Source organism: Streptomyces sp. NPDC091280 (genome assembly GCF_044768565.1).
In the GTDB taxonomy this organism is placed as follows: Bacteria; Actinomycetota; Actinomycetes; order Streptomycetales; family Streptomycetaceae; genus Streptomyces.
The window spans coordinates 156,527-381,864 of the sequence record NZ_JBIVUZ010000011.1 but is presented as its reverse complement, the minus strand read 5'-3'; the positions used below and the strand labels follow the sequence as shown (position 1 = coordinate 381,864).

Sequence of the window (225,338 nt, the reverse complement as noted above, 5' to 3'; positions counted from 1 at the left end):
AGGACGCCGAGTCGGGGCCGGGGCTGACGCGTTCGGCGCACGCGATCCGGCTCGCCTACCAGGAGGTCGGCCCCGGCGCCCTGTGGGTGATCGGCAACGCGCCCACCGCCCTGGAGGAGTTGCTGACGCTGGACGCCTCCCCCGCGCTCGTCGTCGGACTGCCCGTCGGCTTCGTCGGCGCCGTCGAGTCGAAGGCCGCGTTGCGCGCCAGCGGGCTGCCCGCCGTGAGCAACGTGTCCGAGAAGGGCGGCTCGGCGGTCGCCGCCGCCGCCCTCAACGCCCTGCTGTACCACCCCGTTTCAGATGTCGAGGAGAAATCGTGACCACCCCGCCCCCCGCCCTGCTCATCGCCGGACACGGCACCCGGGACGAGGCCGGAGCCGAGGCGTTCCGGTCGTTCGTACGGGAGTTGGGCCGCCGTCACCCCGAACTGCCCGTCGCGGGCGGGTTCATCGAGCTGTCGCCGCCGCCGCTGGGCGACGCGGTGACCGAACTGGTGGAGCGCGGGGTGCGCCGGTTCGCCGCCGTGCCGCTGATGCTGGTGTCCGCCGGGCACGCCAAGGGCGACATCCCGGCGGCGCTGGCCCGGGAGAAGGAGCGGCACGCGGGGATCTCCTACACCTACGGCCGTCCGCTGGGCCCGCATCCCTCGCTGCTGAAGGTGCTGGAGCGGCGGCTCGACGAGGCGCTCGGCGAGTCGGCGCGCACGCCGGAGGACCGGGCCGACGTGACCGTGCTGCTGGTCGGGCGCGGTTCGACGGACCCGGACGCCAACGCCGAGGTGCACAAGGCGGCGCGGCTGCTGTGGGAGGGGCGCGGGTACGCGGGGGTGGAACCGGCGTTCGTGTCGCTCGCGGCACCCGACGTGCCGAGCGGCCTGGACCGGTGTGTGAAGCTGGGCGCGCGGCGGATCGTGGTCCTGCCGTACTTCCTGTTCACCGGCATCCTGCCGGAGCGGGTCCGGCAGCAGACGGAGGGCTGGGCGGCGGCGCACCCCGGGACCGAGGTACGGTCGGCCGAAGTCATCGGTCCGGAGCCGGAGTTGCTCGACCTGGTGATGGAGCGGTACCGGGAGGCGGTCAAGGGTGATCTGCGGATGAACTGCGACTCGTGCGTGTACCGCATCGCGCTGCCCGGTTTCGAGGACAAGGTGGGGCAGCCGCAGCAGCCGCACTTCCACCCGGACGACGACGGCCACGACCACGACGGCCACCATCACGGGCATCACCATCACGGCGGGCACGCGCATGCACACTGACAGAGCCCACGACCTGCGCCACCACGGCGACGCCGAAGTCCGTGACGACGGCGCCCGGTTGACCGACCTCGCGGTGAACGTCCGCGCGGACACCCCGCCCGCCTGGCTGCGCGAGCGGATAGCCGGGTCGCTGGCCGCTCTCGCCGCCTACCCGGACGGGCGGGCGGCGCGGGCGGCGGTCGCGGCGCGGCACGGGCTGCCGGTGGACCACGTGCTGCTGACGGCGGGGGCCGCGGAGGCGTTCGTGCTGCTCGCGCGGGCACTGAAGGTCCGTCAGCCGGTGGTCGTGCACCCGCAGTTCACCGAGCCGGAGGCGGCGCTGCGGGACGCAGGGCACGCCGTGGAGCGGGTGCTGCTGCGGGCCGAGGACGGTTTCCGGCTGACCCCGCGGGCGGTGCCCGAGGACGCCGACCTGGTGGTGATCGGCAACCCCACCAACCCGACGTCGGTCCTGCACCCGGCCGCCGCCGTCGCCCGACTGGCGCGCCCCGGGCGGACGTTGGTGGTGGACGAGGCGTTCATGGACGCGGTGCCGGGCGAGCGCGAGGCCCTGGCCGGCCGGACCGACGTCCCCGGCCTGGTGGTGCTGCGCAGCCTCACGAAGACATGGGGTCTGGCGGGGCTGCGGATCGGCTACGTCCTCGCCGCCCCCGAGACGATCTCCGACCTCGAACGGGCCCAGCCCCTGTGGCCGGTGTCCACGCCCGCGCTCGCCGCGGCGGAGGCGTGCGTGGAGCCACCGGCCCTCGCGGAAGCGGCGCACGCGGCGCACCGCGTGGCCGCCGACCGCGCCCATCTCGTCGCCGGACTCGCCGAGTTCGCCCCCGACGGCCTCCAGGTCACGGAACCGGCCGAGGGCCCCTTCGTCCTGGTCCGCGTCCCCAACGCGCTTGCCGTACGGCGGCATCTGCGCGACCTGGGCTTCGCGGTCCGCCGCGGGGACACGTTCCCGGGCCTGGACGACCAGTGGCTGCGCCTGGCGGTACGCGACCGCCCCACCGTCAACCGTTTCCTTCAGGCACTGGACCAGGCGGTGACGCTGGCCGGGCGGTGACGCGGAGCGCCCCGGCCGACCAGGGGCGGGATCGCCGGGTCAGGTCCGGCGGCGGCGGGCGGTGAGCACCGCTCCCACGCCCAGCACCAGCAGCACCACCGCCCCGCCCGCGACATACGGCGTCATCGAGCCGCCGCCCGTCTCCGCCAGCCCCTCCCCCGCCGGCGCCCCCTGCGGCTGTACGTCGGGCGCCGGTGTCGAGGGCGTCGCGGCGGCGGTCTCCGGTGTCTCACACGTGGCTCGCGCCAGCGTCACCGTGCCCTCGACGTCCGCCACGTTCAGCTTCAACGGATTGACGGACACCTTGAGTTCGAGCGCGGTGGCGGCGGCCGTACGGGACGTGGTCGAGGTCTTGGACAGGTCCAGCCGCACCGATCCGACCCCCGGCACCTCGACCGCCGTGGGACCGCTGGCGGTCACCGTGACCCGCTTGCCGAGCACGGTCACCGCCCCCGGCAGATGCGACTCGGCGACCGGCGCCTTCCCCGCCGCGCAGGTCGCCCTGGAGGTGACCGCGTCGATCTCGACGAGCGAGAGCAAGGGCAACCCGGGGACGTGGAGCCGGACATGGGCGAGGTTCGTGTAGCCCTCGGCCTTCGTGGCGGACGCGGTCGCCCGCGCGGTGGCGACATCCGCGCTGAGCACACTGAACGGCTGCCCGCCGTTCACGCCGTCCAACCGGGCGCTGAGCGCGGTCTTCTCGGCGCTCCGCGGTGCCTGGACCTCGTTGAGGGAGACCGCGAGCGGGACGTCCACGGTCTTGTTGAGCAGGGACACGTCGAGCCCGGTGCGCAGGACGACGGCGCTCGCGCGCCCCTGGCCGGTGCTCGCGTGCGCGGACCCCGCGCCGGCCAGCGTCGCGGGACCGGCGGCGAGGACGGCGGCTGTGGCCACGGTGGCCCAACGGCGTGCGGGCATGCGGAAGTTGGTGCCGTTCAAGGTGTGGGACCCCCAGAAGAGACATGCTTGGGACCCGGTAAGAATTACCCACGAAGGGTGAACCGTCAGCGATCCCGGGTCACTTCACCCCATCGTGGGTTTTCCGTGAACGCATTCGAATCGTCCGGCGACTATTCGACCACCAGCCCGTTCAGCACCACTCGTCGTGGCGACGCCAGGACGCGAACGTCGGCGCGCGGGTCGGTCTCGTACACGACGAGGTCCGCCGGTGCGCCCTCCTCCAGGCCGGGGCGCCCGAGCCAGCGCCGCGCCCCCCACGCGGTCGCGGACAGCGCCTCTACGGCCGGGATGCCGGCGGTGACCAGTTCGGCGACCTCGGCGGCGACCAGGCCGTGCGCCAGGGACCCGCCCGCGTCCGTGCCGACGTACACCGGGACGCCCGCGTCGTAGGCGGCGCGGACCGTGTCGTAGCGGCGCTCGTGGAGCCGGAGCATGTGGGCGGACCAGGTCGGGTACTTGTCGGCGCCGCCCGCGGCGAGGTCGGGGAAGGTCGCGATGTTCACGAGGGTCGGGACGATGGCGACGCCCCGCGAGGCGAACAGCGGGATCAGGTCCTCGGTGAGGCCGGTCGCGTGCTCGACGCAGTCGATGCCCGCCTCGACCAGGTCGCGCAACGCGTCCTCGGCGAAGCAGTGCGCGGTGACGCGGGCGCCGAGCCGGTGCGCCTCGGCGATGGCCGCCTCGACCGCGTCCCGCGGCCAGCAGGCGGACAGGTCGCCGAGGTCGCGGTCGATCCAGTCGCCGACCAGCTTGACCCAGCCGTCTCCGCGCCGGGCCTCCCGGCCGACGTAGGCGACGAGTTCGTCGGGCTCGATCTCATGGGCGAAGTTGCGGATGTAGCGGCGGGTGCGGGCGATGTGCCGGCCGGCGCGGACGATCTTCGGGAGGTCGTCGCGGTCGTCGACCCAGCGGGTGTCGGACGGCGAACCGGCGTCGCGCAGCAGCAGGGTGCCGGCGTCGCGGTCGGTGCGCGCCTGTGTCTCGGCGGTGGCCGCGTCGACCGGTCCGTGGGGGCCGAGGCCCACATGGCAGTGGGCGTCGACGAGGCCGGGGAGGGTCCAGCCGTCGACGGTCCGGACGTCGGTGGCGGCGACGGGACGGTCGTAGGAGACGCGTCCGTCGATGACCCAGAGTTCGTCGCGGACGTCCTCGGGGCCCACCAGGACCCGGCCCGTCACATGCAGCACCGGTTGATCGCTCATGGGGCTCAGCCTAGGACGACGGGAAGTCCCTCATCGATACGGCTCAGCAGCCGGCCGCCGTGCACCCGCGGGGCGTCGAAGGAGCGCCAGTCTTCCTCGCCTTCGGCTCGGAGCACCTCGGGGACGAGGACCGAGGCCGGGTCGACGTCCTGGGCGAGGTCGAGGTAGGCGGGCGCGACGACCGCGCCGTGCAGTGTGCCGCCGACGAGGTCGGGGCTGAACTCGCCGGACAGGACGGTGACCGTGGTCCGCAGATCGCCGTGGATCATGACGAGTTTGTCGGTCATGCTGCCTATGAAGGCGTCCACGGTGACGCTGCCGAGCACCAGCAGCTTGGCGTCGCCCTCCAGGAAGACGTTCACCGCCCGCAGGTCGCCGAGGACGACCACCGCCGGGCAGCCGTCGTCCACGTTGACGATGCTGCCCTCCACGGTCAGGTCGCCGTCGACGACGAGACCGGCGCCGGCGCGTGCCGTCGACTCCAGGTCCAGGTCGAGATCGCCGTCGACCGTGAGCGGACCGGGGTGGACGTCGTAGGACTCCTCGTGGAGGTTCTCGTACGACGACTCGGGCAGCCCGCGCAGTTCGAACAGGGCGACGGTGTCCGCCCAACCCCGTTCCAGGTGCTCTGTGTTCATGGCCGAACCCTCGCACACGGCACTGACACCCGGGAACCGACGCCTACTCCGGGGGCTGCTCCGGGGTCGGCTCCGAGGCCCCCTCCTCCACCTGGGCCATCGCCGGGTCCAGGAGCCTGGACAGGAAGTGGCGGGTGCGTTCGTGGGCGGGGCGGCTGATCACCCGGTCCGGGGTGCCGTCCTCGACGATCACCCCGCCGTCCATGAACACGACCCGGTCGGCCACCTCCCGGGCGAAGGTCATCTCGTGGGTGACGACCATCATGGTCATGCCCTCGTCGGCGAGCATCCGCATGACGGCCAGGACGTCGCCCACCAGTTCCGGGTCGAGTGCCGAGGTCGGTTCGTCGAAGAGCATCACCTCGGGGTCCATCGCCAACGCCCGTGCGATGGCCACGCGTTGCTGCTGTCCGCCGGAGAGCGACGCGGGGTGGGCGGCGGCCTTCTCGGAGAGGCCCACGCGCCGCAGGTTCTCGGCGGCGACCTTCGCCGCCTCCGCCTTGTCACGGCGCAGGACCCGCCGTTGGGGCAGGGTGAGGTTCTCGGTGACGGACAGGTGCGGGAAGAGGTTGAACTGCTGGAAGACCATGCCGATACGGCGGCGCACGGCGTCGATGTCGACATCGGGGTCGGTGATCTCGGTGCCGCCGACGAACACCCGCCCCCGGGTGGGTACTTCGAGCAGGTTCACACAGCGCAGGAGCGTCGACTTGCCGGAGCCGGAGGGGCCGATGACGCACACCACCTCGCCCTGCGCGACCTCCAGGTCGATGCCGCGCAGCACCTGGTTGGCGCCGAACGACTTGTGCAGGCCGCTGACGCGGATCTCCGGCGCGGTGCCCGTCATCGGATCGCCTCCCCCGTCCGCGTCTCCATGCGGCGCACCACGAAGCTCAGCGGGATCGTGACGAGCAGGTAGCACAGGCCCGCCACCAGGATCGGCGTGGAGTTGGCCGTCGTGCTCGCCAGGTCCCGTCCGTATTTGGACAGTTCGCGCTCCTCCAGGGTGACGCCGAGGAAGAGGACCAGGGAGGAGTCCTTGAAGAGCAGGACGAGTTCGTTGGTGAGGGGCGGCAGGATGATCCGGAAGGCCTGCGGGACGACGATCGACACCATGGCCCGCGCCTGCGAGAAGCCGAGTGAACGGGCCGCCTCCAGCTGCCCCTTGGGCACCGCCTGGATGCCGGCGCGGATCGTCTCCGCCATGTACGCGGCCGACACCAGGCCGAGGGCGAGGGCGACCTTGCCGTACGTGCCGCCGACGATCTCCGTGCCGGGGAAGGCGAGGGGCACCGCGACCCCGACGAAGATGAAGATCAGCAGGGCGGGCAGACCGCGGAAGATCTCGATGTAGACACCGGCGAGCCAACGGTAGGGGCCCACGGACGACAGCCGCATCAGCGCGACGACCATGCCGAGCACGAGCCCGAAGACGAAGCCGGACAGGGTGTAGAGCACGGTGTTCTTCAACGCCAGGGTGATGACGTCGGGGAACATCTGCCGGGCGATGCTCCACTGCGCGAACTGGTTCTTCAGCCGGCCCCAGTCGGCGGTGACCGCGAAGGCGATCACCGCGCCGAGGAACACGACGTACTGAACTCCCCTGGACAGACTGCGTCGTTGACGACGCGTCAGGCCCTTAGCCCTGGTCCGCAGTCGCGGGTCGGTCATGAGGCCGAGGGCGAGGCGGCCGAGGGTGCGGCGGCCGACGGCGAGGCGGCCGAGGCGTCGTAGGGGCCGATCCACTTCTCGTACAGCTTCCGGTACGTGCCGTCCGCCTTCGCGTCCTTGATCGCCGTGTTGACGGCGGCGAGGAGTCTCGTGTTGCCCTTCTTGACCGTGAAGCCGTACTGCTCACCGGTGTTGAGGTTGTCGACGACCTTGAACGCGTCGGCGTTCGCCTTGGTCTTCAGCCAGCCCTGGACGACCGGGTAGTCGATGATGACGGCCTGGACCTGACCGGTGCGCAGGCCGTTGAGGACCGCGTCGGAGGACTCGAAGGAGACCGGGTCGAAGCCCTGCTTCTTGGCGTAGTCCTCGCCGGTGGTCTGCGCCTGCGCGCCGAGCTTCCCGCCCTTGGCCCTGACGTCGGCGAGGGAGGTGATCCCGCTCTTCCTGTCGACGAGGACGGCCTGGGTGGCGTCGAAGTAGGGGTCGGAGAAGTCGACGTTCTTCTTGCGCTCGGCGGTGATGGTCATGCCCGCGGCGGCCACGTCGCACTGGCCGGCGTTGAGGAAGGCGCCGGTCTTGAAGTTCTCGAACGGGGTGTCGAGGATCTGCTGCTTCACGCCGAGGTCCTTGGCGACCAGGTCGATGAGGGAGACGTCGAAGCCCTGCACCTTGCCGTCGATCTCGGACTGGAAGGGCGGGTAGGGCAGATGGGTGCAGGTGGTGAGCTGCCCGGCCTTGACGAGTTCGACGCCACCGGCGGCGGTCTTCGAACCGCTGCCGCCGCTGTCGCTCGACGTGCACCCGGCCAGGAGGACGAGGGCGGCCGTCACGGTCGTCGCGGCCGTCGCGGTGGTGGCGGCCAGGGTGCGGGCCCGGCGGCCGGGGAGCGTGTTCACGGGGGCCTCCTGTGACGGAACTGTGGCTTCCGATTATTCGGAGGAGCCGGGCGGGCCGCTCGCCGTGGGCCGCCGGCCACGGGGCCGTACGGGCTAAGAAGTCGCCGGTCAGAGGCGGCGCGGGGACGCCGGTTAGGCTCGGTGCCACCGATCCCCGGACCATCCGGGTCCCCGGCCCCCCGGACCACTCGGTCCCCGCGAGTGAAAGAGCACCGCCGTGACGCACCCCTTCCTCGACCTGCCCCCGCTGAGCGCAGCGCGCTTCGCCTCGATCGAGGACCGGGTGGCCCGGCTGCTCGGCACCGAGCAGGATGTCGTGATCATGCAGGGCGAGGCGCTGCTGCCGCTGGAGGGCGCGATCCGTTCGACGGCGGGTCCTGGCACGGTCGCGCTCAACGTGATCACCGGCCCCTACGGGCAGACCTTCGGGAACTGGCTGCGGGACTGCGGCGCCGAGGTGATCGACCTCGCGGTCCCGTTCCACACGGCGGTGACGGCCGAGCAGATCCGGGAGGCCTTCGCTGCACGCCCGGAGATCGACTTCGTGTCCCTGGTCCACGCGGAGGCGGCGACCGGCAACACCAACCCGGTCGCGGAGATCGGCGAGGTCGTGCGCGCGCACGGCGCCCTGTTCTACCTCGACGCGGTGGCCTCCATCGGCGCGGAGCCGGTGCTGCCGGACGCGTGGGGTGTCGACCTGTGCGTGATCGGGGCGCAGAAGGCGATGGGCGGCCCCGCGGGTGTCTCGGCGGTGTCGGTGAGCGCGCGGGCCTGGGCCCGCATGGCGTCCAACCCCGGGGCTCCGCGCCGCTCCTACCTCTCGTTGCTGGACTGGAAGGACCGCTGGACCGACGCGGGCCGCAAGGCGCTGCCGCACGCGCCGGCCCAGTTGGAGATGCTCGCGCTGGAGGCGTGCGTCGAGCGGATCGAGGCGGCGGGCCTGGACACGGTGATGCGCCGCCACGCGGCGGCGGCCACGGCGACCAGGGCGGGCGCGCTGGCCCTGGGCGGCGGCCTGGAGCCCTACGTCCACGACGCGACCGAGGCGGCCCCGGTCGCCACCACCCTCAGGACACCGCCGGGCGTCCTGGCGTCGGACCTGGTGACGAGCGCCCTGACCGCGACCCCCACACTCCCCCTGGCGGCCGGCAGCGGCCCCCTGGCCAAGGAGATGATCCGGGTCAACCACTACGGAACGGACGCGACACCGAACGCGGTACGCGACTCCCTGACAGCCCTGGGCACGGCCCTGTCCGAACAGGGCGTACGGGTGGACCTGGAGGGCGCTCGGGCCGCGGCGGACGGGGCGTGGCGCTAACCGGCCACGACCGGACGCGGCCACAGCAGGCCTGAGGCACCGCATGGCCGTAACTCGCGGCCGGACGGCGGCCGTTCCCTAGGCTGGCCGGATGACCGCGACTGCGACTCTTCCGGACGGCCGCCCGATCCCTCACATGACCGGCGCCGAGCGCCCCATGCTCGAAAGCTGGCTCGCCTTTCACCGCGCGACACTGGAGGCGAAGTGCGCCGGCCTGGACGACGCCCAGGTGCGGCGCGCGGCGGCCGGGCCCTCCTCGCTGACGTTACTGGGCCTGGTACAGCATCTCGCCGAGGTCGAACGGAACTGGTTCCAGCGGGTGTTCGGCCTCGACGTGCCGACCGTCCACGGCAGCGAGGACGGGTACGCCCTCGTTCCCGAGCGGGGGATGGAGGAGGCGCTAGCCGTGTGGCGCGGGGAGATCGCGGACGGGCAAGAGCACTGCGCGGGGCTGGCGTTGGACGATCTCGGGCGGATCCCGGACGGACCGATGGCCGGGACCGAGGTCAGTCTGCGGTGGGTGCTTATTCATATGGTCGAGGAGTACGCGCGGCACAACGGCCACGCCGATATCTTGCGGGAAAGCATCGACGGCGCGACCGGTGCCTAATTCCGATCCGGTCCGGTCCGATTTTGATTCCGGATGTAATTCCAGAATTCTTCTGCCCGGTTTCCGCGCACCTAAACGCAAATAATTCGCGCAGATCCGGTGTGGGTCATACGCTTGTGACCCGTTACACAGGCGGGTCGTTCTGACCCTTATGTGCGGGTCAAACCTGCACATAACCCACGCACTCGCCCGCGTGATAACACAGCTCAGCCGCAGACGTAACCCCATCCCACCATGCAATTTCGAATTTCCCTCGGTAAATTCAATTCGCATGACCGCCACCCAAGCAGACCTACAGATAGACCGCCCCACGGTGGCCGACGGTGCCGCGCTGTGGCGTATTGCCAAGGACTCGAACGCCCTCGACCTGAACTCGTCGTACAGCTATCTGCTGTGGTGCCGGGACTTCGCCGGTACCTCGGCGGTCGTGCGGGACGAGCGTGGGGAACCGGTCGGTTACGTCACCGGCTACATCCCGCCGGACCGCCCGGGCACCCTGCTCGTGTGGCAGGTCGCCGTCGACGCCGCGCAGCGTGGCCGCGGACTGGCCGCCCGACTGCTCGACGGGCTCACCGCGCGGGTCGCGGCCGACTACGGCCTGACCGCCGTCGAGACCACGATCACGCCCGGCAACACCGCCTCCGAGCGCCTCTTCACGTCGTACGCCGAACGCCACGGCGCCGTAGTCGAGCGCACGGTCCTGTTCGAGGCCGGTGACTTCCCGGACGGCCCGCACGACCCCGAAGTCCTGTACCAGATAGGTCCGTTGAGTCTCTGAGACCCCGGCCCGCGAGCACCCCCCACACCCCTTTGAGGAGCGATTGGCGTGACCATCACCCAGCCCGATCTCAGCGTCTTCGAGACCCTGGAGTCCGAGGTCCGCAGCTACTGCCGCGGCTGGCCCACCGTCTTCGACCGGGCCCGGGGCAGCCGGATGTACGACGAGGACGGCCACGCCTACCTCGACTTCTTCGCGGGCGCCGGATCGCTCAACTACGGGCACAACAACCCTGTCCTGAAACGGGCGTTGATCGACTACCTGGAGCGCGACGGCGTCACCCATGGCCTCGACATGTCGACCGGTGCCAAGCGCGCGTTCCTCCAGACCTTCCAGGACCTGGTGCTGCGCCCGCGCGATCTGCCGTACAAGGTGATGTTCCCGGGCCCGACGGGCACCAACGCCGTCGAGTCCGCGCTGAAGTTGGCGCGGAAGGTGAAGGGCCGCGAGTCGATCGTGTCGTTCACCAACGCCTTCCACGGGATGTCGCTGGGCTCGCTGGCCGTGACCGGCAACGCCTTCAAGCGGGCCGGTGCCGGTATCCCGCTGGTGCACGGCACGCCGATGCCGTTCGACAACTACTTCGACGGCAGGGTCCCCGACTTCCTGTGGTTCGAGCGGCTGCTTGAGGACCAGGGCTCCGGTCTCAACAAACCGGCGGCGGTCATCGTCGAGTCCGTGCAGGGCGAGGGCGGCATCAACGTCGCCCGGCCCGAATGGCTGCGCGCGCTGGCCGAGTTGTGCGAGCGCCAGGACATGCTGCTGATCCTCGACGACATCCAGATGGGCTGCGGACGCACCGGCGCGTTCTTCTCCTTCGAGGAGTCGGGGATCGTCCCGGACATCGTCACCGTGTCCAAGTCCATCAGCGGCTACGGCCTGCCGATGTCGCTGTGCCTGTTCAAGCCGGAGCTGGACATCTGGGAGCCGGGCGAGCACAACGGCACGTTCCGCGGCAACAACCCGGCGTTCGTCACCGCGACCGCCGCCCTGGAGACGTACTGGGCGGACGGCTCCGCGATGGAGAAGCAGACCCGCACCCGGGGTGAGCAGGTCGAGCAGGGGCTGATCTCCATCACCGAGGAGAATCTCGCCGACATCAAGGAGTACCGGGGCCGCGGACTGGTCTGGGGCGTCGAGTTCAAGGACCCCGAGCGGGCCGGCCGGATCTGCGCCCGCGCCTTCGAACTCGGCCTGCTGGTCGAGACGTCGGGCCCGCAGAGCGAGGTCGTCAAGCTGCTGCCCGCGCTGACCATCACCCCCGAGGAGCTGGACGAGGGCCTGAGCATCCTCGCCCGCGCCGTACGCGAGACCGTCTGACCCGGCACACCATCATCTGATACTGCGTCAAGGAGGCGTCACCACACCGTGATTGTCCGTTCGTTCAAGGAACTCGAAGGCACCGACCGGCACATCAGGTCCGCGTCCGGCACCTGGGAGAGCAAGCGCATCGTCCTCGCCAAGGAGCGGGTGGGCTTCTCGCTCCACGAGACCGTCCTCTACGCGGGGACCGAGACGTCGATGTGGTACGCGAACCACATCGAGGCCGTGGTGTGTGTCGAGGGCGAGGCCGAACTCACCGACCACGAGACCGGGCAGACGTACACGATCACGCCCGGGACCATGTACCTCCTCGACGGCCACGAGCGGCACACGATGCGCGTCAAGGAGGACTTCCGCTGCATCTGTGTCTTCAACCCGCCCGTCACCGGACGGGAGGACCACGACGAGAACGGCGTCTACCCGCTGCTGACCGAGCCCGAGGAGGTGTGACGACCATGACCGCCGTCACCGACCTGTACCCCAGTCGCGGCACCGCCGAGGTGTCCGTCCCGCGCAAGGACCCCGTCGTCTGGGGCTCCCCCGACACCCCGGGACCGATCCCGAAGGCCGACCTCCAGGCCTTCGAGCGCGACGGCTTCCTCTCCATGCGGGAACTCCTCCGGGACGACGAGGTCGAGGTCTACCGGCAGGAGTTGGAGCGACTGGTCGCGGACCCGGCGATCCGGGCCGACGAGCGGTCGATCGTCGAGCCGAAGTCGAAGGAGATCCGGTCCGTCTTCGAGGTGCACCGGATCAGCGAGGTGTTCGCCCGACTGGTGCGGGACGAGAGGGTCGTGGGACGGGCCCGGCAGATCCTCGGTTCGGACGTGTACGTCCACCAGTCCCGGATCAACGTGAAGCCGGGCTTCGGGGCGAGCGGCTTCTACTGGCACTCGGACTTCGAGACCTGGCACGCCGAGGACGGGCTGCCGAACATGCGGACCGTGTCCGTGTCGATCGCGCTCACCGAGAACCACGACACCAACGGCGGCCTCATGATCATGCCGGGCTCGCACCGCACGTTCCTCGGCTGCGCGGGCGCGACCCCCGAGGACAACTACCGCCAGTCGCTCCGGATGCAGGACGCGGGCACCCCGTCCGACGAGGCGCTGACCGGCATGGCCTGCGAGTACGGCATCAAGTTGTTCACGGGCCGGGCCGGTTCGGCGACCTGGTTCGACTGCAACTGCATGCACGGCTCCGGCGACAACATCACGCCGTTCCCGCGCAGCAACGTGTTCATCGTCTTCAACAGCGTGGAGAACGAGGCGGTCGAGCCGTTCGCGGCGCCGGTGCGGCGGCCGGAGTTCATCGGGGCGCGGGACTTCACTCCGGTGCGGTGAGCCGCGCGCCCGGTGGCCGTCCGTGCACCGGAGTCGGGCCGCGCTCCGGTGTCAGCCCGCCAGGACGTCGAGGAGCCGGTCGACGTCCTGCGGGGTGTTGTAGAGGTGGAAGGCGGCGCGCAGGTTCCCGGCGCGGTCGGAGACCTCGACCCCGGCCGCGCTCAACTCGCCCTGCCTGCGCCCCAGTCCGGGCACCGACACGATCGGGGAGCCCGGGGCCGCGACGGGTTCGTGGCCGAGGCTGGTGAGGCCCGCGCGGAAGCGGTCGGCGAGGTCCAGGTCGTGGGCCCGTACGGCGTCCACGCCCAGTTCCTCCAGCAGGGCGAGGGAGTGGCGGGCACCGGCGTAGGAGAAGAGGGCCGGGCTCTCGTCGAACCGGCGGGCGGAGTGGGCGAGTTCGGCGACCGGGCCGTAGCAGCTGTCCCAGGGCGCCTCGCCCGCGACCCAGCCGGCGAAGACCGGGGTGAGGCCGCCGAGATCCTGCGGGGTGACCAGGAAGGCGACCCCGCGCGGGCAGAACAGCCACTTGAAGCCCACGGCGGCGACATAGTCGTAGGCGTCCGCGTCGAGGTCGAACCAGCCGACGGCCTGCGAGGCGTCGACGTACATGCGTGCCCCGTGCGCCTGGGCCGCCGCCCTTGTGGCGGGCAGGTCGGCGATCCGGCCGTCCGCGGACTGGGCGGCGCTGACCGCGACGAGCGCGGTGCCGGGGCGCACGGACTCGGCGATCCGCTCCAGCGGGACGGCGCGCACCTTGAGGTCGGCGCGCATGTGGAAGGGGTTCACCACCGAGCTGAAGTCGCCCTCGGCGGTGAGGACTTCGGCCCCGGGCGGGAGCGCGGCGGCGATCAGTCCGCTGTAGACCGCGACCGAGGCCCCGGCCGCCACCCGGCCGACCGGTACCCGGGTGAGGCGGGCGAAGGCGGCGCGAGCGGCTTCGACGTCCTCGAACATGTCGGTCGGTGTGCCGATCGAGGCCGCCTCGACGGCGGTGTGCATGGCGGTGACGGTCCGCCTGGGCAGGAGGCCGGTGCTCGCCGTGTTGAGGTAGGTGTTCTTCGGGGCGAACTCTGCGCGGACGAGGCTCTCGAAGGTCTCCATGGCACCACTGTGCGGCGCCGTCCGGGCCTCGTCCATTGCGGATTTTTGCGTGCGTCCTCTAAGCGATGCTTATGCGTCCGCCCCGACCTGCGGCTTTCAGGACCGCGGGACCTCGCAGCCGTCCGGGCCGCAGGCCTCGGCGTCGCCGTTGTCGATGAGCTTGAGCGGTGCGTGCTCGCCCCATGCCTGGGTCAGGGCCTGGGTGAAGACCTCGGCGGGCTGGGCGCCGGACACGCCGTACTTGCGGTCGAGGACGAAGAACGGGACGCCGTTGGCGCCCAGTTCGGCGGCCTCGCGCTCGTCGGCGCGGACGTCGTCGGCGTAGGCGCTCGGGTCGGCCAGCACCTTGCGGGCGGCGTCCGCGTCGAGGCCGGCGCCCGCGGCCAGCTCGACGAGGCGCTCGTCGTCGCCGAAGACGGACCGCTCCTCGGCGAAGTTCGCCTTGTACAGGGCCTGGATCAGTTCGTCCTGGCGGCCCTGTTCCTTGGCGAAGTGGAGCAGGCGGTGCATGTCGAAGGTGTTGCCGTGGTCGCGGTCGCGGGTGCGGTAGTCGAGGCCTTCGGCGGCGGCCTGGGCGCCGAGGTTGTCCTCGCCGGCCTGTGCCTGCGCCTCGCTCATGCCGTACTTCTTGGTGAGCATCTTCAGCACGGGCTGGATGTCGCCCTTGGCGCGCCCGGGGTCGAGTTCGAAGGACCGGTGGACGACCTCGACGCCGTCGCGGTGCGGGAAGGCGTCGAGGGCCTTCTCGAAGCGGGCCTTTCCGACATAGCACCAGGGGCAGGCGATGTCCGACCAGATCTCGACGCGCATTCTTCGGCTCTTTCCAGGACGTGTGCGGTGGACGGAGACTCCCTCCGTTTCCCCCGTGAACGCCCCTCCGGCCCGCTTCATTCCCCGGCGAGGTCCAGCCGCATCCCCAGATGGTGACCGCCGTCGGCCGGGTCGGCGACCCAGCCCTGACGGACGTAGAAGGCCTGCGCGCGTTCGTTGTCGGCGTGCACGTCCAGTACGGCGGCCCTGCGGGCGTCGGCCCGCCAGCGCTCGACGCAGGCCGTGTGCAGGACCGTGCCGAGGCCGGAGCGCCAGCGGTCGGGGTCGACGTGGAACTGGAACAGCTTGACCGTGTCCGCGGGGCCGTCTTCCGGGGTGCGGGAGGAGGCCACGGCGACGAGCCGGCCCTCCTCGACCGCGCACAGCACAAGGCCGTCCGGGCGTTCGACGGAGGCCAGCCAGGCGGCGCCCCAGTCGAAGTCGGACGGCGGAAGCCCGTCGGGGTAGTAGGTGGACCGGGCGCGGAAGTGCAGGTCGGTGATGGTCTCGACGTCGGCGGGCCGGGCCGGGCGGATCATCGGGGTGTCGGTGGGGCGAGCGCTCGTCATGGGACCGAGGACGTGAGGTGCCCCGCTGCGGTTCCCGGACGGCGACCCGGGGCGGGGACGGCCGGACCGGTCGATGGCCGGAACCTATGGCCGGAACCTCCGGGCGCATGGCGTTGCGGCCACTACTCCACGGCGTCGCCCGCCCGCAGCATGGACGTATGACGTCCCCCGCCCCCTCGTCCGCCACTCGACTCACGCTCCGCGATGGCGGGTTGAAGAGCCCCTCCCCCGGGCTGGTCCTCGCCGCCGCCCTCCTCGGCTTCGCGCTCATCAGCCTCGACGCGTCCGTGGTGAACGTGGCGCTGCCGTCCGTCGAGGCCGCGTTCGGCGGCGGGATGGCGGGGCTCCAGTGGGTGGTCGACGCGTACACGCTGTCCTTCGCCGCGCTGATGCTGTCCACCGGAGCCTTCGCGGACCGGGCCGGGGCGAGCCGCGCGTACGCGATCGGCCTCGCGGTCTTCACCCTCGCCTCGGCCGCCTGCGGCCTGGCCCCGGACCTGCCCGCGCTGATCGCCGCGCGCGCGGCGCAGGGCGTGGCGGCGGCCGTCGTCCTGCCGGCCTCGCTGTCCCTGGTCCGACAGGCCTACCCCGAGCCGGCCGGACGGGCGCGGGCGGTGGCGACCTGGGCGGCCGGAGGCGCGGTGGCGGTCGCCCTGGGTCCGGTGGCGGGCGGCGCGCTGACCACGCTCTGGGACTGGCGGGGTGTGTTCTTCGTCAACCTGCCGCTGGGCGCGGCGGCGCTGTTGCTGCTGGTCCGCGCGCCGCGTTCGGAGCGCAGGCCCGCGCCGCTGGACGTCCCGGGCCAGCTGCTGGCGGTGCTCGCGCTGACGGGCGTGACCTTCGCGGTGATCGAGGGCGGGACGACCGGGGCGGTCGCGCTGCTCGTCGGGGTCCTCGCGGGCGCGCTCTTCGTCCGGGTCGAGCTGCGCCGGTCGCATCCGGTGGTGCCGTTCCGCCTGTTCCGCAGTCGTACGGTGTCCGTGGCGGTCGCGTCGGGTGCCGCGTGCAGCGTCGCCTTCTTCGGCCTGGTCTTCGTCTTCTCGCTCTTCTTCCAGCAGGTGCAGGGCCGTTCGGCGCTCTACGCCGGGCTGATGTTCCTGCCGATGACCGGTCTGATCGGGGTGGCGAACCTCGTGTCGGGGAAGCTGGCGGCCCGCCACGGTCCCCAACTCCCCATGCGGGCGGGCCAGTCGCTCGCCGCGGTGGGCGCGCTGCTGCTGCTCGGCGTCGACGAGGGCACGCCTCCGCTCCTGGTGGCCTGGCTGCTGGTCCCGATGGCCCTGGGCTGCGCGCTGACCGTCCCGCCGCTGACCATCGCGATGATGGACGCGGTTCCGGCCGAGCGGGCGGGGCTGGCCGCCGGGGTCCTCAACTCGGCGCGGCAGGTGGCCGGCGGGCTGGGGATCGCCGTGTTCGGGGCGCTGGTCTCCGACGGGTTCACGAGGGGACTGCGGGAGAGCCTCGCGATCAGCGCGGCCCTCTTCGCGGTGACGGCCTCGCTCAGCTTCCGTCTCTCAGGTCGTCCGGCCAACTCGCCCTGAACTCAAGGTGGTCGTAGGTCACGACACACCCTTCGCCCATCGGCGACTGCGTCATGAACCCGACCAGGGCGGCGTCCGTCTCCTTCTCGTCGCCGAGGGTGAAGAGCCGTACGAAGATCCACCGTTCGCCGTCGCGGGAGGCGTGGAAGGCGAAGGCACGGCCGGTGCGGCTCACCCGCAGCCACACCGAACTCCCCTCCACGGTGAAGGAGTTGGCGTCGTCGGAGTGCCCCCGCGTGACGACCGTGCAGACGGTGGGCACATCGGGCGAGTACTCCAGGCACAGCTTCGCCCAGGCCCGCTCCCCCACATGCGCGTAGAGCACCCCGGCGTCGAAGGACCCCGCGAAGCCCACGGTCACGCGCGCGACGAGCTGGAAGTCCCCGTGCGGCGCCCCGAGCAGCCGGGGCGCGTCGGAGGCGGGGTCCAGCCCCTCCCCGGTGGGCGGCACGAACCGGTCCTGCCGGGGCCCCGCCCATCCGGTGAGCACACCGTCCTCGTAGGACCAATGCCCGTCGGGACCATAACTGCGGAGGGGGAAGGGCAGTTCGGGGAGTTCCAAGTCCATCCGCCCACTATGTCAGGCCCCGGCGAACGTCACCGCTCCAGGTGCCCGTCGTAACGCCGGGGCAGCCCAAGGGGGTTGTCGTCCCTCAGCTCCGGCGGCAGCAAAGCCTCGGGGGTGTTCTGGTAGGCGACCGGCCGCAGCCAGCGCTCGATGGCCGTGCCGCCGACGGAGGTCGACGTGGAGGTGGTGGCCGGGTACGGCCCGCCGTGATGCTGCGCGGGTGCCACGGCGACCCCGGTGGGCCACGCGTTCACCAGCACCCGCCCGGCCAGCGGCGTGAGTTCGGCCAGGATCTCGGCCCCCCGGCCCTCGCCCGCCGCCTCCTCGGCCGACAGGTGGACCGTCGCCGTGAGGTTGCCCGGCAGCCGCGACAGCACGGCGTTCGCCTGCGCGTCGTCGTCGTAGCGGGCCACCACGGTGACCGGCCCGAAGCACTCTTCGAGCAGCAGGTCGTACGCCCCTTCGGCCGCGAGCCTGTCCGCCGGCACCGTCAGGAAGCCGGGGCTCACGGTGTGCTCGCTGCCCGCGCCGGGCGTCACCGGCGAGTCCACGTCGGGGAGTTGGGCCCGCTCGGAGACCCCCGCGAGGAAGTTGTCGCGCATCCGGTGGTCCAGCAGGACTCCGGAGTCCGTGTCGCTGACGGCGTCGGTGAGGGACTTGACCAGCCCGTCCCCGGCGGAGCCCGAGGGCACCAGGACGAGTCCCGGCTTCACACAGAACTGTCCGACGCCCAGGGTCATCGAGCCCGCGAGCCCGGTGCCGATCGCCTCGGCCCGCTCGGCCGCCGCCGCCTCGGTGATCACCACGGGGTTGAGGGAGCCCAGTTCGCCGTGGAAGGGGATCGGGACGGGCCGGGAGGCCGCCGCGTCGAAGAGGGCACGGCCGCCGCGTACCGAACCGGTGAAGCCGGCCGCCGCGACCAGCGGGTGCCGGACCAGTTCGACGCCCGCCTCGAAGCCGTGCACCAGGCCGAGGACGCCGTCCGGGACGCCCTGCTCGGCGGCGGCCCGGCGCAGCACCTTGGCGACCAGCTCGGACAGGCCGGGGTGGTCGGGGTGCGCCTTGACGACGACCGGGCAGCCGGCCGCGAGCGCGCTCGCGGTGTCGCCGCCGGGGACGGAGAAGGCGAAGGGGAAGTTGGAGGCGGAGTAGACGGCGACGACGCCCAGCGGCACCTTGTAGCGGCGCAGGTCCGGGATCGGCGGGGTGGCCGTGTCGTCGGGGTGGTTGATGACGACGTCGAGGAAGGCGCCCTCGTCGACGATGTCCGCGAAGGCGCGCAACTGGTAGCAGGTGCGGGCGAGTTCGCCGTTGAGCCGGACCGGGCCGAGCGCGGTCTCCGCGTCGGCGACCTCGACCAGCTGGTCCCGGGCCGCTTCGAGCTGGTCGGCGGCGCCGCGCAGGAAGGCCGCGCGGACCGTGCGGTCGGCGAGTGCGCCGCGGGCGGCGTGGGCCGCGCGGACGGCGGCGTCCACCTCCTGGGCTGTGGCCTCCACCGCAACCTGTTCCCGCTGCTTCCCGGTTCGGGGGTCGACACTCCAGACTGGTGCTGCTGCCACCGCGGGTCCCTCCACATGTAATGCCGCAGTTCTGGGTCATTCACCAGGCTCGTTCGATATGCTGAACGCTGTCTCTGATGATGAATATGCTCGTGGAGACGATAACTCAAGGTTCTCGTCGAACGAAGGGGTCAAGGGCGATGTCGGCAGGCGAGACAGGCGGCGGGGCACAGGTCAAGTCCGCGGTGCGGACGGTGGAGCTGCTCGAATACTTCGCGGGCCGGCCCGGTATGCACTCCCTCGCGGCGGTCCAGGAGGCCGTCGGTTATCCCAAGTCCAGCCTCTACATGCTGCTGCGCACGCTGGTGGAACTGGGCTGGGTGGAGACGGACGCCACGGGCACGCGGTACGGCATCGGCGTACGGGCGCTGCTGGTCGGCACCTCGTACATCGACGGCGACGAGGTGGTGGCGGCGGCCCGCCCCACCCTGGACCGGCTCTCGGACGACACCACCGAGACCATCCACCTCGCCCGCCTCGACGGCACGAACGTGGTCTATCTGGCCACCCGCCAGTCCCAGCACTATCTACGGCCCTTCACCCGGGTCGGCCGCCGCCTCCCGGCGCACTCGACCTCGCTGGGCAAGGCGCTGCTGAGCACCTACTCGGACGAGCAGGTCCGCAAGATGCTCCCGGAGACGCTGCCCGCGCTCACCGAGCACACGATCACCGACCGCGAGAAGCTCATCGAGGAGCTGCACCAGGTCCGCGAGCAGGGCTTCGCCGTGGACCGCGAGGAGAACACCCTCGGCCTGCGCTGCTTCGGCGTCGCGATCCCCTACCGCACCCCGGCCCGGGACGCGATCAGCTGCTCGGTGCCGGTGGCGCGGCTGACGCCCGCGCACGAGCAGATGGTGAAGGACGCCCTGTTCGACGCCCGTGACCGGCTGACGCTCGCCACCCGGAGGCTCTGACCCATGCAGGTCGCACTGCGCCCGGTCCACGACAGCGATCTGCCGGTCTTCTTCCGGCAGACGAACGATCCCGAGTCGCTGCGGATGGCCGCCTTCACGCCCGCGGCCCCGGCCGACCGGGACGCCTTCGACGCCCACTGGAAGCGCGTCCGCGCCTCGTCCGACGTGCTGCGCACGGTCCTGGTGGACGGTGACGTGGTGGGCAGCGCCGCCGTGTACGGCGAGGCGGGCGCGCGCGAGGTGACGTACTGGATCGACCGTGCCTACTGGGGCCAGGGCATCGCGACGGCCGCGCTGCGCGACCTGCTGGCCGAGGTGCCCGAACGGCCGCTGCACGCGCGCGTGGCGGCCGACAACGCGGGCTCCCGGCGCGTGCTGGAGAAGTGCGGCTTCCGTGTGACGGCGCACGCGCGGGGGTTCGCGAACGCGCGGGGCGCTCAGATCGACGAGCTGGTGCTGGCCCTGACTTGATGAGCACCGGATGAGAAAAGCGCCGTAAGGGGAACGATTCCCTCCCTCCCGGTCGTCTTCAGTGCGGGATGAACAAGACGATCAGGCGCACCTCCGTGTTCGTACTGCTCCTGGTGTTCGCTCTCCTGGTGAGGGCGACCTGGGTGCAGTTCTACGACGGCAAGGCGCTCGCGGACGACAAGGACAACCGGCGCAACGTGATCGCGACGTACGCGGACCCGCTCGGGAACATCATCGTGGCCGGGAACGCGATCACCGGCTCGACGCGGACCGGAGGCGACAGCGACCTCGCGTACAAGCGCACGTACACGGACGGCGAGCTCTACGCGGCGGTGACGGGCTACGCCTCGCAGAGTTACGCGCCGACGCAGTTGGAGGGGATCTACGCGAACCTCCTCGACGGCACGGACAGCGGCCTGAAGACGGTCATGGACACCATCACCGGCGAGCGGGCCGCCCCGGGGAACGTGGTCACGACGATCGACCCGGACGTGCAGAAGGCCGCGTACCGCGCGCTCGGCGACAAGAAGGGCGCGGCGGTCGCGATCGACCCGACGACCGGCAAGATCCTCGCCGTCGTCTCGACGCCGTCCTACGACCCCTCGTCGCTGACGGACGCGAACACCGCCGCCACCGCCTGGAAGAAGCTCAACGCGGACCCCGACAAGCCGCTGACCAACCGCGCGCTGCGCCAGCCGCTGCCGCCGGGCTCGACGTTCAAGCTGGTCGTGGCGGCAGCCGCCCTGGAGGACGGGCTGTACTCCTCGGTCGACGAGAAGACGACCAGCCCCTCGCCGTACACCCTGCCGGGCACGGTCACCCCGCTGCGGAACGAGAGTTCCTCCGCGCCCTGCACCAACGCCTCGATCCGGGTCGCGCTCCAGTACTCGTGCAACACCGTGTTCGCGAAGATGGCCGTCGACCTGGGGCAGGACAAGGTCAAGGCGATGGCCGAGAAGTTCGGCTTCAACGACGACAAGCTGGACGTCCCGGTGCGGGCCTACCCAAGCGTCTACCCGTCGGACATGAACAAGTCGTCCACGGCCCTGACCGGCATCGGCCAGTACGACGTGACCGCCACCCCGCTCCAGATGGCCATGGTGTCGGCCGCCATCGCCGACGACGGCAAGCTGGTCTCCCCGCACATGGTGTCGCAGACCACCGACAGCGGCGGCGACGTGGTCCACGACTACGACAGCGGTACGACGACGAAGCAGATCGTCAGCTCGCGCACCGCCCGGCAGCTCCAGTCGGCGATGGAGACGGTCATCACCGAGGGCACCGGCACGAACGCGCAGATCGCGGGCGTGACGGTCGGCGGCAAGACGGGCACGGCCCAGCACGGCGAGAACAACGACCAGTCCCCGTACGCCTGGTTCACGTCCTACGGCAAGTCCGACTCGACCGGCAAGGAGGTCGCGGTGGCGGTGGTGGTCGAGCAGTCGGACGCGGCGAGGTCCGAGATCAGCGGCAACGGCCTGGCGGCCCCGGTGGCCAAGGCGATGATGAAGGCGGCGCTGCTGTGACGCCTCGCGCTGCGCGACCGGCGGCGACGACTTGTCGTGGCCGGTCGCGCAGCGTGCGTCACTTCACGCCGAGGATCTGCTCGACGGGGTCGATGGCGAAGTACACGAAGAACAGCGCCGAGACACCCCACAGCAGCCAGTTGACCTCCTTCGCCTTGCCGAGCACCGCCTTGATCACGACGTAGGCGACGAACCCGGCGCCGATCCCGTCGGTGATCGAGTACGTGAACGGCATCACGGCGATGGTCAGGAACGCCGGGATCGCGATCTCGTACTTGTCCCAGTCGATGTGCTTGACGTGGGTCATCATCAGGAACCCGACCGCGATCAGCGCGGGCGCGGCGGCCTGCAAGGGGACGATCGTCAGCAGCGGGGTGAGGAACAGCGCGAGCCCGAACAGCCCACCGGTGATCAGGTTGGAGAACCCGGTGCGCGAGCCCTCACCGACACCCGAGGCGGACTCGATGTAGGCGGTGTTGGAGGACGCGGAACCGATGCCGCCGGCGACGGCGGCGGCACCGTCGATGAACAGGACACGGCCGATGTTCGGCACCTGCCCCTGCTCGTCCAGCAGACCGGCCTCCGCGCTGATGCCCACGATGGTGCCCATGGCGTCGAAGAAGTCCGACAGGATCAGCGTGAAGATCAGCAGGATCACGGTGATCGCGCTGGTCTCGCCGAAGGCCCCGAACAGGCTGAAGTGGCCGATGAGCCCGAAGTCGGGGGTGTCCACGATCTTGTCCGGCACCTTGGGGGTCATCAGACCCCAACTCTTGATGTCGGCGGCGGAGTTGATGATGATCGAGACCACGGTCATGGTGACGATGCTGATCAGGATCGCGCCCTTCACCTTGCGGGCGACCAGCGCGATGGTCAGCAGTACGCCGAGACAGAACACCAGGACGGGCCAGCCGGTGAGGTGACCGACGGCGCCGAGCTGCACGGGGACCGTGGTCTGTGCCACGTCCGGTATACGGCTGACGAAGCCGGCGTCGACGAAGCCGATGAACGCGATGAACAGACCGATGCCGACCCCGATGGCCTGCTTGAGCTGTTGCGGGATCGCGTTCATGATCGCCTCGCGCAGCCCGGTGAGGACCAGCACGCAGATCAGGACGCCCTCGATGACGACAAGCCCCATCGCGTCGGGCCAGCTCATCAGCGGCGCCAGCTGGAAGGCGACGACGGCGTTGAGGCCGAGGCCCGCGGCGATGGCGAGGGGCAGGTTGCCGCCGACGCCCATGATGACCGTCATCACACAGGCCACCAGGGCGGTGGCGGTGACCAGTTGGCCGGTGTCGAGCGAGTGCCCGAACTTGTCCTTGGCGCTGCCCAGGATGATCGGGTTCAGGACCAGGATGTAGGCCATCGTGAAGAACGTGGCGAAGCCGCCGCGGATCTCACGACCGAAGGTGGATCCCCGTTCGGAGATCTTGAAGAACCGGTCGACACCGTTCGCCGCCGGTGGTTCGGCACTTGGCCGGTCGGCCACCTTCTGTGACTCGGACATGCGGGTACTCCTCGTTGCCTCAGTGATCGGTGCGCGGATGCTGGCTGGATTGTTCCCGCGTTGAACCTGTTTCAGGTTTTCCCCGTGTTACGGAATCGGAGTCGGCACGCCGATCCACGGCCGACCGGCCGGACACCATTCGAAGGCCTGTACCAATCCGGCCGGTTGATCACTGCTACGCTTCCGGATCTCGCCAGGGTCACCCCGGAATGATCACGTGTCATCTACATGACACACACCACCGCGCAGCGAGGGAGAGGTCCGCCGTGGGCACAGTCGTCGACGACGCCGCCTCCGTGGAGTTCCACGCCTTCTTCGAACGCCACTACGCCGAACTGTCCCGTCTCGCCCACCTGTTGACGGGCGAGGCGGACGCCGCCGACGATCTCGCGGCCGACGCGCTGCTCGCGCTCTGGCACCGCTGGGACCGCGTGCGCGCCGCCGACCATCCCGCGGCCTACGCCCGTGGCGTCGTCGCCAACCTGGCCCGCACCCGGATCCGCAGCGCGGTGCGCGAGCGGCGGCGGGTCGCCCTGTTCTGGTCGCAGCGCGAGGAGAAGACCGAGAACCCGGACGTGGCCAGCGTGGTCGACGTCCAGGAGGCGCTGCGCAGACTGCCGTTCCGCAAGCGGGCCTGTGTGGTGCTGCGGCACGCGTTCGACCTGTCGGAGAAGGACACCGCGCTCGCCCTCGGTGTTTCCGTCGGTACGGTTAAGAGCCAGACGTCCAAGGGCATGGCCGAGTTGCAGCGTCTGCTCGGCCCGCAGAGCCCTCCGCTGCGGATGCACGCGGCGATCGGACGTGGCGGCGAGACCGGAGGGAGGACGCGATGAGGCACCAGGACGTCGACGACGTCGGGCTGGGCGCCCGGCTGCGCGAGGCGGCCGAGGGGCACGAACCCGACCGTTCGCGCATCCTGGCGCGGCTCGAACGCGGTATGGCCGCGCAGACGCGCCCCGACCACCGGGCCACCCGGCCGCCCGTGTTCGGCTGGGTGCGGGTGGTCGGCGCGACGGCGGCGGTGGCGAGCGTCCTCGCGATCGGCGGCTACGCGGTGGCGTCCGCGGTGAAGAGCGGCTCCACCGCCGAGCAGACGGTGTCCGTCTCACCGACCCCGGCCGCCACGCCGTCACCCGACGCGACGAGCCGCACGCCGACCGCACCGGCTGCCCCGAAGCCGAGTTCGGGCTCGGGCGGCACGCACAGCACGCCGAGAGCGACCGCCACTCCGACCACGTCCGCGAGCACGTCGTCCTCCGCGCCCCCGGTGCTCCCGGCCGCCTCCGGCACCCAGGACGGCCCGCTGTGGTCGGACGGCTCGATCGACCCGGGCAGCAACGACTTCTGGGCGCAGAGCGACGTCACCCTCAAGACGACCAAGCAACTCACCTCCCTCACCGTCCAGTTGAAGGTGAAGCAGACGGGCGGGGTCACCTCCTCGGGCGCTTGGCGCTCGCTGCCCGAGCAGGACTTCACGCAGACGGTGACGGAACAGGACGGCTTCCTCGTCTACACATGGGTGCTCAAGGAGGGCCGTACGGTCGCGGTCGGGGACTGGGTCTTCGCCGGACAGTACAACCATGACCGCGGCGGCCGGGACGCCAAGGACGACAGCTACTCGGCGGCGGGCACGGCGGCCGGCCGGCAGCTGTCCGTGAAGGGCGACTTCGCGGCACAGAAGTCGTAGGCACGACGGGTCCCACTACGGACACAACCCCGCGTTCGTTTTCAACGTCCTTTTCAGTACGTGCAGTTCGGACGCGCCGCAGCGCGACGTACTGCCTCGGCCTGCTGACCTGAGCCCCCCTCGGTCAGCAGAGGGACGCCCCCGCCGGTGACGACCGGCGGGGGCGTCGTCAGTCAACGGCCCTGAGGGCCGCGTCAGTCCATCGTCGCGCCGATCACCGTGGAGCCCGTGGTGAGGAACGTCGTGGACGGCAGGGCCCCGCCCGCCGCACGCGCCCCGTACGCCGTCGTCGCGTCCACCGACTTGAAGGACGGGGTGGCGACCCCGCTGTCCCAGTTGTTCGCCGCGGACACCGCCCTCGAACCCAGCTTGTCCGGGCCGCCCTTGTTGCCGACGGCCAGGTTGCGCGCGAGGCGGGACTTGCTGGTCTCGAAGAAGAAGCCCGCCGCGGTGTTCGCGTAGGCGGTGTTGCGGTTGAGGACGATCGCGCCGGTGTTGGAGTTCTCGGTGAAGCCGTTGAGGCTGTTGTCCCAGGCCGCGTTGTCGTTGACGACGTGGGCGACCGCCACTCCGCCGCCGCCGAGCTTGAAGCCGTTGCCGTTGCCCTCGAAGGCGGAGTCGTTCCAGCGGTTCCTGCCGTTGCCGAAGGCCCAGGAGTGTTCGATGGTCACCGGCGAGGAGAACTGCCACAGGTCGAGGCCGTCGTCGGAGTTGTTGTAGAGGCGGGCGCCGGTGACCTTGTTCCCGGTGCCGGAGCCGAACTTGATGGCGATGCCGTCGGCGTTCTGACCGTGTCCGGCGGCGTCGTAGTTGCCGTAACTGTCCAGGTTCTGCACGAGGTTGTCGGTCGTGCCGTCGCCGCGCAGGGTGAAGCCGGAGTCGCCGTTGTTCGCCGTCACCAGGTTCTTGAAGATGCCGCCGACCGACGACGTGGCCACGAAGCCCTGGGCCGGGGAGTTCTGGAAGGTGAGGTTCTGGACGGTCCAGTAGTCGCCGTAGACCCCGGCCAGCCACTGGCCCGCCGGCAGCTTGGAACCGTCGATCCTGACCTTCTCCGTGCCGTACGCCTCCAGCGTGATGCGGGCCGAACTCGTGCCGTTCGCCGTGGACTTGAGGGTGGCGGCCGGGGTGTAGGTGCCGGCGCGGACCTGGATGACGGTACCGGCGACGGCGTTCGCGACCGCCGACTCCAGCTGGGCGGTCGTGGAGACCGTGATCGTGGCCGAAGCGGCTTGCGCGCCGCCCCTGTTGAGGCCGAGGTAGACGCCGCCCGCCCCCGCGGCGACGGCCACCGCGGCGGCGATCGAGAGGGTGCGGGTCCTGCGGTGGCGTCCGGTGCTCGTACGCACGGCGGTGGTTCCTTTCCTGGATGACGAGGACGAAACGGGCCGGAGGGGCCGCCCCGGCCCGTTTCTGTGTCCTGGTCGCCGCCGTGGCCGGAAAGGGTTGCCACGGAACGGGAAAGACCTAGCTCACGAAGTACGTCGGGTTCGGGATCTTGTACGTCTTGTCGGCGTAGCCCCCGTCGAGGTCCGAGTACTGGTCGCCGAAGTTGGCGATGATGTCGTACCCGAGGGACTCGATGTGCTTCCTCGTGCCGGACTTGTACTGCACCGTGGTGCAGGTCCACGTACCCGCGGTCGCGCAACCGCTCAGGTACGACGGCGGGTTGTCGGCGTCCTTCAGGAACATGTGGTCGGCGTCGAGGTTGACGTCGGCGCCGACCTTCTTCAGGTTGTCGACCGCGTAGGCGCGCTGCGACTCCTTCAGACCCGAGTTGTAGAAGACCGTGACGCCCTTGGACGCGGCGTACTTGACCAGCTCGGGGGTGCCGAACACCTCCGGGCGGTTGGCCTGGGCGACGTACGCGGCCCAAGTGGCCGAGCTGTAGCCGTAGTTGTTCTTCTTCTCGTAGTCCAGGCTGAGCAGCAGCGTGTCGTCGATGTCGAAGACGACGGCCGGCTTGGCGCCCTTGTGGTGCTTGCGGGCCGCCTGGTCGATGTACTTCTTGGCGGACGCGTCGATGCGCGCCAGGTCCTTGGCGTAGGGGCTGGTCGCCGAGGCCTGGTAGACGCCGTTGCTGTCCAGCGTGGTGCCGTAGTAGGTGTCGATGTCCTTCGTCAACAGGCCGATGTTGTACGGCTCGTGGGTCGAGTTGGCCGTCGACTGACCGGCCGTGGCGACGCCCGTGCCGTAGAGGGCCGCGCCGGCCACGACACAGGCGGCGCCGACGGCGGCCGCTCTGAGGGACTTCCGCATGGAATCTCCGGATCTGGTTGTTCGGGTGATGCACCAGGTCAGAGACTGTCTACGCGCATCACACCGTGGAGGCGAGGGCCTTTATCCGATCGATACATAACCCACAGACCACGGAATTACCCCACCATGGGGCGCACTTGACCCTCCCTTGGGATGTCCCTGGCGGCATCGGACTTCCAGACGGCAGCAGTCCATCCGGGCAAGGCGCTCCGCGAGAGCCGGTTCGAGCAGGGCGTCGGCACCGGAAGCCCGCCCCCGGCGAACGGGCCCTGTCGCCGAGGGCGGGCCCACGCGCCGGGTCAGTTCATCGTCGCCCCGATCGTCGTGCTGCCCGTCGTCAGGAACGTCGTCGTCGGCAAAGTGCCGCTCGACGAACGGGCGTTGTACGTCGACGACGCGTCCGTGGAGATGAAGGACGGGGTGGCGACGCCGGAGTCCCAGTTGTTGTCGGCCGAGGTGACCGCGGAGCCCTTGCTGACCGAACCGCCGCCGTTGCCCACCGCGAGGTTCTTGCCCAGCTTGGCCGAGCTGGTGGCGAAGTAGTAGCCCCACTTGCCGTTGGCGTACGCGGTGGTGCGGTTGACGACGAGGGCCCCGGTGTTGGAGTTCTCGGTGAAGCCGTTGCCCGCGTTGCCCCAGGCCGCCGAGTTGTTGACGACGTGGGCGGGGGTGACGCCGTTGCCGCCCAGTTTGTAGCCGTTGCCGTTGCCCTCGAAGGCGGAGTCGCCCCAGCGGTTGACGCCGTTGCCGAAGGACCAGCTGTGCTCGATGGTGACCGTCGACGAGAAGGACCACAGGTCGATGCCGTCGTCCGAGTTGTTGTACAGGCGGGCGCCCGTGACGAGGTTGCCGGTTCCGGAGCCGAACTTGATGGCGACCCCGTCGGCGTTCTGGCCGTGCGTGGCGGCGTCGTAATTGCCGTACGAGTCGAGGTTCTTGACCGTGTTGCCGACGGTGCCGTCGCCGGTGAGCGTGAAGCCGGAGTCGCCGCCGTTGATGGTCTTGACGTTGTTCCAGTTGGTGCCGGTGCAGGACTGGCAGACGACCGCGCTGTCCGGGGAGTTCTGGAAGGTGATGTTGGAGACGTTCCAGTAGTCGGCGGTCAGCTTGAAGATCCAGGATCCCGACGGCAGCGACGAGCCGTCGATCTTCACCGTCTCCGAGCCGTACGCGGTGAGGGTGATCGGCGCGGAGGAGGTGCCGTTGGCCGTCGACTGAAGGGTGGCGGTCGGGTAGTAGGTGCCGCCCCGGACCTGGATGACGGTGCCGGCGGTGGCGTTCTTGATGGCGCTGGTCAGGTCGGTGGAGTTGCTGACCACCACGGTGGCCGCGTGCGCCGGGGAGGCGATCACGGCGAGTCCGAGCGAGGCCGTGGTCACGGCCAGCGCGGTGAAGGTGCTGATACGACGCATGACGTGCGGGTCCTTTCGTCGATCAGAGCGGGCGGACGGGTCGCCAGTCGCCGAGATAGGTCGCCGGGGTGTGCAACCGGGCTTCGGCGGGCGTGAGTTGGGGCCGGTTCTCCGGGACGGTGATCACGGAGCCCGGTCCCGTGTCGCGGTACTCGTAAAAGCGCATCGAATGCCAGGGGTAGGCGTCGCGCATGTTCGTGTAGGGCGCGACCGGGTCGATGCCGGGCCCGATCCGGGTGTCCCGCACGACGAGGGACGGCCACGCCGTCGTCTCGTACGACGGGACCCACGGCCGGGCCAGCTTGTACGCGGCGTCCTCGGCGCCGGAGGTGATCCGGGAGCGGACCGCGAGGATGCCGTGCGGGTTGGCGCGGGCGGTGGAGGGGGCGAAGACCATGCCCTTCGGTGTGAAGGCGACGTCCCGTCCGAGGGTGTGGAAGTGGCAGTCCGCGAAGACGGCGGTGGCCCGCCCGAAGACGAAGTCGACGTCCCCCTCGATGTAACAGCGGGAGAAGTACTGCCGGTCGAACACCTCCAGTGCGGTCGTGTCCACGAACAGCGTGTCCTGGTGGGCCAGCAGCCTGACGTGCTCGAACCGCGAGCGGTCACCGGTGACATACGCGGCCACCGCCTGTGTGCCCGTGATCTCCGGATGGTCGGCGCGCAGCCAGTCGTTGGCGAGGGTCAGGTCCCGTACGGTCAGCCCGGGCGCCGCCGAGCTGAAGGTCGCCGAGCCCGCGGTGCCGTACGTCCCCGAACCGTCGGGTTTCTGCGTCCCGTTGGCGTTGTCGTGGACGATGACGACGGCACGCGGGTCGCGGGTGGCGCCGCACAGGGTCAACTCCGCCGCCTCCGCGGGTACGTTGACGACTTCCCGGTACACGCCCGGGTGCACGACGATCGTCCAGCCGTCGCCGTCGACCGTGTCCACGGCCGCCTGCACGGAGTCGCCGGGCCGGACGTGCAGGACGCGTCGCCGGTCGAGGGCCTCGGCGGGTGCGACAGCGGCGGCCACCAGTCCCCCGGCGATCCCCGCGAGGAGTGTGCGTCTGCGCGGGGTCATCGCCGCCCCGGTTCCCAGTCGCCGAGATAGGCCTCTCGCGTCGCCGACTCGGCCTGCTCGGCGGTGAGTTGGGGCCGGTTCTCCGGCACGCCGACGACCGCGCCCGGTCCCGTGTTGCGGTACTCGGCGAACCGCTGGCTCTGCCAGGGATAGGCGTCGGACATGTTGGTGTACGGCGCCACCGCGTCGATCCCCGCACCGAGCAGCGTCTCCCGCACGGTGAGCATCGGACGGGCGGTGGGGTCCGAGCCGGGCACCCAGGGGCGGGCCAACTTGTAGTAGCCGTCCGGGGCTTGGCTGCTCACGCGGCTGTGTGTCACCAGGTAGCCGCGCGGGTTGGCGACCGCCGTGGAGGGCGCGAAGACGAAGCCGTACGGTGCCGTGGCCAGGTCGGCGCGGTTCAGGGTCCGGAAGTGGCAGTGGTCGTAGACGGCGGTCGCCCGCCCGAAGACGAAGTCGACGTCCCCCTCGATGTAGCAGCGCGTGTAGTACTGCCGGGCGAAGACACCGAGGGCCGACGAGTCGGCGTACAGGGTGTCCTGGTGGCCGAGGAAGTGGCAGTCGTGGAACGCCGACCGGTCGCCCTGCACCTTGATCGCGACCGCCTGTGTGCCGGTGATGCCGGGGTGGTCGGCGCGCAGCCAGTCGTTGGCGAAGGTGATCCGGCGGGCGGTGAAGCCGTCGGTGCGGATGAGGGTGGTGGCCGAGCCGGAGGTGCCGTAGGTGCCCGAACCGTCGGGTTTCGGGGTGCCGTTGGCGTTGTCGTAGACGATGACGACGGCACGCGGGTCCTCGGCGGCGCCGAGCCAGGTCATCTCGCCCGCCGCGGCGGAGAGTTGACCGGTCGCCGGGTCGGTGCGGCCGACGGTGACCGTCTCGCGGTAGACGCCGGGCGCGATGACCAGGGTGTACCCGGGACCGGTCGCGGCGGTGACGGCGGCTTGGACGGTCGTGAAGTCGCCCCGGCCGCACGGGTCGACGTACAGGGTGAGCGGGGTGAGGCGGGCGGCCGGTGAGCCGTGGCGGCCGAACGGGCGGGGCCGGGTGGCTGCGCGGGCCGGGGCGGGCGCGAGGCCGAGTACGGCCGCGGCGGCGCCCGCCGTGAGGAACCCCCTTCTGGACAGGGGGTGTCGGGGGTGCTCGTGCGAGGGCATGCGGGTGCTCCTTGTGACGAGGGGTCAGCGCAGGTGCCCCGCACCGGCGTTGTGGTCGACGATGCACGGCACGGCACTCACGGGGTCGATCCGGGTGCGCAGGGTGGGGGTCCAGCCCGCGCCGGACCGGAGGATCTCGCTCGGCACACCGGCGTTGTGGACGGCGATCAGGTCGGTGGGCTCGCCGTTGACGTAGTTGTCGTCGGCGGTCAGCGGCGCCTCGGACCACTTCTTGAGGATGGTCGCCTCGGAGACGCCGGCCGGGACCGTGAACGCGTTGTGTTCGGCGACGAGTTGGGACTCCAGGCCGATGCCGTAGCTGTAGCCGTAGCCGGGTTCGGCGACGAAGTGGTTGTTGTAGGAGTCGACCTGCCCGAACCGGACGCGGGGTGCGCGCTCGACCAGGTTGGAGAACAGGTTGTGGTGGAGGGTGACCTTCAGATGGCCCCGGTCGACGGCGGCCGTCGAAGCGCTGTCGCTGTTGCCGATGAGGATCGTCTTGTCGTGGTCGGCGAAGACGTTCCAGGAGGCGGTGACGTAGTCGGCGCCCTTGACGATGTCGAGTTCGCCGTCGTGCTGTTCGAAGATCCGCCCGTAGTAGGTGGGCAGCGAACTGTCCGGGTGGGCGCCGTCGGTGAACGTGTTGTGGTCCAGCCACACATGGGTGGAGCCGTAGACGACGGCGCTGTCGTACTCGGAGTTCCAGTTGCCGACGGCGGTGTCGGTCGGGTCCCACTGCGGGAAGCAGTCCAGCGGGCTCTCGAAGGCGAGGTTGCGGACGATGACGTTGTCGACGGCGGTGATCTGGAGGCTGGCGCCCTTGAATCCGGCGTTGCTGCCGATGCCGACGATGGTGGTGTTGGCGGGGACGGCCGCCTTGATGACCTTGTTCTGGTTGGCGGCGGAGACGCGGCGCAGGCCCTCGGGGCTGTCGGCGGGCTCGTTGTCGAGGTTCCGGTCGTAGCCCCAGACGGCGGGGTCGTAGGTGGCGAGGTACTGCGCGAAGTCGTAGCCGGGCGCGGCGAAGGAGTCGCAGCCCTCGGCGTTGGCGTCGATGGTCCCCTTGATTCTGATGATCTTCGGCGCGGTGCCGGCGGCGGCCAACGCGGCCTTGAAATCAGTCCAGTTGGAGACGGTGTAGACGTGGTCGGGGGTGGCGGCGGCACCGCCGCTGGTGCCGGTGCCGTAGGAGGCCCAGCCGTCGCCGGCGCCGAGGGTCTCGCGGGCGAGGTCGCGCGGGTGGGCCTGGGCGGTGGTGCCGGTGAGGGCGAGGGTCAGTGCCGTGCACCCCACCACCAGCACACTCATGACGCGTTCATGACACATTGATATACGCACGGTGCGGGTCTCCTTGCTCAGCGGAGGTCCGAGGCGTCCGTGGCCTCGGGCCAGGTGATCCAGGACGTGGGAATCTCCTCGCGCAGCCGGATCAGGTCGTGCGGCGCGAGCACCCGGGTACGGGCCGACTCCCTTGCCACGAGCCGCGCCACGGCGATGGCGCCGGGCGGATTGAAGTGCGTGTTGTCCTGCTCGGTGTCGGTCCAGTTGAAGTAGACCTTCGTCTCCTCGACGCCGAGCCGCTGCCACAGCGCCAGCGACAACGCCTCGATGTCGAGCAGCGCGACGTCTTCCTGCCGGGCGAGCGCGCGCATCGCCGCCGGGTAGTCCCCGTGTGTCGCGAGGGCGTTGCCGTCGGCGTCGAACCTGCGGCGCTCCACGGGGGTGGCGAGCACCGGCCGGGCACCGCGGCTGCGGGCGCCGTCGAGATAGCGCCGCAGACAGTCCTGGTACGTCGTCCAGGGCTCGGTGTAGCGGGTCGGATCGGCGGTCTTCTCGTCGTTGTGCGCGAACTGGACGAGAAGGAGGTCACCGGGCCGGATGACGGAGAGGATCGCCGCCAGCCGCCCTTCGTCGATGAAACTCTTCGAACTCCGGCCGTTCACGGCATGGTTGGCGACTTTCACGCCCTTCCGCAGAAAGAAGGGAAGCGCCATTCCCCATCCGGTCTCGGGCGCTTCGGGCACGTATTTCTGGGCGGCGGTGGAATCTCCGGCGATGAAGAGCGTGCGCTCTCGCCGACCGCCTCGCAGGGGGACGGCGGCGAGAGCGCCCAACGCGACCTGCCGCCGAGTAATTGACACGATTGGCCCACCTTCCGGTCGTTGTCCTTCGGGGAGGGCGCGGGGGGGCGCGCGACCGGCCCTCACCGGCCCGCGCTCCCCCGCCCACTCACCCGCTCACCCACCAGAACCACCTGATGTCAGTGGTTCTTCTTCCAGTCCGCCTGGGCCTTGTTCAGCTGGTCGGCCAGCGTGTCCAGGAACTCCTTCGCCGTCATCTTCCCGAGCAGCAGCTTCTGGAAGTTCGGCTCGTTGTCCGCCTTGGAGATCGTGTTCCAGTCCGGCAGGTAGTACGGCAGCTGCACGATCTTCGTGTCGGTGCCGTTGAGCGCCTGTGCCGCCAACCGGGTCGGCTCGGAGCTCTGGATCCAGGCCGCGTTCGCCGCGTCCGTGTTCGCCGGGACCTGCCCCGCCGACTCGTTGAACTTGGAGTTCTCCGCCGCCGACACCGCGAACTCGATGAACTTCCAGGCCGCTTCCTTGTTCTTGCTCGACTTGAACAGACTCAGCCCGTCGACGGGGTTGGAGATCTGCACACGCGTGCCGTCGTCGAGCGTGGGATTGGGAATGCCCTTGAACTTGTCCGCGCCCAGCGCCTTCAGATGGTCCTGATACGACCCGAGGTTGTGGCTGAGCATCCCGATCGTGCCGCTGTCCCACTGCGCGACCATCTTGGTGAAGTCGTTGTTGAGGTCGGCGGACGGTGTGTCCTTCTTGAACAGGCTCACGTATTTCGCCAACGCGGCCACGTTCTTGGGGTCGTTGACCGTCGTCGTGTCGCCGTTCCAGAACGAGGTGATCCCGGTCTGCCCGTACACCGCGTCGAGGGCCGGCGCGATCGACCCCTCACCGCCGCGAATGGTGAAGCCGAACCTGTTCTTCGCCTTGTCGGTGAGCTTGTCGGCGGCGGCGTAGAACTTCGCCCAGGTGGTGGGCGCGTCCAGACCGGCCGCCTTGAACAGGTCGGTGCGGTACCAGAGCGTGCCGTTGTTCGCGGAGGTCGGGATCTGGTACAGCGCGCCCCCGCCGCCGGCGGACTTGCTGACGTCGAGCAGGTTCTGGCTCAACTTGCCGTTCAGCGCACTGGACTTGAGCCGGCTGTCCAAGGGTTCCAGTGCCCCCTGCACGGCGACCTCGGCGAGCACCGCGGTGCCCACCCCGCCGACGTCGGGCAGCCCGCCGCCCTGGATCGCGGTGTCGTACTTGGACTGGGCGCTGGCCGCCGGTATCCCGACGTACTTGACCTTGATGTCGGGGTTCTTCTTCTCGAAGTCCGCGATGATCTGCTTCCAGATGTCGGTACGGACACCGCCGTTGTTGTCCCAGAAGGTGATCGTGCCCTTGCCGGAGCCCTCACCGCCCTTGTCCCCCGCGCCGCCGCTGCCGTCGTCGCCGCAGGCGGTGGCGGTCAGCGCGAGCACGGAGCCCAGGGCGACGGCCGTCGCGGCCCGCCGGGTTCTGCGGATGCTGGTCTTCATAGGTCGGCTCTCTTCTGGTGGGTCCAACGGGGTGATGAGGTCACCGGCAGTGACTGGCAAGCGCTTGCTACGGAGGTGCGTCATGGCGACTCCCAACAGGCGTACGGGCAGGGCGAGTTAGTGGAGAGAACTGATCCGGAACCGCGTGAACACCGCCGCGCCGGCATGTCCCGCGCCCACGGGTGCGAGCGCGAACAGCCCGAGCAGGGCACCGACCCAGCGCCAGGGGGTGGCGGCGAAGACCTGGCCGCTCGGCCGCGGCCCGTCCCCGACGTCGTGGAAGAAGCGGCAGCGCGCCCCGGCGCCGATCTCGATCCGCAGCCGGACCCGGTCCTCGGGTGCGGGGCAGGACTCCCCCGCGTCCCGTTCGCGCTCGACGGCGGGCTCGGCGAAGCGGTGCACGAACCGCGCCTGCCCGTCCGCGCCCCGCTGGAGCCCGATCCAGCTGTACGCGTCGCCGAGCACGGCCAGCCCCGCCCTCGCCCCCGGTTCCTGGCCGCGCAGCCGCAGGTCCACCTCGACGGCGACGGGCGTGCCGGGCAGGCGCTGGGTGAGGAGGTTCGGAAGCCTGCGCAGGTCGTGCGTGTCGGCCGTACGGGCGCAGGTCAGCCGCAGTCCGTCGCCGGAGTGGTGCGTGGCCCAGCCGTCCCGGGGATTGGCCGTCCACTGCCACTGGCGGCCGTACCGCCCGCCGGGGAAGTCGTCGTCGGTGGCGGGCGCGGCGGGCGGCTGCGGCGGCAGACCGGGTTTCGGGTGTACGGCGACGGGGGTGCCCGCGTCGCCGATGACCGGCCAGTCGTCGTCGCCCCAGCGCATCGGCTGGAGGTGGACGACCCGGCCGTAGGGGCCGCGCTGCTGGAAGTGCAGGAACCAGTCCTCGCCGGACGGGGTGTCCACCCACGCGCCCTGGTGGGGGCCGTTGACGTCGGTGGCCCCTTGTTCCAGGACGACCTTCTCCTCGTAGGGGCCGAAGAAGCCGCGGGAGCGGAACGCGCCCTGCCAGCCGGTCCCGACTCCCCCGGCGGGGGCGAGGATCCAGAACCAGCCGTCGCGCCGGTGGACCTTGGGGCCCTCCAGGGTGAACCAGCCGGGGAGGCGGTCCGCGTCCACGACGACCTTGCCGTCGTCGAGCAGGGTCGTGGCGTCGGGGTGCATACGGTGGCCGGTGAGGCGGTTCTTGACGCCCGCGCGGGACTTGGCCCAGGCGTGCACGAGGTAGGCCTCGCCGTCGTTCTCCTCGTCCCACAGGGGGCAGGGGTCGATCAGGCCCTTGCCCTCCTTGAGGAGGTGGGGGCGGGTCCAAGGTCCTCTGATCTCGGGGGCGTTGATCTGGAAGATGCCCTGGTCGGGGTCGCCCCAGAAGATCCAGAAGCGCTCGTCGTGGTACCTCAACGCGGGGGCCCAGACCCCGCAGTCGTGCCGTGGGGTCCCGAACACGCTTGCCGGTTCCAGGCGTTGGAGGGCGTGGCCGACCAGGGTCCAGTTCACCAGGTCGCGGGAGTGCAGCAGGGGCAGTCCGGGGACCCGGCCGAAGCTGGACGCGGTGAGGTAGAAGTCGTCGCCGACGCGGATGACGTCCGGGTCGGACCAGTCGGCGTTCAGGACGGGGTTGGTGTACGTCTCGGGGGTCACTGGCCGACCGCCTTCCGCACCAGTACCGCCGCCTCGGCCCGGTCCAGGGTGCCGTCCGCGACGACGGTGACGACGCGCCGCACGACCGTGTCGCCGGGCGGGACCGGCAGGCGTCGGTCCGCGGCCAACGAGGCGCCCACGCCCGGGTATTCGGCGGTGCGGACGAACCACGGGTCCTGGCGGGAGCGGTCGGTGGCGCCGGCCAGGACCAGGGTCCAGCCGGTGCCGGCGAGGGCGAGCCAGTCGGCGCGGGTGCCGTGCACGGCCCCTTCGCCCTCGCGGTCGGCGGTGAAGACACGCGGGGCCGCCGCCTCTTTGCGGGCCCGCCAGAAGAAGCCTCCGTACCCGGCTCCGGGGCGGCCGTTGGTGGCGGGGCTGCCGATCGAGAGGGGGCCGGACGTCACGTTCGTGAGCGAGAAGGTGAAGTCCAACGCCCAGGCGGTGTCGGTGAGTTCGGTGGCGGCGACGGTGCGGCGCTCGCGCAGCAGCACCGCGCCTAAGGCCACCCAGCGCAGTTCCTCGACGAAGCCGTCGGGGTCGCGCAGCTGGAAACCGGAGTGGCGCTGGGCGCCGTGGTTGTCCAGTTCCGTGGGCCCCTGGTCGCGGACGTAGGTGCGCCCGCCCCAGAAGTTGTGCCCCTCGACGTCGGGAACGGCGACACCGACGCCGAGGTGGTGGGTGTGGTCGGCGGGGCTCAGTTCGGTGACCGCCGTACCGGACAGGGTGGTCACCGGGTGCAGATACGGGCGCGGAGAGAGCCGGTCGGGCAGCTCGGGCCTGGTGACGTACCGGGCGACCGGGCGCCCCGCGACGCGGAGCACCGGCGTGTCCTGCTGGGTGTTCATCAAGGGCTCACCTCCTTCGGTGGGGCCCAGGGGGCGCCCAGCTCGGAGTAGAGGGCGAGGGTGTCGGCCGCCGTGGTGACCAGCGCGTCGATGCCGGGGACCACCCGGCGGTTCTCGGCGGGCAGCAAGTGCCATGCCTCGGCCGGGAGTTGTACCGGGTCGGGGGCCTGGCGGATCGCTTCGACGACCTTCATGAAGGCGCCCGTCGCGTCCGGTTCGACCAACAGCGCCTCGCCGTCGACGAGATGGGCGACCAGGTTCTCCAGCAGATCCGTGCTGCCGTACTCGAACTCCTCGGGGCCGTGGCCCGCGCGCTGGAGCAGGGCGCGGTCCTGCTTGTACCAGTAGGTGATCCGGCCCTCGCTGCCGTGCACCACCACATAGGGGTCGCCGGGGTGTTCGGCGCACAGGGTGACGGCGACGGTGACCGGGCGGCCCTGGACCGTGCCGACCCGGACGCAGGAGGTGTCGTCGGACTCGATGTCGTTGGCCCGGACGAGTTCGGTCTCGATGCGGGTGACGTCCTCGGCGCGGGTCGTGCCGTTGAGGGCGAGGGCGGTGGCGACGGCGTGCGCGAGGGGATTGGTGAGCGCGCCGTCGATCACGTCGACGCCGTTCAGGCGGCGCTTGCCCGCCCAGGGGGCGCGCCGGTAGTAGGCCTCGTCGCGGGCCCAGGCACCGGCTCCGCCGACTCCGGTCGGCGTGCCGATCGCGCCCTCGGCGATCAGTTTCCGGATCGCGGGCACGGCGTGCGAACCGAGCGACTGGAAGCCGATCTGGCAGACCACTCCGGCCGCGGCGATCCCGTCGGCCATCCGGCGGAACTCGGCGTACGAGGGCGCGGGCGGCTTCTCCAGCAGCAGGTGCACGCCCCGCTTCGCGGCGGCCAGGGCGAGGTCCGTGTGGGTCGGGATCGGGGTGCAGATCACCGCCGCGCGGGCGCCGGTCGAGTCGAGGAGTTCCCCGAAGTCCGGTGACTGGGCCGGGAGTTCACCGCCGAACTCCTCCTCGGTCAGCGGGGTCAGCTCACAGATGCCGACGAGGCGTACCAGGCCCTTGTCCTGGAGCCGGCGGATGTTCTCGACGTGCCAGCGGCCGTGGCCGCGGGCGCCGGCGAGGACGACGGTGACAGGTGCGGTGACGGGTGGGGTGACCCCCGCGGCGGCGGGCGCGGCGGCGGTCGTGGGGCCGGTGATGGGGCCGGTCTCGGATGTCATGGGATTCTCCCTGCGTCGACGATCTTCGCCAGCAGGGTAAGCGGTTGCCTCATCCCTTCACCGCCCCCGCGCTGAAGCCGGTGATCAGCCACTTCTGGATGAAGGCGAAGACGATCACCACGGGGACGGCGGCGACGATGCCGCCGGCGGCGAGCGCGCCGAGGTCGACGCTGTCCGCGCTCATCAGGGTGTTGAGGCCGACCGGGATGGTCTGCTTGCTCTGGTCCGAGAGGAACATCAGGGCGAAGAGGAAGTGGTTCCAGGCGTGCACGAAGGCGAAGGAGCCGACCGCGATCAGGCCGGGCCGCAGCAGCGGGAGGACGACGATCCGGAAGGCGGCGAGGCGGTTGCAGCCGTCCACCCAGGCCGCCTCCTCCAGCGACTGCGGGACGTTCCGGATGAAGCCGCTGATGAGGATCATCGAGAGCGGGAGCTGGAAGACGGTCTCCGCGATGATGACGCTGGCGAGCGAGTTGATCATCTGGAGCTTGGCGAAGATCTGGAACAGCGGCACCAACAGCAGGGCGCCCGGCACGAATTGGGAGCAGAGCAGGGCCAGCATGAAGGTGCGCTTGATCCTGAACTCGAAGCGGGCCAGCGCGTAGCCGCCGGCCAGGGCGACGACGGTGGTCAGGAGCAGGGTGGCGACGCCGACGTAGACGCTGTTCTGGAAGTAGACGCCGAAGCTGCGTTCGGTCCACACCTTCTGGAAGTGGTCGAGGGTCATCGGCCAGGGCACCAGGGAGGTCGAGCCGGCCGGGCGGAACGCGAAGAGCAGGATCCAGTAGAAGGGGATCAGGGTGAAGACGAGGTAGATGCCGAGGGGCACGTAGATCTGCCAGCGCGGGACCTCGTCCCAGGCGCGGCGGACCGTGCGCGGCTGTTGGGGTGCGGGGGCCTCCCGCTCGCGGGCCGGGGCGATCTCGGTGATCACTTGTCGCCGCCTCCGAACTTGCTCAGGCGCAGATAGACGATCGAGAAGAAGAGCAGGATCACGAACGCGACCGTGGTGAGGGCGGACGCGTAGCCGAAGTCGTGTGCTTCGACACTGGTGTTGGCGACGTAGAGCGGGAGAGTGGTCGTCTCGCCGGCCGGGCCGCCGCCGGTCAGGGTGTAGAGGAGGTCGACGTTGTTGAACTCCCAGACCGCGCGCAGCAGCGTGGACAGCACGATCGCGTCCTTGAGGTGCGGCAGGGTGATGTGCAGGAACTGCTTGAAGCGGCCGGCTCCGTCGACCTCGGCGGCCTCGTAGAGGTCCTTCGACACGGACTGGAGGTCGGCGAGGATGAGGATCGCGAAGAAGGGGACGCCCCGCCAGAGGTCCGCGACGACCGCCGCGGAGAAGACCGTTGAGGGGTCGGAGAGCCAGCTCGTGCCGTACTGGCCGATTCCCATGTCGGCGAGATAACGGGTCACGCCCGTCTGGGAGTTGTAGAGCAGCACCCAGATCGCGGAGGTCAGGACGCCCGACACGGCCCAGGGCGAGAACACCAGCGCTCGGCCGACGGACCGGCCCACGAAGGTCTGGTTGACGATGAGCGCGAGGGCCAGGCCGAAGAGGAGTTGGAGGCCCACCTCCACGACGACCCACTTGGCGCTGAAGGTTAGCGTGTCCCAGAACTGCGGGTCGCTGGTGAAGGCGTGGGTGAAGTTGTCGAGGCCCGCGAAGCCGTTGCGCCACGGTTTGGTGGGGTTGTAGTTCTGGAGGCTGTAGTAGAAGACGCTGATGACCGGGTAGGCGATGAAGCCCAGCATGAGCAGCCCGGCCGGGGCGATCAACAGGTACGGGAGCCTGCGCGGGGTCGCGGAGGCACGGCGCCGCCGGGGTGGCGCGGGCGGTTTCGCCACGGCTGCGGCTTGGGCCATGACTGTTCTCCGTTCGGTACAGGAAGCGCTTGCTCGACGGACATGGGGAGAGGCTCAACCGGCGTACGGGTCCGGCACCTTGCCCGGCCGGGCCAGGAACTCGAAGTCGCAGCCGGTGTCCGCCTGGGTGATCTGGTCGTTGTAGAGCGCGCCGTAGCCGCGCTCGTACCGTGCGGGCGGCGGGGTCCACTCCGCCCTGCGTCGCGCCAACTCCTCGTCGTCCACGTTGAGTTGGAGGGTGCGTGCCGCGACGTCCAGGGTGATGGTGTCGCCGGTGCGGACGAGGGCGAGTGGTCCGCCGATGTACGACTCGGGCGCGATGTGCAGCACGCACGCGCCGTAACTCGTGCCGCTCATCCGGGCGTCGGAGATCCGGACCATGTCCCGGACGCCCTGCTTGAGGAGGTGGCCGGGGATCGGGAGCATGCCGTACTCGGGCATGCCGGGTCCGCCCTTGGGGCCCGCGTTGCGCAGCACCAGCACGCTGTCGGCGGTGATGCCCAACCCCGGGTCGTCGATGGTGCGTTGCATGGTCCGGTAGTCGTCGAAGACGACCGCCGGGCCGGTGTGCTTGAGCAGGTGCGGTGCGGCGGCGATGTGCTTGATGACGGCGCCGTCCGGGCAGAGGTTGCCGCGCAGGACGGCGACTCCGCCCTCGCTCGCCACCGGGTTGTCGCGGGTGCGGATCACGTCGTCGTTGTGCACCAGCGCGCCGTCGAGCTGCTCGCGCAGGGTGTCGTGAGAGACGGTCGGACGGTCCAGGTGGAGCAGGTCCGTGATGCGGGAGAGGAATCCGGGCAGGCCGCCGGCGAAGTGGAAGTCCTCCATGAGGTACGTCCGTCCGCCGGGGCGTACGTTCGCCAGGACCGGGACCGTGCGGGCGATGCGGTCGAAGTCGTCGAGCGTGAGCCGCACGCCCGCGCGGCCGGCCATGGCGATGAGGTGGATCACGGCGTTGGTGGAGCCGCCGAGGCCGAGGACGGTGGTGACCGCGTCCTCGAAGGCTTCCTGGGTGAGGATCGACGAGAGAACACGCCCCTTGTGGACTTGTTCAACGATCCTCATGCCGGATTGCGCGGCCATCCGATCGTGCCCCGAGTCCACGGCCGGAATGCTCGACGCGCCCGGCACGGTCACGCCCAGCGCCTCGGCGGCGGCCGTCAGCGTGGACGCGGTCCCCATGGTCATGCAGTGCCCGGGCGAGCGCGCGAGCCCGCTCTCCAGTTCGGTCAGCTCGCAGTCGCCGATGAGGCCGGCGCGTCTGTCGTCCCAGTACTTCCACATGTCGGTGCCGGAGCCGAGGACCTCGCCCCGCCAGTGGCCGGGCAGCATCGGTCCGGCGGGGACGAAGACCGTGGGCAGGTCGACACTGGCCGCGCCCATGAGGAGGGCGGGCGTCGACTTGTCGCAGCCGCCCATCAGGACGGCACCGTCGACGGGATAGGACCGCAGCAGTTCCTCGGTCTCCATCGCGAGCATGTTGCGGTAGAGCATCGGGGTCGGCTTCTGGAAGGTCTCGCTGAGCGTCGAGACGGGGAACTCCAGCGGGAAGCCGCCCGCCTGCCACACGCCCCGCTTGACCGCCTGGGCGCGCTCACGGAGGTGCACATGACAGGGATTGATGTCCGACCAGGTGTTGAGGACCGCGATGACGGGCTTGCCGAGGTGTTCCTCGGGGAGGTAGCCGAGCTGGCGGGTGCGGGCCCGGTGGCTGAAGGAGCGCAGCCCGTCGGTGCCGTACCACTGGTGGCTTCTGAGCTCTTCCGGTGCCTTCATACGGACCATCCGGCGGCTATCGCGGCGACCTCGGCGCGCTCGCTCTCGGGCAGGGGCTTGCTGGGGGGCCGTACGTCACGGCGGCACAGGCCGAGGGACGCAAGCGCTTCCTTCACGATCGTGACATTGTCGGCGGAGCCGTTCGCCGCCCTCAGTTCCTCGAATCGGCGGATCTGTTCCCACACCTTCATCGCCCCGGGATAGTCGCCGGATCGAAGCGCTTCGATCATGTTCAGGGAGACGGACGGGGCCACGTTCACGAGCCCGGAGGTGAAGCCGGTGGCGCCCGCCGAGAAGTAGGAGGGCGCGTACGGCTCGGCCAGCCCGGCCACCCACACGAAGCGTTCGAGGCCCGCGTCCCGGGCGAAGGCGGCGAAGCGGGCCGCGTCCGGGACGGCGTACTTGACGCCGATGACGTTCGGGCAGTCGTCGGCGAGTTCGGCGAGGCGGGCGCCGAGGAGCTGGGCGTTGCGGATGTAGGGGACGACGCCCAGTTCGGGCACGGCCTCGGCGATGGCGCGGTGGTAGTCGACCCAGCCGCCCTGCGAGACGTAGGGGTGGACGGGCTGATGGACCATCACCAGCTGGGCGCCGCGCTCGCGGGCGTGCCGGGCGGAGGCGATGGCGGTGGGCACGTCGTGGCCGACGCCGACGAGGACGGCGGCGCGGCCGGCCGCCTCGTCGATGGTCAACTCAGTGACGAGCTGCCGCTCTTGGGGGGTCAGGGCGTAGAACTCGCCGGTGTTGCCGTTCGGTGTGAGGATGCCGATCCCGCCGTCGAGCAGGCGGCGCAGCAGGGTCCGGTGGGTGTCCTGGTCGACGGTGCCGTCCGCGGCGAACGGGGTCACCGGGATCGCCACCACGCCGGCCAGGGCGGCCCGTTGGGCCTCGAACGCCGCTGTCATGCCCGACCGTCCTCTCCGTGGGCAGCCGGCCCGGTGCCGGGGCCCTGCCCCGACTCGGCGTCGGGGAAGGCCCGTTGAACGAACGACGCGATGTGGGCGTGCAGCGCGGTGGCGGCGGCGTCCGCGTCGCCGTCGAGGGCGAGCCGCAGGATCTCGCGGTGTTCGCCGGCCTCCCGTTCCCAGGAGGGCGAGGCGGCCCAGGCGACGGCGGACACGAGGGCGGCCTGGTCGCGGACCTCGTCGAGCATCCGGCCGAGCAGCGGGTTGCCGCACGGCAGGTACAGGGCGCGATGGAACTCCCGGTTGGCGAGGGAGCGTTCGGCGGTGTCGGTGGCCTCGTCGGCGCGGGTCAGCGCCTCGCGGGCGGCGTCCAGGGAGGCGCCCAGCCGTACGGCCCGCCGCAGCGCCTCGGGTTCGAGGAGCAGCCGGACGTCGTACACCTCGCGCGCCATGTCCGCGTCCACCATGCGCACCGTGACGCCCTTGTACTGGCTCATCACGACGAGCCCGGTGCCGGCCAGGGTCTTGAGCGCCTCGCGCACCGGGGTCTTGGACACCCCGAACTGTGCGGCGAGTTCGGTCTCGACGAGTGGCTGACCGGGGGTCAACTGCCCGGTGAGGATGCGGTGTTTGATCGCGTCCAGCACGTACTGCGTGCGGGACGGGATCGGCGTGGGCACAGAGGTCATGCGCGCCTCTCGGATCTCATCGGATCTCACATATCGCGTCTCATATATGACGTACGAAGTACGACGCGTTGAAGGTAGGAGCGGCCCTGTGTTTCGTCAATGCTTCTGACAGAAGAACTAGAAAGCGCTTCACATGGCCGTGCTTCACATGGTCTTGGTGACGCCTTCGAGCGCGGCGGAGGTGCGGCCGGGGAAGATCGCGGCGGCGCGCTCCAGCGCCGCTTCCCTCGTCAGGGTGGGTCCCACATGGGTGATGAGGAGTTCGCGCGCGCCCTTGGCGCAGGCGCCGGCGTCCTCGGGCGTCAGATGGACCTGGCGTTCGCCTTCGCGATGCCGGTCGATGTCGGCCTCGCAGAGGAACACGTCGGCGCCGGCCGCGAGTTCGGCCAGCGCTTCGCAGGGCCCGCTGTCCCCCGAGTAGGCGAGGACGCTCCCCTGACACTCGGCACGCAGCCCGTAGGCCTCGGTGTCGTGGACGACGGCGCGCGCGGTGAGGCGGAGGTTCCAGTGCCTCACGGTGTGGCCGTCGTAGAGCGGGCGGAAGTCGAAGACGCCGTTCAGGAACCGTACGTCCGGCTGTCCGAAGAAGCCGGCGAGGCGGCGGGCGCAGTCCTGCGGGGCGTAGAGCGGGATCGGGGCGGCCGGGGTCATCCCGCCGAAGGCGAACGCGTAGGCCGCGGCGAGGAGATCGGCGCTGTGGTCGGCGTGCAGATGCGAGATCCAGATCGCGGTGAGCCGCGCGGGATCCGTGTGCCGCTGCAACTCCGCGAACGTTCCGGTGCCCGCGTCCACCCACACCTCGGCGCCGCCGCCGCGCAGCAGGTACCCGGAGCAGGGTCGGCCGGGGCGTGGATGCGGGGAGGCGGTGCCGAGGATGGTGAGACTGAGAGGCATGGTGGGGAAGAGTACGGTTCCGGGGCGCCCGGCACTCACATTTCAGGGCGTTCCGTGGCGCCGGGCCCCGGGATGCCCTAGGTCGTGTCCGCGAAGTCCCGTCGTCCGCCCGGAGGCAGGCGGGACTTCGCGGACACGGCCTACGGCTTCCACCCCGGGTCGCGTCCGCTGAGCCCCAGTGCCCGGTCCAGCAGTGGCGCGTCCTCCGGTACGGGCACCACCGGTCCGAAGATGCCGCCTCCGCGGCTCGGGTCCTGGGCGGCGGCGAGCAGGAAGTCGTACGACGCCTGGAGCGCGACCGGGTCGGGCTCGTAGGGCCGGCCGGTGGCCACCGCCAAGTCCCAGCCGTGGATGACGAGTTCGTCGACCGCGACGGCGGCGGCGACGGCTCCGGGGAGGTCGATGCCGCCCGCGCGGGTCATGCCGGTCCAGGCGGCCGGGTCGCGCCAGGCCTCGGCGAGCGCGTCGAGCACTCTGGGGAGGTCCTCGCGCCAGCCGGGGCCGGGGTCGGAGGCGGCGGAGTCGGGCGCGGTGTCCGTCATGACGCCCAGGTCCTTGTGTGCCGCGTCGCGGAAGGCCACGGACAGGCCGAGGAGATGTCCCAGCATGTTGCGTACGGCGGTGCCGGGGCACGGGGTCACGTCCGTGAGCTGCTCGTCGGTGACGCCCGCCACGAGCCGGGCGACGACACGGGTCTGCGGGCCGAGGTCGAAGATGCTGTCGGTCATGCGCTTCCCTTCCGGGGGTCGGTCCTCAGTCGGGGGGTAGACCGACGGCGGACCCGGAACTCATCGCGCTCCCCGCGCTCCCCGCGCGTTCTACGGCACCTGCCCGATGCCGAGCCCCCGGCCTTAGACCCACGATGACCAGGCATGACGAAGAACTGGACGGTGACCCGCATCCTGCGGGACCGTGACGCGGGGCTGTATTTCACGGGGCTGGTGGTGTCCGCCTTCGGCACGTCCGCGCTGGGGCTGGCGGCCGGTGTGTGGGTGAAGGACCTCAGCGGCTCGAACGGGCTGGCCGCGCTGTGCGGGTTCGTGATCTGGGCGCCGACCCTGTGCGGCCCGGCCCTCGGCACGATCGCCGACCGCGTCCGCTGCGGCCCCCTGCTGATCCGGACGAACCTCGCCCTCGCCGCCCTCCTCCTCACCCTGTTCGCCGTCGACTCCCGCACCGACCTGTGGCTCCTGTTCACGGTCCTGCTCGGCTACGGCACCCTCGTCGTCGTCCAGGACCCCGCCGAGTCGGCTCTTGTCGCCGCCGTGGTGGACCGGGATCTCCTCGGCGACTTCAACGGGCTGCGGATGACGGCGGTGGAGGGCATGAAACTGGTCGCGCCGCTCACCGGCGCGGGTCTGTACGCCGCGTTCGGCGGGCCCGCGGTGGCCGCTCTGGACGCGGCGACGTTCGTTCTGGCGGCGGCGCTGTGGCTGCTCCTGCGGGTGCGCGAGGAGCGACCGGGGCGTCCCGCCGGCGACTGGCGGACCCAGACCGCCGACGGCGTAAGGGAGTTGTGGGGGCATCCGCTGCTGCGCCCGCTGGTCCTGGCGGGCGGGACCATGATGTTCCTGGCCTCCCTGAGCAGTTCGACGAACTACGCGATCGTCGAGTCGCTGGGGCACGCCCCCGCCTGGACGGGCGTGCTGTACACGGCCCAGGGCGTCGGCTCGGTCGCGGTCGGGCTGGTCTCCGGGCCCGCGCTGCGACGGCTCGGCGAGCGCTGCTTCGGGGCGGCCGGGATCGCCGTGGCGGCGGTGGGGGTGGCGGCGCGGGCGCTGCCGTCCGACCCGGCGGTCCTGCTGGGCAACGCGGCGGTCGGCCTGGGACTCCCGTGCGTGCTGATCGCCGCGTTCACCGCCGTGCAGCGGGAGTTGCCGGGCCCGCTGCTGGGCCGGGCGACGGCCACCGCCAACACCCTCCTCTTCACCCCGAACGTGATCGGTCTGGCGGTGGGCGCGGCACTGGTCGAACTGGCGGACTTCCGGCTGCTGTTGGGGCTGACCGCCCTGGCGCTGTGCGCAACGGGCTTGTGTCTGGCGCTGTTCGGGCCGAAGGCGGTCGCGGATCAGAGCGCGGCCAGCGCCGACCGCACCTCCGCCAGGTCCCCGTCCGACGCCAACCCGGCGTGATACAGCCGCAGTTCGGTCGCACCGAGGCCGCGTGCCCGGACCGCGTCCGCCGCGAGTGCCCCGGGGCGTCCGCCCATCCCGGAGACGACGGCGAAGTTGGCGGCCAGCACGGCACCGTCCCGTCCCCGCTCGGCGAACGGGGTCAGCAGGCCCGCGCCGCCCGTGCAGGGGACGACCACACCGTCGGCCACCGAGAGGATGTGCCCGGGGTCCACGCCCGCGTTGGCGCCGCAGTGGTACGACTCCGGGTCCGCGTGCAGCAGGATCTGGAAGCCGTCCGGCGCGGCGGCCCGGACCGCGGCGACCGCCGTCTCCTGGAGGGTGCGGGCCCGCTCGTCGCGCCAGGCGCGCGTGGCCGTCGCGTTCGCCTCGCCGAGGAGTTTGCCGACCCCCGCCCAGCCGCCGTCGGAGGGCGCCCCCTGCCACACCGGTTCCAGCGCGGCACGTACCGTCGCCGCCAACTCCTGTGCGTCGAGGCCCTGTTCGCCGTAGCCCTGGCGGCAGGTCGGGCAGAAGCACAGGGACATCAGGTAGTGGCCCGCGTCCCCGAGGGGGATTCCGCCGGTCTTGTCGTGGGCGTTGAGATGGGAGAGGCCGTACCAGCCGAGGGACTCCAGTTCGGTGCCCTGCGCGCCGGGGCGTACGGCCGCTTCGGCGGCGAGGTCGACGAGGTACTCGCGGGTGGCCGGCTGGGCGACGCAGGGCGCCCAGGAGTAGCGGTCGCCGTAGGCGTTGACCACCGAGGTGTCCGGATGGTCGGCGCCGAGACGGGAGTTGTGGGCGAGGACGACCCAGGTGTGCACCTCAAGGCCCGCGTCCGCGAGGGTTGCGGCGGCCTCCCCGAAGGCGTCGCCCGGTGCCCAGTCGCCGGCCTCGTACGGCCTCAACTCCCGGCCCTGCCAACGGGAGTCCGGTGGATACAGGACGGCCGCGTGCTCGGCGGTGACGATCCGGTGGCGCGGGTGGCGGGGGGTCAACGCGCGGGTGGAGTGGTACGCGGAGGCGAGGGTGGCCTGCCGGACGCCGAGCGCGGCGATCCTGCGGCCCGCCTCGGGGTCGCCGTTGACGTCCCAGGGATAGACGAATGTCGACGCCTTCACGCGCCCTCCTCGATCAGCGACTTGGCCGCGGGCTCGGCCGACGAGTCGATCAACGTGTGGCCCCGCTCGACGAGTTGGGCCAGTTGTTTGACATGGTCCTCGGCCGGTTCGGTCAGCGGCGGGCGGACCTCGCCGACGTCCAGGCCCCGCATGCGGACCCCCGCCTTGACGAGCGAGACCGCGTAACCGCGTCCCTGGGCGCGCAGTTCGACGAACGGCCGGTAGAAGCCGTCCAGGAGGCGGTTCGCCGTGGTGTCGTCGCCGGTCGCGAGGGCCCGGTGGAAGGCGAGCGCGAGTTCGGGGACGAAGCAGAACACGGCGGACGAGTAGAGGGTGATGCCGATGCCCCGGTAGGCGAGCTGGGTCTGTTCGGCGGTGGGCAGTCCGTTGAAGTACAGGAAGTCGCCGGGGACTTCGGCGCGTACGGTGCTCACGATCCGCTGCATCAGGTCGAGGTCGCCGAGGCCGTCCTTGAAGCCGATGATGCCTTCGGTGCGGGCGAGTTCGACGACCGTGGCCGGGGTGAACACGGCGTTGTCGCGCTGGTAGACGATGACGGGCAGCGCGGTCGACGCGGCCACCTCCCGGTAGTGCCGCAGCAGCCCCTCCTGCCCGGCGACCACCAGGTAGGGCGGCATCGCGAGCAGCCCGTCCGCCCCGGCGGCCTCCGCGAGCCGTGCGTACCGTACGGCGAGCGCGGTGCCGTAGCCCGCGCCCGCGACGACCGGCACCCGGCCCCCGGCCGCCTCCACGGCCGCCCGCACGCACGCCTCGAACTCCTCGGGGAGCAGCGCGTGGAACTCCCCGGTGCCGCAGCACGCGAACACGGCGGCGGCGCCGGCCTCGACGCCCTGGCGGACATGCGCGCGGTACACGTCGAGATCGACGGCGCCGTCGGGGCCGTACGCGGTGACGGGGAAGAACAGCGGCCCGCTGGGGATACTGAGCCGGTCGGCGAGAGGGGCTGGCGTCACGGGCTCTCCCTTGAAACAGGCGCGTGCGTTCTTCTGATCAATGTCTACATTTCTGAACAGCTCCACCCTAAGGATCTGCCTCAGGGTGGGTCAAGCGGGCAAATGAGCAAGAAGGAAGCGGATTTCCCAGGTCCGCGCCACACTTGACGGGCATGGTGACCGATCCTTAGCGTGTCCATGCATGTGAATAAGATTCATGAATGAGGTCAGCCCTTCACCGCCGATCCCAAGGAGACCGAGGATGCCCGCCCCCCGCACCGCTCCCCGCACCGTTCTGCTCACCGGCGCCGCAGGCGGACTCGGCACCCTGATGCGGGACCTGCTCCCCTCCTACGGCTACGACCTGCGGCTGCTGGATCTGCGCCCGATCGAGGGCGAGCCGGACGCGATCACCGCCGACCTCTCCGACAGGGCGGCGCTCCGGGAGGCCGTGCGGGGCGTCGACGCGATCGTCCACCTCGCCGGGATCTCCCTGGAAGCCTCCTTCGACAAGATCCTCGCGTCGAACATCCAGGGCACGTACAACCTCTACGAGGCCGCCCGCGAGGAGGGCGTCGGCCGTGTCGTGTTCGCCTCCTCCAACCACGCGGTGGGCTACACCCCGAGGCCGCAGGGGGACGACCCGCTCATCCCGGTCGACACCCCGCACCGCCCCGACACCTTCTACGGCCTGTCCAAGTCCTTCGGCGAGGACCTCGCGCAGCTCTACTGGGACAAGCACGGCCTGGAGACCGTCTCCGTGCGCATCGGCTCCTGCTTCCCCGAGCCCAGCAGTGTGCGCATGCTGTCGATCTGGATGAGCCCCGCCGACGGCGCCCGCCTCTTCCACGCGGCCCTGACCGCCGAGGACGTACGGCACACCATCGTCTACGGCTCCTCCGCCAACACCCGCCTGTGGTGGGACCTGTCGACCGCGCGGGCCCTCGGCTACGAGCCGCGGGACGACTCCGAGCCGTACGCCGAGAAGCTGATCGCCGAGCAGGGCGAGCTGGTGCCGGGGGTCGAGGCGCACGCCTATCTCGGCGGCCAGTTCGTGACCGACCCGCCGATCTGGCCGTACTGACCGGAAAAGGGACTCCGGGGCGGCGGGCGGGCACCGAACGGGCCCGCCCGCCGCCGTGTTCGGGCACGGACTCCGCCCGGTCTCCCGCCCCGGCGCACTACGGCGCAGGTCCGCGACGGGCACCGCGCGCGGCAAACGGTCGCACCCGGGCAGCATCGGGCCTGCAACAGGCCTGGTCAGTGCCGCACACCCGCTGTAGAACTTCCCCCAAGGGTCCCACCGGGCCCGAACGGGCAGTACTCCGGGCGAGCGGGAGGGCGGTGTCGGCCATGGGGACGAGTTCGGCGGAGGAGCGTCAACGGGAGATCGTGCGCACCGCGCGCCGCACCGGCTCGGTCGACGTCACCGCGCTCGCCGCCGAGCTGGGCGTGGCCAAGGAGACCGTACGGCGGGATCTGCGCGCCCTGGAGGACCACGGGCTGGTGCGCAGGACCCATGGCGGCGCCTACCCCGTGGAGAGCGCCGGTTTCGAGACGACGCTCGCCTTCCGCGCCACCAGCCACGTACCCGAGAAGCGGCGGATCGCGCTCGCCGCGGCCGAGTTGCTCGGGGACGCCGAGACGGTCTTCGTCGACGAGGGCTACACGCCCCGGCTCATCGCCGAGGCGCTGCCCAGGGACCGGCCGCTGACCGTGGTCACCGCGTCCCTGCCGGTCGCGGGCGTGCTCGCCGAGTCCGAGCACACCTCGGTGCTGCTGCTCGGCGGCCGGGTCCGGCACGGCACCCTGGCGACCGTGGACCACTGGACGACGAAGATGCTCGCCGGCTTCGTCCTCGACCTCGCCTTCATCGGCGCCAACGGCGTCTCCCGCGAACACGGGCTGACCACGCCCGACCCCGCCGTGTGCGAGGTCAAGGCGCAGGCCGTCCGCGCCGCCCGGCGCACCGTGTTCGCGGGTGTGCACACCAAGTTCGGGGCGGTCAGCTTCTGCCGGTTCGCCGAGATCGGCGCCCTGGAGACGATCGTCACCAGCACCCTGCTCCCCTCGGCCGAGGCCCACCGCTACTCACTGCTGGGGCCACAGGTCATCCGCGTCTAGCGCACCGTTCGAGATTCCCCCTCACCCACCAGGGGTGTGCCGTTCCCGCGCGCACCCTTTTTCTCCCCATATGTGCAGGAGCGATCCATGCGAACCCAGAGCCGACGACGGCCGCCGCGAGCCACGCTCGCCCTGGCCGCCGTAGGGACGCTGCTCGCCCCGCTGCTCTCCGGCTGCTGGGTCGGAGCGGGCGGCGCCGGATCGGGCGGCGACTCGATCAACGTCCTGATGGTCAACAACCCCCAGATGGTCGAACTCCAGAAGCTGGCCCCGCACTTCACGAAGGAGACCGGCATCAAGGTCAACTTCACGGTGCTGCCCGAGAACGACGTCCGCGACAAGATCAGCCAGGACTTCGCCAACCAGGCCGGCCAGTACGACGTGGCGACCCTCTCCAACTACGAGATCCCGATCTACGCCCGCAACGGCTGGCTGCACGAGATGGACTCGTACGTCGCGAAGGACCCCGGCTACGACGAGCAGGACATCCTCAAGCCGATGCGGGAGTCCCTGACGGCGGACGACGGCAAGCTCTACGGGCAGCCGTTCTACGGCGAGTCGTCCTTCCTGATGTACCGCAAGGACGTGCTCGCCGCGAAGGGCCTCACCATGCCCGCGCACCCGACCTGGACCCAGGTGGCCGACATCGCCGCCAAGGTCGACGGGGCGCAGTCGGGCATGAAGGGCATCTGCCTGCGCGGACTGCCCGGCTGGGGCGAGCTGATGGCGCCTTTGACCACCGTCGTGAACACCTTCGGCGGCACCTGGTTCACCAAGGACTGGAAGGCACAGCTCGACTCCCCCGCCTTCGAGAAGGCGACGAAGTTCTATGTCGACCTGGTCCGCGCGCACGGCGAGTCCGGCGCGGCCCAGTCCGGCTTCGCCGAGTGCCTCAACAACATCACCCAGAGCAAGGTCGCCATGTGGTACGACGCCACCTCGGCGGCGGGATCGCTGGAGGCCAAGGGCTCCCCGGTGAGGGGCAAGATCGGCTACGTCCCCGCGCCGGTCGAGAAGACCGGCTCCTCCGGCTGGCTCTACACCTGGGCCTGGGGCATCCAGAAGGCGTCCCACAACTCCGACAAGGCCTGGCGGTTCGTGTCCTGGGCGTCCGGCAAGGAGTACGAGCGGCTGGTCGGCGAGACGGACGGCTGGGCCAACGTGCCGGCCGGGAAGCGCGCCTCGACGTACACGAACCCCGAGTACGTGAAGGAGGCCGCCGCCTTCCAGGAGCAGACGAAGGAGGCCATCGAGGGCGCCAGGCCCAACGATCCCGGGGTGCAGCCGCGCCCCGCGCCCGGCATCCAGTTCGTCGACATCCCCGAGTTCACCGACCTCGGCACGAAGGTCTCCCAGGAGATCAGTTCGGCCATCGCCGGGCGCCAGTCCACAGGCTCGGCCCTGAAGAAGTCCCAGAAACTCGCCGAGAAGATCTCCAAGGAGTACGAGGGACGATGACCGCCACGACCACGGCCCCGTTGGCCGCCACCGCGACCCGCACCGCGCGCCCGCCCTCGGACCGGCTGCGCGCCTGGGCCACCCGCGCCCCGCTGCTCCCCGCCCTGATCTTCATGATCGTCGTGACCCAACTCCCGTTCGTGGCCACGCTGGTGATCTCCTTCTTCGACTGGAACGCGCTCTACCCGAAGGCCCGCCACTTCACCGGCGTCGACAACTACCGGCAGGTCCTCAGCGACCCCGACCTGCGCCACTCGGTGTGGACGACCGTCCTGCTCACCGTCGCGGTGGTGCTGGCCAGCCTGGTCCTGGGCCTGCTGCTCGCCCTGCTCCTGGACCGCAGGTTCCGCGGCCGGGGCTTCGTCCGCACCCTGCTGATCGCGCCGTTCCTGGTGGTGCCGGTGGCTGCGGCCCTGCTCTGGAAGCATGTGCTCTACAACCCCGAATACGGGCTGCTCAACGGCCTGTTGCACTATGTGGGCGGCCCGCAGCCGGACTGGATCTCCAACACCCCGCTGCTCGCCGTCGAGGCCTCCCTGGTGTGGCAGTGGACGCCGTTCATGATGCTGATCCTGCTGGCCGGACTCCAGAGCCGCGACCACCAGCAGATCGAGGCCGCGAAGGTGGACGGCGCGAACGACTGGCAGATCTTCCGCCATCTGACGCTGCCGCACCTGCGCCGCTATCTCGAACTCGGCGCCCTGCTCGGCTCGATCTACATCGTGCAGAACTTCGACGCGGTCTTCACCATCACGTCCGGCGGGCTGGGCACCGCCAACCTGCCCTACACCGTCTATCAGAGCTTCTACCAGGCCCACGAGAACGGCCTCGCCTCGGCGGCCGGCGTCCTGGTCGTCATCGGCTCGATCGTCATCGCGACCTTCGCCCTGCGGGTCGTGTCGTCCCTGTTCCGTGAGGAGGCGTCCCGCGCATGAGCAGCATCGCCGTACGCGCGCGTGCCCGCCGCAAAGGCGCCGGACTCGGCCTGGTGGCCTGGGTGCTCGGCATCGTGTTCTTCCTGCCCATCGCCTGGATGGCGCTGACGTCCTTCCACTCGGAGAGCGACGCGGCGACCAACCCGCCGTCCTTCGGGGCCGCCCTCACCCTGGACGGCTACCGGGAGTTCTTCGGCACCGGCGGCGGCGCGAGCCCCTGGCCCGCACTGGTCAACTCCCTTGTCGCGTCCGTGACGTCGACGCTCTTCGTGCTGCTGCTGGCGTTCCCGGCGGCCTACGCGCTGTCGATCCGCCCGGTGAAGAAGTGGACGGACGTCCTGTTCTTCTTCCTGTCCACGAAGATGCTCCCGGTGGTCGCGGGCCTGCTGCCGATCTACCTGTTCGCGAAGAACGCCGGGATGCTGGACAACATCTGGCTCCTGGTCATCCTCTACACCTCGATGAACCTGCCGATCGCGGTGTGGATGATGCAGTCCTTCCTCGCCGAGGTCCCGGTCGCCGTCATCGAGGCGGCGCAGCTCGACGGCGCCCGGCTGCCGACCGTCCTCGCGCGCGTGGTGGCCCCGATCGCCCTCCCCGGTATCGCGGCGACGGCCCTGATCTGCTTCATCTTCAGCTGGAACGAGCTGCTGTTCGCCCGCGTGCTCACGGGTGTCGTCGCCGAGACCGCGCCCGTCTTCCTGACCGGCTTCATCACCAGCCAGGGCCTGTTCCTGGCCAAGGTGTGCGCCGCGTCGCTCGTCATCTCCCTGCCGGTGCTCGCCGCGGGGTTCGCCGCCCAGGACAAGCTGGTCCAGGGCCTCTCCCTGGGAGCCGTGAAATGAAGGCCGCCGTCATCGAGTCCGTGGGCCGCGCCGTCGTCACCGAGGTCCCCGACCCGACGCCGGGCCCCCGCGAGGTCGTCGTCGAGGTCGCCGCCTGCGGGCTGTGCGGCACCGATCTGCACATCCTCCAGGGCGAGTTCGCGCCCAAGCTGCCGATCGTGCCGGGCCACGAGTTCGCGGGCGAGATCGTCGCGGTCGGCACCCAGGTCACCGAGGTCGCGGTCGGCGACCAGGTGGCCGTGGACCCGTCGCTCTACTGCCACGAGTGCCGGCAGTGCCGCAACGGCCACAACAACCTCTGCGAACGCTGGGCCGCGATCGGCGTCACCACGGCGGGCGGCGCGGCCCAGTACGCACTCGCCCCGGTGGCGAACTGCGTCAGGCTGCCCGAGCACATCCGCACCCAGGACGCGGCCCTCGTCGAACCGCTGTCCTGCGCGGTGCGCGGCTACGACGTCCTCACGTCCCGCCTCGGCGCGCACGTCCTGATCTACGGCTCCGGGACCATGGGCCTGATGATGCTGGAGCTGGCCAAGCGCACCGGCGCGGCGAGCGTCGACATCGTGGACCTGAACCCGGCCCGCCTGGAGACCGCGCGCACGCTCGGGGTCTCCGGGTCGGCGGCGGACGCGGACGAGCTGGACCGGCCGCAGGGCTGGGACCTCGTCGTCGACGCGACCGGCAACGCGGCGGCGATCCAGGACGGCCTGGACCGGGTGGCGAAGGCGGGCACGTTCCTCCAGTTCGGGGTGGCCGACTACGCGACCCGGGTGTCGATCGACCCGTACCGCATCTACAACCAGGAGATCACCATCACCGGCTCCATGGCGGTGCTGCACAGCTTCGAACGGGCGGCGGAACTCTTCGCGAACGGCGTCCTCGACCCGGAGATCTTCATCAGCGACCGGCTGGAACTGGAGCGCTATCCGGAGGCGCTGGCCCAGTTCGCGGCGGGAGTGGGGCGGAAGATCGTGGTGATCCCGTAGGGAATCGGCGCAACGACGGGTTCGGGCCGGTACTTCCAAAGCTTGGCCAATTGGTGACTTGGTAAGGGAACGGCAAAATGGTCTCGGTCGTTCACGAGGCATGACAGCTATGACCCCAGGCTCGAACATCCCGCTTCCGGTCTCCCGGGTGACCGTGGATGTCGCCGCCCCCGTGCGGCTCGACGTGTCGAGCCTGCTGCTCACCGGCGACGGCAAGGTGCGCTCGGACGACGACTTCATCTTCTACAACCAGCCCAGCGGCCCGGGTGTGACGTACCGCTCCGGCGGCGGCGCGTCCCCGGACGCGATCGTCGTCGACACCGGCGCGGTGCCGCCCGGGATCGAGAAGATCGTCGTCACCGCGAGCCCCGACGCCGCGGGACAGACCTTCCAGGGCATCGAGCCGACGGCCACGATCCGCAGCGCGGACGACGGCTCGGTGCTCGCCACCTTCACGCCCCCGCAGCTCGGCGCGGAGACGGCGCTCGTGGTCGTGGAGATCTATCTCCGCAACGGCGCCTGGAAGGCCCGCGCGGTCGGCCAGGGCTACGCCAACGGCCTGGCGGGCATCGCCACGGACTTCGGCGTCTCGGTCGAGGAACCGGCCCCGGCCCCGGTGGCTCCGCCGGCGCCCGTGCCCCAGGCCCCGGTGGCGCCCCCGGTCCCGGCCGCTCCCCCGGCCCCGCCCGCCGCGCCGCCGCTCGGCGCCGGGAAGATCAACCTCGACAAGGGCCGCGTCAGCCTCCAGAAGAACCAGACGGTGTCCCTGGTCAAGGGCGGCCGGCCGCTCCTCTCCCAGGTCAAGATGGGCCTCGGCTGGGAGCCCGCGTACCGCGGCAAGGACATCGACCTGGACGCCTCGGTCATCGCCTACGGCCCGCAGCGCAACCACATCGACAGCTGCTACTTCGGCAAGCTGTCGATCCTGAACGGCGCGATCAAGCACTCCGGGGACAACCTCACGGGCGAGGGCGGCGGTGACGACGAGGTGATCGTGGTCGACCTCGGCCGCATCCCCCAGGAGGTCACCGGCCTGGTCTTCACGGTCAACTCGTTCTCCGGCCAGAAGTTCACCGAGGTCGCCAAGGCCTACTGCCGCCTCATCGACGCGGCGACCGGCGCGGAACTGGTCCGCTTCGACCTCACCAACGCCGAGGCCCAGACCGGCGTGATGATGGCCAAGCTGATCAAGCAGTTCTCCGGCGAGTGGGACATGACCGCGATGGGCGACTTCGTGAAGTCACGGACGGTCCGGGGGATGGTGAAGCCGGCGGCCCAGGCGTTGTAAGCACTCCTACGACCGCTGCGGGCGCCCCCGGCCGAGGGGCGCCCGGCGTTCACTCCCCCTCGGCGGGCCGCAGCCCGTCCGTCAGCAGGGACAGATAGCGGCGCAGGAACTTCCCCTGCCCGTCGGCCAGTTCGGAAGCCGTGGCCACCCCGTGGGCCAGCCGCAGGACCTCGATCGGCTCGACGTCCCGGCGCAGGGTCCCCTCCCGCTGTGCCGCCTCGACCAGTCGCCGCGCCGCGTCCTTCATGCGCGTGCCGCAGGCCGTGAGCGCGAGATTGCCGCCGTCCGTGACGGCCGAGCCCAACAGGGTCTTCATACCGCGCACCTGGATCGTGCCGACGCACACCTCGTACAGCCACTCGGCCAGCGCCTCGCCCGGCGGGAGTTCCTTCGCCAGTTCGTCGGCGCGGGTTCCCAGCGCCTCGATCCGGTCGACGTAGGCCGCCTCCAACAGCGCCTGACGGGTCGGGAAGTGCCGGTAGAGCGTGCCCGAGCCGACACCGGCGCGCTTGGCGATGTCGTCGAGCGAGGCGTTCTCCCCGTGTTCGGCGAACGCCTCGGCGGCCACCTTCAACAAGCGCTCATAGTTGCGCCGGGCGTCCGCGCGCATCGGCCTGACCTGCGCCATCCAGCTACTCCTTGCGAACCGGGGACTCTCTCCGTATCTTACCGAGCATTAAACGGAGACAGTCCCCGCTTATGGCTGTGGCCGTGACGGACAGTCCGCGCTGCCCGCACGTCGCTCGGCCGGGGACGCCAGACCGGGAGAACTCCATGTCCACCCCGTCCGCACCGTCCACCACCGCCGATCCTCTCCCCGCACCGCCCGGACCCGCCAGGCTCGGCACCGTCCTCATCGTCGTCGTGACCGCCTATCTGATGGTCGGCGTCGACTCCACCGTCGTCAACGTCGCGCTGCCGGACATCCAGCAGGACCTGGGCTTCAGCCCCACCGGGCTGTCCTGGGTGCTCAACGCCTACACCCTCGCCTTCGGCGGACTGCTCCTGCTGGGCGGGCGGGTCGGCGACATCGTCGGCCGCCGCCGGACCCTCACGATCGGTGTCCTGCTCTTCGCCTCGTCCTCGCTGCTCGGCGGACTCGCCACCGACAGCGCCTGGCTGCTCGCGGCCCGCGCGCTCCAGGGCCTGGGCGCCTCGCTCATCGCGCCCAACACCCTCGCCCTGATCACCACCAACTTCCCGGAGGGACCGCGCCGTCACCACGCGCTCGGCATCTACACCTCCATGGCCGGCATCGGCGCCTCGACAGGCGTGGTCGTCGGCGGCATGCTCACCTCCTGGGCGTCCTGGCGCTGGTCCCTGCTGATCAATGTGCCGATCGGCGCGGCCGTGGCCCTCGCCCTCCCCCGCTTCGTGGGCGAAACCCCGCGCCACGCGGGCCGGTTCGACGCGGCGGGCGCGCTCACCGGCACCGCCGGAATGACCTCGCTGGTGTACGCGTTCATCCGGGTCTCCTCGGACGGCTGGGGCGACCTCCAGGCACTGTGGGGCTTCAGCGTGGCGGCGGCCCTGCTGGCGGGCTTCACCCTGGTGGAGTCCCGCGCCGAACAGCCGATCATGCCGCTGCGGCTGTTCGCGAACCGCGACCGCGCGGGCGGCTACGCGGGCGTCCTGCTGCTGCCGGCGGGCATGTTCGGCGCGTTCTACTTCCTCACCCTGATCAGCCAACGGGTCCTGGACTACAGCCCGTTGCGCGCGGGCTTCGCCTTCCTGCCGATGACCCTCGTGATGTTCACGGTCGTGCGCTTCGTGCCGCGCCTGCTCGGCCGGCTCGGCGCGAAACCGCTCCTGCTCACCGGCATGGCCCTGCTCGTCGTAGCGGCGGGCTGGCTCTCCCGACTGCGCCCGGGCGACGACTACGTGACCGGTCTCCTCGGCCCCCTCGTCCTGATGGGCGCGGGCGTCGGCCTCAGCTTCATGCCGCTCAACGCGACGATCCTCGCGGGCGTCGAACCCCGCGAGGCGGGCGCCGCGTCCGGTCTCCTCCAGACCCTCCAGTGGCTCGGCGGCACCCTCGGACTCTCCGTCCTGGTCACCGTGTTCGGCACGGCGACCCGGCACGCGACCGGATCGCCGTCCGCCGTCCTCGTCCACGGCGCGGCCCGCGCCTTCGGCGTCGGCGCGCTGATCGCCCTGGCCGCGCTGCTGGTGTCGGCGTTCGTGATCACCGGCAGGCGGACCGAACGGACCGGGAAGGGCGAGGGGGCCGCCTAGAACAGCGCGCTGTACGCGTTCAGCGCGGGCTGTCCGCCGAGGTGGGCATAGAGCACGGTGGAGTCGGCGGCGATCTCGCCGCGCGCGACGAGGTCGATCATCCCGGCCATCGACTTGCCCTCGTAGACGGGGTCGGTGACCATCCCCTCGGTGCGGGCGGCGAGGCGCATCGCCTCCAGGGTGGTCTCGTCCGGGATGCCGTAGATACCCGCGTGGTAGCGGTCGTCCAGTTCGACGTCGTCGACGGTCAACTCCCGCTCGACTCCGATCAGTCGGCCGGTGTTGTGCGCGATGCGGGCCACCTGCTCGCGGGTCTCGGCGGGCTTGGCCGACGCGTCGACGCCGAGCACCCGGCGCGCCCGCCCGCCCGCCTCCTCCAGCGCCCGGAACCCGGCGACCATGCCCGCCTGGGTGGAACCGGTCACCGAGCACACCACCACGGTGTCGAAGAAGACGCCCAACTCCTGCTCCTGCTGGGCGACTTCGTGGGCCCAGTTGGCGAAACCGAGGCCACCGAGCGGGTGGTCGGAGGCGCCGGCCGGGATGGCGTACGGCTTGCCGCCGCTCTCCTCGACCTCGCGCAGCGCCTGCTCCCAGCTCTCCTTGAAGCCGATGCCGAACCCGGCCTTCACCAGCCGTACGTCCGCTCCGGCGAGCCGGCTGATCAGGATGTTGCCGACCTTGTCGTAGACGGAGTCGGGCCACTCCACCCAACTCTCCTGGATCAGCACGCACTTGAGCCCGGCACGGGCGGCACAGGCGGCGACCTGACGGGTGTGGTTGGACTGCACACCGCCGATCGACACAAGGGTGTCGCAGCCCTTCGCGAGGGCGTCCGCGACCAGGTACTCCAGCTTGCGGGTCTTGTTCCCGCCGTACGCCACACCGGAGTTGCAGTCCTCGCGCTTGGCCCACAGGGCGGCGCCGCCGAGGTGCGCGGTGAGCCGCTCCAGCGGGTGGACGGGCGAGGGGCCGAAGAGGAGGGGGTAACGGTCGTACGAGGAAAGGGACATGAGGGTTCTCCCGGGTCGCTGTTCGGTCGGGGCGCGGGTCGGTGGGGCGCGGGTCAGTCGGTGTCGGCGAGGCTTTCGAGACCCCGCCAGATCTCGGCCGTCACGCGGACCGCGTCGTCCACGTCACCGTCGGAACAGGCCTCGATGAGCCGCTCGTGCAGTCCTGCCGAACGGCAGTTGCCGCCCTCGCCGAAGCGCCGTCGCTCCAGGCGCCGGATGAGGGGGGTGTAGCGGGCGACGGTGGCCGCGGCGGCGCGGTTGCCGCTCACCCGGACCAGGACGTCGTGCAGTTCGTCGTCGGCGCGCAGGGCCGCGTCAACGTCCCCGGCGCGCACGGCGGCGGCGAACCGGTCGTTGGCCGCGCGCATCACGTCGACGTCCGCGCGCCGCAGGAGGGGTACGGCGATCCGCGTCACCAACTCGTGCAGGGCGCCGACGACGGCCGCCGCGTCCCGGACGTCGGCGGCCACGACCGGAGTCACCCGGGTGTAGCTCTGCGGCTTGCTCTCCAGGAGCCCGTCGTCCACGAGCCGCGAGAACGCCTCCCGCACCGGCGCCCGCGACAGCCCGAGCCGCTCGGCCAACTCGGCGTCCCGCACCACCGCGCCGGGTTCGATCTCCCCGGCGACGATGGCGTCACGGATCGCTTCGTAGGCACGGTCCCTGAGGAGGGTGCGGGGGACGGGGCGGAGGGCTTCCATGGCCGTAATGCTAGAACTGAAATGTTAGATGTCAATGGGAGGGAAGGAAGGTCCTTTTCCTCGATAGTGTGTCCGTCCAGCCAAAGGGGGGCGAATGAACCAGTGGGAACCGGCGCCGTTGGCCGATGTCGAGGGGATCGCCCTGGCGATCGTCGATCTTCTGGGCACCCTGTTCAACGACTATGGGCCGCAGCGCGAGGACGGACGGCGGGTCGACTTCGTGTTCGGCGCGAGCATGCTGCGGGCCGACACCGGCATCCCCGAGATCGGCGAGACCATCCGGGCGGCATATCTGTCCTTCGACGACCGGCCTCGCGCGCAGTGGCACGTGGAGGCGGACCTCGACGCGATCACCGCACTGGCCCGAACGCTGCTGGACTCACGGGAACGCCCCGATACCCAGATCGTCGGACCGGCCCTGCTGGAGGTTCTCGTCCGTGACGAGACGGGGCACACGGCCTTGCTCGCTCCACAGGGCACCGCCACCGTGCACGAGGTGCCCACGCCGAAGGGCACCTGCCGGGTCACCGTCGGTCCGCCCTCAGCCGCGCTGCTGCTGCGCCTTGGACTCCGCCGGACCGGCGTGGAGCGCCTCAAGGGGGTGTTCGACCGTGAGCGGACCTTGGCCCACCTTGTCGAGCAGGAGCGGCGCAAGAAGCTGGGCGAGGGCTCCGTCGCCCGGATATCGGCACGACGGCTGCTCACGGAGACGGCCGAGCCCCGCCTGCGCTCGATACGCCTCGACGGCCCACCCGGCCTCAGTCACGCCGAGCTGGAGCAGGTCGCGACGGCGTTCCGGGTCCGGCTGGCCTACGAGAGCGACATCGTGCTGGTGCCGGTGCTCGACGTAGACCGTCTCGACGGGTCGTCACAGCCTCGCCTGATCCGCCAAATCCCGCTGAGGGCGCAAGAGTTCGTAGAGGCGATCGGTCAGGGAACGGCCACTGGGCACACGGGCGACCGACTTCTGGTCACGCCGACCGTGCGGGCGGGGCAGGAGATCCGGGAGGAGTTGTCTCAGCGCTATCTCCGGGCCATGGCGGCGAGCGATCCCTTCGCCGCCTTCATGGGCTACTACCAAGTGCTGGAGTACAGCATGGAGGAGGAGTGGTTCCAGGCACTGCGCCGCCGGGTCGAATCCGTCGGCGGTGTGCTGGAACGGCCCGCGGACGGGATCCGCAAGGCGGCCAAGCTCGCGGCCGACGCCCTCGGCGAGCGTACCGAGGATCTCAGCTTCCGTGAGATCCGGGGCCTGACGGCGGTACTGGACCGGCATCTCGACATCCGCGCCCTCGCCGCCGACCTGGACCGGTACCTGTCGGGCGCGGCCGACCACTTCGCCACCTCCACGGTTCCCTTCGCCCGGGTGCCGCACCTGGACTTCGGGCGTGCCGGTGACGCGGCCGGGCGGGCAGTTCTGACAGAGCTCGCCGCGGAACGTATCTACCAAGTGCGGTGCGCGATCACGCACAGCAAGGAGTCCGGCGACAGCTACAGCCCCTACACCGACGAACTCGCCCTGGGACGCGAGGTGCCGCTCGTCAGGATCGCCGCGGAACATCTGCTGTTCCCACCCGACGAGCGGCTGTGAAGGGGCTGTTGCCGACCCGTCAGCGCTTCTGCCGCTTCCAAGGCCCCGTAATCGCCAGCATGATCCCCGGCGTCTGGATGTTCGCGTACAGGGTCTTGCCGTCGGGGGAGAAGGTCACGCCGGTGAACTCGCTGTATTCCGGCTTCTCTTCGGTGCCGATGTTGAGTTCGTTGCGGGCGATCGGGTACGTGCGTCCGCTGTCGGTCGCGCCGAACAGGTGCTGGATGCCCTCGCCGTCCTCGGCGATGACGAGGCCGCCGTAGGGGGAGACGGTGATGTTGTCGGGGCCGTCGAAGGCGCCGTCCACGGACGGGTCGGGGTTGACGCCGAGGAGGACCTTCAGGGTCAGGGTGCGGCGCTTGGGGTCGTAGAACCAGACGGCGCCGTCGTGCTGGACGGGGCTCTCCGTGCGGGCGAACGAGGAGACGATGTACGTGCCGCCGTCGCCCCACCACATGCCCTCCAGCTTGCGGGCGCGGGTGACCTCTCCGGTGGCGAACTGCTTGCGGACGGAGGTCGACTTGGCGTCGCGGTCGGGGACGGTCACCCAGTCGACTCCGTAGACCGTGCCGATCTTCGTGGCGCGGGAGAGGTCGTCGACGAACTTGCCGCCGGAGTCGAAGCACTTGAAGGCTTCGAGGACGCCCGCGGTGTCGGAGAGGGTGCGGAGCTTGCCGCGGCCGTGGTGGAAGTGCTCGGGCGGGGTCCAGCGGTAGAGGAGGCCGTTCGGGTTCGACGCGTCCTCGGTCAGGTAGAGGTGGCCGCGCTTGGGGTCGACCACGACCGCCTCGTGGGCGTAGCGGCCGAGTGCCTTGATGGGCTTGGGGTTCTTGTTGGCGCGGCGGTCGACCGGGTCGACCTCGAAGACGTAGCCGTGGTCCTTGGTGAAGCCGTTCGTGCCGGCCTTGTCCTCGGTCTCCTCGCAGGTCAGCCAGGTGTCCCAAGGGGTGTTGCCGCCCGCGCAGTTGGTGGCGGTGCCGGCGATGCCGACCCACTCGGCGACGTGGTCGCGGCGGACCTCGACGACCGTGCAGCCGCCGGCCGCGGCGGGGTCGTAGACGAGGCCCTCGGTGAGCGGGACGGGGTGGGGCCAGTTGGCGCGGGGGCCGGCCAGTTCGTGGTTGTTGACGAGGAGGGTGGCGCCGCGCGGGCCGTCGAAGGTGGAGGTGCCGTCGTGGTTGGAGGGGGTGAACTCGCCCGACTCCAGCTTGGTCTTGCCGCTGTAGGTGATGACGCGGTATTTGAAGCCGGCGGGCAGCGCGAGGAGGCCGTCGGGGTCGGCGATCAGCGGGCCGTAGCCGACGCCGGGGTGTCCGTGTCCGTGGCCGGCCGCCGACGCCTCGGCCGCGCTGTCGGTGTCGGTGGCGGCGAGGGCGTTGGGGGCGGTGGCCAGGGCGCCGACGCTGCCCGCCAGGGCGACCCCGGCACCGGTGATCGCGGATTTCGCGGCGAAGTCTCTGCGGGTGAGCGACATGGTGTGTCTCCTGTGACGGTGGGTGTGCCGTGGAGGGTGGCGGACCTCGGTCGGCGCCACGCTCCCGCCCATGCCTGAACAGGAGTTGAACGCCGGTCGACTTCGCCGGACCTTCTTCCATGAATCCGTATGGACACCACCATGAACCCATATCCGCTCACCCAAGGGAATCAAAAGTCCCCGGGTGCGCGCCGGGTCAACTCCCTTGCTGGGAGCGCGCCTTGAAGGCCGCCTTGCGGGCCTCCTTCGCGATCCGCTTGTCGGGGTGCAGGCGTCCCATCGCCTCCAGGACGTCCGCGGTCGCCGGGTGGTCCACCCGCCAGGCCGCCGCGAAGAAGCCGTTGTGCTGCTGGGCCAGGCCCTCGACCAGGGCCTGCAACTCCTCGGAGTTGCCCTCGGCGGCGAGTTGGGCGGCGACCGTGTCGACGGTCAGCCAGAAGACCAGGTCCTCGGAGGGCGCGGGCACGTCGCTCGCGCCGTGTTCGCTCAGCCAGACCCGGGCCAGGCCGCCGAGTTCGGGGTCGTCGAGCACCTCGCGCAGTGCGGGCTCGGCCTTCGGGCCGACGAGCGAGAGGGCCTGCTGGCAGAGCAGCCGGCGCAGCGGTGCGCCGGGGTCGACGCCGCGGGCCGCCGCCAGCAACTCCTGTGCGGCGGCGAGGGGTTCGCGGCCGGCCAGCCACTGTTCGGTCTCGGCCCTGGCGGCCTTCTGCGGGAAGGTCGACGTACCGTCGAGGAGCGCGTCCGCGCCCTTGTCGGCGAGGTCTCCGACGGCGGGTGCGACGAAGCCGGCCTCCTGGAGGCGGGCGCGCAGGCCGTAGAGGCCGAGCGGGGTGAGCCGCACCATGCCGTAGCGGGTGACGTCGGTCTCGTCGACGGAGGGCGGGGTGTCGTCGGACGTCTCGTCGAAGTCGGCCATCAGGGCCTCGTCCACGGGCTGGTACTCGACGATGCCGACCGGTTCGAGCAGCCGGAACTGGTCGTCGAGGCGCATCATCGCGTCGGAGACCTGCTCCAGGACGTCGTTGGTGGGCTCGCCCATGTCGCTCGGCACGATCATGGAGGCGGCCAGCGCGGGCAACGGGACGGGGCCGTCGCCGGGGCCCTCCTCGTTGACGGTGAGGAGGTAGAGGTTGCCGAGGACGCCGTCGAGGAACTCGGCCTCCGCCTCGGGGTCCCAGTCGAGTGACGAGAAATCGACCTCGCCGCCCTCGTCCACGGCGTCGACAAGACCGTCCAGATCGGGCACGCTCGCGTCCGCGAGGAGGGTGTCGAGGGCGCCGAGCCAGACCGCGAGGACGTCGTGCGGCGAGCCGGAGGTGAGCAGCGCCAGCTCCTCGCCGGCCGCGACGGTGCCCTCGTCCTCGTCGACGATCTCGACGAGCCCGGTGTCGACCGCGACCCGCCAGGCCTCGCTCGCGTCGGCCGCCGCGTCGTCACCGGTCAGCCCGAGGAGTTCGGCGGCGGCGGGCAGTTGCTCGTCGACGAGGCCGCCACCGGCGTCGATACGGGTGTCGGGGCCCGCCCAGCGGGCGAGCCGGGCCGCGCGGGCCAGCAGGGGTGTGGACAGCGCGGCACGCGCCAGCTCCGCTTCGGAGTGCAGCCGCACCGGCGGCAGGGGGGAGCTGTCTGACATCGGTGGGTTCTCCTAGGGCGCCTCGAAGGCCGTACGACGGCCGTACACGACACACGACTCAGCCGCTCAGCCTAGACGGATTTCGCCCCATGCCGCCCGGTTCATGTCCCGGCCACGAGGTGTACATGGCTGAAACCTTGACAACTGGGCGGCCCCGCAATGAGATTGACGCGCGTAGAAATGTCATGGACACCTGATCCCGGTATCTTCTACGCGCGTCGCTACCGCCCCACCGGTCGCGGCTCCCACCGCCGCCGCACAGCCCAGTCCACCCTCGTCCCGGCACTCATGCATGTCCCCGGAGGGATCCCGTTGCCGAGCAAGTCCTCCGCGCGCCTCGCCGCGCTCACCGTCGCCGCCGTCTGCTCCGTGGCGTCCACGATCGTTCTCACCTCGCCCGCGCACGCCGACGGCGTCCGCATCCACGACATCCAGGGCACGACCCGGGTGTCGCCGTACGCCGGCCAGAAGGTCGCGGACGTACCGGGCATCGTCACGGGCGTACGCACGTACGGCTCGTCCAAGGGTTTCTGGTTCCAGGACGCGACCCCGGACGACAACCCGGCCACCAGTGAAGGCGTGTTCGTCTTCACCAGCTCGACCCCGAAGGTCGCGGTCGGCGACTCGGTGACCGTCTCCGGCACGGTCTCCGAGTACGTCCCGGGCGGCGCCGCCACGGGCAACCAGTCGCTGACGGAGATCACCAAGCCGACGGTCACCGTCGTCTCCAGCGGCAACGCCGTACCGGCCCCGGTCGTGATCGACGCCAAGTCGGTGCCGAGCAGGTACACGCCGGCCGGCGACACCGCCGCGAGCAACTCGATCAACGCGCTGCCCTTGCAGCCGAAGAAGTACGCCCTGGACTACTACGAGTCCCTTGAGGGCATGAACGTCCAGGTCTCCGACGCGCGCGTGGTCACCGCGACCGACCCGTACTCGGAGCTGTGGGTCACGGTCAAGCCGCACGAGAACGCCACCCCGCGCGGCGGCACGCTCTACGGCTCCTACGACTCGCAGAACGGCGGACGCCTCCAGATCCAGTCCCTGGGCGCGACGGCGGACTTCCCGGTCGTCAACGTCGGCGACAAGTTGACGGGCACCACGGCCGGCCCGCTGGACTTCAACCAGTACGGCGGCTACACGCTCGTCGCGAACGAGATCGGCGCGGTCAAGAGCGGCGGCCTCAAGCGCGAGACGACGAAGAAGCAGTCGCGCAACCAGCTCGCGGTGGCGACGTACAACGTCGAGAACCTCGACCCCTCGGACGGCACCTTCGCCGCGCACGCCGCCGCGATCGTGAACAACCTCCAGTCCCCCGACATCGTGTCCCTGGAGGAGATCCAGGACAACAACGGCGCGACGGACGACGGCACGGTCGACGCGAGCGTCACGGTCGGCAAGCTGATCGACGCGATCGTCGCGGCGGGCGGCCCGAAGTACGACTGGCGCTCGATCAACCCGGTCAACGACCAGGACGGCGGCGAGCCCGGCGGCAACATCCGCCAGGTGTTCCTGTTCAACCCGGAGCGGGTCTCCTTCACCGACCGCGCGGGCGGCGACTCCACGACCGCCGTCGGTGTCACCAAGGTGCACGGCAAGGCCCAGCTCACCGTCTCCCCGGGCCGGATCGACCCCGCCAACGCGGCCTGGACCGCGAGCCGCAAGCCGCTCGCGGGCGAGTTCGTGTTCAAGGGGAAGACGGTCTTCGTGATCGCCAACCACCTGATCTCCAAGGGCGGCGACCAGCCGCTGACCGCGCAGTACCAGCCGGTCACCCGCAGCTCGGAGACCCAGCGGCACGCCCAGGCGACGGCGGTCAACGCCTTCGTCAACCAGATCCTCGCCGCGCAGAAGGACGCCGACGTCATCACGCTCGGCGACATGAACGACTTCGAGTTCTCCGACACCGCGAAGATCCTCGAAGGCAAGGGCGAGCTGTACTCGGCGATCAGGTCCCTGCCGAAGAACGAGCGTTACACGTACGACTACCAGGGCAACCAGCAGGTCCTGGACCAGATCCTGATCAGCCCGTCGATCCGCAAGGACTGCTTCGAGTACGACAGCGTCCACATCAACTCGGAGTTCAACGACCAGATCAGCGACCACGACCCGCAGGTGCTGCGCTTCCAGCCGTAGCCCCCGCGGGAACGGCCCACGGGGGTGGGTGGACGGGGTCTCGCCGACTCGCACCAGGTCAGGCGAAGACCCCGTCCAGCCAGTTCTGCCAGGCGAGTTCACTGGTCTTGGCGTCGGCGTCCGGGGCGAAGTCGTGGACGCTGACGCCGACCGGGGCACCCCAGTGGTTGCGCCCGAAGAAGCGGATCAGCGCGCTGTCGGTGCGCAGTCCGATGAAGTACGGGTCGCGGAAGTCCAGTACGGCGTCGAGGAGTTGACCCTCGGGACCGTGGGCCCGCACCCTCGCCCCCGCCTCGATGTCGTCCGCGAGACCGAGCGCCCGGCCGACAACTCCGAAGGCGTCGGCGGCGGTTGAGGCGTCCGGGCCGTTGAGCGTCGCGAACGCGACCGGCCGGCCCGCGAAGTGGGTGACGTACTCCCGCAGCGTGTGCAGGTAGAACGCGTTGTGCTTGCGCGCGCCGTCGTACTGGTTGTCCCAGTCGTCGGTGAAGATCCCGCTGTGCACGTACCGCACCCAGGCGCGCCGGCCGTCGTCGCGGGGCTCGATGGTCTCGTCGATCTGGTTGAGGCTCTGGGTCGGGAAACCGACGTCCTCGGTGAGCGCGGTGAGCCGGTGCGGCGGGTCGAAGTTGGTGAGCTTGGAGCCGAAGGGCCCGACCCGCTTCTCACCGTCGAACTCCATCGGCCACAGCCAGCCGCCCGTACCGGACGTGATGGCGTCCCACACCTGCTCCGGCGTGGCGTCGACCTCGAACTCGTAGACGATCTCGAATTCCTTGGACATGACTGACTCCTGACGTGCTACTGACTTACTACTGGATCTCTGGACTTCTGGACTTCTGGCCCTCCGGACCCCTGACCCTCTGGATCTACTGGCCCAGTTCTGGAATGGGCGGCTGCTTCACCGTGGGATGGACGGCGACGACGATCCGGTGGTCGCGGCCCTCCTCCGCCTCACCCGCGTCGTACTTGCGGATAAGGGCGCTCACCCCGGCGGTCAGTTCCTGGATGAACGCGGCCCGGTCGGCGGCGGAGGCGAAACGCACCTCGCCGTCCAGGGCGTAGGTCGCCAGCCGCCGGCGGGCCTTGGCCGCGCCGGTGATCAGCGAACCGACGTCCCGCACCAGCCGGGCGCCGAGCGCCAGCAGCCAGCGCGCGGAGAGCTGGTCGCGGAACCGGTCCGGGTCCGGCTGCACGGCGGCGAGCGCGAGCGGCGAGATGACGTACGACGCGGCGGTCGCGCGCATCAGCCGCTCGGTGACATTGCCCTTGCGCCGCTCCCCCGCCAGTTCGACCAGGCCGTGCCGCTCCAGCGCCTTGAGGTGGTAGTTCACCTTCTGCCGGGGCAGTCCGACCTTGCCCGCCAGCATGGCGGCGGACGCGGGTCCCGCCCCCAGCTCGGCGAGCAGCCGGGCCCTTATGGGGTCAAGCGAGACGGCTGCGGCCTCGGGGTCCTCGATCACGGTGACGTCCAGCATGCGCCCACCGTCTCACCGAAAACTTTTTTTGTCCAGGGGAGCGGGGTTGTCGGTGGGAGGGCGCCCGCTCGGGCCGATCAGTCGGGGACGAGGCCCAGAGCGTGGGTGTAGCGGCTGACCGTGGTGCTCTTCAGGCCGGGCCAGGTCTGGACGCGCTCCCACGACGCGGTGGCGGAGCCGATGCCGTCGCCCGGGGCGGCGAGCGCTTCGATGTGGGACTGGGCGCTCTCCCACTCGGCGTAGTTGAGGACGCGGGTGCCGTCGGTGGAGAGGTGGAAGTGGCCGGAGATGCCGCCGGGGTGCGGCGCGGGCTCGTGCGCCAGCGCCTCCAACACCGCGTCCACCCACTCCCGTTGGCGGTCGGGGTCGGCTCCCTCGAACTCGACGTCGACGAGCACGACGCACCCCGGGACGCGCCCGCCCCGGTCCGCCGGGCCGCCGGTGCCGCGGTAGTACCGGTATCGGCCGAGGCCGAGCCGCTCGATGCCCGGTACGGCGGTGTCGATCTCGTCGGCGCGCTCCTGGCGGCGGGTCCTGGCGAAGGCCTCGTAGGCCTGCTCGCTCGTCCACTGCGAGTAGTGCAGCAGGGTGGAGGTGTCGTGTCCGGCGTAGAGGTGATGGGCGAGGAGGTCGTCGGCGGGCCAGGGCCGACGCTCCCAGGCCGCGGCGACCGCCTCGACCGTCTGCCGCTGGCGCAACGGTGTGCCCACGCGCCAGGTGCTGAAGAAGGGGGCGGCGACGCGGGGGTCGGAGAGGTCGGGGTGCGAAGCGGTACGACGGGTCATGCGGGCCTCCGCTGATCGGTACGGGTGGGTACGCCGACCAGCCTTCAACCTCGACCGAGATTGAGGTCAAGGCCCGTTCTGCTGCTGCGCCGTACCCCCTTCCAACCGCGCCAGCCGACTCTGGAACCAGTCCAGCCGCGCCTGCAACAAGGCCGCCTCAGCGACGAGTTCGGGCACGCCGAGACCCTCGGGCGGTTCGGACGCGGTGGTCGTCGTCGCTCCGCCGCCGGCCGCCACCACCCGCAGTCCGTCCCCGGCCAGCCGGGCGAACGTGGCGAGCGAGACGGACGTACGACCACGCACGCACCCCGCGCACGCGGCGGCGAGGGCGCGCCAACCCGGCCTGCCCCAGCCCGCGTCGGCGAGCGCGACGGCTCGGGCGCCGCAGGCGCAGGGGCCGACGGTGGCGGTGCGGACGCGCTGGCGGCCGTAGCGGAAGCCGAGTTCGAAGCGGATGTAGGGGCCGAGGACGGTGATGTCGAGGAGGACCGCCTCGCGGTGCTCGGCGGTGCACAACAGGGCTTCCGCCGCCGTCCGTTCGTGCACACAGTGGAAACCGCAGTCGCAGCGGCGCGCGGGCGAACGGTGGCGGCGGCCGTAGACGCAGGACGCGTCGGCCACGACTCCGTACGGCAGCGCGCCACCCAGTGACACACCGGTGAACCCGGCCCGGGTGCCGTCCTGGGACAGCACCGGGTGGGCGATCTTGAATCCGGTCGGCGGCTCCGTGGGGTGTTCCTCGGGGAGCCGCAGTCTCATCGGGCGGCCGGGACCTCTTCGGGCGCCTTCTCCTCCGTGACCTCCGTGAACTCCGCGATGCTCGCGGGGAGTCCGAGTTCCTCGTGGCCCTCGTGGTGGATCTCCGGCCGCTCCTCGGCGACTCCGGTGGCCAGTGCCTTGCCGAGCTTCATGACGCCTCCCGTGACCAGGGGTGGACCGACTTCCCACGTCGGCGACCTTCCTGGCCATGGTGACCCATGAAGGGGCCAAATGGACATAGGGCCTTGTGGGGGGGCGGCGGGAGCGGCGGCAGCACTTCTTACCAATACTTACGAATATCTCGAAGAAGAATTAAGTGGAGCTTCACTGTCGCCCCGCCGAGACTACCCCCATGACTAACCCCGCGACCGCCACCCCACCCCCCTTCGGCCGCGCCCTGTGCGCGATGGTCACGCCCTTCAGCGCGTCGGGAGCGCTCGATCTCGACGGGGCCCAACTCCTCGCCGAGCGGCTGGTGTCGCGGGGGTGTGACGGGCTCGTGCTGTCCGGGACGACCGGGGAGTCGCCGACCACGACGGACTCGGAGAAGGCGGCGCTCGTCACGGCCGTCCGCGAGGCCGTCGGGGACGGCGTCCCGCTCGTCTCGGGCGTGGGCACCTTCGACACCCGGCACACCGTGGAACTCGCCCGGCAGGCGGAAAAGGCGGGTGCGGACGGGGTGTTGGTGGTCTCGCCGTACTACAGCAGGCCTCCGCAGGACGCCCTGGAGGCGCATTTCCGCGAGGTCGCCGACGCCTCAGGACTCCCGCTCGTGCTCTACGACATCCCGGGGCGCACCGGCACCCGGATCGAGCCGGAAACCATGATCCGGCTCGCCGAGCATCCCCGGATCGTGGCGGTCAAGGACTGTTCCTACGACTTCCTCGGCACCCAAAAGGTGCTGGACCGCACCGACTTGGCGTACTACGCGGGCTGCGACGAACACATTCTGGCGCTGTACGCGGTGGGAGCGGCGGGGTACGTGAGCACGGTCGCGAACGTCGTACCGGCCCAACTCCGGGCGATCCTCGACGCGTTCGAGGCGGGCGACACCTCCGTGTCCGCCCGCCTCCAGCAACGCGCCACGCCCCTCATCGAGTTGATGATGGCGGCGGGACTGCCCGGCACCGTGACGGTCAAGGCGCTCCTCAACTCCCTGGGCCTGCCGGGTGGTTCGGTCCGGGCACCGCTACGGCCCGCCGGCCCCGAGGCGACCGCCGCGCTGCTGGCGGCGTACGAGGAGTTCGTGGCCGTAGGGGGCTCCGGCGGTTAGGCGAGGGCGGTCGGCGCCCTTCCGGAGTCCGGAAAGGCGCTCGACTCCCTTCGCGGCAGCGCTAGTTGTGGCTGTGCAGGATCTCGTTCAGGCCGCCCCAGACCGCGTTGTTCGGGCGGGCCTCCACCGTGCCGGTGACCGAGTTGCGGCGGAAGAGGATGTTGGAGGCGCCGGAGAGTTCGCGGGCCTTGACGATCTGGCCGTCGGGCATCGTGACGCGGGTGCCCGCGGTGACGTAGAGACCGGCCTCGACCACGCACTCGTCGCCCAGCGCGATGCCGACGCCCGCCTCGGCGCCGATCAGGCAGCGCTCGCCGATGGTGATGCGGACGTTGCCGCCGCCGGACAGCGTGCCCATCGTGGACGCGCCGCCGCCGATGTCCGAGCCGTCACCGACCACGACACCGGCGGAGATCCGGCCCTCGACCATCGACGTGCCGAGCGTGCCGGCGTTGAAGTTGACGAAGCCCTCGTGCATCACGGTGGTGCCCTCGGCGAGGTGCGCGCCGAGGCGGACGCGGTCGGCGTCGGCGATCCGGACGCCCTTGGGGGCCACGTAGTCCGTCATGCGGGGGAACTTGTCGATGGACGTCACCTGGAGGTGCAGGCCCTCGGCGCGCGCGTTCAGCCGGACCTTCTCGACGTCGTCCACGGCGACCGGGCCGAGCGAGGTCCAGGCGACGTTGGCGAGGAAGCCGAACATGCCGTCCAGGCTCTGGCCGTGCGGCTGGACCAGGCGGTGCGAGAGGAGGTGCAGGCGCAGGTACACGTCGTGCGCGTCGAGCGGCTTGTCGTCGAGGGAGGCGACGACCGTGCGGACCGCGATCACTTCGACGCCGCGGCGGGCGTCGGGGCCGACCGCCTTCGCCGCACCCTCGCCGAGGAGTTCCACGGCGCGCTCGGCGGAGAGTCGCTCGGTACCGGCGGGGCCGGGTTCGGCGGACAGCTCGGGCGCGGGGAACCAGGTGTCGAGGACGGTTCCGTCAGCGGTGACGGTGGCGAGGCCGGCGGCAACGGCGCCGGTGGTGCGAGGTGCGGTCGTGTCGGTCATGAGGGAAACCTAACCTGGAGGGGGCGGCGGGGACCAACTCGTCCACGGGGCGTCTCAGGGAACGACACGCACGGGCCCAGGTCGTGTCCACGAAGTCCCGTCGTCCGCCCGGCGGGCGGGCCTCGCGGCGGGCGGTGCGGCGAGCGTGCCGGGCGTCGCGAGGCAGGCGGGACTTCGCGGACACGGCCCAGCAGGAGGCGTCAGGGGATCATCCGGCCCAGTACCTCCCGCGCGTACTCCTCGTCGTACGCCGTGTCCGTCAGCAGTACCTGGAGACAGATCCCGTCCATCAGCGCGACCAGGGCCCGCGCGGTCACCGGGTCGGTGCGCGAGGAGAGCCGGCCGGCCAGGTCGCTGGCCCACTCGTCGGCGACGGGGCGCAGCGCGGGGCGGCGCAGGGCGGCGAGGTACAGCTCGTACTCCAGCTCCACGCCCGTACGGTCGCCCGCGAGCCACTCCCCCATCCACGCGGCCAACTCCGCGGCCAGATCGGTGCGCGGGTCCTCCAGACCGCCGCGCGCCGCGATCACCTTGGCGAAGCCCTCGTTGGCCTGGCGCAGTGCGGCGACCATCAGTTCGTCGAGGGTCGTGAAGTGGTACGTCGTCGAGCCGAGCGGCACATCGGCCTCGGCGGCGACGGAACGGTGGCTGAGTCCCGCGATGCCCTTCCGTCCGACGATCCGGATCGCCGCGTCGATGATCCGCTGGCGCCGCTCGGGGTCGTAGCGCCGGGCCATCAGTGCGCGCCGCCCAGGTTGAGGACGACCACCCCGATGATGATCAGCGCGATACCGGCCGCCTTCACGAAGGTCATCCCCTCGCCCAGGAACACCGTGCCGATGCCCACGATCGCGGCGGTGCCCAGGCCGGCCCAGATCGCGTAGGCCGTGCCGACCGACATGGACTTCAGCGTCTGTGCGAGCAGCGCGAAGGAGAGCACGTATCCGACGACGGTGAGGACCGACGGCCACAGCCGGCTGAAGCCGTGGCTGAACTTCATGGCGGTGGTGCCGCCCACCTCCGCGGCGATGGCCGTGAGGAGCATCAGGAATCCCATGTGTACGAGTGTACATAACGGGGCTCGCGATGGGCCGGCCGGCGAGGCCGCAGCTGTCCGGCCGTTGCGCGGCGCTCCGCCAAGTCGCTTTGTTTTGAGCAGAGTTGACGGACTCACACCGAGAATTGGGGCCAGAAATCCGATACGTGGCACGTCAGCCCGGGAATCTCGCAGAAACCGCTCACTGAAACGGCTGCTCACAGTCCCCTCGCTCCACTACTGTTTCACCGTTCACTCACCTGGTTTTCACGGCCGAGGCCGTCGCCATGGGCGCCGCTGGAGGAACAGCGCATGCCAGACAGCACGTCCCAGCCCCCTCCCCCGCACAACAGCTCTTGGGAGAACGGCTGGAACCCCGACAACTCCCGGGCTCCCGGAACCCGCCGGCTCTGGCTGGCCGGGGCGCTCGCCCTGACCACGGTCGCCGTGTGTGCCACGGCGATCGTCGTCACGGACAGGCAGCCCGACGACCCGGTACGCACGAAGGAGGCAAAGGACCCCGCGTCGCTCGGAGCGGACGGTCCCGGGCTGCTCTCCTTCGCCTCGCCGTCGAAGACGGACGCGCCCACGCCCGACGGGCGCACACCGGCCGCCACGAAGTCGCCCAGCGCCTCGACCACTCCCGGGGAGGAGAGCGACACGTCTCCCACGAAGGCGCCCGCACCGTCCAAGTCGACGTCTTCCCAAGGGGGTTCTTCCTCTTCGGGCGGTTCCTCCGGGTCGTCGTCAGGGTCTTCCGGCTCTTCCGGGTCGTCGGGGTCTTCGGGGTCTTCGAGTTCCTCGACCGTCTGGAAGTCGGTGCGCTCGGTCAACTACCCGGACCGCTACTGGCAGGTGAACGGCGACTACGTCAAGCTCAACCCGGCCGGCTCCGCCGCGGCCCGCAGCGCCTCGACCTTCAAACTGGTCAAGGGCCTTGCCGACAGCTCCTGTTACTCCTTCGCCACGGCGGACGGCGACTACCTCCGCCACCGCAACTTCATCCTCCGCTCGGAACGCAACGACGGCTCGTACCTCTTCAAGCAGGACGCCACGTTCTGCCCCCGCGCGTCGTCCTACTCGGGCGCGGTGATGCTGGAGTCGGTCAACTACCCGGGCCGCTATCTGCGTCACCAGAACTTCCAGCTCAAGCTGGACCAGTACCAGAACAGCAGCCTGTACCGGTCGGACTCGGCGTTCCGGCTGGTGGACGGGCTCAGCTGACCTTCGCGTCGCGGAAGGCGATCAGCGAGGCCGTCGAAGTGCGGTCGGTTCTCGGCCCGACGACGACTTCGGTTCCTGGTCCGACGACGACTTCGCGTTCCTGCTCGGAGAACGGCGAAACGGCCATACCTCACAGGTATGGCCGTTTCCGGTGAGCCGTGGCTCAGACGTTGAAGCCCAGCGCGCGCAGCTGCTCGCGGCCATCGTCCGTGATCTTGTCCGGGCCCCACGGCGGCATCCAGACCCAGTTGATGCGCAGTTCGCTGACGAGGCCGTCCGTGGCGGACTTGGCCTGGTCCTCGATGACGTCCGTCAGCGGGCAGGCCGCCGAGGTCAGCGTCATGTCGATCGTCGCGATGTTCGCGTCGTCGATGTGGACGCCGTAGATGAGGCCCAAGTTGACGACGTCGATGCCCAGTTCGGGGTCGACCACGTCGAGCAGGGCCTCGCGGACCTCCTCCTCGGAGGCGGGCTTGATCTCCATGGTCTCGGTGTCGCTCATGCCGTCTTCCTTTCCGCGTCGGCGTCGGCTCCGCCCAGGGCCTGGGCCGTCGCGTCCTTCCACGCCATCCAGCTGAGGAGGGCGCACTTCACCCGTGCCGGGTACTTGGAGACACCGGCGAACGCGACCGCGTCCTCCAGCACCTCCTCCATCTCGTCGTCGGGCTCGATGCGGCCCTTGGACTGCATCAGTTCCAGGAAGGTCTCCTGGATCTTCCTGGCCTCGGCGAGCTCCTTGCCGACCAGGAGGTCGTTCAGCACGGAGGCCGAGGCCTGACTGATGGAGCAGCCCTGACCCTCGTAGGAGATGTCGGTGATCTGCTCGCCGTCGTACTTCACGCGCAGGGTGATCTCGTCGCCGCACGTCGGGTTGACGTGGTGCACCTCGGCATCGCCGTCCCGCAAGCCCCGGCCGTGCGGGTGCTTGTAGTGGTCCAGGATGACTTCCTGGTACATCGAATCCAGCTTCACGCTCAGCCAGCTCCTCAGCCGAAGAAGTTCCGTACGTGCTCCAGGCCGTCGACCAGTGCGTCGATCTCGGCCGGCGTGGAGTACAGATAGAACGACGCTCGCGTGGTCGCGGGAATTCCGTAGCGCAGGCAGACCGGGCGCGCGCAGTGGTGGCCGACCCGGACCGCGATGCCCTCCTCGTCGAGGACCTGGCCCACGTCGTGCGGGTGGATGTCACCGAGGGTGAAGGAGATCGCCGCGCCCCGGTCCTCGGCCGTGGTGGGGCCGATGATCCGCAGGTCGGGAACCTCGCCGAGGCGCTTGACCGCGTACTCGGTCAGCGCGTGCTCATGGGCGAGGATCTTGTCCATGCCGATCGACGAGAGGTAGTCGATCGCCGCGCCCAGCCCGACCGCCTGCGCGATCGGCGGGGTGCCCGCCTCGAACTTGTGCGGGGCGGGAGCGTACGTCGACGAGTGCATCGACACGGTCTCGATCATCTCGCCGCCGCCGAGGAACGGCGGGAGGTCCTCCAGGAGTTCCTGGCGGCCCCAGAGGACGCCGATGCCGGTCGGGCCGCACATCTTGTGGCCGGTGAAGGCCACGAAGTCGGCCTGGAGCGCCTGGACGTCCAGCGGCATGTGCGGCGCGGCCTGCGAGGCGTCGATCAGGACCAGGGCCCCGACCTCCTGCGCGCGGCGCACGATCTTCTCGACCGGGTTGACGGTGCCGAGGATGTTGGAGACCAGCACGAAGGAGACGATCTTCGTCTTCTCGGTGATGACCTCGTCTATGTTCGACAGGTCCAGCCGGCCGTCGTCGGTGAGGCCGAACCACTTCAGCTTCGCGCCCGTGCGCTGCGAGAGCAGCTGCCACGGCACGATGTTGGAGTGGTGCTCCATCTCCGTGATGACGATCTCGGTCTCGTGGTCCACGCGGTAGGGCTCGTCGGCCCAACCCAGCATGTTGGCCACGAGGTTGAGCGACTCCGAGGCGTTCTTGGTGAAGATCACCTCGTCGCGGGAGGGCGCGTTGATGAACGCGGCGACCTTGTCCCGCGCGCCCTCGTACAGCGCCGTGGCCTCCTCGGCGAGCACATGCACACCGCGGTGGACGTTGGCGTTGTAGCGCTCGTAGTACTCGTTCAGGGCGTCCAGGACCTGGCGCGGCTTCTGCGAGGTCGCCGCGTTGTCCAGGTACACGAGCTTCCGGCCGTCGTGGACCGTGCGGTCCAGGATGGGGAAGTCCTTGCGGATCGCCTCAGTGTCGAGGAGGCCCGGCAACTGCGTCACTCTGATACGCCACCCTTCGTGTAAGCCTCGTAGCCCTCGGCCTCCAGCTTGTCGGCCAGCTCGGGGCCGCCGGACTCCACGATCTTGCCGTTCGCGAAGACGTGCACGTGGTCGGGCTTGATGTAGCGCAGGATGCGCGTGTAGTGCGTGATCAGCAGGGTGCCGACCTCGCCGGTCTCGCGGACGCGGTTGACGCCCTCGGAGACGACGCGCAGGGCGTCGACGTCCAGGCCGGAGTCGGTCTCGTCGAGGATCGCGATCTTCGGCTTGAGCAGTTCCAGCTGAAGGATCTCGTGGCGCTTCTTCTCACCGCCGGAGAAGCCCTCGTTGACGTTACGCTCGGCGAAGGAGGGGTCCATGGAGAGGCGCTCCATGGTCTCCTTGACCTCCTTGACCCAGGTGCGCAGCTTGGGGGCCTCGCCGCGGATCGCGGTGGCGGAGGTGCGCAGGAAGTTGGAGACGGACACACCGGGGACCTCGACCGGGTACTGCATCGCGAGGAACAGGCCGGCGCGGGCGCGCTCGTCGACCGACATCTCCAGGACGTCCTCGCCGTCGAGGGTGACGGTGCCGCCGGTGATCGTGTACTTGGGGTGGCCCGCGAGCGAGTAGGCGAGGGTCGACTTGCCGGAGCCGTTGGGGCCCATGATGGCGTGGGTCTCGCCCTGCTTCACGGTGAGGTCGACGCCCTTGAGGATCTCCTTCGTGGCGTTGTCGGCCTCGACGGTGACGTGCAGGTCGTGGATTTCAAGCGTTGCCATGGGTTCCTCAGGACTCCTGGGTGAGGGAGACGAGCACATCGTCCCCTTCGATCTTTACGGGGTATACGGGGACGGGGCGGGTGGCGGGGAGGCCGGACGGCTTGCCGGTGCGCAGGTCGAACGCGGAGCCGTGCAGCCAGCACTCGATCTGGCAGTCCTCCACCTCGCCCTCGGAGAGCGAGACGTTCGCGTGCGAGCAGATGTCGTTGATCGCGAACACCTCCCCCTCGGTCTTCACGACCGAGACCGGCGTGCCGTCGAGTTCCACCCGCTTCGGGGTGTCCTCCTCCAGCTCGCCGAGGCCGCAGGCGCGGACGAAGGCCGACATCAGACCGACGCCTCCAGCTCCGCGTCGATCTTCTCCAGCAGCCGCTCCTCGATGTCGGCGACACCGATCTGCTGGACCAGTTCCGCGAAGAAGCCGCGGACCACCAGACGGCGGGCCTCGTCGGCGGGGATGCCGCGGGCCATCAGGTAGAAGAGCTGCTCGTCGTCGAAGCGGCCGGTGGCGGAGGCGTGTCCGGCGCCGACGATCTCGCCGGTCTCGATCTCCAGGTTCGGCACGGAGTCGACGCGGGCGCCGTCCGTCAGTACGAGGTTGCGGTTCATCTCGTACGTGTCGGTGCCCTCGGCCTTGGCCTCGATGAGGACGTCGCCGATCCAGACCGCGTGGGCGCCCTCGCCCTGGAGCGCGCCCTTGTACATCACGTTGGACTTGCAGTGCGGGGTGTTGTGGTCGACCAGGAGGCGGTGCTCCTGGTGCTGGCCGGCGTCCGTGAAGTACAGGCCGAACAGCTCGGCGTCGCCGCCGGGACCGGCGTAGGCCACGCGCGGGTGCAGTCGTACGACATCGCCGCCGAAGGTGACGACGAAGGATTTGAACGTGGCGTCCCGGCCGATCAGGGCGTTGTGCTGGCCGACGTGCACGGCCTTGTCGTCCCAGTCCTGGACGGAGACGACGGTGAGCTTGGCGCCGTCACCGAGGACGTAGTCGACGTTGGCGGCGAGGACCGCGTCACCGGTGTGGTCGATGACGACGACGGCCTCGGCGAAGGCTCCCAGCTCGATGACCTGGTGGCCGTAGGCGACCCCGCCCTCGCCGTGCACGACGATGCGGATCGGCTCGGTCAGGACCGTCTCCTTGGGGACGGTGACGACCGAGGCCTTCTCGAAGGACGAGTAGGCCTGGGCGGCCACGCGGTCCACCGGGGTGCCGGCCCTGCCGAGCCGCGCGTCGTCACGGCCGACGGTCTCCACGGTGACCCCTTCGGGGCTGCCGATGGCGACCTTGACGCCGTCGCCGGTGGCGACCGCGGTGCCGTCGTGCAGCCCGCGCAGGCGCTCCAGCGGGGTGAACCGCCACTCCTCCTCGCGGCCGTGGGGGACCGGGAAGTCCGCCACGTCGAAGGAGGGGGGCGCGCTCATGCGCGTGGCGACGGTCGACTCGGCGGCAACGGCCACCGCGCCGGCGGTGGTGCTGCCCACCGGGATATTCTGAGCCTCAGCCATGGCTGTCGGTCTGCTCTCTTCCTACGTAAGTTGCTTGATGGGGGCGGTGGTCGGCGGTCAGCCGACCGCGCCTTCCATCTGGAGCTCGATCAGCCGGTTGAGCTCAAGGGCGTACTCCATGGGCAGTTCCTTCGCGATCGGCTCGACGAAGCCGCGCACGATCATCGCCATCGCCTCGAACTCGGTCAGACCGCGGCTCATCAGGTAGAAGAGCTGGTCCTCGGAGACCTTGGAGACGGTCGCCTCGTGGCCCATGGACACGTCGTCCTCGCGGACGTCGACGTACGGGTACGTGTCGGAGCGGGAGATGGTGTCGACGAGCAGCGCGTCGCACAGCACGTTCGACTTGGAGCCGTGGGCGCCCTCGCCGATCTCCACGAGACCGCGGTAGGAGGTACGGCCGCCGCCGCGCGCCACCGACTTGGAGACGATGTTGGAGGAGGTGTTCGGCGCCATGTGGACCATCTTGGAGCCGGCGTCCTGGTGCTGGCCCTCGCCCGCGAAGGCGATGGAGAGGGTCTCGCCCTTGGCGTGCTCGCCCATCAGGTAGACGGCCGGGTACTTCATCGTCACCTTGGAGCCGATGTTGCCGTCGATCCACTCCATGGTGGCGCCCTCGTAGGCGACGGCGCGCTTGGTGACCAGGTTGTAGACGTTGTTCGACCAGTTCTGGATGGTCGTGTAGCGGCAGCGGGCGTTCTTCTTGACGATGATCTCGACGACCGCGCTGTGCAGCGAGTCCGACTTGTAGATCGGCGCCGTACAGCCCTCGACGTAGTGCACGTAGGCGCCCTCGTCGACGATGATCAGGGTCCGCTCGAACTGGCCCATGTTCTCCGTGTTGATGCGGAAGTAGGCCTGGAGCGGGATCTCGACGTGCACGCCCTTGGGGACGTAGATGAAGGAACCGCCGGACCAGACGGCCGTGTTGAGCGACGCGAACTTGTTGTCGCCGACCGGGATGACGGTGCCGAAGTACTCCTTGAAGAGCTCCGGGTGCTCCTTCAGCGCGGTGTCGGTGTCGAGGAAGATGACGCCCTGCTCCTCCAGGTCCTCGCGGATCTGGTGGTAGACGACCTCGGACTCGTACTGCGCTGCGACGCCGGCGACGAGGCGCTGCTTCTCCGCCTCGGGGATGCCGAGCTTGTCGTAGGTGTTCTTGATGTCCTCGGGCAGGTCCTCCCAGGACTCCGCCTGCTTCTCCGTGGAGCGCACGAAGTACTTGATGTTGTCGAAGTCGATGCCGGAGAGGTCGGAGCCCCAGTTCGGCATGGGCTTCTTCTCGAACAGGCGCAGGCCCTTGAGGCGGAGCTTGGTCATCCACTCCGGCTCGTTCTTCTTGGCCGAGATGTCCCGGACGACGTCCTCGTTGATGCCGCGCTTGGCGGAGGCACCGGCCACGTCGGAGTCGGCCCAGCCGTATTCGTACGTACCCAGACCCTCGAGTTCGGGGTGGGCAGTCTCCTCGATGGGGAGCGTCATGCGGGGTTCCTCCCGGCGGTACTTGCAGATGCGTTATGTGTGGTATGGGAAATCTTTGGGATGAACGTGGTGCACACGCCGTCGCCGTGGGCGATGGTCGCCAGTCGCTGGACATGGGTGCCGAGCAACTGGGAGAAGAGTTCCGTCTCCGCCTCGCACAGTTGCGGGAACTGCTCGGCGACATGGGCGACCGGGCAGTGGTGCTGGCAGAGCTGCTCACCGACCGGTGCGCTACGCGCCGTAGCAGCGTACCCGTCCGCGCTCAGGGCCTTGGCCAGCGCTTCCGCGCGGTGCTCGGGCGCGGCGGCCTCGACGGCCGCGCGGTAGGCGATGGCCTGGGCGGCCATGCGGTCGCGCGCGAAGGCGACGACGGCCTCGTCCCCGCCGCTGTGCGTGGCGATCCAGCGCAGCGCGTCGGCGGCGAGCTTGTCGTAGGACTGGTCGAAGGCGTCCCGGCCGCAGTCGGTCAGGGCGAACACCTTGGCGGGCCGGCCGCGCGTGCGCGCTCCGTAGACCCGCTGCTCACGTGCTTCCACGACGTCGTCGGCGACGAGTGCGTCGAGGTGACGGCGTACGGCGGCCTGGGTCAGCCCCAGCCGGCCGGCGAGGTCGGCCACGGTCGACGGGCCGTGGTCCAGGATGGAGCGCGCGACGCGGTTGCGGGTGGACCGCTCACCGGTCGCGAGTTCCTCCTGCGGAACCTCGCCAACGTTTTTCACAACGCCATTGTTGCGTAATTCCTCAGACGCAGGCAACCCGCGTCCCGGCCGCCCGGCGGTGCGCTGCGTCACTTAGGTATACCTAATCTGACCTGCGGAAACGATCTTTGATCGATCAATCCGGTGGCGCCGCCGACCCCCTTCCGGGAGACTCCACACCCATGCCCGTACCCCCTCCCACCGGCCCACTTGTCACCCGGGACAGCCTCTGCGCCGACCTGCGCGAGACGGGCGTGCGCCCCGGCGAGATCCTCCTCGCGCACACCTCCCTCAGCTCCCTCGGATGGGTCTGCGGAGGCGCCGTGGCGGTGGTGCGGGGAATCCTCGACGCGCTCGGCCCGGACGGCACCCTGGTCGTCCCCACCCAGACCGGCGACCTCTCGGACCCGGCCCACTGGGGAAACCCGCCGGTCCCCCGCGAGTGGTGGCCCGCCGTCCGCGCCTCCATGCCGTCCTACGACCCCCTCGTCACGCCCTCGCGCGGTGTCGGCGTGGTCCCGGAGACCGTGCGCACCTGGCCCGGCGCCCTGCGCTCCGCGCACCCGCAGACCTCCTTCGCGGCGCTCGGCCCGCGCGCCGCCGAGATCCTCGCCGGCCACGCCCCGGACTGCCGCCTCGGCGAACACAGTCCGCTGGCCCGGCTGGAGGCCCTGCACGCGCGCGTGCTGCTGCTCGGCGCGGGCTACGACACCTGCACGAGCTTCCACCTCGCCGAGTACCGGATCCCGTCCCCGCTGGTCGAGGTGGGCCGCCCCGGCCCGGACGGCTGGGAGACGGTCACCGAGGTGTCGATCTCCTCCGAGCGCTTCGACGAACTGGGCCACGACTTCGAACGGGACCGTCCCGTCGTCCGCGGCAGAGCGGGCGCGGCCGACGTGCGGCTGTTCCCGGTGGGTGACGCCGTGGCCTACGCCGAGCGGTGGCTGCCCCTGCACCGTCCCCGTGAGGAGGAGATCCAGCACCCGCCGCTCTGAGGCGAGGCGGACCTACCTAGACTCGGGCCCATGCGAAGCGAGCCCGTGCTCCAGGTCCAGGCCCTGGTGAAGCGGTACGGCACGAAGACCGCGGTGAACGGCCTCGACCTGGTGGCCGAAGCGGGCGTCACCGCGGTGCTGGGTCCCAACGGGGCGGGCAAGACGACCACGGTCGAGACCTGCGAGGGGTACCGGAAGCCGGACTCCGGCACGGTACGCGTCCTGGGCCTCGACCCGGTCCGCGAGTCCGCCGCGCTGCGCCCCAGAATCGGCGTGATGCTCCAGTCCGGGGGCGTCTACTCGGGCGCCCGCGCCGACGAGATGCTCCGCCATGTCGCCAAGCTGCACGCGCATCCCCTGGACGTGGACGCCCTGATCGAGCGCCTGGGGCTGGGCAGTTGCGGCCGTACGACGTACCGCCGGCTGTCCGGCGGCCAGCAGCAGCGCCTCGCGCTGGCGATGGCCGTCGTGGGCCGCCCCGAACTGGTCTTCCTGGACGAGCCGACCGCGGGCCTCGACCCGCAGGCCCGCCGCGCCACCTGGGACCTCGTCCGCGACCTCCGCGCGGACGGCGTCTCCGTCATCCTCACGACCCACCACATGGACGAGGCCGAGCAGCTCGCCGACGACGTCGCGATCATCGACGCGGGCAAGGTCATCGCGCACGGCTCCCCCGAGGAGCTGTGCCGGGGCGGCGCCGAGAACACCCTGCGCTTCACCGGCCGCCCCGGCCTCGACGTCGGCTCGCTCCTGAAGGCCCTGCCGGCCGACTCCACGGCCGTCGAGCTGACCCCGGGCTCCTACCGCGTCGGCGGCAAGGTCGACCCGCAACTGCTCGCCACCGTCACCTCCTGGTGCGCGCAGCACGGGGTGATGCCGGAGAAGATCTCGGTCGAACGGCACACCCTGGAGGACGTTTTCCTGGAGCTGACCGGCAAGGAGCTGCGTTCATGAGCACGACCGTTCCGGGGACGTACACCCCGCGGCCCGGGGCCGCCCCGCTCCCCCGCATGATCGCGGCGCAGGCGGTCCTCGAAACGAAGATGCTCCTGCGCAACGGCGAACAGCTCCTGCTGACGGTGGTCATCCCGACCCTCCTGCTGGTCCTGTTCAGCTCGGTGGACATCGTCGACACCGGCAAGGGCAGGTCGGTCGACTTCCTCGCCCCCGGGATCCTCGCGCTCGCCGTGATGTCGACGGCGTTCACGGGCCAGGCCATCGCGACGGGCTTCGAGCGCCGCTACGGCGTCCTGAAGCGCCTCGCGTCCTCCCCGCTGCCCCGCTGGGGCCTGATGACCGCGAAGACGGCGTCGGTGCTCGTCACGGAGGTCCTCCAGATCGTCCTGCTGACGGCGATCGCCTTCGCCCTGGGCTGGTCGCCGCACGGCAACCCCCTCGCCGTACTCCTCCTCCTGGTCCTCGGCACGGCGGCCTTCTCCGGGCTCGGCCTGCTGATGGCGGGCACGCTGAAGGCGGAGGCCACCCTGGCCGCCGCGAACCTGGTGTTCCTGCTGCTGCTGGTCGGCGGCGGCGTGATCGTGCCGATGGACAAGTACCCGTCGGGGGTCCAGGACGTGCTGGGGCTGCTGCCCATCTCCGCCCTGTCGGACGGGCTGCGGGACGTGTTGCAGCACGGGGCGGGGATGCCGTGGGGCGACCTGGGGATCCTGGGCGTGTGGGCGGTCGCGGGGCTGGCGGCGGCGGGCGCCCTCTTCCGCTGGGAGTAGGCCGGCCCCGGGCTCTCGCGCACCGGCACCGGACCCTCGTGAAAGCGTGCACAAGCGGCGCCCTACGATGGTCCCCGTGCCAAACGTGACCCGCGCCGATGTCGTAGCCGCCGCGCGCAATCCCCTCGCCTTCATCGCCGCACGCTGGACCCCGGATCCCCGGACCGTCCGGCGGGCGGCTCTCGCCGCGCTCGTGATGTCGGTGGTCATCGTGGTCACCGGCGGTGCCGTGCGGCTGACGGGGTCGGGGCTCGGCTGCCCGACCTGGCCCAAGTGCACGGACGACTCGCTGACCACGACCAGCGCGATGGGCGTCCACGGGGTCATCGAGTTCAGCAACCGCATGCTGACGTACGTGCTGTGCGCGGCGGTCGGCTGGGCGATCGTCGCGGCGCGCGCGGAGAAGCCGTACCGCCGTTCCCTCACCCGGCTGGGCTGGGCGCAGTTCTGGATCGTGATGAGCAACGCGGTCCTCGGCGGGATCGTGGTGCTGGTCGGCCTCAACCCGTACACGGTCGCGGCCCACTTCCTGCTCTCCTCGGCGCTGATCGCGGTCGCCACGCTGATGTGGCAGCGCAGCCGGGAGGGCGACGCGGAGTCCAAGCCGCTGGTCGGCAAGGCCGTGCAGCAGCTGGTGTGGTTCCTGGTCACCGCCTCCGTGCTGCTGATCGCGGTCGGCACGGTGGTGACCGGCGCGGGTCCGCACGCGGGTGACTCCAAGGAGGTCGACCGGATCCCGATCGACTGGGAGACGGTCGCCAAGCTGCACGCGGTGCTCGCCTGGATCGTGGTCACGCTGACCTTCGCCCTGTGGTTCGTCCTCAAGGCGGTCGACGCCCCCAAGGGCCCGCTGGACCGCACCCGGGAGCTGTTCCTGATCCTGCTCTCCCAGGGCGTCATCGGTTACGTCCAGTACTTCACGAACCTCCCCGAGGCCCTGGTCGGCCTGCACATGCTGGGCTCCTGCCTGGTGTGGATCGGGGTGCTGCGGGTGCTGCTGTCGCTGCGCGAGCGCCCGGTGGTCGTGGCGGACCTGCCGGGGCCGTCCGTGGAGCAGTCACTGCCCACGCGCGCGTGAGGCCTCACCCGTAGCGGGTCACCAGGTCGTCGATCGCCGGGCCCAGATAGTCGCGTGTCAGCGCGGCCCGGCGGTCCAGCCAGTCGTCGTCCGCCTCGGCGGCGGACGGTACCGGATCGTCGTAACGCCGCCGTACGACGTCCTCGACGACGTCCACGGGGGCGCCGAGGCCGGGGAGGATGTCGAGCGCCTCGCGCTTGGTGATCAGCCGGCCCTCCCGCCGGGTCACGGTCGCGCGGGCGAACGTGGTCAGGCCGACGTCGACCCAGATGTCCTGGAGCCACACCTGCGGCTTGTCCACGGCCGGTCGCCAGTAGTCCCGCTGGTCGCGTACGACGAACTCGGCGAGTTCCTTCTCGGTCACCGCCGGCAGCAGGTCCTTCGGTGAGCCACCCTGCAACACCCGCCCGAAGACGTGCAGTTCACGCCGGGTGACGGGCGTGACCGGCCTGCGGGTGACGTGGTCGTGCGCCCAGGTCAGGTGGCGCTGGTTCGGGGCGTCCTGGGTGCCCGGCGCGAGGTAGCTGCAATGCAGGCGGGTCGCGAGGGGGGTGGTGCGCAGTCCCCGGTGCAGGGCGACGAGCCGGCGGGCGGTGCTCGGCTTGAGCGGGTGGTCCAGGATGGCTATCAGGTCCAGGTCGCTGCGGCCCTCCTGGTAGTCGCCCCCGGCGAGCGAACCGTGGGCCCACACGGCGACGGGCTTCAGGGGGGCCAGTTCGTCCAGGAAGCGGTCGAGCAACGCGTCGGTCGGCATGGGCCCCAGTCTGTACAGCTCACTCCAGCGCGTACACCCTCTTCGCGTTGCCGACCGCGAGCAGTCCCGCGACCCGCTGCGCGTCGGCCAGTGACCAGGCACCCTCGGCGACCCAGCCGCCGAGCACCCGGCCGAGCGCCTCGCGGAACAACCGCGCGCCCACGACGTGCAGTTCGGGCAGTCCGTGGGCCCCGCTGGAGAACAGGATCTTCCCGAAGGGGGCCAGCTCCAGGATCTCGGCGAGCACGGTCGCGGCGCGGGCACCGGTGCGGACGAGGGCGGCGCCGGAGTCGGCGTAGACGTGCGGGAAGACACCCGCGAGATGGGCCGCGTGCCGGTGGTAGGGGTAGCTGTGCAGCAGCACGAGGTCGGTGCCGAGCCCGGCCGTCGCGCGCACGAAGTCGGTGAGCAGGACGGGGTCGGTGCGGTCGATGCGCAGGCCCGGTTCGCCGAGGCCCGCGTGGAGTTGGAGGGGCAGCCCGGAGGCCACGGCGATCCACAGCAGGTGTCGTAGGAGCACCGGGTCGCTCAGTGGGCCGCCGACCGTGCGGGCCGCCAGCCAGCGGCCCGCCGCGCCCCGGACCTCGCCCGGGCCGGGCGGCTCGGGGGCGAGCGCGAGGCCGTGCCGGACGCCCGCCACGGAGGTGAAGGCCACCGCGCCGGCCGCGGCACCGTGCACCGACTCGGCGAGGTTGGCGAGGAAGGACTCGACGGTGCCGGAGGTGTCGGCGACCTGTTCGGCGAGGAGTTCGAGGCGGACGATCTCCCGCGCGTCCGCCTGACCCGCCCGCGCCATCTCGGCGGGGCCGGTGAGGTCGCCGGGCAGGCCGGTGTCGATGAGATACGTCGTGATGCCGCTGCCGCGCAGCAGCCTGCGGCCCGCTTCCAGGACGCCGAGTTCACGGCGCCGGGCGAGATAGCGGGCGGGCGGGCAGTGCGGTTCCAGACCGAGCAGGGGCGGGCACCAGCGCCGTACGGCGAATCCGGTCTGGGTGTCGAAGAGGGTGGTGCCGGGGGCGGGCGGGCCCTCGGTGCGGGCGAGTTGGGCCTCGAAGGTGCCGAGGCCCAGCTCCGTTCTCAGTACGCCGTGGCAGTACTGGTCCACGAGGGACGGCGTTTCGATCATCCGGGCTCCCCGTGGCTGGACCGTGCCTTCCTGAGGTCCTAACGGGTGAACCGGGTGTCAGGTGTTGCTCGCGCACACCCCGTGTGAGCGGGCGCCTCCTCGTCAGCCGTTGCGCGGGCCGCCGACCTGGATGCCCGCCATGCGGCTCCACTCGTACCGGCCCGTGGTCACCTTGGCCGCGAACTCGCCGTCGAAGTCCTCGTGGAGGGTGATCCCGGCCTTCGTCACGGCCTGCCGGGCGATCTCGTAGGACCTGGCGACCAGGTCGCCCCAGCCGCCGTCCTCGCCCACGAGGACGATGCGGGCGCCGCGTTCGCCGATGTACGCGATCTGGCCCTCGGCTCCGCCGTGCGCCTTGGAGAAGCTGCCGATCTGCTTGGCGAGGCGGTTCACCTGGCGCTCGGCCTTCGCGTCGACCTGCTGCGTGTCTGCCTGCTGCGTGTCTGCCATGGCCAGGATGCTACCGACGGGTAGTTCGGACGGCGACGGGCGGGGGGAGTGACTCCTGCCTCAGGAGGAGACGGACTACCTCAAGAAGGGGTCGACCGCGATGGCCACGAAGAGGATCGACACATAGGTGATCGACCAGTGGAAGAGCCGCATCTCCTTGAGCTTGCCGCCGGTCACCTCGGCCTTGGCGCGGTTCTGGAGGCCGTGCGCCTCCCAGAGCCAGAAGCCGCCGGCCAGCAGCGCGACCAGGGTGTAGAACCAGCCGGTGTAACCGAGGGGCGTGAGGAGGAGGGAGACGGCGACCATGACCCAGCTGTAGATCACGATCTGCCGGGCGACGACCTTGTTGGAGGCGACGACCGGGAGCATCGGCACGCCCACGCGCGCGTAGTCGTCCTTGACCTTCATGGAGAGCGGCCAGTAGTGCGGCGGCGTCCAGAAGAACATGACGAGGAAGAGGATGACCGGCGCCCAGGACATGGAGTCCTTGACCGCGGACCAGCCGATGAGGACGGGGAGGCAGCCGGCGATCCCGCCCCACACGATGTTCTGCGAGGTACGTCGTTTGAGGATCATCGTGTAGACGACGACGTAGAAGAGGAGGGCTCCGAGGGCGAGCCAGGCGGACAGCCAGTTGACGGTCAGGCCGAAGAGGAGTGTCGAGACGACGGCGAGGGTGATGCCGAAGGCGAGGCACTCGCGGGGGCTGACCATGCCGGTGACGAGGGGGCGCTGCGAGGTGCGGTCCATGAGCGCGTCGATGTCGCGGTCGATGTACATGTTGAGCGCGTTCGCGCCACCGGCGGAGAGATAGCCGCCGAGGCAGGTGAGGAGGACCAGCCCGAGGTCGGGCACACCCTGCTGGGCCAGGAACATCACCGGAACGGTGGTGATCAGCAGCAGTTCGATGATCCGCGGCTTGGTCAGCGCCACGAAGGCCATGACCCGGGCCCCGATCGGCCGCCGGCTCGGGCTCTGACTCGCCCCGACAATCCCCGCTGGACGGGATTCAACGGCCGTCACGCACACCCCTGACAGAGACATCCCAGCAAGCCTCGGGGTGTGAACTCCCCGTAAAGGCTCGCGCGTACCACGCCACTGTAGACGTTGCCCAGACCCGGACATTCGCGGGGGTGGGGTCGTGTTGGGCAGCACCTCCGGAAGAGCTGATCACGACTCTGTTGAGCACTCGAACGAGCACCTCCGTATTCAGTTGCCGAATACGGAACGGACCGGTCGGGAGGCGGATCCCCGAGAGTCCCGGCAGTCTGGAATGACTCGAAAAAATGCACGTTCGCACGGGGGTAGGCTCGACAACGGCCGGTGGGCGCCGCGTGCACCGGCATTCGACATGCGTGACATGTGGAGAGGAGCCCTGACCCAGGGTGAGCACCAAGCCGACCACAACAGACCTCGACTGGACCGAGTTGGACCAGCGCGCGGTGGACACCGCGCGCGTCCTGGCAGCCGATGCCGTACAGAAGGTCGGTAACGGCCATCCCGGTACGGCGATGAGCCTGGCCCCGGCCGCGTACACCCTCTTCCAGAAGGTGATGCGCCACGACCCCGCCGACGCCGACTGGGTGGGACGCGACCGTTTCGTCCTGTCCGCGGGCCACTCGTCCCTGACCCTCTACACGCAGCTCTACCTGGCCGGTTTCGGCCTGGAGCTGGCCGACCTGGAAGCGTTCCGCACCTGGGGCTCGAAGACTCCGGGGCACCCCGAGTACGGCCACACGGTCGGGGTGGAGACCACCACCGGCCCGCTGGGCCAGGGTGTCGCCAACGCCGTGGGCATGGCCATGGCCGCCCGCTACGAGCGCGGTCTGTTCGACCCGGACGCCCCGCAGGGCGAGTCGCCCTTCGACCACTTCATCTACGCCATCGCCGGTGACGGCTGTCTCCAGGAGGGCATCTCCGGGGAGGCGTCCTCGCTCGCCGGCCACCAGCGGCTCGGCAACCTGATCCTGCTGTGGGACGACAACCACATCTCGATCGAGGGCGACACCGAGACCGCGGTCTCCGAGGACACCGTCAAGCGCTACGAGGCCTACGGCTGGCACGTCCAGCGCGTCGCCCCGAAGCCGGACGGCGACCTGGACCCGCACGCCATCTACAACGCCATCGAGGCCGCGAAGAAGGTGACGGACAGGCCGTCGTTCATCGCGATGCGCTCGATCATCGCCTGGCCCGCGCCGAACGCGCAGAACACCGAGGCCGCGCACGGCTCGGCGCTCGGCGCCGACGAGGTCGCCGCCACCAAGCGCGTCCTGGGCTTCGACCCGGAGAAGTTCTTCGACGTCTCCGACGACGTCCTCAAGCACACCCGCCAGGCGCTGGAGCGGGGCCGCGAGGCGAAGGCCGCATGGGAGCCGTCGTACCAGGAGTGGCGCGCCGGCAACCCGGAGCGCGCCGCCGAGTACGACCGCATCGCCGCGGGCGAGCTGCCGGCCGGCTGGGAGGAGCAGCTCCCGGTGTTCGAGGCGGGCAAGGGTGTCGCCACCCGTGCCGCGTCCGGCAAGGTGCTCCAGGCGCTCGGCGCGGTCATCCCGGAGCTGTGGGGCGGCTCGGCCGACCTCGCGGGCTCGAACAACACGACGATCGACAAGACGTCGTCGTTCCTCCCGGCGGACAACCCGCTGCCGGAGGCGAACCCGTACGGCCGCACGATCCACTTCGGCATCCGCGAGCACTCCATGGCCGCGGAGATGAACGGCATCACGCTGCACGGCAACACCCGTGTCTACGGCGGTACGTTCCTCGTCTTCTCCGACTACATGCGCAACGCCGTGCGGCTCTCCGCGCTGATGCACGTGCCGGTGACGTACGTGTGGACGCACGACTCCATCGGCCTCGGCGAGGACGGCCCCACCCACCAGCCGGTCGAGCACCTCGCCTCGCTGCGCGCCATCCCGGGCCTGAACGTGATCCGCCCGGCCGACGCCAACGAGACCGCCATCGCCTGGCGCGAGGTCCTGCGCCGCTACACCAAGGTCTACGGCGAGGGCGCCCCGCACGGCTTCGCGCTGACCCGCCAGGGTGTGCCGACGTACGAGCCCAACGAGGGCACCGCCAAGGGCGGTTACGTCCTGTTCGAGGCGTCCACGGGCACGCCCGAGGTGATCCTCATCGGTACCGGTTCCGAGGTGCACCTCGCCGTCGAGGCGCGCGAGCAGCTGGAGGCCTCCGGTGTGCCGACGCGGGTCGTGTCCATGCCGTGTGTGGAGTGGTTCGACGCGCAGGACCAGGAGTACCGGGACAGCGTGCTGCCGCCGTCGGTCAAGGCGCGCGTCGCGGTCGAGGCCGGGATCGGTCTGACCTGGTACCGGTTCGTCGGGGACGCCGGCCGCATCGTTTCCCTGGAGCACTTCGGTGCTTCCGCCGACGGCAAGGTGCTCTTCCAGGAGTTCGGCTTCACTGCCGAGAACGTGGCCGCCAAGGCCCGGGAATCCATCGCCGCCGCCCAGAGCTGACGCTGACAAACGACACGTAGGAGATGCATTTTCCATGACAGACGCACTCAAGCGCCTCTCCGAAGAAGGCGTCGCGATCTGGCTGGACGACCTGTCGCGCAAGCGGATCACGTCCGGCAACCTCGCCGAACTGATCGACCAGCAGCACGTCGTGGGCGTCACCACCAACCCGTCGATCTTCCAGAAGGCCATCTCGTCGGGCGACGGTTACGAGCAGCAGCTCACCGACCTCGCCGCCCGCAAGGTGACCGTCGAGGAAGCCATCCGCATGATCACGACGGCGGACGTCCGTGACGCCGCCGACATCCTGCGCCCGGTCTTCGACGCGAGCGGCGGCCAGGACGGACGGGTGTCGATCGAGGTCGACCCGCGCCTGGCGCACAACACGGCGGCGACCATCGCCGAGGCCAAGCAGCTGGCCTGGCTGGTGGACCGGCCCAACACGCTGATCAAGATCCCGGCGACCAGGGCGGGCCTCCCGGCCATCGCCGAGACCATCGGTCTGGGCATCAGCGTCAACGTCACGCTGATCTTCTCGCTGGAGCGCTACCGCGAGGTCATGGACGCGTTCATCACCGGCCTGGAGAAGGCCAAGGAGCGCGGCCTGGACCTCTCCAAGATCCACTCGGTGGCGTCCTTCTTCGTGTCCCGCGTGGACACCGAGATCGACAAGCGGATCGACGCGCTGGGCACCGACGCGGCCAAGGCCGCCCGCGGCAAGGCCGGTCTGGCCAACGCGCGGCTCGCCTACCAGGCGTACGAGGAGGTCTTCTCCTCGGACCGCTGGCTGGCCCTGGACAAGGCGCAGGCCAACAAGCAGCGTCCGCTGTGGGCCTCGACCGGTGTGAAGGACAAGGCGTACAAGGACACCCTGTACGTGGACGACCTGGTGGCGCCGAACACGGTGAACACCATGCCGGAGGCCACCCTTGAGGCCACCGACGACCACGGACAGATCACGGGCAACACCATCGCCGGCACCTACGAGCAGTCGCGCGCCGAGCTCGACGCCGTGGAGGCGCTCGGGATCTCGTACGACGAAGTGGTGCAGCTGCTGGAGGACGAGGGCGTCGAGAAGTTCGAGGCGGCCTGGACCGACCTGCTCAAGTCGACCGAGGCGGAGCTGTCCCGCCTCGCCCCCTCGGAGGGCTGAGACCTTGGCTCCTCATTCCGGTTCCGGAGCGAATCCGCTTCGTGACCCCGCCGACCGACGGCTCCCGCGTATCGCGGGGCCGTCGGGCCTGGTCATCTTCGGCGTCACAGGCGATTTGTCACGCAAAAAGCTGATGCCCGCGGTGTACGACCTCGCGAACCGCGGTCTGCTGCCGCCGGGTTTCTCGCTCGTCGGGTTCGCCCGGCGCGAGTGGGCCCACGAGGACTTCGCACAGGAGGTCCACGACGCGGTCAAGGAGCACTCCCGTACGCCGTTCCGTGAGGAGGTCTGGCAGCAGCTCGTCCAGGGGATGCGCTTCGTGCAGGGCACCTTCGACGACGACGACGCGTTCGAGCGGCTGCGCGACACGATCGAGGAACTCGACAAGGCGCAGGGCACGGGCGGCAACTTCGCCTTCTATCTGTCGGTGCCGCCGAGGTCCTTCCCGGTCGTCATCCAGCAGCTGAAGAAGCACGGCCTCGCCGACCAGGAGAAGGGTTCCTGGCGCCGCGCGGTCATCGAGAAGCCCTTCGGCCACGACCTCAAGTCGGCCGAGGAGCTCAACAAGGTCGTGCACGAGGTCTTCGCCGCGGACCAGGTCTTCCGCATCGACCACTACCTCGGCAAGGAGACCGTCCAGAACATCCTGGCGCTCCGCTTCGCCAACACGATGTTCGAGCCGATCTGGAACCGGTCCTTCGTGGACCATGTGCAGATCACCATGGCCGAGGACATCGGCATCGGCGGCCGGGCCGGCTACTACGACGGCATCGGCGCCGCCCGTGACGTCATCCAGAACCACCTGCTCCAGCTGATGGCGCTGACCGCGATGGAGGAGCCCTCCTCCTTCTCCGCCGACGCGCTGGCCGCCGAGAAGGAGAAGGTGCTCGGCGCGGTACGGCTGCCGAAGGACCTGGGGAAGAACACGGTCCGCGGGCAGTACGCCGAGGGCTGGCAGGGCGGCGAGAAGGCCGTCGGCTACCTCCAGGAAGACGGCATCGACCCGCAGTCGAAGACCGACACCTACGCGGCCATCAAGGTCGAGGTGGACAACCGCCGCTGGGCGGGCGTCCCCTTCTATCTGCGCACCGGCAAGCGCCTCGGCCGCCGGGTCACCGAGATCGCGGTGGTCTTCCAGCGCGCCCCGCACTCCCCCTTCGACCACACGGCGACGGAGGAGCTGGGCCAGAACGCGATCGTCTTCCGCGTCCAGCCCGACGAGGGCGTCACGGTCCGCTTCGGCTCCAAGGTGCCCGGCACCTCGATGGAGATCCGGGACGTGTCCATGGACTTCGCCTACGGCGAGTCGTTCACGGAGTCGAGCCCCGAGGCGTACGAGCGGCTGATCCTCGACGTCCTCCTGGGCGACTCGAACCTCTTCCCGCGCACCGAGGAGGTCGAGCTGTCCTGGAAGATCCTCGACCCGATCGAGCGGTACTGGGACAAGCACGGCAAGCCCGCGCAGTACCAGTCCGGCACCTGGGGTCCGGTCGAGGCGGACGAAATGCTCGCACGAGAGGGACGGAGCTGGCGCCGGCCATGAAGATAGACCTCACCGACACCACAGCCAGCAAGATCAACAAGGCTCTGGTCCAGGGTCGGCGCGCCATCGGCACCCCGGCCGTCGGCATGGTGCTCACCCTCGTCGTCGTCACGGACGAGGAGAACGCCTACGACGCCCTGAAGGCCGCCAACGACGCGTCGCACGAGCACCCCTCGCGCACGCTCGTCGTCATCAAGCGCGTCTCGCGTTCCTCCCGCAACCGCACCCAGTCCCGCCTCGACGCCGAGGTCCGGGTGGGCGCGGACGCGGGCAGCGGCGAGACGGTCGTCCTACGGCTGTACGGCGAGGTCTCCGACCACGCCCAGTCCGTGGTGCTGCCGTTGCTGCTGCCGGACGCGCCGGTGGTCGTCTGGTGGTCGGTGGACGCGCCGCGCGACCCCTCGGCCGATCCGCTGGGCGCCCTGAGCCAGCGCCGGGTCACCGACAGCTACGCGGCGGAGAAGCCCGTCGACGAGCTGCGGTCCCGCGCCGAGAGCTACCAGCCCGGCGACACCGACCTGGCCTGGGCCCGGATCACCCCGTGGCGTTCGATGCTGGCCGCCGCGCTCGACCAGGTCTCCTCGGAGATCGTCTCCGTCGAGGTGGCGGGCGAGGAGTCCAACCCGAGCGTCGAACTGCTCGCGATGTGGCTCGCCGACCGCCTCCACGTGCACGTCCGGCGGGCGATCTCGGCGGGTCCCGGGCTGACCCAGGTGCGCCTGGAGACGACCGGCGGGCCCATCACCCTGCACCGGTCGGACGGGGCGATGGCCACCCTGGCCCTGCCCGGCCAGCCGGACCGCGCGGTGGCGCTCAAGCGCCGCGAGACGTCCGAGCTGCTCGCGGAGGAGCTGCGCCGGCTCGACCCGGACGACACGTACGCGTCCGCGCTGCGGTTCGGCGTGGACCGGCTGGGCGGTATCCAGTCGGCGGCGGAGCGGGCCGAGGCGGCGGCCGACCAGCCGGTGCCGGCCCTGCCGGTGCGGGCGGTGACGGAGGGCGCGCCCGAGCAGGAGCCCGTCTCCGCCCCGGGTGCGAAGGCCGCCCCGGGTCCGAAGGCCGCCTCGGCGGCGGGGACGGCTTCGGCCGACCACGGCGACGCAGACCGGCCCACCCCGGCGAAGATGCCCCCGGTGAAGAAGGCTGATCAGCAGTGAGCACCCCCCAGCTCGTCGTCCACCGCGACAAGGAACTGATGGCCCAGGCCGCCGCGGCCCGGCTGATCACGAAGATCGTGGACGCGCAGACCTCGCGCGGCCACGCCTCGATCGTGCTCACCGGCGGGCGCAACGGCAACGGTCTGCTGGCGGCCCTCGCGGGGCAGCCCGCCCGGGACGCCATCGACTGGGGCCGGCTGGACCTGTGGTGGGGCGACGAGCGGTTCCTGCCCGAGGGTGACCCGGAGCGCAATGTCACCCAGGCCCGCGAGGCGCTGCTCGACGCGGTGCCGCTGGACCCGAAGCGCGTGCACGCCATGCCCGCGTCGGACGGTCCCTACGGCGCGGACGTGGACGCGGCGGCGGCCGGTTACGCCGAGGAACTCGCCGGGGCCGCCGGTCCGGAGAACCATGCCGCCGTGCCGGCCTTCGACGTCCTGATGCTGGGCGTCGGCCCGGACACCCATGTGGCGTCGCTCTTCCCGGAGCTGCCGGCCGTACGGGAGACCGAGCGCACGGTCGTCGGTGTGCACGGCGCGCCCAAGCCGCCGCCGACCCGGGTCAGCCTGACCCTGCCGGCGATCCGCTCCGCGCGTGAGGTGTGGCTGCTCGCGGCGGGCGCGGACAAGGCGGAGGCCGCGGCCATCGCGCTGTCCGGCGCGGGTGAGATCCAGGCACCGGCCGCCGGCGCCCAGGGCCGCTCCCGCACCCTGTGGCTGCTGGACGCGGCGGCGGCCTCACAGCTGCCCCGCGCGCTGTATCCACCGGCTTCGGCCTGACACCCACGTGGTGCCGAAGAGCCCGTACGACTTCGGTCGTACGGGCTCTTCGCCGTCTCAACGCCCGCGCAGCTCGCGGTACTTGGCGACCAGGGCCGTGGTGGAGGTGTCGAGGCCGGGTACGTCGGCGCCTTCGGTGAGGGCGGGTTCGACGCGCTTGGCGAGGACCTTGCCCAGTTCGACGCCCCACTGGTCGAAGGAGTCGATGTTCCAGACGGCGCCCTGGACGAACACCTTGTGCTCGTAGAGCGCGATCAGCTGGCCCAGCACGGAGGGGGTCAGCTCGGAGGCCAGGATCGTGGTGGTGGGGTGGTTGCCCTTGAACGTCTTGTGCGGGACGAGTTCCTCCGCCACGCCTTCGGCGCGGACCTCGTCGGGGGTCTTGCCGAACGCCAGCGCCTGGGTCTGCGCGAAGAAGTTGGCCATCAGCAGGTCGTGCTGGGCCGCCAGTTCCTCGCTCAGCTCCCCGACCGGGGTGGCGAAGCCGATGAAGTCGGCCGGGATGAGCTTCGTGCCCTGGTGGATGAGCTGGTAGTAGGCGTGCTGCCCGTTGGTGCCCGGGGTGCCCCACACCACCGGCCCGGTCTGCCAGGCCACCGGGCTGCCCTGCCGGTCCACGGACTTGCCGTTGGACTCCATGTCCAACTGCTGGAGGTAGGCGGTGAACCTGGAGAGGTAGTGGCTGTAGGGCAGGACGGCGTGCGACTGGGCGTCGTGGAAGTTGCCGTACCAGATGCCCAACAGGCCCAGCAGCAGGGGTGCGTTGGACTCGGCGGGCGCGGTGCGGAAGTGCTCGTCGACGAGGTGGAAGCCGTCGAGCATCTCCCGGAACCGCTCCGGGCCGATCGCGGTCATCAGGGAGAGGCCGATGGCGGAGTCGTAGGAGTAGCGTCCGCCGACCCAGTCCCAGAACTCGAACATGTTGGCCGTGTCGATCCCGAAATCGGCCACCTTGGCGGCGTTGGTCGACAGGGCCACGAAGTGGCGGGCGACGGCGTCCTGGCCGGCCTTGAGCCCGGTGAGGAGCCAGTCGCGGGCCGAGGTCGCGTTGGTGATCGTCTCGATCGTGGTGAACGTCTTGGAGGCGATGATGAACAGCGTCTCGGCGGGGTCGAGGTCACGGGTGGCCTCGTGCAGGTCCGCGCCGTCCACGTTGGAGACGAAGCGAACCGTCAGCGAGCGGTCCGTGAACGCGCGCAGCGCCTCGTACGCCATGGCCGGGCCGAGGTCGGAGCCGCCGATGCCGATGTTGACGATGCTCTTGATGCGCTTGCCGGTGTGGCCGGTCCACTCCCCGGAGCGGACCCGGTCGGCGAAGCCGGCCATCTTGTCGAGCACAGCGTGCACCTGCGGCACCACGTTCTCGCCGTCGACCTCGACCACCGCGTCACGCGGGGCACGCAGCGCGGTGTGCAGGACCGCGCGGTCCTCGGTGACGTTGATCTTCTCACCGCGGAACATCGCGTCCCGCAGGCCGAACACACCGGTCGCGGCGGCGAGTTCCCGGAGCAGAGCCAGGGTCTCGTCCGTGATCAGATGCTTGGAGTAATCGAGGTGCAGGTCACCGACCCGGAGCGTGTAACCGGTGCCGCGTCCGGGATCGGCGGCGAACAGCGCCCTCAGCTGCACCTCGCCGAGCTCCTCGCGGTGCTTGGCCAAGGCGGTCCACTCGGGCGTCTGGTTGAGCCTGGTACGGCCGTCTGCGTTCATTGCGACTTCAGCCTTCTTTCCTACCGACCTGGGGGTCGGTTCCAACCTAATTGATCAGCCCGTGGCGTGAGCCGTCGTCGCGCCGTCCTGCGGGGCAACAACAGGTACGTCCGGCTTGACCCCAGGTATCAGTGCGACGACCGACAGGACGAAGAAGGCGGCGGTGAGCAGGGCCGGTGTGTTCGGTCCCCAGGCCTCGGCGACGGCACCGCCGAGGAGGGCGCCCAGCGGGGCCCCGGCGACGGCCAGGGTGCGGAAGGCGGAGCTGACCCGGCCCAGCATGTCGGCGGGAGCGCGCTGCTGCATCAAGGTGGTCGTGTTGACGTTCCACAGCATCCCCATGAAGCCGAAGACCACCAGGGACGCCACTACGGCGGTCAGGCTGCGCACGCTGCCCATCACGACGAGCGCGCCGATCTGTACGAGGCCCGCGAGCAGCACGCTGCGCGAGGGGCCGAGCCGGGTCGTGATCCGCCGGCTGAGGACTCCCCCGGCCAGGCCGCCGACCGTGTAAGCGGTGGTGGCCGCCGCGTAGCCGGTGGTGCCCGCGTGCAGCCAGCCGGTCACCAGGACGACCAGGGTGGCGATGAGGGCGCCCATGCCGATGTTGCACAGGGCCGTCGCGGCGCACAGTCCGCGCAGGGGCCGGTCGCACCACAGGGTGCGCAGTCCGTCGGCGATCTCGCCGCGCAGGGTGCCGCCCGCCGGTCTCGGCGCCCGCTCGGGTGCGCCGGTCCGCAGGGAGGCGACCAGCGCGGCGGCCAGCAGGAAGGTCCCGGCGTCGGCCACGAAGGGGACGGCCGCCCCGGCGGCGATCAGCAGGGGCACCACGGGTGCTCCGATCAGGCCGCCCGCGATCTGCTGGCCGGTGAGCAGCCGGGCGTTGGCGCTGCCGAGCGCCGCGCGGTCCACGAGGGTCGGCAGCAGGGCCGTGGCAGCGTTGTCGAAGAGGGTCTGGAGTGTGGTCAGCGCGAGGGCCAGCGCGATGAGCAGGGGGATCGAGGCGTGGTCGAGCGCGACGGCTACGGCGAAGGCGGCGACGAGCACCCCGCGGGCTGCGTCCACCGTCCACATCGCGCGCCGCTGGTCCACCCGGTCGGCGACCGCGCCGCCGAGCAGCCCGAAGACGATCCAGGGCAGATAGCCGCAGGCGGTCACCGACGCGATGAGCAGCGGCCGGTCGGTGAGCGAGACGGCGAGCAGCGGCAGGGCCGCACCGCGCAGCGCGTCCCCGAAGCGGGAGATCACGGCGGCGCTCCACAACCGCCCGAACCCCCCGCGCCACGCGGGCACATGACTGCCCGTCACCTCGACCGTCGTCACGGCTCCCCCTCACGATTCGCCGATGCACAAACCGTAGAGGGTGCCACTGACAATCGGTCCGGAGGCGGCCGGCCGCCGCTTGGCGGGAGCTGCCGTCAAACAGCTCCGGCCGGGCACCTTGTGGGCGTCCGGCCGGTTCAACTCCTAGATCTCGCCGCGCAGTTTGGCGAGTGCCTCGGCGAGGATCGCCTCGCCGTCCGCGTCACTGCGCCGCTCCCGTACATACGCGAGGTGCGTCTTGTAGGGCTCGGTGCGCGGCGGGTCCGGCGGGTTGTCCCGGTCCTGTCCGGCGGGAAAGCCGCAGCGCGGGCAGTCCCAGGTGTCGGGGACCTGCGCGTCGCTGGCGAAGCTGGGCTGCGTCTCGTGCCCGTTCGAGCACCAGAAGGAGATGCGCAGCCGGGGCGCGGACTCGCCACGCTCGGCCTCGCCCATCGGCCCCGCCCCGACCCGGCTTCCACGGATCGCGTTGCCACTTGCCACGGTCGTAACTCCCTGCGTGATGGTGCCGCGAAGCGAGTCGGCGTTTCGCTCCGTTGCGAGCGCCTCAGTCTACGTAAGGCCCAACGCGCGTCCAGTGGTTGGAGTTACAGGCCCCTACACCTAGACGCAAGCCCCATGATAGGCCGCGCTCAGCTGCGCGTACCGAACATGGGGCCTTACGTACGGAATGTGCGAAGGAACGTGCGGTCAGCTCGTCTTCATCAGCAGGCCGAGCACGACGATGCAGGCGAACCAGAGCAGACCGAGCACCACGGTGATGCGGTCGAGGTTGCGCTCGGCGACCGAAGAACCACCGACGGACGACGCCATGCCACCACCGAACATGTCGGAGAGACCGCCGCCCTTCCCCTTGTGCATCAGCACCAGCAGCATCAGCAGCAGGCTGAAGACGATCAGGGCGATCGAGAACCCCAAAACCACGGCTGGACCAACTTCCTCGGATTCGGACGGACGACGGGGACATGGCTGTGGAGCCATGTCCCCGCAAGGGTACGACGGATCGTCGCTACGGCCTACTCACGGTCTCACTGGTCGCGGAAGCGCACGATCTTGACGAACTCGTCGGCGTCCAGCGAGGCACCGCCGACCAGGGCGCCGTCGACGTCGGGCTTGGCCATGATCTCGGCGACGTTGCCGGACTTGACGGAGCCGCCGTACTGGATGCGGACCTGGTCGGCCAGCTCCTGGGAGTACAGCTCGGCGAGCTTGCCGCGGATGGCCTGGCAGACCTCCTGGGCGTCGTCGGCGCCGCAGACCTTGCCGGTGCCGATGGCCCAGACGGGCTCGTAGGCGATGACGACGGACTCGGCCTGCTCGGCCGGGACGTCCTTGAGGCCGCCCTCGACCTGGGAGAGCGTGTGGCCGACGTGGTTGCCGGCCTCGCGGATGTCGAGTTCCTCGCCGACGCACAGGATCGGGGTCAGGCCGTGCTTGTAGGCGGCCTTGACCTTGGTGTTGACGATCTCGTCGGTCTCGGCGTGGTACTGGCGGCGCTCGGAGTGGCCGACGGCCACGTAGGTGCACTTCAGCTTGGCCAGCATCGCTCCGGAGATCTCGCCGGTGTAGGCGCCGGAGTCGTGCGCGGAGATGTCCTGGGCGCCGTACTTGATCCTGAGCTTGTCGCCGTCGACCAGGGTCTGCACGGAGCGCAGGTCGGTGAAGGGCGGCAGGACGGCGACCTCGACGGCCTCGTAGTCCTTGTCCGCGAGGGCGAAAGCGAGCTTCTGGACGTGGGCGATGGCCTCAAGGTGGTTGAGGTTCATCTTCCAGTTGCCCGCCATGATCGGCGTGCGCGTGCTCATTAAGGTCAGTCCTCCAGTGCGGCGAGGCCGGGGAGCGTCTTGCCCTCTAGGTATTCGAGGGAGGCGCCGCCGCCGGTCGAGATGTGGCCGAATGCCGTCTCGTCGAAGCCCAGGATGCGGACGGCGGCGGCGGAGTCGCCACCGCCGACGACGGTGAAGGCCTGGGAGTCGAGGAGGGCCTGGGCGACCGCCTTGGTGCCCTCGGCGTAGTCGGGGTGCTCGAAGACGCCCATCGGGCCGTTCCAGAAGATGGTGGCCGCGTCGGCGAGCTTCGAGGCGTACAGGGCACCGGTCTCGGGACCGATGTCGAGGCCCATCTGGTCGGCGGGGATGGCGTCCGCGGCGACGGTGGTGGGGTGGGACGGAGCCTTCGTCTTCAGGTCGGGGAAGGCGGACGCGGTCACGACGTCGACCGGGACGACCAGTTCGACGCCGTTCTTCTCGGCGCGCTCGACGTACTCGGTGACGGCGGGAATCTGGTCGTCCTGGACCAGGGAGGCGCCGATCTCGTAGCCCTTGGCCTTGAGGAAGGTGAAGGCCATGCCGCCGCCGATGAGGATGCGGTCGGCCTTGCCGAGGAGCTGGTCGATGACGGCGAGCTTGTCGGAGACCTTGGAGCCGCCGAGCGCCACCACGTAGGGCCGCTTGACGTCCTCGGTGAGCTGCTTCAGGACGCCGACCTCGGTGGCGATGAGGTAGCCGGCGTAGTGCGGCAGGCGGGCCGGGAGGTCGTAGACGGAGGCGTGCTTGCGGTGCACGGCGCCGAAACCGTCGCCTACGTAGACGTCGGCCAGGGCGGCGAGCTGGTCGGCGAACTCGCCGCGCTCGGTGTCGTCCTTGGCGGTCTCGCCCGCGTTGAAGCGCAGGTTCTCGATGACGGCGACCTGGCCGGGCTCCAGGCCGCGGACCGCGTCGTGGGCGGCGGGGCCGACGGTGTCCTGGGCGAACGCGACGGGCGCGCCGAGGAGTTCGGCGAGTCGCTCGGCGGGCTGGAGGAGGGAGAAGGCCGGGTCCGGGGCGCCCTTGGGGCGGCCCAGGTGCGAGGCCACGATCACCTTGGCGTCCGCCTCGACGAGGGTCTTGATGGTGGGCAGTACGGCGCGGATGCGGCCGTCGTCGGTGATGAGGCCGTCGGCCAGCGGGACGTTCAGGTCGGCGCGGACGAAGACCCGCTTGCCGGCCACGCCTTCGGCGAGAAGTTCGTCGATCGTCTTCATGAATGGGGCTCCTAGGGAAGGCTGTTCAGGCTCTTCGGGCTCTTCGGTTCCGGGCGGGCCGCTGGATCACCACGCAGCGCAGGGCTCGGGCAGCGCGGCGTGCGCTGTCCGAGCCCTGGCTCACATCGTGTTGCCCGCTCCGGGAGTCAGAGCTGGCCGCCGACGAAGACCGTGAGGTCGACGAGGCGGTTGGAGTAGCCCCACTCGTTGTCGTACCAGCCGAGGATCTTCACCGTGTTGCCCTCCTGGACCATGGTCAGGGAGGAGTCGAAGGTGCAGGAGGCCGGGTCGCTGACGATGTCCGAGGAGACGATCGGGTCCTCGGTGTACGCCAGGTAGCCCTTGAGGTCGCCGTCCTCGGAGGCCTTCTTGAACGCGGCGTTGACCTCGTCCTTGGTGGTCTCGCGGGCCAGCGTGACGACGAGGTCGGTGGCGGAGCCGGTCGGGACCGGGACGCGCATCGCGATGCCGTCGAGCTTGCCCTTGAGCTGCGGGAGGACCAGGGCGGTGGCCTTGGCGGCACCGGTGGTGGTCGGGATGATGTTCTCGGCGGCGGCACGCGCGCGGCGCAGGTCCGAGTGCGGGAAGTCCAGGATGCGCTGGTCGTTGGTGTACGCGTGGACCGTCGTCATCAGGCCCTTGACGATGCCGAAGTTCTCGTCGAGGACCTTGGCCATCGGCGCCACACAGTTGGTGGTGCAGGAGGCGTTGGAGATGACGTGGTGGTTGGCCGCGTCGTACTTGTCCTGGTTGACGCCCATCACGATGGTGATGTCCTCGTCCTTGGCCGGAGCCGAGATGAGGACCTTCTTGGCGCCGCCGGCGATGTGCTTCTCGGCGTCGGCCTTCTTCGTGAAGATGCCGGTCGACTCGATGACGATGTCGACGCCGAGGTCGCCCCACGGGATGTCGGCGGGGTTGCGCTCGGACAGCACCTTGATGGTGTGGCCGTCGACGGTGATGGTGTCGGCGGTGTGCGACACCTCGGCCTTGAGGCGGCCCAGGATGGTGTCGTACTTCAGCAGGTGAGCGGTGGTCGCGGTGTCACCCAGGTCGTTGACAGCCACGATCTCGATGTCAGCACCCTGCTCCAGCAGCGCGCGGAAGTAGTTACGACCGATGCGGCCAAAGCCGTTGATGCCTACGCGGATCGTCACGAACCGATCTCCTCGTTGGTACGCCGGGTTCGAATCCGGCGAGCTGTATGGGATGTCCCCGACCGCCTACGACCCTACCTCCCTGAGCCCTCCGTGGTGACATCGAGATGCCCCATACACCGCAGGGCGGTCCGTACCCGCCAGTAGGGGTACGGACCGCCCTTGATGTTCATGACATCGTCACATCGAGTCAGCTCCGCAGGGCCGCCAGTGCCTTCTTGAGCAGGGCGGCCCGGTCGGCCGCCGAGGTGACCTGCTCAAGGCCGAAGCCCAGCAGCACGGTCCGGTCGGTGGTGACCGCGCCGTACGTCTGGAAGAGGGCTCCGGTGCGGGTCCAGTCGTTCAGGACGGCCGGGCTGCCCGGGGGCGGTCCGGTCACGCTCCAGGCGCCCAGGGAGGTCTCGAAGCCCTCGGTCTGGGTCGCGGTGCCGCCCACGACGAGCGAGGTGTCGTCGGCGAGGACACCGTGGCCGCCGCTGCCCGGGTCGGTGATGTAGCTGAGCGAGACCTCCACGGACCTGCCCGCGTAGGCGCTCAGGTCGAAGCCGACCTGCTGCCAGCCGTTGGAGGCACCGGTGAAGCTGTTCCACGAGCCGGTGGTGCCGGTCGCGGTGCAGCCGCTGCTCGCGACGGTCAGGTAGTGCTTGAGCCAGGGGTGTTCGGCGACCAGGAACCCGGCCTCGCACTCCGTCGGTACGGCGGTGCTGGTGGCGCCGCCCACCTCCGGGAGCGTGGTCCAGTCGTCGGCCCCGGTGGTGTGGATCTCGACGACGGCGTGGTCGTAGCCGGGCTCGGTGTCCCACAGCAGCTCGCTGCGCAGCGTGGGCTTGTCGGCCGCGGTCACCCCGGTGAGGTCGATGGTGCGGGTGAGGCGCTTGTAGGAGTCGTCGTTGTGCACGGCCGCCGCCATGTAGGAACCCGCGTAGGGGGCGTACGGGTTGACGGTCCCGGCGAACCTGCCGGCCCCCGCGCTCGCGAACTGCGGGTACGTGGTGGGCGAGAGCGAGTCGGAGGTGACGCTGTAGGTGCCCGCGCGGTCCAGCGGGTTGCCGGGCGCGCCGCTGAGCGCCCCGGTGAAGCCGTCGAGCTTGCCGGAGCCGGTGAAGCCGTTGGCCCCGGGGGTGGACGTACGCGAGTAGGCGCCCAGGTAGTACTGGCTGAAGTCGTTCGAGAGGGTGCCGTCGGCGAGAGCGACGGAACCGCCTGCCTGTTCGCCGGCCTCGATCAGCTTGCCGCCCTCGTTGAGGAAGGCGCGCAGCTGGAGCTGGGTGTCGTTGCGCGGCCCGGCCGGTCCCGAGTAGTGGACGACCGTCTTGAAGTGGTCGAGCACGCCGAGCGCGTCGGGCGCGCCCTGGGTGGCGACGTCCCAGACGAGCGGCTTGCGGCCGTCGGCCTTCAGCGCGTCGACGTAGGCCTGCGCCTGGGTGGCGGCGGCGCCCTCCTCGGCCACGACGAGGGTGTCGGCCGAGGGCAGCTTGGCCACCGTGTACGTGAAGTGGGCGCTGGAGGTGGGCTTCCCGGCCTGCGTCGTGCCGGTGAACCAGACCTCGACCTTGGCGCCCTGGCTCCCGCCCTTGACCTTGGCCCGGTACTCGTCGAAGTACAGGTTGTCGTCCCCGCCGTAGGTCAGGCCGCCCTTCCAGGGCTTGAGCGCCGCCTCGTGCGTACGGCCGCCGTCGACGCGGTACTTGAGCTTCTTGTCGCGCACGGACTTCCGTACGACGACGGAGACCTCCTGGTCGGCGCCGCGCGCGTACGACGTGGTGAAGGCGGCCGGGGTGAAGTCGGCGGCGCTGAGGCCGACCGACGAGCTCGGCCGGTCGGGGTGGGCGGCGGTCTCGGCGACGGAGAGCGCGAAGGGGATGTTCTTCGCGAACTCGTCCTGGATCAGCTTCTCGTCGTCGGGGTAGTTGAAGACGGACTGGCAGTCGGCCGCGTTCCAGGCGTCGTCGGGGTCGATGTTCGACGCGGTCTGGCAGGTCGACATCTCAGGGGTGAACATCGACATGCCGTTGACGTTCGACGCGTGGCCGTCCGCCTCGCCGTTGGTCGTGTAGAGCTCCGAGGAGACCTGCGAGTGGTAGCCGGGGATCGCCGGGTTGTCGGGCGTGCCCGCGAGTGCCTTGTAGAGCACGTCGTCCGGGGTCGGGGTCGCGACCTGCCAGCCGACTCCGTAGAGGAGCAGTTCGGCGGCGGAGTGGTAGTTGATGCCGTAGGTGAAGCCGACGCGCTTCTCGAAGTTGTCGAGTGCCCGTGTCTCGGGCTCGGAGGCGGGGGCCGCGCCGCGGTAGGTCTCGCTGGTCGGGTTCGGGGAGGAACCCTCGTCGTCGTAGCCCCACTTGTAGGCGAAGTTGCGGTTGAGGTCGACGCCGTCGCCGGTGGAGATGACACCGTCGCCGTTGACGTCCCGCAGGTTCTTGCGCCACAGGCGGGTGTCGGAGTTCTTGAAGGTGTAGTCGTAGCCGTCCGGGTTGGCGGAGAGCACGAACCACAGTTCCGTGGAGTCGACGATCTTCTTGACGCGCTGGTCGGTCTTGTAGTTGTCCAGGTAGTAGTGCATCAGCCGGCGGGTCATTTCCGGTGTGATCCACTCGCGCGCGTGCTGGTTGGACACGTACAGCACCGAGGGCTTGGAGCCGTCCTTGGTCTTCTTCGCGTTCTTGGTCAGTTTGAGCGCGAGGATGTCCTGGCCGTCGATCGTCCTGCCGATGGACTCGACCTTGGTCAGGCCGGGGTTGGCCTGCCCGGTCCGCACGATCTCCTCTTTCAGGCCGCCGCTTCCGCTGTACGGCCGGAACACGCCCTGCGACGCGTCCTCGACGCGTGTCTCGGCCTTCGCCGAGAGGGTGTGCTCGGTGAGGTCGACGCCCTGCTTCTCCAGCTTCCGGGCCTGCCGGTCGGTGAGGTAGACCTCGACGGCGGTCTTTCCGGAGGCCGAGAACTGGTTGTCACCGAGTTCGTGGGCGTCCTGTCCCGCCTTCAGGAGCAGGGGTATCTGCTGCTGAGTGACGTCGGCGTGGAAGACCTTGACCTCGTCGGGGTCGGACTTCGTGGAACTGCCGCCCTGCGCCTGGGCGATGGGTGCGATGCTCGCCCCGGCGATCAGGAGTGCACCGACAGCGAGGATCGATCTCGCTCTGTGTCTCATGAATCCCCCTAGCAACGGTCCGCCACAGCGGCGAACAGTTGCCAGGCTCATGACACTCCATGATCGAGTCAAGGGCGCCTCAACGACAATACAAATGCCGGCGCGGACGACCCAAGAGACCGTCCGCACCGGCATGTTGAGGAACCGTCAGCCGACCAGGTTGTCGGCCATCTCCTCGGTGATGCTCGACTCCGTGCCCGGGATGCCGAGGTCCTGGGCCCGCTTGTCGGCCATCGCCAGCAGGCGGCGGATACGGCCCGCCACGGCGTCCTTGGTCAGCGGCGGGTCGGCCAGCGCGCCCAGCTCCTCCAGGGAGGCCTGCTTGTGGTCCATGCGCAGCCGGCCCGCGGCGGCGAGGTGCTCGGGGACCTCGTCGGCGAGGATCTCCAGCGCGCGCTGCACCCGGGCACCGGCGGCGACGGCCGCGCGGGCCGAACGGCGCAGGTTCGCGTCGTCGAAGTTGGCGAGGCGGTTCGCCGTGGCGCGCACCTCGCGGCGCATCCGGCGCTCCTCCCAGGCCAGCACCGACTCGTGCGCGCCGAGCCGGGTGAGCAGGGCGCCGATCGCGTCGCCGTCGCGGACGACCACCCGGTCGACCCCGCGCACCTCGCGCGCCTTGGCCGCGATCGACAGCCGGCGGGCCGCGCCGACCAGCGCGAGCGCGGCCTCAGGACCCGGGCAGGTCACCTCAAGGGAGGAGGACCGGCCGGGCTCGGTCAGCGAGCCGTGGGCCAGGAACGCGCCGCGCCAGGCCGCCTCGGCGTCACAGGTCGCCCCGGAGACCACCTGCGGCGGCAGGCCCCGGATGGGGCGTCCGCGGCCGTCCACGAGCCCCGTCTGCCTCGCCAGCTGATCGCCGCCCGCGACCACCCGGACGACGTAACGGGAGCCGCGGCGCAGCCCGCCGGGCGCCATCACGATCAGCTCCGAACTGTGGCCGAAGATCTCCAGGATGTCCCGCTTGAGCCGGCGCGCCGCCATCGCGGTGTCCAGCTCCGCCTCGATCACGATGCGCCCGCTCACCAGGTGGAGGCCGCCGGCGAACCGCAGAATGGCGGAGACCTCCGCCTTCCTGCAACAGGTCCGGGTGACGGGGAGCCGGGAGATCTCGTCCTTCACCGCTGCCGTCATCGCCATGGGCCGATCCTTCCATGCATCCGAAAAATACGGTCGTACGCGGCGGCCAACAGCTCCGGGTCGTGCCTTGGAGTTCCGTCGGTCCGGGCCACCGGCGCCAGCTCGACCGCGGCGTCCAGCCGCTTGGCGGCTTCGGTGAGCGACGCTCGGTCGGGCACGGCGGCCTCGTCGGCCAGCACCACGTCCAGGGCGAGTTTAGGGGCGTGTCGTCCCAAAACCTCCAAATGACGCTGCGGGGAGAAGCCATCGGTTTCTCCGGGCTGCGGCGCGAGGTTCAGGGAGAGGACCCGGCGCGCCTTCGTCTCGGTGAGCGCGTCGAGCAGTTCCGGCACCAGCAGGTGCGGGATCACGGACGAGAACCAGGAGCCCGGGCCGAGCACCACCCAGTCCGCGTCGAGCACGGCGGCGACGGCCTCGGGCACGGCGGGCGGGTCGTGCGGCACGAGGTGCACGGACTGCACCTCGCCGGGCGTGAGCGCCACGGTCGCCTGCCCCCGCACGGTGTCCACGTCGTCGGGCCGCGCCGGGTCGTGCCCCTTCACCAGGGCCTGGAGTTCCAGCGGTACGGCGGACATGGGCAGCACGCGCCCGTGCGCGCCGAGCAGCTTGCCGACCAGGTCGAGGGCCTGCACATGGTCGCCGAGCTGCTCCCACAGGGCGACGATCAGCAGATTGCCGACCGCGTGCTCGTGCAGGTCGCCCTTGGACTGGAAGCGGTGCTGGATGACGCGGGCCCAGGTCTGGCCCCAGTCGTCGTCGCCGCACAGCGCGGCCAGCGCCTTGCGCAGGTCGCCCGGGGGCAGTACGCCCAGTTCGTCGCGCAGGCGTCCGCTGGAGCCGCCGTCGTCGGCCACGGTGACGACGGCGGTGAGGTCGCCGGTGATCCGGCGCAGCGCGGTGAGCGAGGCGGACAGGCCCATGCCGCCGCCGAGGGCGACCACCTTGGGCTGGGTGCCGCGCCGGCGCGGTTTGCCGCCGCGGGCCTCCACGGGCCGGGTGGTACGCCCCTCGGGCACCACTCGGCGCAGCCTGCCGAGCCGTGGACTACGTCCCGTCATTCCCGTCCCATGTCCCGGTGTACGACCACCGTCTCGACGCCCTCGGCCACGAGCCGCGCGGCGAGCTTCTCCGCCGTGGCGACCGAGCGGTGCTTGCCGCCGGTGCAGCCGATCGCGATCGTCACGTACCGCTTGCCCTCGCGGCGGTAGCCGGCCGCGATGAGGCGCAGCAGCTCGGCGTAGCGGTCGAGGAACTCCTTGGCGCCGGGCTGGTTGAAGACGTACGCCGAGACCTCCTCGTTGAGGCCGTTGAAGGGGCGCAGTTCCGGGATCCAGTGCGGGTTGGGCAGGAAACGCATGTCGGCGACGAGGTCGGCGTCCACGGGGAGGCCGTACTTGAAGCCGAAGGACATGACGGTGGCCCGCAGTTCGGGCTCCTCCTCGCCGGCGAACTGGGCGTCCATCTTGGCGCGCAGTTCGTGGACGTTGAGGCTGGAGGTGTCGATGACCAGGTCGGCGTCACCGCGCAGTTCGCGCAGCAGCTCGCGCTCGGCGTCGATGCCGTCGACGATGCGGCCGTCGCCCTGGAGGGGGTGCGGACGGCGCACGGACTCGAAGCGGCGCACCAGGGCCTCGTCGGAGGACTCCAGGAAGACGATCCGCCGGGTGACGTGCTTGGACTCCAGGTCGGCCAGGGACTCGCGGAGGTTGTCGAAGAAGCGCCGGCCGCGTACGTCGACGACGACCGCGATCCGTGCCACGTTGCCCTGGGAGCGGGCGCCGAGCTCCACCATGGTGGGGATCAGGGCGGGCGGGAGGTTGTCGACGACGAACCAGCCGAGGTCCTCCAGACACTTGGCGGCCGTGGACCGCCCGGCCCCGGACATGCCGGAGATGATCACCAGCTCGGGGATGGCCGCCTCGGGGACCCCGCCCGCTGTCGTGCTGTCCGTACTCACCTGTGCTCCGTCGTCCTGGACCGCCTGCTGCGAAGCCTGATCGTCGCCGTTCTCCTTGTGCGTCCGATCTCGGCCCGCTGTGGGCTGCTTCTCTTGTCCGGTCATGTCTCCTGCCCCCGTCGCTCGTCCGGGGCGCCCGCGGGTACGGGCTCCCCCGGTGCACCCGCCGTCGTCCCGGGTGTCCCGTCTTCCATGTCATCCATGATCTCTCCAGTCGCCGTGTTCACGGCGGGGGCGGCCGGGGCCGCCTGAGCGAGGGCCACCACGATGGTCTCGGCGGTCTTGCGACCTATGCCCGGAACCTCGCAGATCTGGTCGATTGTCGCGGACCGCAGCTTCTTCACCGAACCGAAGTGCTTGATCAGCGCCTGCTTGCGGGTCTCGCCGAGTCCGGGCACGTCGTCCAGGGGGCTCGCCCGGAAACGCTTGGAGCGCTTGGCGCGCTGGTAGGTGATCGCGAAGCGGTGGGCCTCGTCGCGGACGCGCTGGAGGAGGTAGAGGCCCTCGCTGGTGCGGGGCAGCACCACGGGGTCGTCCTCGTCGGGCAGCCAGACCTCCTCCAGCCGCTTGGCGAGACCGCACACGGCGATGTCGTCGATGCCCAGCTCGTCCAGGGCCTTCTTGGCGGCGGCGACCTGGGGCTGCCCGCCGTCGACCACCACGAGCTGCGGCGGATAGGCGAACCGCTTGGGGCGGCCCTCCTCGTCCTTGAGGTCGCTCGCCGCGTCCCCGTCGGCCCACTCCCCCGTCTTCTCCTTCTCGGCGAGATAGCGCCGGAAGCGGCGGGTGATGACCTCGTGCATGGAGCGGACGTCGTCCTGCCCCTCGAAGCCCTTGATCTGGAAGCGGCGGTACTCGCTCTTGCGGGACAGCCCGTCCTCGAAGACGACCATGGACGCCACCACGTCGTCGCCCTGGAGGTGCGAGATGTCGTAGCACTCGATCCTGAGGGGGGCGCTGTCCAGGTCGAGGGCCTCGGAGATCTCCTCCAGGGCGCGCGAGCGGGTGGTGAGGTCGGAGGCGCGCTTGGTCTTGTGGAGGATCAGGGACTGCTGGGCGTTGCGCGCGACGGTCTCCATGAGGGACTTCTTGTCGCCGCGCTGCGGGACGCGCAGCGACACGTTCGCACCGCGCCGGTCGGTCAGCCACTGCTGGACCGGCTCCACCGGGTCGGGCAGGGCCGGGACGAGGACCTCCTTGGGAACGGAGTCCCCGGTCTCCTCGCCGTAGAGCTGCTGGAGGGCGTGTTCGACGAGGGCTCCGGTGGTGACGTCCTCGACCTTGTCGGTGACCCAGCCGCGCTGGCCGCGGACGCGTCCGCCGCGGACGTGGAAGATCTGGACGGCCGCCTCCAACTCGTCCTCGGCTACCGCGATCAGGTCCGCGTCGGTGGCGTCGGCGAGGACGACCGCGCTCTTCTCCATGGCCTTGCGCAGGGCCTCGATGTCGTCGCGCAGCCGGGCCGCCCGCTCGTACTCCATCTCCTCGGCCGCGTCCGCCATCGCCTGCTCCAGGCGGCGGATGTAGGTGCCGGTGCGGCCGGTCATGAAGTCGCAGAACTCCTCGGCCAGTTCGCGGTGCTCCTCCTCGGAGACACGGCCCACGCAGGGCGCCGAACACTTGCCGATGTAGCCGAGCAGACAGGGCCGGCCGGTGCGGGTGGCGTTCTTGAAGACGCCGGCCGAGCAGGTGCGGACGGGGAAGACGCGCAGCAGGAGGTCCACGGTGTCGCGGATCGCCCACGCGTGTCCGTAGGGCCCGAAGTAGCGGACGCCCTTCCGCTTGTGACCGCGCATCACCTGGACGCGCGGGTACTCCTCGTTCATCGTCACCGCGAGATACGGATAGCTCTTGTCGTCGCGGTACTTGACGTTGAACCGGGGGTCGAACTCCTTGATCCAGGAGTACTCCAGCTGAAGTGCCTCGACCTCCGTGGACACGACCGTCCACTCCACCGACGCGGCCGTGGTGACCATCGTGCGCGTGCGCGGGTGGAGTCCGGCCAGGTCCTGGAAGTAGTTCGCCAGGCGCTGGCGCAGGCTCTTCGCCTTTCCGACGTAGATCACCCGGCGGTGCTCGTCGCGGAACTTGTAGACCCCGGGCGAGTCCGGGATCTCTCCCGGCCTGGGGCGGTAGCTGGAGGGATCGGCCATGTTTCACACCCTACTGGCGCGGAGTGACAGCGCGGCGGGGCTGTGGACAACGCCGGGTGAGCCCGGCGCGGCGGTCTCCGCAACCCCTACCGCGACTCCAGGAAGGTGAGAACCGCCAGGACACGGCGGTGGTCGTCGGCGGCCTCGGGCAGGCGGAGTTTGCCCAGGATGCTGCGGACGTGCTTCTCGACGGTGCCCTCGGTGACCCAGAGTCTGCGGCCGATGCCGGCGTTGGAGCGGCCCTCCGCCATCAGCGCCAGGACCTCGCGCTCGCGGTTGCTGAGGACGGACAGCGGGTCGTCGCGGCGCTGCGCCGAGAACAGCTCGTGCACCAGGGAGGGGTCGACGACGGAGCCGCCCTTGTGGATGCGGTCGAGGGCCTCGATGAAGTCGTCGACGACGGTGACCCGGCTCTTGAGGAGGTAGCCGACCTTGTGTCCGCCCGCCAGCAGCTCCAGGGCCTCCTCGACCTCGACGTACGCCGAGAGGACGAGGATGCCGGTGCCCGGGTGGCGTTCACGGATCGTACGGGCCGCCTTGAGGCCCTCGGTCGAGTGGTCCGGGGGCATTCTGATGTCGACGATCGCGAGGTCGGGCCGCTCGGTCTCGACCAGTTCCAGGAGCCGTTCGGCGTCACCGGCCTGGCCCGTCACCTCGTAGCCCAGGCGTTCGCACAGGCTCGCCAGGCCCTCTCTGAGCAGGACGTCGTCGTCCGCGAGAACGACCCGCCCCCGCGCGGTCTGCTGCGATGCGTCCATCGTCTCGGCTCCCCTTGCCCGGCCCGTGCCGTGCGCCACGCACAGCCTGCCCGACCCGGTCGGGTACGGCTAGCCGGTAAGGGAATTGGGGGGTGACCGTGACGACAGAAGGCCGTGTCCGGGCGATTCTCGTAGCAGTGCAGACGCAGGCGGACCGGTCGCCCCGGGCGAGGGGTGACGGGCCGCGGGTCGGAAGGGCTGCGGGAGATGCGGCGGACACGGGCGGGCAGACGACGGCGGTCGGTCCGTGTCCGCAGGCACGAGGAAGACATCCGGTCCCTGACGGATCTCCGGGACCCCCGGGACCCGGACATCGTGCGCGCCAAGCAGCTGCGTGCCGGGCCCCTGCGGCACCCATAGAGCCGGACGGTCGCCTCTCCGTCCGAGAAGACCGCCCGACGCGTGCGCGACGTCACCGAGTCCACGCTCCCCCCGGCCTGGACCCCACCGCGTACGCCTCGGGCGGTCATGACTCCGTCGCCGGCAGCGGCAGTCGCACGGTGAGTGTCGTACCCTCCCCCGGCGGGCTGTCGACGCGCAGCCTGCCGCCGATCGCCTCGACCCGGTCGACGAGTCCGATGAGCCCGGAGCCGTGGCCGGGGTCGGCGCCGCCCGTTCCGTCGTCGGAGATCGTCACCTCCAGGACGTCGTCCTCGGCCCGCGCGGTCACCCGCACGAAGCTCGCGCGCGCGTGCTTGGCCGCGTTGGTGAAGGACTCGGAGGTCACGTAGTAGACGGCGACCTCGGTCTGTTCCGGGAGGCGGCCCGGGGGCAGCCGCAGATCGAGTTCCACCGGGACGGCGGAGCGGCGGGCGAGCGCGCGCAGGGCGGGGCCCAGGCCGCCCTTGGAGAGGATCGCGGGGTGGATGCCGCGCGCGACCTGGAGCAGGTCGGTGAAGGCGTCGTCGAGTCCCTTGGCGATGTGGTCCAGCTGCTCGACGAGTTCCGCCGGCTGGTCGTCCAGCATCGACTGGGCGGTTCTGAGGTCGAGTTGGAGCGAGACGATGCGCTGCTGGACCCCGTCGTGCAGATCGCGTTCGATACGGCGCCTGGAGGCGTCCCCGGCGGCCACCACGCGCGCGCGGGACACGGTGAGCTGGTCGCGGCTGTCGGCGTTGGCGAGGGCGGTGGCGACGAGCGCGGTGAAGTCGGCGAGCCGGGACTCGATGCCCAGGGGCAGCGGTTCGGGCCCGGCGACGGCCGCGACGACGGCACCCCACAACCGGTCGTCTACGACGATGGGGGCGCCGACCGAGCGGCCCACGCGCGCGGGACGTGCGGTCCGTGCCACCTCCGCCGCGGCGGCCGCCTCGGCCTCCACGGCGGGACTGTGGGCGGAACCCACGACGGTGGCGACCCCGTCGGCGCCGTAGCGCAGGACGGCGGCCGAGCCGCTGCCCAGCACGGCTCCCACCTGGCGGGCGACCTCGGAGAACACCTCGTGCGGCGGCACCCCGCGGGCGACGAGGGTGGCGACCTCGCGCAGCGCGGCCTGTTCACGGGCGGCGCGGCGGCTCTCGGTGACATCGCGCGCGGCGGAGTAGATCAGGCCTTCTCCGGCGACCGGGCGGGCGCTCCACTGGAGCCAGCGTTCGGTGCCGTCGGCCCGCAGGAAGCGGTTCTCGAACTCGCCCAGTTCGACGCCGCTCGCCAGCCGGTCGAGGACGGCACGCGTGCGTGCCCGGTCCTCCGGGTGCACGAACTCCAGCCAGGGCGTGCTCAGCAGCGTCTCGGCCGAGTGCCCCAGGGTCCGCTCGAAGGCGGGGTTCACGCGCTTGAAGTAGCCGTCGAGTCCCGCGATGCACAGCAGGTCGAGCGAGAGGTGGAAGATGCCCGCCAGTTCCCGCTCGGCCTTGTCGCGCCGGGCCAGGGCGGCCGTGAAGGACTCCATGGTGTCGTTCATTCCGGCCAGCAACTGCGCCCATGTGCCCTGGAACGCGGCCACGTCCGCGCGATGGTCCAGCCGGTTGTCGTCGATCGCCGTGCTCATGCTGCCGATCTCGCGGGCGAGCCGTCCGGTGGTCACCCGCAGTTCGCGGAACGTGTCGGCGACGGCGCCGAGTTCGTCCCGGCCGACGTACCTCATGTCGTACGACAGGTCTCCCTCGGAGAGGGCCCGGGCGCCCGTGGAGACCTCGCTGAGGGGGCGGGTGATCGACAGCCGCAGGGCCAGCGCGAGGCCGGTGACGGCGGCCAGGACGGCCAGCGACACGGTGAGGTCGCGGGCCTCACGCGCGCGTGCGGAGTCCAGGTCGCTCGTGGCGTCACGGCCCAGGTCCGCGGCGGCCCGGTGCTGGATGACGCGCAGGGCCTCGATGCGCCGGGTGGAGGCGGTCAGCCAACTGTCGTACGTGGGCCAGGAGTTCGCCTTGGCGTGCGGGTCGGCGAGGGTCTCTCGGGTCTTGCGGACGACGAGACCGGGGTGCTGGAGGAGGGTGACGTAGAGCGTGCCCCTGAGGTCGGCGGGCGCGGTCTGGTCGAAGTCGTCCAGGAGCGCCTTCTCCAGGGCGGACCAGCGGTCCGTGGCGGTGGGGTGCGGGGCGTCCGGGGCGGCGAACAGGACGGCCAGCTCGGTGCGTTCGCGTTCGGCGGCCTCGATGGCGTTCAGGAGCGCGATGTGGGCGTCGGCGGCCTGGCCCGAGGAGCGGGTGGGGCGGCCCGACTCCAGGGTGGCGGCCAGCTCCAGGAGGTCGTTCTCGATCGTGTCGTACTGGCCGGCGAGTTGGGGCGCGGTGAGGGAGCCGGTGCCGGTCTGCAGTCGCAGGGCGCGCAGTTGACGGCTGCGGGCGTCGAGGCGGCCCGGTACGTCGGGCGGTCCGGTCCAGCCGGTGGTGTCCAGGAGGGCCGTGCGCAGGGCTGCGTCGGTGGCGTGCTGTGCTCCGGCGCGTTCCTTCAGGGTCGTCGGTCCGGGGCGCAGCCGGGCCTTCACGGCGGCGATGCGTTCCCGGGCGAGGGCATCGGTCAGGGCGGTGGTCCGGAACGACAGTTCGGTCGCCGTCCGGAAGTCCCGCAGGGTCTGCGCGTCGTGCCACTGCGAGACGGCGCCGAACGCGGTGAACGCCATCATGCCGGTCACCGGGAGCAGCACCAGGAGCATCAGCTTGCGGCCGACGCGCAGCCGGGCGAGGAAGGGGACGCGGAGGGCGGCGGGGGGCCTGGGGCGGCGCATGTCGGGCGCTCAGCAGCGGCCGGCGGGTGGGGAGTACGGGTGCTGGTCGGTCACGTGTTCAGCCTGCCTCGAACCAGCCATGATCGTCAGGGTCTTGGCGAGGACGGGCGGCGCGAGGTCGGGCACGCGCGTGTGCCGTGCGGGGCGGGCACGCGCGCGTGGCGCCCTTTTTCACGAGGGGTTCATCGGATACCCGTCGTGTGCCGCGAGGTCCTTGTCGATCTTCTTGGCGGCCTCGTCGAGGGTGGCCCGCACCGGCGCCCGATCGAAGATGATCTTCGCGAAGGCCCGGGAGAAGGCGTCGGTGATCGCCGGGTAGGCCGGTGTCTGCGGCCGGGGGTGGGCCACGCCGTCCCGGAGCTGCTCGATGAACAGGTGCTCGGGGCCGCCGGGCGCGTACTGCGGCGAGAGCTTGATCGCGCTCTCGGTGGCCGGGATCGCCCCGTTGGCCACGGTCATCCGGTGCACCTGGGCGGGCTGGAGCAGGAAGGACAGGAAGCGCCACACGGCGTCCCCGTCGGCGTTGCCCGCCGGGACACCCCACTGGAAGGAGCCCATGCCGGTGACGGTGCCGTGGCCGAAGTCGGGCAGCGGGACGATCGTGACGTCCCCGGGGAATGCCTTGTTGAATTCCGGATAGGTCCAGTGGCCGCACCAAGAGATCGCGCTGCGGCCACTGACGAACGCCTTGTCGTCCTTGACCATGTCGATGAGCCCCGCCTTGGCCCAGTTCTGCATCGTGGTGAGCGCGCTGACCGCACCGGGGCCGTTCACATAGCCGTCGGCGGTGCGGTGGTCGCCGGGCTCGATGAGGTCGCCGCCCGCCGACCACACGGCGGGCGCGAAGCCGTAGGTGTTCCACTCCTGGCCCGGCTGCGAGTAGACGAGCCGCAGGTCGAGCGGCGCCTTGTAGCCCTGGGTGCGCAACTTGCGGAGGATGCCGGTCAGTTCGGTGGCCGTCCAGGCGTCCTTGGGGCCGGTCGGGATACGGATTCCGGCCTTCTTCATGACGGACTTGCGCACATACAGGCCCATGCCCGAGTCGAAGGTGCCGATGCCCCACAACCTGCCCGCGTAGGTGCCCTGTTGACGGATCGTCGGCAGCAGGTCGGCGCGGACGCTCGCGGGCACGCAGGAGTCGATCGGCCGCAGCTTGCCGGACCAGGCGTAGCTGTAGAGGTTGGGCCCGTCGAAGTCGAGGAGGTCGGGCAGGTCGCCGCTGGCGGCGGCGGACAGCACCAGGTCGGTGTAGGCGCGGTCCTCCGGGAGGGTGACCAGTTCGACCCGCACCTGTTTCTGCCGCTTGTTGAACTCCTTCACCTGGCTCTGGAGCGTGGTGAACTCGCCGCTGGGGCCCGCGTGGTACCACACGGTGATGTGCGCGGTGCCGTTGATCTTCCCGTCGCACGTGGTGTCCTTCGGGGACGCGCCCGCCCCCTTGGCGTCGCTCCCGCCGCCGTCGCACGCGGCCAGCAGCAGGGCCCCGCACAGCACCCAGGGGACCAGGGTGCCCCGTACCCGGCGCATCGCGGGCCACGCGCGCGTGGCGCCTCCACCCTTCATGGCACACCCCCACTCGACCGGCCGGCTCGGCCTCCCCAGGGCCCCGACATGCTACCGCCCGTCGTGTCGCCATCGCCCTGTGTGAACGAGAACCTTCGTTCACGGCACGGGACTTCAGCACTTTCCGGCTAGCTGGAAGGCGCGGATGACCACCTGTTGGCAAGCTGTGGACATGTCGCTGCGCTGTCTCCTCGTCGATGACAGCGCCCGGTTCCTGGAGGCCGCTCGCGCCCTGCTGGAGCGTGGCGGCATCGATGTCGTCGGCATCGCCTCCACGGGCGCGGACGCCCTCGCCCAGGCCCGGGAGACGGCCCCCGACGTCGTCCTGGTCGATCTCGACCTCGACGGCGAGAACGGCTTCGACGTCGCGCGCCGGCTGGTGGGCGACGTACCGGCGGTGATCCTCATCTCGACCCACTCCCGGGAGGACTTCCAGGAACTGATCGCAGCCAGCCCCGCGCGCGGATTCCTGCACAAGTCGTCCCTGTCCGCGCGGGCGATCAGGGACGTCCTCGGCGACGGCGGGCCGGCCGCGCCGCCCTGAGGCCACCCCCACGACTCGGCCAGGTCGCACCGGGCTGTTGGGCGGCAGGTGTTGTCGGGACTTGGTCAACACGCTTCAATGCGGGGGAACTCGGGGCGTGAATGACGGCGTACGGATGTGAAGACCCTTCTCCGGCGCCGACGGGGGCCCCGAAGCAACCCGCGTGAACGGTCTGACCAGCCGTTGTGAACATTCACAGAAAGGGCCCCTGCATGCCGCACGCCACACAGCAGGCGGATGTCGCCACCGCGGAACTCGACTCGGTCCTGCGCGGCGGCCCCTTCCATGTCGCGCTGCGCGCCGCCATCGCCGCCAGAGGCCTGCCGTTGCAGCGCGTCCAGCACCATCTGACGCGCTACGGGGTCAAGGTCGGCGTCACCAGCCTGAGTTACTGGCAGCAGGGGGCCCGCCGCCCGCAGCGCCCCGAGTCGCTGCGGGCCGTACGGGCCTTGGAGGAGATCCTCCAGCTCCCGGAGGAGTCCCTGATCCGGCTCCTCGCCGAGGCCGAGGAACGCGCGGTCGCCGCCCGGCCCGCGGCCCGCTCCTACCGCTCCTTCGTCGAGGCCTCGGGCGTCCTGGAACAGCTGCTGGCCGAGCTGGAGTCCACGCCCGACAGCGGGCTGCACACCTTCGGGCACCACGAGCGGGTGCGGGTCGGCCCGCGCCGCGAGCTGGCGAGCCGCGAGTCGCACCACATCGTCCGCGCCCACCGGGACGGCGTCGACCGCTTCATCGCCGTCCACTACGGGGACCCGGGCTGCGCCCCGGAGCACATGAGCGTGCACGCCCTGGAGAACTGCCGCACGGGCCGCGTCCGCCGCCACCAGGACACCGGCATGCTGGTCGCCGAGCTCCTCTTCGGTACCCGGTTGCGCTCTGGAGATACGTTCCTCTTCCGCTACGGCGTCGAGGACGGCACCGCCGGAGTGTCCCGCGAGTACGTCCGGGACTTCGGTTCCGCGGGCGGCCAGTACGCGCTCCAGGTGAGCTTCGACGAGAACGCGCTGCCCGCCCGCTGCCACCGCTTCACCCAGCACTCGGCGGCGGCCCCGCGCAGCGGCCGTCAGGAGCTGCGGCTGACCGGACACCGCTCGGTGCACCTCGTGGAGCCGCGGATGCGGTCGGGGATCGTGGGGATCGGCTGGGACTGGGAGTGAGCCGCCGCGGGTCCGGCGGCCCCCGGGGTCAGGCGCCGGGTCCCGCGACGATCCTGCCGTTCTCGGCCGTCACCCTCAGCTCGGTCAGCGGCTCGGTGGCCGGGGACCGGAGCACCTTGCCCGTGGTCGCGTCGAACTCGCTGCCGTGGCACGGGCAGATCAGCGTCGTACCGTCCAGCTTGTTGATGGGGCACCGCGCGTGCGTGCAGATCGTGCTGTACGCCTTGAGGGTGCCGTTCGCGGCCCGGCCGACCACCACGCCGCTGTCCCGGTAGAGCTTGGCGCTCCCCTTGGGGATCTCGCTCTCCGCGCCGAGGTCCACGGGCGCGGTCGGCGTCGCGGGGGCCCCTGGGCCGCCGCCGGAGCAGCCCGCGAGCCCGAGTCCGGCGACCGGCGTGAGGGCCGCTCCGCGCAGGACGGTACGACGGCTCGGAGCGGGGCGGGCGGGCATGGGGATCTCCAGCTGTCGTTCGGGCTGTTCAGCCGGGCTGTTCAGGCCGGCGCACGCCGACGATACCCGTGCCGTTCCGCCCGCTTTGCGGTGGGTTCACCGAAGAGGCACTCACGGTACGTAAACGCTTGCGCAAGCGTTTACGTCGGGCGCCGGATGGGATACGTTCCGGCCGGAAGACCTGCCGTACTCCAGACAGGGGGACTCGCGGTGGCCACCATGGCCGATGTCGCACGCAGCGCCGGAGTGTCCGTCGCGACCGTCTCGCACGTCCTGAACGACACCCGCCCGGTGCTGCCCAGCACCCGGCAGGCCGTACTGAGCGCGATCGAGGAACTGGGCTACACCCCCAACACCCTCGCCCGCTCGCTGGTGACGTCCCGCACCCGCTCCATCGGCCTCGCCGTGTCGGCGATCAGCAACCCGTACTTCACGGAGATCCTCCAGGGCGTCGAGGCCGGCGCCCTGGAGCACGGCTACAGCCTGCTGATCGCCGACCCGCACGACGACCCGGAGCATGAACTGAAGGTCGGCCGGCTCCTGCACGAGCGCCGGGTGGACGGCATGATCGTCGCGCCCTCGGCGGACCCCGGCGCCCTCGTCGCCTACCTCGGGCGGCACGCCGTACCGACGGTGTTCCTGGACCGGGTGGTGGAGACGTCCCCGGCCGACGCGTCCCCGGCCGACCGGGCGGGCGCCCTCGACTCGGCGCTCCCCTTCGACCAGGTGTGCGCCGAGAACATCGAACCGACGGCACAGCTGGTCACCCACCTCGCCGGACTCGGCCACCGCCGGATCGGCCTGGTCGCGGGCCGGCCCGGGCTCAGCACCACCGGCGAGCGGATCGCCGGCTACCGGCACGGCCTCGCCGCCGCCGGACTCCCTTACGACGAGCGGCTGTTGGCGCACGGCGACTCCGAGTCGGCCGCCGCCGAACGGGCCACCGCGACCCTGCTGGCCCTGGCCGCCCCGCCCACGGCCCTGGTCACCGCCAACAATGCGATGACCATCGGCGCCCTGCGCGCCCTGCGCGAGCGCGGGCTGTCCGTCCCCGGCGATCTCGCGCTGTGCTGCTTCGACGACTTCGTCTGGGCCGACCTGTTCGAGCCCCGGCTCACCGCGATCGCCCAGCCCAGCAAGGAGATCGCCGCCGAGGCCGTACGGCTGCTGCTGGAGCGGCTCGCCGCGCCGGACCGGTCCGGCCGGGTGCTGCGGCTCCCCTGCGCGTTCGTCCACCGCACCTCGTGCGGCTGCCCCGACCAGCCCGTGAAGTCCACGAAGGGAAACGTCTCGTGATCGTCGTCGCCGGTGAGGCCCTGATCGATCTGGTACCGCAGGGCCCGGGCGCCCTCGCGGTCCTCAAGCCGACGCTCGGCGGCGGCCCCTACAACACCGCCGTCGCCCTCGGCCGCCTGGGCTCGGCCACCGCCTTCTGCTCGCGTGTCTCCCAGGACGCGTTCGGCGAGGCGCTGCTCGCCGGGCTGCGGCAGGCCGACGTGGACGTCCTGGACGTACAGCGCGGCCCGGAGCCGACCACGCTCGCGGCGGCCACCCTCGACGCGAACGGCTCCGCCACCTACTCCTTCTACGTCGACGGCACCGCCGACCGGCTCTTCTCGATGCCCTGCACGCTCCCCGCCGAGACCGAGGCGGTGTCCTTCGGCACCTGTTCGCTGGTCCTGGAGCCGGGCGCGAGCGCCTACGAGGAGCTGATGCGGACCGCTGCCGCGCGGGGCGTGTTCACCGCGCTGGACCCGAACATCCGGGCCGGTCTGATCCCCGACGCGGACGCCTACCGGGCGCGGTTCAGGAGCTGGCTGCCGTATGTGTCGCTGCTGAAGCTCTCCGAGGAGGACGCGCTGTGGCTGGGGGGCAGTCCCCGTGAGTGGCTGGCAGCGGGTCCCTCGGCCGTCGTGATCACCCAGGGCGGCGACGGGCTGACCGCGTTCACCCGGGACGGCACGGTGTACCCGGTGCCGGGCGAGAAGGTCGACGTGGTGGACACGATCGGGGCCGGCGACACCGTCAACGCGGCGCTGCTGCACGGTCTGTCCGCCCGGAACGCGCTGTCCCCGGAGGGGCTGGACGGACTCGGCCGCGACGGCTGGACCCGGCTGCTGCGCTACGCGGCGCGGGCGGCGGCGGTCACCTGCTCCCGCGCGGGGGCGGAGCCGCCGTACGCCTCCGAACTGGACGCTCTGTAGCGGGCGTTCAACCGATGCGGTGCCGCGCGGGGTACTCCCCCGCGCGGCACCGCATCGGTGTCCTCGCTCCGGTCAGGCCTTGCGGGCTCGCGTGGTCTTCTTCGCGGGCGCGGCCTTCTTGGCGGGTGCCGCGGTCTTCTTCGCGGGCGCGGCGGTCTTCTTGGCGGCGGCCTTGCGCGGGGCCTTCACCGGGGCCCCGTCGCTGATCCGGTCGGCGTCGAGGATCTCGCGCAGGAACTTGCCGGTGTGGCTGGCCGGTACGGCGGCGACCTGCTCCGGCGTTCCCTCGGCGATGACGAGTCCGCCGCCCGCGCCGCCCTCGGGGCCCATGTCGACGACCCAGTCGGCGACCTTGATCACGTCGAGGTTGTGCTCGATGACGATGACCGTGTTGCCCTTGTCGACCAGTCCGCCGAGCACCGTGAGCAGCTTGCTGATGTCCTCGAAGTGCAGGCCGGTGGTGGGCTCGTCCAGGACGTAGACCGTACGGCCGGTGGAGCGGCGCTGGAGCTCGCTGGCGAGCTTGACGCGCTGGGCCTCACCGCCGGACAGCGTGGTCGCCGACTGGCCGAGCCGGACGTAGCCGAGGCCGACGTCCTTGAGGGTGTTGAGGTGACGGGCGATCCCGGGGACGGCCTCGAAGAACTCCGTGGCCTCCTCGATCGGCATATTCAGGACGTCGGCGATGGACTTGCCCTTGTAGTGGACGTCCAGCGTCTCCCGGTTGTACCGGGCGCCGTGGCACACCTCGCACGGGACGTAGACGTCCGGCAGGAAGTTCATCTCGATCTTGATGGTGCCGTCGCCCGCGCAGTTCTCGCAGCGACCGCCCTTGACGTTGAAGGAGAAGCGGCCGGGCAGATAGCCCCGCACCTTCGCCTCGGTCGTCTCCGCGAACAGCTTGCGGACGTGGTCGAAGACTCCGGTGTACGTCGCCGGGTTGGACCGGGGGGTGCGGCCGATCGGCGACTGGTCGACGTGCACGACCTTGTCGACGAGGTCGTCGCCGTCCACGCGCGTGTGCCGCCCCGGCACGTTCCTCGCGCCGTTCAACTCGCGCGCCAGGTGGGTGTACAGGATGTCGTTGACCAGGGTCGACTTGCCGGAGCCGGAGACGCCGGTGACCGCGGTGAACACGCCCAGGGGGAACGAGACGTCGATGTCCTGGAGGTTGTTCTCCCGGGCGCCGTGCACCGTGAGCTGCCGGGACAGGTCGCGCGGGCGGCGGATCTCGGGCAGCGGGATGGCCTTCCGGCCCGACAGGTACTGCCCGGTCTGGGACTCCTCGTTGACGAGCAGTTCCTTCAGGGAGCCGCTGTGCACGACCTTGCCGCCGTGCTCGCCCGCGCCGGGGCCGATGTCGACGATCCAGTCGGCGACCTTGATGGTGTCCTCGTCGTGCTCGACGACGATGAGCGTGTTGCCCATGTCGCGCAGCCGGACCAGGGTCTCGATCAGCCGGTGGTTGTCGCGCTGGTGCAGGCCGATGGACGGCTCGTCGAGGACGTACAGGACACCGACGAGTCCGGAGCCGATCTGGGTGGCCAGGCGGATGCGCTGGGCCTCGCCGCCGGAGAGGGTGCCGGCCGCGCGGTTCAGCGAGAGGTAGTCGAGGCCAACGTCGACCAGGAAGCGCAGCCTCTCGTTGCACTCCTTCAGGACGCGCTCGGCGATCTTCTTGTCGCGGGCGTCGAGCTTCATGCCGCCCAGGAACTCCGCGCAGTCGCTGATGGACATGCCGGAGATCTCGGCGATCGACTTGTCCATGATCGTGACCGCGAGGACGACGGGCTTCAGGCGCGTGCCATGACAGGTAGGGCAGGGCACCTCGCGCATGTAGCCCTCGAAGCGCTCCCTGCTGGCGTCGCTCTCCGCCTCGCCGTGCCGCCGCTTCACGAAGGGGACGGCGCCTTCGAAGGGTGTCGTGTAGACCCGCTCGCGGCCGTACCGGTTGCGGTACCGCACCTCGATCTGTGTCTTGTGGCCGTAGAGCAGGGCCTTCTTGGCGCGCTGCGGGAGGCCCGCGAAGGGGATGTCGGTGCGGAAGCCGAGCGCGTCGGCGAGGGCGCCGATGAGGCGGCCGAAGTAGTCCTTGGTGTGGCCGTGCGACCACGGGTGGATGGCGCCCTCGTCCAGGGACTTGTCCTCGTCCGGGACGATCAGCTCGGCGTCGACCTCCATGCGCGTGCCGATGCCGGAGCACTCGGGGCAGGCGCCGAAGGGCGAGTTGAAGGAGAAGGAGCGGGGCTCCAGTTCCTCGAAGGACAGGTCGTCGTACGGGCAGTAGAGGTGCTCCGAGTACATGCGCTCGCGCTCGGGGTCGTCCTCGGGGAGGTCGACGAAGTCGAGCACGACCATGCCGCCGGACAGCCCGAGGGCAGTCTCCACGGAGTCGGTGAGGCGGCGCTTGGCGGAGTCCTTCACCGTGAGGCGGTCGATGACCACCTCGATGGTGTGCTTCTCCTGCTTCTTCAGGACGGGCGGTTCGGAGAGCTGAATGGTCTCGCCGTCCACGCGCGCGCGGCTGTAGCCCTTGGTCTGGAGGTCGGCGAACAGGTCGACGAACTCGCCCTTGCGCTCGCGCACCAGCGGCGACAGAACCTGGAAGCGGCTCCCCTCCGGGAGGGCGAGGACCTTGTCGACGACGGCCTGCGGCGACTGGCGCGAGATCGGCCGGCGGCACTCCGGGCAGTGCGGCTTGCCGATGCGCGCGAAGAGCAGGCGGAGATAGTCGTAGACCTCGGTGATGGTGCCGACCGTCGAGCGCGGGTTGCGCGAGGTCGACTTCTGGTCGATGGAGACGGCCGGGGAGAGACCCTCGATGAAGTCGACGTCCGGCTTGTCCATCTGGCCGAGGAACTGGCGCGCGTACGAGGAGAGCGATTCCACGTAGCGCCGCTGGCCCTCGGCGAAGATCGTGTCGAAGGCCAGGGAGGACTTGCCCGACCCGGACAGGCCCGTGAAGACGATGAGCGAGTCGCGTGGCAGGTCGAGCGAGACATTCTTCAGATTGTGCTCGCGCGCGCCACGGACGATGAGACGGTCGGCCACGCCGGTCCGCACCTTTCTTGAGAGAAGTGACAGGGGCGGGGCCCCCGTCGTTCCCAGACTAGGGGGAGCCACTGACAACGCCGGTCGGAATCCCGGCCGAGGCATAACAACCTCCGGCCTTCCAGCATGCCCGACGCCACACCCGACGATATAGCACGTGCATTCGATTTACGGCACTGCTTCACCACCTTCACCCAAAGGTGTGGCGGGGCTAGGGTCAGCAGCATGATTGATCACGCTCATGACCTGGCCTCTGTACGTGACGCGACCGAACGGCTGCTCACCGCAGCCGCCGCACTGGACAACGCCTCGGCGGCCGAGCCGTCACGGCTCCCCGGCTGGAGCCGCAATCACGTCCTCGCCCATGTCGCCCGCAACGCGGACGCCCTCGTGAACGTCCTGGAGGGCCGCCTCATGTATCCGACGGCGGGCGTCCGCGACGCCGACATCGAGCGCGACGCCCCGCGCCCCCTCGACGTCCAGCTCGCCGACGTGCGCGACAGCTCGGCCCGCTTCCAGGCGGCGGGCGCCGTCCCCGCGGACTGGTCGCGGACCGTGGAGCTGCGCAACGGGGTCACCGACACCGCGTCGCGCGTGCCGTTCCGGCGGTGGAGCGAGGTCGAGCTGCACCACGTGGACCTGGGGATCGGGTACGAACTGGAGGACCTGCCCGAGGAGTTCACCCGGCGGGAGATCGGCTTCCTCGCCGAGCGGTTCACCGGGCACCCCGACGTGCCGTCGACGCACCTGTCGGACGGCACGCGCGCGTGGAGCACGGGCCGGGCCGCCGAGAAGCCCGACGTCACGGTCACCGGCAGCCCGGAGGAGCTGCTCGGCTGGCTCTGCGGACGTCGTAACGGGTCCGGCCTGACGGTCGACGGCGGCGCCCTGCCGGCGCTTCCCCCGCTGTAGGCCTCCGGGCCGGTCTCCACGCAGTGGCGGAACGTCCGGGAAACACCGGCCACTTCGGAACGCCCCTCGGAAACGGATTAGGCTGACCGGCATGACGTACAGCGGAGAGGTGACGGTCGGCGGTCCGGCGGACGTGCATGAGCTCACGGACCTGATGATCACCAAGATCGCGGTCGGGCCCATGAACAACAACGCCTATCTGCTGCGCTGCCGGGCCACGGGCGAGCAGTTGCTGATCGACGCGGCCAACGACGCGGAGACCCTGCTCGGCACGATCGGTGACGACGGCGTCGCGTCCGTCGTCACCACCCACCGGCACGGCGACCACTGGCAGGCGCTCGCCGAGGTCGTGACGGCCACGGGCCCGCGTACGTACGCGGGCCGCGAGGACGCCGAGGGCATCCCGGTGCCGACGGACGTCCTGGTCGACGACGGCGACACGATCCGGGTGGGACGGGTGGAGCTCACCGCGCGCCACCTGGTGGGCCACACACCGGGCTCGATCGCGCTCGTCTACGACGACCCGCACGGGCACCCCCACGTGTTCACCGGGGACTGCCTGTTCCCCGGTGGGGTGGGCAACACCTGGAAGGACCCCGAGGCCTTCGCCAGCCTGATCCACGACGTCGAGACGAAGATCTTCGGCACGCTCCCGGACGAGACATGGGTCTACCCGGGACACGGCAACGACACGACGCTGGGCGCGGAACGCCCGCACCTGCCGGAGTGGCACGCGCGCGGGTGGTGAACCGTGGGGCGCGTGCGGCGGTGCCCGCGCGCCCCGTGTGAATCCTTCGCACACGCCGGTGTCGTACGCGCGCTCCCGGCACACATGGTTGCGCGGTCAACTGGAAACAGCCCCGCTCAGGATGACGGCTCCTGCGCGGATGGGCCGCCGGTCCATCGTTCCCCGCCCTCGACCGGCGGCCCCGGCCGGCGCGTCGCGGGCGGGATCGCGCCGGAGCCGTTCACGAGAACGCAACACCCGTTCCCAATATGCGGACATTGAGCGCTGTGACCTCGACAAACAGGACGTTTGGCTGTCACTCTCCCGCCATGCACCTTGCCCCTCGCGTACCGAGTCGCGCGATAGCCGCCGTCACCGTAGCCCTCCTCGCCACCGCCGTCGGCTGTGCTCCGCAACCGGAGGACAAGGCCTCCGACCAGGCCTCCGCGTCGGCCGGGACCACCTGTGCCAAGGGCAAGCTGGCCACCCAGACCTCCGGCAAGCTGACCATCGCGACCGACGAACCGGCGTACGAGCCCTGGTTCGAGGACGACAAGCCGGCCAACGGCAAGGGCTTCGAGTCGGCGGTCGCCTACGCCGTGGCGAAGCAGCTCGGCTACGACAAGAGCGCCGTCGTCTGGCAGAGCGTCCCCTTCAACAAGGCCTTCGCGCCCGGTGTGAAGACCTTCGACTTCGACATCAACCAGGTGTCGATCAGCGCCGAGCGCAAGAAGGCCGTCGACTTCTCGTCCGGCTACTACGACGTCCGTCAGGCCGTCATCGCGCTCAAGGGCAGCAAGGCCGCGAAGGCGACGACCATCGCGGGCCTCAAGGGCCTCAAGCTGGGCGCCCAGGTCGGCACCACGAGCCTGAACTACATCAGCGACGTGGTGAAGCCGACGCAGCAGGAGGCCGCGTTCTCCAAGAACGACCAGGCCGTCTCCGCGCTCAAGAACGGCCAGGTCGACGCGATCGTCGTCGACCTGCCGACCGCGTTCTACATCACCTCGGCCGAGGTGACGAACGCCAAGATCGTCGGCCAGTTCGAGAACCAGGGCGGCACGCCCGAGCAGTTCGGGCTCGTCCTCGACAAGGGCAGCGACCTCACCTCGTGCGTGACGTCGGCCGTGGACGCCCTCCGCAAGGACGGCACGCTGGCCGCCCTGGAGAAGCAGTGGCTGTCCGACGCCGTCGACGCCCCGGTCCTCAAGTGACCGTGGTGAAGGACGAGTCGGGCCGGGAGGGCGCCGACGACAACGGCGACATGCCCGGCGGGGGCGACACGTACGTCCCCTCGCAGCGGCGGCTGGAGCGCGAGCACCACAAACGCGCGCGGGCCCGTCGCGCGACCGCGCTCGCCGCGGTGTCGACGCTGGTCACGGCCGTCGTGCTGTACCTGGTCGTGGTCAGCGCGCCGGGCTGGGAGCGCACCAAGGAGACGTTCTTCGACGGGCACTACGCGCGCGAGGCGTTCCCCAAGGTCCTCGAAGGACTGTGGCTGAACATCCGGCTGCTGCTGATCTGCGGTGCCCTGGTGCTGGTCCTGGGGATGCTGATCGCCATCGCGCGCACCCTGCGCGGACCGGTGTTCTTCCCGCTGCGCGTGCTCGCGGCGGCCTACACGGACTTCTTCCGCGGGCTGCCGCTCATCATCAACCTGATGATCGTGGTCTTCGGAGTGCCCGCGCTGCGCCTCCAGGGCGTCACCGTCGACCCCGTGTGGCTGGGCGGTACGGCGCTGACGCTGACGTACTCGGCGTACGTCGCCGAGGTGTTCCGCGCGGGCATCGAGTCCGTGCACCCCTCGCAGCGCGCGGCGGCCCGTTCCCTCGGCCTGACCAACCGGCAGGCGCTGCGGCACGTGGTGCTCCCCCAGGCCGTACGCCGACAGGTGCCCCCCTTGTTGAACGATCTGGTGTCCCTCCAGAAGGACACCGGTCTCGTGTCGATCGGCGGCGCGATCGACGCCGTGCGGGCGTCCGACATCATCGCGCAGCGCGCCCTCAACTACACGCCGTACATCGTCGCGGGCATCGTCTTCGTGGCGCTGACCATCCCGATGACCCGCTTCACGGACTGGGTGACGGCCAGGATGGACCGGCAGCGCGCCCAGGGAGGCACGACATGAGCACCGACGACACCTCCGCCGCCACTCCCGTGCTGCGCATGGAGTCCGTCCGCAAGACCTTCGGTACGTCCGTCGTCCTGCGGGACGTCGACCTGGAGGTGCCTCAGCACACCGTGACCGCGCTGATCGGGGCGTCCGGCTCCGGCAAGTCCACGCTGCTGCGGTGCGCGAACCTCCTGGAGGACATCGACGACGGCGCGATCTGGCTCGACGGCGAGGAGATCACCGATCCGCGCGTCGACCAGGACGCGATACGGCGCCGTATCGGCGTGGTGTTCCAGGCGTACAACCTGTTCCCGCACATGACGGTCCTGGAGAACATCACCCTCGCCCCGCGCCGGGTGCACGGCAGCTCCCGCGCGGAGGCCGAGGCGCACGCGCGCGAGCTGCTGGAGCGGCTCGGGCTCGGGGACAAGGCGGGCGCCTACCCGGACCGGCTGAGCGGCGGTCAGCAGCAGCGGGTGGCGATCGTGCGCGCCCTGGCCGTACGGCCCCGGCTGCTGCTCTTCGACGAGATCACCGCCGCGCTCGACCCCGAGCTGGTCGGCGAAGTGCTCGCCGTGGTCCGGGACTTGAAGGACGAGGGCATGACCATGGTGCTGGCCACGCACGAGATGGGCTTCGCCCGGGACGTCGCCGACCAGGTGTGCTTCCTGGACGGCGGGGTCGTCCTGGAGCGCGGCACCGCGCAGCAGATCTTCAACGACCCGCAGCAGGAGCGCACCCGGCGCTTCCTGCGACGGATCGTGGAGGCGGGCCGACTGTAACGGCTGGTCTGTGACGGGTGGTCTGTAAGGGGCGTCCGCCTGGAGGCCGGTGCTTACGCCTCACGCATCGGCCTGGCCCGCCCCCGCCAGCGCGGCGACCCGCTCCACACCGAACACGTACCCCTGCACTCCGCACCCCGCGATCACACCGTCGGCGCGCAGCGAGACGTAGGAGTGGTGCCGGAACGACTCGCGCCGGTGGATGTTGGAGATGTGGACCTCCAGCACCGGCAGCCCGTCGCAGGTGTTGAGGGCGTCCAGGATCGCGATGGACGTGTGCGAGTACGCCCCCGGATTGATCACGATGCCGCAGTGGTTGAGCCGCGCCTCGTGGATCCAGTCGACCAGCTCGCCCTCGTGGTTGGACTGCCGGAAGTCCACCGTGCCGCCGTGCCCGGCCGCCGCCTTGACGCACAGCGCCTCGACGTCGGCGAGCGTGTCGGAACCGTAGATCTCCGGTTGGCGCTGGCCGAGGGTGTTCAGGTTGGGGCCGTTGAGGATCATGATCGGGGCGTTGGCCAGGGTGCGGGGCACGGTTCCTCCGGTCCGTTCGGACATGTCGTTCGAGAGGGGCCGCCGGTTGACGACCGCTGCTCGGACCCGGTCTATCACGCCGTCCCCGCACCACCGTGCGCCCCCGTAACCGTTGCTCACTGTGGGTAGTTGACGCGGCATGCACGATGCACGCACCGTAAGCCCCCCGTCCATGCTGCGGCTCGCCGCCGCCTCCCTCGCCGGAACCGCCATCGAGTTCTACGACTTCTTCGTCTACGGCACGGCGGCGGCCCTGGTTCTCGGGCCGCTGTTCTTCCCGACGTTCTCGCCGGTCGCGGGGACACTGGCCGCCTTCGGGACGTTCGGTGTGGGCTTCGTGGCACGGCCGCTGGGCGCGGTCCTGTTCGGGCACTTCGGGGACCGGCGCGGGCGGCGGCCGGTCCTCGTCGCCTCGCTGCTGCTGACCGGTGCCTCGACGGTCGCGGTCGGCTGCGTCCCGTCGTACGGCTCGATCGGGGTGGCCGCTCCCGTGCTCCTTCTGGTGCTGCGTTTTCTCCAGGGGCTGGGGCTCGGCGGGGAGTGGGGCGGGGCGGTGCTGCTGACCGCGGAGCACGCGCCCGCCGGGCGGCGCGGACTGTGGTCGAGCTTTCCGCAGATCGGGCCTGCGGTGGGCTTCCTGCTCGCCAACGGCGTGATGCTGGCGCTGTCGGCGGCCCTGACCGACGCGCAGTTCGCGCGGTGGGGCTGGCGGGTGCCGTTCTGGGTGGCGGGTGCGCTGGCCCTGGGCGGGCTGTGGCTGCGTTCGTCGCTGGTGGAAAGCCCCCGGTTCCTCGACCTCGACGACCACGCGCGCGTGCCGCTCGCCGAGGTCGTGCGCGACCACTGGCGGCTGGTCCTGCTGACCGCCGGGGCGCTGTCGGTGGGATACGCGGTGTTCTACGCGGTGACGACCTGGTCCCTCGCCTACGGCACCGAGCGGCTCGGGGTGGGCCGTACCGAGATGCTGGCGTGCATCATGGCCGCCGTGGTGGTGAAGGGCTCGCTGACCCCGCTGGTGGCGCTGCTGAGCGACCGCTACGGTCGTCGCCCGCTGTGTCTGCTGGGGTGCACGGCCGCCGCGCTGTGGATGTTCCCGATGGTCGCGCTGCTCGCCACGGGGGCACCGCTGCTGATGTTCCTCGGCTTTCTGGGGGCGCTGCTCGCGTTCGTGACGATGTTCGCGGTGCTCGGCGCGTATCTGCCGGAGCTGTACGAGCCGCGGGTGCGCTGCACGGGCGCCGCCGTCGGCTACAACCTCGGCGGGGTGCTCGGCGGCGCGCTCACCCCGATCGTGGCGACGGCGCTCGCCGAGCACGGCGGGCGCGTGCCCTGGGGTGTGGGCGCCTATCTGACGGGGGTCGCGCTGTTCAGCCTGGGCTGCTTCGCGCTGCTGCCGGAGACACGGCCGGTACCGGTGGCACTCCCCGAGCCGGCCACCGGATGATCGCGGCTACGGATTGATCGCCAGCTCCAAGTACGCCGCGAACAGCACCAGATGGACCCCGCCCTGGAGGGGTGTCGCCCGTCCCGGCACCACCGTCAGCGAGCTGACCACGACGGTCAGGGCGAGCAGCACCATGTGTGTGGAGCCGAGGCCGAGGACGAGGGGTCCGGAGAGCCAGATGGACGCCAGGGCGACGGCGGGGATGGTGAGGCCGATGCTGGCCATGGCCGAGCCGAGCGCGAGGTTGAGGCTGGTCTGTACGCGGTCGCGGCGGGCGGAGCGCAGGGCGGCGATGGTCTCGGGGAGCAGGACGAGCAGCGCGATGATCACGCCGACGACGGCATGGTGCAGCCCGGCGGCCTCGACGCCGGACTCGATGGTCGGCGACACGCCCTTGGCCAGCCCCACGACACCGATCAGGGCGAGACCGAGCAGGCCCAGGCTGATCAGGGCGGTGCGGGCGGGCGGCGCGTCCGCGTGGTGGTCCTTGGTGATGACCTCGCCCTGCCGGGAGATCGGCAGGAAGTAGTCGCGGTGCCGCACGGTCTGCGTGGCCACGAAGAGGCCGTAGAGGGCGAGTGAGGACAGTGCGGCGAAGGTGAGCTGGGTGGCGGAGAACTCCGGGCCCGGCTTGCTGGTGGTGAAGGTGGGCAGGACCAGGCTGAGCGTGGCCAGGGTCGCCACGGTGGCGAGGGCGGCGCCGGTGCCCTCGGGGTTGAAGACCGCCGTGCCGTGCCGCAGCGAGGCGACGATGAGACACAGGCCGACGATGCCGTTGCAGGTGATCATGACGGCCGCGAAGACGGTGTCTCTGGCGAGCGTCGAGCTCTTGTCGCCGCCGTCGGCCATCAGGGTGACGATCAGGGCGACCTCGATGATCGTGACGGCGACGGCGAGGACCAGGGAGCCGAAGGGTTCGCCCACGCGGTGGGCGATCACCTCGGCGTGATGCACCGCGGCCAGGACGGCCCCGGCGAGGACCAGGGTGACCAGGGCGACGACCACGCCGGGCAGGTCCTTGCGCCCCCAGGTGAGGACCAGCAGGACGGCCGCGAGCACCGGTACGAGGGTCGTCCACCGGGTGGTGAGCGACCTGAGCCGAGTGATCATGAAGCGATCCTCGCAGAGGCGTACGGGCCCCGCACTCCGGCACCGCAGAGCCCGTCGAGCGCTACTTGAACTCGGTCATGTCCAGGACGTCGCAGTCGGTGAACATCGGCGGCCTGGTGCACAACGCGGCCATCCGCGCGGCCATTTCGCCCGTCTCGGGGTCCTGGCTGTTGCGCATGGCGTCCTCGTAGGAGTCGAACTCGACCACGACGAGGACATGGCCCGGATTGCTCCGGTCCCGCAGGACGAGACGGTGTGTCGGTCCGCCGGCCCGGCCCGCGAAGCTCTTGTCCGCCTCCTCGGCCACCGCCCGCATCTCGTCGAAGCGGTCGGTCTCGAAGTCGACGATCTGCACGAACTTCATCGAGGTGTCCATGGCTGCCTCCGCCCGGCCGTGCCACCCCCGGGGCGGGGGCGCTCGGTATCCAACGAAGCACCGGGAGCGGTGGTCGGCAATTCATCGTGCGGTGCTCCCGGTGGTCGTTGTTCCTACGTCAGGCGTGGTCAGGCGTCGATGCTGTCCTTCGGAGCGCCTTCGGTCCCCTCCTTCGCCGCTTCGGCCGCCGCCTGCTTCTTGTTGGCCATCAGGCTGGTGATCGTGGTGACGATCAGGACCCCGCAGATCACGCCGAGGGAGACCGGTATAGAGATCTCCGGGACATGGACCCCGGACTCGTGCAGGGCGTGCAGCACCAGCTTGACGCCGATGAAGCCGAGGATGACCGACAGGCCGTAGCTGAGGTGGACCAGCTTCTTGAGCAGGCCGCCGATGAGGAAGTACAGCTGCCTCAGGCCCATCAGGGCGAACGCGTTGGCCGTGAACACGATGTACGGGTCCTGCGTCAGGCCGAAGATCGCGGGGATGGAGTCGAGGGCGAACAGCACGTCCGTCGTGCCGATGGCGAGCATCACGACCAGCATCGGGGTCATGACCCGCTTGCCGTTCTCCTGGATCCACAGCTTGGTGCCGTGGTACCGGTCGGCCACGCCGAAGCGGCGCTCGGCGGCCTTGAGCAGCTTGTTCTCCTCGAACTCCTCGTCCTCGTCGTCGCCGCGGGCCTCCTGGATGAGCTTCCAGGCGGTCCAGATGAGGAAGGCGCCGAAGATGTAGAAGACCCACGCGAAGTTGGCGAGGACGGCGGCGCCCGCCGCGATGAAGACGGCCCGCAGGACCAGGGCTATGAGGACGCCGATGAGCAGCACTCGCTGTTGGTACTGCGAGGGCACGGCGAACTTCGCCATGATCAGGACGAAGACGAAGAGGTTGTCGACGCTCAGCGACTTCTCGGTGATGAATCCGGCGAAGAACTCTCCGCCGGCCTGGCCGCCTCCGAAGATGAGCAGGCCGACTCCGAAGAGTCCGGCGAGGGCGATCCAGACGACGGTCCAGATTCCGGCTTCCTTGATCGACACGTCATGCGGCTTGCGGCCGATGAAGAAGTCGACCGCGATGAGGGCGGCCAGCCCCACGATGGTCAGGACCCACAGGGTCACGGAAACATCCACTACTGCTCCTCCGGCGGTATTAACGGCAAATGGTCAGCGTCGTCGCTACCGGAGGTCTCTTCCACCTTGGACGGGCGTCCAGGGCCGACGCCCCGGGATCTGGCCTGATCCGTATTGACGGGTACGCCGCAGCAGATAGGGAGTACTCCCCTCCGTACGGAGAAGACTACCCCAATCACCAAGGAAAGGTAAAGGAATTGGCAAAAGAAAGACAAAAAGCCAGGTCAGAGCTCTTTACCTGTACTTGGTGCGAGCAGTCGCGACCTCGCCCAGCACCCGCTGGAGCACCTGGCTGCCGGGCGGCACGAGCGAGGGCTCGTACGTCCAGGCATGCCCCACCCACGGGTCGGCGAGATGGTCGTCCGGCAGCGGGGTGAGTCGCATCAGCGAACGCCAGAGCGGGTCGAGCAACGGGCCGTAGCCCGCCGCGTCCGCACGGTCCGCGACCATCATCAGATGGACGCCGACGGCCGGGCCCTCGTCCGCGAGATAGCGCAGCTGGGTCACGGCACGGTCGTCGAAGCCGTGCGGGAAGTCGTTGACGATCAGCAGCTGTTCGGCCGTGTCCAGGCCGGGCGGCAGCGAGTCGGCGGCCCCGCCGCGCACCGCCATCTGCACCAGGTCCACCCGCTGGGTGAGCCGGGCCAGCACGTCCGCGACCCCGGCCGCCCCCACGGCGGGCGGCGCCGCGAGCACGCCCGTGTGCACCAGCGGGACCAGTGCCTGCGCCGCCGAACCGGCCGGGTCGATGACGTGCACGGCGAACTCGCCCACCGGGTAGACCGCCAGCAGCCGGGCCGCGTGCGCCACGGCCGTGTCCAGCGCGAGGCGCCGCAGCTCGTGCGGGTCGGCGAACGAGCCGTCGAGCGACTCCCCGCCCCCGCTGTCGATCCACAGACCGCGCTCCAACGGCAGCCGGACCAGCATCGGGATCCGCAGCTCGGGGCTCTCCGGGAGATGGAGGTCGCCCAGGCGCAGGGCCATGGGAATCTCCATCGGGACGCGGTAGCCGTGCCAGACGGGGTTGTCCCAGCCGGCGAAGGCCGGTGGCAGCGCGGGTTCGACCACCTCGGACTCGGCGGCCAGCTGGGCGAGGTCCCGGTCGAGGGCCGCCCGCGCCTGGTCGACGAGCTGGGCGTGCTTGGCCTGGGCCGCCTCACGGGCCGCGTCGCCCTGACCCCCGATCCGGCTGCGCGGGTCGGACAGCGCCTGGTCGAGTTCCTTCTCCATGCGCGAGTCGGCGAAGTCGACCGCGCTCCGGTACGCGGCCATGGTGCGGGCCAGGTCCTCGAACATGCCCCACACCTGGTTGTAGAGCCGCTCCTCCATCGACCACCCGGTCGCGTCACCGGCGACGGGCCGCGCGGCCTGTCCGGGCGGAGCCGGGGGCGCGGTCGGCGCGGGCGACGGCGGCGCCCCGGTCTGCCGACGCGGGTGGCTGTAGTCGACCGGACCACCGGTGCCGGGCGTGGTCGGCTGAGCGGGGGCCGGGTCCGCGGGATATCCGGACGGCGGCGCCCCAGCGCCGTGCGCCCCGTAGGGAGAGGTCGACGGCTGTGGTGCCACGGCGCCGGCGGCACCGGGTGTCGTAGCGCCGCCGCCCTCGGGGCCGGTGCCCGGTGTGGCCGTCTGGCGGGTGCGGTCGCCGTCCGCGGTGCGTGGCGGGGGCGAGGCAACGGAGCGGGCCAGGCCCTGGGCCACCGCTTCGTTGATGCCGCCCGCGAGGTGGGCGGCCTGGGACAGGCCCTGGTCGGTGAGGAGTTCGGCGAGGCCGCCCGCGTAGCCCTGGCCGACCGCGCGCACTTTCCAGGCACCCTGTCTGCGGTACAACTCCAGGGCCACGACGGCCGATTCGGCGTCCAGGCCGGTGATCGTGTAGCTGGCGACCTCGGTCCCGTCCAGGCCGGTGACCGCGACGAAAGGTGCGGCGACGGCCCCGAAACGGGTGGGGCCGTCGGCGCCGAGGGGCAGCGCCAGCAGCACGCTGACGCGGTGCACGGCCTCCGGCATGGCGTCGAGATCCACGGCGAGGCGGTGGTCGGCGGCGGCCTGCTTGGAGACCTCCAGACCGGGCAGCGTGGGTGTGCCCGGATGGGCCACCCACTCCACGCCGTGGATCCTGCCCCGCTCGTCGCCGAGCGTAGCGGCGGCCACGACCGGCTTGCCGACCGCGACCCGGATCTCCAGACGTGTCCGGGAGAGCGGGTGGTTCTGCCCCCGCACCAGCTCGGCCGCCATCGCTCTCGTCCCCCTGCTCAGCCGTGTCGTCTCGCGTGCGCCGAGCCGCCCTACAGGTGCGGCAGGATCGCCGGCATCAGGTCCTGGAAGGTGCGGCCGTTGGTCGGTGTGCCGAGGGCCGTCAGGGTCCAGCCGGAGCCGGCGCGGTGCACCTTCGCCATGATCTGGGCCGTGTACTGGCCGCCGCCCGCGAGGGTGTAGCGGGCCAGCTCCTGGCCGTTGGTCTCGTCGACCAGGCGGCAGAACGCGTTCTGCACCTCCTGGAAGGTCTGGCCCGTGAAGGAGTTCACGGTGAAGACGATCTGGTCGATGTGGACCGGCACGCGCGCGAGGTCCACGAGGATGGCCTCGTCGTCCCCGCCCTGGCCGACGCCCCCGACGAGGTTGTCGCCGGTGTGCCGGACGGAGCCGTCGTCGCTCACCAGGTGGCGGAAGAACACCACGTCGACCGGCTGCTTGTCCGCGAACAGCACGGCGGACGCGTCGAGGTCGATCTCCCGGGTGCGTGAGCCGAACAGGCCGCGCCGGGGAGCCGCCTGCCAGCCGAGACCCATGCGCACCGCGGTCAGGCCCGACCCGTCGTTCTTCTGCAGACTGATGGCCTGACCCTTGGTCATGTTGACGGTCACGGCTGTTCCCCTCTCGAACTGTCCCCTGTTGCCGCGGAATCCCCGGCTGCCCAGAACCCTACGCAGCGCCACTGACAGTGCCGAACCCCGCATCGGACTTTGTGTCGGTCTTGCAACACAGAGCGCATATCCCGAGGTCCGGCACTCCCCCGAGGAGGTCAGGCGATGCCCGCCTCCTTCATCTGGCGCAGCTCCTTCTTCATCTCGTGCACCTCGTCGCGCAGCCGGGCCGCGACCTCGAACTGCAGGTCGGCGGCGGCGGCGCGCATCCGCTGGGTCATGTCCTCGATCTGCTCGGCGAGTTCGGCCGCGGGACGGTCGGTCGGCGTCCCGTCCTTCGCCTTGCCCTTGGCGGACTTGGCGGCCTTCGCGGCCTTGCCGCCGAGCGCGGGCACGGGGGCCTTGGCGCCCTTGCCGTCCTTGGCCGCCTTGCGGTAGCCGGAGCCGAGCAGCTGCTCCGTGTCGACGTCCTCGCGGGCGATCTGCGCGACGATGTCGTTGATCTTCTTGCGGAGCGGCTGGGGGTCGATGCCGTTGGCCGTGTTGTACGCGACCTGCTTCTCCCGGCGGCGGTTGGTCTCCTCGATGGCCCTCTCCATCGCCGGGGTGATCTTGTCGGCGTACATGTGGACCTGGCCGGAGACATTGCGCGCCGCGCGGCCGATGGTCTGGATCAGAGAGGTCCCGGAGCGCAGGAAGCCCTCCTTGTCGGCGTCCAGGATGGCCACCAGGGAGACCTCCGGCAGGTCGAGGCCCTCTCGGAGGAGGTTGATGCCGACCAGGACGTCGAACTCGCCGGAGCGCAGTTCGCGCAGCAGCTCGACACGGCGCAGGGTGTCGACGTCGCTGTGCAGGTAGCGGACCTGGATGCCGAGTTCGAGGAAGTAGTCGGTGAGGTCCTCGGCCATCTTCTTGGTCAGGGTGGTGACCAGGACGCGCTCGTCCTTCTCGGTGCGCTTGCGGATCTCGTGCACCAGGTCGTCGATCTGGCCCTCGGTGGGCTTGACCACGACCTCGGGGTCGATGAGGCCGGTGGGGCGGATGATCTGCTCGACGGTGCCGTCCGCGCGCGAGAGCTCGTACTTGCCCGGGGTCGCCGAGAGGTAGACCGTCTGTCCGATGCGCTTCTGGAACTCCTCCCATTTCAGGGGGCGGTTGTCCAGGGCGGAGGGCAGCCGGAAGCCGTGGTCGACGAGGGTTCGCTTGCGGGAGGCGTCGCCCTCGTACATCGCGCCGATCTGCGGGACCGTGTTGTGCGACTCGTCGATGACGAGCAGGAAGTCCTCGGGGAAGTAGTCGATCAGGGTGTTCGGCGCGGAGCCGGGCTCGCGGCCGTCGAAGTGCATCGAGTAGTTCTCGACGCCGGAGCAGGAGCCGATCTGGCGGAGCATCTCCAGGTCGTAGGTGGTGCGCATGCGCAGCCGCTGGGCCTCCAGGAGCTTGCCCTGCTTCTCCATCTCGGCCAGCCGCTCGGCGAGTTCCTTCTCGATGTCGTTGACCGCGCGCTCCATGCGCTCGGGGCCCGCGATGTAGTGGGAGGCCGGGAACACGTAGAGATGCTCGTCCTCGCTGATGATCTCGCCGGTGAGCGGGTGGAGGGTGGAGAGGGCCTCGATCTCGTCGCCGAACATCTCGATGCGGACGGCGAGTTCCTCGTAGACCGGGAAGATCTCGATGGTGTCGCCGCGGACGCGGAAGGTGCCCCGGGTGAAGGCCAGGTCGTTGCGCGTGTACTGGATGTCCACGAAGCGGCGCAGCAGCTGGTCGCGGTCGATCTCGTCGCCGACCTTGAGGGGGACCATGCGGTCCACGTACTCCTGCGGAGTACCGAGGCCGTAGATGCAGGAGACGGAGGCGACCACGATGACGTCGCGGCGGGTGAGCAGCGAGTTGGTCGCGGAGTGGCGCAGGCGCTCGACCTCCTCGTTGACCGAGGAGTCCTTCTCGATGTAGGTGTCCGACTGCGGGACGTAGGCCTCGGGCTGGTAGTAGTCGTAGTACGAGACGAAGTACTCGACCGCGTTGTTCGGCAGGAGTTCGCGGAACTCGTTGGCCAGCTGGGCGGCCAGGGTCTTGTTCGGCGCCATCACCAGGGTGGGGCGCTGGAGCTTCTCGATCATCCACGCGGTGGTGGCGGACTTGCCGGTGCCGGTCGCGCCGAGCAGGACGACGTCCTTCTCACCCGCCTCGACGCGCCGGGCCAGCTCGGCGATGGCCGCCGGCTGGTCGCCGCTGGGCTGGTAGGAACTGACGACCTCGAAAGGCGCCACCGTGCGTTCGATGTGGGAAACGGGCCGCATGGAACCAACCGTACGACCCGCCACTGACAACCGGGTCGGATCAGCGGTTCTACGGGGTGCTGGAGCGGCGGTGGGCGAGGTCGCGGTCGGTGCGGGCCGGGGCGCGCCGGGGGTGCGGGACGAGGGCGCCGGCCGGGACGCCGGGCTTGTGCTCGACGGGGAGCCGGGCGGGCCTGCCCATGACCATCAGGGGGTCGAACATCACGACGACGCCGGCCAGGAGGAGGAAGGCGAGGGGGCCGATCATCATGGGCGCCAGCAGTGAGGCGGCGGAGACGCCGTCGGTGGTCGCGGCCGTGCCGTGGACGTGGACGGTGAGGGCGGCCATGCCGGTGTAGTGCATGCCGGTGACGGCGAGCCCCATGACGAGACTCGCGCCCACGCTCCACAGGAAGCCGCGGACCTGTCCGGCCGCCCACAGGGCGCTGATCGCGGCGACGACCGCGATGACCACGGAGACGGCCACGGTGAAGGTGTTGTATTCGAGCTTTCCGTTGAGGCGCATGCTGGCCATGCCCAGGTAGTGCATCGAGGCGATGCCCAGGCCGGTGAGGGTGCCGCCGGTGAACAGGGCGGTCCCGCTGGCTCCCCGGTAGCCGACGATGAAGATCCCGACGCCGACCATGACGATGGCGACGGCGAGGCTCGCGAAGGTCATCGGCTTGTCGTAGTGGACCGGTGTCTGGCGGACCGAGAAACCCATCATCGCGACGAAGTGCATCGTCCATATGCCGGAACCGATCGCGGCGGATCCCAGGGCGAGCCAGCCGGGGCGCCAGGACTGGGCCACGAGCATCGATCTGGCGGTGCAGCGCAGGCCGAGCGCACCGCCGAGGCAGGCCATGAGATAGGCCACCAGCGGTGTGACGAGTCCGTAGCTGAATCCGTCGACCGTGCCCCGCATGCGCAGTAACCCTTCCGCCCTGTTCCGTCCCGGAACTCGTGTAACCCGCCCAGCCCCAGGACCGCGGGAACGGTCAGGGTCGACGCAGAGAGTATGACCCCCACCGGAATGGTCGAACGATTTTCCGGCAAAGAAACACGGCCCTGCCCCACTTGTGCGGCACCGGTGAGCGGACTTGGGCAACTCCATTCATTCTGTGTCCATCCTGTACCCCAAGGGTAGTGACGTACCGCCGTCACTCTTGAGCTGTATGTGATCGCTCGACGCGAGGAGTACGCATGCACCTGCGCGCAGTCGCCGCCTCGACCACCGCACTCCTGGGGGCCGTGGCCCTCCTGCTCCCCTCCCCCCAGGCCAGGGCCGGTGACGGCGCCGAGTGGCCCACCGTGGTCGCCCATCGCGGCGCGTCCGCCTACGCCCCCGAGAACACCCTGGCCTCCATCGACAAGGCGGCCCGGCTCGGTTTCCAGTGGGTGGAGAACGACGTCCAGCGCACCAAGGACGGCGAGCTCGTCGTCATCCACGACGACAGTCTCCAGCGCACCACCGACGTCGCGAAGGTGTTCCCCGACCGGGCCCCCTGGAAGGTGAAGGACTTCACCGCCGCCGAGATCGCCCGGCTCGACGCGGGCAGTTGGTTCGGCCCCGCGTACACCGGCACGCGCGTGCCGACGCTCACGCAGTACATGCGCGAGGTGGAGCACAACGACCAGAGCCTGCTCCTGGAGATCAAGAACCCGGAGCTGTACCCCGGCATCGAGCAGCAGACGCTCAAGGTCCTGGGCAACGAGGGATGGCTCGACGAGTCCCATGTCGACGGCCGGCTGATCGTGCAGAGCTTCAGCGCGGCCAGCATCCGGATCGTGCACGACCTCGCCCCGGGCATCAGGACGGCCTTCCTCGGCACACCTCATCTGTCCGCCCTGCACGAGTACGCCGCCTACACCGATCTGATCAACCCGTCGTACGGCTCGATCTCCGCGAGTTACGTCTCCGCGGTGCACGGGCTGACGGGCCCGCACGGCAGTCCGATGGAGGTGTACGCCTGGACCGTCGACGACGCGCCCACGGCGTGGAAGGTCGCCGGGTACGGCGTGGACGGCCTGATCACCAACAAGCCGGACGTGGTGCGGTCCGCGCTGCACGGGTTCTGAGCCCGCTCGCGGGGCGTTGTCAGTGCCGGGTCGTACGGTGGGCGCATGGACAGCCATGGGCAGAACGAGCAGCGGGTCGTGTGGAGCGTCGTCGGCACCGACATCGGTCCGCTGCTGCTGGCCGCGACACCGGACGGCCTGGTCAACGTCGTCTTCCACGCCACGGACGCGGTCCGCGAGAGGTCGCTGGACCGGCTGGCGTCCCGGCTGGGCACCGACCCGGTCGAGGCACCCGACTCCCCCTTGCTGGCCGAGGCGATACGCCAGTTCGAGGCCTACTTCGCCGGCACGCGGCGCGACTTCGACCTGCCGCTCGACTGGTCCCTGATCTCCGGCTTCAACCGGCAGGTGCTGCGCGAGCTGGCGGCCGGCGTCCCGTACGGCTCAGTCGTCGGCTACGGCGACCTGGCCGGGCGGGTCGGTCAGCCGCGCGCGGCCCAGGCGGTGGGGGTGGCGATGGGTTCCAACCCGCTGCCGGTCGTCGTGCCGTGCCATCGGGTCGTCGAGAGCGACGGCGGCATCGGCGGGTTCGGGGGTGGCCTGGAGACGAAGAGGAAGCTGCTGGCGCTGGAGGGGGTGCTGCCCGAGCCGTTGTTCTGAGGGCTCGGGCAGGCAGGGGACCACGGGGGGAGAGATCGTGCTGGTGAAGATCGGCTGCACGCTCGCGTGCGACCACGGCGATACCGGGTGCGCGCGGTGACAGCCGTCGAGGAGCGGGCCCTCACGGCCGAGCAGCTGCCCGCGCTGCGGCGCCGGGTGTCCGCGGTGCTGATCGCGACCCAGATCCTGGGCGGGCTCGGTGTCGCGACCGGAATCGCGCTGGCCGCCGTACTGGCCAAGCGGATCAGCGGGACGGAGTCGCTGTCCGGGCTGGCGCCCACGGCGACCGTCACCGGCACCGCGCTGCTGTCGATGCCGCTCGCCGCGCTGATGACGGCGCGCGGCCGGCGTCCCGGGCTGGTCCTCGGCTATCTGGTCGGGGCGCTGGGAGCCGGTGTCGTGGTGCTCGCGGCGAGCATCGGGAGCTTTCCGCTGCTGCTGTGCGGGATGGCCGGCTTCGGGGCGGCCTCCTCGGCGAATCTGCAGTCCCGGTTCGCCGCCGCGGATCTGGCCGAGCCGGAGCAGCGGGCGCGGGCCATCTCCCGTGTCGTGTGGGCGACGACCATAGGGGCGGTCCTCGGACCCAACATCGCGGCGCCCGCGGGCCGTAGCGTCTCCGGGCTCGGGATACCCGAGGCGGCGGGACCCTTCCTGTGGGCCGGCGGGATCTTCCTGGTCTCGGCCGTCGTGGTCGCCGTACTGCTGCGGCCCGACCCGTTGTTGACGGCCCGGGCGCTCGCGCCGGACGAGGACCGGTCGCCGGCCGCGCGGTCGCTGCGGGCGGGGTTCGCCGCGGTGGCGGCCTCGCCCCGGGCCCGGCTCGCGTTGGTGACGGTGGCCGTGACACACACCGCGATGGTGTCGGTGATGGCGATGACCCCGGTCGAACTGGGGCATCACGGGGCGGGCATCGATCTGGTGGGGCTGGTGATCAGCGGGCACATCGCGGGGATGTACGCGTTCTCGCCACTGATGGGCAGGCTGTCCGACCGGGTGGGGCGGCTGTCGGGAATAGGTCTCGCCGTGGGGCTGCTGGCCTGTGCCGCGTTCCTCGCCGGTACGGCGGGCGGGAGTCACGGCCGGATCGCGCTGGGGCTGTTCGTGCTGGGGCTGGGCTGGTCGGCGGGGCTCGTCTCCGGCTCGGCGCTGCTCACCGACTCGGTGCCGCAGTCCGCGCGCGCCGCCGCGCAGGGCCTGTCCGACCTCACCATGAACGCCTCGGCGGGCATCGGCGGGGCGGTGGCCGGGCTGGTGGTCGCGGAGGCGAGCTACGGCTGGCTGAACCTCGCCGCCGCCTGCCTGCTGATACCCCTGGCCGCGCTGGCGCTGTTCACCCGCTCCCGGAAAAGCCCGGTTTCCGATGCCCCGCGAAGGGTGGCCGGGAGGCCCGGCCGGTAGCAGACTCCGCCATGCGCGCGCACAGCCACTGGCATCCGGGGGATCGGAGCCGAAGGGACGGCGATCACGCATGAGTGGAAGCGGAAACAGGGCAGTCGCGTATCTCAAACCGGGAGCGGTCGAGGTCAGGACCATCGACCACCCGACACTGGAACTGCGGGACGGGCCGGGAGTCGCCCCCGCCAACATCGGCCGGAAGGTCCGGCACGGGGTGATCCTGAAGGTGCTCGCCAGCAACATCTGTGGCAGCGACCAGCACATGGTGCGCGGTCGGACGACCGCGCCCGAGGGGCTGGTCCTCGGACACGAGATCACCGGAGAGGTCGTCGAACGGGGTCCGGACGTCGAGTTCGTAGACGTGGGCGACATCGTCTCCGTACCGTTCAACATCGCCTGCGGGCGGTGCCGCAACTGCAAGGAACGCAAGACCGGCATCTGCCTGAACGTCAACCCGGCCCGCCCGGGGGCGGCCTACGGCTATGTCGACATGGGCGGCTGGGTCGGCGGTCAGGCCGAGTACGCCATGGTCCCGTACGCGGACTTCAACCTGCTGAGGTTCCCCGACCGGGACGAGGCACGCGAGAAGCTGCTGGATCTGACCATGCTCTCCGACATCTTCCCGACCGGATTCCACGGCGCGGTCACCGCGGGCGCCGGGGTCGGGTCCACGGTGTACGTCGCCGGGGCGGGTCCGGTCGGTCTGGCGGCAGCGGCGTCGGCGCAGCTCCTGGGCGCCGCGGTCGTCATCGTCGGCGACCTCAACGCCGAACGCCTGGCCCAGGCGCGGAGTTTCGGCTGCGAGACCGTCGATGTCTCGCGCGGCGACATCGGTGAGCAGATCGCCGAGATCGTCGGCGAGCCGGAGGTGGACGCGGCGGTCGACGCGGTCGGCTTCGAGGCGCGGGCGCACGGCCCGGACGCCCCGGAGGCGCCGGCGACCGTCCTCAACTCGCTGATGGGCCTCACGCGCGCGGGTGGTGCGCTGGGCATCCCCGGGCTGTACGTGACCGCCGACCCCGGTGGGATCGACGAGGACGCGAAGAGCGGCACCCTGAAGGTGCGGCTCGGCCTCGGGTGGGCCAAGAGCCACCGGTTCACGACCGGCCAGTGCCCGGTGATGACGTACCACCGGAGTCTGATGATGGCGATCCTGCACGGGCGCGTGCACATCGCCAAGGCGGTCAACGCGACCCCGATCGCGCTGGAGGACGCACCGCGCGGCTACGCCGAGTTCGACCAGGGCGCCAGCCGCAAGTACGTGCTCGATCCGCACGGGACGCTGGCGGGTGTCAGCCCGGTCTGACGCCGGGGAACGCGGGGGTCACGCACGCGTGGCCCCCGTTTTCCATGCCGGAGGTGATGATGTCCCCCACAGCCCGCGAGGGTTTGACCGGGCACCGAGCCCGCCAGGGATGAGGGAAGACCGAACGACAGGAGGCGCGTGGTGCTGGTGGTGTCCGAGGAAGTACGCGAGGCGATCGACGCGCGTCGACCCGTGGTGGCCCTGGAGTCGACGATCATCGCGCACGGGCTGCCGCGCCCGCGCAATCTCCAGGTGGCGCTGGAACTGGAGGCGGCCGTACGGCAGGAGGGCGCCGTCCCCGCGACGATCGCAGTGCTGGACGGGCGGCCCCATGTCGGCCTGGACAAGGAGCAGTTGGAGCGGGTCGCCAACGAGGACGGGATCCGCAAGCTCGGCCACCGCGATATGCCGCTCGCGGTGGCGGCGGGGGCCAGCGGGGCGACCACCGTGTCGGCGACGGCGCTGCTGGCGGCCCGGGCGGGCGTGCGCGTGTTCGCGACGGGGGGCCTCGGCGGGGTGCACCGGGAGTGGACGGTGACGCAGGACGAGTCCGCCGACCTGGGACTGCTGGCGTCCACCAGGATCACCGTGGTGTGCGCGGGCGTGAAGTCGATCCTGGACGTGCCGGCGACCTTGCAGCGGCTGGAGACGCTGGGCGTGGCGGTCGCCGGCTACGGCACGGACCGCTTCCCCGGCTTCTACCTCTCCGACTCCGGGTACCCGGTGGACTGGACGCTGGAGACCCCCGAGCAGGTGGCGGCCGTCATGCGGGCGCAGGACGCGCTCGACGGCCCGGAGTCGACGCTGATCGTCGCCAACCCGGTGCCCCAGGACGAGCAGTTGGACCCCGAGCTGCACGCGCGCGTACTCGCGGACGCGCTGCACGCGTGCGAGGCGGAGGGCGTCACCGGCCAGGCGGTCACCCCGTTCCTGCTCGGCTATCTCGTGGAGCACACCGCCGGTGCCTCGCTGAGCGCCAACCTGGCGGCCGTGCGCGGCAACGTACGGCTGGCGGGGCGGATCGCGGCGGCCTGGGCCGAGGAGGCGTGATCACCGGGCCGCACGGCGCGCTCCTGGTCGTCGGGGACGTCGTCACGGACATCGTGGCCCGGCACCGGGGTCCGCTCGCCGCGGGCACCGACACGGCCGCCGCGATCCGGACCGTGCCGGGCGGCGCGGGTGCCAACGTGGCGTGCTGGGCGGCCCATTGGGGCTGTGCGGAGGTACGGCTGCTCGGCCGCGTGGGTGCGGACGCCGCCGCGTGGCACGAACGGGAGCTGGTCGCCTCCGGGGTGCGGCCCCGTCTGGTGGTCGACCCGGAGGCGGCGACCGGGACGGTGATCTGCCTGGTCGACACGGGGGCGTCGGCCGAGCGGACGTTCCTCACGGACAGCGGCGCGGCGCTGCGGCTCGGCCCCGAGGACTGGTCGGACGCGCTGCTGGACGGCGTCGGACGGCTGCACCTGTCGGGCTATCTGCTGTTCTCGGAGCCGAGCCGGGCGTTCGTGGCCGCGGCGCTGGCGTCGGCACGCGCGCGTGGGGTGCCGGTGAGTCTGGATCCGGCGTCGGCGGGGTTCCTGGTGGAGCTGGGGGTGGACCGTTTCCTGGCGCTCGTCGAGGGGGTGGACGTGCTGCTGCCCAGCCGTGACGAGGCGTGTCTGCTCACCGGGTTGCCCGAACCGGCGGACGCGGCGGCCAAGTTGAGCCGCCATGTCCCCCTGGTCGTCACCAAGCAGGGCGCCGAGGGCGCCCTCCTCGCCCACTCCGGCACGGTCCACGCGCGCGTGCCGGCCGAGCCCGCGACACCCCGGGACACCACGGGCGCGGGCGACGCGTTCACGGGGGCGTTCCTCGCGACGCTCCTGGCGGGCGCCGATCCCGAGAAGGCGGCGCGGGAAGGGTGCCGGGCGGGGGCGCGAGCGGTGGAACGGGTGGGAGGACGACCGCCCGCTCGGGAGTCGGGGGGACGACCGCCCGGTCGGGAGTGACGAAGCGACCCGCCACCCGCGGCCCCCGCGTCCGGCACCACATCCGGCCCCCCACATCCGACTCCTGCGTCCGACTCCCGCCCGGCGCCTACGCCTTCCGGCCCCAGGCCGAGATCATCGGTGCCGTGGCCAGGTCCATCGTGCCGGAGGCGACGTTGGCCAGATGGCGGTCGATGTCCTCGTCCGTGGCGAGGCCGGCGGCGACAAGCTGGTCGCGGATCTGGCGGACCGTCGCGGACTCCAGGGCGGCGCAGGCCGGTGAGGTGACCGGGAAGTACGCGTCGGCCTCCACCCGGCGCAGTCCGGCCTCGCGGAGCAGACGCGGGAGTCTGCGGCCGTAGGAGAGGTCGGCGCCGCGGTCGGCGAGGAGGGCGCGGAAGCCGTTGCGGAGACGGTTCGCCAGTTGCTGCTCGGGGCCGTGTTCGTCGGGGCAGAGCAGGGGCTGGAGGGCGGGGTCGGCGTCCTCGATCAGGAGGCGTCCGCCGGGGCGCAGGGACTTGATCATCGAGCGCAACGCCCGTTCCCGGTCCGGGACATGGACCAGGACCAGGCGGGCGTGCACGAGGTCGAAGCCCTCCCCCGGCGGTTCCTCGGCGCCGACGTCGTGGACGCGTACCTCGATCGGCGGGCGGGCGGCCGAGGCGACCTGGGAGGTGTCGATGTCGGTCGCGAGGACCTTCCCGGTCGGGCCGACCTTCTTGGCCAGCCAGGACACCACCGAGGTGCCGCCGACCCCGACCTCCCAGACCCGCCAGCCGGGTCCTACGCCGAACCCCTCCAGGTGCCGGAACGTCGTGGGGTCGAAGAGCGTGGCGAAGGCGTCGAAGCGCTGCCCCGCCTCGGACTGCCGGTTGTCGAGGAGATACCCGTCGGATCGCGTCATGCCGCGATCATCCCAGTTGCCCCGCTTGTCGACAGGGGGCGACGCTCCGGTTCCGCGCCCGGCGCCGAGCGGTGCGTGGCTTTGTCCACAGGCGGGAACAAAGCGGAGGATTCCGTTCCCACAGGCTTACCCGCCGCTCACTTCCGCCTGGCAAACTGGCACGCCAAGGCGCAGAAATGCGATGTGAGGGGATCCACGCGAGGAGATCCGGATGTCCATGGCAGGGAATCTTCGGAAGGTCACGGGCCTGGGCAGGGTCGGCGGCCTCCGCAAGGTGGCGCGGCTGGCGCGACGGCGCCCGCGGGTCGACCTGAGCCACCACGCCCGGTCGCCCCTGGGTTCCTCGGTGGTCAAGTGTGTCACCTATCAGGACGGTGTCCGGGTCCCGGTCGGCGGCGATCTGGTGGACGCGGTCGAGCGGGTGCGCAAGAAGGAGGACGGGTTCGTCTGGCTCGGTCTGCACGAGCCGACGAACGAGGAGTTCGCGGGCATCGCCGAGCTCTTCGACCTGCACCCGCTGGCGGTCGAGGACGCGATCGAGGCCCATCAGCGCCCGAAGGTGGAGCGCTACGGCGAGACGCTGTTCGCGGTGTTCAAGACGGTCTGCTACGTCGAGCACGAGAAGCTGACGGCGACGAGCGAGGTCGTGGACACCGGCGAGATCATGGTGTTCGTCGGCGCCGAGTTCGTCATCACCGTGCGGCACGGACGGCACGGCTCGCTGGGGCCGCTGCGCGAGGAGCTGGAGTCGAACCCCCGGCAGCTCGCCAAGGGGCCGGCCGCGGTGCTGCACGCCATCGCGGACCACGTGGTCGACGACTATCTGAGCGTCACGGACTCGGTGCAGGCGGACATCGACCAGGTGGAGACCGACGTGTTCGCGGAGAACGGCGCGCGGGCCGACCCGGGCCGCATCTACCAACTCAAGCGTGAGCTGCTGGAGTTGAAGCGGGCGGTGGTCCCCCTCAGCGGCCCGCTGGAGGCGCTGTCCACGCGGCCGATGCGGGTGGTGGGACCGGAGATACAGGCCTACTTCCGCGATGTCTCCGACCACCTGCTGCGGGCGAAGGAACAGATCGCGTCCTTCGACGAACTGCTCAACTCGATTTTGCAGGCGCACCTCGCCCAGGTGACGGTCGCGCAGAACGAGGACATGCGGAAGATCACGGCCTGGGCCGCGGTGATCGCCGTACCGACGATGGTGTGCGGTGTGTACGGCATGAACTTCGACCACATGCCGGAGCTGCACTGGCGGTTCGGCTATCCCCTGGTGCTCGGGGTGATATCCGTGGCCTGTCTGGCGCTGTACCGGGGCTTCCGGCGCAACGGCTGGCTCTGAACCGTCCGGGGAGCGCGGGCGCCCCGGGGCCAGAGCACAGCCGTCCGGCCGCTCAGCGCATGGCACTTCGGGCGTAGACGTTCTCCACCCAGGTGGCGAGCTGGTCCTCCGTCAGATGCTGGGCGAGGTCGGCCTCGCTGATCATGCCGACGAGGCGTTTGTTCTCGATGACGGGAAGCCGGCGGATCTGGTGTCCCTGCATCTCCTGGAGCACCTCGCCGACATCGGCTCCGGCGTCGATCCAGCGGGGCGTGCCCTGGGCCATCTCGCCCGCGGTGATCTTCGCCGGGTCATGGCCCATGGCCACACAGCCGACGACGATGTCCCGGTCGGTGAGGATGCCGCAGAGCCGTTCGTTCTCGTCGCTGATGGGCAGGGCGCCGACGCCCAGTTCACGCATCAGCTGGGCGGCGCGGTCCAGGGTTTCATGGGCGGGGATCCACTGGGCGCCCCGGTGCATGATGTCTCCGGCGGTGGTCATGAAGTACCTCCCGGTGCCGGACGGCCGGCGCGGCACAGAACGTTCCGCTAGTCCCGGCGCCCTACATTCTCGCCGCGCGAGGGGACGAACGCACCCGGACGGCCGGGACTTCCGGACGGCACTCGCACAGCGCTCGGCTCGGACATTGCAGCGCGCGATCCTCCGGCCGGCTCGCTCAGGATTCGGGCAGTCCGCCCCACGCCGGGTGCCGCGGATCGTCGGCGCGCACCAGGACGTCCGCCGTGCCGGCCGGGTCGGTCTCGTCCTCGTAGCGCTCGAAGGCGGGCAGGGTCCAGTGCTCGGTCTCGGGGGTACGGCGGCGCAGGGCGCCCGGCGAGAGGCGGACGTGAAGGGTCAGGTCGAAGGGGAACCAGTGCCGCAGAAGGAGGGGGCCGTGCAGCAACAGGAGGGAACCGGGCGGGAGTTGGACGTAGGGGCTGCGGGTGGCGCGGTCGGCGGCCGGGTCCCACAGGTCGGGCAGGACGCGGCCGTCGCCGTCCGGTTCGAGCGGGCCGAAGACCTCGCGCCACAGGGCCCGGGTGTCGAACCAGCCGTCGTAGTACGCGTCGGCGTCCTGGTGCCCGTACTCCAGGCGCACCGAGGCGGGGCGCAGAAAGCCTTCCGTGCCGACGACGAGCGAGGAACGGCCACGGACCCGCAGCGTCTCCGCGACCCGCTCGGCGAGGTCGCCCGGGCGGGCCGCCGGGGCGCCGTCGAAGGCGATGCGAGGCCAGGGGCTGCCGTCGGCCGGTTTCAGGTCGAGCAGGCGCTCGGCGAGCAGGTCGCCGAGCCGGTCCCAGGTGATCGCTTCCAGTCGCACATCGCCCATGATGCGTCAGCCCCGGGAGACAGGGCTCTCTCCAGGTGACGAAGAGAGGAAAGGAGAGGAGCCAGGAGAGAGGTGCGCCGTGGCAGGGAAGGGATTTCGTATGGCATCGCTCTCGACTCCCCCGATCCGCAACGGACTTGTGGTGCCCGGCGGACCCGTGGTCGTCCAGCCGCTCAGGAAACGGCACTGCGCGGGGTGCCGTCGCGGGCCGTTGGCGCTGCTGGCCGTCGAGGGTGGAGTGCCGCAGTGTCTCGACTGTGCCGACCTCGGGCATCTGGTGTTCCTGCCGCGCGGCGACACGGCGCTGACACGCAGGGCACGGGAGGAGAGCGCGCTGTCGGCGGTGGTCGTGCGGTTCAACCGGCGCCGGGGCCGCTACGAGCGGCAGGGCGTCCTCGTCGAGGAGGCGGGGCTCGCCCGGGCCGAGGAGCGGTGCCTCGCGGACGCGGAGGCGCGACGGCGGCGCCGGGTGCGGGACGCGGGGCGGCGGGCGGTGGAGGACGTGCGGTTCGCGGAGGTGTTCGCGGCCGAGATACGACGGCTGCTCCCCGGCTGCCCCGAGGAGCGGGCCCGGGCGATCGCCGCGCACGCCTCGCTGCGGGGCAGCGGGCGGGTGGGGCGGAGCGCGGCGGGGCGGACCTTGTCGGAGGGCGCGGTGGTGTCGGCGGTGGTGGCGTCGGTACGGCATGTGGACACGCCGTACGACCAGTTGCTGATGAGCGGGGTGCCCAGGCACGAGGCGCGCCGGCGGATCACGGCGGAGGTGGAACGGGTGTTGCGGCACTGGCGGGAGGACGCGGCGTGATGCCCGCCGATGCCGGGGGCGGTGTCGTGGGCGCTCGCGTATGCCCCGGCGATTCTCGGCCATGGTCGCCGAGGCGGGGACGGGACCGACTTGCCGGGGCGGTCGGTGGTGGGCAGGATCTCGGCTCTATGGGGGGGGAGTTGGTGTCGGCATGATCGGTGAACCGTATTTCGCGCTGACGGTTCTGGGGGTGCTCGCGACCGGGGTGATGGCCGGGGTGTTCTGTGCCTTCTCCGTGCTGGTCGTGCGGGGGCTGGCGGAGTTGCCGCCCGCGCAGGGGGTGGCCGCGATGAACGCGATCAACAGGGCGGCGCTGACTCCCGCGTTCATGCTGCTGTTCGCCGGTTCGGCGCTGGTGTGCGCGGTGATCGCGGTGGTGACGTTCGTGCTGTGGCCGGATCGGGGCACCGCGGAACTGCTGCTGGGCAGCGCGCTGTATCTGCTCGGGGCGTTCGGGCTGACCCTCGTCGCGAACGTGCCGCGCAACGACGCCCTGCTGAAGCTGGACCCGGGGACCCCGGAGGCCGCCGCGTACTGGCCGTCGTACATACGCGAGTGGACGATGTGGAACCACGTGCGGGCGACGGCCTCGGCCGCCGCCGCGCTGGTCTACATGCTGGCCCTCACCTGAGCGGTCCCGCAAGATCAACTGGGTGCGGGCTGAGGGGCCCCGGCAATGGGCGGCGGGAGCACGCGGAAACCGCCGCGAGAAAGCCGGTCTCGTCCACTCTGCGCGCTCGGCCGGTGGGCCTTATCGTGGCTGAAAGAGTGCCGCTCGATGACGCACGGCCTGTCGCATGCGGACGCGAGGAAGACCGCCATGGCCGATCCCAAGGGTTTTATGACCACTCCGCGCGAGGAGTGGCCCCGCAGGCCCGTCGACGAGCGGGTACGGGACTGGGACGAGGTGTATGTCCCGGGCGCGCTGCTGCCGATCGTGGGCGGGCAGGCCGACCGGTGCATGGACTGCGGTGTGCCGTTCTGCCACGACGCCTGTCCGCTCGGCAACCTGATCCCCGAGTGGAACGATCTGGTCAGCCGGGACGACTGGCGGGCGGCGGCGGACCGGCTGCACGCCACCAACAACTTTCCCGAGTTCACCGGGCGGTTGTGTCCGGCGCCGTGCGAGGCGGGCTGCGTGCTCGCCATCAACCAGCCGGCGGTCACCATCAAGAACGTCGAGGTGGCCGTCGCGGACCGCGCGTGGGCCGACGGTTTCACGCCACCCCGGCCGCCGGACCGGCTGTCGGGGCGGACGGTCGCGGTGATCGGCTCCGGGCCCGCCGGGCTCGCCGCCGCCCAGCAGTTGACGCGCGCCGGGCACACGGTCGCCGTGTACGAGCGGGACGACCGGCTCGGCGGGCTGATGCGGTACGGCATCCCCGAGTTCAAGATGGAGAAGCGCCATCTGGAACGGCGGCTGGAGCAGATGCGGGCCGAGGGCACCAAGTTCCGTACGTCCACGACGGTCGGACGGGATGTCGGAGCGGCCGAGCTGCGGGCGCGCTACGACGCGGTGGTGATCGCCACCGGGGCGACGGCCTGGCGTGAACTCACCGTACCGGGAAGGGAATTGACCGGTATCCATCAGGCGATGGAGTATCTGCCGCTGGCCAACCGGGTGTGCGAGGGGGACATGGCGCGGTCTCCGTTGTCCGCCGCCGGGAAGCATGTCGTCATCGTCGGCGGCGGCGACACCGGGGCCGACTGTCTCGGCACGGCGGTGCGTGAAGGGGCCGCGTCCGTCACGCAGTTGGACATCTACGCCCAGCCGGACGCCGAGCGCGACGAGGACGCGGAGCCCTGGCCGACGTATCCGAAGATCTATCGGCTGTCGGCCGCGCACGAGGAGGCCCGGGACCTGGAGACGGCGCCCGCCGCGCACGCGGACGCCCGGCTGTTCGCCGCGTCGACGCTCCGTTTCGAGGGGGACGCGGACGGGCGGGTGCGGTCGCTGGGGCTGGTCGAGGTCGACGCGGAGCGGCGGCCGTTGGCGGGTTCCGGGCGCAGCCTGCCCGCCGGTCTCGTGCTGCTCGCGCTCGGGTTCTCCGGGCCCGACCGGGCGGACGGGCTCATCGATCAGTTGCGGCTGGCGATGGCGCCGCGCGGCACGATCACCCGGGACGCGGACTTCGCGACGAGCGCGCGGGGCGTGTTCGTCGCGGGCGACGCCGCCCGGGGCCAGTCGCTGATCGTGTGGGCCATCGCGGAGGGGCGGGCCGTGGCGGCGGCCGTCGACCGCTATCTCACGGGGAGTTCGAGGCTGCCGGCGCCGATCGGGCCGTACGACCGGCCGTTGGCGGTGTGACGGGCCGGGTCAGCGTCGCTGGTCCGTGCCCGCCGCCTTCGCGGTGGACAGGGCCACCCGGTTCCAGGTGTTGATCGTGAGGATCAGGGACAGGACGTGGGCCAGTTCCGTGTCGTCGAACTGGGCGGCGGCCCGCGCGTAGACGTCGTCCGGGACACCGCCGTCGGCCACCAGGGTCACCGCCTCCGTGAGGGCGAGGGCCGCCTGCTCGCGCTCGGTGAAGAAGTGCCGGGCCTCGCGCCAGACGGCGACCATGTGCAGCCGGTCCTCGCTCTCGCCGGCCTTGCGGGCGTCGTTGGTGTGCAGGTGGAGGCAGTACGCGCAGTGGTTGAGGTGCGAGGCGCGGATCTGGATCAGCTCGACCAGGGCCGGGTCGAGGCCCTCGCGGGCGGCGGCGTCGAAGCCGACGAGGGCGCGGAAGACCTTGGGGGCGGAGCGGGCGAGGTCGATTCGGGTCGCGGTCGCGGTGGCGTCGGCGGGAGCGTTCGTGTTCGTCGTCATGCGACAAATCTAGGAGCCGGAAAGACCCTCTGTAGGGTGCATTTCCATGGCGGAATCGTGGGTCAATTCGGCGGAGCGGATCGGGGCCGATCTGCATCTGGAGCTGTCGGGCGGTGGTGGTCGGCGGGCCGCCCTCATCGACGCGCTGCGGGAGGCCGTGCGCGGCGGGCGGCTCGCTCCCGGCACCCGGCTGCCGCCGTACCGCTCGCTCGCCGCGGACCTCGGGGTCGCCCGCAACACGGTCGCGGACGCGTACGCGGAACTCGTCGCGGAGGGCTGGCTGACCGCCCGCCAGGGCTCGGGCACCCGGGTCGCCGACGTCACCCGGCCGCTCCGGGCGCAGCCGACGCGACACGCCGGGAACGGCCCGGTTACGGCACCTCCACGCGCGCGTGCGCCCCGGCACGACCTGCGGCAGGGCACGCCCGACGCGTCGGCGTTCCCGCGCGCGGCCTGGCTGGCGTCGTACCGGCGGGCGCTGCGGCAGGCGCCCGACGAGGTGTTCGGGCCGGGTGATCCGGCCGGCCGGATCGAGCTGCGGGAGGCGCTCACCGAATATCTGGCACGCGCGCGTGGTGTACGCACGGCGCCCGAACGGATCGTGATCTGCTCCGGCTTCGCGCACGGGCTGCGGCTGCTGTTCGGCCAGGGCGGCGGCGGGGTGCTGCGCGGACCGCTGGCCGTGGAGGCGTACGGGCTCGGCTTCCACCGGGAGCTGCTGCGGACGGCCGGCGTCCGGACCGTACCGTTGTCGGTCGACGAACACGGCGCGCGCGTCGGGGAGTTGGCGAAGGAACGGGCCGTACTGCTCACGCCCGCGCACCAGTTCCCGACCGGCGGTCCGCTGCACGCCGAGCGCAGGGCGGCCGTGATCGACTGGGCACGCGCGCGTGGCGGTGTGGTCCTGGAGGACGACTACGACGGCGAGTTCCGCTACGACCGCAAGCCTGTGGGCGCCGTTCAGGGGCTCGACCCGGAGCGGGTGATCCTCCTCGGCTCGGTCAGCAAGAGCCTGTCCCCCGCGCTGCGCCTGGGGTGGATGGTCCTCCCGGAGCGGTACGTCGAGGGCGTGCTCGCGGCCAAGGGCGAGCGCGAGGCCTGGACGGGCGTCCCCCACCAGCTCGCCCTCGCCGACCTCATCGCCTCGGGGTCCTACGACCGCCATGTGCGGCGGATGCGGCAGCGGTACCGGAGCCGTCGCGACCGCCTGGTCGCGGCCCTCGCCGAGCGGGCCCCGCACATCGAGGTCACCGGGGTCGCCGCGGGCCTGCACGCGGTGCTGCGGCTGCCGCCCGGCACGGAGCGCTCCGCGCTGAAGGCCGCCGCGCGGCAGGGCGTCGCGCTGGACGGGCTGGCCGCGTTCCGGCATCCGGAGGCGGCCGCCGAGGGGGCGGGGGCGGCGGCTCAGGACGGTCTCGTGGTGGGGTACGCGACGCCCTCCGAGGCCAGGTTCGGGGCGGCGCTGGATGCACTGTGCGAGGCCCTGTGCGAGGTGTTGCCGCCCGCGTAGCCCGCGGGGACCGGGCGGGAACCAGGCAGAAAACGGCGGGAAACGGCGACGAGGGCGGTCCGGCGGGATCGTGCCGCCGTACCGCCCCCGATCGGGCAGATCCGCTAAGTGCTGAGCCTCGGCCCCGCGCCTCGGCGCGTGCTGTCGTGGCTCTCGGACGGGGCATCCGGGGATGCCGGTGTGGTCAACTCAGTACCAAAATAAGGAGATTCGCCAAGGAAAAAGCATTCAGCACAGCTGAGTGACAGGCCGGGTCATGAGAGCAGGAAATCCGCCTCGCCGGCTTTCGCCCCCTCGATGAAGGCCGTCATCTCGTCGGTGGTGTAGATGAGCGCCGGCCCGTCCGGGTCGGTGGACTGGCGTACGGCGATCCGGCCGTCGGCGAGCTTCATCGCCTCCAGGCAGTTGCCGCCGTTGCCGCCGCTCCACGGTTTGTGCCAGCCCTCGCTCCCCAAGTCCCGCGCGGGCATACCGTTGTAGACGCTCATACGCGGTTTGATGCGATCCATTCACAGCTCCTTGCGGAGATCCCTGAGGATCTCCTTCGTGCGATGTGCCGTAGCGGCCTGCGCCGCCATGCGGTCCATGACCTCAAGGTGAGTCGCCACCTCTTCGCGCGCGTCCAGATAGACGGCGCCGGTCAGGTACTCGCTGTAGACCATGTCCGGAAGTTCCGGCATGGCAAATCGGAACAGCACGAAGGGCCCGTACGTGCCCGGGTGCGGCCCCGAGGAGAACGGGGCGACCTGCAAGGTCACGTTCGGCAGCTTCGTGGCGTCGAGCAGTTTGTCGATCTGGGCACGCATCACCTCCGGGCCGCCGACCGGGCGGCGCAGGGCGGTCTCGTCCATGACGGCCCAGAAGCGGGGCGCGTCACGGCGGGTCAGCAGGTCCTGGCGCTGCATGCGCAGCGCGACATGGCGCTCGATCTCGTCGGGCTCGGTCTGACCGATGGCACCCGAGCGCAGCACCCCGCGCGCGTACTCCTCGGTCTGAAGCAGCCCGGGCACGAAGTGCGGTTCGTACGACCGGATGAGCGCGGCGGCGCCCTCCAGGCTGACGTGCATGGAGAACCAGCCGGGCAGGATGTCGTGGAAGCGCTGCCACCAGCCGGGCTTGTTGGCCTCCTCCGCGAGGCGGACGAAGGCCTCGGCCTCCTCGTCGGTGACGCCGTAGGACTTCAGGAGGAGCTGGAGGTACGGGATCTTGAGGGAGACCTCGGCCATCTCCATGCGGCGGACGGTGGCGGGTGCGACGCGCAGGACCTTGGCGGCCTCCTCGCGCTTGAGCCCGGCGCGTTCCCGCAGGTCCAGCAGGCGTCTGCCGAGGACGACCTGGCCGACCGTCGGTGCGGACCGCGGCTCGCTCACGCTCCACCTCCCCCCAATGAGTTCCGTTGAATTCCGTTGAGCTCCGTCGGGTCCCGCCTGGTTCCGTCGGGTCCCGCCGAGTTCCGTAGGGTCCCGCCGCGGCGCACGGGCCCGGCGCTCGAATCCTGACAGCCCTGCGGCGCCATTCGAAGACTCATTCGAAGATCGGGACAGACCTCCGGAGATTCCAACTGGCGCCGCGCGACGTTCTGTTGCGAGCAGTGTGCCACGACCGTCCAGAGCGTCATACGGCACTCTGCATTTTTCATAGTGACACTTGCCAAGTGTTCACGGCGGGGCGATAGTGGCAAGCGTGATTCCGTCCGCGCCCTTAGGAACAGACGCCGCCGCAGGCCGCCTCGGTCTCGGTGCCGCCACGGGAGCCGCCCCAGGTGGGGCCGCTGCCGAGCGCCGGTTCCGGTTCGAGCTGGCCGCACATCCGGGTTCCCCTGCCCAGGCGAGACGCCTGACGCGGGCCCGGCTGTCCGGCTGGTCCGTGTGCGAGGACACCTGCGACACGGCGGTTCTGGTCGTCTCCGAGCTGGTCACCAACGCCATCGTGCACACCGCGAGCAGCCACATAGTCTGCGAGCTGCACGACGGCGACGACCTGGTGCGGATAGCCGTCCGTGACGAGGGCTGCGCTCCCGGTGAGCCGCATCCGTCACCGCAGCGGCCCGATGAGGAGCACGGGAGGGGATTGCTTCTCATCGACGCGCTGTGCCGGGCCTGGGGCGCTCAGGAACACGGCCCCGGCCTGCTCGTCTGGGCCGACCTGCCACGGCAGGCGGACCCGATCCACGGCCACCACCCGGCCTCCGGCCACGACAGTTCCGTACCGCACAACGACCTGGGCTGGGGCGCACGACCCAAACCGGTGCCGTCGGGCGGTTCGGGCGACGAGGACGAGGCGACGTCACACTTCGGGGCCTTCGAGAATCTGGGCGTATTTCCGGGACGGGGGCATGGGGATGCCTCCCGCGGGCATGGGGGTGCCGGCGACTTCGGAGACCTGGATCTCGGCGGCTTCGGAGGCCGGGAACACGGAAACGGGGTGGGTCCCCTCAAAGGGGCCGGCTCCGTGCACCGGAGCCGGGAGGCCGCCGGACACTTCGGGGAGCCGGGCCGGGAGGAAACAGGATCCTCCAGAGGCCGGGGCCACCTGGACGCCGGCGACCTCCCGGACTCCGCGGACACGGCGGGTACCGGGGACACGACGAATACTGGGGACACGACGGGAACTGGGGACACCGGCGGGTTCGGGAACTTCGGATCGGGGGCCGAATGGGTCTGAGCGGCGCTTCCGGTCCCGGCCAGGTACTCAGTCTCGACACGCTGGTCCGTCTGGGGCGCGCGCTGCACGGACCGGGCACGGCTCGGCGACTGCCCGTCCCCGAGGGCATGACGGCACCGCTCGGCTGCGACGCGGTGGCGGTGCCCGCGCGCTTCGGACCGCTGGTCCTGCCCCGTCTGCCGCGCGTCGGCTGTGTCTACGCCGACGCGAGCCACTGGTGGTGGATCGTGCCGTCCGACTCCGACTACGCGCTGGACTGGCCGGCACCGGCGCGGTACACCACGGGAGCGCTGGTGCCGGACGCGCCGCGCGCGCCCGGGCTCATCCATCGGCCTGACGGGAAGTTGCCGTACACCCCGCCGATTCCGCTGTATCTGGCGGTCTGCCGGGTCACGGGGACCACGCCGTCCTGGTCCCGGCCCATCAGCGCGTAGCGGTCAGCGGGCCGGGCGGGCTTCGTCCGCAGGTCCGGTAGGGCCGGGCGCGACCGCGCCGCGGAGCCGCGGATCGACACGGCCCCGCGCCCCTGACGGGGCGCACGCCCGCGTGCCCCCGCCTCTCCCTCTCGCGCCCTGCCCCTCACCGCCCCACCCCGCGATAGTGGCCGTTCGTCCGCTATCGGGGGAGGTCGACGGTGGGAAGCAAGGGTGACTCGGGACAGGTGGGGCCGTCCGCGTCGGAACGGCTGCTCTTCGGTGGGCCCCTGCGCTACGACATGGGGTGGAACCAGCACAACGACGCGTTCCTGGAGCTGAGCTTCCGGGCCATGGTGACGCGGCTGCCCGCGATGCTGGGGTCGAGTTTCCGGCTGGCCTGGCAGGCCGATCCCCGGGCCGTCCGGATCGTGCTGGCCGCCGAGGCGGGCCGGGGTGCCACCCAGGCGGTGAGTCTGCTCGCCGTCAACAGCGTGCTGGGGCAGCTGATCAACGGCGGCACGATCGCGGACCGGCTGCACGGTGCCGTACCGGCGCTGGTCACGATGGCCGCCGTACTGCTGGTGGGAGCGCTGCTGCGGGCCGCGTCGACGTACGCCACCGGGCGGCTGGAGCCGAAGGTGGAGCGGGTCGCCACCGAGCTGTACCTGGAGCGGGCGGCGGCCGTGGAGCTGGCGGCGATCGAGGACCACGCGTTCCACAAGCTGCTGGACACCGCGCAGTACGGCGCCTCCTCGGCCCGCCGCATGATCTCGCTGGCGACGCGGGTGATGAACGCGGTGATCTCGCTGATCGCGGCGGCCGGTGTGCTGACCGTGCTGCACCCGGCGCTGCTGCCGCTGCTGGTGACCATGACGCTGCCGAGCGCGTGGGGCGCCCTGACGAACGCGCGCCGCCGCTACGAGTCCTTCCACATCTGGGTGCAGCACGCCCGCGCCGGCCATCTCATCAGCGGTCTGCTCACCGAACCGGAGGCCGCGCCGGAGATCCGTGTGCACGGGGTCGGCCCGTTCCTGCTGCGCCACTTCCACTCGATGTCGGAGAGCGCGGAGGCGGAACAGGCCCGGCTGGCCCGGCTCGCGGCCCGTACCGGGCTGATCGCGGCGACCTGGACGGGCCTGGCGACGGCGGCGACGTACGCGACGCTGGGCGGGCTGCTGCTGTCCGGTGCGATGGCGCTGTCGGTGGCGGGTACGGCGGTGATCGCGATCCGCACCGGTTCCGGAAGCCTGGACACGCTGGTGCTGGCGGTGAACCAGCTGCACGAGGAGGCCCTGTTCGTGGGCGATCTCCAGAAGCTGTACGAGGAGGCGGCCGAGCGGGCGATCCCGGTGGGCGGGGCGGCGCTGCCCGAGGAGCCCCGGGAGATCCGCTTCGAGAACGTCACGTTCAGCTACCCGGGCGAGTCCACCCACCCCGCGCTCGACGACGTCACCCTCCGGCTGCCGCTCGGCCGGATCATCGCACTGGTCGGCGAGAACGGCTCCGGCAAGACGACCCTGGTCAAGCTGCTGGCCGGGCTGTACCGGCCGGACCGGGGCCGCATCCTGTGGGACGGCGTCGACGCGGCGACGGCCGACCGGCACCAACTGGCCGACCGGATCGCGATGGTGGCGCAGAACTTCAAGCGCTGGCCGTTCACCGCGCGCGTGAACGTGGCCATCGGGCGGTCGGCCGCGCCGCTCACCGAGGAGCGGGTGGCGGGCGCGCTCGCCGAGGCCGGCGCCGAGGACGTGGTCGCGGATCTGCCACGCGGTCTGGACACGCTGCTGGCCCGCAACTTCAGCGGCGGTCACGAGCTGTCGGGCGGCCAGTGGCAGCGGCTCGGGATCGCGCGGGCCGCCTACCGCAAGGGCCGCATCCTGATCGTGGACGAGCCGACCGCGGCCCTCGACGCCCGCGCCGAGCTGGAGGTCTTCGAGAAGATCCGCGCGCTGGCCGGCACTGGTCAGACGGTGGTCCTGATCACCCACCGGCTGGCGTCCGTGCGCCACGCGGACCTGGTGCACGTCCTGGACCAGGGGCGGCTGGTGGAGTCCGGTACGCCCGACGAACTGCTGCTCAGCGGGGGTGTCTACGCGGAGCTGTACGCGCTCCAGGCGGACCAGTTCACGGCGAAGGTGCCCGCCCCGAAGGCGGGCTGAGGGGTCAGGCGGCCACGTCCACGGTGTCGGCGCCGCGCACGATCACCAGGAACATGTCGGTCGCGATGTCCATGACGACCTCGGCGGGCAGCCCTTCCAGACGGCGTGCCTGCGCGAACTCCTCCGCCGGCCACGACCCGCGCGGCCCGCCGGCGGGAAAACGCTGAAGCACCGTTCGCCCGTTCACCCTGTACCTCCATGTCGTGCCTGTCCCGCTGAACTCAGAGACCTTGGTGAAGCCTCGTTGAGTTAAACGCAGACAGTACGGTGAACGGCTCGCGAAGTGACGGTACTGAGACATAGTCGACACCTGGCAACGCGACTTCAGCACAGGTGTCCGTACCAGTAGGCAGTCCTCGTACGCGTCTCTCGTCCGCGCCTCAGTCCTCGTACTCGTCGTGATAGCGGACGCGCTCACTGCCCGCGGGCGCCCCGAGCGCCGACGCGCGCCCCTTCGGCCGCTCCCACTCCTCCTGCCGCCCCAGCGCGGTCAGGTCCAGGAAGGAGGTGGTCGAACCGAGTCCGTCGAGCCCCCGCTCATAGGTCGAGTAGGTGTGGAACACCCGGTCGTGGTCCCGCAGGAAGCAGCTGACACCGGGCCGTTCGAAGGGCTCCCCGTCCCCGATGAGCGTCACGTCGAAGTCCCAGTTGAACTCCCCGCCGAAGGACGAGTACCAGGGCACCGTCCACCCCATCCGCGCCTTGAACGGCAGGATCTTCGTGTACGGCGCCCTCGACACGACGGCGAACGTCGTACCGCGCGCCTTCAGATGGGCGAGATGCCCGATCTGGTCGAGGAACGCCGAGCAACTGCGACAGCCCGCCTCCCACTCCGGCGCGAACATGAAGTGGTATACGACGAGTTGGCCGCGTCCCTCGAAGAGATCGTGCAGGGTGGCCTTCCCGTCGCCGCCCTCGAAGAGGTACTCCTTCTCGATCTCCACCATGGGCAGCCCGCGCCGCTCGGCGTTGAGCGCGTCCCGCGCGCGCGTGGCCGCCTTCTCCTTGACCAGCAGTTCTTCGCGCGCCGCCCGCCACTGCGCACGCGAGACGATCTCCGGAAGCGACATGGGCCCTCCTGTGACAACGGTCCGTTGAGGGATGGACCGGAGCGGGAACGGGAACTCATCGCTGCCCCGAAAGAAACTTCAGCCAGAACGCGCCGAGGCCGTCCCGTACGACACCGGAAGCGCGAGCAGCCCCGGGCGCGCAGCGAGGGCGGTGAGCGCGATCCCGGTGCCGGCGCGGACGAGCCGCGCCCCCAACTCCACGTCCTTCGCAGTGAGGTCGGGCCCGGCGGGAGAGTGGCTCACTCTCCCGACGTACGACGCCGTCCTCGCCCCGTGTGAGCCGAATCGCGCATCCCGGCGTGGCGCTGTCGCGAGCCGCCCCGGACCAGCACGCTTGCCTCACCACCAAGGTTTCTGGACCAAGGCTTCTGGAAGGGGCCCGGCATGCTCCTCGGCACCTGGAATCTGGAGAACCTGTACCGTCCCGGCGGCCCGTTCGGCCCCAAGGACAAAGCCGCCTACGAGGCGAAGCTCGCCTCCCTCGCCGCCGTGATCACGGAGCTGGACCCGGCTCTGCTGGGCGTGCAGGAGGTCGGGGAGCCCGAGGCGCTCCAGGACCTGGCGGGGATGCTGGGCGGCGAATGGCACATCGCCCTGTCCACGCACCCGGACGTCCGGGGCATCCGGGTCGGCTTCCTCAGCCGCGCCGAACCGCGGGTCGTGGCCGACACGAACGCGTTCCCCTCGGAGCTGCGCCCGGTGCAGTCCGACGACTCGGGCGCCGAGGAACCGACCACGGGCCGCGGTCTGCTGGCGGTGGAGATCACGACGGCGACCGGGCCGCTGACGGTGGCGGTCGCCCATCTGAAGTCGAAGCTGCTGACGTACCCGGGGGACCGTTTCTTCCCGCACGACGAGGGCGAACGGGCCCGTTACGGCGCGTACGCCCTCTACCGCCGGGCCGCCGAGGCGGCGACGCTGCGCGCGCTGGCCGACGAACTGCTGGCCGGTGAGGGCCGTACCCGGGACGTGGCCGTGCTCGGTGACATGAACGACGAGGTCCAGGCGGCCACCACTCAGATCCTGCTCGGCCCGCCCGGCTCGGAACTCGGCACACCCGGCTACGACCGCCCGGACCAGGGCGACGCGACCCGCCTGTGGGACGTGGCCCCGCTCATCCCCGCCGACCAGCGCTACTCCCGCGTCAACTCCGGCCGCCGCGAACTGATCGACCACATCCTGGCCAGCCATCACCTGGTCCATCGGGTGACCGCGGCGGGCACGGGCCTCCCCGGCACCGAGCCGCTGCACCTGCCCTCGATCGGCCCCGATCCGACGGCGAGGCGCGAGGCACCGGGGTCGGACCACGCACCGGTGTGGGTACGGGTGGATTGAATGGGCGAGTGGGTGAGCGGGGCGGCCCAAGTGGCTATACGGCGACCGGGAGTTCGATGGCGCGCAGCCCGGCCTGCCCCCGTCCCCGCTCGAACTCCGCCAGGAGTTCGGTGAGTTGCTGGATGTGCCGGGGGGTGAGCCGTCCCGTGTCGTCGAGGTGGACGGCGCAGGCGGTGGTGGCGTCGACGAGTCGTTCGAGGACGGCGGCGACCTCGTCGGTGCCCTCCGTGTGCCGGGCGAGGGCGGGGAGTTCGGCGGCCGAGACGGCGATGGCGCCGCGGGCCTCGGCGAGCGTGCGGTAGGCCTCGCGCCGCAGGGTCCAGCGCTCGGCACGGTCTCCGGACTCGTTGAGCACGTGCACGAGATAGGCACGCGCGGCGTCGCCGGCCGCCGCGAGCCGGGCCCGCACTCCCCCGCCGTGCTTCCCCGGCATCGGCAGATGCCCGACGATCAGCACGATCGCGCAGGCCATCAACGTCTCGCCGATCCGGCCGGCGGAAGCCTGCGGTTCGCCGCCGACCATCACGAGCGAGAGCACGAGGACGGTGACGACGGCGGTCTGCGCGGCGAAGTGCCGGGTGGCGGCCGGGATGAGCGCCCCGCTGAGCGCCACGAGCGCGACGAGTCCTTCCGGCCGGGGCAGCACGGCGGCGAACCCGGCGAAGACGACCGCCCCGAGCACGGTCCCCGCCGCCCGGCACAACACCCGGGAGGCGAGCGGTCCGAGGTCGGGCTTGACGAGGAACACGGCGGTGGCGGGCAGCCAGTACCAGTGCTCGTGCGGCCCGTACCAGCGGGCATGGTGCAACGCCTGGGCGACCGCGACGCTCACCCCGAAGCAGAGCGCGACCCGCAGACCGTACTCCCGCCCCCCGGCCCCGAACGCCCTGCGGAACAGACCACTCGCCGACCGCCGCCGCGTATGCAGGTCGCTCCGCTCCCCCCGCTCCCCCTCCGCCTGGTCGAAGGCGTCGGCGGCCTGCAACAGGGCGTCGTCGAGGGCGCGCAGCGCGGGGGCCGAACGGTTGGGTGCGGGCAGCGGCCCGGTGTGCGCGTTGTCCCGTACGGCGGCGGCGAGCCGCCGGGGCCCCTCCCCCGCCCGGGCGGACACGGCCTCCCCGCCCCACGCGAGGGCGGTCGCGGCCTCGGCGAGCGGCAGCGCGGCGGCGTACTGCCCGTGCAGCCGCCGTTCGGCCGCGGAACTCGCGTACCTGCGCAGCCGGGGACCGGCAAGGGCGTCCTGCGCGTGATCGAGCGCGGCGGTGAGCGCGGCGCGCCGGGCCGTCGCCTCCGGACCACCGGTGGCGTCGAGCAGCGCGGCGATCGCGTCGTATACGGCGGCTACGGCGTCCCGCTCGCCGTCGAAACGGTAGTCACCGGCGAGGGCACCGGGCGTGGGCAGCGCCAGCCGAAGCCCGACCAGCCAGACGGCTCCGGCGAGGAAGGCGAGGGCGCGTTCCCATCCCGGTTCGGGCAACGGCATCCCGGCGCCGATGGCGGAGGCGACGAGCAGTTGCGTACCGGCACCGGACGCGACCGGCCCGATGGCGCTGAACCCGCCGGCGACCAGCCCGATCCCGGTGAGGAGCAGCGTCAGTACGACGGCCCCGACATGCTGTCCGGCATACGTTCCGACGAGCAGCCCCGAGGCACCCGCGAGCGCGGGACCACCGAGCCGCTTGACCGAGGCCCGCCGGCTGCCGGGCCGGTCGTTGATCCCGGCGAGCATGGCCCCGAGCGCGGCCAGCACCCCGAGAGACGTCCGCCCGACGAGCACGGCCACAAGAAGCAACGGCCCCGCGGACAAGGCCCCCCGAGTGACCGCGCTCCACGGCACCGGCCCCCGCTGAGCACGCAGCGCGTGGGCGAGCCAGGGCGGAAGCGAGAGGACGACGACGCGACGGGACACGGGGCTCCTGTCCTGACGAGGGCGGGGTGTGCCTTCGGGCGACGGCGGCCGGGGCTTGGGCTGGGGCTGTGGTGTCCACGGTAGTTGCGGAACGAGTGCGGAACGGGCCGCTCTTATTTCGAGGGTGTGAAGGTCGGCCGCAAAGGCGCTTTCAATATGAACGCAACACCTGGGAGGGGGCTTCCGGGTCGGGAACGGCGCGAGTGAGCGCCGGGAGTGCCTCCGGTGTCCGGGGTCCTGCGAGTGCCTCCGGCCTACGTCCGGAGCCCTCAGCCCGTCGTCGCCAGCCCGAAGTCCGCTCCCGAGATGCCCCCGAGCGCCTTCGTGATGCGGAGCAACGGCTCACGCAGTGCGGTCAGCTCGGTGCGCATCGCCTCGGCCTGGGGCCAGGCGGCCTCGTGCTCGAAGGGGGCTGTGTCGGCGGGGCAGCGGGTCTCGTACGCGGCGAGGCGGGGGTGCCAGGTGCTGGTGAAGGGACGGATGGTGTCGTTGACAAGGGCGTAGGCGAGGCTCTGGACGGTCGGTGCGCCGGAGCCGCATTCCAGGCCGACGCTGTATGTGTGCAGCGTCCCGCGCGTGAAGTCGATCAGCGCCTTCAGGGATGCCAGCGCCTCCCGCAGACTGCCAGTACCCGGCGCCAGTTCCTGCACCCCGATCCGGGTGACCAGCTCGACCTGTAGGTCGAAGGCGGCCATCCGCTCCGACTCACTGGGTGCCGCCATGGGCGCCTCCCTCCGGCCACCGGGGAAGGCCAGCGTAGCCGGGCCGCGGTGACCGCACAGGACGCGCAGCGCTGCCTGCCGCAGGGACTCGGTGCGGGCGGGGGCCGGATCATGGTGGTGCCAGGCGTGCAGGGTGACGGGGTGGAGCCGCCAGCCGCCGTCGGCCGCGGGTGTCAGCAGGCTGCGTACGCGCAGTTCGGCGACGCCGTTCGCGGCCCGCCGGGCGGCTACGGCCCGGGGCACCCGGTCGGCGGCGGCGAACACCCGCTCCGCGTCCTCCGCGGTCAATGGCAGCGGATGCAGTGCGGCGGCGCAGCGCAGCGCGTCGGCGGAGTCCGCCGTGTCCACGTCCCGCACCAGCGCACCCGTCACGTCTCCCTCCGCGAGGGTGTCGAGGAGAGAACTCCCGCGCGCGTGCAGCCTGCCGTACAGCTCGCGCGGCTGATAACCGGCCCGGATCGCGCGGCCCAGCAGGCTGAGGGCGAGGGGATGTCCGTCCACTGCCTCGGCCAGTGTCTCGTCCCCGCCGACGAGCACGCGCGCGTGCGGGGCGTCGAGCGGCCCCAGGTCCACGGGGGTGCCGATCCCGTCGTAGGCACGGCTGCGCAGGGTGAAGACGGTGTGGCCGAGCGGGTGGGGTGCGGCCATGGCGGCGATGTCGCGGGCGGTGAGCCGGTCGGCGGGCACGGAGTCGACGATCCACAGGAACGGTTCGGCGGTATCGAAGGGGGTGGAGCCGGAATCGGAGAGCGCGCGCACGAAGTCGTCGTACGCCTGTCCGCTCACCCAGTAGACCCCGCCCGGGTAGGCCGCCGCGAAGCGGAGTGCGTACTCCTGGGCGAGGGCGGACTTGCCGATGCCGGCCATACCGCAGATCTGCACGGCACGCGGGGCGGCGCGGCCGGTGACCAGGGGTACGGAGTGGGCGTGCAGGGCGGAGTGCACCTGCCAGAGTTCGGAGAGGCGGCCCAGGAAGTCGGGGCGCGGTTCCGGTGAGCCCAACAGCCATCGGCGCAGGGCGTGTTCCTGGATGGCCATCGGACCGTCGAGGCGGGCGACATGGCCACGCACGTCGGCCACCAGGGCGGTGAGGTCGTCCGCCGTGGCGTGCCGGGCGTCGCGGAGTTCGACGGGGTGGATGTGGTCGCTGGTCGCCTCGGGATTGACCACCATGACGCGACCACGCGGATCGCCCTCTCGCAGGCCCGCCAGATAGGCCGTCGTCAACTCCCATTGGCAGGCCTCGCGTTCGGGGTAGCCGACGGAGTAGTAGGCGAGCAGCGCCTTGGAGCGGGACAGTTCGCGCCGGATGGTGTCGCTGATGCCGGCGAAGGACGCGACCCCGGTCTCGTCGGTGAACACGTCGAGCCCACCGTCCCGCAGCACCCGCACGAGCGGTCGCACCCGCTCCACGTCACCGCGGCTGTAGCTGAGAAAGACGTCCCACACGGCGACTCACACTACTGGGGCTACTGAGGCGGGTGATCGCGAGAACCTGGGAACCGGCCGACGCGGAACGCAGTGCGGCGTGGGAGTCGTACCTGGAACTGATCACCCGGGTCTCGGTCGAGGAACTCGCGCCCGACGAGGGCTTTCTGCGTGAGGCCCTGTCCTCGCTCTGCACCGCTCTGCACCTTCCTACGAGTCGCAGCGGCCGGAGGCCAGAGAGTTCCTGACGCTTCCGGCGGCCGGGGCCGTTCTCCCGGCCCGAGACCTCGCTCGCGGGCCGATTGTCAGTGGCGTGCGCTTCACTGGAGTGGTCACTGAGAGTCACCACGGGGGAGCGGTCGATGGCAGCGCATGGGGCGGATGAGAGCGGTCAAGGACAGGGGCGGCGGGCCGAGGGCCGGGGAGTGGAGGGTGGCGGCGGCGCGCAGTCGGCTCGTGCGCATCTTTCGGTCGCCGGGTTGCGGGCGCGGGGATGGCCGCCCGGAATGGTGCGTCAACTGCTCGGAGCGCCCGATGTGTTGCGGGTCAATCCGTATTCTCGGGCGGCGCCTCGGATTGGGCTGTACGGGGTCGAGCGGGTCGAGGCGGCTGAGCGGAGCGAGGAGTTCCGGGCGGTGACGGCCGCTGCCGCGCGGCGGTCCGACACCGCGCGGGGCGTTGCCCGGCGCAGACGGCGGGAGGTACTGGCCCGGATCGCGGCCGAGCCGATCGACGTACCGCGCCTGACTCCGGAGGAGTTGGCGACACTGGCGGCCGAGTACCGCGACGAGACGGGGGTGGTTGGGGGCCGCCTCGTGGCCGGGAACGCGGATCCCTGCGGGCTCGACCGGTGGAAGGTCGACTTCCTGCGGCACCGGCTGGCCCGCTACGAGGAGCTGTTGAAGGGCTTGCACGGAGGCACCGGTCGGGCCGCCGCCGAGGAACTGCTTCAGCGACGGGTCTACGGCGCGATTGCCGAGGCGTATCCGTTTCTCGCCGGGGAGTGCGAGCGCCAGTTGTCCGAGCGGGCGGAAAAACGGATGCGGGCGCGGCCGTCCACGTGATCGGCTGACAGCCGTACCGTGCCGACCGCCCACCCCCGATCTGACCACTCACCACCCACCGCCCGCCGCCCGCCGCCCGCCACCGGCCGTCGGCCGTCGGCCGTCGGCCGTCGATCAACCGATCCACTGGGAGTCCTCGTGATCGAACGCGTCACCGCCCCCTCCCTCTTCCCGCCGCCCACCTACTCCCACGCCACCGTCGTCGAAGCCGGCACGAAGCTCGCCTTCCTCGCCGGGGCCGTGCCACTCGACGCCGACGGCGCGGTGGTCGGCGTGGGGGACCCGGTGCGGCAGGCCGGACAGGTGCTCGCGAATCTGGGGGAGCAACTGCGGTCCATCGGCAGCGACTTGAGGCATGTCGTGGCGACGGATGTGTACGTGGTCAGCAGTGAGACCTCGGTGCTGTCCGCCGTGTGGGAGGTGGTCGAGGCATCCGGGCTGAGCGTGGGACCGCATTCGTCGACACTCATCGGCGTGGCCTGCCTCGGGTACACCGGGCAACTCGTGGAGATCACGGCGACAGCCGTTGTACCGGAACACCTCGTAGCGGAAGCCGTCGTAGCGGCCGACTCGGAAGAGGCAGTGCCGTCGTGAATCCCGGCCCCGGGCACTGCCCTGGCCCCGCGACCGCGACCACGACCACGACCACGACCACGACCACGACCAGCGTCACCCTCCGCCCAGCAACCGCCCTCGACGCCCTCCCCGCCGCCGACGTGCGGTACGTGGGCCCAATTCGCGGGTCAGGGCGCCGCGTTGCGGGCCAGCTCCAGGGCGTACGACGGCCACCACCGGCCCGCCGCGGGGCCGCCCCGGCAGGTGCCGTCGGACTCGCCAGGGCGTTTGATCCATAGGTAGGCGTCGAGAAGGGGGTTGTTCGTCCGGGTGGTCGGCGGGGTGCCCAGTGCCCGGCCGGGCGGGTTGCACCACGCGTCGGTGCCCGCGTAGGGACCGTTGCCGTTGCGGCTGGTGTCGATGACGTAGTGCTTGCCCGCGAGGTCCTTGGAGAGTTGGTCGCCGTATGTCGAACTCGCCTTGTTGGTCTGGAAGTTGGAGACGTTCAGGGCGACCCCGTCGGCGCGGGCGACCCCGGACGCCTTCAGCGCGTCGACCAGGCGCCAGGCCTCGGGGATCCAGCCGGAGTTGCCCGCGTCGACGTAGACGCGGGCGTGCGGTTGGCGTTTGAGGCGGTCGACGGCCTCGGCCAGCAGGGCGTAGCGGTCGGCCGCCACCACCCTGGTGCAGCCCGCCACCACCTGGGCCACCGCGTCCGGTTCGACGATGACGTAGGCGTCCCGGTCGCCGAGCGCGGTCGCGAACTCGTCGATCCAGGCGCGGTAGGCCGCCGCCGTGGGGGCACCGCCCAGCGAGTACTGGCCGCAGTCCCGGTTCGGGATGTAGTACGCGACGAGTACGGCGGTCTGTCCGGCGCGCGCGGCTGCGGTGGTGCGGGCGCGGACCAACGGGCCGGGGTCGGGGCCGTTGAGCCACTCGGCTTCGGGTCTGGCGGCGATGCGGTCCATCAGCGCGGCGTCGGCCGTTCGACCGACCGCGCGCCAGGTGGCCGCCTGCTGTGCGGCCGACGAGTCGGGGGCGGTCCAGAACGGTTCCGGAGTTTCCGGTGGTTCCGGTACGTCCCGTGCCGCGCCGGCGCAGCAGAGTCCCGCGAGGAGCGTGGCGAGGAGGGCTCGCCGTACCGGCGTGGGCAAGAGAGGCTCCGTTCTGGCCAGGGGTGACGCGTCCTTCCCGGAGTCTGCGCGGCACGTCTCCACGAGTCGCCGTGACGCCTGCCTGATCGCCGCAAGATCACCCCGACGGATGCGCTGTCGAGCGTGGCGCGTGATGTTGTTCGACGACGGCGACGGCGACGGCGACTGCGGTTACGGCTGCGGCGGCGGCGCAGCCGATCGCACGGTCCCCAGGTCCCCAGGTCCCGAGGCCCGAGGCCCGAGGCCCGAGGCCCGAGGCCCGGAAGGGAGGCTAAAGGGCGCTAAGGGGCGCTGCCCCACGCCCTCCTCTTCGGCACCGGCCGTGCATAGCTCCCCGCCCTGCTCGTCGTCAGGCCCAGTCCCACCAGGGACTCCGCCAGTTTCACCGCCGCGCCGACCCCGTCCACCACCGGCAGTCCCAGCTTCTCCCCCACCGCCCGCTGGAGTCCGGTCATCCCCGCGCAGCCCAGTACCAGGACCTCGGCGCCGGCCGCGCAGGCCCGTTCGGCCGCCGCGAGGAACGCCGCCCGCGTGCGGTCCTCGTCCTCGGCGAGGTCGAGGACGTTCAGCCCCGTGCCCACCACCGCCGCGCAGTTGCGGCCCACCCCGGCCAGTTCCAGGCTGTCCTCGATCTGGCCGCACGAGCGTTCCAGCGTGGTGACGACGCCGTAGCGGCGGCCCAGCAGACAGGCCAGATGGGCGGCCGCCTCGGTGATGTCGACGACCGGTACGTCCACCAGCTCCCGGACGCCTTCCCGCCCGTGCTCGCCGAAGCCGGCCATGACGACGGCGTCGTAGGGCGGGCCGTCGTAGGTGCGGAGTGTGTCCATGACCGCCGCCGCCGAGAGGTAGCTGTCGAGCCAGCCCTCCGCCGATTCCGGTCCCCACGTGGGAGTCAATCCGGTCACGGTGGTGCCCGGGCCTGCGGCGGCCCGGGCACCTCGCACGATCTCCTCGGTCATCTCCTGCGTGGTGTTGCAGTTGGTGACGACGATGCGCACTCCGCTCAGCCCTCCACCGGCTCGGGGGTGGGTTCGGCCGCGGCCCGCTCGGAGCGGCAGATCAGCAGGTACAGGCCCGCGCCGAGTGCCGTGCCGATGAACCAGGAGTACGGGGCGACATCGCTGAACGTCTTCACGAGCGCGAGTACGGCCGCGACGCCCGCCGAGGGCAGGAACGCCCACAGGGCCTTCGGGTTGACGCCCTTGCGGTAGTAGTAGCGGGAGCCGGGGGTCGCGTCGAAGAGTTGGTCGACGTCGATACGGCCGCGCTTGACCCAGTAGTAGTCGACCATGATCACGCCGAACAGCGGGCCCAGGAAGGCGCCGAGGCCGCCGAGGAAGTAGTTGACGACGGTCGGGTTCGAGAAGAGGTTCCAGGGGGTCACCACCAGGGCGGCGACCGTGCTGATCATGCCGCCGATCCTGAAGGTGATCTTCTGCGGCCAGACGTTGGCCAGGTCGTACGCCGGTGAGACGAAGTTGGCGACGATGTTGACCCCCATGGTGGCGACGGCGAACGTGAACGCGCCGAGCACCATGACCCAGGTGTTGCCGACCTTGGCGACCAACTCGGCCGGATCCGTGATGGCCTGTCCCCAGACCTCCAGCGAACCTGCTGTCACGATCACCGAAACGACCACGAATGCCGTGGAGTTGATGGGCAGACCCCAGAAGTTGCCGCGGCGGACGGTCTTGTAGTCGGGCGCGAAGCGGGAGAAGTCGCAGAAGTTGAGCATCAGCGTGCCGTAGGTGGCGAGGATCAGGCCGATCGCGCCGAACCACTGCCGCCACTGCTCGCCGAACGACACCGGGTGCGGGGTGGAGGTCAGCGAGATCGACCAACCGGCCTTCGCCAGCACCCAGATGGCCAGCGCGATCATCACCAGCCAGATCGCCGGTCCGCAGAAGTCCTGGAACTTCCTTACGGATTCCATGCCTTGACTGATGATCACCGCCTGGATCAGCCACAGGGACACGAAGGAGACCCAACCGAGGGCGTCAAGTCCCAGGAAGGAGTGGTGAGTCCAGGAGTCCAGGCCCGGCCAGGCGGCCAGCAGCATCACGTTGACGGCGACGGAGGCCAGGTAGGTCTGGATGCCGTACCACATGATGGCGATCACGGCCCGGATGAGGGCCGGGATGTTGGCGCCCCAGACGCCGAAGCTGATGCGGCTGACGACCGGGAACGGGACGCCGTGCGCCTGCCCGATCCGCCCCATCCAGTTCATGCCGACGTAGATGAGCACGAAGCCGACGAGGAGCGAGGTGAAGACCTGCCAGACGTTCATGCCGAGGACCAGCAGGCCGGCGGCGAACGTGTAGTTGCCGAGGTTGTGGACGTCCGACATCCACATGGCGAAGAGGTCGAAGACCTTCCAGTTGCGCTTGCCGGCGGGGGCGAGGTCTTCGTTGGTGAGACGGGGGTCGGGGACGAACGCTGGCGCGCCAGTGGCTTCAGCACGGTCGGCGAGGGACACGAGGCCTCCAGGGAACGGGGATGGGGGCGGGACGGGGGTGGGGATGGGGGCGGAGACGGAAGTGCGGGGAGGAAATGGGAGGAGCGGGGGCGGAGGGGGGAAACAGGACGGCTGTCGATGTCGTTTGGTATACCAAACTGCCGTCATGGTCCTCCCGTCAACCGTTCCGACCGATGTCGCCGTTGTTAACGCTCCGTAAAAGAGGCCCGGAGTCGGCGAAGATGGCCCCATGAGCTCCATGGCAGCGAAGATCGAACCCCTCGGGGCGGTGCGCGAACACGTCCTGGCGACCCTGCGGCAGGACATCATCGCCGGTCGCCTCCACCCCGGAGACCGGCTGGTGGAACGCGAGCTGGCCGAACGCTTCGGTGTCTCGCGGGTGCCGGTCCGGGAAGCGATCCGCGCCCTCGTCGCGGAGGGTTTCGTCCTGTTCGAGTCGGCCCGCCGTACGGTCGTACGACGACTGACCCCGACCGACGTCAAGGAGCTGTTCGAGCTGCGCGAAGCGCTGGAGGTGTACGCGGCCGGACTCGCCGCGACCCGCGCCACCCCTCAAGCCCTCGCCGAACTGCGGGAGTTGCTGGACAGCGCGGCCAAGGCCACCCGGTCCGACGACGCCGAGGCGATCACCGACGTCAACACCCGCTTCCACGACCGCATCCTGGCCCTGGCCGGCAACAGCCTGCTGATCTCGGTCATGGAACCCGTCGACGGCCGACTGCGCTGGCTCACCCGGCAGAACGAGGAATGGCCCCAACTCCTCACCGAACACGAGGAGTTGTACGAGGCCATCGCATCCGGCGACCCGGACCGGGCCCGCGCCCACGCCCTCGCCCACGTCCAGGCGAACTACCGCTCAACGGTCCACCACCTCTTCGGCGACCGACCGGACTGACCGGCAGCGGTATCGGCATCGGCATCGGCATCACGACCGCCGTCGCCGCGAACCCCCCGCCACCCGTTACGGCGCGGTCGGCAGCCCCGCCGCCCCGGCCGCCGTGCGCAGCACGTCCCGCAGCATCTCGGGGGTGAGCTTCCCGGTGAACGTGTTGCGCTGACTGACGTGGAAGCAGCCGAAGAGGTCGAGGCCGTCGAGCGGCACCCGCACCCCGTGCCCGAACACCGGTCGCGGCCTCGGCACGGCCCATCCCGCCGCCGCGAACGCGGGCAGCGCGGCCTGCCAGCCGAAGCCGCCCAGCACGATCACGGCCTTCAACGTCGGCCGCAGCAGCGTCAGTTCGTCGACGAGCCAGGAACGGCAGGTGTCCCGCTCCTCAGGAGTGGGCTTGTTCTCGGGCGGTGCGCAACGCACCGGCGAGGTGATGCGCACCCCGTACAGCTCCAGGCCGTCGTCCACGCTCACTGCGGTCGGCTGCGAGGCGAGCCCCACGTCGTACAGGGCCTCGTACAGCACGTCCCCGGAACGATCGCCCGTGAACATACGACCGGTTCGATTCGCTCCGTGCGCGGCCGGGGCGAGGCCGATGATCAGCAGGGGCGCGTCGGCGGGGCCGAAGCCGGGTACCGGGCGGCCCCAGTACGTCCAGTCGGCGAAGGCCGCGCGTTTGGTGCGGGCGACCTCCTCACGCCAGGCGACCAGCCGGGGACAGGCCCGGCAGCCGGTGATCCCGCGATCGAGGTCGGACAGGTTCATCCCCTCACCGTACGGGCTCCGACGCGGCCAGCACCGAGCACCGAGGAGCACGGTCACGGGGACCAGCAGTGCCGACAACTGCCGGGCAACAGCCATGCCCGCCGTCGCCCGGGGACTAAAATCGGCGCATGGCTTCCCAGGGCGTGCACGAGAGCGACGCGGGTGACATGGGTGACGTGGGTAGCGCAGACGACACCGGCGGCGAGACCCACGACCGTCGCCCCGCACCCGAACCGCGCGGCGACGCCGTGGCCGCCGCCCGGGCCGCCGGTCCCTCGAACGGCGAGAGCGTCCGTGTCGACAGTTGGATCTGGTCCGTCCGCCTGGTCAAGACCCGCTCCATGGGCGCCGCCGCCTGCAAGGGCGGCCACGTCCGCGTCAACGGCGAGCGGGTGAAGCCCGCCCACTCCGTCCACGTCGGCGACGAGGTACGCCTGCGCCACGAGGGCCGGGAACGCGTGGTCGTCGTGAAGCAGGTCATCCGCAAGCGGGTCGGTGCCCCCGTCGCCGTCCAGTGCTACGTCGACAACTCCCCGCCACCCCCGCCCCGCGAGGCGGTCGCCCCGGCCGGCATCCGTGACCGCGGCACCGGCCGCCCCACCAAGCGCGACCGCCGCGAGATGGAACGACTGCTCGGCGTCCCCGGCACCGGAGCCGCTCCCGAGGCCCGCCGGGACACCCACCGGGACGCTCGCGGCGACCAACGCCGGGGCGCGCAACGGGGTGCGCAACGGGACACGTAACGGGGCCGCGCTCGGCTCACGCCCGTCGTCGGAGCAGCCTCAGCAGTTCCGTGTTCTGTCCCCGCCGGGCCCAGGCGATCAGGGCGAGCGGAACGATCAGGATCACCGGTGTCGCCGCGTTCTGACCATGGAACGCGGTCAGCTGCACGATGAACGCGCCCACCATCAGCGCGCCGAGCGCCGTCGCCGCCACCGACTGGAGGAGCGGAACCAACAGGGCGACCGCTCCGGCCAGTTCGAGCGCGCCGATGGTGTACATGGCCCCGCTCCCCCAGCCGATCTTGTCGAAGGACTCCACGGCCGCCGAGTTCGCGATCAGCTTGGGCAGCGCGCTCGCGATGCCGTAGAACAGGGCGAGCAGCACCTGGAGGACGCGCAGCGCGATCCGGGCACGGCGTCCGCGGGCGGTTTCGGAGGTGGCGGGAGCGGAAGTGGAAGCGGCGGTGGTCGAGGCAACGGTCTGGGACATGGGGTTCTCCTGAGCTGGGCGGTCCGTATCGCTGTCGTAGGGGTAGACCGGCCCCGCCTCGGGAACTCATCGCCGCCGTACGGGATTTCACGCCCGTCCGTCCGTCAGTCAGTCCATCGGCACCGCCCGCACCCATATCCGGTCCGGTGTGAGATAGCTGTCCACCTTCAGTCCCGCCTCGGTCAGCGCCTCCTCGAACTGGCCCTGGGTCAGCGGTCGGCTGTGAATCGTCTGCGTCCAGGTCGTGTCCGGGAACTCATAGGTCACGTGCACCGAATTCACCCCGTCCCCGACCGGCTCCACCGACACGACTCGGACGGTGAAGCCACTGGGGTCGACCCGCTCGCGTGGCACGTTCGCGTGGAAGTCCTCGCCCTCGCGCTGGATCAGCACACAGCCGCCCGCCGCCACGTGCCGGGCACATGCGCTCAGCAGTCCTCGCCGCACCTCGATGTCTCCGGTGTGCACCAGGAACGACGCGAGCATCACGACATCGAACGTCTCGCCCAGGTCCAGGTCCTCGATCGCACTGCGTATCGTGCGGGCGCCCCGGACCCGCTCCAGCATCTCGGCGGACTCGTCGACCGCCGTGACCTTGAATCCGCGCTCCAGGAGGGGGTGGGTCACCCGTCCCACCCCGCTGCCCAGCTCCAGGATGCGCGCGCCCGCCGGCACCGCCGCGGCGACGATGTCCGGCTCCTCGCCGACCGGCAGCCGTGCGTAGAACTCCACCGCGCAGCCGTCAGGCGTGATCACCCCAGGCCCTGTCCCCTCGTGCCCCGCACGCATTTCGCTTCGCATGCCCGTCAAACGGTCCGCGCCCGCACGCCCGTTCCCGACTCGCACTGGTTCACCCGTACGAGTCAATTCGCCTTGGAACGGGAACACTTGGCGCTGCGCCGGCACCGGCACCGGCTCCTGCCCCAGCCCGGTCCCGGCCCCAGCCGCGGCCCCTGCCCCGGCTCAGAGCGGGAACCACCCGTGCCCGATGTACCAGTGCCCGCCCGCCCGCAGATGATCACCGACGGCCCGCTCCACGGACGTGCGCCGGGGCAGGGTCGCCACCGGCAGATCGGAGTTGCCGAACACGAACTGGACGGGATCGCCGTCGGCCGGTTCGGTGTCGTCGTAGGCCACCCGGAACCGTTCCTGGAAGTGGACGATGTTCGAGTCGGCCGGCAGGTGCTGCTTCAACTGCCGGTCCAGCAGCCAGGAGTGGCAGACCGCGACCGCGTGGCCCTCCTCGGGGAAGTGCCGGGCGAAGAACGGGCGGGCCAGTTCCAGTGAGCGGTCGCAGGCGGTCGGTGAGAGCGGTCCTTGGAAGTCGGGGATGTGCAGGTTCAGGCAGGGCGACCCCGGCTCGACGTCCAGCCCGGCCGCCATGAGCGCCCGCGCGGTGCGCTCCCCGAGCCGCGCTCGTTCGTACTGAAGTCGCCCCAGTTGGTACAGCTCGCCGCGGAAGTGCGGGACGAGCCACTGCGGGATCGGGACGCCTCCCCCGCCGTACCGTCTGTGGTGCACGGCGATGTTGCGGCCCAGGTCGGCGAGGGTGTGCCGGGAGACGTCGGCGGGGATGCCGCGTGCGCGGTGGTACGCGCGCGTGGCGGGCAGTGCGGCGGCGAACACGTACACGGAGAAGTAGGCGCCGATCTCCGGCGGGGCCTCGGGCAGCCGGGCGAGGAGCAGCTCGGTGAGCCGGGTCCAGTGGCCGTGCTCCCCGATGTCCTTCACCAGTGCCTCGACGCACTCCTCCAGGAGCCGCATCGCGTCAGGGGTGCGCGCCAACACCCGGCGCAGTCGGACCAGTTCGTTGATGTCCTCGTGGGGTACGGCGAGGTCGAGCAGGATCTCGGGCAGTTCCTCGGCGTCCGGCAGCACAGTGCGTTTCCCCTCCCTGTCGGGTCTCCTACCTGTGGAGAACGTCCGACCCGAAGAGTACGTTTCAAGGAGGAGTAGTGATCCTGATGCGTACGGGCAGTGAGCCGACGACCGCGCGCAGTCCGCTGCGGGCGCGGTTCTGGCTGAGCGTGTGGGGCCTGGTCTGGACGATCTTCGGCACGGCCGCGTTCGCGCTCGCCGGGCGTCCCGGCTGGGCGGCGGCCTGCGGGGTGCTGTGGCTGGTCGTCACGATCGACATGACCATGATCCTCAGACATATGCGCCAAGGCCCGCACTACCAGCCGGGCCCCGACGTCCCGCCGTACCGGCCGCCGGAGCACCGCCACCCCTGACCGCACTCGCGGGAGACGCCCGCCCGGCACTCACGGGAGACGCCTACCCGTCGAAGCGGGCCGCCTTCAGGTACTGCGGCTGGGGGTCGAGCGCGGCGGCCAGCCGGAAGTGGCGTTTGGCCTGGTCGGCGCGTCCTTGGCGCTCGTAGGTACGGGCCAGCGCGAAGTGCGCGAACGCGTTGTCCGGCTCCCGCTCCAGGACGATGGTGAACTCCAGCTCGGCGGGGCGCAGTTGCGCGGCGGCGAAGAAGGCACGGGCGCGCAGCAGGCGTGCGGCGGTGTTCTCGGGGTGCGCGTCGATGACGTTGTCGAGCAGCTTCACCGCGCCCCGCGGGTCCCGCGCGGCGAGCAGTTGCTCGGCGGCGCGGAAGTCGATGACATGCGTCTCCGGAGTACGTCCGGTCGTTCCGCTGTTCTCGGGCACGGCGAATTCCTTCCCTCGCTCGGACGTTTCAACGCCCGGTGGAAGGCCCGCTATTCCTGGGGTGGCTGCTGGGGCGCGTGCGCCCTGCGGACGAGTTCGGCCCATACGTCCTGTACGCGCCGTTCCAGCGCCTCCAGGGGTACGTCGTTGTCGATGACGATGTCCGCGATGGCGAGCCGCTTCTCGCGCGTCGCCTGGGCGGCCATCCGCGCGCGGGCGTCCTCCTCGGTCATGCCGCGCAGCCGTACCAGCCGGTCGAGCTGGGTCTCGGGGCTCGCGTCGACGACGATCACGAGGTCGTAGAGCGCGGCGAGGGCGTTCTCGGCGAGGAGGGGTACGTCGTGGATGACCACGGCGTCGTCGGCGGCCTCGGTTTCGAGCTCCCGGGAGCGGCGGCCCACCAGCGGGTGGACGATCGAGTTGAGGACGGCCAGCCGCTCGGGGTCGGCGAAGACGATGGTGCCCAGCTTGGGGCGGTCGAGGCCGCCGTCCGCACCGAGCACGCCCTCGCCGAAGGCCTCGACGACCGCCGTGAGGCCGGGAGTTCCCGGCGCCACGACCTCGCGCGCGATGCGGTCGGCGTCGATCAGTACGGCGCCGTACCCGACGAGCAGCCGCGACACTTCACTCTTACCGGCACCGATGCCCCCGGTGAGGCCGACCTTCAGCATGGACAGAAGCCTACGGCCTGTCACTGACAGGCCGTCCGGCGACCTTCGACCGGCGACGCGCGACCGGCAACGCGCGACCGCCGACGTGTCCGTCAGGTGTCGCCCTCGCGCTCCGCCAGGAAGCGCTCGAACTCCTGCCCGATTTCGTCCGCCGAGGGGATCTCGACCGGCTCGGCGAGCATGTTGCCGCGGCTCTCGGCGCCCGCGGCGGCGTCGTACTGGTGTTCCAGGCCCTGGACCAGCGCCACCAGTTCCTCGTCGCCCTCCTGGATCTGCCGGTCGATCTCGGTCTGGGTGCGGTGGGCCTCGGTGCGCAGGGCGTGCGCGATGCCCGGCAGGACCAGTCCGGTGCCCGCCGTGATGCCCTCCAGGACGGTCAGGGCCGCGTCCGGGTACGGGGAGCGGGCGATGTAGTGCGGGACGTGCGCGGCGACGCCCAGGACGTCGTGGCCGGCCTCCATGAGGCGGTACTCGACGAGCGCCTCGGCGCTGCCGGGGACCTGTGCCTCGTCGAAGGGGCTGCGGTGGCCCGGGACCAGGTCGGTGCGGTTGCCGTGCGGGGTCAGGCCCACCGGGCGGGTGTGCGGGACGCCCATGGGGATGCCGTGGAAGTTCACCGACAGGCGGACGCCGAGGCGCTCCACGATCTGCTGGACGGCCAGGGCGAAGCGCTCCCACTCCACGTCCGGCTCGGGGCCGGAGAGCAGCAGGAAGGGCGCTCCGGTGGCGTCCTGGACCAGCCGTACGTCGAGGGTGGGCTCCTCGTAGTCGGTCCACCGGTCGCGCTTGAAGGTGAGCAGCGGGCGGCGGGCGCGGTAGTCCACGAGCCGGTCGTGGTCGAATCTGGCCACGACCTGGTGGGGCAGCGTGTCGAGCAGTCGTTCGACGATCTGGTCGCCCGTTTCGCCCGCGTCGATGTATCCGTCGAAGTGGTAGAGCATGACCAGACCGGCCGACTCCTGAGCGAGCGCCATGTCGACGACGGCCAGGCCCTTCGGCTCCCATGCGTACAAACCCTGCGGATCAAGCACTGTGACCGCTCCTCCTCGTGTTCGTACTGCACAACGCCCTCCAGGGCATGGGCATTCCCGCCCATGCCCCTGATCAGGCACCTCTTACGGGCTTTTCATGCGCCGCGCCCCCGTGTCACCAGGAGGGCGCCCACGTCACGAGGACAGCACGCGCGCGTGGAGCGCGGTCACGGCCCTGCGGGCGGAGGAGAACGCGCCGTGCTGCCAGGCGTCGGTGTAGCTGAGCCAGTCGCCGGCGAAGTGAACGCGTCCCGTGGGTTCGGTGAGCGGCTTGTAGCGGATGTCGTCGGGGCCGCCCGGGGTGTCGTGCCACGCGGCCTCCAGGTGGGGCGTCTGACGCCAGTGGTGGGAGAAGGACGACGCTAGTTCGCTGCGGTACTTCTCGCCGTAGATCTTCACGCCCGCGGCCACCGCCCGCGCTTCACGCCCCTTCGGGGAGAGCTTCGCGTACGAGTCCGCGTCGTCGTCGTAGTTGTAGTACCCGATCAGGACGCCCCGCTCACCGTGGAAGCCGTACGAAGGGTGCCAGATGTGGGTGACGTCCTGGTCGGTCTCGGTGATGCCGCCGTAGATCCGGTGGTCGAGTTCCCACCAGCGGGACGTGTACTCCAGGCCGATCTTGGCGGCGGACGACGGGGTGATCGCCTCCAGGGCGGTCTGGACGCCGGTGCCGAGGTTGTGCGGGATCCTGGCGAGGATGTTCGGCGGCAGGGCGCCGACGCAGTAGTCGGCCTCGACCACCTTGGTGCGGCCTCCCTGGGTGTAGGTGACCGAAACGCCACTCCCCTTGTCGGTGATTTTCGAGACGACCGCTCCGGTGCGGATGCGGTGGGCGCCGATCGCCCGGGTCAGCGCCTTCGGTATCTGGTCCATGCCGCCGACCGGCTGGAACATCAACATGGCCTGGTCGAAGCCGAATTCGAAGGAGAAGTAGCGGCCGACACCGCTGGCGAGGACGTCGGAGGCGCTGGGTACGTCGCCGAGCAGCACCCCGGGGGTGCCCGCGGCGGCCGGTACGGTCGTGTATCCGCGCCGCTCACCGCCCGTGTACGTCAGTGTGTCGCCGAGCTCGCCCCAGTCCTTCAGGAACTCGACCAGCCGCTCCTGGTCGGCGGTGGTCAACTCCTTGTCCAGGGCGCCCTTGTCGGTGGCCTTGGCGAGCAACTCCGAGACATGGCCGTAGACATCGGCCTTGGCGGTGCGGTAGCGCTCGGGCCCTGTCATCCCGGCGGACTCGTTGTAGATGTAGGCGTCCGCGTTGACGTTCGTGAACACCTGGATGGGGACGCCGAGTTCACGGCAGTAGTCGAGGGTGACCATCCACTGCGGGATCCGCGCGGGACCGCAGTTCATGTAGTGCCCGTCGGCGAAACGGGCGGTCTGCCGGTTGCCGTAGAGGTCGGTCGTCGTGTCGCCGCCGCGGACGGTGAAGTTGCGGCCCCCGGTACGGTCCCTGGCCTCCAGGACCGTACAGTCGTAGCCGGCCTTGCCCAGTTCGTACGCCGTGGTCAGTCCGGCGATGCCGCCGCCGACGACGACGATCTTGGCGGCGCCGCGTCCGGTGAGCGTGAAGTCGCTCGCGTTCAGGGCGCGGAAGGGCCGCTCCCGCTGGGCGGCCTGCGCGGTGGGGGCGAGCCCGAGGGCCCCCATGGTGGCGAACATCGTGCCCGCGCCACCGGTGAGGCCCACGTTCCGCAGAAAAGCGCGTCGGCTCTGGTTGCTTGCCATGGTCCGGCTCCCCTCTCCGATCATGAATGACCGGGGAAGCGTGCCAACGGCCGGTTACGGCACGGCAGTTGCTGACGTGTCCCGCGCGTTTCTGCAAGCCCGAGGAAACGGCTGAGGGGCCGCACCCCGAAAGGTACGGCCCCTCAGCTCAAGAGCTACTGCTCAGTGGGCGTTCAGCTCTGCCCACCGGCCAGCTTCTCGCGCAGCGCGGCGAGCGCCTCGTCGGAAGCCAGCGCACCGGAGGTGTCCGCACCCTCGGAGGAGTACGAACCGCCACCGCCGGCGGCGGCCGGAGCCGCACCCGGGGTGTCGACACCCTCGGCCGCCGCCTGGGCGTCGGCCTCGCGGGACTTGATGACCTGAGCCTGGTGCTGCTCGAAGCGCTGCTGCGCCTCGGCGTACTGGTTCTCCCAGACCTCGCGCTGGGCCTCGAAGCCTTCCAGCCAGTCGTTGGTCTCGGGGTCGAAGCCCTCGGGGTAGATGTAGTTGCCCTGGTCGTCGTAGGACGCGGCCATGCCGTAGAGCGTCGGGTCGAACTCGACCGAGGCCGGGTCGGCACCGAAGGACTCGTTGGCCTGCTTCAGGGACAGCGAGATCCGGCGACGCTCAAGGTCGATGTCGATGACCTTGACGAAGATCTCGTCGTTGACCTGGACGACCTGCTCCGGGATCTCCACGTGGCGCTCGGCCAGCTCGGAGATGTGCACCAGACCCTCGATGCCCTCGTCCACGCGGACGAACGCACCGAACGGAACCAGCTTCGTGACCTTGCCGGGCACGACCTGGCCGATCTGGTGGGTGCGGGCAAACTGCTGCCACGGGTCTTCCTGGGTCGCCTTCAGCGACAGGGAGACGCGCTCGCGGTCCATGTCGACGTCGAGGACCTCGACGGTGACTTCCTGGCCGACCTCGACAACCTCGGAGGGGTGGTCGATGTGCTTCCAGGACAGCTCGGAGACGTGGACCAGACCGTCGACGCCACCCAGGTCCACGAAGGCACCGAAGTTGACGATCGAGGAGACCACGCCGGAGCGGACCTGACCCTTCTGGAGGGTCGTGAGGAAGGTCTGACGGACCTCGGACTGGGTCTGCTCCAGCCAGGCACGGCGGGACAGGACCACGTTGTTGCGGTTCTTGTCCAGCTCGATGATCTTGGCTTCGAGCTCCTTGCCCACGTAGGGCTGGAGGTCGCGGACGCGACGCATCTCGACCAGGGAGGCCGGCAGGAAGCCACGGAGGCCGATGTCGAGGATGAGACCACCCTTGACGACCTCGATGACGGTACCGGTGACGATGCCGTCCTCTTCCTTGATCTTCTCGATGGTGCCCCAGGCGCGCTCGTACTGGGCGCGCTTCTTCGAGAGGATCAGGCGGCCTTCCTTGTCCTCCTTCTGGAGAACAAGGGCCTCGATCTCGTCGCCGACCTTGACGACCTCGTTCGGGTCGACGTCATGCTTGATCGAGAGCTCGCGGCTCGGGATGACACCTTCGGTCTTGTAACCGATGTCGAGCAGGACCTCGTCCCGGTCGACCTTCACGATGACGCCGTCGACGATGTCGCCGTCGTTGAAGTACTTGATCGTCTCGTCGATCGCGGCGAGGAAGGCTTCCTCGTTACCGATGTCGTTGACCGCTACCTGCGGGGTGGTGGCGGTGGTCTCGGTGCTGCTCGTCATGTGGGAAAGGGCTCCGGTACGGACATTGAAGTCGTAGGTACTGCTCACGCCGGGAGCCTTTTTCGCATCGCTCTGCAGAAGGCCGGACAGCCAAGGAAGCGCCGATCCGGAACACCAGGTGTCCGGTGGCGCCTCGAAAACCGAGGGGACATACATACAGATGCGAGCGCAACCTGCTACGTCTGAGGTGCGCAGGCCCGCAGCGCAACTTGTAGCATACGGGGGCAGCCGGACAGGGTCAATGCGCGAAGGCGCACACCCGGGGCGGATCGCCGCATACCCGGCACAAAACGTGTCCCGCGAGGCCACGCAGGCCTGACACACCCCTTCAGTGACGCCGCCGGGGCAGCCGCACCGTAGAGGTGACGGAAGAGTACGACGAGGGAGCCGATCATCCAAGAGCCCGATGCGTTCGAACCGGAAGCCACCCGGCGTGACGCCGACGTCACCGAGAGTTCCCGCGCCAACCGGGGCTGGTGGGACCGCAACGCGGACGACTACCAGGTCGAACACGGCACCTTCCTCGGCGACGACCGGTTCGTGTGGGGCCCCGAGGGCCTCGACGAAGTGGAGGCCGAACTCCTCGGCCCGCCCGAGGAACTGAAGGGCAAGGACGTCCTGGAGATCGGCGCCGGCGCGGCCCAGTGCTCGCGCTGGCTGACCGCCCAGGGTGCCCGTCCGGTGGCCCTCGACCTCTCGCACCGCCAGCTCCAGCACGCGCTGCGGATCGGCGGATCGTTCCCTCTGGTGTGCGCCGACGCGGGCGCGCTGCCCTTCGCGGACGCATCCTTCGACCTGGCGTGCTCGGCCTACGGGGCGCTGCCGTTCGTCGCCGACCCCGCCCTGGTGCTGCGCGAGGTGCACCGGGTGCTGCGCCCCGGCGGCCGGTTCGTCTTCTCGGCCACGCACCCGATCCGCTGGGCGTTCCCCGACGAGCCGGGCCCCGAGGGACTCACGGTCTCGGCCTCCTACTTCGACCGCACTCCGTACGTCGAGCAGGACGACGACGGCCGCGCGGTCTACGTCGAGCACCACCGCACCCTCGGCGACCGCGTCCGCGACATCGTGGCGTCCGGCCTGCGCCTGGTGGACGTGGTCGAGCCGGAGTGGCCGTCCTGGAACACCGCCGAGTGGGGCGGCTGGTCGCCCCTGCGCGGCAACCTGATCCCGGGCACGGCCATCTACGTCTGCGAACGCGACCGCAACTGACCGAGCCCCGCCGCGAACAAGGGGCACGCGCGCGTAGGGGCCGTTCCGGCGGTCGTACGACACTGGGGGCGTGATCCGCTACGACGCCCTCGACGCGCTGCCCGTCCGCAGTGCCCTGCCCGGACTCGACGCCGCCCTGGACGCGGGCGGCGCCGCGGTGCTCGTCGCGCCGCCCGGCACCGGCAAGACGACGCTGGTACCGCTCGCGCTGGCCGGGCTGCTCGACGAGGGGCGGCCCGTACGGCGCGTGGTCGTCGCCGAGCCGCGGCGGATCGCGGCGCGGGCCGCGGCCCGGCGGATGGCGTGGCTGCTGGGCGAGCGGGTCGGGGAGAGCGTCGGCTACACCGTGCGCGGTGAGCGGATCGTGGGACGGCACGCGCGCGTGGAGGTCGTCACGACCGGAGTGCTGCTCCAACGCCTGCAACGGGACCAGGAGTTGGCGGGCGTCGACGCCGTGGTCCTGGACGAGTGCCACGAGCGGCACCTGGACGCGGACACCGCGGCGGCCTTCCTGGTCGACGTACGGGAGGCGCTGCGGCCCGAGTTGCGGCTGCTCGCGGCGTCCGCGACCACCGACGCGCAGGGCTGGGCCCGGCTGTTGGGGGACGCGCCGGTGGTCGAGGCGGAGGGCGTCGCGTACCCGGTGGGGGTCGTGTGGACGCCTCCGGTACGGCCGGTACGGCCGCCGCACGGGATGCGGGTGGATCCGGCGCTGCTCACCCACGTCGCGTCGGTGGTGCGGCGGGCGCTGTCGGATCGGGACGGGGACGTGCTGTGCTTCCTGCCCGGCGTGGGCGAGATCGCCCGTGTCGCCGGGCAGTTGGGGGACCTCGGGGACATCGAGCTGCTCCAGGTGCACGGGCGGGCACCGGCCGCCGTGCAGGACGCGGTGCTCTCCCCGGGGGCGCGGCGGCGGGTGGTGCTGGCGACGTCCGTGGCGGAGTCCTCGCTGACGGTTCCCGGGGTCCGGGTGGTCGTGGACTCCGGGTTGGCCCGGGAGCCGCGGGTCGATCACGCGCGCGGGCTCAGCGCGTTGACGACCGTACGGGCCTCGCAGGCGGCCGGGCGGCAGCGGGCGGGGCGGGCCGGACGGGAGGCGCCGGGGGTGGTGTACCGGTGCTGGGCGGAGGCCGAGGACGCGCGTCTGCCGCGTTTTCCGGCGCCGGAGATCAAGGTGGCCGACCTGACGGCGTTCGCCCTTCAGGCGGCGTGCTGGGGGGATCCCGGGGCGTCGGGGCTGGCGTTGCTCGACGCGCCTCCTTCCGGGGCCATGGCGGCGGCTCGGGCTGTGCTGGCCGCGGTGGGCGCGGTGGACTCCGCCGGGCGGGCCACGGACCGGGGCGTGCGGCTGGCTCGGCTGGGGTTGCATCCCCGGCTGGGACGGGCGCTGTTGGACACGGGCGCGGCGGGTGCGGAGGTCGTCGCACTACTCAGCGAGGAGGCTCCGCGGGAGTACGGCGACGATCTCGCGTCCGCCGTGCGGCGCGCCCGGCGTGGGGGTGACGCCTATGCCGGGCGGTGGCGTGCGGAGGTCCGGCGGCTGCGGGCCGTGGGGGCGGAGATGTCCGACGAGCCCACCCGTCACAGCGCTCCAGAAGTGAACGGCACGAGCGACGACGCCCTCGCCGGCCTCGTCGCCGCCCTCGCCTACCCCGAGCGGGTCGCCAAGGCCGACGGCGGTTCCTGTCTCCTCGTCTCCGGCACCCGTGCCGAGCTACGCGACGGCAGCCCCCTCCGCGGCGCCCCCTGGATCGCCGTCGCCGCGGCGGACCGGCCCGTCGGCAAGGGGCACGCGCGCGTGCAGCTCGGTGCCGTCGTCGACGAGGACGTCGCCCGGTTCGCGGCGCGGGCGCTGCTCAGCGAGGCGGACGAGGTGCACTGGGCCGACGGTGACGTCGTGGCCCGGCGCGTCGAGCGGCTGGGGGCCGTCGAGTTGGCGGTTCGGCCGCTGAAGGACGCCGACCCCGTGGCCGTACGGGACGCGCTGGTCGACGGGTTGCGGCAGGAGGGGTTCGGGCTGTTGCGGTGGTCGGCCGATGCCCGGCTGCTGCGGCAGCGGCTCGCGTTCCTGTGGCTGCGTGTCGGGGCGCCCTGGCCCGATGTGTCGGACGACGCGCTGCACGCGCGCGTGGACGAGTGGCTGGAGCCCGAGTTGGGGCGGGCCCGGCGGCGGAGCGACCTGGGGCGGATCGAGGCGGGGCAGGCGCTCCAGAGACTGCTGCCGTGGGCCTCCGGGGAGGCCGGGCGGCTCGGTGAGCTGGCGCCGGAGCGGATCGCCGTACCGAGTGGGTCCATGATCCGGATCGACTACGGGAACCCCGAACAGCCCGTGCTCGCCGTGAAGTTGCAGGAGATGTTCGGGCTCCAGGAGTCGCCGGAACTCGCGGGGGTGCCGGTGCTGGTGCATCTGCTGTCTCCGGCCGGGCGGCCCGCCGCCGTGACCGCCGATCTCGCGTCCTTCTGGAAGGACGGGTACCGGGACGTGCGGGCCGAGTTGCGGGGGCGGTATCCGAAGCACCCGTGGCCCGAGGACCCGTCGACCGCCGAGGCCACGCGGTTCACCAACGCGCGGCTCAGGCGGTGACGGGTTCGGGTTCCTGGACCTCGGCGGGGGCAGGGTCTCCGGGACGCCTGCTGCGGGCCTCCAGGTAGAGGGAGAGCGCGAGCAGGAGGATGCCGAGGGTCAGGAAGCCCCAGGGGAGGTAGGAGACCAGCAGCAGGACGAGGGTGCGGTTGGACTTCACCAGGGCGACGGTGTGCTTGATGTAGTCCTCGCGCATCTTCACGTCGCCGGCGAACGCCGTGACCTTCGCGCGACCGCCCAGGAGGGTGCCGCCGCGCAGTTCCTCCTTGTGGATCTCCTCGCCGTAGACCGGTGCCCCGGTGACGGGTTCGACCCAGAACCTGCGGACCGTGGTGTACCAGCGGGTGGTGCCCGTCTTGGCGACGGACTCCGGGGTGATGCCCTTGACCGGCATCGTCTTGGGGAAGGGGACCTTGGTCCAGGGGATGGTCTGCTCGAAGTAGTAGACCTTGACGCCGCGGAAGTCCTGGGTGCCCTTGTAGTGGATGGGGTTGGTGGTGCGGGTCTGCGCGTCGAAGTACTCGTAGTCCCGTTTCTGGGTCAGGAACGGGAACTTGAACTCGATGCCGTCCCGCTTCACCGGGTCGCCGTCGACCATCTCGCCGGTGGCGTGGACGGGCTCCTGGGTGTGCGCGTCGAAGATGTAGCGCTCGGGGATCGAGGAGACCATCTTGCCGTCGGGGCCCTGGACGTAGGACAGGCCGTCCCAGACGACGACGTCCCGGCCCGCGGTCTTGTCGATCTTCTTGGCGGCCTCGACGTTGCCCTTGAGGGTCTGCACGATGGTGACCTTGGGGACCGTCTTGGCCTGCATGGTGCCGTAGTCGAGGAGGGTGGCGTTCTTCGCCTCCAGGACCACGGCCTGGTACTGGTTCGCCGGGATCTTGGCCAGGCGCGGGAAGGCGTACCAGCGCAGCAGCGGGGACAGCGCCGTGAAGAACACGGCGAGGGCGAGCAGGATCAGGCTGGCCTTGCGGCGCATCTCGGCCTCCATCCCGGGCGGTTGAACGCTTGCGCAAAGGCTTGCGTAAACGCTTGCGCAATCGTTTACGGATGCGCGGGCACTGTCGTCAGCAGCGGTTTCGGGGAGGTCTTCCCCATCGGCGAGCCCAACGCGGTGATGGTCAGGATCAGCGCGAAGGCGAGCACCAGTCCGGTCGCGGCGGCGATCAGGGCACGCATGACGGGCCTCCCGGCGGACAGGAACTGATAGGTCGTCAGGTCGGGCACCGTAGCAACGCGCGGGCGAGATGAGAACACGTCGCACACGTATGGGAGGACGACACGGCGAGGGCGCCCGTCCGCCGAAGCGGAGGGGCGCCCTTGTCGCGGGGTGGTGCGGCCGTACTAGGCGCTCGGCGAGGCCGAAGTGCTCGGGTCGGCCGACGTGCTGGGGCTGGGGCTCGGGCTGGGCGAGGAGGTGTCGGTCGCCGCGGCCACGGTCAGTTCGACCGTGAGGGTCGCGCCGCCGGTGGTGGTGATGCGGAGCAGGAAGGTGCCGGTGGTGTCGTCCGCGTACAGCTTCGGCAGCTTCAGGAGGCCATCCGCGTCCGTGGCCAGGCCGGTGAGGGTGCGGACGGTCTTGCCGTCGGCGTCCTTGAAGTAGGGGCCCTTGTCGTTCTCGGTGGCGTCGTCGGCCGCCTTGATGAGGGTCGCGGTGGCCGCGACCTTGCCGGCGACCGCGCCGCCATTGGTGGCCTTCACCTCGACCTGGTCGGCGAACTCGCCGCCCGGGGTGCAGGTCAGCGCGGTGGTGCTGGTGCGCACGAGGGTGTCGGCGACCCGGGGCGTGACGCTCGCCGTGTAGTCGAGGGCGGTGATCGCACGGCCCAGGAGCGTGGCGCGGACGGTGAAGTCACCGGTGGTCTCGCCGGCCTGGAGGGCCGGGGCGACGGCGACACCGGAGGCGTTGGTGGAGACCAGGGCGACCTGCTCGCCGCCCGCGAACGTGGCGTCCGTGGTCCCCACGATCGTGAACCGGATCCTGACCTTGGCGACGCCCTTGCCGGCCGAGTCCTGGGCGCGGGTGCTGATGTTCTTGGTGAACGCGTCGCCCGCCGTGGCGGTGAGCTTCGCCGTGCCCGCGTCCGCCAGCTTGGCCACCGTGTCGGTGGGGGTGGGCGTGGGCGTCGGCGTGGAAGGAGTGCTCGGCGTGGCCGGAGTGGTCGGTTTGGCCGGGGTGCTCGGCGTGGCCGGCGTGGACGGGGTCGACGGCGACTCCGAAGGCGTGGAACCGGCGCTGGAGCCGTCGTCGCTGCGGTTCGAGGGCAGGCTGCCCGTGCCGTCCGGGACCGAGTGGGTGCCCTTGCGGTAGAACTCCAGCCACGACAGGACCGTGTTGAGGTAGTCCGTCGAGTTGTTGTAGCTGAGGATCGCGCTGCGCAGGCCCGCGTCGGTCGACAGGTTCCAGTTGTTGCGGCACAGGTAGTGCCCGGCGGCGAGCGCCGCGTCGTAGACGTTGTTGGGGTCCTTGACCCCGTCGCCGTTGCCGTCGCGGCCCGCCCAGGCCCAGGTGGACGGGATGAACTGCATCGGCCCGACGGCCTGGTCGTACTCGCTGTTGCCGTCGTACTTGCCGTTGTCGGTGTCCCGGATGAGCGCGAAGCCGTTGCCGTCGAGCGCGGGGCCGAGGATCTTGGAGGTCGTGGTGCCGTTCGCGTCGACCTGGCCGCCGCGCGCCTGGCCCGACTCCACCTTGCCGATGGCGGCGAGGAGTTGCCAGGGCAGGTTGCAGCCGGGCTTGGAGCCGGCGAGTTCGGCCTCGGCCTTCTTGTAGGCGTCCAGGACGGTCGCGGGGATGCCCGCCTCGGCCGCGCCCACCGAGACCGGGGTCCCTATGGAGGGCGACTGGCTGGGGCTGGGGAGCGGGCTGCTGAGCGGCGGGAGGTCGGTGTAGTACGGCGAGTCCCCGGTGGCGCTGCGACCGGTGCTCGCGTCGCTTCCTTCGGGCACGGTCCGGCCGGCGGGGAGCGTTCTGTGGTCGCCGGTCGCCGCCGGAGCCTGGGACGCGGACAGTGCCGCGACCGCTGCCGCGGCCACCGCTGTCGTCGCCGCCCCCTTGCGCAGCCGCTTGCCGAAATGCGCCGTCATGGAGTGAACCCCTCCCAGGGACGCGCGAGCGCCCGCCTTCTCTGTTGCCTCTGCGCCTGTTGTGACGGTCGAGCCGCCCCGCAGGTTGCCCTCGTGGTGGTTATCGGATGGTGTGTACTTGTTCTCCGTCTCCGCCCGCCGGCGGGCCCCGCGTGGGGGCCCAGGCGACCCTACGACAACTTGCTTTGCACGGGCACCCGTTGGTGGCCGTTATTCACCACCTGGCCATATGCCGATGACTCCTACGGGGAGCCCTGTTGCCGTTCACTTTGAGTCATGCCGCCGCCGTACTGCCCGCCGTGCGCGGCGACGGCCGGGGGCGCGGCCGGCTGGTACCGGCGGTGCTGGTGGCGGGTTCCTTCGCCCCCGACATGACCTACTACGCGGCGAGCGCGGTCCCCGGGGCGATGGAGTTCGGGAACGTCACGCACTCCTTCCCGGGCGTCCTCACGGTCGACGTCCTCATCACCTGGACGACGGTCGCCCTGTGGCTGCTGCTGCGCGAACCCCTGGTGGCCCTCCTCCCCCGCGCCCGTCGGCCCCGGACGGCGACCCTGCTGCGCTGCGGAACGCCACGCGCGCGTGCCACCCCGTCACTGGCCGCGTGGTGGTACGTCTCGGCGGTCCTCGGCGGCCTGACCCATGTCGTGTGGGACGCGTTCACCCACCATGACCGGTGGGGCGTACGGCTGTTCCCCGTCCTCGACCGCGTGGTGGGCGGCAGACCCCTGTTCTCGGCTCTCCAGTACGGCAGTTCGGCGGTCGGCGCCCTGCTGATCGCCGCGTTCGTGGTGCGTGCGCTACGACGGACTCCGGCCGCCGGGCCCGTGGGGGTGCCGGAGTTGTCGGTACGGGACCGGTGGGCGGCCGGTGCCGTCATCGGCGGCTGCGCGCTGGTGGCGGCGTTGGAACGGGCGTCGCACTGGTGGGCCTACTGGGGTTCGACGGCGACCGCCTGGGACCTGATCCCGACCCTGTGCTTCGGCGCGGGCGCCGGGCTGGTCCTGGGCGTGCTGCTGTACGCCGTGGGCGTCCGTGTGTGGCGCCCGGTGGCCTCCGGGGTGTCCGACGAGGTCAGCGCGGACCGGAGCCGTCCGACGGGGTCGCGATGAACACCGTCATGGTGTGCGCGGCATGTGACCTCGGCAGCCGGGCGAGCACGAGGTCCAGGTAGCCGCGCCCCAGCTCCGCCCACAGCCGCCACACGGGCGTGCCGGTGGGCGTGGTGGCCGGCCCCTGCGGGTGTCTGGCCTGTTCTCGGGGGTCGAGGGCCGTGTCGTCCCGGAACGTGAGGCGGCTCCGAAGCCCCTCGGCCGTGTGCCGGACGGCCATGGCGAGGTCGGCGGGGATGCGGGCGGTGCTTGCGCCGGCGGCGAGGGCCGGGACCGGCCGGCGGGGCGTGACCGGTGCGGCGGCGGCGCCCGCCGCCCGCGCCTGCGTCCGTGCCCGGCCCGACCGGCGATGGAGCATGCGTATACCCATGCCCGCATCCTTACGGTCTCCGGGCGCGGGGGGCGCCTTCGCGGGGGCCACGCGGGTGACGGGGCAGGCCGGGGGTCGGGCGGGGCCTTGCGAGGATCGGGCGGGGGCCCTGCGGGGGCTGTACGGGGCTTTTCTGTCGCCGGGGTGGGGAAGCGCGCGCGGCGGAGAGTCGGCTCCGACCGAGTGGGATGGCTCGACCGGGACAGCCCTCCGCCGCACCGCCGCGGGCTAGTGTGCCGCCGACTCCCAGTCCGGCCCCGCTCCCACCGAGACGTCCAGCGGTGCCCGGAGATGCACCGCGCCCGCCATCTCGTGGCGGACCAGCTCCTCCGTGGCCGCTCGTTCGCCGGGGGCGATCTCCAGGACGATTTCGTCGTGGACCTGGAGGAGCATGCGGGACTTCAGGCCGGCCTCGCGCAGGGCGGTGTCGACCTTGAGCATGGCCATCTTGACGATGTCCGCCGCGGTGCCCTGGATGGGTGCGTTGAGGGCCATCCGCTCGGCGGCCTCACGGCGTTGGCGGTTGTCGCTGTTGAGGTCGGGGAGGTAGCGGCGGCGGCCGAAGAGGGTCGCCGTGTAGCCCGTGGCCCGCGCCTCGTCGACCGCGCGGCGCAGATAGTCCCGTACCCCGCCGAAGCGCTCGAAGTAGGTGTCCATCAGGACCCGTGCCTCGCCCGCGTCGATGTTCAGCTGCTGGGAGAGGCCGAAGGCGGACAGGCCGTAGGCGAGGCCGTACGACATCGCCTTGATCTTGCGGCGCATCTCCGCGTCGACCTTGGAGCCCTCGACGGAGAACACCTGCGAGGCGACCGTGGTGTGCAGGTCCTCGCCCGAGGTGAAGGCCTCCAACAGGCCCTCGTCCTCGGAGAGATGGGCCATCACGCGCAGTTCGATCTGGCTGTAGTCCGCGGTCATGAGGGATTCGAAGCCCTCGCCGACGACGAAGCCCCTGCGGATCGCGCGGCCCTCGTCCGTGCGGACCGGGATGTTCTGGAGGTTCGGGTCGGTGGAGGAGAGACGGCCGGTCGCGGCGACCGTCTGGTTGAACGTGGTGTGGATCCGGCCGTCCGCCGCGACCGTCTTGATCAGGCCCTCGACGGTGACGCGCAGCTTCGCCTGTTCGCGGTGGCGGAGCATGATGACCGGCAGTTCGTTGTCCGTCTGGTTGGCGAGCCAGGCCAGGGCGTCGGCGTCGGTGGTGTAGCCGGTCTTCGTCTTCTTGGTCTTGGGCAGGCCGAGTTCGCCGAAGAGGACTTCCTGGAGCTGCTTGGGCGAGCCGAGGTTGAACTCGTGTCCGGCCGCCGCGTGCGCCTCCTTCACCGCCTGCTGCACGGCTCCGGCGAACATCTGCTCCATGGCTTCGAGGTGCGCCCTGTCGGCCGCGATGCCGTACCGCTCCAGGCGGGCGAGCAGGATCGAGGTGGGCAGCTCCATGTCCCGCAGGAGGTCCGTGGCACCGACCTCCTGGAGGCGCTCCCCGAAGGCGTCCCCCAAGTCGAGGATCGCGCGGGCCTGCACCATCAGGGCGTCCGCCTCGGCGCCGTCCTCCGCGCCGAAGGCCAGCTGGCCGTCGGCGGTGGCGGCGGGGGCCAGCTCGCGGCCGAGGTACTCCAGGGACAGCGCGTCCAGGTCGAAGGAGCGGCGGCCGGGCTTGACCAGGTAGGCGGCGAGCGCGGTGTCCATGGTGATGCCGGCGATGTCCCAGCCGTGCTCGGCGAAGACCCGCATGGCGCCCTTGGCGTTGTGGAACACCTTGGGGCGGTCGACGTCGGCCAGCCAGGCCGCGAACGCGTTCTCGTCGCTCTCGTCCAGCTCGGCCGGGTCGAACCAGGCGGCCGGTCCCCCGGCGGTGGCGAGCGCGACCTCGGTGACCGAGCCGGAGCCGAGGGTCCAGGTGTCGACGGTGGCGACACCGAGGGGTTCCGTGCCGTAGTCGGCGAGCCAGCCGGTGAGTTCACCGGTGGCGAGGACCGAGCCGTCGACCGCCACTCCGCTCTCGGCGGGCGGGGCCGCGTCGGCCTCCTCGCTGCCCGGGTCGACGGCCAGCAGCCGTTCGCGCAGCGAGGGGTTGCGGATCTCCAGGGTGTCGAGGACCATCGCGACGGCCGTGCGGTCGTAGGGGGCGCGCTCCAGGTCGACGACCGTCCTGGGCAGTTCGACGTCCTTGACCATCTCGGTCAGGCGGCGGTTGAGCTTGACGGCGTCCAGGTGGTCGCGGAGGTTCTGGCCGGCCTTGCCCTTGACCTCGTCGACGCGCTCGACCAACTCGGCGAAGGAACCGAACTGGTTGATCCACTTCGCGGCGGTCTTCTCGCCGACGCCGGGGATGCCGGGGAGGTTGTCGGACGGGTCGCCGCGCAGGGCGGCGAAGTCGGGGTACTGGGCGGGCGTCAACCCGTACTTCTCGACAACCTTCTCCGGAGTGAACCGGGTCAGCTCGGAGACGCCCTTCGTCGGGTAGAGCACCGTGGTGTGCTCGGACACCAGCTGGAAGGAGTCGCGGTCGCCGGTGACGATCAGGACGTCGAAGCCCTCGGCCTCGGCCTGGGTGGCGAGCGTGGCGATGACGTCGTCGGCCTCGAAGCCGTCGACCGCGAACCGGGAGACGTGCATCGCGTCGAGCAGCTCGCCGATCAGCTCGACCTGGCCCTTGAACTCGTCCGGGGTCTTGGAGCGGTTCGCCTTGTACTCCGTGAACTCCTCGGAGCGCCAGGTCTTGCGGGACACGTCGAAGGCCACCGCGAAGTGCGTGGGCGCCTCGTCACGCAGGGTGTTGGCCAGCATCGACGCGAAGCCGTAGATCGCGTTCGTCGGCTGGCCCGTCGCGGTCGTGAAGTTCTCCGCGGGCAGCGCGAAGAACGCGCGGTAGGCCAGTGAGTGCCCGTCCATCAGCATCAGCCGTGGACGGTCTCCGCCGGAGGTCTTGTCGGTCTTCTTCGATGCTGTCTCTGCCACGACCCCGATCCTGCCACGCCCCACTGACAGTCGGGGTCACGGCCGCCGCGACGGCGTGCGGAGAAGCCGTGCGGAGATGCCGTGCGGGGAAGTCGTGCAGGGAAGTCGTGCGGGGACGGCCTCGGACGTTGTCGGTACGCGGCTTCGGGCGTTGTCGGTACACGGCCTCGGACGTTGTCGGTCCTCCGTGCGAGGATCGGACATGTAGTGCACACGTGCCAGCGAAGGAGGGCCCGCGATGGCCACGAAGCCGCCCCAGGGTGATCCGGTCCAGGACGCGCCGCAGGTCACCGAGCCGAAGCATGCCGCGGCCGGACTGCCGGCGATCGGGCACACGCTGCGCATCGCCCAGCAGCAGATGGGCGTGAAGCGCACCGCGCTGACACTGCTGCGGGTCAATCAGAAGGACGGCTTCGACTGTCCGGGCTGCGCCTGGCCGGAGCCGGACCACCGGCACACGGCGGAGTTCTGCGAGAACGGCGCGAAGGCGGTCGCGGAGGAGGCCACCCTGCGCCGGGTGACCCCCGAGTTCTTCGCCGCGCATCCGGTGGCCGACCTCGCGACGCGCAGCGGCTACTGGCTGGGCCAGCAGGGTCGGCTCACGCACCCCATGTACCTCCCCGAAGGGGCCGAGCACTACGAACCGGTCACCTGGGAGCGGGCGTTCGACATCGTCGCCGAGGAGATCGCCGCCCTCGGCTCGCCGGACGAGGCGCTGTTCTACACCTCGGGCCGCACCAGCAACGAGGCGGCGTTCCTGTACCAGTTGTTCGCGCGGGAGCTCGGCACCAACAATCTGCCGGACTGCTCGAACATGTGCCACGAGTCGTCGGGTTCCGCGCTGAACGAGACGATCGGCATCGGCAAGGGCAGCGTCCTGCTGGAGGACCTCTACCGGGCCGACCTGATCATCGTGGCCGGCCAGAACCCGGGCACCAACCACCCGCGCATGCTGTCCGCGCTGGAGAAGGCCAAGGCCAACGGCGCGAAGATCATCAGCGTCAACCCGCTGCCCGAGGCGGGCCTGGAGAAGTTCAAGAACCCGCAGACCCCGCAGGGCATGCTCAAGGGCGCCGCCCTGACCGACCTGTTCCTCCAGATCCGCATCGGCGGCGACCAGGCCCTCTTCCGCCTCCTGAACAAGCTCATCCTGGAGACGGAGGGCGCGGTCGACCAGGGTTTCGTCGACGAACACACCCACGGCTACGAGGAGTTCGCGAAGGCCGCGCGCGCGGCCGACTGGGACGAGACGCTGCTCGCGACCGGCCTGACCCGCGCGGAGATCGAGCGGACCCTGGAGATGGCGCTCGCCTCCGAACGCACCATCGTGTGCTGGGCGATGGGCCTCACCCAGCACAAGCACTCCGTGCCGACCATCCGCGAGGTCGTCAACTTCCTTCTGCTGCGCGGCAACATCGGCCGCCCGGGCGCGGGCGTGTGCCCGGTGCGCGGCCACAGCAACGTGCAGGGCGACCGCACCATGGGCATCTTCGAGCGCCCGGCGCCCGCCTTCCTGGACGCCCTGGAGAAGGAGTTCGGCTTCGCCCCGCCGCGCGAGCACGGCTACGACGTGGTCGCCGCGATCCGCGCGCTGCGCGACGGCGAGGCGAAGGTGTTCTTCGCGATGGGCGGCAACTTCGTGTCCGCCTCCCCCGACACCGAGGTCACCGAGGCGGCCATGCGGCGCGCCAAGCTCACCGTGCATGTGTCGACGAAGCTGAACCGCTCGCACGTGGTCACCGGCGCGCGCGCCCTGATCCTGCCCACCCTGGGCCGCACCGAGCGCGATCTCCAGGGCGGCGGCGAGCAGTTCGTGACCGTCGAGGACTCCATGGGCATGGTGCACGCCTCGCGCGGCCGGCTGGAGCCCGCGAGCGCCCACCTGTTGTCCGAGCCGGCCATCGTGTGCCGTCTCGCCCGCCGTGTCCTGGGCGCCGAATCCCGCACGCCCTGGGAGGAGTTCGAGAAGGACTACGCGACGATCCGCGACCGGATAGCGCGCGTGATACCAGGCTTCACCGACTTCAACACTCGCGTGGCCCGCCCTGGCGGCTTCGCCCTCCCGCACGCCCCGCGCGACGAACGCCGCTTCCCGACCGCCACCGGCAAGGCCAACTTCACCGCCGCGCCCGTCGAATACCCCGAACTCCCCGAAGGGCGCCTGCTGTTGCAGACGCTGCGCTCGCACGACCAGTACAACACCACGATCTACGGCCTCGACGACCGCTACCGGGGCATCAAGAACGGGCGCCGGGTCGTCATGGTCCACCCCGACGACGCCGCCCGGCTGGGGATAGCCGACGGCTCGTACGTCGACCTGGTCGGCGAGTGGAAGGACGGCGTGGAGCGGCGGGCGCCCGGCTTCCGGGTGGTGCACTACCCGACCGCGCGGGGCTGCGCCGCCGCCTACTACCCCGAGACCAACGTCCTCGTCCCGCTGGACGCCACCGCCGACACCAGCAACACCCCGGCCAGCAAGTCCGTCGTCGTACGTCTGGAACAATCGGCGACCGACTGAGCGTTTGCTCAGCCGACCGTCAGATCCAACCAGCCAGGCGAAGACGAACGGAGTCCGGTCCCATGGGCGAGCAGCAGCGAACGAGGTTCCCGCAGGACGTCATCGACGAGTACTCGGCGCTCGGCGTCGACCTGGTCGCCCTGTTCTCGGCGGGCCACCTCGGCACGCGCATGGGCGTGGACGTCGTGGAGGCGTCCGCGGAGCGCGTCGTCGGCACCATGCCGGTCGAGGGCAACACCCAGCCCTACGGCCTGCTGCACGGCGGCGCGTCCGCCGTACTCGCCGAGACCCTCGGCTCCCTGGGGGCCATGCTGCACGGCGGCAGTTCGAAGATCGCCGTGGGCGTCGACCTGAACTGCACCCACCACCGCGGCGTCCGCTCCGGCCTGGTCACCGGCGTGGCCACACCCGTGCACCGGGGCCGCTCGACGGCGACGTACGAGATCGTGATCAGTGACGAGGAGGGGCGGCGGGTGTGCAGCGCGCGGCTGACCTGTCTGCTGCGGGACGTGAAGCCGGGGGACGGAATCCCCGCGGGCACCGCGAGCTGATCCCACCGCCCCATCGGCCCACCGACCCGTCGGTCTGTCGGGGGCGGCGGTGGGCCGGACCCCGTCTTCCGCACCCCCGTCCGCTCGCCTACCGTTTTCCCATGAGGCTGTCGGCATGAGCGGTATCGGGCCCGTCGAATCCGTCGACTCGCCGGAGACGCACGGGAGTTACGAAGTCATCGGCGGCGATCCGCCCCATCTGACGGACCGTTGGCACAGCCTGTCGCCGCGTGCCCGCAGAGCCGTGCTCGCGGCGGGCTCGGTCCTCGCCCTGGGGGTCGGAGCGCTCCTCCTGCAACCCGTCCACTCCCTCGGGCACAGCGACCCGCGGCCCCCCACACCCTGGCCCGCGAACGTCACCTCCTGGCGCTACGTCGGGCTGGCCCAGACCATCGACTCCCCCACCACGACCGGCTTCTTCCGCTTCGCCGTGTCCGTCGAGCGCGGACCCGCCGTCACCCTGCGCGTCACCGGCGCCGCCTTCGACGGACTCACCGCCCAGGCCGTCCCGGAACCGTCCTTCACCGTGCACACCGGAGCGACCCGCCGCATCACCGTGGAGATATCCGTTTCCGACTGTTCGGGACTGCCCCTGAATGCGGACCTCGCCTTTCTGGACGTAACGCTCCGTAACACGCGCGCAATACAACGCCACAGTTTCATCTTCGGCGCCACCTACTCCAAGGACCTTTCCCAGCTCCTGCACAGGGCTTGCGGCACGACAAACGCCAGGCCAGGCCCACGGCCAAGCGGAAGTGCAGGTTCTCAAAATGTGGACCGCGGCTGAATTCCGCCAAACCGGCCGAGACCCACCTTCCGCGAAGCCCGCCAACCGGCACGTCATAACAAGAAAGTCACAAGCCAGCGCACGACGATGCCCATGCCCACAGACCGGGCTTAGAGTCACGGCCAGTCACCGCTCCATCGGGAGTTCGGTACCAGCGCAGCACCCTCCGCCCCACCCGGGCGACTGTGCCTGCGGAAAGGACAGATTGTGCGACAGCGTTCTCTGGTGATTCTTACCTCCGTACTCACCACCGGAGCTCTGACCCTGACCGCCTGCGGTTCCCGGGACAGCGGCAGTAAGAGTGACAGTGGGTCCACCACCCTGACGATCGGCGTCGACGCTCCCCTGTCCGGTGAGAACTCCACCACCGGCCTCGGCATCCAGTACGGCGTCCAGATCGCCGTCGACGACGCCAACAAGAACAACTGGGTCCCCGGCGTCAAATTCAAGGTCAAGGCCCTGGACGACAAGGCGCAGCCCGCCACCGGCCAGTCCAACGCCACCGCCTTCACCGGCGACAGCAACGTTGTCGGCGCCGTCGGCCCGCTGAACTCCGGCGTCGCCCAGTCGATGCAGCAGGTGTTCGCCTCCGCCAACATGGTCGAGATCTCCCCCTCGAACACCAACCCGGCCCTGACCCAGGGCAAGGACTGGGCGACCACCAAGACGCGGCCCTACAAGACGTACTTCCGCACCGCCACCACCGACGCCCTCCAGGGTGCGTTCGCCGCCGACTACGCGTACAACGGCCTCAAGAAGAAGAAGGCCTTCGTCGTCGACGACAAGCAGACCTACGGCGCCGGCCTGGCCGGGATCTTCAACAGCGCCTTCAAGAAGCTCGGCGGCTCCATCGCGGGCACCGACCACGTCAACACCGGTGACACCGACTTCAGCACTCTCGTCACCAAGATCAAGAACTCCGGCGCCGACCTGCTCTACTACGGCGGCCAGTACGACGAGTCGGAGAAGATCACCAAGCAGCTCAAGGGCGCCGGCGTCAAGATCCCGCTGTTCGGCGGTGACGGCATGTTCGCCACCACCTACATCCAGACCGCCGGCAAGGCCGCGGAGGGCGACCTCGCCACCTCCGTCGGTGTCCCCGCCGACACCCTGCCCGCCGCCAAGCAGTTCATCGCGACCTACAAGGCCAAGGGCTACAAGGGTGACTACGGCGCCTACGGTGCCTACGCCTACGACGCCGCCACCGCCATCATCAAGGCCGTGAAGGCCGTCAAGGACGCCAACAGCGACAAGCTGCCCGCCAGCAACGACCTCCGCTCCAAGGTCGTCGACGCCGTCCAGAAGTCCGACTTCGAGGGCATCTCCGGCAAGGTCGCGTTCGACGAGTACGGCGACACCACCAACAAGCAGCTCACCGTCTACCAGGTCACCAACGGCGCCTGGAAGGCCGTGAAGACCGGCACGTTCAACGGCAGCTGACCTCACCAGCTCCAGCATCACCGCACCACGGGCCGCGCGGGAGGAGGATCCCGACCGCGCGGCCCGTTGTCACACCCCCCCACCCCCAGGCACGCGATCTGTGCACACGACCACCAGCGACATGGAGGCCATGCGGTGAACACCCTGCCGCAGCAGCTGGCCAACGGGCTGCTCCTAGGCTCGATGTACGGGCTGATCGCCATCGGCTACACGATGGTGTACGGCATCGTCCAGCTCATCAACTTCGCGCACGGCGAGATCTTCATGACCGGGGCCTTCGGCGCCCTCACGGTCTACGCCTACATCCTGCCCGACGGCACCGCGATGGTGGTCGCCGTACCACTCATGCTGATCGGCGGCGGAATCGTCTCCGTCCTCGTCGCAGTGGGGGCAGAACGATTCGCCTACCGCCCCCTGCGGCAAGCACCACGACTGGCCCCCCTCATCACCGCCATCGGCCTGTCCCTCTCCCTCCAGGAACTCGTCCGGAACTTCTACCCGGGCGCCGACAAGGCCCGCTCCTTCCCCAGCCTCGACGGCAACCACGACATCGGCTCCGTCACCATCTCGGACGCCGACATCTTCCTGGTCATCGCCGCCGTGGTCTGCATGTCCGGCCTCGCCTGGTTCGTGCGCAAGAGCCGCACCGGCCGCGCCATGCAGGCCACCGCCCAGGACCCGGACACCGCGCAGCTCATGGGCATCGACACCAACCGCATCATCGTCATAGCCTTCGCCATCGGCGGGTTCTTCGCCGCGGTCGCCGCCGTCTCCTACGGCCTCAAGTACGGCAACATCGACTACCGCATGGGCTTCCTGATGGGCCTCAAGGCCTTCACCGCGGCCGTCATGGGCGGCATCGGAAACATCTACGGCGCCATGCTCGGCGGAGTCGTCCTCGGCGTCGCCGAGACCCTCGCCTCCGCCTACATCAGCCACATCCCCGGCATGGAACAGCTCGGCGGCTCCAGCTGGGCCAACGTCTGGGCCTTCTGTCTCCTCATCCTCGTACTGCTGTTCAGGCCACAGGGTCTGCTCGGCGAACGCGTCGCGGACAGGGCGTGATCACATGACCGAGACGACCGAGACCCCCGAGACGCCCGCCGCCACCACGGAACAGCGCGGCCTGATCCCGCTGCCTCTCGCGGCGGCCCGCGCCCTCCTCCTCGTCGGCGGCATCGCCACCACCGCCTCCACGTTCCTCGCCTGGACCTGGACCTCCGACTTCCCCGGCGACCTCACCGTCAACGGCTACCCCGGCGGCCTCCAGATCCTCAGCCTCGTCGCAGGCCTCATCACCGCCCTCTTCGCCCTCGCCACCTACGGCGTCCGCGGACTCGGCTGGCTGCTGCCCGCCCGCAACAACGCACCCGTCGTCCTGACCGCCCTCGGCGGCTTCGCCGTCACCTGGTACACGGTCATCGCGATCGCCGCCGAACTCGGCGGCATCGCCAACTGGGAACCCGGCACCTACATCGCCGCCGTCGCCTCCCTGCTCCCCGTCATCGGCGCCCTCGCCCTCCCGCAGGACGCCACCGACACCACCAAGGACGCGCTCAAGGCGTACATCGCCAAGGCCGACCGCATCCCCGCCCCCCAGGCCACCGCACCCTGGATCCAGCGACTGACCATCACGATCGTCGCTGCCCTCGCCCTCACCGTCTTCGCCTACGGCATCGACGCCGAGGACGAACTCTTCGTCGGCTTCCTCATCGTGGTCGTCTTCACCGCCTGGGCGCTGCACACCGCCGGCCTCTTCGACCGGTTCAGCCACCTCACCGCCACCAACCGCAGCTTCGCCCTCGCCATGGGCTTCGTCGCGGCCATCGCCTTCCCGTTCACGCAGACGAACGACCACTACGCCAACCTCGGCGTGAACATCCTGATCTTCGGCACCGTCGCCCTCGGCCTCAACATCGTCGTCGGCCTCGCCGGACTCCTCGACCTCGGCTACGTCGCCTTCCTCGGCGTCGGCGCCTACACCGCCGCCCTGGTCTCCGGCTCCGAGTTCTCCAAGTTCTCCGGCGTCCAGTTCCCCTTCTGGGCCGCCGCCCTCACCGGCGCCGCCGCCAGCCTGGTCTTCGGCGTCCTCATCGGCGCCCCCACCCTGCGCCTGCGCGGCGACTACCTCGCCATCGTGACCCTCGGCTTCGGAGAGATCTTCCGCATCGCCGTCAACAACATGGACGGCGTCTCCGGCCCCGACATCACCAACGGCCCCAACGGCATCCCGTCCATCCCCGACCTGTCGTTCTTCGGCTTCAACTTCGGGGACAACCACGACATCGCCGGATTCACCATCGGCCGCTTCGCCAACTACTACCTGCTGATGGTCCTGATCATGGCGCTCGTGGTCACGATCTACCGCCGCGCCTCCGACTCCCGCATCGGCCGCTCCTGGATCGCCATCCGCGAGGACGAGACCGCCGCCACCGCCATGGGCATCAACGGCTTCCGCGTCAAGCTCATCGCCTTCGCCCTCGGCGCCACCCTCGCCGGCCTCGCCGGCACGGTCAGCGCCCACGTCACCTACAGCGTGGTGCCCAACCCGTACCAGTTCGCCGGAGCGGCCCCGCCCAACTCCGCGTTCCTCCTGGCCGCCGTCGTCCTCGGCGGCATGGGCACCGTCTCCGGACCCTTCCTCGGCGCCGCCCTGCTCTACCTGCTCCCGGAGAAGCTCGTCGCCCTCCAGGACAAGTCGCTCCTCGCCTTCGGCATCGCGCTCATCCTGCTGATGCGCTTCCGCCCCGAAGGCATCATCCCCAACCGGCGACGCCAGCTCGAATTCCACGAGACCGGCCAACTCGACGTACCGGACACCACGACCCTGACCGACGAACCGGCCATCACCAAGGCAGGGGCGTAGAGAGCCATGACCACACCCGTACTCGAAGCCCGTGACGTCACCATGCGCTTCGGCGGCCTCACCGCCGTCCGATCCGTCGACTTCACCGTCAACAGCGGCGAGATCGTAGGTCTCATCGGCCCCAACGGCGCCGGCAAGACCACCTTCTTCAACTGCCTCACCGGCCTCTACGTCCCCACCGAGGGCACCGTCTCCTACCAGGGCACGGTCCTGCCCCCGAAGCCCCACCTGGTCACCAAGGCCGGCATCGCCCGCACCTTCCAGAACATCCGCCTGTTCGCCAACATGACGGTCCTGGAGAACGTCCTCGTCGGCCGCCACACCCGCACCAAGGAAGGCCTCTGGTCGGCCCTCCTGCGCGGCCCCGGCTTCAAGAAGGCCGAGAAGGCCAGCGAAGAACGCGCCATGGAACTCCTGGAGTTCATCGGCCTCGCCCACAAGCGCGACCACCTCGCCCGCAACCTCCCCTACGGCGAACAGCGCAAGCTGGAGATCGCGCGGGCGCTCGCGTCCGAACCCGGCCTCCTCCTGCTCGACGAGCCGACGGCCGGCATGAACCCCCAAGAGACGCGGGCCACCGAGGAGTTGGTCTTCGCCATCCGCGACAAGGGCATCGCCGTCCTCGTCATCGAGCACGACATGCGCTTCATCTTCAACCTCTGCGACCGCGTCGCCGTCCTCGTCCAGGGCGAGAAACTCGTCGAAGGCACCTCCGACGTCGTCCAGGCCGACGAACGCGTCGTCGCCGCCTACCTCGGCGAACCCTTCGAAGGCACCCCCGACGGCACCCCCGAGGACACCCAGCCCGCGGCGGAACCGGAGAGCACCACCAGCACCACCAGCGCCGAGGGAGAAGCCCAGTGACCGCACTGCTAGAGGTCGAGGACCTCAGGGTCTCCTACGGCAAGATCGAAGCCGTCAAGGGCATCTCCTTCAGCGTCGAGGCCGGCCAGGTCGTCACCCTCATCGGCACCAACGGCGCCGGGAAGACGACCACCCTGCGCACCCTTTCGGGCCTCCTCCAGCCCTCCGGCGGCACGATCACCTTCGACGGCAAACCGCTGAAGAACGTCCCCGCCCACAAGATCGTCTCCCTCGGGCTGGCCCACTCCCCCGAAGGCCGGCACATCTTCCCCCGCCTCACCATCGCGGAGAACCTCCAACTCGGCGCCTTCCTCCGCAAGGACAAGGACGGCATCGAGAAGGACATCCAGCGCGCCTACGACCTCTTCCCGATCCTGGGAGAGCGCCAGAAGCAGGCCGCAGGCACCCTCTCCGGCGGCGAACAGCAGATGCTGGCGATGGGCCGCGCCCTGATGTCCCAGCCGAAGCTGCTCATGCTCGACGAACCCTCCATGGGCCTCTCGCCGATCATGATGCAGAAGATCATGGCGACGATCGTCGAACTGAAGGCATCGGGCACGACCATCCTCCTGGTCGAACAGAACGCCCAGGCGGCCCTGTCCCTCGCCGACCAGGGCCATGTCATGGAGGTCGGCAACATCGTCCTCTCCGGCACCGGCGAGGACCTCCTGCACGACGAGTCGGTACGGAAGGCGTACCTCGGCGAGGACTAGCCCCGCACCGTCCGTCTCCTACGGCGACGAGGCCCGCGCCCCCAGCTCAGGGGACGCGGGCCTCGTCGCCGTCACAGCCTCGGACGTCGTCAGCCCTTCGACGACTTCTTCTCGTCCGCGTCCTGGATGACCGCCTCGGCGACCTGCTGCATCGACATCCGACGGTCCATCGACGTCTTCTGGATCCACCGGAACGCGGCCGGCTCGCTCAGCCCGTACTCCGTCTGAAGGATCGACTTCGCCCGGTCGACCAGCTTGCGGGTCTCCAGCCGCAGCGTGAGGTCGGCGACCTCCTGCTCCAGCTGCTTCAGCTCGGTGAAGCGCGAGACGGCCATCTCGATCGCCGGTACGACGTCACTCTTGCTGAACGGCTTCACCAGGTACGCCATCGCACCGGCGTCCCGGGCCCGCTCGACGAGGTCGCGCTGCGAGAAGGCGGTGAGCATCAGTACGGGCGCGATGCCCTCCTCGGCGATCTTCTCGGCCGCGGAGATACCGTCCAGCTTGGGCATCTTCACATCGAGGATCACGAGGTCGGGCTTGTGCTCACGGGCCAGCTCGACGGCCTGCTCACCGTCACCGGCCTCGCCGACGACGGTGTACCCCTCTTCTTCGAGCATCTCTTTGAGATCGAGCCGAATCAGGGCCTCGTCCTCGGCGATGACGACACGGGTCGTCAGCGGAGGCACGTGCGACTTGTCGTCGTCGGGCGCGTCCACGGGCTGGGGCGACTCGGGGGCGGTCACGGGGGCTCCTCGTTCAGGGCACGGGGGTGGTGCTGACAAGAGCCTACCTAGCTGCACCTCGCTGCGGTGACCCGGTACACTCCTCTGGGGTTGGCCAGCCGGGTTGGCGGAATGGCAGACGCTGATGTCTCAAACACATCTGTCCGAAAGGACGTGCGGGTTCGACTCCCGCACCCGGCACCTCTGAAGCGGAGGATCACGTTCGCGTGATCCTCCGCTTTTTGCTGCGCCCGATGCCGGTCAGTCACACAGAGTGTTCGCATGAACTTTCACGGCACTGAGGTTCGACAACAGGCGCAGACGCTGCTGCGCGACGGCGTGGGGAACGCGGAAGTGGCACGCCGGCTCAACATCCCACTCGGCACCATCGGCTACTGGAAGCACCTGGATCGCGCGGAACGCGGCGAATGCCCGGGAAAGCACGACCCGAAGTGCCCACGCTGCGACGGCCGAGACCTTGACCGCGCGGCATATGGCTACCTGCTCGGCCTCTACCTCGGTGATGGTCACATCAGTCAGTACTCGGAGCACCGCGTACCCAGTCTCATGATCACGTGCGACGAGTCATGGCCGGGGCTCATGGACCACTGCGAAGAAGCCATGCACGCCGTCTTCCCCGACAACTCCGTATGCCGGGTCCGCAAGGTCGGCTGCCGCAACGTGAAGGTCTACTCGAAGCACCTGCACTGCCTCTTCCCCCAACACGGCCCCGGCAGGAAACACGAGCGCCCGATCGTCCTCGAACCCTGGCAACAGGAAATCGTCGACGCCCACCCCTGGGAATTCGTCCGCGGCCTCATCCACTCCGACGGGTGCCGCTTCACCAACTGGACCACTCGCCGCGTCGCAGGTGAACTCAAGCGCTACGAATACCCTCGGTACTTCTTCACCAACGTCTCCGACGACATTCGGCAGCTCTACACCGACACGCTCGACAAGCTCGGCGTCGATTGGACGCACTGCATCCGCAACGGCAACCCGTACAACATCTCCGTCGCCCGCCGCGCCTCAGTCGCCCTCATGGACACCCACGTGGGCCCCAAGTACTAATCCCCCGGCGTTATTTGGGGCTGTCGTCCTCGCCCACATGGTGGACCCGGACCAGGTTCGTCGAGCCGGCGACCCCGGGCGGTGAGCCCGCCGTGATGACGACGGTGTCGCCCTTCTGGCAGCGGCCGTACTTGAGGAGGAGTTCGTCGACCTGGTCGACCATCGCGTCCGTCGAGTCGACGTGCGGGCCGAGGATCGTCTCGACGCCCCAGGTGAGGGTGAGTTGGGCGCGGGTGGCCGGGTCGGGGGTGAAGGCCATGACCGGGATGGGGGACCGGTAGCGGGACAACCGCCGTACCGTGTCGCCGGATTGGGTGAAGGCGACCAGGAACTTCGCGCCGAGGAAGTCGCCCATCTCGGCGGCGGCCCGGGCCACCGCGCCGCCCTGGGTGCGGGGCTTGTTGCGTTCGGTCAGCGGGGGCAGGCCCTTGGCGAGGATGTCCTCCTCGGCCGCTTCGACGATGCGGGCCATGGTGGTGACGGTGGCGATGGGGTACTTGCCGACGCTGGTCTCGCCGGACAGCATCACCGCGTCCGTGCCGTCGATGACGGCGTTGGCCACATCCGAGGCCTCGGCCCTGGTCGGGCGGGAGTTCTCGATCATCGAGTCGAGCATCTGGGTGGCGACGATGACCGGCTTGGCGTTGCGCTTGGCGAGTTTGATCGCGCGCTTCTGGACGATCGGGACCTGTTCCAGGGGCATTTCGACGCCGAGGTCGCCGCGGGCGACCATGATGCCGTCGAAGGCGGCGACGATGTCCTCGATGGCCTCGACCGCCTGCGGCTTCTCGACCTTGGCGATGACGGGGAGGCGGTGGCCCTCCTCGTCCATGATGCGGTGGACGTCGTCGATGTCCTTGCCGCTGCGGACGAAGGACAGCGCGATGACGTCGAAGCCGGCCCGCAGCGCCCAGCGCAGGTCGTCCTCGTCCTTGTCGGAGAGGGCGGGGACGGAGACGGCGACTCCGGGGAGGTTGAGGCCCTTGTGGTCGGAGACCATGCCGCCTTCGACGACCTTGGTGTGGACGCGGGGGCCGTCGACGGAGGTGACTTCGAGGCAGACCTTGCCGTCGTCGACGAGGACGCGTTCGCCGGGCGTGACGTCGGTGGCGAGGCCCGTGTAGGTGGTGCCGCAGGACTGGCGGTCGCCCTCGGCGCCTTCTTCGACGGTGATGGTGAAGGTGTCTCCGCGTTCAAGGAGTACGGGGCCTTCGGCAAATCGGCCGAGTCGAATCTTCGGGCCTTGAAGGTCGGCGAGCATTCCGATGCTGCGGCCGGTTTCCTCGGCGGCCTTGCGGACGCGCTGGAAGCGTTCCTCGTGTTCGGCGTGGGTGCCGTGGCTGAGGTTGAAGCGGGCTACGTCCATTCCGGCTTCGACCAGGGCTTTGATCTGGTCGTACGAGTCGGTGGCGGGGCCCAAAGTACAGACGATTTTCGCTCGGCGCATAGTCCGAGCCTAGGCCTTACCGACGGGTAGGGAATTCGTCGCGCATGACTACTCAACAACCTTTGGGTGAAGCCTTGTTGACAAGGCTTGAATGTGCGGCGGGGTGCTCCAATGAGCGTTCGAATAGTCGAAAGAAGCGCATTGAATCGGGGCTGCGGTCACAGGCTGGGGGGCCTCATCGTGAAGCGCGCGTTGACCTGGGCGTAGACGTGCTGCCGCTGGGGTTCCAGGTCCAGGGGTGCGGCGGCGGTGGCGTCGGCGTCGGCCGCCCCGAGGGACATGGAGCGCATACGGCGCTGGGGGGCGCCGTAGGTCTCGGCGTGTTCGGCGCCGATGTCGGCGAGTTCGACGAGCGCGGCGAGAGTGGTGCCGAGTGCCTCGGCGTATTCGCGGGCGCGTTGGACGGCTTCGCGGACGGCTTGCTGGCGGGCCTGGCGGTGGACGGGCGAGTCGGGGCGCAGGGCCCACCAGGGGCCGTCGACGCGGGTGAGTTCGAGGTCGGCGAGGCGGGTGGTGAGTTCGCCGAGGGTGGTGAAGTCGGCGAGTTCGGCGGTGATGTGGACGCTGCCGTGGTAGCGGTGGACGCGTTCGCCGCGACCGTGCCTGGTGAGTTCGGGGGTGATGGAGAAGCCGCCGGTTTCGAGGTGTTCGACGGCGTCGCCGTAGCTTTTGACGAGGTCGAGGACGGTGGTGTTGCGGCGGGTGAGGTCGTCGAGGGCGGCACGGCGGTCGCTGCCGCGGGCGGCGACGGTGATGCCGATGCGGGCGATCTCGGGGTCGACTTCGAGGTGGGCTTCGCCGCGGACGGCGATGCGGGGGGCGTCGGGGGTGCCGTAGGGGACGGCGGGTTGCTGGTCGTCCGTGCCGGGGGTGGTCATACGTCCCACTCTGTCAGCCGGGCCGCCTGCTGGTCATCAGATCGAAACCTGCGGAGCCTGTCGCTTGCGGTAAGAAGCGAGTAAGAATCTACGCGCGTTGTTGACCGTTTCCCGAGGAGATCCAGACATGCCCTTGAACCGCCGGAAGTTCCTGAAGAAGTCCGCCGTGACGGGTGCGGGGGTGGCGCTGGCCGGTGCGGCGGCGGCTCCGGCGGCGCAGGCCGCGGAGAAGAAGAAGCCGGGGCGGCGGCCGAAGCGGTACTCGCTGACCGTGCTGGGCACGACCGACCTCCACGGGCATGTCTTCAACTGGGACTACTTCAAGGACGCGGAGTACTCCGACGCCAAGGGCAACGCGATGGGTCTGGCGCGGGTCTCGACGCTGGTGGAGCAGATCCGCAAGGAGAAGGGGCGGCACAACACGCTGCTGCTGGACGCGGGCGACACGATCCAGGGCACCCCGCTGACGTACTACTTCGCGAAGGTGGACCCGATCACCGCCAAGGGCGGGCCGGTGCACCCGATGGCGCAGGCGATGAACGCGATCGGCTACGACGCGGCGGCGCTGGGCAACCACGAGTTCAACTACGGCATCGAGACGCTGCGGAAGTTCGAGGACCAGTGCCGTTTCCCGCTGCTCGGCGCGAACGCGCTGGACGCGAAGACGCAGCGGCCCGCGTTCCCGCCGTACTTCATGAAGGAGTTCCGGGTGCCGGGGGCGCCGCCGGTGAAGGTGGCGGTGCTGGGGCTGACGAATCCGGGGATCGCGATCTGGGACAAGGCGTATGTGCAGGGGAAGTTGACGTTCCCGGGGCTGGAGGAGCAGGCGGCGAAGTGGGTGCCGAAGCTGCGGTCGATGGGGGCGGACGTCGTCGTGGTGTCGGCGCACTCGGGGTCCTCGGGGACGTCGTCGTACGGTGACCAGCTGCCGTATGTGGAGAACTCGGCGGCGCTGGTCGCGCAGCAGGTGCCCGGGATCGACGCGATCCTCGTCGGGCACGCGCATGTGGAGATCCCGGAGTTGAAGGTCACGAACACGGCGACGGGGAAGACGGTCGTGCTGTCCGAACCGCTGTGCTACGCCGAGCGGTTGAGCGTGTTCGACTTCGACCTCGTCTTCGAGAAGGGTCGTTGGACCGTCGAGTCGGTGGCGGCCTCGCTGCGGGACGCGAAGACGGTCGCGGACGATCCGAAGATCACGCGGCTGCTGAAGGACGAGCACGCGCTGGTCGTGGAGTACGTCAACCAGGTGGTCGGCACGGCGACGGCGACGCTGACGACGGTGGAGGCGCGGTACAAGGACGCCCCGATCATCGATCTGATCACCAAGGTCCAGGAGGACGTGGTGAAGGCCGCGTTGGCGGGGACGGCGTACGCGTCGCTGCCGGTGATCGCGCAGGCGTCGCCGTTCTCGCGGACCTCGGAGATCCCGGCGGGCGAGGTGACGATCCGGGATCTGTCGGGGCTGTACGTCTACGACAACACGCTGGTCGCGAAGGTGCTGACGGGCGCTCAGGTGCGGGCGTACCTGGAGTACTCGGCGGAGTACTTCGTGCAGACGGCCGCCGACGCGGCTGTCGACACGGAGAAGTTGACGAACGCGGGTGGCCGTCCGGACTACAACTACGACTACGTGTCGGGTTTCTCGTACGAGATCGACATCGCGCAGCCGGCCGGGGCGCGGATCAAGAACCTGACGTACGAGGGTGCGGCGCTCGACGACGCGCGGCAGTTCGTGCTGGCGGTGAACAACTACCGGGCGAACGGCGGCGGCGCGTTCCCGCATGTGGCGTCGGCGACCGAGGTGTGGTCGGAGTCGACGGAGATCCGGACGCGGATCGCGGAGTGGGTGACCGCGAAGGGTGTGCTGGACCCGGCCGACTTCGCCTCGGTGGACTGGAAGTTGACGCGGAACGGAACGCCGGTGTTCTAGGGGTGTCCCTTCCTAGCGTCCCTCGACGAGCGGGGTGAGGGTGCGGGTCTGCCGGGCCGCGGGGATCTGCGGGCGGGTTTCGAGTCCGAAGGTCGTGAAGGCCGTTCGGCCCGGCAGCGGGTAAGGCTCCTTGCCGGTCAGGGAGTTGAGGATGGTGGCGCTGCGCCAGGCGGCGAGGCCGAGGTCGGGGGCGCCGACTCCGTGGGTGTGGAGTTCGGCGTTCTGGACGTAGACGTGGCAGCCGGCGCCGGTGACGGAGGGGTCGAGGACGAGTCTGAACTCCTCGTCGACGCGCGGGCGTTCGGCGCTGTCGCGGCGCAGGTAGGGGTCGAGTCCGGCGAGGATGCGGCCGAGGGGGCGTTCGCGGTAGCCGGTGGCGAGGACGACGGCGTCGGTGGTGAGGCGGGAGCGGGTGTTCTGCTGGATGTGTTCGAGGTGCAGTTCGACCTTGGTGGTCGCGATGCGGCCCGCGGTACGGACGCGGACACCCGGGGTGAGGACGGTGTCGGGCCAACCGCCGTGCAGGGTACGGCGGTAGAGCTCGTCGTGGATGGCGGCGATGGTGTCGGCGTCGATGCCTTTGTGGAGCTGCCACTGCGCGGTGACGAGGCGGTCGCGGACGGGTTCGGCGAGGGCGTGGAAGTAGCGGGTGTAGTCGGGGGTGAAGTGCTCCAGGCCGAGCTTGGAGTACTCCATGGGGGCGAAGGCCTCGCTGCGGCCGATCCAGTGGAGTTTCTCGTGTCCGGCGGGCCGGTTGCGGAGCAGGTCGAGGAAGACCTCGGCGCCGCTCTGTCCGGAGCCGATGACGGTGATGTGCTCGGCGGCGAGGAAGGCCTCGCGGTGGGCGAGGTAGTCGGCGGCGTGGATGACGGGGACGCCGGGGGCGTCGACGAGGGGTTTGAGCGGGTCCGGGACGTAGGGGGCGGTGCCGATGCCGAGGACGATGTTCTTGGTGTAGGTGCGGCCCAGGGCTTCGGCTTCGCCGTCGCTGTCGAGCTGGGTGAAGTCGACCTCGAAGACGTCGCGTTCGGGGTTGAAGCGGACGGCGTCGACCTGGTGGCCGAAGTGGAGTCCGGGGAGGCTGTCGGCCACCCAGCGGCAGTAGGCGTCGTACTCGGCGCGCTGGATGTGGAAGCGCTCGGCGAAGTAGAAGGGGAAGAGGCGGTCGCGGTCCTTGAGGTAGTTGAGGAAGGACCAGGGGCTGCCGGGGTCGGCGAGGGTCACCAGGTCGGCCAGGAACGGGACTTGGACCGTCGCGCCGTCGATGAGCAGGCCCGGGTGCCAGTCGAAGCCGGGGCGCTGTTCGTAGAAGGCGGTGTCGAGTTCGGTGAGCGGGTGGGCGAGGGCGGCCAGGGAGAGGTTGCAGGGGCCGATGCCGATGCCGACCAGGTCGCGGGGTGGATCGGGTTCGTGGCGTGGGGGGTTGGGGGTCTGGGGGTGACCGGTCGGGGGGTGGTTCATCGGGGGGTGTGTCCTTCCACCAGTTTCAGGAGGGCGGCCAGGTCGTCGGGCCGGGTGTGGGGGTTGAGGAGGGTGGCCTTGAGCCAGAGCCGGCCGTCGAGGGCGGCCCGGCCGAGGACGGCGCGTCCGTCGTGGAGGAGTTGGCGGCGTACGGCGGCGACGGCTTCGTCGGTGGCTTCGGCGGGCCGGAACAGGACGGTGCTGATGACGGGTGGGTCGTAGAGCTCGAAGCCGGGGTGGTTGTGGACCATGGCGGCGAACTCCCTTGCGCGGGCGCAGACTTGGTCGACGAGGGTGCCGAGTCCGGTGCGGCCGAGGGTTTTCAGGGTGACGGCGAGTTTGAGGACGTCGGGGCGTCGGGTGGTGCGCAGCGAGCGCCCGAGGAGGTCGGGGAGGCCGGCTTCGGTGTCGTCGTCGGCGTTGAGGTAGTCGGCGCGCTGGGTGAGGGCGGCGAGGTCGCGGGGGTGGCGTACGGCGAGGAGGCCGGCGGCGACGGGCTGCCAGCCGAGTTTGTGCAGGTCGAGGGTGACGGTGTGGGCGCGGTCGAGGCCGGCGAGTTTGTCGCGGTGGCGGTCGCTGAAGACGAGGCTTCCGCCGTAGGCCGCGTCGATGTGCAGGCGGGCGCCGTGGGCGGCGCAGAGGCCGGCGATCTCGGGGAGCGGGTCGATGAGTCCGGCGTCGGTGGTGCCCGCGGTGGCGGCGACGAGGACGGAGCCGCGCGGGCCGGGGAGCGCGGTGAGGGCTTCGTCGAGGGCGGCGGGGTCGAGAGTGCCGGCGGGGGCGGGGACGACGACGGGGTCGGGCAGTCCGAGGAGCCAGGCGGCGCGGGGCAGCGAGTGGTGGGCGTTGGAGCCGCAGATCAACTGGACGGCGGAGCCGTGGGCTTCGCGGGCGAGCAGCAGGGCGAGCTGGTTGGCCTCGGTGCCGCCGCTGGTGACGAGGGCGTCGGCGAGGCCGATCTGGTGGGCGAGGGTGCGGGTGACGAGGGCTTCGAGGGCGGAGGCGGCGGGGGCCTGGTCCCAGGAGTCGAGGGAGGGGTTCAGCGCGCTGACGGCGAGGTCGGCGGCGGTGGCCACGGCGAGCGGCGGGCAGTGCAGATGGGCCGCGCAGAGCGGGTCGGCGGGGTCGGCGGCGCCTTCGGCGAGGGCGTGCACGAGGGTGCGCAGGGCGGTCGGGTCGCCGTCTTCGGGGAGTATGTCCCCCACGGCGTCCCGGAGGCGGGCGGCGACCGCGTCGGGGCCGCCCGCGGGGAAGGGTCCGCCGCGCGCCCGCCGTCCGGTGCCCAGGGCGTCGAGGACGGTGTCGAGCAACGGCCGTAGGGCGTCGGGGCCTTCGGCGCCTGAGGCGAGGGGCGCGTTGCTCATGGGCTGTCCTCCGGGGCGCGGGGCGGGGTGAGTTCCAGCTTGGACTCAGGTGGGTCGGCGCGCCCGGGAAGTACAACGATCAGAACCCGAAAGTGTTGTGTGCACGCGGGCGGCGGGTCACCGGAAGTCGTCCGCGTGGTCCCGCGCCCAAGCGGCGAACGGGCGGCCTACGTTGCCGGTGGCGCCGATCGCCGCGATCACGGGGAGTCCTCCCGGGCCGACCGTCCTCGGCGGCATCGAGCCCGGGAAGGACGGTCGGCCCGCCGCGTCGTCGGCAGGAAGGAGGTGGGCCGGTGGTGGCCCGGTGGTGGCGCAGGTCCGGGGGCCTACGCCTGGCGGACCTTCAACGCCCGTGCCAGGTCGTCGAGTTGGTCGACGAGCTTGCGGCGCAGGGACGGGATGGGGTCGGCGGTGCGCAGGCATTCCTCGCCGAGGCGGAGGGTCTCGGGGTCCACGGCGTGGGTGGGGAAGGCCCAGCGGCCGGCGGCGTCGGCCATGGCGGGGCCCCGGCGGGCGGCGAGGGCGACGGCGTCCTGGTAGAAGCGCGGCACGTACTCCCGTACGAGATCGGCCTGTTCGGGCTGCCAGAAGCCCTGGGCGGTGGCGGTGAAGAGGTAGTTGGAGAGGTTGTCGTCGGTGAACATCGCCTCCCAGGCCGTGCGCTTGGCCTCGGGGTCGGGGAGGGCGGCGCGGCAGCGGGCGGCGCCCTCCTGGCCGGTGGCGGAGGGGTCGCGCTCCGACTCGGCGGTGATCGCGGTCTCGTCGACGGCGCCGAGGACGGCGAGGCGGCTCAGGACGCGCCAGCGCAGCTCGGGGTCGAGCTCGGGGCCGCCGGGGACGGTGCCTTCGGCGAGCCAGGCGGCGATGGTGTCGGGGTGGGCGGCGACGTCGATGAGGTGGCGTACGGCGATGAGGCGCAGGCCGGGGTTGGAGCCGTCCTCGGTGCGGCGCAGCAGGTCGCGGCAGAGGGCGGTGAGGGTGGCGAGGGCGACCGGGCGGGCCTCGGGGGTGAGGTAGCGGTCGGTGACCTGGGCGGAGGCGAAGGCGAGGACGCCCTGGACGAGGGCGAGGTCGGTCTCGTGCGGGAGGTGGGCGCGGGCGGCGTCCAGGTAGGCGGAGGGCGGGAGTTGGCCGTCGCGGACGGCGTCCCGCAGCGCGTTCCACACGACCGCGCGGGTGAGGGGTTCGGGGAGACCGGCCAGGCCGGTGCGGACGGCTTCGGCGGAGTCGGGGTCGAAGCGGACCTTGGCGTAGGTGAGGTCGCCGTCGTTGAGGAGGAGCAGGGCGGGGCGCTTGCCCAGCGGCTGGGGTTCGCTCTGCGGGATGTCGAGGTCGATGCGTTCGCGCAGGACGAGTCGGCCGGTGTCGCCGAGGTCCGGGTCGTAGAGGCCGACGGCGATGCGGTGGGGGCGGCTGCCGGCGCGGTCGACGGTGAGGGTGTGGGTGCCGTCGTCGGCGCGGGTGACGGTGGGGGTGAGGGTGTCGACGCCGGTGGTGCGCAGCCAGGCGTCGGCCCAGGCGTGGACGTCGCGTTCGGTGCCGGAGGCCAGGGAGTCGATGAAGTCGGCGAGGGTGGCGTTGGCGAACTTGTGGCGGGCGAAGTGGGTGTTGATGCCGGCGAGGAAGTCCTTCTCGCCGAGCCAGGCCACCAGTTGCCGCAGCGCGGAGGCGCCCTTGGCGTAGGAGATGCCGTCGAAGTTGAGGAGGGCGGAGGCGGTGTCGTCAACGTTCTCGGGGGCGACGGGGTGGGTGGAGGGGCGCTGGTCGGCGTCGTAGCCCCAGGCCTTGCGGACGACGCCGAAGTCGGTCCAGGTGTCGGTGAAGCGGGTGGCTTCGGTGAGGGTCTGGTAGCCCATGTACTCGGCGAAGGACTCGTTCAGCCAGATGTCGTCCCACCACTGGAGGGTGACGAGGTCGCCGAACCACATGTGGGCCATCTCGTGGGCGATGACCATGCCGCGGGTCTGGCGCTCGGTGTCGGTGACGGCGGAGCGGTAGACGAACTCGTCGCGGAAGGTGACCAGTCCGGGGTTCTCCATGGCGCCGGCGTTGAACTCGGGGACGAAGGCCTGGTCGTAGGAGTCGAAGGGGTAGGGCTCCTCGAACTTCTCGTGGTAGCGGTCGTAGCACTGGCGGGTGATGTCGAGGATCTCCTCGGCGTCCGCGTCGAGGTGGGGGGCGAGGGAGCGGCGGCAGTGGATGCCGAAGGGCAGTCCGCGGTGTTCGGTGCGCACGGAGTGCCAGGGGCCGGCGGCGACGGCGACGAGGTAGGTGGAGATCCGGGGGGTGGTGGCGGCCTGCCAGCGGCCTTCGCCGAGGTGTTCGGTGATGCCGTTGGCGAGGACGGTCCAGCCTTCGGGGGCGGTCACGGTGAGGTCGAAGACGGCCTTGAGGTCGGGCTGGTCGAAGGCGGCGAAGACGCGCTGGACGTCGTCCATGAAGAGCTGGGTGTAGAGGTAGGTCTCGCCGTCGGTGGGGTCCGTGAAGCGGTGCATGCCCTCGCCGGTGCGGGAGTAGCGCATGCGGGCGTCGACGCGCAGTTCGTGCTCGCCTGCGGTGAGGGCGGGCAGCGGGAGCCGGTTCTCGACGAGGTGCTCGGGGTCGAGGGGGTGGCCGTCGAGGGTGACGGAGCGCAACTCGGCGGGCTTGAGTTCGACGAAGGTGTCCGCGTCGGCACGAGCGGTGAACGCGATGACGGTGCGGGAGTCGAAGGTGTCTTCGCCCGTGGTCAGATCGAGTTCGATCGTGTAGCGGTGGACGTCGAGGAGCCTGGCACGGGTCTGCGCTTCGTCGCGCGTCAGTACGGACATGGTGGACATGCTGCCTGATGGCACTGACATGGCACAGGGGAGGTCCGTTACGCGGCCTATGTCCGGTCGAGTGCGGGGGTGAGGGTCGAGTCGGGGGCAGGGTCGGGGTTCGGGTCCGGTGGATCCTTGAGGAGGGCGCGCAGTTCGCGGATCTCCTGTTCCAGGGCCAGGTGGCGCTGGTGGGCGTCGTAGAGGTAGCGGATCTTGGTGCGCAGGGTCCAGGGGTCGACGGGTTTGGTGATGAGGTCGGCGACGCCGAGGGAGAAGGCGGCGGCGGTCAGTTCGGGGTCGAGGCCGAAGCCGGTGAGGAGGACCACGGGGATGTACTGGGTCTGTTCGAGGCGGCGCAGATAGCGGACCACGTCCAGGCCGCTGACGCCGGGCATGCGCACATCGAGCAGGAGCAGGCCGACCGGGCCGCGGAGCACCTGCTTGAGCGCCTCGTCGCCACTGGTGGCCCGGGCGAGCCGGTGACCCAGCGGCGCGAGGGCGCTCTCCAGCGCGTACAGCGTGTCCTCATGGTCGTCGACGATGAGGATCCTGGCATCCGACGGCATGACCCGAGGTCCCTCCCGCGTGGGACGACCAGCTTATGGCGCAGGTGCTGACGGGGTGTGCCCGTCGGCTGACGAGGAGTGCACATGCAGGCGCACAGCGCAGCATCGCCCCGAACGGACCCCGCTGTCACGCCCCCTACGGGTCCGCGGGGGTCAGTTCGCCGTGGGTGAACCGCCGTTCACGGTGTCCTCCGCGATGCGCTCGTGGTGCCGGATCACCTCGGCGATGATGAAGTTGAGGAACTTCTCAGCGAACGCCGGGTCCAGCTTGGCGCTTTCGGCCAGGGTGCGCAGCCGCTCGATCTGGCGGGCCTCGCGGGCCGGGTCGGCGGGCGGCAGCCGGTGGGTGGCCTTGAGGAAGCCGACCTGCTGGGTGGCCTTGAAGCGTTCGGCGAGCATGTGGACGACGGCCGCGTCGATGTTGTCGATGCTGTCGCGCAGCCTGGTCAGTTCCTCGCGCACGGCGGGGTCGACGTCACCGGTCGCGTTGTTGCTGGTGGTCATGGGCGACCACCCTACGGGGCGGGCGCCCGCCCGATCATCCGGCCTCCGTGGCGTGCGCCCACCCGATCGTCGGCGGATCGGCCGGATCGGGCACCTGGTCGCTCCAGCCGCCGGGGACGGTACGGCCCTGCTGGGCGCGGAAGCGGACCGGGGGCGTGCCGACGCGGCGGGTGAACAGGCGGGAGAAGTAGGCGGGGTCGTCGTAGCCGACCCGGCGGGCGACGGCGGCGACGGGCAGTTCGGTGGCGGCGAGGAGTTCCTTCGCGCGCCCCAGGCGGATGCCCAGGAGGTAGTCCTTGGGGCTGCATCCGGCGCCCCTGCGGACGGCGGTGCGCAGGGCGGCGGGGGTCATGCCGTGCCGGGCCGCGTGGTCGGCGACGGTCAGCGGGAGGCAGGCGTCGCGGGCCAGGGCCTGGAGGACCGGGTCGCCGTCCGGGGCGAGGTCGGCGCGGGCCCGGCGCAGGGCCACCAGCAGCTCGTGGACGGCAGCGCCCGTCTCCACCTCCAGGAGGGGGTTCCCGCGCCGCGCGGCACGGGCCATGCGCCCGATGACCGCGCGGGGTCCGCTCGCGTCCGAGAGGGCCACCACGGGCCGCTCCGGCTCGATGTAGCCGAGTTCGGTGTACGTCGCCGTCGCGGGCCCGGTGAAGTCGACGAAGCCCTCGTCCCAGCCGGTGCCGGGGTCGGGCGCGTAGTGGTGGGGCACTCCGGGGGTGAGCCACAGCAGCGCGGGCGCGGTGACGGTCGTACGGCGTCCGTCCGGGGTGAGGTACCAGCCGCCGCCCGCGCTGATCACCACGGCCACGTGGTGGTCGAGGGTGCGGGGGCCGACCGTGGGCAGTTCGCCGTACTGGAGGCCGACGCCGAGGCAGGCGAGGCCGAGGCGGTGGTGGGCGGGCGTGGGCGTGAAGAACCGCATCCAGGTGTGGTACACCGGCGCCCCCTCACGCATTGCCCGGTCTGCTGCGTCCAAGTAGAGGCGATCTTTGTCCATGGACGTGATCGCCGCCAAGAGGGGAGAGTCGGGGCATGAGCGAGTTCACCGTGGGCGACAGGGACTTTCTGCTGGACGGGCGGCCGGTGCGGCTGCTGTCCGGGGCGCTGCACTACTTCCGCGTGCACGAGGCGCAGTGGGGGCACCGGCTGGCGATGCTGCGGGCGATGGGCCTCAACTGCGTGGAGACGTACGTCCCGTGGAACCTGCACGAGCCGGCGCCGGGCGACTTCCGGGACGTGGAGGCGCTGGGCAGGTTCCTGGACGCGGCCCGGGAGGCGGGCCTGTGGGCGATCGTGCGCCCGGGGCCGTACATCTGCGCCGAGTGGGAGAACGGCGGGCTCCCGCACTGGCTGACGGGCGAGCTGGGGCCACGCGCGCGTACCCGTGACGCACGCTTCATGGAGCACCTGGAGCGCTGGTTCGGCCGGCTGCTGACCGAGGTGGTGCCCCGCCAGCTCGACCGCGGCGGCCCGGTGATCATGGTGCAGGTCGAGAACGAGTACGGCAGCTACGGCTCCGACACGGCCTATCTGCGGCAGGTGGAGGCGCTGTTGCGCGACCAGGGGGTCACGGCCGCGCTGTGCACCTCGGACGGGCCCGAGGACCACATGCTGGGCGGCGGCTCCCTTCCCGGTGTCCTGGCGACGGTGAATTTCGGGTCCCACGCGCGCGTGGCCTTCGAGACGCTGCGTGCCTTCCGCGCGGAGGGGCCGCTGATGTGCATGGAGTTCTGGTGCGGCTGGTTCGACCACTGGGGCGGCGAGCACGTCGTCCGTGCCGCCGAGGACGCGGCCTCGGCGCTGCGCGAGATCCTGGAGTGCGGCGCCTCCGTCAACGTCTACATGGCTCACGGCGGCACCAACTTCGCCGGCTGGGCGGGCGCCAACCGGGGCGGCGGCGCGCTGCACGAGGGCCCGTTGGAGCCCGATGTGACGTCCTACGACTACGACGCCCCGATCGACGAGTACGGCCGCCCCACGGAGAAGTTCTGGCGCCTGCGCGAGGTGTTCGCCGAGTACGCCGACACCCCGCCGCCCGAAGTGCCGCCCGCGCCGCCGGTGTTGGGCCGTGCGGGCGAGGTGGTCCTGACCGGCTGGGCGTCCCTCGCCGACGTGCTGGAGGCACGCGGCGGCCCGGAGCACACGGACCCGGTCCCGCCCACCTTCGAGGAACTGGACGTCGACCGGGGTCTCGTCCGCTACGCGGTGACCGTGCCGGGACCGCGCGCCCCGTATCCGCTCACCGCGCGGGGGCTGCGGGACCTGGCGGTGGTGTACGTCGACGGGGAGCGCGCCGGGATCCTCACGGAGGGCGACGAGCAGCTCAAGGAGCCCGTCGCCGGGCACGCGCGCGTGGAGCTGTGGGTGGAGTCCCTGGGGCGGGCCAACTACGGACCCCGGCTCGGGGAGCCGAAGGGCGTCACCGGGGGCCTGCTGCACGAGCGCCAGTACCTGCACGACGTACGCGCGCGTGGCCTGCGGCTGGACGCGCTCGACGCGCCGGAGGACATCGACGGGTTGCCGCTGGGGGCGCTGCCCCCGGGTGACTCCCCCGGCCTGTACCGGGGCACCGTCGAGGTGCGGGGCGCCGGCGACGCCGTACTCGAACTGCCGGGCTGGACGCGGGGGTTCGTGTGGGTCAACGGGTTCAACCTGGGACGCTACTGGTCGGCCGGACCGCAACGGGAGCTGTACGTCCCCGGGCCCGTGCTGCGGGAAGGCGTGAACGACGTGTGGGTGCTGGAGCTCCAGGAGCGGGCGGCGGACACGTCGGCCCTACTGCTGCGGGCGGTGTGAGCGCCTAGAGTGGAGAACAGGTCGGGGGGCGTCTTTGGGGGTTGTGGACGTGGCGGACGACGGACCGGTCGAGCACGGGTACCCGCACCTGGACACGGTGCGGGACTCCATCACCGCGCTCTACAAGCGCCTGTCCTACGACACCGTCCAGATGTTCGCGACCAGTGTGGCCCCCGTCGACGTGGCGTTCTGCGACACGGACGACCTGCATCTGGGGGCGCAGCGGGTGGCCCGGGAGATGGTGCGGCACTACCGGCTCCCGGATGCCCGGCTGATCGTCGGCTTCCGGGAGATGACGCACGCGGCGAACGTCGAACTCACCGCCGGGCCCGAGTACTTCGTGGAGCTGAACGACCGGTTCCGCACCCATCGCCGGGACATCGGCGCGGCGCTCGCGCACGAGGTGATGCACGTCTATCTGCACCGCCTGGACCTGTCGTTCCCCGGCACCCGGGAGAACGAGATCCTCACGGACACGGCGGCGACGTATCTGGGGGCGGGGTGGCTGCTGCTGGACGCGTACCGGGAGGACTCGGCGTCCTCGCAGAAGCTCGGGTATCTCACGCCGGAGGAGTTCGGGTACGTGCTCGCCAAGCGGGCGCTGGTCTTCGGTGAGGACCCCTCGGTGTGGTTCACGAGTCCGCAGGCCTACACGGCGTACGTCAAGGGCATGGAGCAGGCCCGGCGGGACGAGCAGCAGCCTCCGCTGACGGCGGCGGGGTGGGCGGGGCGGCGGCGCTACGCCCACGACCGGCGGCACGGGCCCGGCGACCGGAAAGGGGTGCCGTACGCCTTCAGCGGGGACGGGCACGGGAGTCTGCGGGTGTCGTTCCCGTGCCCCACCTGTCATCAGCGGATCAGGGTGCCGGTGCGGGGACGGGTACGGGCCCGGTGCTCCTTGTGCCGGACGGTGCTGGAGTGCGACACCTAGGCCTGCGACACCTGGGCCTGCGACGCCCAGGCCTGCACCATCCAGGCCTGCGACCCCCAAGCCGGTGCACCGCCCCGGGGGTCGGCCCCCGGACCCGGCCCGTGCGCGCTACGCCCCGTACACCGCCCCCGGAACCTCCGCCTCCGCCAGCAGTTTCAGCACCGTCTCCCCCGCCTCCCCCGCACTCCACCGCGCGCCCTTGTCCGCGCTCGGGCCCGCCCGCCAGCCCTCCATCACGGTGATGCGCCCGCCCTCCGTCTCGAAGACCCGGCCCGTGACCCCGGCGCTCGCGGCCGAGCCCAGCCACACCACCAAGGGTGAGACGTTCTCGGGGGCCATCGCGTCGAAACCGGAGTCGGGGGCCGTCATCGTCTCGGCGAAGGTGTGTTCCGTCATGCGGGTGCGGGCCGCGGGGGCTATCGCGTTGACCTGGACGCCGTAGCGGGCGAGTTCGGCCGCCGCGACGAGGGTGAGGCCGACGATGCCGGCCTTGGCGGCGCTGTAGTTGCCCTGGCCGACCGAGCCCAACAGGCCCGCTCCGCTGCTGGTGTTGATGATCCGGGCGGTGGGGGTACGGCCCGCCTTGGACTCGGCGCGCCAGTGTGCGGCGGCGTGTTTCAGGGGCAGGAAGTGGCCTTTGAGGTGGACGCGCAGCACCGCGTCCCAGTCGTCCTCGTCGAGGTTGACGAGCATGCGGTCGCGCAGGTAACCGGCGTTGTTGACCAGGGTGTCGAGCCGGCCGTAGGTCTCCAGGGCGGTCGTGACCAGGGACGCGGCGCCGGGGCCGGTGGCGATGTCGGCGCCGTGGGCCACCGCTTCGCCGCCCGCCGCGCGGATCTCCGCGACGACCTGTGCGGCGGGGCTGTCGGGGTCCGGGGTGCCGTCGAGGCCGACGCCGAGGTCGTTGACGACGACCCTGGCGCCCTCGGCGGCGAAGGCGAGGGCGTGGGCGCGGCCCAGGCCCCGGCCCGCGCCGGTGACGACGACGACCCGGCCGTCGCAGAGAGCACTCATGTCTCATGTCTCCTTTCGTGCCGCCTTGTTGGCGGTCGCCGCGTCCAGGAAGGCCGGTCGTTCCCCGCCCCCGTGGAGCAGGAGGCTCGCGCCGCTGACGTAGGCGGCGGCGGGGGAGGCGAGGAAGAGAGCCGCCGCGCCCACGTCGGCCGGGTCGGCGAGGCGGCCGAGCGGAACCGTGCGGGAGACGGCCGCGACGGCGTCCTCGCCGCCGTAGTGCAGGTGGGACGACTCGGTGTGGACCATGCCGACGACGAGGGTGTTGACGCGGATGTCCGGCGCCCACTCCACCGCCATCGAGCGGGCCAGGTTCTCCAGTCCGGCCTTGGCCGCCCCGTACGCCGCCGAGCCGGGCGAGGGGCGGCTGCCGCTGACGCTGCCGATCATCACGACCGAGCCCTTGGTCCGCCTGAGGTGTTCGTAGGCGGCGAGGGAGGCGGTGAGCGGGGCGAGGAGGTTCAACTCGATGATCCGCGCGTGCCGTTCGGCCTCCGCCTCGACGAGGGGGCGGTAGGGCGCGCCGCCCGCGTTGTTGACGAGGACGTCGAGTCGGGGCAGGGCGGCGAAGAACTCCCGTACGGCGTCCGGGTCCCGGAGGTCCAGGGGCCTGAACTCCGTTCCCTCGACAGGCTGTTCGGGGGGTCTGCGCGCGCAGGTCAGCACCTCGGCACCGGCGTTGGCGAAGGCCCGCGCGATACCGGCGCCGACGCCCCGGGTGCCCCCGGTGACGAGGACGGTTCGCCCGGCCGGCCACCGCTCGTGCGAGTTGTCCACAGGGCCTCCCGCTCTGAATCCCCGGCTGCTAGCTTCGAGGCATCGCACCTAACAAATGTTTGGTGGAAAGGTAGCTGATGCGTCCATGGGTGTCTCCACCTCCTCCGTGAAAAAGGGGCCCGAGAAAGACGGTGTCGTGGTCGTCACGGTCGACCACCCGCCGGTGAACGCGCTGCCGGTGGACGGCTGGTTCGCGCTGGCCGACGCCGTGCGCGCGGCGGGCCGCGACCCCGCCGTGCGCTGTGTGGTGCTGGCGGCCGAGGGGCGGGGCTTCAGCGCGGGCGTGGACATCAAGGAGATACAGGCGCGCGGGCAGTCGGCCCTGGTCGGGGTGAACCGCGGCTGTTTCGAGGCCTTCGCCGCGGTGTACGAGTGCGAGGTGCCCGTGGTGGCGGCCGTGCAGGGCTTCTGTCTGGGCGGGGGCATCGGGCTGGTGGGGAACGCGGACGCGATCGTGGCGAGCGAGGACGCCACCTTCGGGCTGCCCGAGCTGGACCGGGGCGCGCTCGGTGCGGCCACGCATCTGGCCCGGCTGGTCCCCCAGCATCTGATGCGTGCCCTGTACTACACCTCGCGCACCGCGACGGCGGCCGAGCTGCACGCGCACGGCTCGGTCTGGCGGGTCGTACCGCGCGCCGGACTGCTGCCCGCCGCACTGGAGTTGGCGGCCGAGATAGCCGCCAAGGACGGCGAGCTGATCCGGCTCGCCAAGTCCGCGATCAACGGCATCGACCCCGTCGACGTCCGCCGCAGCTACCGCTTCGAGCAGGGCTTCACCTTCGAGGCGAACGTCAGCGGGGTGGCCGACCGGGTCCGTGACACCTTCGGGAAGGAGGGTGCCGAACGTGGCTGACAAGACGATGACCGCCGACGAGGTCGTCTCCCGGCTGACGAGCGGCATGACCCTGGGCATCGGCGGCTGGGGCTCCCGGCGCAAGCCGATGTCACTGGTCAGAGCGCTGCTGCGGAGCGACATCGGCGATCTCACCCTGGTCTCCTACGGCGGCCCGGACGTCGGGATGCTGGTGGCGGCCGGCCGGGTCCGCAGACTGGTGGCGCCCTTCGTCACCCTCGACTCCATTCCGCTGGAACCGCACTACCGGGCGGGGCGCGAGCGCGGGGAGTTCGAGCTGACCGAGGTCGACGAGGGCATGTTCATGTGGGGCCTGCGCGCGGCGGCGAACCGGCTGCCGTTCCTGCCGGTGCGCGCGGGTGTCGGCTCGGACGTCATGCGGGTCAACCCCGGCCTGCGGACGGTCACTTCGCCCTACGACGACGGCGAGACGTTCGTGGCGATGCCCGCGCTGCGCCTGGACGCGGCCCTCGTGCACGTCAACCGGGCCGACCGGCTGGGCAACGGGCAGTATCTGGGCCCGGACCCCTACTTCGACGACCTGTTCTGCGAGGCGGCGGACGCGGCCTACGTCTCCTGCGAACGGATCGTGGACACGGCCGAGTTGACGAAGGAGGCGGCACCCCAGTCCCTGCTCGTCAAGCGGCTGAACGTGACGGGGGTCGTCGAGGCGCCCGGCGGCGCGCACTTCACGTCGTGCGCCCCCGACCACGGCAGGGACGAGGAGTTCCAGCGGCTGTACGCGACGACACCCTGGGCGGAGTTCTCCGCGCGCTTCCTCACCGGTGACGAGGCGGACTACCTCTCGGCCGTGCGCGACTGGCAGGAGGAGGCGGGAGAATGACGGATCGACAGCCCACCGGGGTCTCGCGCTCCGAGTACTGCGTGATCGCCTGTGCCGAGGCGTGGCGCGACGCCGGGGAGATCCTGGCCAGCCCGATGGGGCTGATCCCCTCCGTCGGGGCCCGGCTCGCCCGGCTCACCTTCGCCCCGGACCTGCTGCTCACCGACGGCGAGGCCCTGCTGATCCGCCCCGACGGCACACCCGAGGGCTGGCTGCCCTACCGCCAGCATCTGGCCCTGGTGTCCGGCGGACGCCGGCACGTGATGATGGGCGCGAGCCAGATCGACCGCCACGGCAACCAGAACATCTCGTGCATCGGCGACTGGGCGCGCCCCAAGCGGCAGTTGCTCGGGGTGCGCGGAGCGCCGATCAACACGCTGAACAATCCGACGAGTTACTGGATACCCCGGCACTCGCCCCGGGTGTTCGTGGAGAAGGTCGACATGGTGTGCGGGGTGGGCTACGACCGGGTCGCCCAGCACCCGGGGACGGCCCGCTTCCACCGTATCCCCCGGGTCGTCTCCGACCTCGGCGTGTTCGACTTCCAGACGCCCGACCGCTCGATGCGGCTGGCCTCGCTGCATCCGGGCGTCACCGTCGAGCAGGTCGAGGAGGCGACCGGCTTCGCGCTGGTGATCCCGGACGAGGTGGCGCCGACCCGTGAACCCACCCCGGCGGAGCTGCGGTTGATCCGCGAGGTCATCGACCCGGCGGACACCCGCCGCAAGGAGGTGGCGGTCTGATGCAGACCGCGCTGACCAGACTGGTCGGGGTGCGGCATCCGATCGTGCAGACGGGGATGGGCTGGGTGGCGGGCCCGCGCCTGGTGTCGGCCACGGCGAACGCGGGCGCGCTGGGCATCCTGGCCTCCGCGACGATGGACACCGACCGGCTCCGGGAGGCGATCCGGGAGGTCAAGTCCCGTACGGGAGCGCCGTTCGGGGTGAATCTGCGGGCGGACGCGGCGGACGCGGGCGACCGGGTGCGGATCATGATCGAGGAGGGCGTACGGGTCGCGTCCTTCGCGCTCGCCCCGTCCGCCGAGCTGATCGCCGAGCTGAAGGAGGCGGGGGTGGTCGTGATCCCGTCGATCGGGGCGCGGCGGCACGCGGAGAAGGTGGCGGCCTGGGGCGCGGACGCGGTGATCGTGCAGGGCGGGGAGGGCGGCGGCCACACCGGGGAGGTGGCGACGACGGTGCTGCTGCCGCAGGTGGTGGACGCGGTGGACATACCGGTGGTGGCGGCGGGCGGCTTCTTCGACGGGCGGGGGCTGGTCGCGGCGCTGGCCTACGGCGCGGCCGGCGTCGCCATGGGCACCCGCTTCCTGCTCACCTCGGACTCGACGGTTCCGGACCCGGTGAAGGCGGCCTATCTGGCGGCGACGGTCAAGGACGTCACGGTCACGCGGGCGGTGGACGGCCTGCCGCACCGGATGCTGCGGACGGAACTGGTCGACGCCCTGGAGCGCTCGGGCCGTACGCGGACCCTGTTCCAGGCGGTGCGGCGGGCGGCGGGCTTCCGCCGGCTGTCCGGTCTGACCTGGCGCCGGATGATCCGCGACGGCCTCGCCATGAAGCACGGGAAGGAGCTGACCTGGAGCCAGGTGCTGCTGGCCGCGAACACACCGATGCTGCTCAAGTCCTCGATGGTGGACGGCCGGACGGACCTCGGGGTGATGGCCTCCGGGCAGGTCGCCGGGGTGATCGAGGACCTGCCCTCGTGCGCGGAGCTGGTGGCGCGGGTGATGAAGGAGGCGGAGGAGGCGCTGTGGACACTGGTCAGGGCCGACTCCTGAACGGCCCACCAGTCCCACCGGTCCCGGCGGCGCCTTCGCCCCCTTCGACCCCGTCGGTCCTCAGAGCCGTTCGATGATCGTCACATTGGCCTGGCCGCCGCCCTCGCACATGGTCTGGAGGCCGAACCGGCCGCCGGTGCGCTCCAGTTCGTGCAGGAGGGTGGTCATCAGCTTGACGCCGGTCGCGCCCAGCGGGTGGCCCAGCGCGATGGCGCCGCCGTTGACGTTGACCCGCTCCGGGTCCGCGCCGGTCTCCTTCAGCCAGGCGAGGACGACGGGCGCGAAGGCCTCGTTGATCTCGACCAGGTCGATGGCGTCGATGGTCAGGCCGGTCTTCTTCAGGGCGTGGGCGGTGGCCGGGATCGGCGCCGAGAGCATCCGGATCG

The 225,338-nt window shown here is 70.8% G+C and carries 210 protein-coding genes, 1 tRNA gene and 1 pseudogene (2 of these 212 running past the window's edge); 88 read left to right on the top strand and 124 right to left on the bottom strand.

Annotated elements, in window-relative coordinates; genetic code table 11:
• The 3 genes in view from ACIQPR_RS32430 to cobC are tightly spaced (each overlapping or abutting the next) and all read left to right on the top strand, a layout consistent with a single transcriptional unit that may run on beyond the window.
• Positions 1–323, top strand: the 3' portion of a protein-coding gene (locus tag ACIQPR_RS32430; protein ID WP_403655648.1) for a precorrin-8X methylmutase. 268 nt of this gene lie to the left of the window's left edge; 323 of the gene's 591 nt are visible here — the last part of the coding sequence; its start codon lies beyond the left edge, outside the window; the stop codon is at positions 321–323.
• A complete protein-coding gene (locus ACIQPR_RS32425) occupies positions 320–1,258 on the top strand; it encodes a sirohydrochlorin chelatase (RefSeq protein WP_403655490.1) in 939 nt (312 codons plus the stop codon). The genes ACIQPR_RS32430 and ACIQPR_RS32425 overlap by 4 nt, the downstream gene beginning before the upstream one ends.
• Positions 1,248–2,312, top strand: a complete 1,065-nt coding sequence (gene cobC / locus ACIQPR_RS32420; protein ID WP_403655488.1) for an Rv2231c family pyridoxal phosphate-dependent protein CobC — start codon at positions 1,248–1,250, stop codon at positions 2,310–2,312. The genes ACIQPR_RS32425 and cobC overlap by 11 nt, the downstream gene beginning before the upstream one ends.
• Positions 2,313–2,351: 39 nt before the next feature.
• On the opposite strand, the gene ACIQPR_RS32415 is transcribed toward cobC, so the two are convergent.
• The 6 genes from ACIQPR_RS32415 to ACIQPR_RS32390 form a co-directional block, all read right to left on the bottom strand.
• A complete protein-coding gene (locus ACIQPR_RS32415; protein WP_403655486.1) occupies positions 2,352–3,251 on the bottom strand; it encodes an SCO1860 family LAETG-anchored protein in 900 nt (299 codons plus the stop codon).
• A 131-nt stretch (positions 3,252–3,382) separates the two neighbouring features.
• A complete protein-coding gene (locus ACIQPR_RS32410; RefSeq protein ID WP_403655484.1) occupies positions 3,383–4,474 on the bottom strand; it encodes an amidohydrolase family protein in 1,092 nt (363 codons plus the stop codon).
• 5 nt (positions 4,475–4,479) lie between these two features.
• Complete coding sequence (locus tag ACIQPR_RS32405; protein WP_403655482.1) at positions 4,480–5,112, bottom strand: hypothetical protein; 633 nt, start codon at positions 5,110–5,112, stop codon at positions 4,480–4,482.
• Positions 5,113–5,155: 43 nt separating this feature from the next.
• A complete protein-coding gene (locus ACIQPR_RS32400; protein ID WP_403655480.1) occupies positions 5,156–5,959 on the bottom strand; it encodes an amino acid ABC transporter ATP-binding protein in 804 nt (267 codons plus the stop codon).
• Positions 5,956–6,783 (bottom strand): amino acid ABC transporter permease, encoded by an 828-nt coding sequence (locus ACIQPR_RS32395; RefSeq protein WP_403655646.1) that lies wholly within the window; start codon positions 6,781–6,783, stop codon positions 5,956–5,958. The genes ACIQPR_RS32400 and ACIQPR_RS32395 overlap by 4 nt, the downstream gene beginning before the upstream one ends.
• Positions 6,780–7,679 (bottom strand): transporter substrate-binding domain-containing protein, encoded by a 900-nt coding sequence (locus tag ACIQPR_RS32390; protein WP_403655478.1) that lies wholly within the window; start codon positions 7,677–7,679, stop codon positions 6,780–6,782. The genes ACIQPR_RS32395 and ACIQPR_RS32390 overlap by 4 nt, the downstream gene beginning before the upstream one ends.
• A 217-nt stretch (positions 7,680–7,896) precedes the next feature.
• On the opposite strand from ACIQPR_RS32390, the gene ACIQPR_RS32385 reads away from it, so the two are divergent.
• The 6 genes from ACIQPR_RS32385 (at position 7,897) to thpD (ending at position 13,051) form a co-directional block, all read left to right on the top strand.
• A complete protein-coding gene (locus tag ACIQPR_RS32385) occupies positions 7,897–8,997 on the top strand; it encodes a pyridoxal-phosphate-dependent aminotransferase family protein (RefSeq protein ID WP_403655476.1) in 1,101 nt (366 codons plus the stop codon).
• 136 nt (positions 8,998–9,133) lie between these two features.
• A complete protein-coding gene (locus ACIQPR_RS32380; protein ID WP_403655474.1) occupies positions 9,134–9,607 on the top strand; it encodes a DinB family protein in 474 nt (157 codons plus the stop codon).
• Positions 9,608–9,878: 271 nt separating this feature from the next.
• On the top strand, positions 9,879–10,385 hold the full coding sequence (gene ectA, locus ACIQPR_RS32375) for a diaminobutyrate acetyltransferase (protein ID WP_403655472.1): 507 nt from the start codon (positions 9,879–9,881) through the stop codon (positions 10,383–10,385).
• A 48-nt stretch (positions 10,386–10,433) separates the two neighbouring features.
• Complete coding sequence (gene ectB / locus ACIQPR_RS32370) at positions 10,434–11,705, top strand: diaminobutyrate--2-oxoglutarate transaminase (protein ID WP_403655470.1); 1,272 nt, start codon at positions 10,434–10,436, stop codon at positions 11,703–11,705.
• Between the two features lie 48 nt (positions 11,706–11,753).
• Positions 11,754–12,158 carry an ectoine synthase gene (locus ACIQPR_RS32365; RefSeq protein ID WP_403655468.1) on the top strand — a complete coding sequence of 135 codons (405 nt, stop codon included), beginning with the start codon at positions 11,754–11,756 and terminating at the stop codon, positions 12,156–12,158.
• 5 nt (positions 12,159–12,163) lie between these two features.
• Positions 12,164–13,051 (top strand): ectoine hydroxylase, encoded by an 888-nt coding sequence (gene thpD, locus ACIQPR_RS32360; protein ID WP_403655466.1) that lies wholly within the window; start codon positions 12,164–12,166, stop codon positions 13,049–13,051.
• Between the two features lie 51 nt (positions 13,052–13,102).
• On the opposite strand, the gene ACIQPR_RS32355 is transcribed toward thpD, so the two are convergent.
• The 3 genes from ACIQPR_RS32355 to ACIQPR_RS32345 all read right to left on the bottom strand — a co-directional run bounded on the left by ACIQPR_RS32355 (position 13,103) and on the right by ACIQPR_RS32345 (position 15,531).
• Complete coding sequence (locus ACIQPR_RS32355) at positions 13,103–14,152, bottom strand: aminotransferase class V-fold PLP-dependent enzyme (RefSeq protein WP_403655464.1); 1,050 nt, start codon at positions 14,150–14,152, stop codon at positions 13,103–13,105.
• 96 nt (positions 14,153–14,248) lie between these two features.
• Positions 14,249–14,962, bottom strand: coding sequence for a DsbA family oxidoreductase (locus ACIQPR_RS32350; RefSeq protein ID WP_403655462.1), 714 nt, complete (start codon positions 14,960–14,962; stop codon positions 14,249–14,251).
• A 77-nt stretch (positions 14,963–15,039) separates the two neighbouring features.
• A complete protein-coding gene (locus ACIQPR_RS32345; RefSeq protein WP_403655460.1) occupies positions 15,040–15,531 on the bottom strand; it encodes a GNAT family N-acetyltransferase in 492 nt (163 codons plus the stop codon).
• Positions 15,532–15,689: 158 nt separating this feature from the next.
• Here ACIQPR_RS32345 and ACIQPR_RS32340 point away from each other — a divergent pair, with 158 nt between their 5' ends.
• Positions 15,690–17,072, top strand: coding sequence for an MFS transporter (locus tag ACIQPR_RS32340; protein WP_403655458.1), 1,383 nt, complete (start codon positions 15,690–15,692; stop codon positions 17,070–17,072).
• Here the strand turns inward: ACIQPR_RS32340 and ACIQPR_RS32335 are convergent.
• Entirely contained in the window at positions 17,032–17,640 is a 609-nt protein-coding gene (locus ACIQPR_RS32335) for a DUF1349 domain-containing protein (RefSeq protein ID WP_403655456.1), read from the bottom strand. The two genes, ACIQPR_RS32340 and ACIQPR_RS32335, sit on opposite strands and share 41 nt — an antisense overlap.
• 29 nt (positions 17,641–17,669) lie before the next feature.
• A complete protein-coding gene (locus ACIQPR_RS32330; RefSeq protein ID WP_403655454.1) occupies positions 17,670–19,199 on the bottom strand; it encodes an aldehyde dehydrogenase (NADP(+)) in 1,530 nt (509 codons plus the stop codon).
• Between the two features lie 140 nt (positions 19,200–19,339).
• On the opposite strand from ACIQPR_RS32330, the gene ACIQPR_RS32325 reads away from it, so the two are divergent.
• The 3 genes from ACIQPR_RS32325 (at position 19,340) to ACIQPR_RS32315 (ending at position 22,110) form a co-directional block, all read left to right on the top strand.
• Entirely contained in the window at positions 19,340–20,113 is a 774-nt protein-coding gene (locus ACIQPR_RS32325) for an IclR family transcriptional regulator (RefSeq protein WP_019067473.1), read from the top strand.
• A gap of 3 nt (positions 20,114–20,116) precedes the next feature.
• Positions 20,117–20,584 (top strand): GNAT family N-acetyltransferase, encoded by a 468-nt coding sequence (locus tag ACIQPR_RS32320; RefSeq protein WP_403655452.1) that lies wholly within the window; start codon positions 20,117–20,119, stop codon positions 20,582–20,584.
• A gap of 68 nt (positions 20,585–20,652) precedes the next feature.
• The gene (locus ACIQPR_RS32315) at positions 20,653–22,110 is read left to right on the top strand and encodes a peptidoglycan D,D-transpeptidase FtsI family protein (RefSeq protein WP_403655450.1); all 1,458 of its coding nucleotides are present in this window, start codon (positions 20,653–20,655) and stop codon (positions 22,108–22,110) included.
• 58 nt (positions 22,111–22,168) lie between these two features.
• Here the strand turns inward: ACIQPR_RS32315 and ACIQPR_RS32310 are convergent, their stop codons facing one another.
• On the bottom strand, positions 22,169–23,620 hold the full coding sequence (locus tag ACIQPR_RS32310) for an NCS2 family permease (RefSeq protein ID WP_403655448.1): 1,452 nt from the start codon (positions 23,618–23,620) through the stop codon (positions 22,169–22,171).
• A gap of 266 nt (positions 23,621–23,886) precedes the next feature.
• Between ACIQPR_RS32310 and ACIQPR_RS32305 the strand changes: the two genes are divergently transcribed.
• Both ACIQPR_RS32305 and ACIQPR_RS32300 read left to right on the top strand, forming a co-directional pair.
• Positions 23,887–24,453, top strand: coding sequence for a SigE family RNA polymerase sigma factor (locus ACIQPR_RS32305; RefSeq protein WP_403655446.1), 567 nt, complete (start codon positions 23,887–23,889; stop codon positions 24,451–24,453).
• Positions 24,450–25,307 carry a hypothetical protein gene (locus ACIQPR_RS32300; protein ID WP_403655444.1) on the top strand — a complete coding sequence of 286 codons (858 nt, stop codon included), beginning with the start codon at positions 24,450–24,452 and terminating at the stop codon, positions 25,305–25,307. Before ACIQPR_RS32305 ends, ACIQPR_RS32300 begins: the two co-directional genes overlap by 4 nt.
• Positions 25,308–25,501: 194 nt before the next feature.
• Here ACIQPR_RS32300 and ACIQPR_RS32295 read toward each other — a convergent pair whose 3' ends face one another.
• The 18 genes from ACIQPR_RS32295 to ACIQPR_RS32210 form a co-directional block, all read right to left on the bottom strand.
• Positions 25,502–26,656, bottom strand: a complete 1,155-nt coding sequence (locus tag ACIQPR_RS32295) for a right-handed parallel beta-helix repeat-containing protein (protein ID WP_403655442.1) — start codon at positions 26,654–26,656, stop codon at positions 25,502–25,504.
• Positions 26,657–26,774: 118 nt separating this feature from the next.
• Positions 26,775–27,566, bottom strand: coding sequence for an HAD family acid phosphatase (locus ACIQPR_RS32290; protein WP_403655441.1), 792 nt, complete (start codon positions 27,564–27,566; stop codon positions 26,775–26,777).
• Positions 27,567–27,865: 299 nt separating this feature from the next.
• A complete protein-coding gene (locus ACIQPR_RS32285) occupies positions 27,866–28,978 on the bottom strand; it encodes a chondroitinase-B domain-containing protein (RefSeq protein ID WP_403655439.1) in 1,113 nt (370 codons plus the stop codon).
• Between the two features lie 22 nt (positions 28,979–29,000).
• Entirely contained in the window at positions 29,001–30,041 is a 1,041-nt protein-coding gene (locus ACIQPR_RS32280) for a pectinesterase family protein (protein WP_403655437.1), read from the bottom strand.
• Positions 30,038–31,195 carry a pectinesterase family protein gene (locus ACIQPR_RS32275; RefSeq protein WP_403655435.1) on the bottom strand — a complete coding sequence of 386 codons (1,158 nt, stop codon included), beginning with the start codon at positions 31,193–31,195 and terminating at the stop codon, positions 30,038–30,040. The genes ACIQPR_RS32280 and ACIQPR_RS32275 overlap by 4 nt, the downstream gene beginning before the upstream one ends.
• Positions 31,196–31,219: 24 nt before the next feature.
• Positions 31,220–32,503 carry a polysaccharide lyase family 1 protein gene (locus ACIQPR_RS32270; protein WP_403655433.1) on the bottom strand — a complete coding sequence of 428 codons (1,284 nt, stop codon included), beginning with the start codon at positions 32,501–32,503 and terminating at the stop codon, positions 31,220–31,222.
• A 47-nt stretch (positions 32,504–32,550) separates the two neighbouring features.
• Positions 32,551–33,336 (bottom strand): rhamnogalacturonan acetylesterase, encoded by a 786-nt coding sequence (locus ACIQPR_RS32265; RefSeq protein WP_403655431.1) that lies wholly within the window; start codon positions 33,334–33,336, stop codon positions 32,551–32,553.
• 119 nt (positions 33,337–33,455) lie between these two features.
• On the bottom strand, positions 33,456–34,793 hold the full coding sequence (locus ACIQPR_RS32260) for an ABC transporter substrate-binding protein (RefSeq protein WP_403655429.1): 1,338 nt from the start codon (positions 34,791–34,793) through the stop codon (positions 33,456–33,458).
• A gap of 117 nt (positions 34,794–34,910) precedes the next feature.
• Positions 34,911–36,425, bottom strand: a complete 1,515-nt coding sequence (locus tag ACIQPR_RS32255; protein WP_403655427.1) for a family 43 glycosylhydrolase — start codon at positions 36,423–36,425, stop codon at positions 34,911–34,913.
• Positions 36,422–37,270 carry a PmoA family protein gene (locus ACIQPR_RS32250; protein WP_403655425.1) on the bottom strand — a complete coding sequence of 283 codons (849 nt, stop codon included), beginning with the start codon at positions 37,268–37,270 and terminating at the stop codon, positions 36,422–36,424. The genes ACIQPR_RS32255 and ACIQPR_RS32250 overlap by 4 nt, the downstream gene beginning before the upstream one ends.
• Entirely contained in the window at positions 37,270–38,487 is a 1,218-nt protein-coding gene (locus ACIQPR_RS32245) for a Gfo/Idh/MocA family protein (RefSeq protein WP_403655423.1), read from the bottom strand. The genes ACIQPR_RS32250 and ACIQPR_RS32245 overlap by 1 nt, the downstream gene beginning before the upstream one ends.
• Before the next feature lie 49 nt (positions 38,488–38,536).
• The gene (locus ACIQPR_RS32240; protein ID WP_403655421.1) at positions 38,537–39,421 is read right to left on the bottom strand and encodes a carbohydrate ABC transporter permease; all 885 of its coding nucleotides are present in this window, start codon (positions 39,419–39,421) and stop codon (positions 38,537–38,539) included.
• Positions 39,418–40,353, bottom strand: a complete 936-nt coding sequence (locus ACIQPR_RS32235) for a carbohydrate ABC transporter permease (protein WP_403655419.1) — start codon at positions 40,351–40,353, stop codon at positions 39,418–39,420. Before ACIQPR_RS32235 ends, ACIQPR_RS32240 begins: the two co-directional genes overlap by 4 nt.
• Before the next feature lie 54 nt (positions 40,354–40,407).
• Positions 40,408–42,138 carry an L-arabinonate dehydratase gene (gene araD, locus ACIQPR_RS32230; protein ID WP_403655417.1) on the bottom strand — a complete coding sequence of 577 codons (1,731 nt, stop codon included), beginning with the start codon at positions 42,136–42,138 and terminating at the stop codon, positions 40,408–40,410.
• Complete coding sequence (locus tag ACIQPR_RS32225) at positions 42,126–43,034, bottom strand: dihydrodipicolinate synthase family protein (RefSeq protein ID WP_403655415.1); 909 nt, start codon at positions 43,032–43,034, stop codon at positions 42,126–42,128. The genes araD and ACIQPR_RS32225 overlap by 13 nt, the downstream gene beginning before the upstream one ends.
• Complete coding sequence (locus ACIQPR_RS32220; RefSeq protein WP_403655413.1) at positions 43,031–43,723, bottom strand: GntR family transcriptional regulator; 693 nt, start codon at positions 43,721–43,723, stop codon at positions 43,031–43,033. Before ACIQPR_RS32220 ends, ACIQPR_RS32225 begins: the two co-directional genes overlap by 4 nt.
• A gap of 144 nt (positions 43,724–43,867) precedes the next feature.
• Positions 43,868–44,617 (bottom strand): MBL fold metallo-hydrolase, encoded by a 750-nt coding sequence (locus tag ACIQPR_RS32215; protein WP_403655411.1) that lies wholly within the window; start codon positions 44,615–44,617, stop codon positions 43,868–43,870.
• 140 nt (positions 44,618–44,757) lie between these two features.
• Positions 44,758–45,345 (bottom strand): TIGR03086 family metal-binding protein, encoded by a 588-nt coding sequence (locus ACIQPR_RS32210; protein WP_403655409.1) that lies wholly within the window; start codon positions 45,343–45,345, stop codon positions 44,758–44,760.
• Positions 45,346–45,489: 144 nt separating this feature from the next.
• Here ACIQPR_RS32210 and ACIQPR_RS32205 point away from each other — a divergent pair, with 144 nt between their 5' ends.
• Positions 45,490–46,749, top strand: a complete 1,260-nt coding sequence (locus tag ACIQPR_RS32205) for an MFS transporter (RefSeq protein WP_403655407.1) — start codon at positions 45,490–45,492, stop codon at positions 46,747–46,749.
• On the opposite strand, the gene ACIQPR_RS32200 is transcribed toward ACIQPR_RS32205, so the two are convergent.
• Both ACIQPR_RS32200 and ACIQPR_RS32195 read right to left on the bottom strand, forming a co-directional pair.
• On the bottom strand, positions 46,686–47,849 hold the full coding sequence (locus ACIQPR_RS32200; protein ID WP_403655405.1) for a hypothetical protein: 1,164 nt from the start codon (positions 47,847–47,849) through the stop codon (positions 46,686–46,688). The genes ACIQPR_RS32205 and ACIQPR_RS32200 overlap by 64 nt on opposite strands.
• The gene (locus ACIQPR_RS32195) at positions 47,846–48,823 is read right to left on the bottom strand and encodes a 5-dehydro-4-deoxyglucarate dehydratase (protein ID WP_403655403.1); all 978 of its coding nucleotides are present in this window, start codon (positions 48,821–48,823) and stop codon (positions 47,846–47,848) included. Before ACIQPR_RS32195 ends, ACIQPR_RS32200 begins: the two co-directional genes overlap by 4 nt.
• 241 nt (positions 48,824–49,064) lie before the next feature.
• Here ACIQPR_RS32195 and ACIQPR_RS32190 point away from each other — a divergent pair, with 241 nt between their 5' ends.
• The 7 genes from ACIQPR_RS32190 to ACIQPR_RS32160 all read left to right on the top strand — a co-directional run bounded on the left by ACIQPR_RS32190 (position 49,065) and on the right by ACIQPR_RS32160 (position 56,438).
• Positions 49,065–49,886 (top strand): NAD-dependent epimerase/dehydratase family protein, encoded by an 822-nt coding sequence (locus ACIQPR_RS32190; RefSeq protein ID WP_403655401.1) that lies wholly within the window; start codon positions 49,065–49,067, stop codon positions 49,884–49,886.
• Positions 49,887–50,155: 269 nt separating this feature from the next.
• Positions 50,156–50,926: a DeoR/GlpR family DNA-binding transcription regulator gene (locus ACIQPR_RS32185; protein WP_403655399.1), complete on the top strand. Its 771-nt coding sequence runs from the start codon at positions 50,156–50,158 to the stop codon at positions 50,924–50,926.
• An 87-nt stretch (positions 50,927–51,013) separates the two neighbouring features.
• Complete coding sequence (locus tag ACIQPR_RS32180) at positions 51,014–52,384, top strand: ABC transporter substrate-binding protein (protein ID WP_403655397.1); 1,371 nt, start codon at positions 51,014–51,016, stop codon at positions 52,382–52,384.
• Positions 52,381–53,319 (top strand): carbohydrate ABC transporter permease, encoded by a 939-nt coding sequence (locus ACIQPR_RS32175; protein WP_403655395.1) that lies wholly within the window; start codon positions 52,381–52,383, stop codon positions 53,317–53,319. Before ACIQPR_RS32180 ends, ACIQPR_RS32175 begins: the two co-directional genes overlap by 4 nt.
• A complete protein-coding gene (locus ACIQPR_RS32170; protein ID WP_403655393.1) occupies positions 53,316–54,164 on the top strand; it encodes a carbohydrate ABC transporter permease in 849 nt (282 codons plus the stop codon). Before ACIQPR_RS32175 ends, ACIQPR_RS32170 begins: the two co-directional genes overlap by 4 nt.
• Complete coding sequence (locus ACIQPR_RS32165) at positions 54,161–55,150, top strand: zinc-dependent alcohol dehydrogenase family protein (protein ID WP_403655391.1); 990 nt, start codon at positions 54,161–54,163, stop codon at positions 55,148–55,150. Before ACIQPR_RS32170 ends, ACIQPR_RS32165 begins: the two co-directional genes overlap by 4 nt.
• Before the next feature lie 109 nt (positions 55,151–55,259).
• Positions 55,260–56,438 (top strand): TerD family protein, encoded by a 1,179-nt coding sequence (locus ACIQPR_RS32160; RefSeq protein WP_403655389.1) that lies wholly within the window; start codon positions 55,260–55,262, stop codon positions 56,436–56,438.
• Positions 56,439–56,487: 49 nt separating this feature from the next.
• On the opposite strand, the gene ACIQPR_RS32155 is transcribed toward ACIQPR_RS32160, so the two are convergent.
• The gene (locus ACIQPR_RS32155; protein WP_403655387.1) at positions 56,488–57,066 is read right to left on the bottom strand and encodes a TetR/AcrR family transcriptional regulator; all 579 of its coding nucleotides are present in this window, start codon (positions 57,064–57,066) and stop codon (positions 56,488–56,490) included.
• Between the two features lie 146 nt (positions 57,067–57,212).
• Here ACIQPR_RS32155 and ACIQPR_RS32150 point away from each other — a divergent pair, with 146 nt between their 5' ends.
• Positions 57,213–58,673 (top strand): MFS transporter, encoded by a 1,461-nt coding sequence (locus ACIQPR_RS32150; protein WP_403655386.1) that lies wholly within the window; start codon positions 57,213–57,215, stop codon positions 58,671–58,673.
• Here ACIQPR_RS32150 and ACIQPR_RS32145 read toward each other — a convergent pair.
• Both ACIQPR_RS32145 and ACIQPR_RS32140 read right to left on the bottom strand, forming a co-directional pair.
• Entirely contained in the window at positions 58,670–59,686 is a 1,017-nt protein-coding gene (locus ACIQPR_RS32145; RefSeq protein ID WP_403655384.1) for a 1-aminocyclopropane-1-carboxylate deaminase, read from the bottom strand. The two genes, ACIQPR_RS32150 and ACIQPR_RS32145, sit on opposite strands and share 4 nt — an antisense overlap.
• A 53-nt stretch (positions 59,687–59,739) precedes the next feature.
• Positions 59,740–60,387: a GntR family transcriptional regulator gene (locus ACIQPR_RS32140; RefSeq protein ID WP_403655382.1), complete on the bottom strand. Its 648-nt coding sequence runs from the start codon at positions 60,385–60,387 to the stop codon at positions 59,740–59,742.
• A gap of 94 nt (positions 60,388–60,481) precedes the next feature.
• Here ACIQPR_RS32140 and ACIQPR_RS32135 point away from each other — a divergent pair, with 94 nt between their 5' ends.
• Positions 60,482–61,978 (top strand): hypothetical protein, encoded by a 1,497-nt coding sequence (locus ACIQPR_RS32135; RefSeq protein WP_403655380.1) that lies wholly within the window; start codon positions 60,482–60,484, stop codon positions 61,976–61,978.
• A gap of 19 nt (positions 61,979–61,997) precedes the next feature.
• Here the strand turns inward: ACIQPR_RS32135 and ACIQPR_RS32130 are convergent, their stop codons facing one another.
• Together ACIQPR_RS32130 and ACIQPR_RS32125 are read right to left on the bottom strand one after the other, a co-directional pair.
• Positions 61,998–63,452 (bottom strand): alkaline phosphatase PhoX, encoded by a 1,455-nt coding sequence (locus ACIQPR_RS32130; RefSeq protein WP_403655378.1) that lies wholly within the window; start codon positions 63,450–63,452, stop codon positions 61,998–62,000.
• Between the two features lie 196 nt (positions 63,453–63,648).
• A complete protein-coding gene (locus ACIQPR_RS32125) occupies positions 63,649–65,085 on the bottom strand; it encodes a hypothetical protein (RefSeq protein WP_403655376.1) in 1,437 nt (478 codons plus the stop codon).
• Positions 65,086–65,397: 312 nt separating this feature from the next.
• Here ACIQPR_RS32125 and ACIQPR_RS32120 point away from each other — a divergent pair, with 312 nt between their 5' ends.
• Positions 65,398–67,221, top strand: coding sequence for an endonuclease/exonuclease/phosphatase family protein (locus ACIQPR_RS32120; RefSeq protein WP_403655374.1), 1,824 nt, complete (start codon positions 65,398–65,400; stop codon positions 67,219–67,221).
• A 58-nt stretch (positions 67,222–67,279) separates the two neighbouring features.
• On the opposite strand, the gene ACIQPR_RS32115 is transcribed toward ACIQPR_RS32120, so the two are convergent.
• The 5 genes from ACIQPR_RS32115 to ACIQPR_RS32095 form a co-directional block, all read right to left on the bottom strand.
• Positions 67,280–68,005, bottom strand: a complete 726-nt coding sequence (locus ACIQPR_RS32115) for an SRPBCC domain-containing protein (protein WP_403655372.1) — start codon at positions 68,003–68,005, stop codon at positions 67,280–67,282.
• An 85-nt stretch (positions 68,006–68,090) separates the two neighbouring features.
• Entirely contained in the window at positions 68,091–68,699 is a 609-nt protein-coding gene (locus tag ACIQPR_RS32110; RefSeq protein WP_403655370.1) for an ArsR/SmtB family transcription factor, read from the bottom strand.
• A gap of 77 nt (positions 68,700–68,776) precedes the next feature.
• Positions 68,777–69,484 carry an antibiotic biosynthesis monooxygenase gene (locus ACIQPR_RS32105; RefSeq protein WP_403655368.1) on the bottom strand — a complete coding sequence of 236 codons (708 nt, stop codon included), beginning with the start codon at positions 69,482–69,484 and terminating at the stop codon, positions 68,777–68,779.
• 66 nt (positions 69,485–69,550) lie between these two features.
• Complete coding sequence (locus ACIQPR_RS32100) at positions 69,551–70,243, bottom strand: hypothetical protein (RefSeq protein ID WP_403655366.1); 693 nt, start codon at positions 70,241–70,243, stop codon at positions 69,551–69,553.
• Complete coding sequence (locus ACIQPR_RS32095) at positions 70,240–70,395, bottom strand: hypothetical protein (protein ID WP_403655364.1); 156 nt, start codon at positions 70,393–70,395, stop codon at positions 70,240–70,242. The genes ACIQPR_RS32100 and ACIQPR_RS32095 overlap by 4 nt, the downstream gene beginning before the upstream one ends.
• 200 nt (positions 70,396–70,595) lie before the next feature.
• Between ACIQPR_RS32095 and dapA the strand changes: the two genes are divergently transcribed.
• Entirely contained in the window at positions 70,596–71,516 is a 921-nt protein-coding gene (gene dapA / locus ACIQPR_RS32090) for a 4-hydroxy-tetrahydrodipicolinate synthase (RefSeq protein WP_403655362.1), read from the top strand.
• Between the two features lie 61 nt (positions 71,517–71,577).
• Here dapA and dapD read toward each other — a convergent pair whose 3' ends face one another.
• The 4 genes from dapD to ACIQPR_RS32070 form a co-directional block, all read right to left on the bottom strand.
• Positions 71,578–72,567, bottom strand: a complete 990-nt coding sequence (dapD, locus tag ACIQPR_RS32085) for a 2,3,4,5-tetrahydropyridine-2,6-dicarboxylate N-succinyltransferase (protein WP_403655361.1) — start codon at positions 72,565–72,567, stop codon at positions 71,578–71,580.
• 200 nt (positions 72,568–72,767) lie between these two features.
• Entirely contained in the window at positions 72,768–73,304 is a 537-nt protein-coding gene (locus ACIQPR_RS32080) for a TetR/AcrR family transcriptional regulator (protein WP_403655359.1), read from the bottom strand.
• Positions 73,304–73,624 carry a DMT family transporter gene (locus ACIQPR_RS32075; protein ID WP_403655357.1) on the bottom strand — a complete coding sequence of 107 codons (321 nt, stop codon included), beginning with the start codon at positions 73,622–73,624 and terminating at the stop codon, positions 73,304–73,306. The genes ACIQPR_RS32080 and ACIQPR_RS32075 overlap by 1 nt, the downstream gene beginning before the upstream one ends.
• Positions 73,625–73,848: 224 nt before the next feature.
• Positions 73,849–74,436, bottom strand: a complete 588-nt coding sequence (locus ACIQPR_RS32070) for a hypothetical protein (protein WP_403655355.1) — start codon at positions 74,434–74,436, stop codon at positions 73,849–73,851.
• Here ACIQPR_RS32070 and ACIQPR_RS32065 point away from each other — a divergent pair.
• Positions 74,423–74,827: an AbfB domain-containing protein gene (locus ACIQPR_RS32065; RefSeq protein ID WP_403655353.1), complete on the top strand. Its 405-nt coding sequence runs from the start codon at positions 74,423–74,425 to the stop codon at positions 74,825–74,827. The two genes, ACIQPR_RS32070 and ACIQPR_RS32065, sit on opposite strands and share 14 nt — an antisense overlap.
• Here ACIQPR_RS32065 and ACIQPR_RS32060 read toward each other — a convergent pair.
• From ACIQPR_RS32060 to ACIQPR_RS32020, 9 genes are read right to left on the bottom strand one after another with little or no spacing between them, the layout of a single operon-like run.
• Positions 74,820–74,954, bottom strand: a complete 135-nt coding sequence (locus tag ACIQPR_RS32060) for a hypothetical protein (RefSeq protein ID WP_403655351.1) — start codon at positions 74,952–74,954, stop codon at positions 74,820–74,822. The two genes, ACIQPR_RS32065 and ACIQPR_RS32060, sit on opposite strands and share 8 nt — an antisense overlap.
• A 36-nt stretch (positions 74,955–74,990) precedes the next feature.
• Positions 74,991–75,329 carry a metal-sulfur cluster assembly factor gene (locus tag ACIQPR_RS32055; protein WP_403655349.1) on the bottom strand — a complete coding sequence of 113 codons (339 nt, stop codon included), beginning with the start codon at positions 75,327–75,329 and terminating at the stop codon, positions 74,991–74,993.
• A complete protein-coding gene (sufU, locus tag ACIQPR_RS32050; RefSeq protein WP_403655347.1) occupies positions 75,326–75,799 on the bottom strand; it encodes a Fe-S cluster assembly sulfur transfer protein SufU in 474 nt (157 codons plus the stop codon). Before sufU ends, ACIQPR_RS32055 begins: the two co-directional genes overlap by 4 nt.
• Positions 75,800–75,813: 14 nt before the next feature.
• The gene (locus tag ACIQPR_RS32045) at positions 75,814–77,070 is read right to left on the bottom strand and encodes a cysteine desulfurase (RefSeq protein ID WP_403655345.1); all 1,257 of its coding nucleotides are present in this window, start codon (positions 77,068–77,070) and stop codon (positions 75,814–75,816) included.
• The gene (gene sufC, locus ACIQPR_RS32040; protein ID WP_403655343.1) at positions 77,067–77,831 is read right to left on the bottom strand and encodes a Fe-S cluster assembly ATPase SufC; all 765 of its coding nucleotides are present in this window, start codon (positions 77,829–77,831) and stop codon (positions 77,067–77,069) included. Before sufC ends, ACIQPR_RS32045 begins: the two co-directional genes overlap by 4 nt.
• Positions 77,832–77,838: 7 nt before the next feature.
• The gene (locus ACIQPR_RS32035; RefSeq protein ID WP_033283136.1) at positions 77,839–78,159 is read right to left on the bottom strand and encodes a non-heme iron oxygenase ferredoxin subunit; all 321 of its coding nucleotides are present in this window, start codon (positions 78,157–78,159) and stop codon (positions 77,839–77,841) included.
• A complete protein-coding gene (gene sufD / locus ACIQPR_RS32030) occupies positions 78,159–79,340 on the bottom strand; it encodes a Fe-S cluster assembly protein SufD (protein ID WP_403655341.1) in 1,182 nt (393 codons plus the stop codon). The genes ACIQPR_RS32035 and sufD overlap by 1 nt, the downstream gene beginning before the upstream one ends.
• A gap of 57 nt (positions 79,341–79,397) precedes the next feature.
• Complete coding sequence (gene sufB / locus ACIQPR_RS32025; RefSeq protein WP_403655339.1) at positions 79,398–80,822, bottom strand: Fe-S cluster assembly protein SufB; 1,425 nt, start codon at positions 80,820–80,822, stop codon at positions 79,398–79,400.
• Entirely contained in the window at positions 80,819–81,541 is a 723-nt protein-coding gene (locus ACIQPR_RS32020; RefSeq protein WP_403655337.1) for a helix-turn-helix transcriptional regulator, read from the bottom strand. The genes sufB and ACIQPR_RS32020 overlap by 4 nt, the downstream gene beginning before the upstream one ends.
• Positions 81,542–81,702: 161 nt before the next feature.
• Between ACIQPR_RS32020 and ACIQPR_RS32015 the strand changes: the two genes are divergently transcribed.
• The 4 genes from ACIQPR_RS32015 (at position 81,703) to ACIQPR_RS32000 (ending at position 85,320) form a co-directional block, all read left to right on the top strand.
• Entirely contained in the window at positions 81,703–82,515 is an 813-nt protein-coding gene (locus ACIQPR_RS32015) for an aminoglycoside N(3)-acetyltransferase (protein ID WP_403655335.1), read from the top strand.
• A gap of 30 nt (positions 82,516–82,545) precedes the next feature.
• A complete protein-coding gene (locus ACIQPR_RS32010; protein ID WP_403655333.1) occupies positions 82,546–83,469 on the top strand; it encodes an ABC transporter ATP-binding protein in 924 nt (307 codons plus the stop codon).
• Positions 83,466–84,242, top strand: coding sequence for an ABC transporter permease (locus tag ACIQPR_RS32005; protein ID WP_403655331.1), 777 nt, complete (start codon positions 83,466–83,468; stop codon positions 84,240–84,242). The genes ACIQPR_RS32010 and ACIQPR_RS32005 overlap by 4 nt, the downstream gene beginning before the upstream one ends.
• A gap of 67 nt (positions 84,243–84,309) precedes the next feature.
• Positions 84,310–85,320, top strand: coding sequence for a heme A synthase (locus ACIQPR_RS32000; protein WP_403655329.1), 1,011 nt, complete (start codon positions 84,310–84,312; stop codon positions 85,318–85,320).
• A 4-nt stretch (positions 85,321–85,324) separates the two neighbouring features.
• On the opposite strand, the gene ACIQPR_RS31995 is transcribed toward ACIQPR_RS32000, so the two are convergent.
• From ACIQPR_RS31995 to ACIQPR_RS31980, 4 genes are all read right to left on the bottom strand, one after another.
• Positions 85,325–86,074, bottom strand: a complete 750-nt coding sequence (locus ACIQPR_RS31995; RefSeq protein ID WP_403655327.1) for a nucleotidyltransferase domain-containing protein — start codon at positions 86,072–86,074, stop codon at positions 85,325–85,327.
• Positions 86,075–86,093: 19 nt separating this feature from the next.
• Positions 86,094–87,200, bottom strand: coding sequence for an amidohydrolase family protein (locus tag ACIQPR_RS31990; RefSeq protein ID WP_403655325.1), 1,107 nt, complete (start codon positions 87,198–87,200; stop codon positions 86,094–86,096).
• A gap of 102 nt (positions 87,201–87,302) precedes the next feature.
• On the bottom strand, positions 87,303–87,650 hold the full coding sequence (locus ACIQPR_RS31985) for a hypothetical protein (RefSeq protein ID WP_403655323.1): 348 nt from the start codon (positions 87,648–87,650) through the stop codon (positions 87,303–87,305).
• Positions 87,651–87,725: 75 nt separating this feature from the next.
• The gene (locus ACIQPR_RS31980; protein WP_403655644.1) at positions 87,726–88,679 is read right to left on the bottom strand and encodes a heme o synthase; all 954 of its coding nucleotides are present in this window, start codon (positions 88,677–88,679) and stop codon (positions 87,726–87,728) included.
• A 356-nt stretch (positions 88,680–89,035) separates the two neighbouring features.
• Between ACIQPR_RS31980 and tkt the strand changes: the two genes are divergently transcribed.
• Genes tkt through pgl form a run of 5 tightly spaced genes read left to right on the top strand, consistent with a single transcriptional unit; the run spans position 89,036 to position 95,755 of the window.
• Positions 89,036–91,123: a transketolase gene (tkt, locus tag ACIQPR_RS31975; RefSeq protein WP_403655321.1), complete on the top strand. Its 2,088-nt coding sequence runs from the start codon at positions 89,036–89,038 to the stop codon at positions 91,121–91,123.
• Positions 91,124–91,157: 34 nt separating this feature from the next.
• Entirely contained in the window at positions 91,158–92,276 is a 1,119-nt protein-coding gene (gene tal, locus ACIQPR_RS31970) for a transaldolase (RefSeq protein ID WP_403655319.1), read from the top strand.
• 4 nt (positions 92,277–92,280) lie between these two features.
• A complete protein-coding gene (zwf, locus tag ACIQPR_RS31965) occupies positions 92,281–93,819 on the top strand; it encodes a glucose-6-phosphate dehydrogenase (protein ID WP_403655317.1) in 1,539 nt (512 codons plus the stop codon).
• The gene (gene opcA / locus ACIQPR_RS31960) at positions 93,816–94,976 is read left to right on the top strand and encodes a glucose-6-phosphate dehydrogenase assembly protein OpcA (protein WP_403655315.1); all 1,161 of its coding nucleotides are present in this window, start codon (positions 93,816–93,818) and stop codon (positions 94,974–94,976) included. Before zwf ends, opcA begins: the two co-directional genes overlap by 4 nt.
• Positions 94,973–95,755, top strand: coding sequence for a 6-phosphogluconolactonase (gene pgl / locus ACIQPR_RS31955; protein WP_403655313.1), 783 nt, complete (start codon positions 94,973–94,975; stop codon positions 95,753–95,755). The genes opcA and pgl overlap by 4 nt, the downstream gene beginning before the upstream one ends.
• Before the next feature lie 57 nt (positions 95,756–95,812).
• Here pgl and pgi read toward each other — a convergent pair whose 3' ends face one another.
• The 15 genes from pgi to ACIQPR_RS31880 all read right to left on the bottom strand — a co-directional run bounded on the left by pgi (position 95,813) and on the right by ACIQPR_RS31880 (position 116,849).
• Entirely contained in the window at positions 95,813–97,465 is a 1,653-nt protein-coding gene (pgi, locus tag ACIQPR_RS31950) for a glucose-6-phosphate isomerase (protein ID WP_403655311.1), read from the bottom strand.
• Positions 97,466–97,519: 54 nt separating this feature from the next.
• Positions 97,520–98,788: an MFS transporter gene (locus ACIQPR_RS31945; RefSeq protein ID WP_403655309.1), complete on the bottom strand. Its 1,269-nt coding sequence runs from the start codon at positions 98,786–98,788 to the stop codon at positions 97,520–97,522.
• Between the two features lie 144 nt (positions 98,789–98,932).
• The gene (locus ACIQPR_RS31940; RefSeq protein WP_003957010.1) at positions 98,933–99,268 is read right to left on the bottom strand and encodes an RNA polymerase-binding protein RbpA; all 336 of its coding nucleotides are present in this window, start codon (positions 99,266–99,268) and stop codon (positions 98,933–98,935) included.
• A 207-nt stretch (positions 99,269–99,475) separates the two neighbouring features.
• Positions 99,476–99,709 (bottom strand): preprotein translocase subunit SecG, encoded by a 234-nt coding sequence (gene secG / locus ACIQPR_RS31935; protein ID WP_403655307.1) that lies wholly within the window; start codon positions 99,707–99,709, stop codon positions 99,476–99,478.
• 104 nt (positions 99,710–99,813) lie between these two features.
• Positions 99,814–100,590 (bottom strand): triose-phosphate isomerase, encoded by a 777-nt coding sequence (gene tpiA, locus ACIQPR_RS31930; RefSeq protein ID WP_403655305.1) that lies wholly within the window; start codon positions 100,588–100,590, stop codon positions 99,814–99,816.
• Between the two features lie 5 nt (positions 100,591–100,595).
• The gene (locus tag ACIQPR_RS31925; RefSeq protein WP_403655303.1) at positions 100,596–101,807 is read right to left on the bottom strand and encodes a phosphoglycerate kinase; all 1,212 of its coding nucleotides are present in this window, start codon (positions 101,805–101,807) and stop codon (positions 100,596–100,598) included.
• Between the two features lie 146 nt (positions 101,808–101,953).
• Positions 101,954–102,964, bottom strand: a complete 1,011-nt coding sequence (gap, locus tag ACIQPR_RS31920; protein ID WP_403655301.1) for a type I glyceraldehyde-3-phosphate dehydrogenase — start codon at positions 102,962–102,964, stop codon at positions 101,954–101,956.
• A gap of 190 nt (positions 102,965–103,154) precedes the next feature.
• Positions 103,155–106,112, bottom strand: a complete 2,958-nt coding sequence (locus ACIQPR_RS31915) for a M14 family zinc carboxypeptidase (RefSeq protein ID WP_403655299.1) — start codon at positions 106,110–106,112, stop codon at positions 103,155–103,157.
• Between the two features lie 147 nt (positions 106,113–106,259).
• Entirely contained in the window at positions 106,260–107,249 is a 990-nt protein-coding gene (whiA, locus tag ACIQPR_RS31910; protein ID WP_329555556.1) for a DNA-binding protein WhiA, read from the bottom strand.
• Entirely contained in the window at positions 107,240–108,307 is a 1,068-nt protein-coding gene (yvcK, locus tag ACIQPR_RS31905) for a uridine diphosphate-N-acetylglucosamine-binding protein YvcK (protein WP_026178369.1), read from the bottom strand. The genes whiA and yvcK overlap by 10 nt, the downstream gene beginning before the upstream one ends.
• Complete coding sequence (gene rapZ / locus ACIQPR_RS31900) at positions 108,304–109,311, bottom strand: RNase adapter RapZ (protein ID WP_403655296.1); 1,008 nt, start codon at positions 109,309–109,311, stop codon at positions 108,304–108,306. Before rapZ ends, yvcK begins: the two co-directional genes overlap by 4 nt.
• Positions 109,308–111,359, bottom strand: a complete 2,052-nt coding sequence (uvrC, locus tag ACIQPR_RS31895; protein WP_403655294.1) for an excinuclease ABC subunit UvrC — start codon at positions 111,357–111,359, stop codon at positions 109,308–109,310. The genes rapZ and uvrC overlap by 4 nt, the downstream gene beginning before the upstream one ends.
• An 86-nt stretch (positions 111,360–111,445) precedes the next feature.
• A complete protein-coding gene (locus tag ACIQPR_RS31890) occupies positions 111,446–112,117 on the bottom strand; it encodes a response regulator (RefSeq protein ID WP_403655292.1) in 672 nt (223 codons plus the stop codon).
• Positions 112,118–112,583: 466 nt separating this feature from the next.
• A complete protein-coding gene (locus ACIQPR_RS31885; protein WP_403655290.1) occupies positions 112,584–115,286 on the bottom strand; it encodes a nitrate- and nitrite sensing domain-containing protein in 2,703 nt (900 codons plus the stop codon).
• Positions 115,287–115,457: 171 nt separating this feature from the next.
• The gene (locus ACIQPR_RS31880; RefSeq protein ID WP_403655288.1) at positions 115,458–116,849 is read right to left on the bottom strand and encodes an ABC transporter substrate-binding protein; all 1,392 of its coding nucleotides are present in this window, start codon (positions 116,847–116,849) and stop codon (positions 115,458–115,460) included.
• A 172-nt stretch (positions 116,850–117,021) separates the two neighbouring features.
• On the opposite strand from ACIQPR_RS31880, the gene ACIQPR_RS31875 reads away from it, so the two are divergent.
• Together ACIQPR_RS31875 and ACIQPR_RS31870 are read left to right on the top strand one after the other, a co-directional pair.
• Complete coding sequence (locus tag ACIQPR_RS31875; RefSeq protein ID WP_403655286.1) at positions 117,022–117,393, top strand: response regulator; 372 nt, start codon at positions 117,022–117,024, stop codon at positions 117,391–117,393.
• A 212-nt stretch (positions 117,394–117,605) separates the two neighbouring features.
• Positions 117,606–118,550, top strand: coding sequence for a hypothetical protein (locus ACIQPR_RS31870; protein ID WP_403655284.1), 945 nt, complete (start codon positions 117,606–117,608; stop codon positions 118,548–118,550).
• A gap of 28 nt (positions 118,551–118,578) precedes the next feature.
• Here the strand turns inward: ACIQPR_RS31870 and ACIQPR_RS31865 are convergent, their stop codons facing one another.
• Positions 118,579–119,001: a Rieske (2Fe-2S) protein gene (locus ACIQPR_RS31865; protein ID WP_403655282.1), complete on the bottom strand. Its 423-nt coding sequence runs from the start codon at positions 118,999–119,001 to the stop codon at positions 118,579–118,581.
• A gap of 210 nt (positions 119,002–119,211) precedes the next feature.
• On the opposite strand from ACIQPR_RS31865, the gene ACIQPR_RS31860 reads away from it, so the two are divergent.
• Positions 119,212–120,297 (top strand): LacI family DNA-binding transcriptional regulator, encoded by a 1,086-nt coding sequence (locus ACIQPR_RS31860; protein WP_403655280.1) that lies wholly within the window; start codon positions 119,212–119,214, stop codon positions 120,295–120,297.
• A complete protein-coding gene (locus ACIQPR_RS31855) occupies positions 120,294–121,205 on the top strand; it encodes a carbohydrate kinase (RefSeq protein ID WP_403655278.1) in 912 nt (303 codons plus the stop codon). Before ACIQPR_RS31860 ends, ACIQPR_RS31855 begins: the two co-directional genes overlap by 4 nt.
• 72 nt (positions 121,206–121,277) lie before the next feature.
• Here the strand turns inward: ACIQPR_RS31855 and uvrA are convergent, their stop codons facing one another.
• On the bottom strand, positions 121,278–124,256 hold the full coding sequence (gene uvrA, locus ACIQPR_RS31850; protein ID WP_403655276.1) for an excinuclease ABC subunit UvrA: 2,979 nt from the start codon (positions 124,254–124,256) through the stop codon (positions 121,278–121,280).
• Between the two features lie 225 nt (positions 124,257–124,481).
• Here uvrA and ACIQPR_RS31845 point away from each other — a divergent pair, with 225 nt between their 5' ends.
• The 5 genes from ACIQPR_RS31845 to ACIQPR_RS31825 all read left to right on the top strand — a co-directional run bounded on the left by ACIQPR_RS31845 (position 124,482) and on the right by ACIQPR_RS31825 (position 128,790).
• Entirely contained in the window at positions 124,482–125,168 is a 687-nt protein-coding gene (locus ACIQPR_RS31845) for a maleylpyruvate isomerase family mycothiol-dependent enzyme (RefSeq protein ID WP_403655274.1), read from the top strand.
• A 91-nt stretch (positions 125,169–125,259) separates the two neighbouring features.
• Complete coding sequence (locus ACIQPR_RS31840; RefSeq protein WP_403655273.1) at positions 125,260–125,916, top strand: MBL fold metallo-hydrolase; 657 nt, start codon at positions 125,260–125,262, stop codon at positions 125,914–125,916.
• Positions 125,917–126,224: 308 nt separating this feature from the next.
• The gene (locus tag ACIQPR_RS31835; protein WP_403655271.1) at positions 126,225–127,109 is read left to right on the top strand and encodes an ABC transporter substrate-binding protein; all 885 of its coding nucleotides are present in this window, start codon (positions 126,225–126,227) and stop codon (positions 127,107–127,109) included.
• Complete coding sequence (locus tag ACIQPR_RS31830) at positions 127,106–128,023, top strand: amino acid ABC transporter permease (RefSeq protein ID WP_403655269.1); 918 nt, start codon at positions 127,106–127,108, stop codon at positions 128,021–128,023. The genes ACIQPR_RS31835 and ACIQPR_RS31830 overlap by 4 nt, the downstream gene beginning before the upstream one ends.
• Positions 128,020–128,790: an amino acid ABC transporter ATP-binding protein gene (locus ACIQPR_RS31825; RefSeq protein ID WP_403655267.1), complete on the top strand. Its 771-nt coding sequence runs from the start codon at positions 128,020–128,022 to the stop codon at positions 128,788–128,790. The genes ACIQPR_RS31830 and ACIQPR_RS31825 overlap by 4 nt, the downstream gene beginning before the upstream one ends.
• 60 nt (positions 128,791–128,850) lie before the next feature.
• Here ACIQPR_RS31825 and aroQ read toward each other — a convergent pair whose 3' ends face one another.
• The gene (gene aroQ, locus ACIQPR_RS31820) at positions 128,851–129,324 is read right to left on the bottom strand and encodes a type II 3-dehydroquinate dehydratase (RefSeq protein ID WP_403655265.1); all 474 of its coding nucleotides are present in this window, start codon (positions 129,322–129,324) and stop codon (positions 128,851–128,853) included.
• A 172-nt stretch (positions 129,325–129,496) separates the two neighbouring features.
• Here aroQ and ACIQPR_RS31815 point away from each other — a divergent pair, with 172 nt between their 5' ends.
• Positions 129,497–130,768 carry an MFS transporter gene (locus ACIQPR_RS31815; protein WP_403655263.1) on the top strand — a complete coding sequence of 424 codons (1,272 nt, stop codon included), beginning with the start codon at positions 129,497–129,499 and terminating at the stop codon, positions 130,766–130,768.
• Between the two features lie 6 nt (positions 130,769–130,774).
• On the opposite strand, the gene ACIQPR_RS31810 is transcribed toward ACIQPR_RS31815, so the two are convergent.
• The 7 genes from ACIQPR_RS31810 to ACIQPR_RS31780 form a co-directional block, all read right to left on the bottom strand.
• Entirely contained in the window at positions 130,775–131,878 is a 1,104-nt protein-coding gene (locus tag ACIQPR_RS31810) for a calcium:proton antiporter (protein ID WP_403655261.1), read from the bottom strand.
• A gap of 61 nt (positions 131,879–131,939) precedes the next feature.
• Positions 131,940–132,254, bottom strand: coding sequence for a hypothetical protein (locus ACIQPR_RS31805; protein ID WP_403655259.1), 315 nt, complete (start codon positions 132,252–132,254; stop codon positions 131,940–131,942).
• 128 nt (positions 132,255–132,382) lie between these two features.
• On the bottom strand, positions 132,383–133,384 hold the full coding sequence (locus tag ACIQPR_RS31800) for a TerC family protein (protein ID WP_403655257.1): 1,002 nt from the start codon (positions 133,382–133,384) through the stop codon (positions 132,383–132,385).
• A gap of 234 nt (positions 133,385–133,618) precedes the next feature.
• A complete protein-coding gene (locus tag ACIQPR_RS31795; RefSeq protein ID WP_403655255.1) occupies positions 133,619–135,622 on the bottom strand; it encodes a TerD family protein in 2,004 nt (667 codons plus the stop codon).
• Between the two features lie 50 nt (positions 135,623–135,672).
• Positions 135,673–136,251 carry a TerD family protein gene (locus tag ACIQPR_RS31790; protein WP_403655253.1) on the bottom strand — a complete coding sequence of 193 codons (579 nt, stop codon included), beginning with the start codon at positions 136,249–136,251 and terminating at the stop codon, positions 135,673–135,675.
• Positions 136,252–136,409: 158 nt separating this feature from the next.
• Positions 136,410–138,551, bottom strand: coding sequence for an excinuclease ABC subunit UvrB (gene uvrB / locus ACIQPR_RS31785; protein WP_403655251.1), 2,142 nt, complete (start codon positions 138,549–138,551; stop codon positions 136,410–136,412).
• Between the two features lie 49 nt (positions 138,552–138,600).
• Positions 138,601–139,455: an MHYT domain-containing protein gene (locus ACIQPR_RS31780; protein WP_403655249.1), complete on the bottom strand. Its 855-nt coding sequence runs from the start codon at positions 139,453–139,455 to the stop codon at positions 138,601–138,603.
• A 278-nt stretch (positions 139,456–139,733) separates the two neighbouring features.
• Between ACIQPR_RS31780 and ACIQPR_RS31775 the strand changes: the two genes are divergently transcribed.
• The 6 genes from ACIQPR_RS31775 (at position 139,734) to ACIQPR_RS31750 (ending at position 145,898) form a co-directional block, all read left to right on the top strand.
• On the top strand, positions 139,734–140,609 hold the full coding sequence (locus tag ACIQPR_RS31775) for a glycerophosphodiester phosphodiesterase (protein WP_403655247.1): 876 nt from the start codon (positions 139,734–139,736) through the stop codon (positions 140,607–140,609).
• A 45-nt stretch (positions 140,610–140,654) separates the two neighbouring features.
• Positions 140,655–141,209: a methylated-DNA--[protein]-cysteine S-methyltransferase gene (locus ACIQPR_RS31770; protein WP_403655245.1), complete on the top strand. Its 555-nt coding sequence runs from the start codon at positions 140,655–140,657 to the stop codon at positions 141,207–141,209.
• A 96-nt stretch (positions 141,210–141,305) separates the two neighbouring features.
• Positions 141,306–142,607 carry an MFS transporter gene (locus ACIQPR_RS31765; protein WP_403655243.1) on the top strand — a complete coding sequence of 434 codons (1,302 nt, stop codon included), beginning with the start codon at positions 141,306–141,308 and terminating at the stop codon, positions 142,605–142,607.
• A gap of 70 nt (positions 142,608–142,677) precedes the next feature.
• Positions 142,678–143,910: a formaldehyde dehydrogenase, glutathione-independent gene (fdhA, locus tag ACIQPR_RS31760; RefSeq protein ID WP_403655241.1), complete on the top strand. Its 1,233-nt coding sequence runs from the start codon at positions 142,678–142,680 to the stop codon at positions 143,908–143,910.
• A gap of 138 nt (positions 143,911–144,048) precedes the next feature.
• On the top strand, positions 144,049–144,960 hold the full coding sequence (locus ACIQPR_RS31755) for a pseudouridine-5'-phosphate glycosidase (RefSeq protein ID WP_403655239.1): 912 nt from the start codon (positions 144,049–144,051) through the stop codon (positions 144,958–144,960).
• Positions 144,957–145,898, top strand: a complete 942-nt coding sequence (locus ACIQPR_RS31750) for a carbohydrate kinase family protein (RefSeq protein WP_403655237.1) — start codon at positions 144,957–144,959, stop codon at positions 145,896–145,898. The genes ACIQPR_RS31755 and ACIQPR_RS31750 overlap by 4 nt, the downstream gene beginning before the upstream one ends.
• 88 nt (positions 145,899–145,986) lie before the next feature.
• Here ACIQPR_RS31750 and ACIQPR_RS31745 read toward each other — a convergent pair whose 3' ends face one another.
• Positions 145,987–146,781 carry a methyltransferase domain-containing protein gene (locus ACIQPR_RS31745; RefSeq protein ID WP_403655235.1) on the bottom strand — a complete coding sequence of 265 codons (795 nt, stop codon included), beginning with the start codon at positions 146,779–146,781 and terminating at the stop codon, positions 145,987–145,989.
• Positions 146,782–146,992: 211 nt separating this feature from the next.
• On the opposite strand from ACIQPR_RS31745, the gene ACIQPR_RS31740 reads away from it, so the two are divergent.
• Positions 146,993–148,120, top strand: coding sequence for a magnesium and cobalt transport protein CorA (locus ACIQPR_RS31740; protein WP_403655233.1), 1,128 nt, complete (start codon positions 146,993–146,995; stop codon positions 148,118–148,120).
• A gap of 52 nt (positions 148,121–148,172) precedes the next feature.
• On the opposite strand, the gene ACIQPR_RS31735 is transcribed toward ACIQPR_RS31740, so the two are convergent.
• Both ACIQPR_RS31735 and ACIQPR_RS31730 read right to left on the bottom strand, forming a co-directional pair.
• Entirely contained in the window at positions 148,173–148,601 is a 429-nt protein-coding gene (locus ACIQPR_RS31735; RefSeq protein ID WP_200710485.1) for a CBS domain-containing protein, read from the bottom strand.
• Between the two features lie 175 nt (positions 148,602–148,776).
• Positions 148,777–149,430: a uridine kinase gene (locus ACIQPR_RS31730; RefSeq protein WP_403655231.1), complete on the bottom strand. Its 654-nt coding sequence runs from the start codon at positions 149,428–149,430 to the stop codon at positions 148,777–148,779.
• A 100-nt stretch (positions 149,431–149,530) separates the two neighbouring features.
• Here ACIQPR_RS31730 and ACIQPR_RS31725 point away from each other — a divergent pair, with 100 nt between their 5' ends.
• The 3 genes from ACIQPR_RS31725 (at position 149,531) to ACIQPR_RS31715 (ending at position 152,543) form a co-directional block, all read left to right on the top strand.
• Positions 149,531–150,235 (top strand): DUF2293 domain-containing protein, encoded by a 705-nt coding sequence (locus ACIQPR_RS31725; RefSeq protein ID WP_403655229.1) that lies wholly within the window; start codon positions 149,531–149,533, stop codon positions 150,233–150,235.
• Between the two features lie 151 nt (positions 150,236–150,386).
• Complete coding sequence (locus tag ACIQPR_RS31720; RefSeq protein ID WP_403655227.1) at positions 150,387–150,866, top strand: DUF1772 domain-containing protein; 480 nt, start codon at positions 150,387–150,389, stop codon at positions 150,864–150,866.
• Between the two features lie 189 nt (positions 150,867–151,055).
• Complete coding sequence (locus tag ACIQPR_RS31715) at positions 151,056–152,543, top strand: glutamate synthase subunit beta (RefSeq protein ID WP_403655225.1); 1,488 nt, start codon at positions 151,056–151,058, stop codon at positions 152,541–152,543.
• 9 nt (positions 152,544–152,552) lie between these two features.
• Here ACIQPR_RS31715 and ACIQPR_RS31710 read toward each other — a convergent pair whose 3' ends face one another.
• Positions 152,553–153,044 (bottom strand): carboxymuconolactone decarboxylase family protein, encoded by a 492-nt coding sequence (locus tag ACIQPR_RS31710; RefSeq protein WP_403655223.1) that lies wholly within the window; start codon positions 153,042–153,044, stop codon positions 152,553–152,555.
• A gap of 46 nt (positions 153,045–153,090) precedes the next feature.
• Here ACIQPR_RS31710 and ACIQPR_RS31705 point away from each other — a divergent pair, with 46 nt between their 5' ends.
• Complete coding sequence (locus tag ACIQPR_RS31705; RefSeq protein WP_403655221.1) at positions 153,091–154,554, top strand: PLP-dependent aminotransferase family protein; 1,464 nt, start codon at positions 153,091–153,093, stop codon at positions 154,552–154,554.
• Positions 154,555–154,808: 254 nt separating this feature from the next.
• Here ACIQPR_RS31705 and ACIQPR_RS31700 read toward each other — a convergent pair whose 3' ends face one another.
• Together ACIQPR_RS31700 and ACIQPR_RS31695 are read right to left on the bottom strand one after the other, a co-directional pair.
• Positions 154,809–155,063, bottom strand: a complete 255-nt coding sequence (locus ACIQPR_RS31700; RefSeq protein ID WP_019060458.1) for a DUF397 domain-containing protein — start codon at positions 155,061–155,063, stop codon at positions 154,809–154,811.
• Positions 155,064–155,924, bottom strand: a complete 861-nt coding sequence (locus tag ACIQPR_RS31695) for a helix-turn-helix transcriptional regulator (RefSeq protein ID WP_403655219.1) — start codon at positions 155,922–155,924, stop codon at positions 155,064–155,066.
• A gap of 304 nt (positions 155,925–156,228) precedes the next feature.
• Here ACIQPR_RS31695 and ACIQPR_RS31690 point away from each other — a divergent pair.
• The 3 genes and pseudogenes from ACIQPR_RS31690 to ACIQPR_RS31680 all read left to right on the top strand — a co-directional run.
• A pseudogene (locus ACIQPR_RS31690) lies at positions 156,229–156,837 on the top strand (ATP-binding protein); the annotation flags it as partial.
• A gap of 371 nt (positions 156,838–157,208) precedes the next feature.
• Entirely contained in the window at positions 157,209–157,652 is a 444-nt protein-coding gene (locus ACIQPR_RS31685; protein WP_403655217.1) for a hypothetical protein, read from the top strand.
• A 200-nt stretch (positions 157,653–157,852) separates the two neighbouring features.
• Positions 157,853–159,796 carry an ABC transporter ATP-binding protein gene (locus tag ACIQPR_RS31680; protein WP_403655215.1) on the top strand — a complete coding sequence of 648 codons (1,944 nt, stop codon included), beginning with the start codon at positions 157,853–157,855 and terminating at the stop codon, positions 159,794–159,796.
• A 4-nt stretch (positions 159,797–159,800) separates the two neighbouring features.
• Here the strand turns inward: ACIQPR_RS31680 and ACIQPR_RS31675 are convergent, their stop codons facing one another.
• The 3 genes from ACIQPR_RS31675 to ACIQPR_RS31665 all read right to left on the bottom strand — a co-directional run bounded on the left by ACIQPR_RS31675 (position 159,801) and on the right by ACIQPR_RS31665 (position 161,109).
• Positions 159,801–159,983: a hypothetical protein gene (locus ACIQPR_RS31675; protein WP_403655213.1), complete on the bottom strand. Its 183-nt coding sequence runs from the start codon at positions 159,981–159,983 to the stop codon at positions 159,801–159,803.
• 193 nt (positions 159,984–160,176) lie between these two features.
• Complete coding sequence (locus tag ACIQPR_RS31670; RefSeq protein WP_403655211.1) at positions 160,177–160,866, bottom strand: DUF899 domain-containing protein; 690 nt, start codon at positions 160,864–160,866, stop codon at positions 160,177–160,179.
• A gap of 78 nt (positions 160,867–160,944) precedes the next feature.
• Positions 160,945–161,109 carry a hypothetical protein gene (locus ACIQPR_RS31665; RefSeq protein WP_403655209.1) on the bottom strand — a complete coding sequence of 55 codons (165 nt, stop codon included), beginning with the start codon at positions 161,107–161,109 and terminating at the stop codon, positions 160,945–160,947.
• 141 nt (positions 161,110–161,250) lie between these two features.
• Here ACIQPR_RS31665 and ACIQPR_RS31660 point away from each other — a divergent pair, with 141 nt between their 5' ends.
• Positions 161,251–162,201, top strand: a complete 951-nt coding sequence (locus ACIQPR_RS31660) for an endonuclease/exonuclease/phosphatase family protein (RefSeq protein ID WP_403655207.1) — start codon at positions 161,251–161,253, stop codon at positions 162,199–162,201.
• Positions 162,202–162,235: 34 nt separating this feature from the next.
• Here ACIQPR_RS31660 and ACIQPR_RS31655 read toward each other — a convergent pair whose 3' ends face one another.
• A complete protein-coding gene (locus tag ACIQPR_RS31655; protein WP_403655205.1) occupies positions 162,236–164,110 on the bottom strand; it encodes an FUSC family protein in 1,875 nt (624 codons plus the stop codon).
• A 269-nt stretch (positions 164,111–164,379) separates the two neighbouring features.
• Positions 164,380–166,281 (bottom strand): TIR domain-containing protein, encoded by a 1,902-nt coding sequence (locus ACIQPR_RS31650; protein ID WP_403655203.1) that lies wholly within the window; start codon positions 166,279–166,281, stop codon positions 164,380–164,382.
• 32 nt (positions 166,282–166,313) lie between these two features.
• Between ACIQPR_RS31650 and ACIQPR_RS31645 the strand changes: the two genes are divergently transcribed.
• The 3 genes from ACIQPR_RS31645 to ACIQPR_RS31635 all read left to right on the top strand — a co-directional run bounded on the left by ACIQPR_RS31645 (position 166,314) and on the right by ACIQPR_RS31635 (position 167,918).
• Positions 166,314–166,508, top strand: coding sequence for a hypothetical protein (locus tag ACIQPR_RS31645; RefSeq protein ID WP_403655201.1), 195 nt, complete (start codon positions 166,314–166,316; stop codon positions 166,506–166,508).
• A gap of 387 nt (positions 166,509–166,895) precedes the next feature.
• Positions 166,896–167,324 (top strand): hypothetical protein, encoded by a 429-nt coding sequence (locus ACIQPR_RS31640; RefSeq protein ID WP_403655199.1) that lies wholly within the window; start codon positions 166,896–166,898, stop codon positions 167,322–167,324.
• 138 nt (positions 167,325–167,462) lie between these two features.
• Positions 167,463–167,918, top strand: coding sequence for a RidA family protein (locus ACIQPR_RS31635; protein ID WP_403655197.1), 456 nt, complete (start codon positions 167,463–167,465; stop codon positions 167,916–167,918).
• A gap of 149 nt (positions 167,919–168,067) precedes the next feature.
• Here the strand turns inward: ACIQPR_RS31635 and ACIQPR_RS31630 are convergent, their stop codons facing one another.
• From ACIQPR_RS31630 to ACIQPR_RS31620, 3 genes are all read right to left on the bottom strand, one after another.
• Entirely contained in the window at positions 168,068–169,033 is a 966-nt protein-coding gene (locus ACIQPR_RS31630) for a glycoside hydrolase family 6 protein (protein ID WP_403655195.1), read from the bottom strand.
• A 281-nt stretch (positions 169,034–169,314) separates the two neighbouring features.
• Positions 169,315–170,034 carry an aspartate/glutamate racemase family protein gene (locus tag ACIQPR_RS31625; protein WP_403655193.1) on the bottom strand — a complete coding sequence of 240 codons (720 nt, stop codon included), beginning with the start codon at positions 170,032–170,034 and terminating at the stop codon, positions 169,315–169,317.
• A gap of 5 nt (positions 170,035–170,039) precedes the next feature.
• Positions 170,040–171,512: an NCS1 family nucleobase:cation symporter-1 gene (locus ACIQPR_RS31620; protein WP_403655191.1), complete on the bottom strand. Its 1,473-nt coding sequence runs from the start codon at positions 171,510–171,512 to the stop codon at positions 170,040–170,042.
• Positions 171,513–171,741: 229 nt separating this feature from the next.
• Here ACIQPR_RS31620 and ACIQPR_RS31615 point away from each other — a divergent pair, with 229 nt between their 5' ends.
• Positions 171,742–172,407, top strand: a complete 666-nt coding sequence (locus tag ACIQPR_RS31615; RefSeq protein WP_403655189.1) for a GntR family transcriptional regulator — start codon at positions 171,742–171,744, stop codon at positions 172,405–172,407.
• 66 nt (positions 172,408–172,473) lie between these two features.
• On the opposite strand, the gene ACIQPR_RS31610 is transcribed toward ACIQPR_RS31615, so the two are convergent.
• Positions 172,474–173,166 (bottom strand): uracil-DNA glycosylase, encoded by a 693-nt coding sequence (locus ACIQPR_RS31610; RefSeq protein WP_403655187.1) that lies wholly within the window; start codon positions 173,164–173,166, stop codon positions 172,474–172,476.
• A 128-nt stretch (positions 173,167–173,294) separates the two neighbouring features.
• On the opposite strand from ACIQPR_RS31610, the gene ACIQPR_RS31605 reads away from it, so the two are divergent.
• Entirely contained in the window at positions 173,295–173,909 is a 615-nt protein-coding gene (locus ACIQPR_RS31605) for an RNA-binding S4 domain-containing protein (protein ID WP_403655185.1), read from the top strand.
• Positions 173,910–173,925: 16 nt separating this feature from the next.
• On the opposite strand, the gene ACIQPR_RS31600 is transcribed toward ACIQPR_RS31605, so the two are convergent.
• From ACIQPR_RS31600 to ACIQPR_RS31590, 3 genes are all read right to left on the bottom strand, one after another.
• Entirely contained in the window at positions 173,926–174,378 is a 453-nt protein-coding gene (locus tag ACIQPR_RS31600) for a DoxX family protein (protein ID WP_403655183.1), read from the bottom strand.
• A gap of 108 nt (positions 174,379–174,486) precedes the next feature.
• Entirely contained in the window at positions 174,487–175,167 is a 681-nt protein-coding gene (locus ACIQPR_RS31595; protein WP_403655642.1) for a class I SAM-dependent methyltransferase, read from the bottom strand.
• A 174-nt stretch (positions 175,168–175,341) separates the two neighbouring features.
• On the bottom strand, positions 175,342–176,256 hold the full coding sequence (locus ACIQPR_RS31590; protein WP_403655181.1) for an acyltransferase domain-containing protein: 915 nt from the start codon (positions 176,254–176,256) through the stop codon (positions 175,342–175,344).
• Between the two features lie 86 nt (positions 176,257–176,342).
• On the opposite strand from ACIQPR_RS31590, the gene ACIQPR_RS31585 reads away from it, so the two are divergent.
• Positions 176,343–176,609: a DUF6343 family protein gene (locus tag ACIQPR_RS31585; RefSeq protein WP_403655179.1), complete on the top strand. Its 267-nt coding sequence runs from the start codon at positions 176,343–176,345 to the stop codon at positions 176,607–176,609.
• A gap of 43 nt (positions 176,610–176,652) precedes the next feature.
• Here ACIQPR_RS31585 and ACIQPR_RS31580 read toward each other — a convergent pair whose 3' ends face one another.
• The 5 genes from ACIQPR_RS31580 to rpsA form a co-directional block, all read right to left on the bottom strand.
• The gene (locus ACIQPR_RS31580) at positions 176,653–177,033 is read right to left on the bottom strand and encodes a tetratricopeptide repeat protein (protein ID WP_019067641.1); all 381 of its coding nucleotides are present in this window, start codon (positions 177,031–177,033) and stop codon (positions 176,653–176,655) included.
• A 50-nt stretch (positions 177,034–177,083) separates the two neighbouring features.
• Positions 177,084–177,704 (bottom strand): dephospho-CoA kinase, encoded by a 621-nt coding sequence (gene coaE / locus ACIQPR_RS31575; protein WP_403655177.1) that lies wholly within the window; start codon positions 177,702–177,704, stop codon positions 177,084–177,086.
• A gap of 92 nt (positions 177,705–177,796) precedes the next feature.
• Entirely contained in the window at positions 177,797–178,735 is a 939-nt protein-coding gene (locus ACIQPR_RS31570; RefSeq protein WP_403655175.1) for a PAC2 family protein, read from the bottom strand.
• Between the two features lie 135 nt (positions 178,736–178,870).
• Positions 178,871–180,397 (bottom strand): flavin monoamine oxidase family protein, encoded by a 1,527-nt coding sequence (locus ACIQPR_RS31565; RefSeq protein ID WP_403655640.1) that lies wholly within the window; start codon positions 180,395–180,397, stop codon positions 178,871–178,873.
• A 239-nt stretch (positions 180,398–180,636) separates the two neighbouring features.
• Positions 180,637–182,139, bottom strand: a complete 1,503-nt coding sequence (gene rpsA / locus ACIQPR_RS31560; RefSeq protein ID WP_403655173.1) for a 30S ribosomal protein S1 — start codon at positions 182,137–182,139, stop codon at positions 180,637–180,639.
• Between the two features lie 390 nt (positions 182,140–182,529).
• Here rpsA and ACIQPR_RS31555 point away from each other — a divergent pair, with 390 nt between their 5' ends.
• Positions 182,530–183,348, top strand: a complete 819-nt coding sequence (locus ACIQPR_RS31555; protein ID WP_403655638.1) for a class I SAM-dependent methyltransferase — start codon at positions 182,530–182,532, stop codon at positions 183,346–183,348.
• A 70-nt stretch (positions 183,349–183,418) separates the two neighbouring features.
• Positions 183,419–185,932 carry an ATP-dependent helicase HrpB gene (gene hrpB / locus ACIQPR_RS31550; RefSeq protein WP_403655171.1) on the top strand — a complete coding sequence of 838 codons (2,514 nt, stop codon included), beginning with the start codon at positions 183,419–183,421 and terminating at the stop codon, positions 185,930–185,932.
• Here the strand turns inward: hrpB and ACIQPR_RS31545 are convergent.
• The 3 genes from ACIQPR_RS31545 to ACIQPR_RS31535 all read right to left on the bottom strand — a co-directional run bounded on the left by ACIQPR_RS31545 (position 185,922) and on the right by ACIQPR_RS31535 (position 189,022).
• On the bottom strand, positions 185,922–186,914 hold the full coding sequence (locus ACIQPR_RS31545) for a DUF3068 domain-containing protein (protein WP_403655169.1): 993 nt from the start codon (positions 186,912–186,914) through the stop codon (positions 185,922–185,924). The genes hrpB and ACIQPR_RS31545 overlap by 11 nt on opposite strands.
• A gap of 65 nt (positions 186,915–186,979) precedes the next feature.
• Positions 186,980–187,114, bottom strand: coding sequence for an SPW_0924 family protein (locus tag ACIQPR_RS31540; protein WP_403655167.1), 135 nt, complete (start codon positions 187,112–187,114; stop codon positions 186,980–186,982).
• A 165-nt stretch (positions 187,115–187,279) separates the two neighbouring features.
• Positions 187,280–189,022 (bottom strand): lytic transglycosylase domain-containing protein, encoded by a 1,743-nt coding sequence (locus ACIQPR_RS31535; protein WP_403655165.1) that lies wholly within the window; start codon positions 189,020–189,022, stop codon positions 187,280–187,282.
• Between the two features lie 257 nt (positions 189,023–189,279).
• On the opposite strand from ACIQPR_RS31535, the gene ACIQPR_RS31530 reads away from it, so the two are divergent.
• Positions 189,280–190,134: a DUF4184 family protein gene (locus tag ACIQPR_RS31530; RefSeq protein ID WP_403655163.1), complete on the top strand. Its 855-nt coding sequence runs from the start codon at positions 189,280–189,282 to the stop codon at positions 190,132–190,134.
• Here the strand turns inward: ACIQPR_RS31530 and ACIQPR_RS31525 are convergent.
• Positions 190,097–190,504 (bottom strand): hypothetical protein, encoded by a 408-nt coding sequence (locus ACIQPR_RS31525; RefSeq protein ID WP_403655161.1) that lies wholly within the window; start codon positions 190,502–190,504, stop codon positions 190,097–190,099. The two genes, ACIQPR_RS31530 and ACIQPR_RS31525, sit on opposite strands and share 38 nt — an antisense overlap.
• A gap of 228 nt (positions 190,505–190,732) precedes the next feature.
• Positions 190,733–193,459 (bottom strand): DNA polymerase I, encoded by a 2,727-nt coding sequence (polA, locus tag ACIQPR_RS31520; RefSeq protein WP_403655160.1) that lies wholly within the window; start codon positions 193,457–193,459, stop codon positions 190,733–190,735.
• A gap of 238 nt (positions 193,460–193,697) precedes the next feature.
• On the opposite strand from polA, the gene ACIQPR_RS31515 reads away from it, so the two are divergent.
• From ACIQPR_RS31515 to ACIQPR_RS31480, 8 genes are all read left to right on the top strand, one after another.
• The gene (locus ACIQPR_RS31515) at positions 193,698–195,977 is read left to right on the top strand and encodes an FdhF/YdeP family oxidoreductase (protein WP_403655159.1); all 2,280 of its coding nucleotides are present in this window, start codon (positions 193,698–193,700) and stop codon (positions 195,975–195,977) included.
• A 62-nt stretch (positions 195,978–196,039) separates the two neighbouring features.
• A complete protein-coding gene (locus tag ACIQPR_RS31510; RefSeq protein ID WP_403655158.1) occupies positions 196,040–196,528 on the top strand; it encodes a hotdog fold thioesterase in 489 nt (162 codons plus the stop codon).
• A 115-nt stretch (positions 196,529–196,643) separates the two neighbouring features.
• Entirely contained in the window at positions 196,644–197,315 is a 672-nt protein-coding gene (locus ACIQPR_RS31505; RefSeq protein ID WP_403655156.1) for a hypothetical protein, read from the top strand.
• Positions 197,316–197,537: 222 nt separating this feature from the next.
• Positions 197,538–198,755 carry a branched-chain amino acid ABC transporter substrate-binding protein gene (locus ACIQPR_RS31500; protein WP_403655636.1) on the top strand — a complete coding sequence of 406 codons (1,218 nt, stop codon included), beginning with the start codon at positions 197,538–197,540 and terminating at the stop codon, positions 198,753–198,755.
• A gap of 135 nt (positions 198,756–198,890) precedes the next feature.
• The gene (locus ACIQPR_RS31495) at positions 198,891–199,820 is read left to right on the top strand and encodes a branched-chain amino acid ABC transporter permease (RefSeq protein ID WP_403655154.1); all 930 of its coding nucleotides are present in this window, start codon (positions 198,891–198,893) and stop codon (positions 199,818–199,820) included.
• 4 nt (positions 199,821–199,824) lie between these two features.
• On the top strand, positions 199,825–201,621 hold the full coding sequence (locus ACIQPR_RS31490) for a branched-chain amino acid ABC transporter permease (RefSeq protein WP_403655152.1): 1,797 nt from the start codon (positions 199,825–199,827) through the stop codon (positions 201,619–201,621).
• 6 nt (positions 201,622–201,627) lie between these two features.
• Positions 201,628–202,485 carry an ABC transporter ATP-binding protein gene (locus tag ACIQPR_RS31485; RefSeq protein WP_403655150.1) on the top strand — a complete coding sequence of 286 codons (858 nt, stop codon included), beginning with the start codon at positions 201,628–201,630 and terminating at the stop codon, positions 202,483–202,485.
• Positions 202,482–203,198 carry an ABC transporter ATP-binding protein gene (locus tag ACIQPR_RS31480; RefSeq protein WP_403655149.1) on the top strand — a complete coding sequence of 239 codons (717 nt, stop codon included), beginning with the start codon at positions 202,482–202,484 and terminating at the stop codon, positions 203,196–203,198. Before ACIQPR_RS31485 ends, ACIQPR_RS31480 begins: the two co-directional genes overlap by 4 nt.
• Before the next feature lie 89 nt (positions 203,199–203,287).
• Here the strand turns inward: ACIQPR_RS31480 and ACIQPR_RS31475 are convergent, their stop codons facing one another.
• Complete coding sequence (locus tag ACIQPR_RS31475; protein ID WP_019062225.1) at positions 203,288–203,944, bottom strand: ANTAR domain-containing response regulator; 657 nt, start codon at positions 203,942–203,944, stop codon at positions 203,288–203,290.
• 97 nt (positions 203,945–204,041) lie between these two features.
• On the opposite strand from ACIQPR_RS31475, the gene ACIQPR_RS31470 reads away from it, so the two are divergent.
• Together ACIQPR_RS31470 and ACIQPR_RS31465 are read left to right on the top strand one after the other, a co-directional pair.
• Positions 204,042–204,124, top strand: a tRNA-Leu gene (locus ACIQPR_RS31470).
• An 81-nt stretch (positions 204,125–204,205) separates the two neighbouring features.
• Complete coding sequence (locus ACIQPR_RS31465) at positions 204,206–204,994, top strand: helix-turn-helix domain-containing protein (protein ID WP_403655147.1); 789 nt, start codon at positions 204,206–204,208, stop codon at positions 204,992–204,994.
• Positions 204,995–205,004: 10 nt separating this feature from the next.
• On the opposite strand, the gene pyk is transcribed toward ACIQPR_RS31465, so the two are convergent.
• Together pyk and ACIQPR_RS31455 are read right to left on the bottom strand one after the other, a co-directional pair.
• Positions 205,005–206,441 carry a pyruvate kinase gene (gene pyk, locus ACIQPR_RS31460; protein ID WP_403655145.1) on the bottom strand — a complete coding sequence of 479 codons (1,437 nt, stop codon included), beginning with the start codon at positions 206,439–206,441 and terminating at the stop codon, positions 205,005–205,007.
• A gap of 158 nt (positions 206,442–206,599) precedes the next feature.
• Complete coding sequence (locus ACIQPR_RS31455) at positions 206,600–207,319, bottom strand: SIMPL domain-containing protein (RefSeq protein WP_403655143.1); 720 nt, start codon at positions 207,317–207,319, stop codon at positions 206,600–206,602.
• A 127-nt stretch (positions 207,320–207,446) separates the two neighbouring features.
• Between ACIQPR_RS31455 and ACIQPR_RS31450 the strand changes: the two genes are divergently transcribed.
• Entirely contained in the window at positions 207,447–209,252 is a 1,806-nt protein-coding gene (locus tag ACIQPR_RS31450; RefSeq protein ID WP_403655141.1) for a bifunctional metallophosphatase/5'-nucleotidase, read from the top strand.
• A gap of 12 nt (positions 209,253–209,264) precedes the next feature.
• Here the strand turns inward: ACIQPR_RS31450 and ACIQPR_RS31445 are convergent, their stop codons facing one another.
• The 6 genes from ACIQPR_RS31445 to ACIQPR_RS31420 form a co-directional block, all read right to left on the bottom strand.
• Positions 209,265–210,713, bottom strand: a complete 1,449-nt coding sequence (locus tag ACIQPR_RS31445; protein WP_403655139.1) for a lysine N(6)-hydroxylase/L-ornithine N(5)-oxygenase family protein — start codon at positions 210,711–210,713, stop codon at positions 209,265–209,267.
• Positions 210,710–212,077, bottom strand: coding sequence for a pyridoxal phosphate-dependent decarboxylase family protein (locus tag ACIQPR_RS31440; RefSeq protein WP_403655137.1), 1,368 nt, complete (start codon positions 212,075–212,077; stop codon positions 210,710–210,712). The genes ACIQPR_RS31445 and ACIQPR_RS31440 overlap by 4 nt, the downstream gene beginning before the upstream one ends.
• A 326-nt stretch (positions 212,078–212,403) precedes the next feature.
• Positions 212,404–214,887 (bottom strand): aminopeptidase N, encoded by a 2,484-nt coding sequence (pepN, locus tag ACIQPR_RS31435; protein WP_403655135.1) that lies wholly within the window; start codon positions 214,885–214,887, stop codon positions 212,404–212,406.
• Positions 214,888–214,943: 56 nt separating this feature from the next.
• Positions 214,944–215,444: a two-component system response regulator gene (locus tag ACIQPR_RS31430; RefSeq protein ID WP_403655133.1), complete on the bottom strand. Its 501-nt coding sequence runs from the start codon at positions 215,442–215,444 to the stop codon at positions 214,944–214,946.
• A 153-nt stretch (positions 215,445–215,597) separates the two neighbouring features.
• Positions 215,598–215,948 (bottom strand): chorismate mutase, encoded by a 351-nt coding sequence (locus tag ACIQPR_RS31425; RefSeq protein WP_403655131.1) that lies wholly within the window; start codon positions 215,946–215,948, stop codon positions 215,598–215,600.
• 34 nt (positions 215,949–215,982) lie between these two features.
• Entirely contained in the window at positions 215,983–216,882 is a 900-nt protein-coding gene (locus tag ACIQPR_RS31420) for a helix-turn-helix domain-containing protein (protein ID WP_403655129.1), read from the bottom strand.
• 95 nt (positions 216,883–216,977) lie between these two features.
• Here ACIQPR_RS31420 and ACIQPR_RS31415 point away from each other — a divergent pair, with 95 nt between their 5' ends.
• A complete protein-coding gene (locus ACIQPR_RS31415; RefSeq protein ID WP_403655127.1) occupies positions 216,978–218,741 on the top strand; it encodes a beta-galactosidase family protein in 1,764 nt (587 codons plus the stop codon).
• Positions 218,742–218,790: 49 nt separating this feature from the next.
• Positions 218,791–219,672: a hypothetical protein gene (locus tag ACIQPR_RS31410; RefSeq protein WP_403655125.1), complete on the top strand. Its 882-nt coding sequence runs from the start codon at positions 218,791–218,793 to the stop codon at positions 219,670–219,672.
• 108 nt (positions 219,673–219,780) lie between these two features.
• On the opposite strand, the gene ACIQPR_RS31405 is transcribed toward ACIQPR_RS31410, so the two are convergent.
• Together ACIQPR_RS31405 and ACIQPR_RS31400 are read right to left on the bottom strand one after the other, a co-directional pair.
• Positions 219,781–220,686, bottom strand: a complete 906-nt coding sequence (locus ACIQPR_RS31405; RefSeq protein ID WP_403655123.1) for an SDR family oxidoreductase — start codon at positions 220,684–220,686, stop codon at positions 219,781–219,783.
• A gap of 3 nt (positions 220,687–220,689) precedes the next feature.
• Positions 220,690–221,460 carry an SDR family oxidoreductase gene (locus tag ACIQPR_RS31400; RefSeq protein WP_403655121.1) on the bottom strand — a complete coding sequence of 257 codons (771 nt, stop codon included), beginning with the start codon at positions 221,458–221,460 and terminating at the stop codon, positions 220,690–220,692.
• Between the two features lie 85 nt (positions 221,461–221,545).
• Here ACIQPR_RS31400 and ACIQPR_RS31395 point away from each other — a divergent pair, with 85 nt between their 5' ends.
• From ACIQPR_RS31395 to ACIQPR_RS31380, 4 genes are read left to right on the top strand one after another with little or no spacing between them, the layout of a single operon-like run.
• Positions 221,546–222,313 carry an enoyl-CoA hydratase family protein gene (locus tag ACIQPR_RS31395; RefSeq protein ID WP_403655119.1) on the top strand — a complete coding sequence of 256 codons (768 nt, stop codon included), beginning with the start codon at positions 221,546–221,548 and terminating at the stop codon, positions 222,311–222,313.
• Positions 222,306–223,157, top strand: a complete 852-nt coding sequence (locus ACIQPR_RS31390) for a CoA transferase subunit A (RefSeq protein ID WP_403655117.1) — start codon at positions 222,306–222,308, stop codon at positions 223,155–223,157. Before ACIQPR_RS31395 ends, ACIQPR_RS31390 begins: the two co-directional genes overlap by 8 nt.
• On the top strand, positions 223,154–223,900 hold the full coding sequence (locus ACIQPR_RS31385; RefSeq protein ID WP_403655115.1) for a CoA-transferase subunit beta: 747 nt from the start codon (positions 223,154–223,156) through the stop codon (positions 223,898–223,900). Before ACIQPR_RS31390 ends, ACIQPR_RS31385 begins: the two co-directional genes overlap by 4 nt.
• A complete protein-coding gene (locus tag ACIQPR_RS31380) occupies positions 223,900–224,952 on the top strand; it encodes an NAD(P)H-dependent flavin oxidoreductase (RefSeq protein ID WP_403655113.1) in 1,053 nt (350 codons plus the stop codon). The genes ACIQPR_RS31385 and ACIQPR_RS31380 overlap by 1 nt, the downstream gene beginning before the upstream one ends.
• A gap of 60 nt (positions 224,953–225,012) precedes the next feature.
• Here the strand turns inward: ACIQPR_RS31380 and ACIQPR_RS31375 are convergent, their stop codons facing one another.
• Positions 225,013–225,338, bottom strand: partial view of an acetyl-CoA C-acetyltransferase gene (locus tag ACIQPR_RS31375; protein WP_403655111.1) — the 3' end only. 832 nt of this gene lie beyond the right edge of the window; only the last 326 of its 1,158 coding nucleotides appear in the window; its start codon lies off the right edge, out of view; its stop codon occupies positions 225,013–225,015.

Bases quoted from the DNA above. Each gene is read 5' to 3' on its own strand.
- cobC (WP_403655488.1), top strand. From the start codon at position 1,248: ATGCACACTGACAGAGCCCACGACCTGCGCCACCACGGCGACGCCGAA.
- ACIQPR_RS32410 (WP_403655484.1), bottom strand. From the start codon at position 4,474: ATGAGCGATCAACCGGTGCTGCATGTGACGGGCCGGGTCCTGGTGGGC.
- ACIQPR_RS32405 (WP_403655482.1), bottom strand. From the start codon at position 5,112: ATGAACACAGAGCACCTGGAACGGGGTTGGGCGGACACCGTCGCCCTG.
- ACIQPR_RS32400 (WP_403655480.1), bottom strand. From the start codon at position 5,959: ATGACGGGCACCGCGCCGGAGATCCGCGTCAGCGGCCTGCACAAGTCG.
- ACIQPR_RS32395 (WP_403655646.1), bottom strand. From the start codon at position 6,783: ATGACCGACCCGCGACTGCGGACCAGGGCTAAGGGCCTGACGCGTCGT.
- ACIQPR_RS32380 (WP_403655474.1), top strand. From the start codon at position 9,134: ATGACCGGCGCCGAGCGCCCCATGCTCGAAAGCTGGCTCGCCTTTCAC.
- ectA (WP_403655472.1), top strand. From the start codon at position 9,879: ATGACCGCCACCCAAGCAGACCTACAGATAGACCGCCCCACGGTGGCC.
- thpD (WP_403655466.1), top strand. From the start codon at position 12,164: ATGACCGCCGTCACCGACCTGTACCCCAGTCGCGGCACCGCCGAGGTG.
- ACIQPR_RS32355 (WP_403655464.1), bottom strand. From the start codon at position 14,152: ATGGAGACCTTCGAGAGCCTCGTCCGCGCAGAGTTCGCCCCGAAGAAC.
- ACIQPR_RS32350 (WP_403655462.1), bottom strand. From the start codon at position 14,962: ATGCGCGTCGAGATCTGGTCGGACATCGCCTGCCCCTGGTGCTATGTC.
- ACIQPR_RS32345 (WP_403655460.1), bottom strand. From the start codon at position 15,531: ATGACGAGCGCTCGCCCCACCGACACCCCGATGATCCGCCCGGCCCGG.
- ACIQPR_RS32340 (WP_403655458.1), top strand. From the start codon at position 15,690: ATGACGTCCCCCGCCCCCTCGTCCGCCACTCGACTCACGCTCCGCGAT.
- ACIQPR_RS32335 (WP_403655456.1), bottom strand. From the start codon at position 17,640: ATGGACTTGGAACTCCCCGAACTGCCCTTCCCCCTCCGCAGTTATGGT.
- ACIQPR_RS32325 (WP_019067473.1), top strand. From the start codon at position 19,340: ATGTCGGCAGGCGAGACAGGCGGCGGGGCACAGGTCAAGTCCGCGGTG.
- ACIQPR_RS32320 (WP_403655452.1), top strand. From the start codon at position 20,117: ATGCAGGTCGCACTGCGCCCGGTCCACGACAGCGATCTGCCGGTCTTC.
- ACIQPR_RS32315 (WP_403655450.1), top strand. From the start codon at position 20,653: ATGAACAAGACGATCAGGCGCACCTCCGTGTTCGTACTGCTCCTGGTG.
- ACIQPR_RS32310 (WP_403655448.1), bottom strand. From the start codon at position 23,620: ATGTCCGAGTCACAGAAGGTGGCCGACCGGCCAAGTGCCGAACCACCG.
- ACIQPR_RS32300 (WP_403655444.1), top strand. From the start codon at position 24,450: ATGAGGCACCAGGACGTCGACGACGTCGGGCTGGGCGCCCGGCTGCGC.
- ACIQPR_RS32290 (WP_403655441.1), bottom strand. From the start codon at position 27,566: ATGCGGAAGTCCCTCAGAGCGGCCGCCGTCGGCGCCGCCTGTGTCGTG.
- ACIQPR_RS32285 (WP_403655439.1), bottom strand. From the start codon at position 28,978: ATGCGTCGTATCAGCACCTTCACCGCGCTGGCCGTGACCACGGCCTCG.
- ACIQPR_RS32280 (WP_403655437.1), bottom strand. From the start codon at position 30,041: ATGACCCCGCGCAGACGCACACTCCTCGCGGGGATCGCCGGGGGACTG.
- ACIQPR_RS32275 (WP_403655435.1), bottom strand. From the start codon at position 31,195: ATGCCCTCGCACGAGCACCCCCGACACCCCCTGTCCAGAAGGGGGTTC.
- ACIQPR_RS32270 (WP_403655433.1), bottom strand. From the start codon at position 32,503: ATGAGTGTGCTGGTGGTGGGGTGCACGGCACTGACCCTCGCCCTCACC.
- ACIQPR_RS32260 (WP_403655429.1), bottom strand. From the start codon at position 34,793: ATGAAGACCAGCATCCGCAGAACCCGGCGGGCCGCGACGGCCGTCGCC.
- ACIQPR_RS32250 (WP_403655425.1), bottom strand. From the start codon at position 37,270: ATGAACACCCAGCAGGACACGCCGGTGCTCCGCGTCGCGGGGCGCCCG.
- ACIQPR_RS32245 (WP_403655423.1), bottom strand. From the start codon at position 38,487: ATGACATCCGAGACCGGCCCCATCACCGGCCCCACGACCGCCGCCGCG.
- ACIQPR_RS32235 (WP_403655419.1), bottom strand. From the start codon at position 40,353: ATGGCCCAAGCCGCAGCCGTGGCGAAACCGCCCGCGCCACCCCGGCGG.
- araD (WP_403655417.1), bottom strand. From the start codon at position 42,138: ATGGTCCGTATGAAGGCACCGGAAGAGCTCAGAAGCCACCAGTGGTAC.
- ACIQPR_RS32225 (WP_403655415.1), bottom strand. From the start codon at position 43,034: ATGACAGCGGCGTTCGAGGCCCAACGGGCCGCCCTGGCCGGCGTGGTG.
- ACIQPR_RS32220 (WP_403655413.1), bottom strand. From the start codon at position 43,723: ATGACCTCTGTGCCCACGCCGATCCCGTCCCGCACGCAGTACGTGCTG.
- ACIQPR_RS32215 (WP_403655411.1), bottom strand. From the start codon at position 44,617: ATGCCTCTCAGTCTCACCATCCTCGGCACCGCCTCCCCGCATCCACGC.
- ACIQPR_RS32210 (WP_403655409.1), bottom strand. From the start codon at position 45,345: ATGACCGACAGCATCTTCGACCTCGGCCCGCAGACCCGTGTCGTCGCC.
- ACIQPR_RS32205 (WP_403655407.1), top strand. From the start codon at position 45,490: ATGACGAAGAACTGGACGGTGACCCGCATCCTGCGGGACCGTGACGCG.
- ACIQPR_RS32190 (WP_403655401.1), top strand. From the start codon at position 49,065: ATGCCCGCCCCCCGCACCGCTCCCCGCACCGTTCTGCTCACCGGCGCC.
- ACIQPR_RS32185 (WP_403655399.1), top strand. From the start codon at position 50,156: ATGGGGACGAGTTCGGCGGAGGAGCGTCAACGGGAGATCGTGCGCACC.
- ACIQPR_RS32180 (WP_403655397.1), top strand. From the start codon at position 51,014: ATGCGAACCCAGAGCCGACGACGGCCGCCGCGAGCCACGCTCGCCCTG.
- ACIQPR_RS32175 (WP_403655395.1), top strand. From the start codon at position 52,381: ATGACCGCCACGACCACGGCCCCGTTGGCCGCCACCGCGACCCGCACC.
- ACIQPR_RS32170 (WP_403655393.1), top strand. From the start codon at position 53,316: ATGAGCAGCATCGCCGTACGCGCGCGTGCCCGCCGCAAAGGCGCCGGA.
- ACIQPR_RS32165 (WP_403655391.1), top strand. From the start codon at position 54,161: ATGAAGGCCGCCGTCATCGAGTCCGTGGGCCGCGCCGTCGTCACCGAG.
- ACIQPR_RS32160 (WP_403655389.1), top strand. From the start codon at position 55,260: ATGACCCCAGGCTCGAACATCCCGCTTCCGGTCTCCCGGGTGACCGTG.
- ACIQPR_RS32155 (WP_403655387.1), bottom strand. From the start codon at position 57,066: ATGGCGCAGGTCAGGCCGATGCGCGCGGACGCCCGGCGCAACTATGAG.
- ACIQPR_RS32150 (WP_403655386.1), top strand. From the start codon at position 57,213: ATGTCCACCCCGTCCGCACCGTCCACCACCGCCGATCCTCTCCCCGCA.
- ACIQPR_RS32145 (WP_403655384.1), bottom strand. From the start codon at position 59,686: ATGTCCCTTTCCTCGTACGACCGTTACCCCCTCCTCTTCGGCCCCTCG.
- ACIQPR_RS32140 (WP_403655382.1), bottom strand. From the start codon at position 60,387: ATGGAAGCCCTCCGCCCCGTCCCCCGCACCCTCCTCAGGGACCGTGCC.
- ACIQPR_RS32135 (WP_403655380.1), top strand. From the start codon at position 60,482: ATGAACCAGTGGGAACCGGCGCCGTTGGCCGATGTCGAGGGGATCGCC.
- ACIQPR_RS32130 (WP_403655378.1), bottom strand. From the start codon at position 63,452: ATGTCGCTCACCCGCAGAGACTTCGCCGCGAAATCCGCGATCACCGGT.
- ACIQPR_RS32125 (WP_403655376.1), bottom strand. From the start codon at position 65,085: ATGTCAGACAGCTCCCCCCTGCCGCCGGTGCGGCTGCACTCCGAAGCG.
- ACIQPR_RS32115 (WP_403655372.1), bottom strand. From the start codon at position 68,005: ATGTCCAAGGAATTCGAGATCGTCTACGAGTTCGAGGTCGACGCCACG.
- ACIQPR_RS32110 (WP_403655370.1), bottom strand. From the start codon at position 68,699: ATGCTGGACGTCACCGTGATCGAGGACCCCGAGGCCGCAGCCGTCTCG.
- ACIQPR_RS32105 (WP_403655368.1), bottom strand. From the start codon at position 69,484: ATGACCCGTCGTACCGCTTCGCACCCCGACCTCTCCGACCCCCGCGTC.
- ACIQPR_RS32100 (WP_403655366.1), bottom strand. From the start codon at position 70,243: ATGAGACTGCGGCTCCCCGAGGAACACCCCACGGAGCCGCCGACCGGA.
- ACIQPR_RS32095 (WP_403655364.1), bottom strand. From the start codon at position 70,395: ATGAAGCTCGGCAAGGCACTGGCCACCGGAGTCGCCGAGGAGCGGCCG.
- dapA (WP_403655362.1), top strand. From the start codon at position 70,596: ATGACTAACCCCGCGACCGCCACCCCACCCCCCTTCGGCCGCGCCCTG.
- dapD (WP_403655361.1), bottom strand. From the start codon at position 72,567: ATGACCGACACGACCGCACCTCGCACCACCGGCGCCGTTGCCGCCGGC.
- ACIQPR_RS32080 (WP_403655359.1), bottom strand. From the start codon at position 73,304: ATGGCCCGGCGCTACGACCCCGAGCGGCGCCAGCGGATCATCGACGCG.
- ACIQPR_RS32075 (WP_403655357.1), bottom strand. From the start codon at position 73,624: ATGGGATTCCTGATGCTCCTCACGGCCATCGCCGCGGAGGTGGGCGGC.
- ACIQPR_RS32060 (WP_403655351.1), bottom strand. From the start codon at position 74,954: ATGGCCGTTTCGCCGTTCTCCGAGCAGGAACGCGAAGTCGTCGTCGGA.
- ACIQPR_RS32055 (WP_403655349.1), bottom strand. From the start codon at position 75,329: ATGAGCGACACCGAGACCATGGAGATCAAGCCCGCCTCCGAGGAGGAG.
- sufC (WP_403655343.1), bottom strand. From the start codon at position 77,831: ATGGCAACGCTTGAAATCCACGACCTGCACGTCACCGTCGAGGCCGAC.
- ACIQPR_RS32035 (WP_033283136.1), bottom strand. From the start codon at position 78,159: ATGTCGGCCTTCGTCCGCGCCTGCGGCCTCGGCGAGCTGGAGGAGGAC.
- sufD (WP_403655341.1), bottom strand. From the start codon at position 79,340: ATGGCTGAGGCTCAGAATATCCCGGTGGGCAGCACCACCGCCGGCGCG.
- sufB (WP_403655339.1), bottom strand. From the start codon at position 80,822: ATGACGCTCCCCATCGAGGAGACTGCCCACCCCGAACTCGAGGGTCTG.
- ACIQPR_RS32015 (WP_403655335.1), top strand. From the start codon at position 81,703: ATGCCCGTACCCCCTCCCACCGGCCCACTTGTCACCCGGGACAGCCTC.
- ACIQPR_RS32010 (WP_403655333.1), top strand. From the start codon at position 82,546: ATGCGAAGCGAGCCCGTGCTCCAGGTCCAGGCCCTGGTGAAGCGGTAC.
- ACIQPR_RS32005 (WP_403655331.1), top strand. From the start codon at position 83,466: ATGAGCACGACCGTTCCGGGGACGTACACCCCGCGGCCCGGGGCCGCC.
- ACIQPR_RS32000 (WP_403655329.1), top strand. From the start codon at position 84,310: ATGGTCCCCGTGCCAAACGTGACCCGCGCCGATGTCGTAGCCGCCGCG.
- ACIQPR_RS31995 (WP_403655327.1), bottom strand. From the start codon at position 86,074: ATGCCGACCGACGCGTTGCTCGACCGCTTCCTGGACGAACTGGCCCCC.
- ACIQPR_RS31990 (WP_403655325.1), bottom strand. From the start codon at position 87,200: ATGATCGAAACGCCGTCCCTCGTGGACCAGTACTGCCACGGCGTACTG.
- ACIQPR_RS31985 (WP_403655323.1), bottom strand. From the start codon at position 87,650: ATGGCAGACACGCAGCAGGCAGACACGCAGCAGGTCGACGCGAAGGCC.
- tal (WP_403655319.1), top strand. From the start codon at position 91,158: ATGACAGACGCACTCAAGCGCCTCTCCGAAGAAGGCGTCGCGATCTGG.
- opcA (WP_403655315.1), top strand. From the start codon at position 93,816: ATGAAGATAGACCTCACCGACACCACAGCCAGCAAGATCAACAAGGCT.
- pgi (WP_403655311.1), bottom strand. From the start codon at position 97,465: ATGAACGCAGACGGCCGTACCAGGCTCAACCAGACGCCCGAGTGGACC.
- tpiA (WP_403655305.1), bottom strand. From the start codon at position 100,590: ATGAGCACGCGCACGCCGATCATGGCGGGCAACTGGAAGATGAACCTC.
- ACIQPR_RS31925 (WP_403655303.1), bottom strand. From the start codon at position 101,807: ATGAAGACGATCGACGAACTTCTCGCCGAAGGCGTGGCCGGCAAGCGG.
- ACIQPR_RS31915 (WP_403655299.1), bottom strand. From the start codon at position 106,112: ATGAGACACAGAGCGAGATCGATCCTCGCTGTCGGTGCACTCCTGATC.
- whiA (WP_329555556.1), bottom strand. From the start codon at position 107,249: ATGGCGATGACGGCAGCGGTGAAGGACGAGATCTCCCGGCTCCCCGTC.
- yvcK (WP_026178369.1), bottom strand. From the start codon at position 108,307: ATGACGGGACGTAGTCCACGGCTCGGCAGGCTGCGCCGAGTGGTGCCC.
- rapZ (WP_403655296.1), bottom strand. From the start codon at position 109,311: ATGACCGGACAAGAGAAGCAGCCCACAGCGGGCCGAGATCGGACGCAC.
- uvrC (WP_403655294.1), bottom strand. From the start codon at position 111,359: ATGGCCGATCCCTCCAGCTACCGCCCCAGGCCGGGAGAGATCCCGGAC.
- ACIQPR_RS31890 (WP_403655292.1), bottom strand. From the start codon at position 112,117: ATGGACGCATCGCAGCAGACCGCGCGGGGGCGGGTCGTTCTCGCGGAC.
- ACIQPR_RS31885 (WP_403655290.1), bottom strand. From the start codon at position 115,286: ATGCGCCGCCCCAGGCCCCCCGCCGCCCTCCGCGTCCCCTTCCTCGCC.
- ACIQPR_RS31880 (WP_403655288.1), bottom strand. From the start codon at position 116,849: ATGAAGGGTGGAGGCGCCACGCGCGCGTGGCCCGCGATGCGCCGGGTA.
- ACIQPR_RS31875 (WP_403655286.1), top strand. From the start codon at position 117,022: ATGTCGCTGCGCTGTCTCCTCGTCGATGACAGCGCCCGGTTCCTGGAG.
- ACIQPR_RS31870 (WP_403655284.1), top strand. From the start codon at position 117,606: ATGCCGCACGCCACACAGCAGGCGGATGTCGCCACCGCGGAACTCGAC.
- ACIQPR_RS31865 (WP_403655282.1), bottom strand. From the start codon at position 119,001: ATGCCCGCCCGCCCCGCTCCGAGCCGTCGTACCGTCCTGCGCGGAGCG.
- ACIQPR_RS31845 (WP_403655274.1), top strand. From the start codon at position 124,482: ATGATTGATCACGCTCATGACCTGGCCTCTGTACGTGACGCGACCGAA.
- ACIQPR_RS31840 (WP_403655273.1), top strand. From the start codon at position 125,260: ATGACGTACAGCGGAGAGGTGACGGTCGGCGGTCCGGCGGACGTGCAT.
- ACIQPR_RS31835 (WP_403655271.1), top strand. From the start codon at position 126,225: ATGCACCTTGCCCCTCGCGTACCGAGTCGCGCGATAGCCGCCGTCACC.
- ACIQPR_RS31825 (WP_403655267.1), top strand. From the start codon at position 128,020: ATGAGCACCGACGACACCTCCGCCGCCACTCCCGTGCTGCGCATGGAG.
- ACIQPR_RS31815 (WP_403655263.1), top strand. From the start codon at position 129,497: ATGCTGCGGCTCGCCGCCGCCTCCCTCGCCGGAACCGCCATCGAGTTC.
- ACIQPR_RS31810 (WP_403655261.1), bottom strand. From the start codon at position 131,878: ATGATCACTCGGCTCAGGTCGCTCACCACCCGGTGGACGACCCTCGTA.
- ACIQPR_RS31805 (WP_403655259.1), bottom strand. From the start codon at position 132,254: ATGGACACCTCGATGAAGTTCGTGCAGATCGTCGACTTCGAGACCGAC.
- ACIQPR_RS31795 (WP_403655255.1), bottom strand. From the start codon at position 135,622: ATGGCGGCCGAGCTGGTGCGGGGGCAGAACCACCCGCTCTCCCGGACA.
- uvrB (WP_403655251.1), bottom strand. From the start codon at position 138,551: ATGCGGCCCGTTTCCCACATCGAACGCACGGTGGCGCCTTTCGAGGTC.
- ACIQPR_RS31780 (WP_403655249.1), bottom strand. From the start codon at position 139,455: ATGCGGGGCACGGTCGACGGATTCAGCTACGGACTCGTCACACCGCTG.
- ACIQPR_RS31775 (WP_403655247.1), top strand. From the start codon at position 139,734: ATGCACCTGCGCGCAGTCGCCGCCTCGACCACCGCACTCCTGGGGGCC.
- ACIQPR_RS31770 (WP_403655245.1), top strand. From the start codon at position 140,655: ATGGACAGCCATGGGCAGAACGAGCAGCGGGTCGTGTGGAGCGTCGTC.
- fdhA (WP_403655241.1), top strand. From the start codon at position 142,678: ATGAGTGGAAGCGGAAACAGGGCAGTCGCGTATCTCAAACCGGGAGCG.
- ACIQPR_RS31745 (WP_403655235.1), bottom strand. From the start codon at position 146,781: ATGACGCGATCCGACGGGTATCTCCTCGACAACCGGCAGTCCGAGGCG.
- ACIQPR_RS31740 (WP_403655233.1), top strand. From the start codon at position 146,993: ATGTCCATGGCAGGGAATCTTCGGAAGGTCACGGGCCTGGGCAGGGTC.
- ACIQPR_RS31735 (WP_200710485.1), bottom strand. From the start codon at position 148,601: ATGACCACCGCCGGAGACATCATGCACCGGGGCGCCCAGTGGATCCCC.
- ACIQPR_RS31730 (WP_403655231.1), bottom strand. From the start codon at position 149,430: ATGGGCGATGTGCGACTGGAAGCGATCACCTGGGACCGGCTCGGCGAC.
- ACIQPR_RS31725 (WP_403655229.1), top strand. From the start codon at position 149,531: ATGGCATCGCTCTCGACTCCCCCGATCCGCAACGGACTTGTGGTGCCC.
- ACIQPR_RS31720 (WP_403655227.1), top strand. From the start codon at position 150,387: ATGATCGGTGAACCGTATTTCGCGCTGACGGTTCTGGGGGTGCTCGCG.
- ACIQPR_RS31715 (WP_403655225.1), top strand. From the start codon at position 151,056: ATGGCCGATCCCAAGGGTTTTATGACCACTCCGCGCGAGGAGTGGCCC.
- ACIQPR_RS31710 (WP_403655223.1), bottom strand. From the start codon at position 153,044: ATGACGACGAACACGAACGCTCCCGCCGACGCCACCGCGACCGCGACC.
- ACIQPR_RS31705 (WP_403655221.1), top strand. From the start codon at position 153,091: ATGGCGGAATCGTGGGTCAATTCGGCGGAGCGGATCGGGGCCGATCTG.
- ACIQPR_RS31700 (WP_019060458.1), bottom strand. From the start codon at position 155,063: ATGGATCGCATCAAACCGCGTATGAGCGTCTACAACGGTATGCCCGCG.
- ACIQPR_RS31685 (WP_403655217.1), top strand. From the start codon at position 157,209: ATGGGTCTGAGCGGCGCTTCCGGTCCCGGCCAGGTACTCAGTCTCGAC.
- ACIQPR_RS31670 (WP_403655211.1), bottom strand. From the start codon at position 160,866: ATGTCGCTTCCGGAGATCGTCTCGCGTGCGCAGTGGCGGGCGGCGCGC.
- ACIQPR_RS31660 (WP_403655207.1), top strand. From the start codon at position 161,251: ATGCTCCTCGGCACCTGGAATCTGGAGAACCTGTACCGTCCCGGCGGC.
- ACIQPR_RS31615 (WP_403655189.1), top strand. From the start codon at position 171,742: ATGAGCTCCATGGCAGCGAAGATCGAACCCCTCGGGGCGGTGCGCGAA.
- ACIQPR_RS31610 (WP_403655187.1), bottom strand. From the start codon at position 173,166: ATGAACCTGTCCGACCTCGATCGCGGGATCACCGGCTGCCGGGCCTGT.
- ACIQPR_RS31605 (WP_403655185.1), top strand. From the start codon at position 173,295: ATGGCTTCCCAGGGCGTGCACGAGAGCGACGCGGGTGACATGGGTGAC.
- ACIQPR_RS31600 (WP_403655183.1), bottom strand. From the start codon at position 174,378: ATGTCCCAGACCGTTGCCTCGACCACCGCCGCTTCCACTTCCGCTCCC.
- ACIQPR_RS31595 (WP_403655642.1), bottom strand. From the start codon at position 175,167: ATGCGTGCGGGGCACGAGGGGACAGGGCCTGGGGTGATCACGCCTGAC.
- ACIQPR_RS31585 (WP_403655179.1), top strand. From the start codon at position 176,343: ATGCGTACGGGCAGTGAGCCGACGACCGCGCGCAGTCCGCTGCGGGCG.
- coaE (WP_403655177.1), bottom strand. From the start codon at position 177,704: ATGCTGAAGGTCGGCCTCACCGGGGGCATCGGTGCCGGTAAGAGTGAA.
- ACIQPR_RS31565 (WP_403655640.1), bottom strand. From the start codon at position 180,397: ATGTTCGCCACCATGGGGGCCCTCGGGCTCGCCCCCACCGCGCAGGCC.
- rpsA (WP_403655173.1), bottom strand. From the start codon at position 182,139: ATGACGAGCAGCACCGAGACCACCGCCACCACCCCGCAGGTAGCGGTC.
- ACIQPR_RS31545 (WP_403655169.1), bottom strand. From the start codon at position 186,914: ATGCGCCGCAAGGCCAGCCTGATCCTGCTCGCCCTCGCCGTGTTCTTC.
- ACIQPR_RS31540 (WP_403655167.1), bottom strand. From the start codon at position 187,114: ATGCGTGCCCTGATCGCCGCCGCGACCGGACTGGTGCTCGCCTTCGCG.
- ACIQPR_RS31535 (WP_403655165.1), bottom strand. From the start codon at position 189,022: ATGACGGCGCATTTCGGCAAGCGGCTGCGCAAGGGGGCGGCGACGACA.
- ACIQPR_RS31525 (WP_403655161.1), bottom strand. From the start codon at position 190,504: ATGGGTATACGCATGCTCCATCGCCGGTCGGGCCGGGCACGGACGCAG.
- ACIQPR_RS31515 (WP_403655159.1), top strand. From the start codon at position 193,698: ATGGCCACGAAGCCGCCCCAGGGTGATCCGGTCCAGGACGCGCCGCAG.
- ACIQPR_RS31510 (WP_403655158.1), top strand. From the start codon at position 196,040: ATGGGCGAGCAGCAGCGAACGAGGTTCCCGCAGGACGTCATCGACGAG.
- ACIQPR_RS31505 (WP_403655156.1), top strand. From the start codon at position 196,644: ATGAGCGGTATCGGGCCCGTCGAATCCGTCGACTCGCCGGAGACGCAC.
- ACIQPR_RS31490 (WP_403655152.1), top strand. From the start codon at position 199,825: ATGACCGAGACGACCGAGACCCCCGAGACGCCCGCCGCCACCACGGAA.
- ACIQPR_RS31485 (WP_403655150.1), top strand. From the start codon at position 201,628: ATGACCACACCCGTACTCGAAGCCCGTGACGTCACCATGCGCTTCGGC.
- ACIQPR_RS31465 (WP_403655147.1), top strand. From the start codon at position 204,206: ATGAACTTTCACGGCACTGAGGTTCGACAACAGGCGCAGACGCTGCTG.
- pyk (WP_403655145.1), bottom strand. From the start codon at position 206,441: ATGCGCCGAGCGAAAATCGTCTGTACTTTGGGCCCCGCCACCGACTCG.
- ACIQPR_RS31455 (WP_403655143.1), bottom strand. From the start codon at position 207,319: ATGACCACCCCCGGCACGGACGACCAGCAACCCGCCGTCCCCTACGGC.
- ACIQPR_RS31450 (WP_403655141.1), top strand. From the start codon at position 207,447: ATGCCCTTGAACCGCCGGAAGTTCCTGAAGAAGTCCGCCGTGACGGGT.
- ACIQPR_RS31445 (WP_403655139.1), bottom strand. From the start codon at position 210,713: ATGAACCACCCCCCGACCGGTCACCCCCAGACCCCCAACCCCCCACGC.
- ACIQPR_RS31440 (WP_403655137.1), bottom strand. From the start codon at position 212,077: ATGAGCAACGCGCCCCTCGCCTCAGGCGCCGAAGGCCCCGACGCCCTA.
- pepN (WP_403655135.1), bottom strand. From the start codon at position 214,887: ATGTCCGTACTGACGCGCGACGAAGCGCAGACCCGTGCCAGGCTCCTC.
- ACIQPR_RS31430 (WP_403655133.1), bottom strand. From the start codon at position 215,444: ATGCCGTCGGATGCCAGGATCCTCATCGTCGACGACCATGAGGACACG.
- ACIQPR_RS31425 (WP_403655131.1), bottom strand. From the start codon at position 215,948: ATGACCACCAGCAACAACGCGACCGGTGACGTCGACCCCGCCGTGCGC.
- ACIQPR_RS31415 (WP_403655127.1), top strand. From the start codon at position 216,978: ATGAGCGAGTTCACCGTGGGCGACAGGGACTTTCTGCTGGACGGGCGG.
- ACIQPR_RS31405 (WP_403655123.1), bottom strand. From the start codon at position 220,686: ATGAGTGCTCTCTGCGACGGCCGGGTCGTCGTCGTCACCGGCGCGGGC.
- ACIQPR_RS31395 (WP_403655119.1), top strand. From the start codon at position 221,546: ATGGGTGTCTCCACCTCCTCCGTGAAAAAGGGGCCCGAGAAAGACGGT.
- ACIQPR_RS31385 (WP_403655115.1), top strand. From the start codon at position 223,154: ATGACGGATCGACAGCCCACCGGGGTCTCGCGCTCCGAGTACTGCGTG.
- ACIQPR_RS31380 (WP_403655113.1), top strand. From the start codon at position 223,900: ATGCAGACCGCGCTGACCAGACTGGTCGGGGTGCGGCATCCGATCGTG.